This window comes from Diaphorobacter sp. LR2014-1 (genome assembly GCF_002916785.1).
GTDB classification, from domain to species: Bacteria; Pseudomonadota; Gammaproteobacteria; order Burkholderiales; family Burkholderiaceae_C; genus Diaphorobacter; species Diaphorobacter nitroreducens.
The window spans coordinates 1-224,671 of record NZ_MTBE01000001.1; the positions used below are offsets into that span (position 1 = coordinate 1).

Here is a 224,671-nt window from a genome sequence, read left to right on the forward strand (position 1 = left end):
TTAAACCAGACCAGCGCGGTAGAGTCTGAACGCCGTTGAGGCGGCCAGACCGGCCCGTGCAGTTTGGTAGGCGCTGGGGTGATAGAGCCCGTGACTGAGTACAGAACGCATGGCCGCCGCGCTGGTCTTCGTGAAGCCCGAACGGTTACGCGCGCCTTGATTGAGCGCGCATGCACAAGCAAGGGATCTGAAGATCATGTCTGTTACCTCAGTGACGGTGGGCATCGACGTGGCCAAGGCGCACGTGGATGTCTGTGTGCTGGGTGCCAAGAGCAGCGCCCAGCGGTTTGACAACGATGCCGAAGGCCACTCGGCGCTGGCGGCTGCCCTGCAGCCCCTGGACGTGGGTCTGGTGGTGATGGAGGCCACCGGCGGCTACGAGGCCGCGTTAGCGTGTGCCCTGCAGGCCACAGGCCTGCCCGTGGCGGTCATCAACCCGCGCCAGGCGCGCGACTTCGCCAAATCCATGGGACGCCTGGCCAAGACCGACGCGGTGGATGCGCGCACGCTGGCCGAGCTGGCAGCGGTGCTGCTGCGCCGCGACGATCTGCAGCGCTTCTTGCGCCCCCTGGCCGATGAGCGCCAGCAGTGGCTCGCGGCCCTGGTCACGCGCAGGCGCCAGTTGCTGACCATGCTCCATTCGGAGCGCCAACGGCTGCAGATCACGCCCAAGAAGCTGCACGCCAGCATCGAGGCCATCGAGGCGGCGATCAAGGCGCAGCTCGATGAGATCGAAGAGCAGATGGTCACGCATGTGCGCGAGCACTTTGGGGAGCTCGACACGCTGCTGCAGTCGGCTGCGGGAGTCGGCCCGGTGGCCAGTGCCACGATGATTGCCGAGCTGCCAGAGCTGGGCCGGCTGAACCGGCGCGAGATCGCTGCATTGGTGGGCGTGGCGCCCATGGCCAATGACTCCGGCGGCAGCAAGGGCAGGCGGCGCGTACAAGGCGGGCGCTTCGAGATCCGCCGCGTGCTGTACATGGCAACGCTCACGGCCACCCGCTACAACCCGGCCATCAAGGCCTTCTACGAGCGTCTGAAGGCCGCTGGCAAGTTGCCCAAGGTCGCCCTGGTCGCTTGCATGCGCAAGTTGCTCACCACGCTCAACGCCATGGTGCGCACTGGAAAACCTTGGGACAAGTCGCTTCATTGCGCTTGACTTCGAAGACGGTTACTCAGACGCTGCTTTTGCTGCACCCAAATTTCCGATTCTTCGGTGTGGCGGCGCACCCAGAATGCAAACAACGCGGGCAGCAGGCCCACGGCAAAAACCCAGCGCCAGCCGAATAGCGGCAGCACGATGGCCGCGACGAGCGCCGCCAGTGCATAGCCGAGTGCGAAGGCGCTTTGCACCCAGGCCATCACCTTGCCGCGATGCTGGGCGGGCCAGCTCTCGGTGATCAGCGCCGCGCCGGCCGACCATTCACCACCGACACCCAAGCCGAGGATGAAGCGGAAGATCAATAACTGCGTGACGGTCTGCGAAAAGCCGCACAGGGCAGTGCCCAGCGAATAGCAAAGGATGCTCAGCACCATCGAACGAGTGCGTCCGATGCGGTCTGCCAGGAAGCCGAACACCAGGCCACCTACTGCAGTCGCCAGCAAGGTCATGGACGCGATCACACCCGCCATACCTTTGTCAAACGAGAGATCCGCGCTGATGTACTTGATCATCATCGCGAACAGCATCAAGTCCATGATGTCCAGCATCCAGCCTATGTAGGACGAGGCGAACGCTCGCCACTGCTGGGGCGTCCGGCCCACATACCAGCGAGCATCCTGCCCCGCCTCGCTTGACATCGTTATTGCACCCATGACTTCATCCTCTTGTGTATCGACTACAGAAACATTCGCGTCTTACATCGAGACTTTATCGAATTTTCTCCTGATCACTCTTAGTAAAAACCATTAATAGACATCTTTGTATCGTTTATCGATACTACACATCTTTCTTATCCATAGGAGATCTCATGCCACAGTTCAACTTGCGTTTGTTCGAAGACCGCGTGCCGGCGCATCACGCACCGATCTACCTGCCATCATTGGCACGTGCCGTCTATGTCGTAAAAGGCGACGTGACGATCGAGTTCGCGACGGGTGCGCAGCACGTCGTCGAAGGCTCGGCTTGGCTAGGCGATGGCCAGGCGACTGTCCTGGCTGGTGAGTCGGACTTGATCCTGTGGCGCTGGGAGCTCCAGTCGTTGCGCGGCGAGGCGAAGCCAGGCGTGCTGCGCTCGGCACCGGCATCGCGCTCGGAGTGCAAGCTCGAGCAGGTGATCGAACTCGACGAAGCAATGCCCTGGCTCATGCGTTGCGACAAGGTGCAGTTTCCGCCGGGAGGCGTAGCGCTGACTCACGTGCACCAAGGCCCCGGCATCCGGTGCTGCCTGGAAGGCGAGATCACCATTGAGACCGAGGGCCAGACGCATGTGCATGCTCCTGGGGATGCCTGGTTCGAACTGGGCCATGCGCCAGTCCTCGCGCCGACGACACCGGCAAGGGCAACCACCTTCATCCGTTGCTTTATCCTGCCCCAGGCTTGCCGCGGCCGCAGCTCGTTCCGCCTTGTTCGGGCAGAAGATGCGGGCAAGGCCAACACCCAGCGCTACCACGTCTTTGGCGAACGCTTCCTTCAACTCAACTAGAGTCTGGGATCGCCCCGCCCCTCGAGGATTCCAAAGCATGAAAGCTTCACCCCCTTCGCAACCACCACCTTCGGGTGCTCCCTCTGACGACCTGGCTGCGGACAGCACGGCCAGCTCCTCGACCTCTGTGGTCTCGCTGCGCATCCTCGAAATCATGGCGGAGGCGAACGCCGAGCTAGGCGTCACGCAACTGGCCGAGGCACTGGGAATGCCCAAGGCCCGTGTGCATAGGCACCTCGCATCGTTGCGCCAGGAGGGATATGTCACCCAGAACCCACGCTCCAGCCGCTACAAGATCGGCTGGCGACTGTTCCTGCTCGGCCAGCGGCTGGTACGGCAGTTCGACGCGGTCGGTCTGGCGCGCCCGGTGATGGAGGAACTCCGCGACAAGATCGGACAGACCATTGTCATCACCACGTTTACCGACGACCGCGTCGTCGTGCTCGACCTGGTTCGCGGCCGCAGTCCGCTCCAAATCTTGCTGAACCCTGGCACCGAATACAAGTTGCACACCGTGGCGCAAGGCAAGATCGTCCTGGCCTTCGGCAACCCAATGCAGTTCATGCGGGTGTTGGCTGCGCCGCTGGTGGCCTGTACTCCGCACACCATCGTCGACCACGACCGATTGCGCGCCGAGATCGAAATGGTCAGAAAGCGCGGGTGGGCCGAGGCACCCGAAGAAGTTTTCATGGGCGTCAATGCGTTGGCGGCTCCGATATTTCTCAGGAGCGGCGATCTCTTTGGCTCGATGGCCGTGGTCGGCTCGATCCACTTTCTGCCTGCACAGGCCAACCCTGCGACGGTGTCCGCCCTGAAGGCCGCAGCCGCCAAGGTTTCGGAACTGCTCGGCGCACCGGCAACAACCAATGGCGCCTAGCCGCAATGTGTGGCCTGTAGCCGAGATAAATTGACTTGACAACTATTGTCTAGTCAATGATTATCGGCGGCCATGAGTCCACACCCCAGCCCGCCGAACGATCCGCTGTCGCCCTCGCCCTTCGAGCCAGAGCGCAGCATCGGCCTTCAGCTGCGGCGCATCACCGCGCTGCTGGGCAGCGAGGTCGATCGCCGCATGGAGCCGCTGGGGCTGACCAACGCGCAGTGGAAGCCCCTGCTGCGCCTGCTGCTGGGCACGCCCGGCACCACCGCCGCGCTGGCGCGCGACTGCCATGCGGATGCGGGCGGCCTGACGCGGCTGCTCGACCGGCTGGAATCCAAGGGCCTGTGCCGGCGCGAGCGCTCGCAGGCGGATCGGCGCGTGGTGCACATCGCCCTCACACCCGAAGGCCACGCCGCGGCGGCCCAGCTGCCCATCATCCTGGGCGGCGTACAGCAGCAGCTGCTGCAGGGCTTCAGCGCCCAGGAAGAAGCCCAGCTGCGCGACTACCTGGCGCGCCTGCACGCCAATGCGCAGGCCCTGGCCGACCCCACACCCGACACCGACCCACCATGACCCAAGCCCCTCCCCACCGGCGCACCGGCCCGCTGTGCGCGGTGCTGCTAACGCTGGCCGCGCTCGCCGGCTGCGCCGACATGTCCGGCATCGCCCCGCAGGCGCAGCTGCGCGAGCCGGGCACGCTGGGCCTGCCCGCCGGCGCGCATTTCGAGGCACCCGATGACTGGTGGCGCGGCTTTGGCGACCCGCAGCTGGACGCGCTCATAGCCCAGGCGCTGGCCGACAACCCGGGCCTGAAGCAGGCCCAGGCGCGCCTCGCCCGCGCCCAGGCCTTTGCCGACACTGCCCGCTCGGCCCAGGGCCCGCGCCTGGACGCCAGCCTGGACGCCTCGCGCCAGCGCTACAGCAGCAACGGCCTGTACCCGCCCGGCGTGGCCGGCGCCACCATAGGCTCGGAGACGGCGCGCCTGACGGGCAACTGGGAACTCGACTTCTTTGGCAAGAACCAGGCCGCACTGCAGGCCTCGCTGGGCCAGGCCGAGGCCGCCCAGGCCGACGCCCAGGCCGCGCGCCTGCTGCTGGCCAGCCGCGTGGCGCAAACCTACCTTCAGCTGGCGCGCCTGCAGGCCCAGCTGGCCGTGGCCGAGCGCCAGCTGGCGCAGCGCAGCGAGCTGCTGCGCCTGGTGCAGGGCCGCGTGCATGCCGGCCTGGACACGCGCCTGGAGCTGCGCCAGAGCGAGGGCGCGCTGCCCGAAACGCGCCAGCAGATCGAGGCGCTGCGCGAGCAGCAGGCCCTCACGCGCAACGCCCTGGGCGCCCTGATTGCAGAGCCAAATGTGGCTTTAACGCTTGATACACAAGCGCTGGAAGCTATCAACAACATAGTAATACCAACAGCGCTGCCGGCCGACCTGCTGGGCCGCCGGCCCGACGTGGCGGCGGCGCGCTGGCGCGTAGCAGCCGCCACCCAGGACATGGCCGTGGCGCGCGCGCAGTTCTACCCCAACGTGAGCCTGACGGCCTTCGTGGGCCTGTCCAGCATCCAGCTCGATCGCTTCATGGAAGGCAGCAGCCGCGAATGGGGCGTGGGCCCGGCGCTGCGCCTGCCGATCTTCGACTCGGGCCGTCTGCGCGCCAACCTGCGCGGGCGGGCCGCCGACCTGGATGCAGCCGTGGAGAGCTACAACACCGCGCTGCTCGACGCCGTGCATGACGCCGCCGACCAGCTCGCCAGCAGCGGCGCCATTGCGCGCCAGATCGCCGAGCAGCGCCAGGCCGGCGCCGCCGCCGAGGACGCCTACAGCATCGCCCAACGCCGCTACGAGGCCGGCCTGGGCAACTACCTGCAGGTGCTGTCGGCCGAGACCCAGGTGCTGGCCCAGCGCCGCCAGGCCGTGGATCTGGCCGCGCGGCGCCTGGATAACCAGGTGGCGCTGATGCGCGCCCTGGGCGGCGGCTATGCCCCGGCCCGGCCCGTGGCCAGCGCCCCGAACCCCACAAATCACAAGAACACACCATGACCCACCAGCACCCCACCCCCGCCGAGCATGCCGCCGCCCACGCCAGCTCCGCCAAGGCCAAGCGCCGCAAGGCCCTGCTCACTCTGGCGGGCATCGTGGTCATCGGAGCCATTGCCTTCGGCCTGTACGACTGGCTGGTGGCCAGCCACGAGGAATACACCGACAACGCCTACGTGCAGGGCAACGTGATCCAGATCACGCCCCAGACCGGCGGCACGGTGATGTCCATCCTGGCCGACGACAACGATCGCGTGCATGCCGGCGCCGCACTGGTGCGCCTGGATCCGGCCGACACGCGCGTGGCCCTGCAGCAGGCCGAGGCAAACCTGGCCCAGACCGTGCGCCAGGTGCGCCAGCTCTACGCCAACAACGCCACGCTGGCGGCCCAGGTGCGCCTGCGCGAGGCCGACGTGGATCGCGCCCAGGCCGACATCACGCGCGCCCAGGACGACCTGCGCCGGCGCCAGCTGCTGACCGGCGACGGCGCCGTGTCCAAGGAGGAGCTGCAGCACACGCAAAGCCAGCTCACCACAGCGCGCACGCAGCTGGCCGCGGCCCAGGCCGGCGTGGCCGCCGCGCGCGAACAGCTGGCCAGCAACCAGGCGCTGACCCAGGGCGTGGCCGTGGCCCAGCACCCCAGCGTGCTGGCCGCCGCCGCGCGCCTGCGCGAGGCCTATCTGGCCAGCCGCCGCACCACCCTGCCGGCCCCGGTGGATGGCTATGTGGCGCGGCGCAGCGTGCAGCTGGGCCAGCGCGTGGCCGCCGGTGCGCCGCTGATGGCGGTGGTGCCGCTGCACGAGGTCTGGGTGGACGCCAACTTCAAGGAAAACCAGCTGCGCCACCTGCGCCTGGGCCAGCCGGCCAGGCTGACCGCCGACCTGTACGGCGGCAAGGTCGAATACCAGGGCCGCGTGATCGGCCTGGGCGTGGGCACGGGCGCGGCCTTTGCGCTCTTGCCGCCGCAGAACGCCAGCGGCAACTGGATCAAGGTGGTGCAGCGCGTGCCGGTTCGCATCGCGCTGGATGCCGCGCAGCTGGAGCAGCACCCGCTGCGCGTGGGCCTGTCCATGGAGGTGACGGTGGACACCAAGGATCGCAGCGGCGCCGAGCTCTCCAGCGCCGCGCGCGCGCAGCCGGTGGCCCAGACGGCTGTGTACGAGTCGCTGGATCAGGGCGCGGAGGCCGAGGTGGCGCGCATCATCGCCGCGAATATAGGCAAGTGAGCCCGCGCCCATGACCGCTCCCGCCAGCCCCCCGCCCCCACAAGGCGCACAGCAGCCCGCGCCGCTGACCGGCAGCGCACGCGCCTGGGGCACCCTGGCCCTGTCGGCCGCCACCTTCATGAACGTGCTGGACACGTCGATCGCCAACGTGTCGCTGCCGGCCATTGCCGGCGACCTGGGGGTCAGCCCCAACCAGGGCACCTGGGTGATCACCAGCTTTGCCGTGGCCAACGCGATCTCGGTGCCGCTCACCGGCTGGCTCGCGCAGCGCTTCGGGCAGGTGCGCCTGTTCGTGATCAGCGTGCTGCTGTTCGTCGCCGCCTCGTTCCTGTGCGGCATGGCGCCGAGCATGCCGCTCTTGATCGCGGCGCGCGTGCTGCAGGGCTTTGTCGCCGGGCCGATGATTCCGCTGTCGCAGGCGCTGCTGCTGTCGAGCTACCCCAAGGCGCTGGCTGGCCTGGCGATGGCCATGTGGTCCATGACCACGCTGATCGCGCCGGTGCTGGGGCCGCTGCTGGGCGGTTGGATCACCGACAACATGACCTGGCCGTGGATCTTCTACATCAACGTGCCCGTGGGCATTGCAGCCGTGGTGGTCACCTGGGGCATCTTCCACCAGCGCGAGACCGAGCGGCGCGCGCTGCCCATCGACTCCATCGGCCTCGCGCTGCTCGTGATCTGGGTGGGTGCCATGCAGGTCATGCTGGACATCGGCAAGGAGCACGACTGGTTCGAGTCGCCCTGGGTCGTGGCCTGCGCGCTGGTGGCGGCCATCGGCTTCGTGGCCTTCCTGATCTGGGAGCGCGGCGAGGACCACCCCGTGGTGGACCTGGCGCTGTTTCGCATCCGCAATTTCTGGGCCGGTGCGCTGGCCACCTCCGTGGGCTACGGCCTGTTCTTCGGCAACGTGGTGCTGCTGCCGCTGTGGCTGCAGCAGTACATGGGCTACACCGCCACGCAGGCCGGCGAGGTGATGGCGCCCGTGGGGCTGCTGGCCATGGTGCTGTCGCCCCTGGTGGGCAAGAACATCGCCAAGGTGGACCCGCGCCGCTTTGCCACGCTGGCCTTCCTGGTGTTTGCGCTGGTGCTGTGGATGCGCTCCAATTTCAACACCCAGGCAGACCTCGCCACCATCATGGTGCCCACCATCATCCAGGGCGTGGCGATGGCGTTCTTCTTCATCCCGCTGGTCACGATCACGCTGTCGGGCATTGCGCCCGACCGCATCCCGGCGGCCTCGGGGCTGTCGAACTTCATGCGCATCACGGCCGGCGCGGTGGGTACGTCCGTCACCACCACGCTGTGGGAGCGGCGCGCCAGCCTGCACCATGCCCAGCTGACCGAAGGCCTGCACCAGGGCCACCTGCCTTTCACGCAGGCGCTGCAGGGCCTGCAGGCCGGGGGTCTCACGCCCGAGCAGGCACTGGCCCAGGTGGAGCGGCTGGTGAACCAGCAGGCCTTCATGCTCGCGGCCAACGACATCTTCTATGCCTCGGCCCTGCTGTTCCTGCTGCTGATCCCGCTGGTGTGGCTGGCCCACCCCACGCGCGCTGCCAGCGGCAGCGCCGACGCCGCGGCCGGTGCGCATTGAGCGGCGATGTCGATGCGAAAACGCTATCAATAATCTAGCTGCTAGCGCTTACCAGGTGGGCGCTAGCAGTGATTTTCTCTATAAATTTCAGCCGACGTGCCGTGCCAGGAAGGCGAGCGTGCGGTCGCGCGCGGTCATGGCGGCGGCCTCGTCGTAGCTGGCGCGCTGGTCACAGTTGAAGCCGTGGTCCGCCGCGTACACGTGCACCTGCGCCTCGGGGTGCGCGCGGGCAAAGGCCTGCACGCTGTCCAGCGGGATCCACTGGTCGCGCTCTCCAAAGTGCGCCAGCACCGGCACGCGCGGCTGGCGCGCCACCTCGGCGGGCGTGGTCATGCCGCCGCCGTAGTAGGGCACGGCCGCGGACAGCCCCTGCAGCATGCAGGCCGCGCGCCAGGTGAGCAGCCCGCCCCAGCAAAAGCCCACCACGCCGACCTTGCAGTCGCTGTGCCGCGCGGCATAGTCGATGGCGGCCTGGATGTCGGGCATCACGCCCGGCGCGGGCAACCCCTCCACGGCGGCCTTGAGTGCCCGGCCGGCCTTCATGTCGGCATCGCTGTAGCCCAGGTCCACGCCCTTTTGCACCCGCGCGAAGGTGGACGGCGCCACCGCCAGGTAGCCGCGCATGGCCAGCCGGTCGGTCACGGCGCGGATGTGGGCGTTGACGCCGAAGATCTCCTGCAGCACCACCACCGCGCCGCGCGGCGCGCCGTCGGTGCGCGCCACCCAGGCGGGGGCCGTGAATCCGTCGCTGGCGGTAAGGTCCACCCACTGTCCCATGTCGTGTCTCCTGAGGCGTTGAGCGAAGGGAATGCAGGCGCGTGGACGATACGCGTCAGCGCCGCAAACCTGTTCCAATGCGCCATTCTTGCAGGAGTCACCCGTACATGGACAAGATTGTTCTGATCACCGGCGGCAGCCGGGGCATCGGCGCTGCCGCCGCCGTACTGGCCGCGCAGCGCGGCTGGGCCGTGGCCATCAACTACCTGCGCCACGCCGAAGCCGCGAACGGCGTGGTGCGCCAGATCGAGGCCGCGGGCGGGCGCGCCATCGCGGTGCAGGCCGATGTGGCGGTGGAGGCCGACGTAGTGACTCTGTTCGAGACCGTGGACCACCGCCTGGGGCGCCTCACGGCACTGGTGAACAACGCGGGCGTGGTGGACCGCCCTGCCCGCGTGGACGAGATGCACGGCGAGCGCCTGCGGCGCATGTTCAGCATCAACGTGCTGGGCGCCTTCTACTGCGTGCGCGAGGCGGTGCTGCGCATGAGCACGCGCCATGGCGGTGCCGGTGGCAGCATCGTCAACGTGTCCAGCATCGCGGCCCGGCTGGGTGCACCCCATCAGTACGTGGACTATGCGGCGTCCAAGGGCGCGCTGGACACGCTCACCATAGGCCTGGCGCACGAGGTGGGCGGCGAGGGCATCCGCGTGAATGCCGTGCGCCCCGGCCTGATCGACACCGATATCCACGCCAGCGGCGGCCTGCCCCACCGCGTGCGCGACCTGGCAGGCCAGGTGCCCATGGGGCGCGGCGGCACGCCCGAGGAAGTGGCCGAGGCCATCGTGTGGCTGATGTCGGACGCGGCCAGCTACACCTCGGCCACGCTCATGGACATTGCCGGGGGCCGCTGATGGACTTGAAGCCGCTCATCACGCTGCTGGCCATCGTGAATCCATTGGCCATCGTGCCGTTCTTCATCCACTACACCAGCGGTTTCAACGCCGCGCAGCGCCGGCGCACCGTCCAGGTGGCGGCGTTCAGCGCGTTTTGCGTGATCGCGGCCTGCGCGCTTGTCGGTCTGCAGATCCTGGACTTCTTCAACATCTCGCTGCAGAGCTTCCAGGTGGGCGGGGGCATGCTGCTGCTGATCAGCGCCATGAACATGCTCAATGCGCAGCCGGCCGAGGCCAAGCCGCACACCCACGAGCTGGAGCAGGGCGCCGAGAAGGCGGCCGCGGGCAGCAGCATCGCCGTGGTGCCGCTGACCATCCCGCTGCTCACGGGGCCGGCGGCCATGTCCACCGTGGTGATCTACGCCGACCGCGCGCAGAGCATCTGGCAGCACCTGGCGCTGGTGGGCTACGGCGTGGTGGTGGGCGCGGCCACGGCGCTGTGCTTTGCACTGGCCGAGCCCATCGAGCGCGTGCTCGGCAAGACGGGCATCAACGTGATGACGCGGCTCATGGGGCTGATCCTCGCGGCGCTGGCCGTGGAGGTGATGGCCGACGGGCTGAGCAAGCTGTTCCCGGTGCTGGCCGCGCGTTCATAGCGGTCAGGCCGTGGCCTCGATGCGGTTGCGCCCCGCGTGCTTGGCACGGTAAAGGCAGCGGTCCACCGTTTCCAGGAACCGCTTGGAGTCATCCTGCGTGCCGGGCAGAGCCGTGCCCATGCCCACGCTCACCGTGAGCTGCTGGCCCAGGGGCGAAGCCGCATGGACGATACCGGCGTGGGCCACCTCCTGCATGCAGCGCTGCGCCACCGCGCGCGCGGAAGATGCATCCGCGCCGGGCAGCAGCAGCACGAACTCCTCGCCCCCGTAGCGCGCCAGGCAGTCGCGCGGGCGGTGGGCGGCCTGCTGCAGCGCGCGGGCCACGCGCCGCAGGCACTCGTCGCCCTCCACGTGGCCGTACTGGTCGTTGTAGCTCTTGAAGAAATCCACGTCGAACATCAGCAGCGACAGCGGCTCTCCGGTGCGCTGCGCCTCCTGCCATTCGCGCTCGTACACCGCGTCGAACTTGCGGCGGTTGTTCACACCCGTGAGCCCGTCGCGGAATGACAGTTCCTGCAGCTCCTGCTGCAGTTGCAGCAACTGGTGCTCGTTCTGCTTGCGCTCGGTGATGTCGAACATGAAGCCCACGAGCGACACCACATTGCCCTGCAAGTCGCGCACCACATGCACCACGTCGCGGATCCACACGTAATCCCCGCCTGTGGTGAGCGCGCGGTAGTCCGCCTCGTGGTCCACGCCCGACTGGGATTGCGAAATGCAGAAGTTGACCACCCGGTCCCGGTCGTCGGGGTGCATGCGGTCGGCCCAATCCTGCACGGTGCGCCAGCTGGTGGGCGCCCAGCCCAGCAGGTCCTCGATCTGCGGCCCGATGTAGGCAAAGGTCGCCGTGGCCCAGTCGATCTTCCACGGAATGGCGCGCGTGGATTCGAGCAGGGTGCGATAAAGCGCGCTTTCGGGTGGTTCATGCGGCGTCATGGGGGCTCCGGCTGGCCGTGAAAACGCAGCAAGCTTAGCAGGGCGACGCGACAGCGGCCGTGGCGGGCGCGGGACGCCACGCCGCGCCACTCCGGCACAACCTGTCGCCAAGCGCCAAGCGCCACACGCACCCGGCGCGGCGCCGCACCGCCCCAGTTTTGCAGTTCTGTTGAGCCGGCCGATCGTTCAGGCCACGGCGGCGGGCTGAGCGGGGGTGTCGTCACCCGAAGAGCAGGCCCCACCGCAGCCGTGGATCAGATCGTCGGGCAGCGCGCCCGGCGTCTGCACGCTGCCCGTGGCGGGGTCGAAGCCCACGCGGCGCAGGTGCTGGGCGAGGGACGCGTCCATGGCGTCCGTATGCTGGGGAAACCATACGGCCAGCTCTGCAGCCATCTCGCGCAGGACATGCAGCTCGCCCTGGCGCGCGCGGTCGGTGCCCTCGCGCATGATCTTGAGCACCACCTGGTGCTGCGTGCTGTGGCAGTTGCCCGCGGCAAAGCGGGTGGCCTGCATCCAGCGGTCCTCCTGGGCGAAGTGGGCGTCGGTGTGCGCCACCAGGTCTTCCCAGGCACCGATGAGCGCCACGTCATCGGCGCTCTCCACGGCCTGCAGCAGTGCCACGAATTCCTGGTGCGTGTGGTCCATCTGCGGCAGATCCAGTGCAAGTTCCTCGGACCATTGCAATGCGGCCATGGGCGGTCTTTCCTTCCTGTGCGGCGTTGTGAAGCGGCGCGAGCTTAAGAAAAACCGCCACCGGCGGTATTGACACATGTCATGTCGGTGCCGCTCGTGGGGACAAAAAAAGCCCCGCCAGAGGCGGGGCTGCACATATTTGCCGGTTTATTGGCCGTGGGTGCGCTTGGCATCGGCCACGCACTTGTCCTTGGCGTCACCGCTCATGGTGTCGCAGCGCTCCTTGGCGGCCTTGTAGTTGGCTTCGCGCTGGGCCTCTGCGGCGTCCTTCTTGGCCTCTGCGACATCGGCGCGCTTCTCGGCGGTGGAGTCGGCGGGCTTGGCCTGCGCGCGCTGCACCTTGGCATTTTCCTTGGCGGCCACATGGGCGGCCTTGGCGTCCTTCACGCAAATGTCCTTGGCGTCGCCCTTCTGGTCGTCGCATTTTTCCTTGGCCACTTCATAGTCAGCGTCGGCACGGGCCTCGTTCACGTTGTAGGTGGCCTTGTCGCTGGGCTTGTACTGGGCTTCCAACTCGGCCTTGGCCACCTTCTCGCGGCCCTTGGCCTCCTTCATGCAGACGTCCTTGGCGTTGCCCTGCAGGGTGTCGCACTGCGCCTTGGCGGCCTTGTAGTCAGCGCCGATGCGGTCCTTGCCGGCGTTGTATTCCTCCTTGGTCATGGCCATGCCCGAAGTGGCCATCAGGGCAGCGGCCGCCAGGGCCAGCAGATTGCGTGCGTTTTTCATGGAATGTCCTCCAGATGAATGTGATGGAAATTGGATCCCGCAGGGCGCGCGAGTCGTGCCCCTGCGGCGCGTTGCGTCAGTCGTAGCGGAAGTCGGGGTTGCGCTGTTCCCAGCCCTTGAGCTGTTCCTCGGCTGCGTCCCGGGCCAGCCCGTGGCGCTCCTGCAGCTTGCCCAGCAGCTGGTCGCGCTTGCCGGCGATGACGTCCAGGTCGTCGTCGGTCAGCTTGCCCCATTGCTCCTTCACTTTGCCCTTGAACTGCTTCCAGTTGCCTTCAATGCGGTCTTCGTTCATACGTCACTCTCCTGTAGCGGTTGTTGAGGGATCGCCTGCCTGGCCCCTGTACAGCGCCGGGCATTGCGAGGCGATGAATGGACTCTAGGCAGGTGCCCGGCGGCAGCGCGTCGGTGCGCGCACGCAAGCCGCGTCAGCCCAGGGCGACAGCGGCATGTAGGCCTCCGCCCCGTCGCCGGTGCGCGGCAGGCAAAAAAAGAGACATGCGCAGCATGTCTCTGGGGGTGGGAAGGGCGCAGGCGCTCAGCGGCCGGACTGCTCCACCCATGCGGCCAGCTCCTCGGCCACCTGGGCCGCCGCATCGGCCAGGGCCTTGGCGCCGCCGGCGGCATCGGGCGTGGCGGCATCGCGCCGCGCCACGAACACCCGCTGCGCGACCAGCGTCTCACCCGCGGTGCTCGCGTCGGCCAGCACGGCGCGCACACGCACCAGGCCGGCGCTCGCCTGGGGCGCGCCGAACACATGGCTGAACTCCTCCAGCTCCAGGCGCAGCACGCTGGGCATGCGGCCGCGCTCCAGCAACACGGCCATGCCGTCGTCGCCAGAGAGCACCGCGCGGCGCTGGCCCAGGCGCTCGCGCACCGCCTGGTGCAGCAGCACGGCGGGTGGCAGGCTCCAGCGCGCCTGGGTGTAGGGGCGCAGTTGCTGGGCGTTGGTATAGGCCAGCCGGTACAGCAGCGCGGTGCTGCCCTCGGGCAGGCCCGTGGCGGTCACCTCGGCCAGCGCGATCGGGGGCAGCGGCGCGCTGGCCGCGGGGCCCGGCGCCTGCAAGGGACCGGGGCCGAAGTCGTACACATCGGCGCGCACCGGCGGCTCGGGGAGGATGGAGCAGCCCGCCACCAGGGCCAGGGATGCTAAGCAAAATATGGCCTTAGCGCTTATCTGATAAGCGCTAGCAGCTATCTTTTTGATAGTCATCATAGGATCCTTGCGATGTGTCATTGCTGTGCTGCGGGGGCGGTGAAACCGGGCTCGCCCGGTCCCGCGGCCGAGCGACCGGGCCCGTAGATGAGCGACTGCGGGTTGTCGTTGATGCCCGAGGCCGTGCGGCCCAGGCGGCGCGCGGCGCGCGCGGTCTCGTCGGCCGCATGGTTGATGCGCGGCAGCGTGACGCGGCCGAAGCGGTCGGCCGCGCCGGCCAGCGACTTGGCGCCCGCGGCGATCTCGTCGAGCGCGCCGCCCTCGGCCTGCAGCGTGCGGATGGCCTGGCTGACGTCGTTGGCGGCCGTGGCCGCGCTGCTGCCCGCCTGGCGCAGCGCCTGCAGGGTCTGCTGCGTGTCCTGCACCAGCGGCGGCACGCCCGCCAGCGCAGGGTCCAGCCGGGTGGTCACGGTGTTGTCCAGGCGGCGCGCGAGCTGGTCGATGCTGCCCGCCGCGTCGCCCAACTGCTTCAGTGCCGTGGAAAAGCGCTGCTGGTTCTCGTCGCCCAGCAGGGTGTTGATGCGCTGCGTGGCCTCCTGCACCTGGCCCAGGATGGCCGGGCCCTGCTCGGCCAGTTGGCTGAACGAGGAGCTGTGCAGCGGCAGGCGCGGCAGCCCGCTGGCGCCCGGCGGCGGCGCGGGCAGCGGCGCCTCCGCGTCGTCCAGCTGCACATGGGCCAGGCCCGTCACGCCCTGGTAGCCCAGCGTGGCGAAGGTGGTGGGGCTGATGGGTGCGTCCGCATTCACGGCGATACGGATCAGCACGTTGCCCGCGACCTGCGGGTCAAAACCGATGTGCGTGACCTTGCCTACGGCCACGCCCTTGTAGCGCACGGCTGCCTGGGGCTGCAGGCCGCTCACGCTGTCCTTGCTGGACAACTCGTAGAGCTGGTAATCGGTCTGGTCGCGCGTGAGCCACATGCCGAGGCCGGCCAGCAGCGCCGCCACGGCGATCACGAAAATGCCTGCGGCCAGGGCATGGGACTTGTTTTCCATCAGGCTTCCTTGGACGAAGAGGCGGCGGGCGGCTGGGCCATGGCACGGCGGCCGCGTTCTCCGAGAAAAAAGTGGTGAATGAAGGGATGGTCGAAGCGCGCGACCTCCTGCGGCGTGCCGGTGACGATGACGCGCCGGTCGGCCAGCACGGCCACGCGCGTGGACAGGGCGTACAGGGTATCCAGGTCGTGCGTGACCATGATCACCGTGAGGCCCAGCGCCGCATGCAGCTCGCGCAGCAGCGCGCAGAACTCGTCGGAACTGCTCGGGTCCAGCCCCGCCGTGGGCTCGTCCAGCAGCAGCAGCGGCGGGTCCATGATGAGCGCGCGCGCCAGGGCCACGCGCTTGATCATGCCGCCCGAGAGGTCCGCCGGCATGCGCGTGGCGTGCTCGGGCTTGAGCCCCGCCAGGCGCAGCTTGACCATGGCCGCGTCGTTGACCAGCGCGGGCGGCAGCGTGCCCAGCTCGCGCAGCGCGAAAGCAATGTTGTCCAGCACGTTGAAGGCCGAGAACAGCGCCCCGTGCTGGAACAGCATGCCCACGCGGCTGCTGGCGCGCTCGCCGCCGACCAGCTCAGCCGCCGAGCGGCCCAGCACCTCCACGCTGCCGCGTGTGGGCCGCGTGAGCCCCAGGATGTGGCGCAGCAACACCGTCTTGCCGGTGCCCGAGCCTCCCACGAGCGAGAGGATCTCGCCGCGCTGCACGGTGAGCTGCAGGTCGTCGTGCACCGTGAACGCTTCGTCACCCCGGCCGAACACCGTGGCCAGGCCGCGGATGTCCACCACCGGCGGCTCAACCACGGCCCGGGTGTCGGCGTCTGCGGCGGGGCGGGTGGCATCCATGGCTAGAAACCCACGTTCTTGAAGGCGACGGCGAACAGCGCGTCCACGATGATCACCATGGTGATGGCGCTCACCACCGAGGCGGTGGTGCCTTCGCCCAGGCTCTGGGTGTTGGGCTTGACGCGCAGCCCCCAGTGGCAGCCGATGAGCGCGATGAACACGCCGAACACCACCGACTTGGACATCGCCAGCCACAGGTTGGACACATTCACGGCGGCAGGCAGGGCCTGCGCGAAGTAGGCCGACGAGATGCCCATGGTCAGGTCCGCAGCCAGCATGCCGCCCGCCAGCGCCGCCAGCGTGGTCCACAGGGCCACCAGGGGCATGGCCAGCGCCAGCGCCAGCGCACGCGGCATCACCAGGCGAAAACCGTGCGGTATGCCCATGACGCGCATGGCGTCCAGCTCCTCGGTGACGCGCATCACGCCGATCTGCGCGGTGATGGCCGAGCCCGATCGCCCCGCCACGAGGATGGCGCCCAGCATGGGCCCCAGCTCGCGGATCAGCGAGATGCCCAGGATGTTCACGATAAACGCTTCGGCGCCGAACTGCCGCAACTGCAGCGACATGAGATAGGCCAGCACCACGCCGATCAGGAAACCCACCAGCGCCGTAATGGGCAGCGCCGTGGCGCCCATGCGGTACAGGTGGCCCGAGATGTCGCGCCAGGGCCCGCGCCGCGGGTTGCGCAGCAGGCGCAGCACGTCCAGCACCAGCTGGCCCACCAGTATCACCAGATGGCGCACATGGTCCAGCGCGTGCAGCACCATCACACCCAGGCGGTCCACCTGGTCGCCCAGGCGCCAAGGCGCAGGGGGCTCGCAGGGGGTGGTGTACTGCGCCACGCGCTCCAGCATCTCACGCTGGTTCTCGGTCAGTTCCAGCTGCTCGGGCCAGGCGCGGCCCCAGTGGTTCCACAGGATCTGCGCGCCCACGTGGTCCAGACGCTGCACGCCTTGCAGGCTCCAGGCAACGCCGGGACCGCAGTCCTTGAGCTGCGCCGCCACCCGCCGCCAGGCCCGGCGGTCGGCAAAGGCCGCGGCCACCCAGTCGCCTTGCGGCTGGGCAAGGGGCCTGGCAGCGTGGTCCTGCACGACCGATGGAGGGTGGGTGACGGGCATGGTGGTCGGGAAAGAGGCCGGGCGACCGGCTGGCGCCGGCGCCACTGGCGGCGCCCGCAGTTTTGCATATTCCGGCGGCCGCGCCGCGCACGGGGCTGACGCGGCGCATCATTCCACAGAATTGGCGCGTGGCAAAAGCGAGGCCCGCCGGCGCTTGAAAAAACATCAAAAACCGGCCGCGACGCACCCGCAGCGCGCGCTGCCACTATCAAAAAGCGTAGCGCAGCGGGGTTTCCCTCTCGACACCCGAGTGCCGAATCGCACAATCGATTGCTGCACTGCGGCAGCCCCGGCGCTGGCGCGTTGCGCTCCTTCCCTGACGTGCGATCGGCATCCATGAGCGACACCACTTTCGACTACATCATCATCGGCGGCGGCACCGCCGGCGCCCTGCTGGCCAACCGGCTCAGCGCAGACCCCAAGAACCGTGTGCTGCTCGTGGAGGCCGGCCGCAGGGACGACTACCACTGGATCCACATTCCCGTGGGCTACCTGTATTGCATCGGCAACCCGCGCACCGACTGGCTCTATCACACTGAGGCCGACACCGGCCTGAACGGCCGCAGCCTGCGCTACCCGCGCGGCAAGGTGCTGGGCGGCTGCAGCAGCATCAACGGCATGATCTACATGCGCGGCCAGGCGCGCGACTACGACCAGTGGGCCCAGATCACGGGCGACGACGCCTGGCGCTGGGACAACGTGCTGCCGGCCTTTCGCCGCCACGAGGACCACTGGCGCCTGGACCAGCCCGAGGGCGTGAACGAGAACTTCAAGCGCCTGCACGGCAGCAAGTCCACGGGCAGCTCGGGCGAGTGGCGCGTGGAAAAGCAACGCCTGCGCTGGGACATCCTCGACGCCTTCGCCCAGGCCGCGCAGCAGGCCGGCATTCCCGCCACCGACGACTTCAACCGCGGCACCAACGAGGGCGTGGGCTATTTCGAGGTCAACCAGAAGAACGGCTGGCGCTGGAACACGGCCAAGGCCTTCCTGCGCCCCACCTGCTACGGGCGGCCCAATTTCGAGATGTGGACCTCGGCCCAGGTGACGCGCCTGGTACTCGACCGTCAGCCGGACGGCAGCCTGCGCTGCACCGGCGTGCAGGTGTGGACCGGCGAGGAGATGGTCACGGCCCACGCGCAGCAGGAGGTGATCCTGAGCGCCGGCGCGGTGAACTCGCCACAGATTCTGCAGCTCTCGGGCATCGGCCCCGGCGCGTTGCTGCAGCGGCACGGTATCGACATACAGGCCGACCTGCCCGGCGTGGGCGCCAACCTGCAGGACCACCTGCAGATCCGCGCCGTGTACAAGGTGCAGGGCGTGCCCACGTTGAACATGCTGGCGGGCAACCTGCTGGGCAAGGCCAGGATCGGACTGGAATACGCCTTCAAGCGCAGCGGTCCGATGAGCATGGCGCCGTCGCAACTGGGCGCCTTCACACGCAGCCAGCCGGACCTGCCGCACCCCAACCTTGAGTACCACGTGCAGCCCCTGTCGCTGGAGGCCTTCGGCGAGCCGCTGCACCGCTTCCCGGCCTTCACGGCCAGCGTGTGCAACCTGAACCCCACCAGCCGCGGAACCATCCAGATCAAGAGCCCGGACTTCCGCACCGCGCCGGCCATCGCTCCCAACTACCTGTCCACGCCCGAGGACCGCCAGGTGGCCGCCGACAGTCTGCGCGTCACGCGCCGCATCGTGGCCCAGCCCGCGCTGGCTCCCTACCAGCCCGAGGAATACAAGCCCGGCCCGCAGTACCAGAGCGACGAAGACCTCGCCCGGCTGGCGGGCGATATCGCCACCACCATCTTCCACCCCGTGGGCACTACGCGCATGGGCCGGCTGGACGATCCGCAGGCCGTGCTGGATGCGCGCCTGCGCGTGCGCGACGGCCGCGGCGGCGTGGTGGCCGGCCTGCGCGTGGTGGACGCGGGCGCCATGCCCACCATCACCAGCGGCAATACCAATGCACCCACGCTGATGATGGCCGAGATGGCCGCCCAATGGATTCGCAGCGAGGCGCGTGCCCCAGTTTGAACCAGTGGCAGCAGGTGCGGGAAACCACCAATGCACCACCGGGGTGCGTTTTATTACAGTCCATGCACTCGAAGCGCGCCTCGGCACGCCAACCGAGGGGACCGAGGAGACAACAGCCCTAACACAAGAACATCAACCATCCAATCAGGCATCCGCAACGAGATGCCCCTTCACAAGGCACCCGCAACCCGGGTGCCTTTTTATTTGTCAAGACTTTCAGCAAAAGTGGCCCCAGCGCCCGCAGGTTGGGCGCAAGCAGCTACTGATTCCGTAGCGGTAGCGGTGCGACAATCGCGCCCATGGAATGGATCATCGTCTCGCTGGCCTCGCTGCTGGCCGGCTTCGTGGACGCAATCGTCGGCGGGGGCGGCCTGATCCTGCTGCCCGCCCTGTTCGCCACGTTTCCCACCGCGCCGCCAGCCACGCTGATGGGCACCAACAAGAGTGCCGCCATCTGGGGCACGGGCATCGCCACGTGGCAGTACAGCCGCCGCGTGCAGATGCGCTGGCGTGCCATGCTGCCGGCGGCGCTCGCGGGATTCGTCGGCGCGTTCGCCGGCGCCTGGGTGGTGACGCTGATTTCCGCCGATTTCCTGCGCAAGCTGCTGCCGCTGGTGCTGGTGGCGCTGCTGATCTACACCCTGGCGCGCAAGGACCTGGGGCGCCACCACGCGCCGCGCCTGGCTGCAGGGCGTGAAACCCTGGCGGCCTGCGCCATCGGCGTGACCATCGGTTTCTACGACGGCTTCTTCGGCCCCGGCACGGGCAGTTTCTTCGTGTTTCTCTTCGTGCGCGTGCTGGGCTACGATTTCCTGAACGCTTCGGTGTCCGCCAAGCTGCTGAACCTCGCCACCAACGTGGCCGCGCTGATCCTGTTCACGGCCAAGGGCCATGTCTGGTGGCACTTCGCGCTGCCGCTGGCCGTGGCCAACGTGGTGGGCAGCCTGCTCGGCGCCCACCTGGCGCTGAAGCACGGCGCGGGCTTCGTGCGCGGCATCTTCATCCTGGTGGTGGGCATGCTGATCCTGAAGACCGGCTACGACGCGTTCCTGCGCTGACCCGATCCACCCGCATTCACTGGCAAGGAGAGACCCGATGACGACCCTGACCCTGATCGGCGCCCCCACCGACGTGGGCGCCAGCGTGCTGGGCGCCAGCATGGGCCCCGACGCGCTGCGCATCGCGGGCATCGCGCGGGCCATGCAGGCACGCGGCTTCGACGTGCGCGACCAGGGCAACCTGGCCGGCCCCGGCAATCCGCAGGCCGAGCCCGCCAGCGGCTTTCGCCATCTGGCCGAGGTCGCGGCCTGGAACCGGGCGGTGTACGAAGCCACGCACGCTGCGCTTCAGGCGGGCCAGCTGCCGCTGCTCATGGGCGGCGACCACTGCCTGGCCATCGGCTCCATCAGCGCCGTGGCGCAGCACTGCCGCGCGCGCGGGCGGCGGCTGAAGGTGCTGTGGTTCGACGCGCACGCGGACGCCAACACCCCCGAGTCCTCCCCCAGCGGCAACCTGCACGGCATGCCTGTGGCGTGCCTGCTGGGCCACGGCCCGGCGCAGCTCACGCGCCTGGCCGGCCCCGATGCGCCGCCGGCGCTGCAGTCCGGCCAGATCACGCTGATCGGCGTGCGCAGCGTGGATGCCACCGAGAAGCGCTTCGTCAACGAGCACGGCATCGAGGTGTACGACATGCGCACCATCGACGAGCTGGGCATGCGCGCGGTGATGCAGGCCGCGCTGGCCGACGTGGACCAGGACACGCACCTGCACGTGAGCTTCGACATGGATTGCCTGGACCCGTCGGTGGCCCCGGGCGTGGGCACCGGCGTGCGCGGCGGCCCGACCTACCGCGAAACCCAGCTGTGCATGGAGATGCTGGCCGACTGCGGTGCGCTCGGCTCGGCGGACCTGGTGGAGCTGAACCCCGCGCTGGACGTGCGCAACCAGACGGCCGAGCTGGCCGTGGACCTGCTGGAGAGCCTGTTCGGCAAGTCCACGCTGATGCGCCCGCAATGACCCTGGCCCCCGGGTTTGCGTCAATGCGGCGCACCAGGGGCCGCTCTCTATAATGTGACCGCCTCGTGACGCCGCCCTTACCCGGGCTTCTTGCGCAGGCGTTGGTTTCCGGCTTGTGATCCGCAATGCCGGATTTTTTGTACCTGAAGCAAGCAGGAACTCCCTATGAAGATGTTCAAGACCCTGGCCACTGCTGTGGCGCTGTGCGCCGCCGTTGTCGTGCAGGCGCGTCCCCTGGAAGAAATCCAGAAGAGCGGCACCATCATCCTCGGCTCCGAGGGGCAGTACGCGCCGTTCAACTTCTTCAAGGGCAAGCAGCTCACGGGCTACGAGATCGAAGTGGCCGAGGCCGTGGTCAAGAAGATGGGCCTGAAGTACGAGTGGAAGACCGTCGGCTTCGACGCGCTGCTGACCGGCCTGGCCCAGGACCGCTGGGACCTGGTGATCGCCTCGCACGCCATCACCGACGAGCGCTCCAAGGCCGTGACCTTCACGCTGCCGCACTACTGCTCGGGCGGCATCATCGTGTCGATGAAGCCCGAGGTGGCCAAGGCCGCCGACCTGAATGGCAAGGTGGTCGCCGTGCAGACCGGCACCACCTACCTGGACGCCGTGAAGAAGGTGCCCGGCGTGAAGGACGTGAAGAACTTCCCCACCGACGAAGCCGCGCGCAACGCCCTGGCTTCCAAGCGTGTGGACGCCTGGGTGACCGACCGCTTCGTGGCCAAGGAAATGCTGGCCAAGGCGCCCAAGGCGGGCTTCCGCACGGGCGACATGCTGTTCGTGGAGCAGGTGGCCTCTGCCGTCTCCAAGGGCAACCAGGGCCTGGCCGACGCCTGGAACAAGGCGCTGAAGGAAGCGATCGCCGACGGCACTGTGGGCAAGATCTCCCAGAAGTACTTCCAAGAAGACGTCACCTGCAAGTAACCGACTGCGCCGGGCCTGCGGGTCCGGCCCGCTTTGCCCATGCTTCTCGCTCTCTGGCCCGCACACTGGAGCCGCACCCAGCGCAGCAATGCAACGCTGGTGGCGGCTTTGGTGTTGATGGCGCTGGTCCTCGCCCTGCTCGGCCAGTTCCTCTCCTTCTTTCCTGAGCCCATCGGCTCCAACGCGGAGCTCTTCTCCGAAGGCGCGCTCACCACGCTGTACCTGACGCTGGTCAGCGGCACCGTGGGCCTGCTGCTGGGCACCGCCGCGGCGCTGGCGCGCACCTCGCGCCTGGCCTGGCTGCGCTGGGTGGCCAGCTTCTACATCTGGGCGATCCGCGGCACGCCGCTGCTGGTGCAGATCCTGTTCGTGTACTTCGCGCTGCCCGTGCTGGTGCCGGGCCTGAATCTGCCCGACTTCGCCGCCGCCGTGGTGGCGCTGGGCCTGAACGTGGGCGCCTACAACGCCGAGGCCATCCGCGCCGGCCTGCTGGCCGTGCCGCGCGGGCAGACCGAGGCCGCGCGCGCGCTCGGCCTGTCGCGCACGCACGTGTTCTTCGACGTCGTGTTCCCCCAGGCCTTCAAGATCGCGCTGCCGCCGCTGGTGAGCAACTTCGTGGCGCTGCTCAAGGACTCGTCGCTCGCCTACGCCATCGGCGTGGTGGAGCTGACCAACGTGGGCAACCGCATCCAGTCCGCCACCTTCCAGCCCGTGGCCACGCTGACCACGGTGGCCATCACCTACCTGATCCTGACCACGCTGGTGACGCAGGTCACCCATGCCATCGAGTACCGCTTTGACGTCGAAGGGCGTGTGAAATGAGCCACGCCGCTTCCGCCAATCCCTACATCGTGTGCAAGGACGTGCGCAAGGCCTTCGGCAGCCACGAGGTGCTCAAGGGCGTGTCCACCGTGTTCCGCACGGGCGAGGTCACCGTGATCATCGGCGCCTCGGGCTCGGGCAAGTCCACGCTGCTGCGCGCCATCAACCGCCTGGAGCCGCACGACAGCGGCAGCATCACCATCGACGGCGTGGAGGTCACCGACGACCCGCGCACGCTGCAGCTGCAGCGCAGCGAGGTGGGCATGGTGTTCCAGCAGTTCAACCTGTTCGGCCACATGACGGTGCTGGACAACGTGACGCTGGCGCCGCGCCGCATCCGCCACACGTCGCGCCGCGAGGCCAACGACAAGGCCATGGCCCTGCTCAAGCGCGTGGGCATGCAGGACCATGCGCACAAGTACCCCTGGCAGTTGTCGGGCGGCCAGCAGCAGCGCGTGGCGATTGCGCGCGCGCTGGCCATGGCACCGAAGGTGATGCTGTTCGACGAGCCCACCAGTGCCCTCGATCCCGAGATGGTGCAGGAGGTGCTGGACGTGATGCGCGAGCTGGCGCGCGGCGGCATGACGATGATCGTGGTCACGCACGAGATGGGCTTTGCGCGCGAGGTGGCCGACCGCGTGATGTTCTTCGACCAGGGCTGCATTGCCCACGATGCGCCGCCGGCCGAGTTCTTCTCCAACCCGGCCAACGACCGCATCCGCTCCTTCATCGGGCGCATGAGCCACTGACCCGCCGGGCGGCACGGTGCGGCCGCTTATAAAACCATAGCTGCCAGCGCTTGATGTACTTTGGTTTCGATATGAAAACATATCGAAATCCTTTTGACACAAGCGCCAACAGCTCTCATTTTTGAAGAAGCCATGCGTTCCGAACGCCAGGGCCTGCTGGCCCTCCTGCTGGTGGTCGCCGTCTGGGGCACCACCTTTCCCGCGATGAAGATGATGTCCGCGCACCTGGATGCGCTGCAGATCATCTGGGCCCGCTTCGCGATCGCGCTGCTGGTGCTGGCGCCGCTGTGGCGCGGTCTGCGGCGCACGGAACTGCGCTGGGGTCTGCTGCTGGGTGCCCTGCTGTTCCTCGCGTTCTGGCTGCAAATCGAGGGGCTGGCGCGCACCAGCAGCAACCGCAATGCGTTCGTCACCGGGCTGAACGTGCTGGTGGTGCCGCTGTTGGCCATGGCCGTGCTGGGCCGGCGCTATGGCGCCGCGCTGTGGGCGGCCTGCGCCATGGCGTTGGCCGGCATGGTGCTGATGTTCCACGAGAACGAGCCCTGGAACCTGGGCGACACGCTGACGCTCGCCAGCACGCTGTTCTATGCCATCTACATCCTCACGCTGGAGGAATGCGCGCGCCGCACGGCGGCCCGGCCGCTGCGCGCCACACGCATGGCAGCGGTGCAGGCGCTGGTGATGTTCGCCGCGGCCAGCGTGCTGCTGCTCGCGCGCCATGGCGAGGTCGCCACGACGCTGCAGGCCCTGGCGGACCTACCGGCGCACGCGCTGACGGCGCTGGCCTACCTGGGCGTGGTGGCCAGCGTGCTGGTGGTGACGCTGCAGGCCTGGGGCCAGCAGCGCGTGGATGCCATGCGCAGCGCCATCGTCTTCGGGCTGGAGCCGGTGTTTGCCGCCGCCACGGCCTGGGTGCTGATCGGCGAGCGCCTGGGCGCGGCCGGCCTGGCGGGCGCGGCGCTGATCGTGGCCGCCCTGGTGGTGAGCCAGTTGCCGCCGCCGCGCGCACTGGCGCGTCCTTCGGCCCCCTGATCGGGCGCAAGAGCCCTCAGGGCATCGCGAGCGGCACGTCCGCCGCGTTGCGCGGCGTGCCCATGGGAGCACCGGCCTGCCCCTTGGAGACGGCCGCCAGGTCTTGCTCGCTCGGGTACTGGCCCAGCAGCCAGTAGTCGAACACGCGGCGCACGATGGGCGCCGCCGCCGCCGCGCCAAAGCCCGCGTTCTCCACGATCACGGCCACGGCGATGCGGGGCTCCTCCACGGGTGCGAACGCGGCAAACAGGGAATGGTCGCGCTGGTGCTCCTCCAGCAGCTTGGCGTTGTACCGCACGTTCTGCCCCAGGCTCACCGCCTGCGCCGTACCGGTTTTGCCCGCCGAGGTGTAGGGCGCGCCCGCGAACACGCGCCGCCCCGTGCCCGCCTGGTTCACGGCCATCAGTGCGTTGTTCACGATCGCCACATGCTTGGGGTTGTAGCCCAGGCGCTCGCCGGGGGGCTGCTGCACCTCGGTCACCTGCCCGCCCACCTGGTCTTTCACGGCCTTGATCAGGTGCGGACGGTGGCGGGTGCCGCCGTTGGCCAGCGTGGCCTCGGCCACGGCCAGCTGCAGCATGGTGAAGTTGTTGTAGCCCTGGCCGATGCCCAGCGACACTGTCTCGCCCGAGTACCAGCGCTTGGCCTCCGGGCGCTTGTAGGTGTTGCGCTTCCACTCGGTGCTGGGCAGCACGCCGCGCACCTCGCCCCCGAGGTCGATGCCGGTGATCTGCCCGAAGCCCAGCGGCTTCATGAAGTCGTGGATGGCGTCCACACCCATCTCCACGGCCAGCGAATAGAAATAGGTGTTGCTCGAATACTGGATGGCGCGGTGCATGTCCACGCCGCCCAGGCCGCCTTCGTGGCTGCGGAAGGTGCGCCCGCCATAGTTGTAATAGCCCGGGTCGTTGAACACCTGCCCCGCCGTGCGCTTGCCCAGCTCCAGCGCGGCCAGCGCCATGAAGGGCTTGTAGGTGGAGCCGGGAGGGTAGGTGCCGCGCAGCGCGCGGTTGAGCAGCGGCTTGTTGATGGACTCGTTGAGCGCCTGCCAGTTTTCCTGGTCGATACCCTCGACGAACAGGTTGGGGTCGAACGTGGGTTTGGACACCAGCGCCAGCACCTCGCCGTTGCGCGGGTCCAGCGCTACCAGAGCGCCGCGGCGCTCGCCGAACATATCTTCGATCAGCTTTTGCAGCTTGATGTCCAGCGACAGCATCACCGTGTTGCCCGGCGTCGCCGGGTGGCTGTTCAGGCGCCGCACGGCATGCCCGCCGGCCGAGGTCTCCATGCGCTCGAACCCCGTCTGGCCGTGGAGCGTGGATTCGAAGCTCTGCTCCACCCCCAGCTTGCCGATGTAGTCCGTGCCGCGGTAGTTGGCCGCATCGTCCGAGTCCTCGATGCGCTCCTTTTCGCGCTGGTTGATGCGGCCGATGTAGCCGATGGCGTGGCTCGCCACCTCGCCCAGCGGGTAGTTGCGAAACAGCCGCGCCTTGATGTCCACGCCGGGGAAGCGGTAGCGCTGCGCCGCAAAGCGCGCCACCTCTTCGTCCGACAGCCGTGTGCGAATGGGCAGGGAGTCGAAGCTGCGCGACTCCTCGCGCAGACGCTTGAAGCGGCGCCGGTCGCGCGGCTGGATGTCCACGACCTCGGCCAGCGCGTCGATCGTCGCCTCCAGGTCCATGGTCCGCGAGGGCGTGATCTCCAGCGTGTATGCCGAGTAGTTGGTGGCCAGCACCACGCCGTTGCGGTCCAGGATGAGGCCGCGGTTGGGCACGATGGGCACGACCGCCGTGCGGTTGCTCTCGGCCTGGTCCGCGAGGTCCTCGTGGCGCACCACCTGCAGCACCACCAGGCGCGCGACGATCAGCAGGAATGCCAGCAGCACCACCACGCCCACGACGAACACGCGCAGGCGAAAGTGCCAGACATCGGCCTCGGCATTGCGCAGTTCGGTCATCCGCAGCGGCCCTTCACCCCTGCGCGCTCACAGCGGCCGGTTTTCATCGCGGTCGGGCGGGCGGCGCTGGGGCGCCAGCAGCACCCAACTGGCCAGCGGCCAGAGGGCGGCCTCCAGCAGCGGTGCCACCAGGCCTTCGAAACCCGGCAGGATGCCCCCGCCGATGGCTACGCGCAGCAGCAGTTCAAGCGCATGGGCCGCAAAGAACAACGGCAGCAGTTGCAACGCCTGCAGCAGCGGGCCGAACCACAGCAGGCGGCGGTGCGTGTATTGCGCGCCGAACATCAGCAGGCAGTACACCAGCGCATGCTGGCCCAGCAGGGCAGACTGGTACACATCCAGGCACAGCCCCATGAGGAAAGCCACCCCCAGCCCCACGCGCTGCGGCTGGTGCATGCCCCAGAACACGAGCAGCACCATGACCCAGTCGGGCGTCCAGACCACGCGGCCCAGTGGCAGCATGTTCAGCGCCAGCGCGGCCACCAGGCTGGCAGCGATGAAGACCGGGTTCACGGGCAGCAGCAGCTGCTGGCCCTTGGGCATGATCATTTGCGGCCTCCGCGCTTGGGCGCCGCCGGCTCGGGTTCGGGGCGCGGTGGCAGGTCGGCCACCACCGGCTTGAGCACCATCACATGGCGCGCTCCGTACATCTGCGCCACGGGAGCGCAGTAGATGCGCGCAAAGGCGGAGTCGGCACGCCGCTCCACGCGCAGCACGCGCGCAACCGGCAGGCCCGCGGGGTACAGGCCGTCCACGCCGCTGGTGGTGAGCAGGTCGCCTTCCTGCACATCCGCATTGCCCGGCGTGAAGCGCAGCTCCATGCCTCCGCCATGCCCGGCCACCGGGTCGCCGTAGGCCACGCTGCGTGCACCGGTGCGCAGGTTGAGCACAGGAATGGCCTGGTCGCGGTCGATGAGCAGCGTGACTTCGCTGAGCATGGGGAACACGCGTGTGACCTGCCCCAGCACCCCCGAGGCATCCATCACCGGCGAGCCCGGCTCCACGCCTGCCAGCTGCCCACGGTCCACCATCACACGCCGCGTATAGGGGTCTGCCGTGTCATAAATCACTTGCGCGGCCGTGGCCTCGGTGGTCAGGCGCTCGCGCAGTGCCAGCAACTGGCGCAGCTCGGCGTTCTCGCGCAGCAGCTGCTCGGCCTCGCCGGCGCGCACCGCCATTTGCGCCATGGTGCGCTGCGCGTCGTCCATGCCCTGCTGTGCGGCCTGCAGCGACTGGAAGTATCCAGCCCCCTTGTCCGCGAACTCCACCGGCTGCAGCATCAGCCATTGCAGCGGGTACAGCGCCGTGGAGACGGCCTTGCGCAGCGGCTCTGTCAGGTGAAAGCGTGCGTCCGCCACCATCAAAAACAGCGCCAGGGCGCTGTAGAGGGTGAGGCGGGAGAGCGGCGATGGCCCCTGCTTGAACAGCGTCGGCGCCGAACGGTCCAGGGTTCCCTGTGGCATGCGGACAGCTCGTCAGGCGCGGTTCGGGCTCAGTAGCTGGTGAAGATGCTGCCCTGGCGGTCCATGCGCTCCAGCGCAATGCCGCAGCCGCGCACCACGCAGGTCAGGGGCTCCTCGGCCACCAATACGGGCAGGCCGGTTTCCTCGGCCAGCAAGCGGTCCAGGTCGCGCAGCAGCGCGCCGCCGCCGGTGAGCATCATGCCGCGCTCGGCAATGTCGGCGCCCAGCTCCGGCGGGGTCTGCTCCAGCGCGTTCTTGACGGCGGAGACGATCTGGTTGAGCGGCTCGGTCAGGGCCTCCAGCACCTCGTTGGACGAGATGGTGAAGCTGCGCGGCACGCCCTCGGAGAGATTGCGGCCCTTGACTTCCATCTCCTTGACCTCGGAGCCCGGAAACGCCGAGCCGATGTTTTTCTTGATGGCCTCGGCCGTGGGCTCGCCGATCAGCATTCCGTAGTTGCGGCGGATGTAGTTGATGATGCTTTCATCAAACTTGTCGCCGCCCACGCGCACGCTGCCCTTGTAGACCATGCCGCCCAGGCTGATGACGCCCACCTCCGTGGTGCCGCCGCCGATGTCCACCACCATGGAGCCAGAGGCCTCGGATACCGGCAGGCCCGCGCCGATACCGGCGGCCATGGGCTCTTCGATCAGGTACACGGCGGTGGCGCCGGCCGCTTCGGCCGCGTCCTTGATGGCGCGGCGCTCCACCTGGGTGGAGCCGCAGGGCACGCAGATGATGATGCGCGGGCTGGGCGTGAGCACCGAGCGGGGATGCACCATCTTGATGAACTGCTTGATCATCTGCTCGGTGATCACGAAATCGGCAATCACGCCGTCCTTCATCGGGCGGATGGCCTCGATGTTGCCAGGCACTTTGCCCAGCATGGCCTTGGCCTCGTGGCCCACGGCCTGGATCACTTTCTTGCCGTGCGGGCCGCCCTCGTGGCGGATGGCGACGACGGAGGGCTCGTCGAGCACGATGCCCTTGTCGCGGGCGAAGATCAGGGTGTTGGCTGTGCCAAGGTCAATGGCCAGGTCGGTGGAGAAGTACCGACGGAAAGCTCCGAACATGCAGGGGTCCTCTCAGGCACGGCATGCACGTCGGCCTGCCGTCGCCGGATATTACGGGGTGTTTGTTGGCTTTTTTCGCACAATGACCGGCAATATGGAGGTCTAGCGGCAAAGCCGGGATAATAACGCATCCCCTGTGAATAACTCCCCCTGGCGGAGCCCGGAAAACCGCTTTACATCTGGTTTCCGCCCGTCCCTCTTCCCTATGGCACTGACACCCCAGGATATCGGCCGCATCGCCAATCTGGCCCAGCTCGAACTGAGCCCCGGCGAAAGTGAGCGCATGCTCACGCAACTCAACGGTTTTTTCGGCATCGTCGAGAAGATGCAGGCTGTGGATACCCATGGCATCGCCCCCCTGTCGCACCCGGTGGCGGTGGTGCAGGATGTGCAGCTGCGCCTGCGCGAGGACGTGGCCAGCGAGCCCGACCAGCGCGAGGCCAACCAGCGCAGCGCGCCGGCCGTCGAGCGCGGCCTGTTCCTGGTGCCCAAGGTCATCGAGTGAGGACGACAGCATGAGCAACACCCCCTCCTCCGAACTCCACGACCTGGGCATCGCACAGCTGACCAGCGCACTGCGCAGCAAACAGGTCTCGGCCGTCGAGGCCGCGCAGCATTTCCTGGCCCGCGCACGCCAGCACCAGAACCTGGGCGCCTACGTCGCCATGAACGAGGACGCCACCCTGGCGCAGGCCCGCGCGCAGGACGCGGCCCTGGCCGCCGGCACGGCTGCCCCGCTGGCCGGCGTGCCGATCGCGCACAAGGACATCTTCGTCACCCGCGACTTCCCCAGCACCGCCGGATCGAAAATGCTGGCCGGTTACCAGTCGCCGTTCGACGCCACCGTGGTCACTCGCCTGGCCGATGCCGGCTGCGTGACGCTGGGCAAGCTCAACTGCGACGAGTTCGCCATGGGCTCGGCCAACGAAAACTCCGCCGTGGCGCCCGTGGGCTGCGACGCCCCCGCACCGGTGCGCAACCCCTGGGACACCAGCCGCATCCCCGGCGGCTCCTCGGGCGGCAGCGCCGTGGCCGTGTCCGCGCGCCTGGCGCCGGCCGTCACCGGCACGGACACCGGCGGTTCCATCCGCCAGCCGGCATCGTTTTGCGGCGTCACCGGCATCAAGCCCACCTACGGCCGCGCCAGCCGCTACGGCATGATCGCCTTCGCCTCCAGCCTGGACCAGGCCGGCCCGATGGCCCGCTCGGCCGAGGACTGCGCGCTGCTGCTGTCGGCCATGTGCGGCCCCGACCCCGACCGCGACTCCACCAGCCTGGACGTGCCGGCCGAGGATTTCAGCGCCCAGCTGAATGACTCCATCGACGGCCTGCGCATCGGCATCCCGGCCGAGTTCTTCGGCGACGGCCTGGCGGGCGACGTGCGCGCCGCCGTCGATGCGGCGCTCAAGGAGTACGAGAAGCTCGGCGCAAAGCTGGTGCCCATCAGCCTGCCGCGCACGGAGCTGTCGATCCCCGTGTACTACATCATTGCGCCGGCCGAGGCGTCGTCCAACCTCTCGCGCTTTGACGGCGTGAAGTTCGGCCACCGCGCCAAGGACTACGCCGATCTGGTGGACATGTACAAGAAGACCCGCGCCGAAGGCTTCGGCGACGAGGTCAAGCGCCGCATCATGATCGGCACCTACGTGCTCTCGCACGGCTACTACGACGCCTACTACCTGCAGGCGCAGAAGATCCGCCGCATGATCGCGGACGACTTCCAGAACGCCTTCAAGGATTGCGACCTGATCGCCGGCCCCGTGGCGCCCAGCGTGGCCTGGAAGCTCGGCGAGCACGGCAACGACCCGCTGGCCGATTACCTGGCCGACATCTTCACCCTGCCCGCGTCGCTGGCCGGCCTGCCCGGCATGAGCGTGCCCGCCGGCTTTGGCGCGGGCGGCATGCCCGTGGGCCTGCAGCTCATCGGCAACTACTTCCAGGAGGGCCGCCTGTTGAACGCCGCGCACCGCCTGCAGCAGGCGACCGACTTCCACCTCCGTGCGCCGGAGGGCATCTGACCATGACCGCGAAACTCATCCAGGGCTACGAAGTCGTCATCGGCTTCGAGACCCACACCCAGCTCGCCACCCGCAGCAAGATCTTCAGCCGCGCCAGCACCGCCTTTGGCGCCGAGCCCAACACCCAGGCCTGCGCCGTGGACCTGGCACTGCCCGGCACCCTGCCGGTGATGAACCGCGAGGCCGTCGCCTGCGCTATTAAATTGGGACTGGCCCTTGGCTCCCACATTGCGCCAGAGAGCATTTTTGCGCGCAAGAATTACTTCTACCCGGATCTGCCCAAGGGCTACCAGATCAGCCAGTTCGAGATCCCGGTGGTGCAAGGCGGCGAAGTCTCCTTCTATCTGGGCGATGAGAAGAAGACCGTGCGCCTGGTGCGCGCCCACCTGGAGGAAGACGCGGGCAAGTCGCTGCACGAGGACTCCTCATTGGGTGGAGGGGGCCAGTCGGGCATCGACCTGAACCGCGCGGGCACGCCGCTGCTGGAGATCGTGACCGAGCCCGACATCCGCAGCAGCGAAGAAGCCGTGGCCTACGCCAAGGAACTGCACAAGATCGTGACCTGGATCGGCATCTGCGACGGCAACATGCAGGAGGGCAGCTTCCGCTGCGACGCCAACGTCTCGGTGCGCAAGCCCGGCCAGCCCCTGGGCACGCGCCGTGAGATCAAGAACCTCAACAGCTTCAAGAGCATGCAGCAGGCGATCGACTACGAGATCCGCTGGCAGATCGAGGAGATCGAGGATGGCCGCGCGATCCAGCAGGCCACCGTGCTGTTCGACCCCGACACGGGCGAGACGCGCGCCATGCGCACCAAGGAAAACGCGGCCGACTACCGCTACTTTCCCGACCCCGACCTGCCGCCGCTGCGCATTGCCGCGCCCTGGATCGACGACATCAAGGCCCAGATGCCCGAGCTGCCGCGCGCGATGGCCGCACGTTTCGTGCAGCAGTACGGCCTGCCCGAGTACGACGCCACCACGCTCACGCAGAGCCAGGCCATGGCGGCCTATTTCGAGGACGCCGCCAAGGGCTGCGGCCAGCCCAAGCTCGCCTCCAACTGGGTGATGGGCGAGATCTCGCGCCGCCTGAATGCCGAGGAGATCGGTGTGGAGCAGGCCAAGGTGAACAGCGCCCAACTGGCGGCGCTCATCGGCCGCATCAACGACGGCACCATCAGCAACAACGCTGCTCGCCAGGTATTCGAAGCCTTGTGGAGCGGCGAAGGCCATGACGTGGACGCCGTGATCGAGGCCAAGGGCCTCAAGCAGATGAACGATACGGGCGCGCTGGAGAAGATCATCGACGAGGTGATTGCCGCCAACGCCGCCAACGTGGAACAGTACAAGGCCGGCAAGGACAAGGCCTTCAACGCCCTCGTAGGCCAGGTGATGAAGGCCAGCAAGGGCAAGGCGAACCCCCAGCAGGTCAACGACTTGCTGAAGGCCAAATTGGCCTAAAACGCAGGCCAGTCAAGCGCTGGCAGCTATCAAAAAAGAAGGCTCCCGTTGGAGCCTTTTTGTGTGCCGTCTCAGCGCGAGGCGCCGGGCGATACGAGCGTGGATTGCGGCGGCACCAGTTGCGACGCCGCCGCGCGCTGGGCCGCCCATAACTGGCGCAGCTGGGCCAGTTCGGCGTCGAAGCGCTGGTGGATGCGGCGCTTTTCCTGGTCCTGCGCGGTCAAAAAGCGCTGCTGCTCGGCCACGGCCTCATCGTTTTCGGCGATCTGGCGCTGCAGCTTCATCGGCGCCTTGAGCGGGTCGCGGCGGTAGAACTCCATCTCGCCGTCAATGCGCTTGCGCTCGACCTGCAGTTCCTGGATGCGCTTGCGTGCTACGGCCATGACCTCGTCCACCTGCACGAGGGCGGCCTCGCGCTCAACCTGGTGGGCCGCCTCGTCGGGGTAGCGCGCCATCAGCACGCGCTCGCGGCGGCGCTCTTCGGCAATGCGCGCGCGCTCCTGCGCCTCCTTGCGGCGCTGCACTTCCAACGCGGCACGCTCGTGTTCGGTCAGCGTGGGGCCGATGCGGCGCCGCTCGGCACCGGTGTGGTCCAGGATGCGCTGCTCACGGTCCACGCAGTCGGCGATGGGGCGGTCGGCGGTGATGCGCCTGCCGGTTTTGTCGATGCAGGTGTACACCTCTTGCGGCGGCTTCGGCTGCGCCCAGGCGACCGGGGACAACAGGCCCAGCGCTGCGGCGGTTGCTCCTGCCATGAACCAGCCCGCGTGTCGTGTGCCTGCTTTCAAAACCCCTGCCCTCCTGGCTGCTGCCGTTGTTTTCAGTCGTTCACGCCGTAGCGCTGGCGATAGGCCAGCACCCGCTCGTGGTGCTCGCGCATCTGCGTATCGCCGCCACCCGCCGATAGGTATTGCAATAAGTCTGCCAGCTTGGCGATAGCACAAACCTGCATGCCCAGTTCACGGCGCACGTACTGCACGGCGCTGTGGTCCACGTCCTGTCCATTCTCGGTGGCCTTCTCCTGGCGGTCGAGGGCGATCGCAATGGCATGCGGCGTGGCACCCGCGGCGCGGATCAGCGCGATGGACTCGCGCGCGGCGGTGCCGGCGCTCATCACGTCGTCGATGATGAGCACCTTGCCCTGCAGCGGCGCGCCCACCAGCGTGCCGCCCTCGCCATGGTCCTTGGCCTCTTTGCGGTTGTAGGCAAAGGGGACGTTCTTGCCCAGGCGCGCCAGTTCCACCGCCACCGTGGCGGCCAGCGGAATGCCTTTGTAGGCGGGGCCGAAGACCATGTCGAACTCGACGCCGCTGGCCAGCAGGGCTTGTGCATAGAATTGCGCCAGCCGCCCGAGCTTGGCGCCGTCGTCGAACAGACCGGCGTTGAAGAAATACGGGCTCATGCGGCCTGCCTTGGTCTTGAATTCACCAAAGCGCAGCACCCCTGAATCCACAGCAAACCGCACGAAATCCTGCGCCAGGCGGGCTTGGCTCGCCCCTTGTTCCACCGTCTGCGCGCTGTCTGTCACCATGGATGCATCCTTGTTCAAATTAACCAGTCTCAACCTCAACGGCATCCGCTCGGCCACGTCCAAAGGGGTCGAGGCATGGATTGCCCAAAGCCGGCCGGATTGTATTTGCGTACAGGAAATCAAGGCCCAGTCTGCGGACATGCAGGGGCGTTTCGAGGAGCTGGCCGGCCTGAAGGGCTACTTCCATTTTGCGGTGAAGAAGGGCTACTCCGGCGTGGGCATCTATGCCCGCCACGAGCCCAGCGACGTGGTCATCGGCTACGGCTCCAGCGAGTTCGACACCGAGGGGCGCTACGTGGAACTGCGCTTTGACACCCCCGCGCGGCGCCTGTCCATCATCAGCGCCTACTTCCCCAGCGGCTCCTCGGGCGAGGAGCGTCAACTGGCCAAGTTCCGCTTCCTGGAGGAATTCCATCCGCACCTCATGCGGCTGAAGGCCGAGCGGGAGTTCATCCTGTGCGGCGACATCAACATTGCCCACCAGCAGATCGACCTGAAGAACTGGCGCAGCAACCAGAAGAACAGCGGCTTTTTACCCGAGGAGCGCGCCTGGATGACAAAGTTGTTACACATCTCTGAGCCTACGGGCGGCCTGGTGGACGTTTACCGTCAGTTACAACCGGAGACCACGGACGCTTGCTACACGTGGTGGAGCAACCGCGGCCAGGCCTATGCCAACAACGTGGGGTGGCGCCTGGACTACCACCTGGCGACGCCCGCCATCGCGGCACTTGCGCGTACCGAGGAAATCTACAAGGCGCAGAAGTTCAGCGACCACGCGCCCATCACCGTCGGGTACGAGCTGTCGCTCTGAATTCAGGAGCTATTCGCGCCGGGTGTTCGGCGTTTTCCGCGCGCTTTCGCATGGAAAAGCTTACATATCCAGCGCGAACAGCTTCTATTTTCATAGCGACCTGCTTACTGGCGCCCGGCCATGTAACGCTGCGCCGCCTCCCACCCCAGTTCGGCCAGCGGTCCGGCCTTGGCGCCCGTCTCCACCGCGTCGGCGGCCGCGGCATTGCCGTCCTGCGCCCGCTGGGCGATGCCGTGCAGGATGGCCGCCATGCGGAACAGGTTGTAGGCCAGGTAGAAATCCCAGTGCTCCGCCGCCTGGCGTCCGGTGGCCTGCTCGTACCAGCCCACGTACTCGCTTTCCTGAGGGATGCCCAGCGCCGCGAGATCGAGCCCGCCGATGCCGCGCCACAGGGTGGGCGGGATGCGCCAGGCCATGCACTGGTAGGCCAGGTCGGCCAGTGGGTGGCCCAGCGTGGATAGTTCCCAGTCCAGCACGCCGATCACGCGCGGCTCGCTGGGGTGGAACACGAGGTTGTCCAGGCGGTAGTCGCCATGCACCAGCGTGGTCTCGTCGTCCTGCGGCAGGTGCTGGGGCAACCAGTCCATGAGCCGCTCCATCGCCGGCGTGACGGGCACCGTGGCCTCGCGGCACTGGCGCGACCAGCGCGCGACCTGGCGGCCCACGTAGTTGCCAGGTTTGCCGTAGTCGGCCAGGCCCACGGCGGCGTAGTCCACGGCGTGCAGCGCGGCGATCACGCGGTTCATCTCGCGGTAGATGGCGGTGCGCTCGGCCGGGTCCATGCCGGGCAGCGACTGGTCCATGAGCACGCGGCCCTGCAGAAACTCCATCACGTAGAACGGCGTGCCCAGCAGCGCCGCATCGTCGCAATAGGCCAGCATGCGCGGCACGGGCACGGCCGTGTCCTGCAGCGCGCGCATCACGCGGTACTCGCGGTCGATGGCGTGGGCCGATGCGATCAGCGCCCCCGGGGGCTTCTTGCGCAGCACGTAGTTGCGGCCTTCCGCCGTGGTGATGCGAAAGGTAGGGTTGGACTGCCCGCCCGCCAGTACCGTGGCCGCGAGCGGCCCCGTGCCCGCCAGACCCTGCGCGCGCAGGTAGTCGCCCAGCGCGTCCAGCGGCAAAGAAGTGGATGCCCCGCTCATAGCGAACTCACCAGGTGCGCGCCGTCGACCGCCACCGTGGCGCCCGACATGGCGGCGCCGGCGTCGGACGCCAGCAACAGCAGCGGCCCGTCCAGGTCCGTCAGCTCGCCAAAGCGCCGGCTGGGGATGCGGCTGCGCAGCTTGTCGCCCGCCTCGCTGGTGAGGAAGTCGCGGTTCAGGTCGGTCACCACGTAGCCGGGCAGCAGCGCGTTCACGCGGATGCGGTGGCGCGCCAGCTCCAGCGCCATGGCCTTGGTGGCCTGGACCACGCCGGCCTTGGAGATTGCATACGGCGCCACGCCGCCCGCCACGCGCTCGCCCAGGATGGAAGCCACATTGACGATCGCGCCGCCCTTGCCCGCGGCCACCATGCGGCGCGCGGCCTCGGTGGCGACAAGCCAGCAACCCTTGAGGTTGGTGTCCAGCACCTGGTCGAAGTCTTCTTCGGTCTGCTCCAGCAGCGGGCGCGTCACCGTGACGCCCGCGTTGTTGATGACCACATCGGGCACGCCCCAGGCGCCCACGGCGTCCAGGCACGCGCGCACGCTGGCGGCGTCCGTCACGTCCAGCGTGAACGCCCGCGCCTCGCCGCCCGCGGCGGCGATGTCATCCACCACGCCCTGCAGCTTGTCGGCCCGGCGCGCGGCGACGGCTATGCGAGCGCCCACCGAAGCCAGCAGCCGCGCGAAATGCTGGCCCAGGCCGCTCGATGCGCCGGTGACCAGCACCACGCGGCCGTCCAGGCGAAAGGGCGTCAATGCATCGCTCATGCCACCTCCTTGGCTGCGGCGGCCTTCTCGGCCATGTGCACGAGCTTGCGCGCCATGCTCCAGCGGTGCACCTCGCTCGGGCCGTCGTAGATACGAAAGGCCCGCATGTCGGTGAAGATGCGCATCACCGGCGTCTCGCCCGTCACGCCCTGCCCGCCCAGGATCTGCACGCTGCGGTCCACCACGCGCCACTCAGCCTCGGAACACACCACCTTGGCGCGGCTGGACTCGAAGTTGCACTTCTCGCCCTGGTCCAGCATCCATGCGGTGTGCCAGATGTGCAGGCGCGCGGTGTGCAGGTCCATGTCGTTGTCGGCCAGCATGTAGCCCACGCCCTCGTGCTCGGCCAGCGGCTTGCCGAAGGCGTGGCGCTTGCGGGCGTATGCCAGCGCCGTGTCGTGCGCGCGGCGCGCCTGGCCCAGCCAGCGCATGCAGTGCGTCAGTCGCGCGGGCGCCAGGCGCACCTGGGCGTAGCGAAAGCCCTTGCCGATCTCGCCCAGCACATCGCTGGCGGGCACGCGCAGGTTGTCAAAGCGCAGCACGCCGTGGCCGCCTGTAAAGCAGGCGTCCATGGCGTCCATGTTGCGCTCCAGCACGATGCCGGGCTTGTCCATGTCGGTCAGGAACATGGTGGCCGAACCGTCCTCCATGCGCGCCATGACGATGGCGTAGTGCGCGCCTTCTGCGCCGGTGATGAACCACTTGCGGCCGTTGATCACGTAATCGTCGCCATCCCGCACGGCCGTGGTGTCCAGCATGGACGGGTCCGCCCCCGCGCCGGGCGCGGGCTCGGTCATGGCGAAGCACGAGCGCCAGTCGCCGGCCACCTGGCCGCGCAGCCAGCGCTCCTTCTGCGCGGGCGTGGCCACCTCTTCCATCAGGTGGATGTTGCCCTCGTCCGGCGCATGGATGTTGAGCGCCGTGGGGCCCAGCCAGGAGTAGCCGGCCTCCTCGAACACCACGGCCTTTTCCACATGCGTGAGGCCCATGCCGCCCATGGCGCGCGACGCATGGGGCGTGAGCAGCCCTGCCGCCTTGCCGCGCGCCACCAGCTCGTCACGCAACGCCTCGCTCGGGCCGTGGTGCGACTGGCGCTCGTCGTTTTCCAGGGGGATTACCTGCTCGGCGATGAATTGCCGCACCTTGTCGCGCAATGCGCGCAGTTCAGGGGAGAGAGAAAAGTCCATGCGGGCCTCGTAGAAGGTCAACCAGAACACCTGGCATATTGCGGATGATATTGTTGAACAATTTTGAAAACAATACCCCTGCCGTTGTGCTAACGTTTGCGCGCAATCTCCTCGCCCGCTCATGCCCTCCATCGCCCCGCCCTTACCCGATTCGCCCGATACCGGGGCCGACACCCCGCAGAGCGCCGCCGACGCGGTGTTCCACGGCATCGTGCAGGGGCTGGCGCAGCAGCGCTTCGTGCCCGGCCAGCGGCTGGTGGAGGTGGACCTGGCCGCGCAGTTCGGCGTGAGCCGCAACTCGGTGCGCGAGGCGCTCCAGCGCCTGGCGGCCCAGGGACTGGTGGACCTGTTTCGCAACAAGGGGGCGGCCATACGCACTCTCTCGCCCCAGGAAACGCTGGAGGTGCTGGACGTGGCCGAGCGCATGACCGGCCTGCTCGCGCGCAGCGCGGCGCGCGGCATCGCCCACGGTGCACCCACAGCGCCCATCCAGGCAGCCCTGGCGCAGCTGCATGAGGCCGACCGCAGCCAGGACGCAGACGCCTTCGCCAGCGCGCGCCGCGGCATGTACCGCGCGCTGCTGGCCGCCAGCGGCAGCCGCGAGCTACGCCGCCTGCTGCCCTCCATCCACATGCCGATCGTGTACGCACAGCACCGCCCCGCCACGCTGCAGCAGGTGCGCATGCGCGACTACCAGGCGATGTGCGACGCCGTCCTGGCGGGCGACGCCGCCGCGGCCGACGCAGCCGGCATGCAGCACGTGCGCAACGTGCGCGAGGCCATTGCGCGCCGCCTGGGCGCGGTGGGACTGGCCGCCGACTGAAGCGGCCACCTCCCGCTCCCACCATCAAGCGGGCCGGTAGCAGGCAGCGGCAGCCCGCGCCCCAACAGAGATGCGCGCCACGCGCGGGACTTGTTCATCGGTGCTTTAAGCACCGCGCGCCGTCCCACCCACAAGCAAGTGTGCCCCGCTTTGTGCGGGGCACTTTTTGTTAACCCCAGCTGCATGCCGCGACAATGGACGGATGCTTCACTACCGCACCCTCCCCGTCACCGCGTTCCAGCAAAACAGCTCCATCGTCTGGTGCGATGAAACGATGGACGCCGCGGTCATCGACCCCGGGGGCGACCTGGATACCCTGGTGGCAGAAGTGCAGCGCCAGGGACTGCAACTGAAGGCCATCTGGCTCACGCACGCGCACATCGACCACGCCGGTGGTACGGGCGAGCTGGCCGAGCGGCTGTCCCTGCCCATCATCGGACCGCATACGGGCGACCAGTACTGGATCGACGCGTTGCCGCAGCAAAGCGCCATGTTCGGCTTTCCGCCCGCGCGGCAGTTCACGCCCACGCGCTGGCTGCAGGACGGCGACACGGTCACCATCGGCCGCGAAACATTGCACGTGCGCCACTGTCCCGGCCACACGCCCGGCCACGTGGTGTTCCATGCACCGCAGATCGACCGCGCCTTCGTGGGCGACGTGTTGTTCGCGGGCAGCATCGGCCGCACGGACTTTCCTGGCGGCAACCACCAGCAACTGATCGACAGCATCACCCAGCGCCTGTGGCCCATGGGCGACCAGACGGTGTTCATTCCTGGGCACGGGCCGGAGAGCACCTTCGGGCGCGAGCGCCGCAGCAATCCTTATGTGGGCAATACGTGATTTGGCTATCTATTTTGTAGCTGATAGCGCTTTCCCAATAAGCTTTGCAAGCACTTGTGACTCATAGTTAACCTGCTCCTTGGCGTCGAGCGGCCCGCTGGACCTACCGACGCCCGCCGGCGGCGTGGGCACCAGCGGCGCCCTGCCCGAGCAGCGGCGCGACACGGCCCTGATGGCCGCCGCCACGGTGGGCGTGTGCATCGGCTGCGTGGCCGGCCTGTCGCTGACCCTGGCCGCGGCCAAGTGGCTGCCGGGGCGCGTGCAGGACATGGCCGCCTGGCACGTGGGCATTTATTACGCGGTGTTTTTCGCCAGCGTGGTCTGGGCCTTCTTTCGTGGCGCGGCGCGCGCGGCCGCGCCGCTGCTGTGGCTGGCGGTGGCCTGCACGCTGGCCATCCCCGCCTCCAGCCTGCTGGGCTGGTTGGCACCAGGCGCCGGTGCCTGGGCGGATGGCGCGCTGCTGGGCGTGGACCTCACTGCGCTCGCGGGGGCACTGGCGCTGGCGTGGATGGCGCGCGCCACGGCGCGGCGCGTGCGCAGCGGGCCACGGGACAGCGTCTGGTCCGCGCCCGTGCGCAGGAAAGAATCCGAATAAAAACAAGCTCCAGCGCTTATTCCATAAGCGCTAACAGCTATATTTTTAATAGCATTACCCGCGCCGCGATGCCTGGTACAGGCCCTGCACCTTGGGCACGTTCTGCTCCAGCTCGCGGATGCGGTCGGGCCCCGACGGGTGGGTGGACAGGAACGCGATGCCGCCGTTGCCCGTGGCCTCGCCCATCTTGCGCCACAGGCTCACGGCGGCCTGGGGGTTGTAGCCCGCGCGGGCGGCCAGCTCCAGGCCGACCAGGTCCGCGTCGGTCTCGTCGGAGCGGCTGAACTTGAGCGTGAGCAGCTGCGTCCCCAGGTTGGCGGCTGCATTGCCCAGGTCGCCCAGGCCCAGCAGCTGCGCGCCCAGCGACAGGCCGATGCTGGTGGCCTGGCTCTTGGCCAAGCGCGAGCGCGCATGCTCGCGCAGCGCGTGGGCCATCTCATGGCCCATGACCATGGCGATCTCGTCGTCGGTCAGCTTGAGCTGGTCCAGGATGCCCGTGTAGAACGCGATCTTGCCGCCGGGCATGCAGAAGGCGTTGATCTGCTTGCTGCCGATCAGGTTGACCTCCCAGCGCCACTGCGCGGCGCGGCTGTTCCACTGCGCGGCGTACGGAATGATCTGCCGCGCGATCGCGCGCAGCTTGAGCAGCTGGGGGTGGTTGTCCGGCGCCAGTGCGCGCTTGGCCTTGGCCTGCGCCAGCAACTGGCTGTACTGCTGGACAGCGGAGTCTTCCAGCGCCTCGGCCGGCACCAGCCGGCGCATGCCCGAGGCCGCCCCCACCTCCACCTGCGCAGCGACCGGCAGCACGAGCGTGCCAGCCGCCGTCAGCACGAAGGCGCGGCGCGCCTGCCAGGTGCCGCCCCGCGCGGCGCAGCAACGGCAGCCCGCATCCACGGGCAACGGGGGCACAGAGACGGTGGGGCTGTTCATGGGCAGCAGTCTAGCGGCGCGCGTCACCGCCTGCATGTAGGCGGGCAGGCACTGCGCCACGACGGCAGCGGGAACATGCGCGATTCAATCGTCGTTGTCTTCCCATTCGCGGCGCCAGCGCTTGTATGCCTTCTTCTGCTCCTTGTGATGGCGTTTGCGCCACTTCTTCCATTCGTCGTGGTCATCGTCATCGTCGCGCCAGTGGGGCGCGTACACGGGCTGTGGCACGACCATCACTGGGCGCGGCGCATAGACGGGGCGGGGCACGACGTAGGCGGGTGGCGGCGCCACATACACCGGGGCCGGCTCGGCATAGATGGGGCCTGGAAGGCCGATGCCCACGCTCACGTTCACTTCGGCTTGGGCACAGGCGGCCGCCAGGCCCAGGAGGGCCGCGACCGCGCGCTGGCGATGGTTCATGGGTTGTCCTTTGCGCACTGGCCGGCGCGGATGCGCCGGCCCTGGCCTTTCAGCAACGGCAGCCCGCCCGGCCAGGTTGACCGCCGGCTGTAACAAACGCCAGCAAGTGCAAGCTCAGGCAGCGGCGGCGCCCGCAGCAGGCCGGGTTGTGCGCAGTTCCGCCCAGATCACCAGCAACAGGCCCGCCAGCACCGCCGCCAGCCCGCCATAGGCCATGGCGGAGGGTGACTCGCCCACCACCGCCACGGCCAGCGCAAAGGCGGTCACCGGCTCGGCCAGCGCCAGCGTCACGCCGGTGGCACCGCTGATGTGGCGCAGCGCCGTGCTGAACAGCAGGTAGGCCACGCCCGTGGCCACCAGGCCCAGGTACAGCACGATGCCCAGCGCGCCCGGCGCCACCGTGGGCGCGCCGCCCAGCAGCAACGCCACGGGCAGCGACAGCAGGCCCGCCATGCCGAACACGGCCAGGTTCACGACGGCCGCGCCGGCCTGCGCCACCAGGCGCTTGTTGGTCAGCGCATACATGGCGTACGCCAGCCCCGCCAGCAGGCACAGGGCGATGCCAGTCCAGGGGGCGCGCACCGTGCTGCCGCCGTCCAGCGCCATGGCCGCGCCGCCCGCCACGCCCAGCAGCGTGCCCAGCCACCATACGGGGGCCGGCAGCCGCCGCTGCGCCACGGTCTGCAGCAGGCCCGCCCAGATCGGGCCGCTGCCGATGGCCAGGGCCGTGCCCAGGGCCACGCCGGCAGACTTCACGCCCGCAAAGAAGCTCAGGTTGTACGTGGCCACGCAGGCGCCGGCCAGCAGCACAGGCCCCCAGCGCAGGCCGCCGCCGCGGCGCGCGCGCCAGGCGGGCCAGGCCAGCAGGGCGAAGAAGGCGCTGGCGATCACCAGGCGCAAAGCGCCCACCCAGTAGGGCGACAGCCCCGCGGGCGCCAGGCTTTGCGCCGTGCCGGTGGTGCCCCAGAGCATGGCGGCCAGCAGCACCATGGCGATGCTGCGAATCGATGCGGTGTTCATGCCCGCGATGGTGCCCGCACGCCGCAGGGCAACTATCGAGCAACGCGCGTGGTGCCGCGCGCTTTACTTCATTATTGATAGCTGTTTGCGCTGATCCATCAAGCGCTGGAGGCTGTTTTGGCTTGTATTCGCAGCGCTCGCGCCCCCAGGCCCCGCTCGCGCCGCAGCGCATAGGCCAGGGCGCTGGCGCTGGCGTAGCCGCAGCGCAGGGCCGTGGCCTCCAGCGACTGGCCGCGTGCCAGGGCGCGCTCGGCCAGGTCCAGCCGCCGCGCGCGCAGCCACTGCTGGGGCGTGTCGCCCGTCAGCTCCAGCAGCCGCGCGTGAAAGCGCGCCGCGCTCAGGTGGAACAGCCGCGCCATGCGGGCGGTGGGCCAGTCCTCGTGCAGGGCCGCGTCCACGGCGGCACACAGGGCGGCCAGGTCCAGCCCGCGGCGCGCCAGCACGCGCGGGGCCTGCAGCAGCAGCGCCAGGCGCGCGGCCGCGCCGCCGGGCTCGGGCACGGTGCGCGCCGCCGCGGGCACGGCGAAGCGGCGCACGCAGTCCACAGCGGCCTGCGCCGGCACGTCGATCACCAAGATGCGCGTGTCCGGGCGGGCCAGATAGCCATGCTCGGTGCCCGCGGGCACCACCATGCCGCAGGCCGTGTCCACGAAGGCGGCGCGGCCGGCCACCTCCAGCTCCATGCGCCCGTGCAGCGCATACAGCACCTGCGCATGGGCGTGCGCATGGGCCTGGTGCTCGCCACCATAGTGGCGCACCGAAGCGACGGGGTGCAGCAACGCGGATGCGGAACGGGCCATGCTCAAATACTAGGGCAACGCCGCTCTGGCTTTTTCACGACCGCGCCTCTTTTCCGCATCCATGCCGCCTGACGCCTCCACATCCGCCGCCGCCCGCCGCTCCTGGCGCCAGGCCTGGCTCGTCTACCTAGAGCCCGCGAGCCTGCGCATGCTGGCCCTGGGCTTTTCAGCCGGGCTGCCGCTGCTGCTGGTACTGGGCACGCTGAGCTTTCGGCTGCGCGAGGCGGGCATCGACCGCACGACCATCGGCTACCTCTCGTGGGTGGGGCTGGCCTATGCGTTCAAGTGGGTCTGGTCGCCGCTGGTGGATCGCCTGCCGCTGCCATTGCTCACACGCTGGCTGGGCCGGCGGCGCAGCTGGCTGCTGCTGGCGCAGGCGCTGGTGATGACCGGCCTGGTCGGCATGGCGCTGGCCGACCCGCGCGACGCCCTGGGGCCCATAGTGTGGTGCGCGCTGCTGGTGGCCTTTGGCTCTGCCACGCAGGACATTGCGCTGGACGCCTTCCGCATCGAATCCGCCGACGCCGACCATCAGGCCGCCCTGGCCGCCACCTACCAGACGGGCTACCGCCTGGCCATGATCTGGGCCGGCGCGGGCGTGCTGTGGGTGGCCGCGCGCGCTGAAGTGGCCGGCCTGGCGGGCTACCAGGCCGGCGCCTGGACCACGGCCTACTTGGTGATGGCGGCATCCATGCTGCTGGGCGTGGTGACGGTACTGCTGTCGCCCGAGCCCCAATCCGATGCTGCGCGCCCGCTGGCACCCGCACGCAACCTGCGCGAATGGCTGCGCGGCGCGGTGGTGGCGCCGTTTGCCGACTTCATCCGCCGCTACCGCTGGCAGGCGGCGCTGATCCTGGCGCTGATCGCCGTCTATCGCATCAGCGACGTGGTGATGGGCATCATGGCCAACCCGTTCTACGTGGACATGGGCTACACCAAGGACGAGGTGGCCGCCGTGAGCAAGGTCTTCGGCGTCATCATGACGCTGGCGGGCGCTTTTGTGGGCGGCGTGCTGTCCATGCGCCTGGGCGTCATGCGCGTGCTGATGCTGGGGGCGGTGCTCAGCGCGCTGACCAACCTGCTGTTCGCCTGGCTTTCGACGCATGGGCACGACGTGACCGCGCTGGTGGCCGTGGTCAGCGCCGACAACCTGGCCGGCGGCATTGCATCGGCGGCGTTCATCGCCTATCTGTCCAGCCTGACCAACGTGCAGTACTCGGCCACGCAATACGCACTGTTCAGCTCGATGATGCTGCTGGCCCCCAAATGGCTGGCGGGCTTTTCGGGCCAGTTTGTCGATGCCTATGGCTACAGCGCGTTCTTTACCAGCACGGCCCTGCTGGGCCTGCCGGTGCTACTGCTGGTGGCGCTGGCGCACAGGGCCAAAAAGGCTTCCAGCGCTTGATAGACAAGCGCTGGAAGCTATCAAAACAATATCACCTTTAGGCCATCGCCACCACGGTGTCATACAGCCCAATGTGCGTCAGCCCTGGATGGCTGGCGATGCCGGTGTAGCGCAGTGACGCATCTTCATAGCGCCTGAACGCAAACACCGCCGCGTTCATCTGCTCGGTGTTGAATACCTTGAGCTGCACCAGCAGATGAAAGTCTTGCACCGTCAGGCCCGTCACCGTCAAAAACAGCTCTGGCTCCAGCTTGGTGATCACGTCCTGCAAGGTGTTCTCACGGAAATCCGTCAGGTACATGAACGCCGGGATGCGCGTCGCAAACTTGATCAGTTTTTCCTGCACCAGCTTGCGTTTGGATCTGTATTCCTTCTCTTCCGCCGAAAGCTCTTTTTTCTCCCGCGCTGACAGCTCCTCGTCCTTGGCTTTTTGCTTCAGGGCTTTGACCTTCTCGCTCTTGTTGATGATGGTTTCAATGACGTTGTCGCCCAGCGCGCGCCAGCCCTCGATGCGCTCCACGGCGGCCATCGCCTCGGGGTTGTCCAGGATGCGGCGCAGGGTGCGCTTGGGCAAATGCAGCTTTGGCACGCTGCTCGTCGGTATAAGTCCAGTTGAAGATTTGCTCCTCAATGAACTCGCCCGTAGCCAGCACTTTGAACGGTGTGCCCGACAGGTACAAGTAGGCCCGCGTGGTGATGGGCAAAAAGTCGGTTTCCAGCGTGGCGCGCATACCCAACTCTTCGTTCACCTGCTCTAGCACGCCCTCCAGCTCTTTTTCTTTTTTGACGCTGGCATCGTCTTCGCCCTCGAACAGCTCTTTGGCCGTGTCGCGCCACGCGCCAAAGTGATATTCGTCAAACACCACCACATCCCAGTTCAGCGTGTGCAGCCACTCGTTACGGGCTTTGATATTGCCTGCCGCATCGCGCCCCAACAGGTCTTGAAACGAGCCGAAATACACCAGCGGCCTGTCGGGGTCGGCCTGCCTGGGATCGCCTCGGCTTCGGACTCGAAATGCCCGGCAACGATGTAACTCTCCGTGCAGGCCGTCCCAGGCTCGGCAATGATGGGCTTGCTCAGAAATTTGGTTTCGATGGCCGCACTGGTTCCCTGAACCCGAGTCATCAAAACTTTCCACTTGTCTATCCAGGCCGTGTTCGTTGGAACGTCTGAACGCTCGACCCAGGTTACCTTTTGAGAGCCGAACAGCTTGATCGGGTTTTTGAGGCCATCAGGTTTGGGTTTTCCATGGAAAAAGGTTCGCAGTCCGAAGGGCTTTTGGCTGGAAACTCGATTGCTCAGGGTTGCCTTGTCTTTTGTGAGCACCTTCTCCAAGATTGGCACCGCCTCATTGCGCCGCACCAAGATGTCATACGCATCCAAATGGCGCGCAACCGCTGGGCCTGTGGGCTGTCCGTCCCACATCGTCTGCACAGAGCACGGCCCGCTGTGCTGGCGATCCCACAAGAAGTAGGAAACACCGCCGCGAATCTTTACGCCCGGAAAGCCTTCGTACAGTTTGGGAAAGTCCACGATGTTGCGCAGGTGCTTATCAGAAAGCATCTTTGCCCTGAAACCATCCAGACCTTTGCCGCCCGCCATCCAGCGCGATGGCGTCACAAACACCGCGTAGTGCGGATCTAGTTCCAAGGCCTTTTCTACAAACAACTGGTAAATGGGCGCGGCGCTAGAGCCATAACCGCCATCGCTCAACTGGTACGGCGGGTTGCCACAATGATCATGTCGAATTGCATGTCTGCTCCAAATAACTCGGCTATTCGAGTTTTGATGTTGTCGGTATGAATAAAAGCGTAGGCGTGCGTTTCCTTTTCCTCACCACGGTCTAACGCTTTTTGGCTAGCGCCACAAAACCTGCATTTGCCCTGCACCCAGGTGTGTTCAGTGCGCTCAAACCAAATGTTGCCCATCTTGTTGGCAAAACCATGGGCGATGGAATGCGCGCTGTTGGCGTATTTGGAGCAATACACGCTGCGCCGCGCCAGCAAACTGGTCAGGCGCGTGATGGCAATGCCAAACACCTGCTGCGTCAGGATGTGGTTTACGCGTGTTGGCAAGTCGGGGATTTCTTGCGCCAGCCCCGCGGTCAGGCGGCTGGTGATTTCGCGCAGAAACACGCCCGATTTGGTGAAGGGGTCCAAAAAACGCACGGTTTTATCCGCCCATAGGCTTGCGCCACCGTGGTCGGCAGCCCAGGCATTGGCCAGCAAGTCCAGCATTCGACCGGCCAGTTCGGGGGGTGTGAAAACCTCGTCGTTCGACAGATTGGCAATGCAGGTCAGCACATCGGGGTTGCGGCCATGCAGGGCGAAGGGGGCTTGCAGGGTGATGCTCATGCGGTTACTCATACGTTCTGGCCCTCAGGCCCTGGCAGCTTGCCCGATTGCTTTTCGATTTTCTTGTCCTCGGCTTTCACCCGGCGTTCCAACTTCTTGATGTCTTCTTCTGCCGGCAACTGCTCGGGCGCAATCCCACGCTGACCCAGCATGGCGCGCACGCTGTGGTTGTTCTGCACATGCTCATGTGTGATGGAGCGCTCGCCCAGCAAGTTGGCTTGCTGCACGTTGTGGTTGGTCATTTCGGTGGCCAGATTCTTGGCTGCAATGGTCAGCGTGGGCAAAAAGTCAGCCAGCGGGCGCGTCTGCACGATGCCGTATTTCTCTTTCATCATCTGCGTGGTGTGGCCGCCAAACAGCGCCGCATCCCCCTGGGCACGGATACGGCCAAAACCGGCATCGTCCACGCCGCGTTCGTAGATGTTTTGCGACAGCGCTTTTTCCGATTCGCGCAGGCGGTCGCGCGCCTCCAGCCGGGCTTGCAGGCGCATGCGGTCTTCAATCAGCTCTTGCTTGCGTGTTTGCACCGCAAAGTAACTTTGGGCAAAGGCAATCGCCTGCTTGCGCGGGTCGCCGTTTTGGGCGATCAGGTAGCAGGCATAGCGGGTGAGCATGAAGTCTTCCACAGGGCGCTGGGCGCCACTGCCCAGGGTGACCATTTTCGTGACGCCACGAAAATGGTCAGATTCTTTGTAACCCGTTGATTTGCAAGACTCTATGGCCCGATGGATGGCCGTGGTGAAGTTCTCCCAGCGGGCGTAGCCCAGGGGCTCCATCAGGTCGCGGGCAAACCAGAACTCGATGCCGTCATCGGGCAGGCGCTGGCTGAGTTCGTCAAAGCGTGCGGTGAGCTGGGGAACGATGGTGTCAGTCATATGCTGTCTTTTGGCAGGGCTGCCAGTTCGCCCACGGTCATGGGCGGGTGGATGGTGACCGGGGTAAAGATTTCGTGCTTGCCCAGGTCGGCAAAGAGCGAGCCCTCTTCACTGAACTTTGACGCGCCGGTGAGTGCGTCAAACCTAAAGTCGCGCCGCTGGTACTTGCCTTTGCCCAGGTAGCCCCATTCGGCAAAGGTGATGGCCTGGCCGTGGTGGTCGCGCATGGTCAGCGCGTCGCCATGCACCAGGTTTTGTAACAGTACATACAAGGCCGCCCGGTACAGGTCATCAGCCTCGTCCAGCTGGAGGTAGTCGGCAAAGACCTCCAGCACGTTGGCGCGGCACTCGGCGATGTTGTCGGCCAGCAACTCGATGCCATAGATGCACATCAGCCCCAGCAGGGCGTAATGCCGCCGCTCGAAGTCAGATTTGCCGTATTTGCGCTCCACCGCAGCGAGCTTGCGCCGCAGGATTTGCACGATGAAGTTGCCGCTGCCGCAGGCGGGTTCCAGAAAGCGCGCGTCGATGCGCTCGGTCTCATCCTTCACCAGATCGAGCATGGCCTCGACCATCCACGGCGGGGTGAAGACTTCGCCGTGGTCGGCGACGCGTTGTTTGGATTTGACGAGGCTCATGGCGCCAAGGTTATCGCAGAATATGCGGCCACCCCTGCTGCTGACAGCACTGGCAAGCAGAGCCAGAAAGCCTCCAGCGCTTGATATATAAGCGCTGGACGCTATCAAAACAATATCAAAACCGGTTTACCCAACTTTACCCGTGCTTCAACCGCCGTAGATGGCGCGCGGTGAACATGGCAGCACTGAAAGGCACCGCATGAGCTCGCAACTGCTGATGATCGAAGACGACCACCGCCTGGCGCAGATGGTGGGCGAGTACCTCGGCCAGTCCGGGCTGCAGGTCACGCACATGGCCGACGGCGCCAGCGGCCTGGCGCGGCTGCAGGCGCCCGAGGGCGGCCAGCTGCCCGACCTGGTGATCCTGGACCTGATGCTGCCCGACACCGACGGCCTGGAGGTGTGCCGGCGCATCCGCGCGCTGCCGGGCGCCGCTGCCCAGGTGCCGGTGCTGATGCTCACGGCCAAGGGCGACCCCATGGACCGCGTGATCGGACTGGAGATCGGCGCCGACGACTACCTGCCCAAACCCTTCGAGCCGCGCGAGCTGCTGGCGCGCATCCGCGCCATCCTGCGCCGGCGCGAGAGCGGCGCGCAGCCGGCCACGCAGGTGCTGCGCTTCGGCTCGCTGGAGATCGACCGCGACGCACGCACCGTCAGCGTGCACGGCCAACCTGCGGAGCTGACCTCCTACCAGTTCGACCTGCTGGTGACCATGGCCGAGCGCGCGGGTCGCGTGCTCACGCGCGACCAGATCATGGAGGCCGTGCGCGGGCGCGAGCTGGAAGCGTTCGACCGCTCCATCGACGTGCACATCGGCCGCATCCGCGCCGCCATCGAGGCGGACGCCAAGAACCCGCGCCGCATCCTCACGGTGCGCGGCGTGGGCTATGTCTTCGCCAAGCAGCAGGACTGACCTGCCTCTTTTGAAAAGCCCCGCACGCATGTCCCTCATCAGCCCCTTCTCCCGCCGCCTGTACCTGCGCATCTGGCTGGCCGTGGTCGGGGGCGTGCTGGTGTTCGCGTTTGCCGTGGGCATGGCCTGGCGCTGGGCGGCCGAGCAGAACCAGCAGCAGCCGCCCTCGCGCGAGATCCGCATCACGGATGCCGCGGGCCGCACGCTGGTGGATGGCGTGGGCCTGCGCCAGCGGCGCGACCCCAGCGAAGGCGTGCTCTACCGCATCGAGAGCGCCACGGGCGAGGTGTTCGAGATGCACCTGTCCCCGCGCCCGCCCCGCCCGCGCCCCGACGAGCGCGGTCCCGCCGCGTGGTTCCGCCCGCCCTTCGGCTTTCTGTGGATGCTCGCGCTGGTGGGCATTGCCGTGACCGTGGGGGTGTTCCCCATCATCCGGCGGCTGCTGCAGCGGCTGGAGCAGCTGCAGCGCAGCGTGCAGCGCTTCGGCGAAGGCGATCTGTCGGTGCGCGTGGCCGAGCAGGGCCACGACGAGGTGGCGGCGCTGGCGCGCCAGTTCAACGCCGCCGCCGCGCGCATCGAGACACTGGTGCAGTCGCACAAATCGCTGCTGGCGAATGCCTCGCACGAGTTGCGCTCGCCGCTCACGCGCATCCGCATGGGGCTGGAGCTGATGCAGGGCGGCACGCCCTCCCCTGCATTCCGCGCCGAGATTGAACGCAACATCGCCGAACTGGACCAGTTGGTGGACGAGATCCTGCTGGCCAGCCGCCTGGATTCCGGCGCCGCCGATGTGGGCACGGTCGAGCCCGTGGACTTGGTGGGCCTGGCCGTGGAGGAATGCGTGCGCGTGGACGCCGAACTGCACGTAGGCTCCGGCGATGGTGCAGACGCCATGACGGCGCCCGTCGAAGTGCCGGGCGTGTCCAAGCTGCTGCGCCGCGCCGTGCGCAACCTGCTGGAGAACGCGCGGCGCTACAGCCAGGGCGAGATCACCCTCACCCTCACGCGCGAAGGGCACGACGCCGTGCTGCGCGTGTGCGACCACGGTCCGGGCGTGCCGCCCGCGCAGCGCGAACGCATCTTCGAGCCCTTCTACCGCCTGCCGGGCGCCAGCGAACGCTCGGGCGGCGTGGGCCTGGGCCTGGCGCTGGTGCGCTCCATCGCGGCGCGCCATGGGGGCAGCGTGGTGTGCGAGGACCGGCCCGATGGCGCGGCAGGCGCCTGCTTCACGCTGCGCCTGCCGGTCAAACGCTGAAGGTCTGCGCACACGCCCTTGCCCCAGCAGGCACATTCGCCCATGTTGTAGGGTGGCGCTTTTCCGTTCCGCAAGGCCTGCCCATGACCGCCGCCGCGCCCTTCTTTGCACCTGCGCCGCCGCTGCAGGTGGCGCACTGGTTCAACACCCCCGAGCCGCTCACGCTGGACAGCCTGCGCGGGCGTGTGGTGGTGCTGCACGCTTTTCAGATGCTGTGCCCTGGCTGCGTGGAGCACGGCATCCCGCAGGCGCGGCGCGTGCATGAGGCGTTTGCGCCGGATCAACTCGTCGTGATCGGCCTGCACACGGTGTTCGAGCACCACGCCGTGCAGGGCACGCCAGAGGCGCTGCAGGCCTTCATCCACGAATACCGGCTGCGCTTTCCCATCGGCCTGGACCAGCCCGATGCGCCGCGCAGCATTCCACGGACCATGCAGAGCCTGTCGCTCAGCGGAACGCCCAGCCTGGTGGTGCTGGACCCGCAGGGCCGCGTGCGCCTGCACCACTTCGGCCATCTGGACGATCTGCGGCTGGGCGCGCTGCTGGGCCGGCTGCTGGCGGAACCCACGCCAGCCGCCCCGGCGACCGTGCCCGCCACGGGCTGCGACGATGGCGGCTGCCCACTGCCCGATCAGCCCCGCCCATGAACATGACCCCCTTGCCTTCCCAACCCACGGCCCTGGGCACGCTGCGCGCCGTGCTCACCGGTCGCGCGCAACCCTACACCCGCCCCGGCAGCCGCAGCGCCATTGCCAAGCAGGCACGCAGCGGCCCCGTCGCCGTAGGCGCGGAGGGACTGGACGGTGACGAGCAGGGCGACCTGCGCGTGCACGGCGGCCCCGACAAGGCCGTGCACTGCTATGCATGGCCGCAGTACACGCCCTGGCGCGAGGAGCTGGCGGGCCACGCCACGGCGCAGGCGCTGCTCGCGCAGCCCGGTGCCTTTGGCGAGAATTTCAGCCTGGACGGCGTGCAGGAGGCCCAGGTGTGCATTGCGGACCAGTGGCGCATCGGCAGCGCCGTTTTCGAGGTCAGCCAGGGCCGCCAGCCCTGCTGGAAGCTGAACGACCGCTTCCAGGTGCCCGACATGGCGCTGCGCGTGCAACGCAGCCTGCGCGCGGGTTGGTATCTGCGCGTTCTGCAACCCGGGACGGTGCAGGCGGGCGACACCGTCTGGCTCCTCGCGCGGCCGCGGCCCGCGTGGCCCATCGCACGGTTGCTGGAGGTGATCGACCGGCGCGACTGCACACCCGCCACGCTGCGCGAAATCCTCGCTCTGCCGCTGCCGCCGTCATGGCAGCGGCTGTTCCAGCGGCGCCTGGACAGCGGACAGAGCGAGGCCTGGGACGCGCGCCTGCAGGGGCAGCACTGACGGCCTGTCAGGCGCGCTGCGGCCAGCGCCAGGCCGACCAGCCGTACATCGCCGCGCCGGCCACCAGTGCCCCCGCCGCCAGCGCCAGCCCGCGGGCAAAGCCCTGGCCGGCATCGGCGTGCGCGAGCAGCCACGCCACCAGCGGCGGACCCGCGATCTGGCCCAGGCCGTAGACGGCCGTGACCAGGCTCGCAAAGCTGTCGGCAGACTGCGGCCACAGGCGCCGCGCCTCCTGCAGGCCGTAGAAGGTGATGGCCGTGAACGGCAGGCCCACCAACGCGCTGCTGAGTGCAAAGCCCGCCGGCGTGGGCCAGACCAGCCCCAGCACGATGCCCAGCGCCTGCAGCGCATACGCCGCCAGCAGCAGCCAGCGCCGGTCCCAGGCGCTGGGCGCGCGCGTGCTGAGCGCCGCGCCCACGGCCACGCCCGCGCCGAACATCGGCCAGAACAGGTCGGGCCAGGGTGAACCGGAGGGCAGCGCGGCACGCGCAATCACGGGCAGGAAGGTGGCGGTCACGATGTAGCCCAGCCCCGCCAGGCCGTACGCCACGGCGTGCACGCCGCGCGCCGCCAGGGTGCCGGCGTTTCCCCCCTGCGCGGCCGCGCGGGGCTGGGCACCGGCGTCGGCCTTGACTGCGCGGCCGCGCACCACGGGCCACACGCCCACGCACAGCAGCACCGAGAGCACCCCGAAGACCACCCAGCCCGAGACCGCACGCCACTGCGCCGCCACCATCGCGCTGGCGGCCAGCCCCGTGAGCACGATGCCCACGCCCGGCCCGCAGAAGATCAGCCCGCCCATGGCCGGGCGGCCCAGCACCGCCAGGCGCACCATGCACCAGGCCGCCACGTTCAGCAGCACGAAGGCGCTGGCGGCCCCGGCCGCAAAGCGCAGCGCCGGCCACGCGGCGGCCACGGGCAGCGCCATCGCCAGCGTGAGCAGCACCGTGGCCACCAGCCCGGCACGCGCCAGCCGCGCCGGATGCCAGCGCGCATAGAAGCCCGGTGCCACCCAGGGCAGTGCCATGCAGGCCAGCGCCCCCAGCAGGTAACCCACGTAATTGGCCGTGGCCAGCCAGCTGCCCTCGGTGAGGGTCAGCACCCCGTCGTGCAGCATCATGGGCAGCAGCGGGGTGAACGCGAACCGCCCCACGCCCATGGCCACCGCCAGCGCCAGCATGCCGGCCAGGGCCACGGCATGGGGCCGCTCGCTCCAGTGCAGGGCGGGCCCGCGGGGCGCGGGCGCAGCAATCGACGGGGTGGCTTGTGGTTCCATGGCGCGGTCTCCGGCGGTATGATCGCCATCAATCTTTTTTTAAGATGATTTTTTGACAAATCATCTCACAAACGTATCCATGGACCTGGTCGCACTGGAGATTTTTCGCACGGTGGCCCATGAGGGCAGCGTGACGCGGGCGGCCGAGCGGCTGGGCCGCGCCCAGTCCAACGTGACCACGCGCGTGCAGCAGCTGGAGGAGCAACTGGGCGCCGCCCTGTTCCTGCGCGAGGGGCGGCGCATGGTGCTCACGCCCGCGGGCGCCACGCTGCAAGGTTATGCCGAGCGCCTGCTGGCGCTGGCCGAGGAGGCGCGACAGGCCCTGCACCCGGGCACTCCCGCCGGCCACCTGCGCATCGGCGCCATGGAAAGCACGGCCGCCGCGCGCCTGCCCGCGCCCCTGGCGCAACTGCATGCGCGCTGGCCCGCGCTGGTGCTGGAGCTGCGCACCGCGCCCTCACGCCAACTCGTAGAGCAGGTGCTGGCCCACGAACTCGACTGCGCCCTGGTGGCCTGGCCGCCGCCGGGCCTGGACGATGAGGCCCCGGTGCAGCGCACGCCCGTCTGGACGGAATCGCTGCTGCTGGCCCTGCCGGCCAGCCACCCGCCCGCCGAAACACCTGCCGACCTGCGCGTGCACACCCTGGCCGCGTTTGCGCACGGCTGCACCTACCGCCGCATCGGCGAAGACTGGATGCGCCAGGCCACGGGCCAGGCGCCGCAGGTGCTGGAGCTCGCGTCCTACCCGGCCATCCTGGCCTGCGTGGCCGGGGGCCGTTGCGCCGGCGTGGTGCCTGAGGCGGTGGTCGATCTGCTGCACACACCGCCAGCGCTGCGCTGGGTGCCGCTGGGCCCCTGCGACACGGTGCTGGTGCACCGCACGGGCTACGCCACGCCCGCGCTGGCCGCGCTGCAAGCAGCGCTGCACGGCGCCCAGGACACCCCCTCTGTCCTCGCCCCCAATTCTTCTTTGCGGAGCTGACCCCATGAATGCCTTGCTGCAACGGCTGCAGATCGACCTGCCCCTCTTCCAGGGGCCCATGACAGGCTCGGACACACCCCAGTTGGCCGCCGCCGTCTCCCAGGCCGGCGGCCTGGGCTTTCTGGGCTGCGGCATGCGGTCGCCCCAGGCCATGCGCGAGGCCGCGGCGGCCGTGCGCGCCGCCACCGCCAAGCCCTTCGGCATGAACCTATTCGAGCTGGAGCAGCCCACGCCCGATGCGGCCACAGTGCAGGCGGCCATAGCCCGCCTGACGCCGCTGTACGCCGACCTGGGCCTGCCCCCGCCCGAAGCGCCAGCGCGTTGGTGCGAAGACTTTGACGCCCAGTTCGAGGCGCTGCTGCAGGCCCGCCCCGCGGTGGCCAGCTTCACCTTCGGCATCCTGAGCCGCGCGCAGGTGCGGCGCCTACAGGACGAAGCGGGCTGCTGCGTGATCGGCACCGCCACCACGCTGGCCGAGGCGCAGGCCTGGGCCGCCGTGGGCGCGGACGCCGTCGTCGCCAGCGGCATGGAGGCCGGGGGCCACCGCGGCACCTTCCTGGGCGACTTCGAGGCCAGCATGGTCGGCACCCTGGCGCTGGTGCCGCAGTGCGTGGATGCGCTCTCCATCCCGGTGATCGCCGCCGGCGGCATCATGGACGGGCGCGGCATTGCGGCTGCCCAGGCGCTGGGGGCGCAAGCGGTGCAGCTGGGCACGGCCTTCCTGGCCTGCCCCGAGTCGGCCATCGTGCCCGCGCAGCGCGCCGCCATGGCCCGCGCTCAGGCCACGGACACGCGCGTCACGCGCATCTACTCGGGCCGACCCGCGCGCGGCATCGTCAACACACTGATGCAGCGGCTGACACCGCACGAGGCCGCCGTGCCCGCCTACCCGGTGCAAAACGCGCTGACCGGCGCCCTGCGCAAAGCCGCCGCCAGCCAGGGACGGGCGGACTACCTGTCGCTGTGGGCGGGCCAGGGCGTGGCCGCCGCGCGCGCGCTGCCGGCACAGCAGCTGGTGGCGCTGCTGGCGCAGGAATGGCGTGCCGCGCTGCAGCGCCTGAAGGTTTAAGCCATTTTGGCCTCTGGCGCTTACACAACAAGCGCTGGCAGCTATCAAAAGTATAGCTACCGAGCATTAACGCGGTCTGCATCCAGCCACCGCCCCGCAACACTGTCTGGCAGGTACAGGCCACGCGCCAGGTAGTCGTCCAGGCGGCGGCGGTCGGGGCCGCGCAGCTTGATCAGCGGCGGCAGCGGCCCGCCGATGCGTGCGAACAGCAGGCGCAGCTTGAGCGCGGCGCGGTTCCAGCGGCCCAGCACGTGGTACAGGAACGGCCCCGACTCGGCCCGCTCCAGGCACAGGCGGTAGTGGCCGCCGCGTAGCAAAACCACCTGCAGCGCCATGTGCATGCTGAGATAGGCCGGGCCGTCGATGCGCTGCAGCGCCTGCGCATACAGGCCCAGCTCGCGCAGGTGATCGATGTATTGCTCGCCCGTGCGGGGGACGACTTCCTGCGTGAATTCGCGCTGCAGGTCGGCGATGAAGGGGCTGGCCGGCGGCGCCGCCATGAACCAGTTTTCGATCACCGGGCGCTCAGGCACGCTGGTGAACTGCTGCAGGTAGTAGCCCACGAAGTCGGCCCCGGTGCGCGCCTGCTGCTCCAGCACCCAATCGAGCGGCTGGGTGAGTATGGTGCTGGCGTCCAGCCAGATGCCGCCGTGGCGGCTGAGCAGTTCCAGGCGTATCCAGTCGGCGCGCTTGGCGGGCGAGGCGCCGTCGAGCGCGGGCGGGATGGCTGGCAAATACTGCAGCACGGAGCGCTCGTCCAGCGTGCGGATCTCGAAATGCGGGTGCAGGCGCCGCCAGTTGTCGAAGCAGCGCCGCACCAGCAACGGCGGCGTGGCGCCGTTCCAGTAGGCCCAGATGATGCGGGGAATGGCGGTTGCGGCGGTCGGTTGCGCATCGGCCGCGCCCGTCGCGTACAGCGTGAATTCAGGCGCCGCAGCGCCCTCCAGCCACAGCGGGCAGGTCTTGTACCAGCGCCGCAATCCGCGCGCCAGCCAGAGCTCGCCACGGTGCTTCCAGCCCGTGGCTGCAACAGGGGCAGTCATCAATCAGTCACTCCATAAAGGCGCAAAAATTTGGCGGCGCGCAGCCACCAGCCCCGGCGCGCATAGGCACGCAGCAGTTGTCGCGCATCCAAGGGGGAGGCCGCATCGAAATCATGGTGCAACTGCCTGGTGATGGCACGCTTGTCAGGCTCCGCAAGCTTCGCCTGCTGCACGAAGCGTATGGCACCGATCAGGCTGCGTGCGCATTGATGAGCCATGGCGAACCGCACCCCCGCATGGTTTTCGCAGGGCGTGCCGCGCATGGCCAAGCGCAAGGGCGATAGGGCGACGACCTGGTCTTGCACCTTGGTCAGGCTCATCGTCGCCAAAACGCTGTCTGCGTGTTGGCGGTAAGCCACCCAAGGCTGCGGCTCATAGAAAAAACTGCGGGCTCGCAAGGCCATCAAGGGCAAGGCCGCCATATCCTCAAAGCACCGCCCCACGGGGAAGCGCAAATCCTCGCCCCACAAGGCGCGGCGCGAAATCTTGGACCAGGCATGGAGCTGCCCCGCAAGCAGCAGGCCGGCGAGCAAGGTGCAAGGCTCGTGCGTCAGGCGTTGCCGGGGGCCGTCAAATGTGCGCCGGTGCCGCTCGCCGCGCAGCCGGTGCTTGAGGCGCGAGTTTTGGCGCCAGACCGAGAAGTCGCACAGCACCACATCGGGCGCGTGTTGTCGCACGATGGATTGCAACCCGGCCAGGGCACCGGGCAGGAGCCTGTCATCGGCATCGAGAAACCACAGGTACTCGCCGCGCGCCTCTGCGATCATGCTGTTGCGCGCCGCACTTTGTCCCTGATTGACCCCATGCCTCATCAGGCGCAGGCGGCCTGGCCAGCGTTGACTCAGTGATTGAAGCACCGCGGAAGAGGCATCGGACGAGCAATCGTCGAGTACCAGCACCTCCACGCCCTCATCCGCCTGCAGCACTACAGAGGTCAAACATTTTTCTACATACGCCTCGGCGTTATAGACCGGCACCAAAACGCTGAGCCAGGGGGCGGCGACCACGGTGGTGGCGCTCATCGCGCTGCCTCCAGCCCCTGCAGCAGCAGGTCTTCATAGCGCGCCGTCATGGTCTGCAGGCTGTAGAGCCGCTCGGCATCCTGGCGCGCGGCCTGGGCCAGGCGCTGGGCCTCGTCGTCGCGCGTCAACAGGCGCTGCAGCGCATCGGCCAGGGAGGCAGGGTCGGCATGCGCGGCCAGCAGGCCGTTGCGGCCGTCGGCGATGACTTCCTGCACGCCCACCACGCGGCTGCCCACCACGGCGCAGCCCGCGGCCATGCCCTCGATCAGCGACAGGGGCATGCCCTCGTAGTGCGTGGCCAGCACGCAGATGCGGTGGCCCATGAGCAGGCCGGGCACATCGCCGCAATGGCCGAGGAATTCCACCTGGCCATCCAGGCCCAGCTCGGTGCACAGCCTGCGCGCGGCGCGCTGGGCACTGGCCTTGCCGCCGCCCGCCAGCCGCACCGGCGGCGTGAGGCCGCGCTCGCGCAGCAGGGCCACGGCGCGCAGCAGCGTGGCATGGTCCTTCTGGCGCGCAAAGCGCGCGGCCATGACGATGCCGGGCACGCGCTGCGCCCAGGGCGGGTGGCGCGCCAGGTCATACGGTGCCAGCGCGATGCCGTTGGAGATGGCGACGGTCTTGCCGGCCGGAAAGCCGCGCGCCAGCAGGCTCTGGCGCACGCCCTCGGAAACACCCACGATGAGGTCAGTGCGCTGCGCCAGCCACAGGGCCTGGCGCAGTCGCCAGGCGGTGTAGCGCTCGCGGGAGTTGTGTTCCACATGCACCAGGCGCGGCACGTGCGCAATCAAACCGGCATAGCGACCCCACAGGTGCTCGCTGAAGCCGTGGGCCACCAGTACGTCCGGCTTGAAACGTCGGCAGATGGCAACCAGTTGCCAGATGGTGGCCACATGCGCCCAGCCCGCCACGGTTTCCACGGCCAGTCCCTGGTCCCGCAGCGCCTGCACGCGCTCGTTGCGCGTGTGGCGTTTACGGCGCAGCACCAGCAGAGCATCGCAACGGCCAGAGGCCGCGTGGGCCCGCACCAAGTCAACAGCTACTTGCGTGGCGCCGGAAAAACCGCCGGTCACGAAGTGCAGCACGCGGGGCCGGCGTGTGGCAGGGGCAGAGCCGGTCGCGGCTGCGGGATTGTCAGACACGGCGGTGGTGCGGGCTGGCAAGGGCACGGGTCAAGTCGCCGCAGAAGACGGCGCACGCACGTCGCCCGCATATTGCGCGTCCATGCCATGCACGGCCGCCCAGGTGAGCATGGTCATGAACAGGTAGAACATGATGCCGCTGTTGGGGCCGAGAAAAACCACGGTGATGCCAAAACCGGCATAGAGCAGTGGAATGCACACACCACCCAACCGCAGCGCCAACATCTGAGCGCGCACGTCGGCCCTGCAATCCGCGTAGGCAGCCAGACGAGCACGCGTTGGCCAGAACATGCACAGCGGCACAGCGTAAAACAGTAACAGCCAGGCCACACCAACAATGCCTGCCTTGACGAACATGTCCAGCACCTCGTTGTGAGCGTTGTATTCCAGGATGGAAGACGCATACTCACCAGCCGCCACACGCTTTTCCTTTTCCGCCAGATAGCCCTGCGTTCCCCAGCCGAGTAGGGGCTTTTCTTGCCCCACTTCCCAGGCAAAGCGCCAATGCTCCAGGCGCTGCCCCACAGAGTTGTCGGCCTCGCGTTGAGCTCCATAGACCTGCAGCTCTTTTTCCATGATGCGCCAACGCTCCACCAGTACCTGATGGTTGGCGGCGCCCAACAAGACCAGGATGGCAGCAACACTGCCCAACATACGCCACAGCTCAGGCCGATAAAAACGCCACAGCAGGTACAGGCCCACAGGACTAGCCAACCCGATCGCCAGCCAGCCGCCTCGCGACTGAGACAACACCGAAGCATTGAACGCCAACAGCACTCCAAAGCAGGCCAGTACCAATGTTGCGCGCGTGATGTGCTCGCGCAGCGCGATGGTCTGCGCGGCCAACATGGTGCCCATCAGCAAAGCAAGATTGCCCCACTGTATGGCGCTACTGGTGTGCGATGAGGGGAATCCCGTCGCACGCGGCACCCCCGCCACACGCACCTGCCACAGCGCCACGGCGCCGGCACCCAGGCAGCCAAGCAGCAGCCCCCAGTACTGCGCACGCGGTTTGGGCGCTGCAAGGCTCACAAACAGCAGGCAGACAAGGCCAAAAAAGTATTTTGAAGGCCGATCCCAGCCACCTAACCCATCCATCGGGTTGGCCAGAATGAACCAAAGCACACCCATGCCCGCCGTGGCGACCGCCAGCGCCCAGGTCCAGGGGTGTTGCGCGGTGCGCGGCCAGCGGTGCAGGGAGCACAGAGCGCCGACCAGCAGCAGCGCCGCACCGTAGGAATAGCCAGACTGCACCGACAACGCCAACGCGGGCACCAAAAACAGCGCCGCGGTGGCAACCCGGCGGGGCCAGGGCGCCGGGCCCAGAAGGGAGTCAAGGGTCATGTGCACAGTGTGTCAACCCGGGGCCGACCGATAAATCAGGCGCAGCCGCTGCCAGCGCAGCAGCGGCGTACGCGAGTTGCCCAGGGCCGAATCAATGCCCCGCGCGAACGGTCTCACCCGCCTTCAGGCGATAGACGGTGCCGCAGTAAGGGCACTTGGCCTCGCCGGTACGCGCCACGTCCAGATAGACCTTGGGGTGGCTGTTCCAGAGCTTCATGCCGGCCTTGGGGCTGGGGCAATACACGCCGCCCTGGAGGTTGAGATCCTTGGCCAGCAGTTCAACGATGGCTTGTGACATGGGTTCAGACCTTGGTGAGCCAGTGGGCGTACTTGGGATTGCGGCCGTTCACGATGTCGAAGAAGGCCGATTGGATCTTCTCGGTCAGCGGGCCGCGGCTGCCGCTGCCGATCTGCACGCGGTCCAGTTCGCGGATCGGGGTGATCTCGGCGGCCGTGCCGCTGAAGAAGGCCTCGTCGGCAATGTACACCTCGTCGCGCGTGATGCGCTTTTGCACCAGCTCCAGGCCCAGGTCCTTGCAGATGTGAAACACGGTGTTGCGCGTGATGCCGTTGAGCGCGCCGGCCGACAGGTCGGGGGTGTACACCACGCCGTCCTTGATGATGAACACGTTCTCGCCCGAGCCTTCGGACACGAAGCCGGCGCTGTCCAGCAGCAGGGCTTCGTCGTAGCCATCGTCGGTGGCTTCCATGTTGGCCAGGATGGAGTTGGTGTAGTTGCTCGACGCCTTGGCCTGCGTCATGGTGATGTTGACGTGGTGGCGCGTGAAGCTGCTGGTCTTGACGCGGATGCCGCGTTGCATCCCTTCCTCGCCCAGGTACGCGCCCCAGGCCCAGGCGGCGACGATCAGGTGAATCTTGTTGCCCTTGGGCGAGACGCCCAGTTTTTCCGAGCCGATCCACGTCAGCGGACGCAGGTAGCAGGATTCGAGCTGGTTTTCGCGCACCACGGCCTTCTGTGCCTCATTCACCTCGTCCTTGGTGAAGGGGATCGTCATGCGCAGGATCTTGGCGCTGTTGAACAGGCGGGTGGTGTGCTCTTCCAGGCGGAAGATGGCCGTGCCCTGCTCCGTCTTGTAGGCGCGCACGCCTTCGAAGGCGCCGCAGCCGTAGTGCAGCGAATGGGTCAGCACGTGGATCTTGGCGTCGCGCCAATCCACCATCTGGCCATCCATCCAGATCTTGCCGTCACGGTCGGCCATGGAGGGAACAACGGGGCTCATGGAGATCCTTTTCGAGAGAACTGCGTGGGTCGCAAAGCAGGCAATTCTACGATTGGCCCGCCGGGTTGGCGGCGGCAGGCGGGCCGGCGTCCTCCTGCGGGGCGGGTCGCACCAACTCCCAGCGCACCAGGCGACCGTTGACGAACTCGCAGGTCACGTGCGACTGCGTGCCGTCGGTCCAGCGGTAGAGCTCGGGCTGCTGGCCGTCCGCCGACAGCTGCTGGCCCAGCGCACGCGTCATGGCGACCACGTGCAGCAGGTTCACACCGGCTTTCAGCTTGGCATTGAGCATTACCGCGCTGCCCACGTAGCCGATGGGGTGGTTACGGGCCTTCTGCATCACGTTCATGAGCCGCGTGTAATGCAGCAGCCCCCACATGACCAGCCCTCCGCTCACGGTGAGGATGCCCTGCGGACCATAGGCGCGGTAGGCGGCGATGACCAGGACGACGATGCCCGCTGGGATCAATATCTTGCGCAGATTCATGGCCGCATTGTCCTACGCAGCACCGCCAGCGCCGCTGTGGAAGCTGCGTAGCCCCTGCGACACGACGCGTCAGTCCAGCCCGCGCACGGCAGTCATGGCCTCGTCCACGCGCTCCACTGCGTGGATCTCCAGCCCGGCGATCGGCTTCTTGGGCGCATTGGCTTTGGGCACCACGGCCACCGTGAAGCCCAGTTTGGCGGCTTCCTTCAGGCGCTCCTGGCCACGCGGCGCGGGGCGCACCTCGCCAGCCAGGCCCACCTCGCCAAACGCGATGAAGCCCTTGGGCAACGCCTTGCCGCGCAGGCTGCTGGTGATGGCCAGCATCACGGCCAGGTCGGCCGCGGGTTCGCTGATGCGCACGCCCCCTACGGCATTGACGAATACGTCCTGGTCGGCGCAGGCCACGCCTGCGTGGCGGTGCAGCACGGCCAGCAGCATGGCCAGGCGGTCGCGCTCCAGCCCCACCGACAGGCGCCGCGGGCTGGGCCCACCGCCGTCCACCAGCGCCTGGATCTCCACCAGCATGGGCCGTGTGCCCTCCAGCGTGACCAGCACGCAGCTGCCGGGCACCGGCTCGCTGTGCTGGCTCAAGAAAATGGCACTGGGGTTCGCCACGCCCTTGAGGCCCTTCTCGGTCATGGCGAACACGCCGATCTCGTTCACGGCGCCAAAGCGGTTCTTGATGGCGCGCACCAGACGGAAGCTGCTGTGCGTGTCGCCCTCGAAGTACAGCACCGTGTCCACCATGTGCTCCAGCACGCGCGGGCCGGCCAGCGCACCCTCCTTGGTCACGTGGCCCACCAGGATGACGGCGATGCCCGTGGCCTTGGCCATGCGCGTGAGGTGGGCCGCGCACTCGCGCACCTGGGCCACCGAGCCCGGGGCGCTGGTGAGCTGGTCGGAATAGACGGTCTGGATGGAGTCGATCACGCACACCGCGGGCTGCGTGGCCTCCACGGTGGCGAGGATTTTTTCGAGTTGGATCTCGGCCAACACGTTCACCTGGCTCGCATCCAGCCCCAGCCGGCGCGAACGCAACGCCACCTGGGCGCCGCTCTCCTCGCCCGTCACGTACAGCGTGGGCAGGCCCGCGCGCTGCAGCGCGTCCATCGCCTGCAAGAGCAGCGTGGACTTGCCGATGCCCGGATCGCCGCCGATGAGCACCACTCCGCCCTCGACCACGCCACCGCCCAGCACGCGGTCCAGTTCCTCGATGCCGCTCGCCGTGCGCGCCACCTCGGTCGCCTCGATGGCGGCCAGCGGCATCACCGCCTGCGCCTGGGCCAGGCCCGCGTACTGGCCGGCCCCGCTCAGGCGGTTCTTGCCCGGTCCGGCGTCGGGCACGGATTCGATCAGGGTGTTCCACGCACCGCAGGAGGGGCATTTGCCCAGCCAGCGCGGACTGGTGCCACCGCATTCGGTGCAGGAGAAGATGGTTTTTTCTTTGGCCATGGTGGCAGGACGCAGCGTAGGCCGGCGGTGGGCCGGCGCGGGGGATCTGTCCTATCCTAACGGGCAGTGCCGCCCCGCCGGGCGAACACCGACTCAGGAAGGACCCGCCATGCCCCTGCCGACACTTCGCCCCCTGGCCGCGCCACTGCTGACCGCCTGCGCACTGGCGCTGGCCGCTTGCGACAAGAAGCCCGCCGATCCGCCGCACCTGCCCTCGGTCCCCGCCGTGCCCAAGCCCTCGGCGCCCGCCGCGCCCCTGCCCGGCGCGCAGCCGGCCAGCGTGGGCTCCTGAGTTCCTGGCGCATCAAAAAAAGGAGCTGCCAGCGCTTGCCACAAGCCACATTCAGGTACTTATTGCATCGAAATGACCTGGGATTGAGTGCAAGCCGCTCCTCTTTTTATAGATACGATCATCCATCCTCGATCACGCCCGCCGTCCATGACCTCTCTCACCCTCTACTTCACCCCCGGTACCTGCGCACAGGCCGTGCGTATTGCGCTGGAGGAAGCGCAAGCACCCTATACCCTGGTCCGCGTGGACTTCGCCAGCCAGCAGCAGCGCTCGCCCGAGTACCTCGCGGTCAATCCCAAGGGCCGCGTGCCCGCGCTGGTGACCGAGCACGGAACGCTCACCGAGACCCCCGCCCTGCTGGCCTACGTGGCGCAGCGCTTCGCGGATGCGCGCCTGGCGCCCGCCGACCCCTTCGGCTTCGCGCGCATGCAGGAATTCCACAGCTACCTGGCCTCCACCGTGCACATCGCTCACGCCCACCGCCCGCGCGCCAGCCGCTGGGCCGACGAGCCCGAGGCCCAGGCCGCCATGCAGCGCAAGGTGCCCGCCAACATGACCGAGTGCTTCACGCTGATCGAGCGCCACAACCTGGGCGACGGCCCGTGGGTGCTGGGCGAGCAGTACTCGGTGGCCGACGGCTACCTCTTCACCGTTGCGGGCTGGCTCAAGAGCGACGGCGTGGACATCGCGCAGTTTCCCAAGGTGCACGCGCACTCCCACCGCATGGCGCAGCGCCCCGCGGTGCAGCGCGCCCTGGCCTGACGCCCAGGCCCCCCCAAAAAAGGCCGGCGCCCCTTGCGAGGCCCCGGCCTGTAAAGGCCCGCAAGCGGGCCGGCTTTCATCCGTGACGGCGCATCAGTCGAAGGGCTGTGGGCGCTTGGTCGCATCGCTGGAGGGCGGCAGGATCGGCAGGGCGATCTGCGGCTGATCGCCCGTGAGCGTCTTGAGGAAGGCCACGATGTCGGCGTTCTCCTGCGCGGTGAACTTCTTGCCCAACTGGATGCGGCCCATGGTGTCCACGGCCTCGGCCAGCGTGTCGGCAGCGCCGTCGTGGAAGTAAGGGTAGGTCAGTTCCACGTTGCGCAGTGTGGGCACCTTGAAGTTGAAGCGCTCGGCATCGTTGCCCGTGACGGCGGAGCGGCCCTCGGCCGGGTTGTCCGTCTTGTATGCCTCGACCAGGCCCATCTTCTGGAAGGAGTTGCCGCCCAGGTTGGGGCCGTTGTGGCAGGCCACGCAGCCGCTGGTCTTGAAGAGCTGGTAGCCGCGCAGTTCCTGCGCCGTGATGGCCTTCTTGTCGCCCTTGAGCCATTGGTCGAAGCGCGCGTTGGGAGTCACCAGCGTTTCCTCGAACGCGGCAATGGCGGCCGTCACCTCGTCGATGGTGAGCTTGTCATGCCCGAAGACCCGTTTGAACTCCGCCACGTACTGGGGAATGGAGCGCAGCATGTCTACCGCGAGGTCATGCGAGAAGGCCATCTCGCCCGGGTTGGCGATGGGACCGCCCGCCTGCTCTTTCAGGTCCTTCGCGCGGCCGTCCCAGAACTGGGCCAGGTTGAGGCTGGAGTTCAACACCGTGGGCGAGTTGATCGGGCCTTTCTGCCATTTGTCGCCGATGGAGGTCTTGAGGTTGTCCGAGCCGCCCATGCTCAGGTTGTGGCACGAGTTGCACGAGATGAAGCCCGAGCGCGACAGGCGCGGATCGAACCACAGCTTCTTGCCCAGCGTGACCTGGGCGGGGTTGGTCACCTTGTGGGGCGCGATGGGCTGCACGGGCTCCTGTGCGCCGGCGCTGCCCATGGACAGCAGGGCCGCGGCCGAGACGATGCCCAGGAAGAACCGCGCGGCGGGACGGGAGGAGGGGGACTGGCTTTGCATAGGGGACTCCACTTCTTGTTCAGCGAACGTTCAAAGCGCTGCACGCCCGAGCACCCGGGGCGCCCCTGCGGGCCGCACAGCAGGTGTTCGCTGTAAGAGTCATTCTTCGGGAAGACCCTGAGTAATGGCTTGATGCAAAACAAAGCCAAAAACATTTTCAGCAAAATGGTCTTTCAGCAGCCCAGCGCCATCACCAAGGCATGCCGCATGGGCCGCAGGGCCCGCCAGAGGCAAGGTCAACGGCCCCGCAGCAGTTGCACCGCGTGTGGCAGCGAGCGCGCCTGCGGCAGCCAATGGTCCAGCGCCGCGCCCAGGGCCACCGCGCACAGCAGGGCGCCAAGCAAGGGCTTGCCCGTCAGGCGCCAGGCCGCGCCCAACCAGCCCGCACGCTCCGCGCCCATCAGCGCCCGTGCCGAGGCCACGGAGAACGCCAGTTCGACGGCCACGGCCAGCAGCACCTCGCTGCCAAAGTACAGCCACGCCAGCGCACCCGCCCCCCCCAGCAGCGCCACGCCCACCACGAAGATCGCCACCACCGGCACGACCACCACGGCGGCTTCGTCGGCGCTTCCCGCGGCCTCCAGCGCGCCCGAGGCCGCGTCGCCCAGATCACCGCCCCATCCGGTGCCGCCGACGCCATCTGCGGCCGGCGCGTCCCACTGCCCGGTCGCGCCCGCCCCGCCAAAGTCGCCGCCACCGCCGTGCAAAGGTGGTGCGGGGCCCTGCGGCCCGGGGCCGGCGGGCCAGCCGGCATCGGGCAGCAGGTCCAGCCCGTCGGGCGCATCACCCGCATCGCTGCGCCGGCGCAGCAGCCATGCGGCCCACAGGCGCAGCACCAGCAGATAGACCCCATATCCCACGCCCAGCGTGACCAGGTAGCGCAGCGCCAGCGACGGCATGCCCAGCGCCATCTGCGCATGGGACACCGCCCACATCACACCCAGGATCAGACTGCCGATGCACCAGCCGTGCAGCCGCAGGGCATGGCGCTGGCGCAGGCCCTCCTGCAGCCGCTGCGGCAGGCGCATGCCGCGCCACGAGGCGCCCGCGCAGCCGCGCACCCGGGCCATGGATGGAATCAGTCCTGCACCACCACGGGCACGCGCGGTGCCAGCGCGCACATCAGCTCGTAGCCGATGGTGCCGCCCGCTTGCGCTACCTCGTCGATGGGCAGCACGGCGCCGTTGGCGGCGCGGCCCCAGAGCGTGACCTCGGCCCCCAGCCCCGCGCCGGGCACGGGCGTGAGGTCCACGGCCAGCATGTCCATGCTCACGCGCCCGATGGTGCGCGTGCGCACCCCGTTCACCAGCACGGGCGTGCCGGTATCGCAGTGGCGTGGATAACCGTCGGCATAGCCGCAGGCCACGACACCGATGCCCAGCGGCCCCTGCGCCGTGAAGCGCGAGCCGTAGCCCACGGTGTCGCCCGCCTGCAGCTGCTGCACGCCGATGATGCGCGAAGCCAGCGTCATGGTGGGCTGCAGGTCCCAGTCGGCCGCGCGGCGCTCGGGATGGTCGGGCGCGCTGCCGTACAGCACGATGCCCGCGCGCACCCAGTCCAGCCGCACCTGCGCATCACCGCCGTGGCGCAGCAGCGCGGCGCTGTTGGCGATGCAGCGCTCGCCCGGCAGGTCCTGCGTGGCGGCCTGGAACGCCTGCACCTGGTGCGCGATGCCGCGCGAGCCGTCGGCGTCGCTGAAGTGGGTCATGCACGAGATCTCGTCCACCTGGGGCAGCGCGTTCAGGCGCGCCCAGGCGCTGCGGTAGCGCTCGGGCGTGAAGCCCAGGCGGTTCATGCCGGAGTTCATCTTGAGGAACACGCGGTGCGGCACCTGCGTCTTGTGCGCAGCCAGCCAGTCGATCTGCGCATCGCAGTGCACGGCATGCCACAGACCCAGGCGCGAACACAGCTCCAGGTCGCGCGGCTCGAACACGCCCTCCAGCAGCAGGATCGGGCCGCGCCAGCCGAGAGCGCGCACGCGCTCGGCCTCGGCCAGGTCCAGCAAAGCGAAACCGTCGGCGGCGCGCAGGCCTTCGAACACGCGCTCGATGCCGTGGCCGTAGGCGTTGGCCTTGACCACCGCCCACACGCGCGCATCGGGCGCGGCACGGCGCGCGCGCTCCAGGTTGTGGTGCACGGCTGCGGGGTGGATGGTCGCAAGAATGGGGCGCGGCATGGGGGTGTTTCTACGGACTGGACGGGGGCCATTCTGGCACTGGGCGCGCGGGGTCGCGTGATATAACCGCCCGTCGCTCCTCGGAGTGTTTCGAATTTTCACAGGCCATCATTCCCGCTGATGGAGCCACCAGCCACCCGATGAAGCGCGGTTTCTACACCATCATGTCGGCGCAGTTTTTCAGCTCGCTGGCCGACAACGCATTGTTCGTGACCGCGGTGGAACTGCTGCGTACGAGCGGCGCGCCGGAGTGGCAGCGCGCAGCGCTGGTGCCCATGTTCGCGCTGTTCTACGTGGTGCTGGCGCCGTGGGTGGGCGCATTCGCCGACTCCATGCCCAAGGGGCGGGTGATGTTCATCAGCAATGCCATCAAGGTGGTGGGCTGCCTGATGATGCTGTTCGGCCACCACCCGCTGCTGGCCTACGCCGTGGTGGGCCTGGGCGCGGCGGCGTATTCGCCGGCCAAGTACGGCATCCTCACCGAGCTGCTGCCCGCATCCCAACTCGTGAAAGCCAACGGCTGGATCGAGGGGCTGACCATCGCCTCCATCATCCTGGGCGTGCTTGTGGGCGGCCAATTGGTCGCACCCCACATCGCCAGCCATCTGCTGGCGCTGGACATGCCGGGCATCGATCTGGGCATCGACCTCGCGGCCGAAGCCGCCATCCTGGCGCTGGTGCCGGTGTACATGCTGGCGGCGTGGTTCAACCTGCGCATCCCGCACACGGGCGTGGAGATGCGCCCCCTGCCACCCAACCCGCTGGCGCTGCTGCCCGACTTCTGGACCTGCAACGCCCGCCTGTGGCGCGACAAGCTCGGGCAGATCTCGCTGTCCACCACCACGCTGTTTTGGGGGGTGTCGGGCAACCTGCGCTACATCGTGCTGGCCTGGAGCGCCGCGGCCCTGGGCTACAGCACCACGCAGGCCTCGGCCCTCGTGGGCGTGGTGGCCATCGGCACGGCCGCGGGCGCGGTGGCGGCGTCCCTGCACATGCGCCTGGACATGGCCACGCGCGTGATCCCGATGGGTATCGCCATGGGCCTGCTGGTGATCCTGATGAATGTCATCAGCAACATCTGGCTGGCCATTCCGTTCCTGATCCTGCTGGGCGGGCTGGGGGGCTTCCTGGTCGTGCCCATGAACGCGCTGCTGCAGCACCGCGGCCATAACCTGATGGGCGCGGGCCGCTCCATTGCCGTGCAGAACTTCAACGAGCAGGCCGCCATCCTGGGCATGGGGGCGTTCTACAGCCTGTCCACCAAGTTCGGGCTGTCGGCCTTCGGTGCCATCACGGCCTTCGGCATGCTGGTGGCGGGCGTGATGTGGCTGATCGGCCGCTGGCACGCGCACAACGTGCGCAGCCATCCCGAGGAAGTGGAGCACCTGCTCTCCATCGCCCGGCACGACCACCACTGAACCGGCGCGTGGGGCTACCCCGCGCAGCCCCGCGCGCCCGCCGTCGCGCCGGCACAATGCGCCGCAAAGGCTGGGCGTCTTCGCGCCTTCACCACTCTGTTTTTGATAGCTGTTTGCGCTTGCCAGATAAGCGCTACGGCCACTTTTTGCATGCAATCTCCGCTTCCCGCCCTGGCCTTGCTGTTCAACGCCTTCATCTGGGGACTGTCCTGGTGGCCGTTCCGGCAGATGCACGGCGCGGGACTGCACCCGCTGTGGGCCACGGCGCTCATGTATGGGGCCATCCTCCTTGTGCTGCTGGCGCTGCGGCCGGGCATTTCCGCGCAGCTGCGGCAGCACAAGGCCCTGTGGTTGCTGGCGCTGTGCTCGGGCCTGAACAACGTGGCCTTCAACTGGGCCATCACCATTGGCGACGTGGTCCGCGTGATCCTGCTGTTCTATCTGATGCCAGCCTGGAGCGTGCTGCTGGCCTGGCGCTTCCTGGGCGAGCGGCCCACGCCGCAGGCGCTGGCGCGGCTGCTGCTGGCCTTCAGCGGCGTGCTGCTGGTGCTGTGGCCCGCCGAGGGCGGCCTGCCGCGCCTGCTCGCCGCCCTGACGCTGGCCGATCTGCTCGCGATCCTCGGCGGCTTCACGTTTGCCGTGACCAACGTCACCCTGCGCCGCCTGCACGCCGTCCCGGGCCAGGCGCGCATGGTCGCCATGTTCGGCGGCTGCATGCTCATGGCGCTGCTGGCGGCCCAGCTGGGCCGATCCCTGGGCCTGGTGCCGCCCTTTCCACCGCTGAACGCCACCTGGGCCTGGGTGGCGGCGCTTCTGGCGGTCGTGCTGCTGATCGGCAACTGGGCGCTGCAATTTGGCGCCGCGCGCCTGGCGGCAGGGACGACGGCGATCATCATGCTGTCGGAGGTGGTGTTCGCCAGCGGCTCCTCGACGCTGCTGGGCGCGGCACAGCTGACGGGCGGGACCCTCGCCGGCGGCGCGCTGATCCTGCTGGCGGCCGGCTGGTCGGTCTGGCGGCCGCGGGTGCATGCAGCAGGCACACCCCGCGCCCCCAGTGATAAGGTGACGGACACACGACCGGAGGCCCCATGACCACTGCGTATGACTTCGACGCGACACGCATCGACGGTGCACCCCAGCCACTGAGCGACTTCCGCGGTCAGGTGCTGCTCATCGTCAACACCGCCAGCGCCTGCGGCTTCACGCCGCAGTTCACCGGGCTGCAGGCGCTGCATGAACGCTACGGGCCGCGCGGGCTGGTAGTGCTCGGCTTTCCGTGCAACCAGTTCGGCCACCAGGACCCGGGCAGCAACGACGCCATCGCGGGCTTTTGCCAGCGCAACTATGGCGTGCAGTTTCCCATGATGTCCAAGATCGACGTCAACGGCAGCGACGCGCACCCGCTGTACCGCTGGCTCACCGCCGAAGCGCCCGGCGTGCTGGGCACCAAGGCGATCAAGTGGAACTTCACCAAGTTCCTGGTCGGCCGGGACGGCCAGGTGATCCGCCGCTACGCGCCGCAGGAGGCTCCCGAGAAGCTCACGGTCGACATCGAGGCAGCGCTGGCGGCCTGAGGCCAAGCGGTTTTCACAAGCGGTCCGGCGCGACATACACGCTCCACAAAGGCCGCGGCAAGTACAGCCGCGATACCGGCCTCCGGGCCTGCCAAGACCAGCCAAGGCAGCAAGCGGGCTACGGCCCGCGGCTCTCACCGTGCCATGCTGCGTGGGTACGCCGTGGGGGGACAGGTTTGCAGCGCGCGCAGGCCCGGCGCTGGACTGCGGCCGGCGGTCAGGACGGCCCATGGCAATCCATCCCCGCAGCGGAGGAGCAAAAAAGGTCAGGAGGAGAACGCGGCGCCGTCCAGCCCCTCGGCCGGGCAGTCACGCATCCGGGCCTCGACCTGGCGCAGCAGGTCGGCCAGGGTCTTGCCGGGCTCCTGGCGGAAGCGCTCGTCCAGCACCTCGAAGGCCGCGATGCGGTCGATGCGAAAGCCCCGGAAGTCATCGCGCAGCTCGCACCAGGCCGACAGCGTCCACACCTTGCCCCAGTAGAAGCAGCCCAGCGGCCGCACGCGCCGCAGGCTGGGCCGGCCCTGCACGTCGGCGTAGTCAAGCCGCACCACGTGGCAGGACTGCACGGCCTCGCGCAGCGCCTGCAGCGCGGCCTGGGCGAGCGTATCCAGCCCCGAGCCCGGCGCGTAGAGCGCTTGCGCCTCGGCCGCCGCGCGCGCGGCGGGCGGCAGCACCGAGAGGATCTTGCCAAGCGCACCCTCGATCTCGCGCGCCATGCCGCCATCGACCCAGGTCTGCGCAAGCCGCGCGGCGGCCACGAGGGCGTTGGCCTCGCCCTGGCTGAACATCAGCGGCGGCAGCTCGAATCCCGCGCCCAGGCGGTAGCCCACGCCGGCCTCGCCTTCAATGGGTATGCCCTGGTGCTGCAGGTCGGCCACGTCGCGGTAAATGGTGCGCAGCGACACTTCCAGCCGCCCGGCGAGAAAGGCGGCCGTGGACAGGCGCCGGCCCCGGATGAGCTGGACGATCTGGAACAGGCGGTCGGCACGGCGCATGGAATCTCAGGCCACGGAAGGAATGGTCCGCATGGTACGGTGCCGGGTGCCAGGCAGGACAGCGCCCGGGCCTGCACTCAGAGCAGCACGCCGATGTGCAGGGCGACGCACTCCGGCCCCTCGTAGCATTCGAAGTCGGTGTCGAAGCGGCGCCGCACCTCGGGATGTTCCTCGAAGTAGCGCCACGCGGCGGCCCAGGCGTCGAGCACCATCTGCGGCATGGGCCCCTCGCAATGGAACACCAGATAGCTGCCCGGCTGCACCTTGATGCGGGCCGCGCCCACCGGCGGATCGGCCTGCACGGCGGCCGACACGCCGGCCGTCACGTCGAAGGCGCCATGCTGATCGGACTCATAGGCACTGTAGACGCCGTAGAGGCGCCCGTCGGCCCCGGGGCCGGGCAACTGGCGCGCCCAGCTTTCGGTGAAGAATTGGTCCCACAGTGCGCCTATGCGCGCCCGTTCGGGCTGGGCCTCGTCTCGGTTGCAGGTGCGCACGGCAACGCCCGCCACGCTGAACGCCGGCACCTGGACGGTGATTGGGATCATGGAAATCTCTCCTGAACGGAATCCAAGAACGCGCCGATGCTGCCGCCACCCTGCTGACAACGGGGTGTCAGCAGGGTGTGCGAGCCGGCGCCTCAGCGCGCCATGGCGTGCAGGCCGATGGTGTTGCCCTCGGTATCGCGCACGTGGGCGATGTACCCCATGCCCTGGGGCAGCTGCGTGCAGGCATCCACGACCTGGCCACCGGCAGGCACTACACGGGCCAAAGCCGCCTCCACGCTGGGCTCGCAGTCCAGGTAGATGCGCACGCCCGCGTCAGGCGCCGCGCGGCGCTGCGGGCCCGCCACCAGGCAGCCGCCCGTCGCGGGATCGTCCTTGGAGAACAGGGCCATGGGTTCGCCGCCGAAGTCTTCGCGGCGCATGGGGCGGTCCAGCATGCGCTCGTAAAAGGACTGCGCACGGCCGAGATCGGCGCACGGAATCTCGAACCAGTTGATGGCCTGGCTGGATGAGGGGACGGTCATGGAGGGGCTCCTTGAAAGCATGTTGCGAAGGCCTCCATGCTGCGGGGAAGCTGCTGACAGCGTCGTGTCAGCAGCCTGTCACCACCCCTCGCGCCGCGCTCAGGCGCCCGGTGCGCGGCGCTGGCGTGCCCGCTCGAGCATCTGCGCAGCCTGCCGAGCGGGCAGGCCGTACATATCGGCAAAGGCCTCGGGGGTCTGGCCGCTGGCCTCGAAGGCACGCAGCAGCGCCTCGGCCTTGGCATCGCGCTCGGCCACCTCGGCAAAGGCCTCATCGAGCAGGGCGTTGGCCTTCTCGTCGCGGCCGCGCACCAGCGCGTCATAGGCCTCGCGCGTGAGGCCGCTGGCCTCGAACGCCTGGGCAATGCGCCGGCGCAGCTTGGCCGTCAGGTCCTCGCCGTCCTGCGGCTTGCGCCGGCGGAACACCTCCAGCAGCGCGTGGTGCACATGCTCGGGCGCCATGTCCTCCACGGGCTGGCCCTGCAGGTCGTGGCGCTTCATGCCCTGGGCCACCGCATTCAGATAGCGCGTGGACCGCGTGTGGATGGAGAGGGCGAGCTTGAGCGCGTCCTTGTCGATGGCTTGCCCATGCGCGGCCAACAGGTCCTGGAAGATGCCGCGCTTGAGCGGCAGGAACTGCGCGCCGAACAAGTGCGGATACCAGCCCGCCAACTGCTCCAGCAGCGGATGCGTACGGCGGGGTGCACCCGCCGCGGGGCCGCCCTTGGCGCCGGCCTGGGGCGCATCGCCTGCGGCCTGCGCTCCCGGCTCACGCCGCCCCCCCGCGCGGCCACGGCCGCCGCGGCGATTGGCCCTGGGCGCGCGTGCGGCGCCGCTGTCAGCGGCGGGTGCCGGGCTGGCCGACGCGGGGCTCTCCGGTGTCGCATGGCCTTCGGCCGCGGGGACCGCAGCAGCGGTGGGTGGCACGCCTTCGTCGTGGATCGGAGCGGGTGCGTTCACGGTGTCGTTCATGGCTCGAAAGCGCGCGGCCGGGCCCCGAAAGCCCGCCCCGCGCGGCGGTCAAAACCCGCCATCATGCCAGCAATGCAGCGTCCAGCACCTCCACCCAGTGCTTCACGGGAATGCCCGTGCCGCTTTGCAGGTGGGTGATGCAGCCCATGTTGGCCGAGAGGATGGCCGCAGGCGGCTGCTCGGTGAAGGCCTCGCCCAGCGCGCCCAGCTTGCGGTCGCGCAGCTGGTACGACAGTTCCGGGTTGAGCACCGAGTAGGTGCCGGCCGAGCCGCAGCACAGGTGCGACTCGGTGCGCGCCACGCGCAGCTCGAAGCCCAGCGCCGCCAGGTGCCGCTCCACGCCGCCGCGCAGCTTCTGCCCGTGCTGCAGGGTGCAGGGCGGGTGGTAGGCCAGCGGCGCCGCGGGAGGCTGGATGCGCCCGCGCAGACGCTCCACCAGATCGGGCAGCAGTTCCGACAGATCGCGCGTGAGGGCGCTCACCCGCGCCGCCTTCTCGGCGTACTGCGCGTCGTTGCGCAGCAGGTGGCCGTATTCCTTCACTGTGACGCCGCAGCCCGAGGCATTCATGACGATGGCCTCCACCTCGCCGCGTTCCACGTAGGGCCACCAGGCGTCGATGTTGGCGCGCATCTGGGCGAGGCCCCCTTCCTGATCGTTCAGGTGGAACTTGACCGCGCCGCAGCAGCCCGCCTCGCGCGCCACCACGGTCTGTATGCCTGCAGCATCCAGCACGCGCGCCGTGGCATTGTTGATGTTGGGCGCCATGGACGGCTGCACGCAGCCCTCCAGCAGCAGCACCTTGCGCGCATGGCTGCGCGTGGGCCAGGCGCCGGCATCCTGGCGCGGCGGCACCTTGGCGCGCAGGCGCTCGGGCAGCAGGCCGCGCACGGCCTGGCCCACCTTCATTGCCGGGGCAAAGAGCGGCGATGGCAAGCCTTCCTTGAGCATCCAGCGGGCCGCCGCCTCGCCGCGCGGGCGCGGCACCTTTTCCTCGACGATGCGCCGGCCGATGTCCACCAGATGCCCGTACTGCACGCCGCTCGGGCAGGTGCTCTCGCAGTTGCGGCAGGTCAGGCACCGGTCCAGGTGCAACTGCGTCTTGCGCGTGGGCTCGGCCCCTTCCAGCACCTGCTTGATGAGGTAGATGCGCCCGCGCGGCCCGTCCAGCTCATCGCCCAGCAACTGGTAGGTGGGGCAGGTGGCAGTGCAAAAGCCGCAGTGCACGCATTTGCGCAGGATGGCCTCGGCCTCCTGCCCTTCGGGCGTGCCCTGGTACTGGGGTGCGAGCTGGGTCTGCATGGTGTGTCGTGGAGATCGTGGAGGGTTAGCGGCGCGCGGGGGCGTCTTCGGCGGGTGCAGGGGCGCGGCGCGCGCGCCACAGCTGGGCCAGGCGCTGGCGATCGGCGGCGAGGGGGGGCAGCGACAGCGCCAGCAGGATGGACGCCAGCGGCACCACCCAGATGAAGCCCACGTACTTGAAGCCCGCCGCGCCGACCACGCCGCCGGCCGTGAACATGCCCAGCAGGCTGGCGAACATGCGCAGGCGCGTCTTGTTGGCATGCACCTGCGACTCGCGCGGCGTGCCGCTGCGGTTCCAGTACAGGGCCTTGCCCATCTCGATGCCGAGGTCGGTGACGATGCCCGTCATGTGCGTGGTGCGGATCTGGGCCGAGGACATCTTGGTCACCACCGCGTTCTGCAGCCCCATGATGTAGGCCAGCAGCAGCACCGTGAGGGGCACGGCGAACGGCGTGCGCCAGCCCAGCGTGATGGCCCCCATCAGGCCGAACAGCAGCATCAGCACCGCCTCCAGCAAGAGCGGCAGCGCAAAGCCGCTGCGCAGGTGCTGGTGGCGCGCCCAATTGACGAGGATCGCCGTGGAGCCCGCGCCCGACATGAACGCCCACAGCGTGCCGATGGCGCTGAGCACCAGCGTCATGTTGCCCAGCACCAGGTTGTCGGCCACCAGCGAAAGGAAGCCCGTCATGTGCGAGGTGTACATGTGCACGACCAGAAAGCCCCCCGCGTTGATCGCCCCCGCGTTGAACGCCAGCAGCAGGCCCAGCGTGCGGTTGGTGACCGTGGTGCGGTGCTGCCCGGTCAGGTGGCGCAGCAGGCGCATGGCTAGGGCCTGTTCACACTATTTTTGCCAGTGCGAATGGCGTGAAAACCGCGCCAATCTAGGCGCGTGACGACGCCAAGGCCGGGGCCTTGGCTAGGAGGGCAACGACGCGTGGCGCGGTTTTCACTCCGTTCCCTCCGGGTTGCGATCAAAAAGGGCCATTCGCGGCGTTGCCAAGCCTCGCTGGGGTAGCACCCCAGCTTCGTTTGGCGCCTTGCGCCTGGCCCTTTTTGATCGCAACGCATCTGGCAAAAATAGTGTGAACAGGCCCTAGACGAGGCGCCCGGGGTTGAAGATGCCGGCCGGGTCGAACGCCTGCTTGAGCCGCTGGTGGATCGCAGCGAGCGCCGCGGAATTTGCATCAAAAATGGCTCTAGCGCTTATCCCATCTGCGCTAGCAGCTATGAATAGAGAAGCACTACCCCCCACCTCGGCGGCCAGTGCGTGCAGCGCATCGCCGTGCTGCGGCAGCGCCTGCACCCAGCGCAGGCCGCCGTGCCACTCCACCAGCGGGGGCGCCACGCCCGCGGGCAATGCCAGCACGGGCGCGGTCTGGGGAACCGACAGGCGCCACAGCGCATGGTTCGCCGCGCGCGCGGCGAACCAGGGCAGGCGCTGGTCGCGGCAAGCCTGCCAGTCGTTAGGCACGGTGGGAGCGTCTTGCAACTCACCTCCCATGCTGCGGCAGGCGGCCTGCACCGCCGCCTGCGCGCCACGCAGGCGCACGTAGAGCTGGCCGCGGCCCGCATCCTCGACCCAGCAGCTGGCGTTGAGCGGCAGCGGCTGGCCGCCCCAGGCGTTGAGGCGGCGCAGCGCCTCGGCCTGGTCGCAGTCAAAGCGCAGCGTGGCCTCGGCCGGCGGCACCGGCAGCACCTTCAGGCTGACCTCGGTGATCACGCCGAGCTGCCCCCAGGCCCCGGCCATGAGGCGCGAGACGTCATAGCCCGCCACGTTCTTCATCACCTGCCCGCCAAAGCGCAGCAGCTCGCCGCGCCCGTTGATGATCTCCACGCCCAGCACGTAGTCGCGCACCGCGCCCACGCTGGCGCGCGCCGGGCCCGACAGGCCGGCCGCCACCATGCCCCCCACGGTGCCGCCTTCGGCAAAGCGTGGCGGCTCGAACGGCAGGCTCTGGCCATGGCGCGCGAGCAGCGCCTCCAGCTCTGCCAGCGGCGTGCCGGCCAGCGCGGTCACCACCAGTTCGCTGGGCTCGTAGCTCACGATGCCGGCCAGGGGCCGCATGTCCAGCGGCTCGCCGGCATGCTGCGGCGCGCCCGGGCCATGGAAGTCTTTGGTGCCTCCGCCGCAGATGCGCACGGCGCTGCGGCGGTCTGCGCTGTCGCGCACGCGGTCGATGATCTGGCGAAGGGCTGCGTCCATCCGGCGATGGTACTGCCCTGCCCTTTCGGGCGGCCGTGGCGCAGGTTTGATTTTTTTGAACGCGCGGCGTGAATGGCGCTGGCAGCCATGCGCGCCGCAGGGGTCAGCGCTGGCCGATCTCGCACCAGGCCACGGGCAACCCCGCCACGGCCACGCGGGTGGACAGCACTTGCCCCGACTGGGGCCAGCGCGCCAGCTCATCGGCACTGCGGCCCTTGCGTGCAGAGGTGACGAACAGCGTGTGCCCGTCCGGCCCACCGACGCAGGGCATGGTGGGGCAGGACAGCGGCGTGGGCAGCTCGGCCAGCACCTCGCCGCGCGGCGACAAGCGCAGCACGCGCGCGCCCTCGTACAGCGCGCACCAGTAGGCGCCTTCGACATCCACAGCGGCACCGTCCGGGCGGCCGCCATAGGGGACTGCCTCATCGCGCGTCGCAAAGCGGTGCAACACACGCGGCGCCCCGATGGGCTCCAACTGGGCGTTGCAGTCCCACGCGCGGATGGTGTGCGAGGGCGTGTCGCTCCAATACAGCGTGCGCCCGTCCGGCGACCAGGCCAGGCCGTTGGCGGTGGCCACGCCGTCCAGCATGCGGCGCACCGTGGGAGCATCGGGGCCGCCCTGGTCCCGGCCACGCAGGTCGATGCAGTACAGCGCAGCGACGGGCTGGCGCGGGCCCTGGGCGGGCTCATGCACCGTGCCCACCCACAGGCGTCCGAGTGCGTCGCACTTGCCGTCGTTGGCACGCTCGGTCGCCGGGTCGATGGGCAAGTGCGCCAGCGTGAGGAGCGGCCCGCCCCAGCGCGGCGCGTGGCAGATCCGGTCGCGCAGCGCCACCACCAGGCCTGCGGGTGTGCCCCCCTGGCGCGCCGGCGCGATGCAGCCGGGCTCGGCCGGCAGGGGCCAGCATTGCGCATCGCTTCCGTGCGCGCCGCTGCGCCACAGCGCGCGGCCAGCGATGTCCACCCAGTACAGACGGGACTCCAGGGGGTGCCAGAAGGGAGATTCGCCGAGTTGCGCGGGCGCGGCGGCCAGGGGTGTCCAGGCAGTGTTCATGCAGGCATTATTGGCCCCGGGCCTGCGCGCCGCCCAAAGAAAAGGCCCGCCAAGGGCGGGCCCAAACACGGGACAGGGAGTTACTCGCTTGTAGTCGGAGGGCCGCCGCGCCACCACGCGGCGCCCGCCGTTCAACGCCGCTCAGCGGTGGTAGGCCGTCTCGCCATGGGAGGTGATGTCCAGGCCCTCGCGCTCGGCTTCCTCGCTCACGCGCAGGCCCACCAGCAGGTCGGCGACCTTGTAGGCGATGAAGGACACCACGCCCGACCACACGATGGTGAACAGCACGCTCTTGACCTGCACCCACACCTGCGCGCCCATGCTGAAGGTGTCGGGCGTCAGGCCGCCGGTGCCGCCCAGGCCCTGGGCCGCGAACACGCCGGTGAGGATGGCGCCCACGATGCCGCCCACGCCATGCACGCCGAACACGTCGAAGGCGTCGTCCACGTTCAGCATCTTCTTCAGGCCGCCCACGCCCCACAGGCAGACCCGGCCGGCGATCAGGCCGATCGCGATGGAGCCCATGGGGCCCACGAAGCCCGCGGCGGGCGTGACCGCCACCAGGCCGGCCACGGCGCCCGAGGCCGCGCCCAGCATGGAGGCCTTGCCCTTGTGCAGCGCTTCGCCGGCGATCCACGACAGCGTGGCGGCCGAGGTGGCCAGCACCGTGTTCACGAAGGCCAGGCCCGCAACGGCGTTGGCGGCCCCTGCAGAGCCGGCGTTGAAGCCGAACCAGCCCACCCACAGCAGCGAGGCGCCCACCATCGTCAGCGTGAGCGAGTGCGGAGTGAACGCTTCGCGGCCAAAGCCGATACGCTTGCCCACCATGTAGGCACCCACCAGGCCCGCGATACCGGCATTGATGTGCACCACGGTGCCGCCCGCAAAATCGAGCGCGCCGTCGGCCGCCAGCAGGCCGCCACCCCAGACGATGTGGGCCATGGGCACGTAGCTGAAGGTGAACCACAGCAGCGCGAAGATGAGCACGGCCGCAAAACGCATGCGTTCCGCAAAGGAGCCCACGATCAGCGCCACGGTGATGGCCGCGAACGTGCCCTGGAAGGCGATGAACACGTATTCGGGAATGGTCGCCAGCGCACCAAAGGTTTCCTGGCTCACGCCCTTCAGGAAGAGCTTGGACAGGTCGCCCACGAATTGGCCCTCGCCGGAGAACGCGAGGCTATAGCCATAGATGGACCACAGCAGCGACACCAGGGCAAAGATCACGAACACCTGCATCAGCACGGACAGCATGTTCTTGGTGCGGCCCAGCCCCCCGTAGAACAGGGCCAGGCCCGGGATGATCATCAGGATCACGAGCAGCGTGGAGGTCAGCATCCAAGCGGTGTCGCCCGAGTCCACCTTGGGCGCGGCGGGCGCCTCTGCCGCGGGGGCGGGTGCGGGTGCCGCAGCAGGTGCTGCGACGGGCTCGGCAGCGGGCGCAGGCGCGGGGGCGACGGCCACGGGCTCCGAAGCCGCCGCGGCCGCGTCGGGTGCCTGGGCCAGCGCGCCGGCGCCACCGGCCAGCAGGCTTGCACCGATCAGTAGGGAAGCAAATAGTTTTTTCATGGCAGATCTCTGGGTCGGGAGGGACGAATGCCTGTGCGGCGCGCGCTCACAGGGCTTCCTGGCCGGTCTCGCCGGTGCGGATGCGCACCACCTGCTCCAGGTGCGCCACGAAGATCTTGCCGTCGCCGATCTTGCCGGTGCGGGCCGCGCCTTCGATGGCCTCGATGACGCGTTCCACCAGCTCGTCGGCCACGGCGGCCTCGATCTTCACCTTGGGCAGGAAGTCCACGACGTACTCGGCGCCGCGGTACAGCTCGGTATGGCCCTTCTGGCGGCCGAAGCCCTTCACCTCGGTCACGGTGATGCCCTGTACGCCGATGTCCGACAGGGACTCGCGCACCTCGTCGAGCTTGAAGGGTTTGATGATGGCGGTGACCATTTTCATGATCGGTTCCTTGTCGAGAGTTAGAGGGTCTTGGTGAGGGAGACGATCAGGCGGGCCTTGTTGGCATCGCCGAAGAAGCCCTTCTTGTTGGCTCCAGCAACCGCCGCGGACAACGAAAGGCCGGCGCCGAAGTCGTAGGCGCCGCCCACGCTGTAGTCCACGTAGTTGGGCACGCCCAGGTCCTTGATGTCGCTGGCAAAGCGCGTGTAGCCCACGGACGCCTTCAGCGTGACGCTGGGCGCAACCTCCTGCGCAAACGCCAGGTTCAGGTAGCCCGTGTTGCGCCCACGGTTGCTGGAGGTCTTGGCGCCCGCCCAGCCGAAGTAATCCTTGGACACGGTGTGCGAGTACTTGGCCGTGAACGGGCCGTATGTGGCCGCACCGTACAGCTCGGTGGTGTTGCCGCTGGTGTTGCCCGGGTACACATACGTGAGCGCGCCCACATCCAGGTCCACCTCGCCGGCCTTGAATTTGTAGCCACCGTAGAAGTCGGCCTCGATGGAGTTGCCGGACAGCCAGTCCACGCTGGAGTTCCAGTTACCCACATAGAAGCCGCTGTCGCCAAAGCTGTAGTCGAACCCGCCCTGGATGGCCGGGTTCACGGCCTTGATGCGGTTCACGTCCTGGTCCTGGCCGCGGAACTTGTAGTTGCTGGTCAGCGCCACATTGGCAGTGAGCTGGGCGCTGGCAAGGCCCGGTACGGCGACGGCCGCAAAAGCGAGGGCCAGGGTCTTGAGGGAAAAGCGGTGCATGGTTCCTCCAGTGTTGGGCGACGGTTGACACCCCCTCAATGCATGGACCGTGCCACCCCGAAATCCGCCCCGCGACGGCCTGCCGGGTACCATCCTGAGACATACGTGCAGTCACAGGGGTTGCAGCCCGGCGCATTTCGCACCAGCCTGGTGCAGGGCCGCCCCCTGGCGCATCCCGTCGCCATGGTTGCACGCACATGCCTGGGGAGATCCGTTGCGATGAGTCTTGCTTTGGTGCAAAGCCGCGCCCTGCTGGGCCTGCACGCGCCCGCCGTTACGGTGGAAGTACACCTGGCCAACGGGTTGCCCAGCTTCGCGCTGGTGGGCCTGGCCGATGTCGAGGTCAAGGAGGCGCGCGAGCGCGTGCGCTCCGCGCTGCAGAACGCCGGGCTGGAATTCCCGGCCAACAAGAAGATCACCGTGAACCTGGCGCCGGCCGATCTGCCCAAAGACTCCGGCCGCTTCGACCTGCCGATCGCGCTGGGCATCCTGGCCGCGAGCGGGCAGATCGACGCGGCCCGGTTGGACGGCTGGGAGTTCGCCGGCGAGCTATCGCTGTCGGGCCTGCTGCGCCCGGTGCGCGGCGCCCTGGCGACCAGCTTGGCGCTGCGCGCGCTGGCGCAGCCCGTACGCACGGTGCTTCCCCCCGGCAGCGCCGAAGAAGCTGCGCTGGTGCCGGGCACCGAGATCTACCGCGCGCACCACCTGTTGGACGTGGTACGCCAGTTCGTGCCCGTGCCCCCGCCGAACGATGATGGCGCGGACGACGGCGGTTGGCAGCGGCTGCAACCCGCGCCGCCGGCCCCGGCCACCGATGGCCCGGACCTGGCCGACGTGAAGGGGCAGGCCGCGGCCAAGCGCGCACTGGAGATCGCTGCCGCAGGCGGGCACGGGCTGCTGCTCGTGGGGCCCCCGGGCTCGGGCAAGTCCATGCTGGCCCAGCGTTTTGCCGGGCTGCTGCCCCCGATGGGGGTGGAGCAAGCGCTGGAGAGCGCGGCCATTGCCAGCCTGGCCGGGCGCTTCAGCCCCGCGCAGTGGATGCAGCGCACCACAGCCAGCCCGCACCACAGCTGCAGCGCGATCGCACTGGTGGGCGGGGGCTCGCCGCCGCGCCCGGGCGAGATCTCGCTCGCGCACGAAGGCGTGCTCTTCCTCGATGAATTCCCCGAATTCGCCCGCAGCGCCCTGGAAGCGCTGCGCGAGCCGCTGGAGAGCGGGCGCATCACCATTGCCCGGGCGGCGCAGCGCGCCGAGTTCCCGGCGCGCTTTCAGCTCGTGGCGGCCATGAACCCCTGCCCCTGTGGTTTTGCGGGCTCGCACCAGCGCGCCTGCCGCTGCACACCCGACCAGATCGCGCGCTACCAGGGCAAGCTCAGCGGCCCGCTGCTGGACCGCATCGACCTGCATGTGGAGGTGCCCGCGCTGCCGCCCGAGGAACTGCTGGGCGCCCCGCCCGGCGAACCCAGCGGCGCCGTGCGCGAACGCGTGGCCCGCGCGCACGAACGAGCGCTCCAGCGCCAGGGCAAGGCCAACCAGGCATTGCAGGGTCAGGAGCTGGAACAGATGGCGGCGCTGGACGCGCCGGCCGCGCGGTTCCTGCAGGCCGCGGCGGCGCGCCTGGCGTGGTCGGCGCGCAGCACGCACCGGGCCCTCAAGGTTGCACGTACTATTGCCGATCTATCGGGTTGCGAGACCGTGGGCGCCGCCCATGTGGCCGAAGCCGTGCAATACCGGCGCGCCCTGCGCGCACCGGCGTGACGCGCCACCGCTGCCCTTCCTTGTTTGAATCCTCCTGAAGATCCTATGAAAAACCTCAGCATCGGCACCCGCCTGGGAGGCGGCTTCGCCCTGTCCTGCTGCTGATGGCCCTGATGACGGCCTTTGGCGTATGGCGCCTGCAGACCGTGGCGCAAGCCACCAACGAGATGACGCAGCAACCCTTGGCGGTAGAGCGCATGATCAGCGACTGGTACCGCTACGTGTACAGCGCGGCGCGCCGTACCTCGGCCATCGTCAAGAGCACGGACCCCTCGCTCGGCCAGTTCTTCGCGGCGGACACCGCCACCTCCACGCGCGAATCGGCCGAGCTGCAAAAGCGTATCGAAACACTGCTCACCAGCGACGAGGAAAAGGCCCTGTGGGCCGACATCCAGAAGGCGCGCGTGACCTACCTGTCCTCGCGCGACCAGGCCGTGAAGGCCAAGGCCGAGGGCCAGCTGGAGGAGGCCGAACGCCTGCTCACCCAGGTGTACCTGCCCGCCACCGACCAGTACGTGGCGCTGATCCAGCGCCTGCTGGACATGCAACGCGCCCGCATCGACGCCACGGCGCAGGGGATCAATGTCACCTATGGGCAAAGCCGGCTGTGGCTGATCGTGCTGGGCGTGCTCGGCCTGGGCGCAGGCGCCCTGTGCGCATGGTGGCTCACACGCGGCATCACGCGGCCGCTGGCGCAGGCCGTGCAGGTGGCGCGCGCCGTGGCGGCCAACGACCTCACCAGCCGCGTGCAGGTCGACTCGCGCGACGAGACCGGCCAGCTGCTGCAGGCGCTGCAGGAGATGAACGCCAGCCTGTCGCAGGTGGTGGCGCGCGTGCGCTCGGGCACCGACGGCATCGCCACGGCGTCCAGCCAGCTCGACGCAGGCAACCAGGACCTGTCCTCGCGCACCGAGGAGCAGGCCAGCTCGCTGCAGGAAACCGCCGCCTCGATGGAGCAGCTGACCAGCACCGTGCGCCAGAACGCCGACAACGCGCGCCAGGCCAACCAGTTGGCCTCCTCCGCCGCGCAGACGGCCACGCAGGGCGGCCAGGTGGTGGCCGGCGTGGTGCAGACCATGGGCGCCATCAACGCCAGCAGCCGCAAGATCAGCGACATCATCGGCGTGATCGACTCGATCGCCTTTCAGACCAACATCCTGGCGCTGAACGCCGCGGTGGAGGCCGCGCGCGCCGGCGAGCAGGGCCGCGGCTTTGCCGTGGTGGCCGGCGAGGTGCGCGCACTGGCACAGCGCAGCGCGGCTGCCGCCAAGGACATCAAGGGCCTGATCGGCGACTCGGTCGCCAAGGTGGAGGAAGGCTCCCACCAGGTCGAGGAAGCCGGCCGCACCATGGACGCCATCGTGCAGAGCGTGCAGCGCGTGAGCGACCTGGTGGCCGAGATCACCGCCGCCAGCCAAGAGCAGAGCGCGGGCATCGAGCAGGTGCACCAGGCCATCACGCAGATGGACCAGGTCACGCAGCAGAACGCCGCACTGGTGGAGGAAGCCACCGCCGCCACGGGCTCGCTCAAGGCCCAGGCTGGCCAGTTGGCCCAGGCAGTGAGCGTGTTCCGCGTGGAAGGCCTGCAGGCCGCCCAGACGGCAACGGCAGCGGCAGCGCCCGCCCCCCTCCGCCGGCCCGCACCGGCCACAACGACCACAACGACCAAGCCCGCCGCAGCAGCGCGCACGCTGGCGGCGCCCGCCCGCCCGCCGGCAGCGGCCAAGGCGGCCCCGGCCGCCGCGCGCCACAGCGACGACGATTGGGAAGCCTTCTGAGCGCCCCGGGCGGGAATGCCCCATCCGCCGCGTTTTGCTACGTTATTTATAGCTGTTAGCGCTGATTTAACAAGCGCTACAGCCCAATAATGCAGTAAAGCAACCAGGCGCAGCCCCGGGCGTCAGACGAACATGCCGCCCGATGCCTCGATGCGCTGCGCGTTCACCCAGCCCGTGCCCGGCTGCAGCAGCGCAGCGATCACTCCACCGATGTCGTCCGGCAGGCCCACGCGGCCCAGCGCGGTCTGGCCGGCGATGAAGGCGTTGAGCTGCGCGTTGTCGCGCACGGCGCCGCCGCCAAAATCCGTCTCGATCGCGCCAGGCGCCACCACGTTCACGGCAATGCCGCGCGCGCCCAGTTCCTTGGCCAGGTAGCGCGTCAGCACCTCCACCCCGCCCTTCATCGCCGCATAGGCCGCGTAGCCCGATAGCGCGAACCGCGCCAGGCCCGACGACACGTTCAGGATGCGCCCGCCGTCGTTCATCAGCGGCAGCAGCTTCTGTGTGAGGAAAAACACGCCCTTGAGGTGGATGTTGACCATGTCGTCGAACTGCGCCTCGGTGGTTTCCATGAAGCTGGCATACACGCCCACGCCGGCGTTGTTCACGAGGAAGTCGAAACGCTCGCGCTGCCAGTGCCGCGCCAGCACGTCGCGCATCTGGCCTGCGAAAGCGGTGAAGGTGGCGCTGGCCGCCACGTCCAGGGGCAGCGCCACGGCGCGGCGGCCGAGGGCCTCGATCTCTGCGACGACGGCCTGCGCCTCGGCGGCCTGGCTGCGGTAGGTCAGGATCACATCGGTGCCGGACCGCGCCACGTGCAACGCGGCATTGCGGCCCAGTCCCCGGCTGCCGCCGGTGATGAGGGCGATGGCCGGGCGGGCGGCCATGCCGGCGGTGGCCGTAGAGGAGGAAGAAGATGCGGCGTGGGTCATGGCGGGAACCTTTCAGTAAGGAGTGAGAAGCAGTGAGCGGACTCTATTGATCCGCGCTGCATCCATAAATACTGAAAATTGATCGCATCGTTCTTTGGATACGAACAATGAGCCCGTTTGACCGCATGCACATCTTCGTCCGCGTGGCCGAGCTGGCCAGCTTCACGCAGGCCGCCGAAGCGCTGGGCATCCCCAAAGCCAGCGCCTCCACCGCCGTGCAGCAGCTCGAAACCCAGCTTGGCACGCGCCTGCTGCACCGCACCACCCGGCGCGTCCAGCTCACGCAGGACGGGCAGGCCTATTACGAGCGGTGCAAGGATCTGCTGGCGGACGTGGACGAGCTGCAGTCCATGTTCCAGCACCCCGGCGGCGCCGGCCTGAAAGGACGCGTGCGCATCGACATGTCCACCGGCATGGCGCGCAACGTGGTGGTGCCCCGCCTGCCCGAACTGCTGGCGCGCCACCCCGGTCTGGAGGTGGAGCTGAGCAGCACCGAGCGCCGCGTGGACGTGGTGCGCGAGGGCTTCGACTGCGTGCTGCGCACGGGCGCCGTGGTGGACAGCAGCCTGGTCGCGCGCCCGCTGGGGCTGGTGCGGCTGGTCAACTGCGCCAGCCCGGCCTATCTGCGCGCGCATGGCACGCCACGCTCGCTCGCCGACCTGCCGGGCCACCGGCTGGTGCATTTCGTGAACACGCTGGGCGCCCGCTCTGCAGGCTTCGAGGCCGTGGTGGATGGCGCACTCGTGCTCACCCCCATGCAGGGCGCCCTCACGGTGAACAATGCCGAGGCCTACATGGCCGGCTGCCTGGCGGGGCTGGGCCTGATCCAGGTGCCGCATCTGGGCGTGGTGGACCTGCTGGCGCGCGGCGATCTGGTCGAAGTGCTGCCGCAACTGGCCGCCCCGCCGATGCCGCTCACGCTGATGTACGCCAACCGCCGCAACCTGCCGCGGCGCGTGCGCACGGTGATGGACTGGCTGGCGCAGGTGGTGGCGGAGCATCTGGCGCAGGTGGCCGCCGCCTGAACGGCCTGGCCCCCACGTGTCCCTGGGCCGCTACACGCCCAGGTACTGCCGCCGCGCCGCGGCGTCGCCCGCCAGCTGCGCCATCCCGGCGCTGTACACGATGCGGCCCTGCTCCAGCACGCAGGCGCGGTCGGCCACGGCCTCGGCGAAGGGCAGGTTCTGTTCGCTCAGCAGGATGCCGATGCCCTGCGCCTTCAGCGCGCGGATGGTGCGCGCCATCTGCTGCACGATGACCGGCGCCACGCCCTCCGAGGGCTCGTCCAGCAGCACCAGCAGCGGCTGGCCCATGAGGGTGCGCGCCACGGTCAGCATCTGCTGCTCTCCGCCGCTCATGCGCCCGCCGGGGCGGTCGGGCATTTCGCCCAGGTTGGGGAACAGCGTGAACAGCCGCTCGGGCGTCCACAGCGGCGCGGGCGTGCCGTCCGGCCAGTGGCGGGGCTTCTGGCGGCCCACCTCCAGGTTCTCCAGCACCGTGAGGTCGGTGAAGATGCGCCGGTCCTCGGGCACGTAGCCCAGGCCGCGCCGCGCGATGGCGTGCGGCGGCTGCCGGTCGATGCGCTGGCCCAGGAACTCGATGCGCCCGCTGCGCCGCTCCAGCAGGCCGGCAATGCCCTTGAGCGTGGTGGACTTGCCCGCGCCGTTGCGCCCCATCAGGGCCACCACCTCGCCGTGCCCCACGTTCAGCGATACGCCGTGCAGGATGTGGGCGGCGCCGTACCAGGCGTGCAGGCCCGCCACCTCCAGCAAGGGTGTTTTTGCCACCAAAGCCTTGTCTGGCAAGCGCGAGGCGCTATCGTTTTGATTGTTCATGCCGACTCCAGCGCCAGCCCCGTGCCCAGGTAGGCGGCCTGCACCCGCGCGTCGTCCTGGATCTGCTGCGGCGTGCCCTCGGCCAGCAGCTGGCCGCGCACCAGCACGGCCACGCGGTCGGCCAGGCCGAAGACCACGTCCATGCTGTGCTCGGTGAACAGCACGCCCATGCGCCGCTCGCGCGCGATGCGCTGCACCAGCTGCATGAGCGCCAGGCGCTCGGCCGGCGCCATGCCGGCGGTGGGCTCGTCCATCAGCAGCAGCGCCGGGGCGTGCGCCAGCGCCATGGCCAGCTCCACGCGCTTGACGTCGCCGTAGGCCAGCGCGCTGCACGGGCGCTGCGCCTGGGCAGCCATGCCCACCTGCTCCAGCAGCGCCAGGGCATCCTGCGGGCGGTGCGCATCGGCACGGCGCCACCAGCGCCAGGCGTGCCGGTCGTGCGACAGCAGCGCCATCTGCACGTTCTGCAGCACGGTGAAGCTGGCGAAGGTCTGCGCGATCTGGAAGGTGCGCCCCACACCGTGCCGCCAGACGGCGCGTGGCGCCAGGCCGGTGATGTCCTGGCCCTGCAGCAGCACGCGCCCCGCATCGGGCAGGAGCTGCCCGCCCACCATGTTGAAGGTGGTGCTCTTGCCCGCGCCGTTGGGGCCGATCAGCGCCAGCAGCTCGCCGGCCTGCAGTGCGAACGACACGCCCTGCACGGCCTGCACGCCGCCGAAGGACTTGCGCAGCCCCTGGACCTGCAGCAGGCTCATGGCGCGCCCTCCTGCGCTTTGTTTTTGATAGCTGCTCGCGCTTGCCACATCTGCGCAAACCCCGAAATTCCTTGAGGAAACAGCAGCACCAGCAACAGCATGATGCCGCCCAGCAGCGCGCGCCAGTAGTCGGTACTGCGCGCCACGGTGTCGTGCAGCCAGGTGAACACACCCGCGCCCACCACCGGCCCGGCCAGCTGCTGCATGCCGCCCAGCAGCACCATCACCAGCCCGTCCACCGAGCGCGACACGCCCAGCGCATCGGGCGCCACGCTGCCTTTGGAGAACACGTACAGCGCCCCCGCCAGACCGGCCAGCAGCCCCGCCACCACGAAGGCGGCCCACTGCACGCCGCGCACGTCGATGCCAATGGCGTCGGCCCGCAGCGCCGAGTCGCGCGCCGCGCGCAGCGCCCAGCCCAACGGCGCAAACAGCATGCGCCGCAGCAGGTAGATGCCCGCCACAGCCAGCGCCAGCACCAACCAATAGAAGCCCGCGCCCTGCGCGGCCCACTGCGGCGGCCAGACGCCGGTGATGCCATTGCTGCCGCCGGTGAACCCGTCCCACTGGTAGGCGATGGCCCAGGTGATCTGTGCGAACGCCAGCGTCAGCATGGTGAGCGACACGCCCGACAGGCGCACGCAGAACCAGCCGTACACCAGCGCGCCCGCCGCCGCCACCAGCGGCCCCAGCAGCAGCGCCGTGCCCATGGGCCAGTCCAGCCAGCGCACCAGCAGCGCCGCGCCGTAGGCGCCCAGGCCGAAGTACGCCGCATGGCCAAACGAATGCAGCCCGCCCGGCCCCAGGATGCAATGCAGGCTGGCGGCGAACAGCGCGGCAATCGCGATGTCGGTCAGCAACACGGTGGCGTAGCTGCCCGGCTCCACCGCCAGCGGCAGCAGCGCCAGGGCCAGCACCAACGCGCACCAGGCGGCCGTGGCGCCCTGCCCCGCCCGGCGCAGCGGCGCCTCGGGCGTTCCCACGCCACGCGCCACGGCCTGCGGGCGGCCCATGAGGCCCCAGGGCCGCCAGATGAGCACGGCCGCCATCACCAGGAATTCCACCACGAGCGTGAGCTGGGGAAAGGCCACCTCCACCCCCGCGACCTCGACCACGCCCAGCCAGATGCACACGGCCTTGAGCTCGGCAATCACCAGCGCCGCCACGAAGGCGCCGGGCAGCGAGCCCATGCCGCCCACCACCACCACCACGAAGGCTGCGCCGATGGTGAGCATGTCCAGTTCCAGGCTGGCAGGCTCGCGCGGCAGCTGCAGCGCGCCGCCCAGGCCTGCCAGCAGGGCCCCCAGCGCGAACACGCTGGTGAACAGCCAGGCCTGGTTCACGCCCAGCGCACCGACCATCTCACGGTCCTGCGTGGCGGCGCGCACCAGCGTGCCCCAGCGCGTGCGCGTGAGCAGCAGCGTGAGCAGCACCAGCACCAGCGGCCCCACGGCGATGAGGAACAGGTCGTAGGCCGGGAAGCGCCGGCCCAGCAGGTCCACCGCGCCCTCCAGGCCCGGCGCGCGCGGGCCGAACAGCTCCTGCGGCCCCCAGAGCCACAGCGCCGCGTCCTTGATCACCAGCACCAAGGCGAAGGTGGCCAGGAGCTGCAACAGTTCGGGTGCGCGGTAGATGCGGCGCAGCAGCAGCACCTCCACCGCCGCGCCCAGCAGGCCCACGGCCAGCGGAGCCAGCAGCAGCGCAGGCCAGAAGCCGAGGGCCTCGCCCAGACGCTCCACCAGGGCATAGGCCAGGTACAGGCCCAGCATGTAAAACGAGCCGTGCGCGAAGTTGACGATGCGCATCACCCCAAAGATCAGCGACAGCCCCGCCGCCACGAGGAACAACGTGGAAGCGCCCGCCAGGCCATTGAGCAGTTGGGCCAGCAGCCCCGAAACATCCATGTCAGTCGTCCAATGCCGCACAGGGCCACCGCAGCCCGCGCGGTTGAAGCCCGCAGCCGTCGCGCCCGGGTCGCCCCGCGGTAGCGGCCGCGCGTTCCCCCACGGGAAGGGCGCCGGCGCAGAGTCCGGCGGTCACTCGTCCTTGCGCAGCCGCTTCACCTCGGCGTCGCTGGGCTGGTACTTGGCGCCGTCGCGGTAGGTGAAGTCCACCATCACACCCTTGCCCATGCGCAGCGCGGTCTTGCCCACGTAGGCACCCATGGTGGATTGGTGGTCCTGCGTGCGGTAGGTGATGGGACCGAACGGCGTGGCCACCTGCAGGCCGCGGAAGGCGGTGATGAGTTTCTCGGTGTCGGCCGATCCAGCCTTGGCCAGCCCCGCCGCAACCGACTGGACGGCGTTGTAGCCCACCACCGAGCCCGCGCGCGGGTAGTCCTTGAAACGCTTCATGTAGGCGTCCAGAAAGGCCTTGTGCTCGGGGGTCTGGATGGCATACCAGGGGTAGCCGGTGACGATCCAGCCCTCGGGCGTCTCGCTCTTGAGCGTGTCCAGGTATTCCGGCTCGCCCGACAGCAGGCTCACCACGCTGCGGCCCGCGAACAGCCCGCGGGTGTTGCCCTCGCGCACGAATTTGGCGAGGTCGGCGGCGAACAGCACGTTGAAGATCGCATCGGGCTTGGCGTCTTCCAGCGCCTGGGCCACGCTGCCGGCATCCACCTTGCCCAGCGGCGTGGCCTGCTCGGCAACGAACTCCACGTCCGGCTGCGCGGCCTTGAGCAGCTGCTTGAAGGTGGCCACGGCCGACTGGCCGTACTCGTAGTTGGGATAGACGATGGCCCAGCGCTTTTTCTTCAGCGCCACGGCTTCGGGCACCAGCATGGCCACCTGCATGTAGGTGGAGGGGCGCAGGCGGAAGGTGTAGCGGTTGCCGTGCTCCCACACGATCTTGTCGGTGAGCGGTTCGGCCGCCAGGAAGAAACGCTTCTTTTGCTGCGCGAAGTCGGTCAGCGCCAGGCCCACGTGCGACAGAAAGCTGCCCATGAGCACATCCACCTTCTCGCGCGCGATCAGTTCCTCGGCCGCGCGCACCGCGTCGCCGGGGGTGGCGTTGTCGTCGCGCGTGACCAGCCGCAGCTGCTTGCCCAGGATGCCGCCGGCCGCATTGATCTGCTCGACCGCCAGTTCCATGCCCTTCTTGTAGGGCTCCAGAAAGGCGGGCTGGGCCTTGTAGCTGTTGATCTCCCCGATCGTGTAGGCCTCCTGCGCATAGGCGCCACCCGCAAACAGCAGGGCGAGCAGGGGGGTGAAGGGCTTGTGCATGGTCGAATCCTTTGCCACAGGTCAGCTTCCGGGCAACGCAACTGTACCGCTGCCACGAGTTTGTCCGACAATGTGCGGGTTTGCCCGCATGGCAGGGGGCAGCCAACGCCCGCACGCGATGCTTGACGGGTGCCGTGGACACAGCGCAAATGTCGGCTTATGCCGAGAGCGCATATCAAAGCCGCGACACTAACGCCACCGGCCCTGCCCCCACGGCTCCCGTTCGCCCTGTTTTCGTTCATTTTTCTGGCACCCATCCATGAGCGCATTTCACGAAGAGCGTGTACTGACCGTACACCACTGGACCGACCGCCTGTTCTCCTTCACCACCACGCGTGACCCGGCGCTGCGGTTCTCCAACGGCCACTTCACCATGATCGGCCTGAAGGTGGACGGCAAGCCGCTGCTGCGCGCCTACAGCATCGTCAGCGCCAACTACGAGGAGCACCTGGAGTTCCTCTCCATCAAGGTGCCCGACGGCCCGCTGACCTCGCGCCTGCAGCACATCCAGGTGGGCGACTCCATCATCGTGGGCAAGAAGCCCACGGGCACGCTGCTCATCGACTACCTGTTGCCCGCCAAGCGGCTGTACCTGATGTCCACAGGCACGGGCCTGGCGCCGTTCCTGAGCGTGATCCGCGACCCCGAGACGTACGAGAAGTTCGAGCAGGTGATCCTGATCCACGGCGTGCGCCAGGTGGCCGAGCTGGCCTACCACGACTACATCACCAAGGAACTGCCCCAGCATGAGTTCCTGGGCGAGCTGATCACCAAGCAGCTCAAGTACTACCCCACGGTCACGCGCGAGCCCTTCCGCAACCAGGGCCGCATGCCCAACCTGATCGACAGCGGCAAGCTGGCCGCCGACCTGGGCCTGCCCGAGCTCAACCCGCTGGAAGACCGCGTGATGCTCTGCGGCAGCCCGGAGATGCTGGCCTCGCTCAAGGAACTGCTGGAAAAGCGCGACTTCGAGGAAGGCAACACCACGCGCCCCGGCGACTTCGTGATCGAGCGCGCCTTCGTGGAGAAGTGACGCACGCGGCCCTCGCCGCGTCGATTTGCTAGCAAAATAGGAGCTATTGGCGCTTGCCCACCGGCGATCCAACGCCAATCCCCCCTCAAAACGGCCTGCCCGCAAGCGCAGGCCGCTTTTATTTTCGTAGCACCTGGGTAGCCACTCTCGTCAAGCGCAGGCCCCTGCGCTCAATAGCCCCGGTCCACTACGCGCACCGGCTCCACGCCCGCGCGGTCGGCATCGGCCCCAGTGTCCACGCGCAGGCTCTTGCCCTGCACGCGCACGGCCGTGCCCTCGGCCAGCGGCTGGGCGCGCGTGAAACTGCGCACCGAACCGTCATCCATGCGCACGCGCATCTGGTAGACCGTGGTGGTACGGGCGCGCTGCTCCACCTTGTGGCCCACGTAGCCGCCGCCCACGGCGCCCAGCACCGTGGCCGCGGTGCGGCCCGACCCCTTGCCGATCTGGTTGCCCAGCACGCCCCCCAGCACACCGCCGGCCACCGCGCCCACGCCCGTGGCCGGCGCGGCCTGCTCGACAGCGCGCACCGACTCCACCCGCCCGCAGGTGGCACACACCGGCGCCGCACTGCGCTGCGCCACGGCCCGCTGCAGCGGTTCGCCGCGCTGGGTTGGCACTGGCGAGGGCGATGCCCCCGGCTGTGGATAGCCCTGTGCATACGTCTGTGGGTCGTCCTGTGGATACGCCTGTGGAGAAGGCGGCGCTGCTGCGCGCCGGGCTGTGGGATTTGCTCCTGAATCGAGAGCTGCCATCGCTTGCCGCGACTGGGCTGGAGGCGCTTTTTCATTCAACACTTCCGCCTCGGGCGTGCGCGGCGCGGTGGCTGCCAGCGTGGCGGCCGGTCCGCCGGCCGCGGAGTCGCCAGCAGGCGGACCGCCGCGCAAGTTCTGCGCCAGCAGCGTGCCGCCCAGGGCCAGCACACTCACGCCCAGCACGCCCACGGCGGCCCACAGCCATTTGAGCGAAGCCGCGGACGGGGTCGCGGCAGGGGAAGCAGAGGTGGAATGCATGTGCTCGTCCGGTTGCCAGAGGAAAAGCCGCGGGCTGCGCATGCAGCCGCCACGGCACCGGCGCCAAGGCTAACGCCGGCCCTGCTTCACAAAACCGCGCGCGGCGTAACGGACGTAATCAGCGGTCAACGCCCCGCCGGCGCGGGGGCGGCGGTACGCGTTTCGTGCAGCGCCCGCGCGCTGGCGGCCGAGAACAGCAGCACCGCGGACGAAAAGTAGATCCACATCAGCAGCACCACCAGCGAGCCCGCAGCGCCATAGGCCGACACCACCGCCGCGGTGGACAGGTACAGCGCCAGCAACTGCTTGCCCACCGTGAACAGCGTGGCGCCCACCACCGCGCCGAATACCAGGCAATGCGTGGGCGGCTTGGGGCCGCTGCCGATGCGCATCAGCCCCAAGAACAGCGCCACCGCCACGGCGAAGGCAACGGCCTCATTGACGATCTGCAGCAGCGTGCCCGAGCCGAACGGCAGCCGCGCGCTGGCCCAGGTGGCCAGCACGTTGATGGCCGTGGACAACACCAGCGACACCAGCAGCAGAAAACCGATGGCCAGCACATAGGCCAGGCCTCGCAGGCGCAGGGAGGCCATGCGCCACCACGCCTTGCGCTCGGGCGCGGGCTGGCCGTGTGCCCACAGCCGCTCCAGCGCGCTCTGCAGCTCCACGAACACCCCCGTCGCGCCGGACAGCAGCAGCACGAAGCCGGCCACCGACGCGAGGCGCCCCTCGGCCGGCTCCTGCGCGCTGGCCAGCGCCAGGCGCACCACCTCGGCGCCGCGCTCGCCCATCACCCCGCGCACCTGGGCGATGAGGTTGCTCTCCAGGTAGGCCTGGTCGATCCACCACCCGAGCACCCCCACCAGCAGCAGCAACAGCGGCGCCAGGCTCAGCATGCCGTAGAACGACATCGCCGCGCTCATGCGCAGGCCGTCGGCGTCCAGCCACATCTGCACGGCGCGCACCAGCGGCGCAATGGGCTGCAACACCCGCTGCAGCAGTGGCTGGGCAAAAGATTTGAGGCTCTGCAGGGACAGTGGCATGGCCCGATTGTGAACAGTGCGGGCCCGGCCCCCTGTCGGCGCAAGCCGATAGCCGGCCGCGCACCGGCTGCCGCACGGACCAGGTGGACGCTCTTACACTTCCCAGTCTTCACTCACCACGACAGACAAGCATGCAAACGCGTTGCGCCCTGGTCGGCATGCCGGGCTCGGGCAAATCCACGGTGGGCCGCCAGCTCGCCCGCCGTCTGGGGCTTCCCTTCGTGGACCTGGACCAGCGGCTGGAGCAGTGGCTGGGCACCAGCATCCGCGACTATTTCGACCAGCATGGCGAAGTGGCCTTTCGCGACCACGAGGCTGCGCTGCTGGCCGAGCTGGCCGCCCAGCCCGGCGGCATGGTGCTGTCCACCGGCGGCGGCGCCGTGCTGCGCGAGGACAACCGCGCCACGCTGCGCCGCAGCTTTCCCCATGTGATGTACCTGCGCGCTTCGCCCGACGAGATCTTCAAGCGCATCAAGCACGACCGCACGCGTCCCCTGCTGCAGGTGGACGACCCGCTGGCCCGCCTGCGCGACCTCTACCGTGCGCGGGACCCGCTGTACCGCGAGGCCGCGCACTACGTCATCGAGACCGGCCGGCCCACGGTGCACACGCTGGTCAACATGATCATGATGCAGCTGGAGATGGCGGCGCCGGGCGACCCGGTGTAGCAAGCGCCCTTCCTCAGACATGAAAAAGGCCCCGCATGCGGGGCCTTGGTTCTCTTGCGGCGCAGAGGCTTACCAGCTGCGCACACGTCCGGTGTCGATGTGCACGAACTGCTCCCGGGCGTAGTAGCCCACGCCGCCCGCCCGCAGGGAGATGGCGGCGTCGCGCAGGTCGCTCAGGGACACGCCGGGCAGGCGCACGTCGATGGCCTTGCCGTCCATGTGCAGGCTGCGCCGCGCCACACCGCCGCCGCGCGTGGTGCGCAGCGTCTCGTTGGTGTGGGGGCTGCGGTAGCCGGAGATCACCTCGAACGGCTGCTGCGTCTGCAGCGTCTGCCGCACGCGGTGCAGCAGGTGGAACAGGTCCGGGTCCATCACGCCGACGTCGCCGCTGTAGTGGTCGCGCAGGAAGTGGTTGAGCGTGGGCAGCGCCGCGGGAATGAACTGTTCGCCCTGGGCGTAGACCAGCGCCAGCCGCTCATGGGTGTGCAGGTGGTTGAAGGCCAGGCGCCGCGCAAGGTCCTGCTCTTCGCTGAGCGACGCCAACGCCGCCTTGGGCAGCAGCACCGCGGCCGCAGCGGCGTGTGCGACGGCGGCGCCGCGCCCCAGGAATAGACGGCGGTGGGGGTTGTGCGGTGGAGCCATGCGCGAAAAACCTCGAAAAAGCGAAAAAACGCGCTATTTTGGACCGATCACCCCGGCAGCACTACCCGCGCGGACCGCATCGTAGGGTTTTGCCGAATGCTGGCGCAGCAGGCTGGCGAGCTTGCGGTCATGGCCGTACAGGTCGCCATAGAAGTGCGGACGGCCGTCCTGCACCACCACGGTGATGTGCGTGATGATGACCGGCACCGGATGCGGCAGCCGTACGAACACAGGCTTGGGCTGCGCCATGGCCGCACGGATGCGCTCCACGGTCCAGGTGGGATCGTCCTGCAACACGAACTGGGCGAGCGCCACCGGCTCCTCGACACGCACGCAGCCGTGGCTCAGGTCGCGCCGGCTGCGGCCGAACAGCGTGGGCGCCGAGGTGTGGTGCAGGTAGATGTTGTCGTTGTTGGGCAGCACGAACTTGATATCGCCCAGCGCGTTCAGCGGCCCCGGGCGCTGGCGTATGCGCGCCTGGCCTGCCAGCACGGCGCCCAGCATCTCGGGTGTGGCGTCGGTGCTCACGCCCGCCGCGCTGACGAACTCCATGCCCTGCCGTGCCAGGTAGCCCGGGTCGCGGCGCAGGCGCGGCACGATTTCGCCGCGGGCGATGGACGGCGGGATGTTCCAGTACGGACTGAATTCGATGGACTGCATGTCCTCATCGAACAGCGGCGTGCGCGTATCCAGCGCCTTGCCGACGATGACCGCCATGGACAGGCGCAGCGTGATCCTGCCACCCGCGTACTCATAGGCACGCAGGCGGTATTCGGGCACGTTCACGGCGATCATGCGCGGGCCCTGCAGCACGGGCGTCCAGCGCAGGCGCTCCATCTGCAGCGCGATCTGCTCGGCGCGTGCGGCCGGGGGCACATTCAGCGCCGCCAGCGTGGTCGCGCCCAGCACCCCGTCCGCCTCCAGCCCGTGGCGGCGCTGGAAGGCCGTGACGGCCTCGACCAACACGGGGGTGTATTGCGCCGGCGCGGACGCTGCGGGCGGCTCGCCCGTGGGCTGCGGCGGCAGGTCGCCCAGCGCCACCAGCCGCTCGGCCAGCACGCCCAGGCCCTCCCAGGGCTGGCCCGGCGTGAGCTTGCGGCCCGGCAGCGCGGGCAGCGGCTGCGCCCAGGCAGGGTGAGCGCCCATCGCGCGGTACTGCGCCAGCAGTGCGCGCAGCGCCGGGTACATGGGCACGCGGGGGATGGCCGCGTCCCGCGCCTGCTGGATCTGGCCGTCGGCCAGCGCGGTCTGCAGCGCGGCGCGCAGGTCGGGCTGGGGGCGGCGGGAGTGGTCGTAGCGCTCGTTGAGCCGTGCCGGATCGATGCGCCCGCCGTGCAGCTCATACAGGTAGCGCTCCACGGCCTGCGTCAGCTCCTGGTCGAGCGCCACGGCGCAGGCGGCATCCAGGCCGCGGGCGGCTGCGGCCGCCAGCGCATCACTCAGGTGCTGCGCGCCATAGTCGGCCGGCTCCAGCCCATCGGCTGCGGCTTCGTTGAGCCAGCGCACCGCTTCATGCGCAGCCGGCAGGGGGCGCCCGTCAGCCGTCAGCCAGGACGGGTTCGCCCAGGCAGCCAGCGGCATCCAGGCCGCCAGCAGCAGGGGGGCAGTGTGGTGTGTCAGCAGGCGCAGGTTCATGGGTCGATCTTGGCATGGCCTGCGCCGACCAGGCGCTATAGACCCAGATTCGGCGCAAGCGCGCGCTCCACCTCGGCCAGGGGCACTCCGCTGCGCTGGGCCATGTCCTGCACCTGCGCATCGTCGATCTTGCCGACGCTGAAGTAGGTGCTCTCGGGGTGGCTGAAGTAAAAGCCGCTCACACTGGCCGCGGGCGTCATGGCGTAGCTGTCGGTAATGTCCATGTCCACGTCGGCCGTGCCCAGCAATGCAAACAGCGGCTTCTTCACCCGGTGATCGGGGCATGCGGGGTAGCCCGGCGCGGGGCGGATGCCCACGTACTTCTCGGCGATCAGTTCGTCGTTGGACAGCTGCTCGCCCGCCTGGTAGCCCCACCAGTCGGTGCGCACGCGGTGGTGCAGCCATTCGGCACCGGCCTCGGCCAGGCGATCGGCCAGGGCCTTGAGGGTGATGGCGCTGTAGTCGTCGTGGTCGGCCATGAACTCGGCCACCTTGGCATCCACGCCGATGCCGGCAGTGACGGCAAACGCGCCAATGTAGTCGGCCTGCGTGGGTGCGCCACCCTCCGGGCGAGGCGCGATGAAGTCGGCCAGGCAGCGGCTGGGGCGCATGCGGCCCTCGGCGTCGGGCTGCTTCTCGGCCTGCTGGCGCAGGCCGTACCAGGTGAGCACGACCTTGTCGCGCGCGGCATCGGCATACAGCTCGATGTCGTCATCGCGCACGGTGTTGGCGGGCCAGAAGCCCACCACGGCGTGGGCCGTGAGCCAGCGGCCCTCCACGATCTTCTTGAGCATGGCCTGTGCGTCGCGGAAGACGCGCGTGGCTTCCTCGCCCACCACCTCGTCCTGCAGGATGTCGGGGTACTTGCCAGCCAGGTCCCAGGTCTGGAAGTACGGTGCCCAGTCGATGAAGGGCACCAGCTCGGCCAGGTCGATGTTCTTGATCACGCGCCGGCCGATGAACTTGGGCGCCGGCGGCTGGTAATGCGCCCAGTCGATGCGCGTCTTGTTGGCGCGGCACTGCGCCAGCGGCCACACCGGCGTCTTCTTCTTGTTGGCATGCAGGTGGCGCACATGGTCGTAGTCGGCCTGCACCTCCGCCAGGTAGCTGTCCTTTTGCTCGCCCAGCAGGCTCTGCGCCACGCTCACGCTGCGCGAGGCATCGGGCACGTAGACCACGGGGCCCTGGTACTGCGGCGCGATCTTGACGGCCGTGTGCACGCGCGAGCAGGTGGCGCCGCCGATCAGCAATGGAATCTTCTTGATGCGGAAGTACTCGTCCTTGTCCATCTCGCCGGCCACGTACTGCATCTCTTCCAGGCTGGGCGTGATCAGGCCCGACAGGCCGATGATGTCCGCGCCTTCGGCCTTGGCGCGCGCCAGGATTTCATGGCAGGGCACCATCACGCCCATGTTGATGACCTCGAAGTTGTTGCACTGCAGGACGACGGTCACGATGTTCTTGCCGATGTCATGCACGTCGCCCTTGACGGTGGCGATGACGATCTTGCCCTTGCTGGACACGTCCAGGCCGGCGGCTTCCTGCTGGCGCTTTTCTTCCTCGATGTAAGGGATCAGGTGGGCCACGGCCTGCTTCATCACGCGGGCGCTCTTGACCACCTGCGGCAGGAACATCTTGCCCGCGCCGAACAGGTCGCCCACGATGTTCATGCCGTCCATCAGCGGGCCTTCGATCACGTGCAGCGGGCGGCCGCCGCCTTGCACCACGATCTGCTGGTAGGCCTCTTCGGTGTCTTCGACGATGAAGTCGGTGATGCCGTGCACCAGCGCGTGCGACAGGCGCTCGCCCACGGTTTTCGGGTGCTCGGGTGTGCCGCGCCACTCCAGCTTCTTGCTGTCGTCCTTGGCGGCGCCCTTGGCGGCCTCGGCAATCTCCAGCAGGCGTTCGGCCGCGTCGGGGCGGCGGTTCAACACCACGTCTTCCACACGCTCGCGCAGCTCGGGGTCAAGATCGTCGTAAACGCCGACCATGCCCGCGTTGACGATGCCCATGTCCATGCCGGCCTTGATGGCGTGGTACAGGAACACGGTGTGGATCGCCTCGCGCACCGGCTCGTTGCCGCGGAAGCTGAACGACACGTTGGACACGCCGCCCGACACCTTGGCACCCGGCAGATGCTGCTTGATCCAGCGCACGGCCTCGATGAAGTCCACGGCGTAGTTGGCGTGCTCTTCGATGCCCGTGGCGATGGCGAAGATGTTGGGGTCGAAGATGATGTCCTCGGGCGCCATGCCCACCTCGTCCACCAGGATGCGGTAGGCGCGCTCGCAGATCTCGGTCTTGCGTGCGAAGGTGTCGGCCTGGCCCTTCTCGTCGAAGGCCATGACCACGGCGGCCGCGCCGTAGCGGCGGATCAGCTTGGCCTGGCGCTTGAACTCCTCCACGCCCTCCTTCATGCTGATGGAGTTGACGATGCCCTTGCCCTGCAGGCAGCGCAGGCCGGCCTCGATGACCTCCCACTTGGAGCTGTCCACCATCACCGGCACCCGGGCGATGTCGGGCTCGGAGGCGATGAGGTTCAGAAAGCGCACCATCGCGGCCTTGCTGTCCAGCATGGCCTCGTCCATGTTCACGTCGATGATCTGCGCGCCGTTTTCCACCTGCTGGCGCGCCACCGACAGTGCCTGCTCGTACTGGTCGTTCAGGATCATGCGCGCGAACGCCTTGGAGCCGGTGACGTTGGTGCGCTCGCCCACGTTGACGAACAAGCTCCCCTCGCCGATGAACACGGGCTCCAGCCCCGACAGGCGCATGGGCGGCACGGCGTGCGAAGGGACGGAAGATGCGGGGGCGGACGACGGCATGGGGCTCACCTGGATAACAAGAACAGACACATCAGGTGAGCGCCGTTGGTACACGCACGGCTGCATGCCGCGGTGGGCCCGAGCCTGACGCCGCCACGCGCGAGCCGCCTGTGCGGCCCCGGCCGGCGGGCGCTGCAGCGCTCCTCGGGAAAGCGTCGAATTCTACGCGGCCCACCTTTGGGGGGCAGGCATATGGATATACCCCCGCGTGCACTGTGCGCCCAGAACGTGGCCCCTACACGGGGCGGTGGCTGTTTCAAGCAAAAACAGACCGCAAGCCAGCCACAGCAAGCGCTAAAAGCTATCAAACAAGGAGCATCAGCCCTGCTCCCGTAACAGTCGCAGCTTGCGGTACAGCGTGCGCGTGCTGACCCCCAGGGCGCGCGCCAATTCGCGACGCGACGCGGCCCCCCCCGCCAGCGCTGCGCGCAGGGCCTCGGATTCGATGTCACGCAGGGTGGCATGGTCGGGCTGCTGCGCAGCGCGGGCCGGCGCCGCCGCGGGCGCATCGAACGAGAGCGCGCGCTCGATCGTATGGGCGGTCACCACCGCGCCGTCGGTCAGCAGCGCGGCACGTTCCAGCACGTTGCGCAGCTCGCGTACGTTGCCGGGGAAGGGGTGCTGCGCCAGCCGGCGCAGCGCCGCGGGCGCAAGCACCAGGCCCCGCCCCCCGGCCACGCGCTGCAGGAGCGATTCCGCCAGCAGCGGAATGTCCTGCGGGCGTTCGCGCAGCGCGGGCAGCTGGATGGGAAAGGTGCTCAGGCGGTAGTACAGGTCCTGGCGAAACCGCCCCTCGCGCACCATGGCACGCAGGTCGCGGTGGGTGGCCGCCACCAGGCGGATGTCCGCGCGGCGCAGCTCGGTGTGGCCCACGCGGCGGTAGGTGCCGCTTTCCAGCAAACGCAGCAGCTTGACCTGCATGGTGAGCGGGATGTCGCCCACCTCGTCCAGGAACAGCGTGCCGCCGTGCGCCGCCTCCACCAGGCCGGCGCGTGCGGCATGGGCGCCGGTGAAGGCGCCACGCTCGTGGCCGAACAGTTCGCTCTCGAACAGCGTCTCGGGCAGGCTGGCGCAGTCCACCACCACCAGCGGCCGCCCCGCGCGCGGGCTGGCCTCGTGCACGGCGCGCGCGGCCAGCTCCTTGCCCGTGCCCGACTCGCCCAGCAGCAGCACGCTGGCCTGCGACGGGCCCACGCGCGCGATCAGCTCCAGCACGGCCTGGAACGCGGGCGCGCGCCCGATCATGCCCAGCGCGCCCGGCTGCCCCTGGGCAATGCGCAGCGGCTCCATCTTCTCCAGAAAGTACTGAAGCTGGCCCGCCTCGTCGCGCAGCGGCACCAGTTCGATCTGCACGTATTCCTCGCCCGCCGGGGTGTGGTGCAGGTGCAGCACGCGCTCGCGCTGGCCACTGAAGAGCGAGCGCGCCAGCGGGCAGGTCTCGCCCGCCTGGTCGCACGGCACGGGCGAATGGTGCGAGACCGCATGGCAGGTGCGCCCCACCACCGGCGCGCCCTGGCCGAACTGGCGACGGTAGGCGCCGTTGGCGGCCACGATGCGGTAGCCGCGGTCGAACAGGATGTGCGGCTCGGGCAGCCCCTCCAGCCAGGAGGCAAGCAGCGCGGTCTGCGCCACCTGCGCCGGGGTGGGAGAAAGATCAGGAGTGTCGGCCATGGTGACATATGGTGTCACAAATGGCATGCATTGGCAGTGTTTCTACCCTCCACCATGGCAGCGCTGACTCCTTGGGGGAGGTAAGCCTTTGTTCCACATAGGGATTTCGCACGCAGTGCCGCGCGGCCAGGCTGGCACGGCTCTTGAGTCAGGACAAGCAAGCGCGCGCCCCCTTGGCCGCGCCCATCGTGAAGGAATCGCCATGACTGCCCTGCCCGCCTCGTGCACCTGCGCTGCGCCCGACGCAGATCGCCGCACCCTGATCCACGCCACGGCCGCCGCCGGGGGGCTGGCCGCCGTCGGCGCGGCCGTGCCCCTGGTCAGCAGCCTGGCGCCCAGCGAACGCGCACGCTCCCTGGGCGCAGCCGTGGAGGTGGACATCGCCGGCTTGCCGCCGGGCGGCATGCTCACGGTGGAGTGGCGCGGCAAACCCGTCTGGATCGTGCGGCGCACGCCGGAGATGCTGCAGTCGCTGCAGGGGCTGGAGGCACAGTTGGCCGACCCCGCATCGGCCAAGGACCAGCAGCCCGACTACGCGCGCAATACCCACCGCTCCATCCAGCCGGAGGTCTTCGTGGCCATCGGCATCTGCACGCACCTGGGCTGCTCGCCCACGGCCGTGGCCCCGGGCGCGCCGCAGTCCGGCCTGGGCGCGGGCTGGCCCGGGGGCTTCTTCTGCCCCTGCCATGGCTCCACGTTCGACAACGCCGGGCGCGTGTACCGCAACAAGCCCGCGCCGACGAGCCTGGAGGTGCCGCCGCACCGCTTCCTGAGCGCCACGCGGCTGCTGATCGGCGAGGACAGCGCCAGCGCCTGATCGACCGCCCTTCGCCCAAGACCATCACAACCACGCCCCTTCCATGCCCGCCCCGCAGACCCAGCCCCCCGCTGCCGAACGCGACGTCTACGTCGACCTGTACGAAGCCAAGAAGAAGATCTACCCGCGCGCCATCGGCGGCGTGTTCACGCGCTGGCGCTGGGCGCTGGTGCTGCTCACCCAGGGGGTGTTCTACGGCCTGCCCTGGTGGCAGTGGGGCGAGCGGCAGATGGTGCTGTTCGACCTGGGCGCGCGGCGCTTTTACCTGTTCGGCCTGGTGCTGTACCCGCAGGACTTCATCTACCTCACCGGCCTGCTCATCATGTCGGCGCTGACGCTGTTCCTGTTCACGGCGGTGGCGGGGCGGCTGTGGTGCGGCTTTGCCTGCCCGCAGACGGTGTACACCGAGCTGTTCCTGTGGCTGGAGCGCCTGACCGAAGGCGACCGCAGCGCGCGCATGCGCCTGGACAAGGGCCCGTGGACCTTCGAGAAGCTGTGGCGCAAGACGCTCAAGCAGCTCGCCTGGGTGACGGTGGCGCTATGGACCGGATTCACGTTCGTGGGCTACTTCGTGCCGATCCGCCAGCTGGGCGGCGAGCTGCTGGCGCTGCACGGCACCTGGCAGATCTTCTGGGTGGGGTTCTACAGCTTCGCCACCTATGGCTTTGCGGGCTACATGCGCGAGCAGGTGTGCAAGTACATGTGCCCGTATGCACGCTTTCAGAGCGCGATGTTCGACAAGGACACGCTGATCGTCACCTACGACACCCAGCGCGGCGAGCCGCGCGCCGCGCGCAGCAAGAAGGTGGACGCCAAGGCCGCCGGCCTGGGCGACTGCATCGACTGCTCGCTGTGCGTGCAGGTGTGCCCCACGGGCATCGACATCCGCAAGGGCCTGCAGTACGAGTGCATTGGCTGCGGCATGTGCGTGGACGCCTGCAACACCGTGATGGACAAGGTGCAGTACCCGCGCGGGTTGATCCGCTACGCCACGCAAAACGGCATGCAAAACCGCTGGAGCAGCGCACAGATGCTGCGCCGCGTGCTGCGCCCGCGCGTGCTGTTCTACAGCGCCGTGCTGCTGGCGCTGTGCACGGCCATGCTGGCCAGCCTGGTCACGCGCACGCCGCTGAAGGTGGATGTGGTGCGCGACCGCGCCGCGCTCTCGCGCGTGGTGGCGGGTGGGCAACTGGAGAACATCTACCGCGTGCAGGTCATGAATGCCACCGAGCAGCCCCAGCGCTACCGCATCACGGCCAGCGGCCTGCAGGGGCTGCAGGTGGCCTCGGAGCCCGAAGTGGAGATCGGCCCCGCCGAGTCGCGCTGGGTGGCGGTGCGGCTGCAGGTGCCCTATGGCGCCGCGCCTGCGGGCTCGCACACCGTGCACCTGGACGTACAGGCGCTGGGCGACCGGGCGCAGGTGTCGGAAAAGACCGTGTTCCTGGTGCCGCGCTAGGCGCGGCCGCACATTACAAGCCAAAAGAGCTTCCAGCGCCCTTCTATCAAGCGCTGAAAGCTCCTTATTTCATAGCAACCCGCTATCAATCCATGCGGATGTTGCGCTCCTTGATCAGCGCGCCCCAGCGGGCCAGCTCCTTGTCCAGGTGCGTGGCCAGCTGCTGCGGCGTGGTACCGATGGGCTCGGCGCCGATGGTCTCGAACTTGGCCACGGTATCGGGCTGCTTCATGGCGTCGATCAGCGCGGCGTTGATCTTGTTCACGATGGCCGCCGGCGTGCCCGCGGGCGCGAACACGGCAAACCAGGGCGAGACCTCGTAGCCCGGCACGCCGGCCTCGGCGATGGTGGGGACGCCCGGCAGCGTGGCCGATCGCTTGGCGCTGGTCACGCCCAGCGCGCGCAGCTTGCCCGACAGGATGTGCGGGCGCGCCGAGGTGATGCTGTCGAACATCAGGTCCACCTGGCCGCCCAGCATGTCGGTCACGGCCGGGCCGCTGCCCTTGTAGGGCACGTGCAGCAGGTTCAACCCGGCCATGGAGGCGAACACCTCGCCCGCCAGGTGAATGGAGGTGCCGTTGCCGGCCGAGGCATAGGTGAGCTTGCCGGGGTCGCGCTTGGCATGGGCGATCACGTCGGCCACGGACTTGTCGGTCGTCTTGGCGGTGTTCACCACCAGCACGTTGGGCACGATGGCCAGCAGGCTGATGGGCGCGAAGTCCTTCACCGGGTCGTAGCTCAGGCGCGGGTACAGCGCCTTGTTGGTGGCCATGCCGATGGACGTGATCATGATGGTGTAGCCATCGGCCGGTGACTTGGCCACGGCGTCGGCGCCGATGTTGCCGCCCGCGCCGGGGCGGTTCTCGATCACGAAGGGCTGGCCCAGCGTGCGGGCAATCACGTCCATGGCGCCGCCCGGAGGGAAGGGCACGACCCACTTGATGGGCTTGGAAGGCCAGTTGGCGTCGGGCTGCGCCATGGCGGCAGCGGGCAGCAGGCCGGCGGCGGCCAGGGTGCAGGCGCCCAGCAGGGCAATGCGGCGGGAGAAAGTCATGGTGTGTCTACCTCAGGTCCAGGATGTCAGGCGGCGGCCACGCGGTCCATGCGTGCCTCGGGGCGCTGCTCGTCGGCCGACAGGGCCTTTTGCAGCACGAAGTCAAAGCGCACGCGGGTGAACGGCGCGCTGATGCCCAGCGATTCATAGCCGGCGGCGGGCGTGCCCGGCTCCAGCGTGACCACCAGGCCGTCGCGCGTGGCGAAGGCGAAGTCGTCGTCCAGGAAGCTGTCGCCCGGAATGTTGACCTGCGTGGTCAGCGTGCGCAGGCCGTCTGCCACCACCAGGAAGTGGATGTGCGCGGGGCGGTTGCCATGGCGGCCCAGGGCGTCGAACAGTTCGGCCGTGGGGCTGCCCGGCGGGATGGCGTAGCCCGGCGGGATGAAGCTGCGAAAGCGATAGCTGCCGTCCGCCCCCGTGCGGATCTTGCGGCGCAGGTGGTAGGGCGCCTGGTCGGGGTCGAAGTGCGAGTAGCGGCCCAGCTCGTTGGCGTGCCACACGTCCACCAGCGCGCCGGCCACGGGCTGGCCGTCGGTGTCGAGCACGCGGCCTTCCATCACCACCACCTCGCCGCGCGGCGGCTCCTCGCCCTCGTCCAGGCGCACCTCGCGCTCGGACAGCGGCGCGCCGGCCACGAACAACGGGCCCTCGATGGCGCGCGGCGTGCCCGCGGCGCGCTGGGCGCGCTCGTCGGCCTCGTCCATGCGGATGTCGATCAAGCGGTCAAAGCCCAGGCCGGCGGTGATCAGGCCCGTCTGGCCGCTGGCGCCCAGGCGCGTGAGCCAGCTCACGCCGGCCCAGAACTCGTCGGGCGTCACGTCCAGGTCTTCGATGGTGCGGAACAGGTCCGTGACGATGCGCTGCGTGATCTGGCGCACGCGGGCATTGCCCTCGGCCACGTGCACGGTGTTGACGATGTCCAGCAACTGCTGGGCGGTGTATTCGGCCATGTCTCTCTCCTGTGGGATGGAATGTGGGGTAAAGGGGGCCGCGCGTCAGTCGGCGGCGCCTTCCTGCACGATGGCCGACGGATGGTTGGCCAGCGGCGTCACGTGGATGTCCATGTAGGGGAACAGCGGCAGCTGCGACAGCAGCTGGTGCAGCTCGTCGTTGGACTGCACGTCGAACACGCTGTAGTTGGCGTACTCGCCCACCACGCGCCAGATGTGGCGCCAGCGGCCGTCACGCTGCAGGTCTTGCGAGTACTTCTTCTCGCGGGCCTTGATTTCGTCGGCCTGCGCGGCGGGCAGGTCGTGGGGAATCTCCACATCCATGCGAACGAGGAACAGCATCTGGGTTTCTCCTGGCAAAAAAAGGGTTCAGGCGGGCTGCGCGCTGGCGCGGCCCAGGTCCACGTGCACGGGCGTGAGGCCCTGGCGTGCACGGTCGAAGCGGTCGAGCCGATCGGGCACCACGGTGAGGCCGAAGCCCGGCCCGTCGGGCAACTGCAGCGCGAAGTCGGAAAGGACCATCTGCTGCTCCACGATGTCGTCCACCAGCAGCTGCGGGCCGAACAGCTCGCAGTTGTGGTGCGTGCCGCCCAGCGTGGCAAACACATGGGCCGAGGCGGCGCTGCCGACGGAGGTCTCCAGCATCGTGCCGCCGTACCAGCCGATGTCGGCGGCGCGCGCCACGTCGGCCACGGCGCGCGTGCGCAGCAGGCCGCCGTGCTTGGCGATCTTGAGCGAGAACACGTGGCAGGCGTTATGGCGCGCCAGGCGCATCGCGTCCTGCGGCGTGCAGACGGTCTCGTCGGCCATCACCAGCGCGGTGTGGGGCAGCGTGGCGGTGAGCTGGCGCAGCGCCTCCTCGTTCCACTGGGCCACGGGCTGCTCGATCAGGCCCACACCGGCGTCGATCATCTCGGGCAGGTAGCGGCGCGCGGCGGCGCCGTCCCAGGCCTGGTTCACGTCCACCGTCATGCTGGCGCGGCCGTCCAGCGCGCGGGCGATGCGTGCCACGTGCGCCACGTCGTCCTGCGGCGCGCGCGCGCCGATCTTCAGCTTGAAGATGCGGTGGCGGCGCGCGGCCAGCATCTTCTCGGCCTCCTCGATGTCCTTGGCGGAGTCGCCGCTGGCCAGCGTCCACGCCAGGGGCAGGCTCTCGCGCTGCTTGCCGCCCAGCAGTTGCCACACGGGCAGGCCCAGGCTGCGCGCCACGGCGTCGATGGCGGCCTGCTCCACGGCGCTCTTGGCAAAGCGGTTGCCCTTGCAGGCCAGGTCCATGCGCTGCAGCAACTGCTCGAAGCGGCCCGCGTCCTGGCCGATCACGGCAGGCGCGAGGTAGCTGTCGATGGCATGCCGGATGCTCTCGGGCGATTCCTCGTTCCACGAGGGGCCGCCGATGGTCGCGGCCTCGCCGAAGCCGCTGGCGCCATCGCTCAGCCACAGCTGCACGATCACGGGGCTCTGGCGCTGGATGGCGCCGAATGAGAGCTTGTGCGGGCGGATCGTGGGGATGTCCAGGATGCGTGCCTGGATGCGTTCGATGCGCAGCACGGAAGCGGAGGGAGAAGTCGTCATGGAAAGCGGGCCGTGGCGGAAAAAAGCGTTACGGGCCATGACCTTAGCGCTGCCCTCGGGGCGAATCCAATGAGATATATTGCAGTTTTCGTTCGACGCCATCGAACAGTCACAGGTTTTAGGGTTAACCCTTAGAACGGATTGCACCCATGGAACTGCGCCAGTTGCGGTACTTCTTGAGCGTGGCCGAGACCGAGCACCTCACCCGCTCGGCGGATGCGCTGTTCGTCACGCAGTCCACGCTCTCGCACGGCCTGCGCCAGCTGGAGGCCGAGCTGGGCGTGCCGCTCTTTGACCGCCTGGGGCGCGGGCTGCGCCTGTCCCAGGCGGGCCACGCCTTTCGCGACCACGCAGCGCGCGCGCTGCAGGAGCTGGAAGCCGGGCGGCAGGCCGTGGCCGACATGAGCGCGCTGCAGACCGGCACGCTCCAAGTGGGCGTGATCCCCACCTTCCTCACGCGCTTCGTGCCCGACGCGGTGGCCGCCTTCAGCGCACGCTACCCGGGCGTACAGCTCACCGTGCGCGACCTGCGCAGCGGCCAGATCGAGGAACTGCTGATCGCCGGTCGGCTGGACCTGGGGATCGCCTTCCATCCGGCCAGCCGCGAGGAGATCGAAGCCGAGCCGCTGTTCGAAGAACGCATGCACCTGGTGGTGCACCAGGGCCACCCGCTGGCGCGCAGGCAGCGCCTGCGGCTGGCCGAGCTGGCGGGCGTGCCGCTGGCGCTGCTGCCGGCCAGTTTTGCCACGCGCCGGCTGATCGACGCGGCCTTCGCCCAGGCGGGCGTAACGCCGCTGGTGCGCGTGGAGATGGAGTCGGTGGATGCGCTGCTGCAGGCCTGCCGCAGCGGGCCGCTGGCCACCATCGCCGCCGAGCATGCGGCCCTGCACGCGGGCCCCGACATGCGCGCCGCCGTGCTCACCGAGCCGCGCACCGTGCGGCGCGCCGGGCTGCTGTGGCGCCGCGGCGCCTCGCGCAGCGCCGCGGCGCGCGAGTTCGTGGCGCTATTGCGGCCCGCCATCGCACGCACCGCTGCTCCGCCTTCCCTGCAGGGCGGTGTTGCACAGCAAGAGTAAAAAATGGCTCTAGCGCTTACCAGTCAATCGTGAGCAGCTATGAACTAAGGAGCGCCTACCACGACCCCGGCTGGCGCGGCAGCAGGCACGGCCTGGGCCGATGCCGGCAGGCCGAAGACGCGGTCGAACGCCCAATTGAAGGCGTAGGTGTAGACAAGGAAGAACAGCAGCAGGCCGGCCTCCATCACCGTGGCCTGCCACAGGCTCACGCCGAACCACCAGGCCATCAGCGGGATGAGGACCAACGCCAGACCGCCCTCGAAGCCCACGGCGTGCACCACGCGCCGCAGTACGGAGCGGCCCTTGACGCGCTGGCGCGCCTCCCAGCGCTCGAACAAGGCGTTGAAGGTCACGTTCCAGGCGATGGCCAGAGCGGACGCGACGACGGCCATCACCCCCGAAGCGCCCGCGCCCTGGCCAATGGCCATGAAGAGCAGGCTGGAGACGATGATCGCGATGATTTCGTAAAGGGTGACAAAAACCACCCGGCGCTTCGGCCCCTGCAGGCCGACAGCATGTGATGTTGCACTCATGCGGCGCAGTATAGGGAGTGAAATCTGAAGAAAAAAGTCATCTTCTTTCAGAAATATTGATAGATTGGCGCATGGCCTTCACCTCCGACAACGTCCTCGTGTTCCTGGCCGTGCTGGACCGCGGCTCGTTCTCCGCCGCGGCGCGGGCGCTGTCGCGCGTGCCCTCGGCCGTGAGCATGGCCATCGCCCAGCTGGAAGCCGAGCTGGACATGCCCCTCTTCGACCGCAGCGGCCGCGAGCCGCGCGCCACGGCGGCCGCGCGTGCGCTGGAGCCGCAGGCACGCGCGCTGGCGGCGCAGCTGCAGCAGCTCAACACCCAGGCGCTGGCGCTGACCCAGGGGCTGGAGGAACGCCTGACCCTGGCCATTGCACCCGAGCTGCTGGCCGCGCGTTGGCACGGCCCGCTGGCCACGCTGGCGCAGGACTACCCGCTGCTGCAAGTGGAGGTGCTGGCCGCGCCCCAGGCCGATGCGCTGGCCCTGCTGCATGCCGGGCGCGCCCAGCTCGCGCTGGTGTTCGAGCGCCCCAGCCTGGACGGGCGGGAAGACTTCCAGGAGGTGGGCAGCGAAACCCTGGTGGCCGTCATCGCGCCGCAACATCCGCTGCTGGCGCCGCGCGCGGCGGGTGCGGGCCCTGCAGGCCTGCGCGAGGAACACCTGGCCGGCACGCGCCAGATCGTCGTGGCCGGGCGCGACCTGGGGCAGACCGATGCGCGCTTCGTCTATGCGCGCCACCATTGGCGCACCGACAGCCACTTGGCCGCGCTGGGCTTGATCGAGGCCGGCCTGGGCTGGGGCTGGCAGCCGCGCGCGTTGGTGGCGCCGCGCATCGCCGCCGGCACGCTGGTGGAACTGCCCCTGGAGAACCTGAGCAACGGCGCCCAGTTGTGGGTGGACGTGGTCTGGTCGCGCGAGCGCCCGCTGGGCCTGGGCGCACGCCGCTTCGTAGAGTTGATGGCGCGCCAGCGCCCCGGCAGCAGCCCGGCGCCACAATAGCCAGGCACTGACCATCTTGAGGAGCGTTCATGCCCACCTACCTGCCACCCTTTGACATCGCCGACGACGCGCTGGCCAAGCAATGGCGCCAGTGGCAGCCCAAGGACTTCGCCCCGAACGGCGGCAACGGCAAGAACGACAAGAACGACAAGCACGCCGACAAGGACAACGGCGCGCTGCACCTGAAGGACTACGACCCTGGCGCCAAGCCTTTTTCCTGCGGCGACAAGGCACTGGACAAGGCCCGCGTGGAGGAGCTGGCGCTGGAGCTGGACGCGCTGCAGGACCTGCTGTACGCCGACCGCCGCTACAAGCTGCTGGTGGTGCTGCAGGGCATGGACACCGCCGGCAAGGACGGCACCGTGCGCGGCGTGTTCGGCCGCATGAGCGCCCTGGGCGTGCATGCCGTGGGCTGGAAGGCGCCCACCGAGCTGGAGCGCGCGCACGACTACCTGTGGCGCATCCACCGCCAGGTGCCGGGCGCGGGCGAACTCACCGTGTTCAACCGCAGCCATTACGAGGACGTGCTGGTGCCCGTGGTGAACGGATGGATCACGCCCGAGCAGCAGCGCCAGCGCTATGCGCACATCAACGACTTCGAGCGGCTGCTGGCCGAAACGGGCACGGTGGTCATGAAGTTCATGCTGCACATCAGCAAGGACGAGCAGCGCCAGCGCCTGCAGGAGCGCCTGGACGACCCCACCAAACACTGGAAGTTCGACATGGGCGACATCCAGGTGCGCGAGCAGTGGGACGCCTACCAGCGCGCCTATGAGGCCTTCCTGCCCGCCACGCACACCCCGTGGGCGCCGTGGACCATCGTGCCCGCCGACTCCAAGACGCACCGCAATCTGATGATCGCCAGCGTGCTGCGCGGCGTGCTGCAGCGGTTGGAACTGCGCTACCCACCGGGCGACCCCGCGCTGAAAAATTTTACAGTCAAATAGGGCTCTAGCGCCTGCATGACAAGCGCCAACAGCTCCTTTTAAAGGAGCAAATTTCACCAAGACGCGGGCATGGCAAGGTTATGCATCGAATGCATTAGATGGAAACATGGCGGCGTTGGACAGCCCTGGGCGACAGGCATAAAGTGCTTCGCTTGGTAGACATTCCCCAAGGAATTCCGCATGTCCAACACCCCCAACCCACCCCTTCCCACCCACGCGCTGCCGTCCTATCTGGACCCCAACCACCTCGGCCCCTGGGGGGTGTATCTGCAGCAAATCGACCGCGTCACCCCTTACCTGGGCAGCCTGGCGCGCTGGGTGGAGACGCTGAAGCGCCCCAAGCGTGCGCTGATCGTGGATGTGCCCATTGAGCTGGACAACGGCACCATCGCCCACTTCGAGGGCTACCGCGTGCAGCACAACGTCAGCCGAGGCCCGGGCAAGGGCGGCGTGCGCTTTCATCAGGACGTGACCCTGTCCGAAGTCATGGCCCTGTCGGCCTGGATGAGCATCAAGAACGCGGCCGTGAACGTGCCCTACGGTGGCGCCAAGGGCGGCATCCGCGTCGACCCCAAGACCCTGTCGAAGGCCGAGCTGGAGCGCCTGACGCGCCGCTACACCAGCGAGATCGGCATCATCATCGGCCCCTCCAAGGACATTCCCGCCCCCGACGTGAACACCAACGCCCAGGTCATGGCCTGGATGATGGACACCTATTCCATGAACGTGGGCACCACCGCCACCGGCGTGGTCACGGGCAAGCCCGTGGACCTGGGTGGCTCGCTGGGCCGCGTGGAGGCCACGGGCCGCGGCGTGTTCACCGTGGGCGTGGAGGCCGCGCGCCTGACCGGCATGGGCATCGAGGGTGCGCGCGTGGCCGTGCAGGGCTTTGGCAACGTGGGTGGCACGGCCGGCAAGCTGTTTGCCGAGGCCGGCGCCAAGGTGGTGGCGGTGCAGGACCACACCGGCAGCATCCACAACGACAAGGGTCTGGACGTGCCGGCGCTGCTGGCGCACGTGCAGCAAACCGGCGGCGTGTGCGGATTCGCCGGCGCCGAGCCCATGGCCAACGACGCCTTCTGGGGCGTGGCCTGCGACATCCTGATCCCCGCAGCGCTGGAGAGCCAGATCACCAAGGACAACGCGGGACGGATCCAGGCCAAGATGGTGATTGAGGGCGCCAACGGCCCCACCACCCCCGAGGCCGACGACATCCTCAACGACAAGGGCGTACTGGTGCTGCCCGACGTGATCTCCAACGCCGGCGGCGTGACGGTCAGCTACTTCGAGTGGGTGCAGGACTTCTCCAGCTTCTTCTGGACCGAGGACGAGATCAACGCCCGCCTGGTGCGCATCATGAAAGAGGCCTTCGCGGGCGTGTGGCAGGTGGCGCAGGAGAACAAGGTCACGCTGCGCACGGCGACCTTCATCGTGGCCTGCAAGCGCATCCTGCATGCGCGCGAGATGCGCGGCCTGTACCCCTGAAACGGCCCGCTCCGTGCGCAAGGCGGCCTGCGGGCCGCCTTTTTCTTTGCCTGCCCTTCCCGGCCCCGGCGCACGCGCATACGGGACATCGCGGATGGCGCGCGCGCACCCCATTTTTATAATCGGCCGTGCAGACTGCCCTTGGCGGCCTGTATGCGCCCTTTTGTTCGGGCGGGCCGCAGTCCCTGTGGCCACCTGCAATCCCGAACCGTCTGCCGGGCGCGTCATCGCGCTGGCCATTCCTACGATGGCCAGTTTCATCGCTCTCCCTGCTGCCTGCGGCAGCGCCACGCCCATGCCTTCCCCGCGAGGGAGCGGCAGGGCGTTTCATCACACAAGGAGTCTCCCCTGGATGCGCATGTCCCAATGCCTGCCTCTCAGTTTTTCCGCCCTCGCCGCCCTCGCCGCCCTCGCCGCCCTCGCCCTGCCGGCCGCCGCGCAGTCGCAAGTGACCATCAGCGGCTATCTGGACACCGGCGTCTTTCGTGACTACGACAAGACCCGCAAGCTGGGGACGATCCAGCGCAGCCATCTGGCGGTGGCCGGCACGGAAGACCTGGGCGGTGGCCTCAAGGCCAACTTCCGCCTGAGCACACGCTTCGAGCTGGACACGGGGCAATCCGAAGGGGCGGGCAGCAAGCCCTTCTGGCATGACGAATCCACCGTGGGCCTGCAGGGCGGCTGGGGCCGGCTGCGCCTGGGCCGCGCCCTCAGCGCGATGTGGAGCCAGGAATGGAAGTTCGACGCCTTCTCCAACTTCAACCGCATTGCCTCCACCGCCTGGCACATGGCCCACTACTACACGCCCACCGACCGCGCCAGCAACAACGGGGCCGCGGAGTACGGGCGCATGACCAACGGCATCTACTACGACTCGCCCACCTGGGACGGCTTCTCGTTCAATGCCAGCGCCTCGACCGAGCGCACCCAGGCACCCGGCCGCGACGGGCGCGGCGGCTCGGTGGCACTGAACTACGACCAGGGCCCGGTGGCCGCCATGGTGGGCTACGAGCGCAACGGCAGCGGTGACAAGGACCTGTTCCTGGGCGGCCTCTACCGCCTGGGCGCCGCCACGCTGATGATGGCCTACGACCACAACCGCGCGGGGAGCAGCCCCGATACGTCGCGCATGGTGTCGGTGGGCGGCAGCTACGCCCTGGGTGTCACCACGCTGCGCGCCAGCTATGGCCGCCAGCGGCTGAACGACGGGGTGACCCACCACATGGCGTCACTGGGGGCGGAGTACCACCTGTCCATGCGCACCATGCTCTACGCGAGCCTGGGGCACCAGCGCTACGAACACAACCCCTCGCGCACGGCGTTCGGCGTGGGCGTGGCCCACGCCTTCTGACGCTGCCTCAGAGCACGCGCTGCGCGCGCAGCGCCTGCAGCTGCGCGGCATCCAGCCCCAGCCGCTCGCGCAGCACCTCGTCGGTGTGCTGACCCAGTGCGGGCGGGGCATAGCGCAGGGTGACGGGCGTGTCGGACAAGCGCAGCGGGCTGGCGGTGGTCACCACGCGGTTGACCACCTCGCCGGCCGGTGGCTGGCCGCCAGGGTAGCGCTCCTGCTCCACGCGCAGTCCGCGTGCGCGCACCTGCGCATCGTCGAACGCCTGGCCGACGTGGTTGATCGGGCCGCAGGGCACGGCCTTGTCCTCCAACAGCGCGATCCAGGCGGCCGTGGGCCGCGTGCGCGTGAGGGCGGCCATCAGGGGGATCAGCGTCTCACGGTGGGTCACCCGGCCGGCGTTGGTGGCAAAGCGTTCGTCGCCGGCCCAGTCGGTACCCGCCGCTTCGCAAAAGCGCGCGAACTGCCCGTCGTTGCCGATGGCCAGCAGCATGTTGCCGTCCTGCGTGGGAAAGTCCTGGTAGGGCACGACGCTGGGGTGGGTGTTGCCCTGGCGCTTCGGAATGTTGCCGGCGTTGAGGAAGCCCGCACCCTGGTTGGCCAGCACCGCCATGGCCACGTCCAGCAACGCCATGTCGATGTGCTGGCCGCGTCCCGTGCGGTGGCGCGCCTCCAGCGCGCCCAGGATGGCGGTGGTGGCATACATGCCGGTGAACAGGTCGATCACGGCCACGCCCACGCGCATCGGGCCGCCGCCAGGCTCGCCATCGGCATGGCCGGTGATGCTCATCAGGCCGCTCATGGCCTGGATCAGCAGGTCGTAGCCGGCCCGCGGCGCATACGGCCCGGTGTGGCCGAAGCCGGTGACCGAGCAGTAGATCAGGCGCGGGTTCAGGGCCGACAGGCTTTCGTAGTCCAGCCCGTAGCGCTTGAGGCCGCCGGTCTTGAAGTTCTCCACCACCACATCGCTTTGCTGGGCCAGCTCGCGGATCAGCCGCTGCCCCTCGGGCGTGGCCATGTCCACGGTGACGGAGCGCTTGTTGCGGTTGCAGGCGGCGAAGTAGCAGGCGTGTTCGCTCGGCTGGCCGTCGGCATCGGGAAAGAACGGCGGGCCCCAGTGGCGCGTGTCGTCGCCATCGCCGGGCTTCTCGATCTTGATCACGTCGGCGCCCATGTCGGCCAGGTTCTGGGTGCACCACGGGCCGGCCAGCACGCGTGAAAGGTCGAGCACGCGCAGATGGCCGAGCGCGCCGGCGCGGCCTGCGCCTGGGGAAGAGGAAGAATCAGGGGTGGTCATGGACAGGCGGTGGTTGCCGAGCGGAAGGCGCATGGTACGGCCCGCCCCGGCGCCGCGGCTTTGCATTTGTGAAAGCTGGCGTTCACGCAGGGCCGCCAGGGTATCCAGCGCTTTCTACAATGCCGGCCATGGCCATGCATTTCGATCTTGTGGATCTGCGCCTGATGGTGCACATCGCCGACGCCAACAGCATGACGCGCGGCGCGGAACTCTCCTTCATCTCCCTGCCGGCGGCCAGCACGCGCATCAAGAACCTGGAAGAAAGCATCGGCACCAAGCTGCTGTACCGCACCAGCCAGGGCGTGACGCTCACACCGCCGGGCCAGGCCTTCGTGTCCCACGCGCGCATGGTGCTCGGGCAGATCGAACACCTGCGCGGCGACATGCAGGAATACGTGCGCGGCATCAAGGGCCATGTGCGCGTGTTCGCCAACACCACCTCTCTGGGCGAATTCCTGCCGCCGGTGCTGCGGCACTTCCTGCGCCGCAACCCCGACGTGAACATCGACCTGCGCGAGCGCCTGTCGCACGACATCGTGCGCGCCGTGACCGAGGGGCAGACCGACATCGGCATCGTTGCCGGCCTGGTGCGTACCGAGAACCTGGAGACCCTGCCCTACCGCCGCGACCGGCTGGTGTTGGTGGTCCCCAAGGGCCATGCCCTCGACGGCGAGATGCAGATCGACTTTGCCGACACGCTGGAGCTGGACTACGTGGGGCTGCACGAATCCAGCGCCATCCATGCCTTCCTGCGCCACGCCAGCGACCAGCTGCACCGCCCGATCAAGCTGCGCATCCAGGTCGGCAACTTCGAGACGGCCTGCCGCATGATCGAGGCCGGCGTGGGCGTGGGCGTGCTGCCCGAGTCCGCCGCCAGCCGCCATGCGCAGGCCATGGACATCGCCATCGTGCCGCTGTCGGACGCCTGGTCGGTGCGCGAGATGCAGATCTGCGTGCGCAGCATGGAGGCCCTGCCCAGCTTTGCGCAGGAACTGGTGGACCTGCTGGTGGCCGATGCGCAGGGGCGGCTGCAGCTGGAGTGACCGCCGCAGCCGCTGCGGCAGCGGCAGCGGCAGCGGCCCGCGCGATCTTTGAGTGAAATTGGCCTCTAGCCCTTGCTAGACAAGCGCTAGCAGCTCACTTTTTTGAATCAAGCGTGGTCGGCGCCAGCCAATACTTGAAGGTGCCGTGTGCGGTGGCCACGAGCCGGCCGTCCTCGTCCAGCAGCTGGCCCGCGCAACTGCACAGGCTGCGCGTGGCATGCACCACCCAGCCTTCGGCCAGCAGCGCGCCGCGCCCCGGGCGGTGAAAGCGGCTGCTCATCTCCACCGTCACCGCGGTCTGCGAGGGCGCCTCGGGCAGCTCGCCCGCGGCGCGCGACATCACGGAATCCAGCAGCGCCATGACCACGCCGCCATGCGCAGCGGGTAACTGGTTGAGCAGTTCCTCGCGCAGGTGCGGCAGGCGCACCTGCACCTTGCCCGGCGGCGCCGGCACCTGCGCGGCGCCGATCAGGCGCATGAAGGCGCTGCGGTCCACCAGCGGCGGCACCCCGCTCATGCGGCGCGCGCCTCGCGCACCATGTTGCGCGCGATGATGATCTGCTGGATCTGCGTCGTGCCCTCGTACAGGCGGAACAGGCGCACGTCGCGGTAAAAGCGCTCGATGCCGTACTCGGCCATGTAGCCTGCGCCGCCCAGGATCTGCACCGCGCGGTCGGCCACGCGGCCGCACATCTCGGTGGCAAACATCTTGGCGCACGAGGCCTCGGTGGAGACGTTGTGCCCGTCGTCGCGGCGGCGCGCGGCGTCAATGGTCATGCATTCGGCGGCGTACAGCTCGGCCTGGCTGTCGGCCAGCATGGCCTGCACCAGCTGGAAGTCGCAGATGGGCTGGCCGAACTGCTTGCGCTCCAGGGCATATGCGAGGGCGTCGCGCAGGATGCGCTGGGCCACGCCCACCGCCACCGCGGCGATGTGGATGCGGCCCTTTTCCAGCACCTTCATGGCGGTCTTGAAGCCGCGGCCCTCCTGCAGGCCGATGAGGTTGGCCGCCGGCACCTTGACGTTGTCGAAGATCACGTCGCAGGTGTGGGCGCCGCGCTGGCCCATCTTTTTGTCGTACTTGCCAAAGCTGATGCCGGGCGTCTTGGCGTCCACGATGAACGAGGACACGCCGCCCGCGCCCTTGTCGGCCGGGTTGGTGCGTGCCATGAGCGTGAACATGCCGGCGTGCGGCGCATTGGTGATGTAGCGCTTGGTGCCGTTGACGATGTAGTGGTCGCCGTCCTTGATGGCCGTGGTGCGCAGCGATGCGGCGTCCGATCCCGCGTCGGGTTCGGTCAGCGCGAACGAGGCGATGACCTCGCCGGTGGCCAGCTTGGGCAGCCACTGGGCCTGCTGCTCGGGCGTGCCATCCATCAGGATGCCCTGCGAGCCGATGCCCACGGTGGTGCCGATGACCGAGCGGAAGGCCGGCGCCGTCTGGCACAGCTCGAACAATACGCGGCACTCCTCCTCCATCGTCAGCTCCAGGCCGCCGAACTTCTCGGGAATGGTCATGCCGAACAGGCCCAGCTCGCGCATCTCCTGCACGATGGACTCGGGGATTTCATCGGTCTCGGCCACTTCGTTCTCGGCCGGCACCAGGCGTTCTCGCACAAAGCGGCGCACGCTGTCGAGCAGGGCTTCCAGGATGTCTGGGTCGCGGATCATGAGGGTTCTTTCTTCGGTATGCGGGTTCAGAGGGTGTCGGCGGTGCCGAGCACGGCGGTGGACTGGCTGGACAGCGTGCCGCCGTTGCCATGCACCACGGCGGTGTCATGACGCGATAGCTGGCGCGCGCCGGCCTCGCCACGCAGCTGGCGCACGGCCTCGATCAGCGCAAAGATGCCGTACATGCCCGGGTGCACGCACGACAGGCCGCCGCCGTTGGTGTTCACGGCCAGGCGCCCGCCGGGCGCGATGCCGCCGTTCTGCACGAAGGCGCCGCCCTCGCCCTTGGCACAGAAGCCCAGGTCTTCCAGGAACAGGAGGGTGTTGATGGTGAAAGCGTCGTACACCTGGGCCATGTCCATGTCTTTGGCCTGCAAACCCGCCATCGCGAAGGCCTGGGCGCCCGACTGCGCTGCCGCGGTGGTCGTCAGGTCGGGCATGCAGGAGATCTGGCGGTTCCAGATGGCCGTGGCATTGCCCAGCACATAGACGGGCGGGTTGGGCAGGTCGCGCGCACGCTCGGCGCGGGTGAGTACCAGGGCGCCGCCACCGTCCGTCACCAGGCAGCAGTCGCGCACGGTGAGCGGGCTGGCGATCGGCCGGGCCGCCAGCACATCCTCGATGGTGAGCGGGTCGCGCATGAACGCCTCGGGGTTCTGCTGCGCCCAGGCGCGTGCGGCCACGGCCACCTCGGCCAGTTGTTCGCGCGTGGTGCCGAATTCGTGCATGTGGCGCGCGGCGGCCAGCGCATAGGCGGACACGGGCAGCACCGGCTCATACGGGAATTCGTACGGCTGCGGGTCCAGGAAGCGGCGTGCGGCCACGCTTTCCTTGCGCCCGAAGGTGGCCGAGCGCTGCGCGCTGCCGTAGCACACCAGCACGGCCTTGCACTGCCCGGCCTCCAGCGCGCGGATGGCGGGCAGCAGGTGGGCGATGAAGCTGGAGCCACCGATCATCGTGCCGTCCACATAGGTCGGGTTGATGCCGAGGTGTTCGATCACCGGCATGGTCCACATGCTGGCGTTCACACTGCAGGTGGCCAGGCCGTCGATGTCCTGCATGGTCAGGCCCGCGTCGGCCACGGCCGCGTGCGCCGCGCGCACCAGCAGCGTCATGTCGTCCATGCCGGGCGCCTCGCCGCAGCCGTAGGTGGCGGCGCCGACGATGGCTGCGCGGCCGCGCAGCGGCCGGTTCACGGCGGCGGCGTCCAGGGGGGATTGCGGAACGCGGCTCATGCGGCACCCCCTTGCGCTGCGGGCTGGAACAGCACCAGGCCGCGCCCGTCCTTCTGCGCCACGCGGGCCTGCACCCGCTGGCCGATGCGCACGTCTTCGGGCGCCACGCCCTCCACGCGGCTCATCATGCGCACGCCTTCATCCAGATCGATCAGCGCGACGTTGTAGTTGCCCCCCGCGTCCGCCTTGCGTGCGATGGTGGTGGCGGAATACACGGTGCCCAGGCCGCTGGCGCGCACCCAGCGCAGCGGGCTGGCGCCGCAATGCGGGCACAGCTCGCGCGGCGTGAATACGTGGTTCTTGCACTGCGGACAGTGCTGCAGGCAAAAGCGGCCGGCATCCAGCTCGGCCTGGTAGTGGGTCTGTGCGCTCAGGTGCATGGGATTCTTCGAGTCTTCGGAGGACGAGGCACAGCATGCCCCGGCCACCGCATCACTTCAATTCGACAATCTGAAAGGGCGTCTTCGCCGCGGCATCAACCCGGCGTGATCCCCGCCGTCTTGATCACCTTGGCCCACTTGTCCAGCTCGCCGCGCAGGCGCTGGCGCATCTGCTCCTGCGTGCCGGGATCGGCCTCGGCGCCGGCGTCCAGCAGGCGCTGGCGCACGGCGGGGTCTTTCATCGCGGTGTTGAAGTCGGCGTTGATCTTGTCCAGCACGGCCTGGGGCGTCTTGGCGGGCGCGAACAGCGCGGCCCACGAATACGCCTCATAGCCGGGCAGGCCCGATTCCACGCCCGTGGGCACGTCGGGCAGCATGGCCGAGCGCTGGCGGCTGGCCACGCCCAGCACCTTCACGCGGCCGCTCTTGATGTGCTGCAGCGCCGTGGGTGCGTCGCTGAACATGAGCTGCACCTGGCCGCCCAGCAGGTCGTTCATCGCGGGTGCGCTGCCCTTGTAGGGAATGTGCTGCAGCTTGGTCCCCGCCTCCATGTTGAACAGCTCGCCCGCCAGGTGCGTGCCGCCCCCGTTGCCCGACGAGCCATAGGCCAGCGGCGTGCCCTTCTTGGCCAGCGCGATCAGCTCCTGGATGGTGTTGGCCGGCACCGAGGGGTGCGCCACGATGAACACGGGGAACATGGCCGCGAAGCTGATGGGCGCGAAGTCCTTCTCGATGTCGTAGGGCAGCTTGCCCATCAACGAGGGGTTGACCGAGTGGTGGATGGCACCCACGAAGAGGCCGTAACCGTCGGGTGCCTCCTTGGCGGCGGCCGTGGCGCCCACCACGCCGCCCGCGCCGGCGCGGTTGTCGATGACGGTGGGCGTCTTCCAGATCTCGGACAGCCTGTGGCTGAAGACGCGGGCGGTGGTGTCCACCGGGCCGCCGGGCGGGAACGGCACGATGAAGCGCACGGGCTTGCTGGGCCAGGGGTCGGCCGCGAGCGCCGCCAGCGGATGCGCGGCGGCAAGCAGGCTGCCGGCGATGAAGCTGCGGCGGGAGGTGGTGGAATGCATTGGTGTGTCTCCTATCGTTCAGGTGGTCAGGCCCAAGGCCTGGTCTTTCAGGGTGCGCTTGAGCACCTTGCCATTGGTATTGGTGGGCAGTTCGCTCAGGGCGACGATGTGGGACGGGCGCTTGTAGGGCGCGAGCAGTTCGCGCAAATGGGACTGCATGGCATCGGCATCCAGCGCGGCGCCGGGGCGCAACTCCACAAAGGCCACGATCTCCTCGTTGCCGTCCTCCACCGTGCGGCCCACCACGGCCGAGCGCTGCACGCTGGGGTGGGTGTTGAGCGCGGTTTCCACCTCGGCGGGGTAGACGTTGAAGCCCGAGCGGATGATCATTTCCTTCAGACGCCCCACGACGAACAGCGCGCCGTCGGCATGCATCTCGCCCAGGTCGCCGCTGGCGTACCAGCCACCTTCGCGCATCACCGCGGCCGTGGCCTTGGGGTCGCGAAAGTACCCGGGCATCAGCCCCCGGCCGCGGATCCACAGCTCACCGCGCTCGCCCAGCGGCAGCGGCTCGCCGGTGGCCGGGTCGGTCACGCGCACCTCGGCCTCGGCCACGGCGTAGCCGGCACTGGTGTCGGGCCGCTGCTCGCCCAGGCGCGTGAGGTGCACCGAGCCTGCGTATTCCGACAGGCCGTAGCCGTGGTGCAGCGCCTGGCCGAAGGCGGCCTCCACGCGCTGCTTCAGCGCCAGGTCCAGCGGGCCCGCCCCGGTGTAGAGGTAGCGTAGCGCTGGCGCCTCGGGCCGCTGGATGCCGCGCTCCTGCAAGTGCGCCAGCAGGCGCGAGAACAGCGCGGGCGGCCCCTGCAGCTGCGACACGCCATGGTGGGCCAGCGCATCCAGCAGGTCGTCGGGATCGAACTGCGGACGCATCACGAGCTGCGCACCGGCCAGCAGCGAGCTGATCAGCACCGTGCCCAGACCGAAGATGTGGGTCATGGGCACAAAGGCGTAGCTGCGGTCCTGCGGACCCAGCGCACGGGATGCCCCCGACACGCGCGCGAAGTGGATCAGCGCATCGTGCGTGAGCATCACGCCCTTGGGCTGGCCCGTGGTGCCCGAGGTGAAGATCAGCGAGGCGACCGTATCGCGCAGCGCACCTGCCTCGGGCTGCGCGTCCTGGAGACCTGCGCCGTGCTGCATGCCCGGCAGCGCGGAATCGACCGCCGCGAAGCGCTGGGCATGCGCGGCGGCGCTGCGCGATGCCGCAGCCGTGAAGAACACCACGCGCGCATCGGCCTTGTCGACGAAGGCGTCGATCTCGGCCGGTGCCATGCGTGCGTTCACGCCGCAGGACCAGGCGCCCACGCGGCTGCAGGCCAGGATCAGCGCAGCATGCTCGGGGCAGTTCTCGGCCACCACCAGCACGCGGTCGCCAGGGCGCACATCCAGGGCCCGCAGTTCGGCCTCGGCCGTGTCGGTGAGCGCGCCCAGGTCGGCAAAACTCAGGCTGCGGCCGTCCGGCAGATGAATGAAGGGCCGCGCGGGCGCCTCGGCCAGCCAGCGGTCCAGCAGGTGATGGATGCGCTCTGCCATCTCAATCCACGGTGATGCCCTGGGTCACCGTGGCCCACATGGCGCGCTCCTGGGCGCCGCGCTCGGCCAGCTTCTGCGGCGCGCCGGTCCACTCGTCGTAGCCCAGTTCCTTGTACCGCTTCTTCAGATCGGGTTGCTGCAACGCGGCATTGACGGCCTTGTTGAGCTTGGCCACCAGCTCGGGCGACATGCCCTTGGGACCATAGACGCCGTACCAACCACCCACGTCGAAGCCCTTGAGGCCGTCGATGCCCGACTCGGCGAACGTGGGCACGTCCGGCAGCGAGGCATTGCGCTGCGGCGAGGTGACGGCAACGGCGCGCACCTTGCCGCTGTGGATGTAGGCGCTGGCGGTGCTGATGATGTCCAGCATCATGTTGAGCTGGCCGCCGATCACGTCCGTCATCGCCGGGGCGTTGCCCTTGTAGGGGATGTGGTTCATCTCGATGCCGCTGCGCTTGGCGAACAGCAGCGCGCCCAGATGGTTGGATCCGCCCACACCGGCCGAGCCGTAGGCCAGCTTGCCCGGATTGGACTTGGCGGTGGCCACCAACTCGCGCACGCTCTTGTAGGGCTCGTTGTTGTTCACCACCAGCACGTTGTAGTAGCTCAGGATGGGCGCCACGGGCGTCAGGTCCTTGGCCGGGTCGAACGGCATCTTGGTCATCACATTGGGGCTGATGGTGATGGTGGGGCTGGCGGCAAACCACAGCGTCATGCCATCGGGCTTGGAGCGCACGACCTCGCTGCCGGCAATGGTGGCGTTGGCGCCGGTCTTGTTCTCCACCATGACCGGCATGCCCAGTTCCTTGGACAGCGCCGGTGCGAACAGGCGCGCCCCCTGGTCCACGGGGCCGCCCGCGGCATAGCCCACGATGAGGCGCACGGGCTGGCCGTCCTGCGCGGCGGCAGGCAGAGCGAAGGCGAAAGGCGCCAGGGCCAGGGCGGCCGTGGCGAGACGACGGGAAGCGGGCATGGTGTGTCTCCTGATGTTGTAGGTAACGCGGGCACCGCTGGGGCGGAGGGCCAGCGCGTTGGCAGCAATGGTGCGGCCCGGTGCGCACGCTGGGAATCTGCTTTTGCCAAAGCCGGGGTTGAGGTGTCCTTAGGGCCAGGCCAACAACGCGCACGCTGGCGCGCGCCTTGCGCCGCAGCCGTGCAAGGCGCCAGGCCACGCAGTCACACGCGGCGGTCTGCGGCGGCGCAGATCCGCCGCTCAGTGCAAGCGCCGCGCGTCAGACGCGCTCGAACACCGCGGCGATGCCCTGGCCGCCGCCGATGCACATGGTCTCCAGGCCGTAGCGGCCCTTGCGGCGCTGCAGCTCGTGCAGCAGCGTGGCCAGGATGCGCACGCCCGTGGCGCCGATGGGGTGGCCCAGCGAGATGCCCGAGCCGTTGACGTTGAGCTTGTGCGCGATGGCATCCTGGTCCTGCCATTCCCAGCCCTTGAGCACGGCCAGCACCTGGCAGGCGAAGGCCTCATTGAGCTCCACCAGATCCATGTCGTCGATGCGCAGGTTCAGCCGCGCGAGCAGCTTCTTCACGGCCGGCACCGGGCCGATGCCCATGTGCGAGGGCTCGCAGCCCGCGGCCGCCCAGCCCACCAGCGTGGCCATGGGCGTGAGGCCCAGCTCTGCCAGCTTGTCCTCAGCCACGATCAGGCAGGCGGCGCTGGCATCGTTTTGCTGGCTGGCATTGCCGGCGGTCACGGTGCCGTTCGGCATCAGCACGCGCAGCTTGGCCAGGCTCTCGGGCGTGACGTCGGCGCGAAAGCCCTCATCGCGGGCAAACGTGACCGGCTCGCCCTTGCGCTGCGGCACCTGCACGGGAACGATTTCGTCGGCAAAGCGGCCCGCCTCCCAGGCGGCCGCCGCGCGCTGGTGGCTGCGCAGCGCGAAGGCATCGGCCTCCTCACGGGTGATGCCATAGTCGCGCGCCAGGTTCTCCGCCGTCTCGATCATTCCGCTGATCTTGCCGAAGCGCTCCACCGGCTGCGAGCGCTCGCGGCCGCGGTCCAGGCGGTCGTAGAAGCGCACGTTGCCCGAGCGCGCGCCCCAGCGCATGTCGGTGCTGTAGTACTCGATGTTGCTCATGCTCTCCACGCCGCCGGCGATGACCACGTCGGCGGCGCCGCTCTGCACCATCATCGACGCGGTGACGATGGCCTGCAGGCCGCCGCCGCAGCGCCGGTCCAGCTGCATGCCCGGCACCGATACCGGCAGCCCTGCCTGCAGCGCGGCCCAGCGGCCCACGCAGGGCACCTCGCTGTTGGCGTACGACTGGGCCATCACCACGTCGTCGATGCGTGCGGGGTCGATGCCGCTTCTCTCAACCACGGCACGCACGGTGGTGGCGGCCAGCTCCTCGACGGGCACGGGCCGCAGGCTGCCGCCAAAGGTGCCGACGGGGGTGCGGACGGGGGTGACGATGGCGGCTCTGCGCATGGTGTTGCTCCTTGAAATATGAATGAAAATGGCCGCTAGCGCTTATCTGACATGCGCTAATAGCTATCAAATTTGAAATACCGCGCCACAGCGGCGCAGCGTGTCGTGGGCCTGGCGCTCCAGGTCGGCGCGGTGTTCGGGGGCGGCAATGTCGATCAGCCGGCGCACGCGGCGCGACAGCGTCTGGCCGCGCAGGTCGGCCACGCCATGCTCGGTGACGATCAGGCCCGCGTCGCTGCGCGGCGTGCTCACCGGGCCCGAGAGCTGCGCCACGATGCGCGTCTTGCCCTTGGCGGTGGCGGGCAGCGCCACGATGGGCAGGCCGCCTTTGCTGCGGGCCGCGCCGCGCAGGAAGTCCACCGCGCCGCCCACGGCGCCCACGTAGCAGCCGGCAGCCACCTCGGCGTTGATCTGGCCCGTGAGGTCTACCTCGATGGCCGCGTTGATGGCGGTGAGCTTGTGGCTGGCGGCAAGCACCCCGGGGTCGTGCGTGTAGTCGGTGCCGCGCAGCTCGATCTGTGGGTTGCGGTGCGCCCAGCGGCGCAGCTTCTCGCCGCCCATGAGGATGCCGCCGATACCCACGCCGGTGTCCAGGCTCTTCCTGGCGTTGGTGAGCACGCCGGCTTCGGCCAGAGCGGCAATGCCGTCGCCTACCGCGCCGCTGTGCAGGCCCAGGTCGCGGTGGCCGTGCAACGCGGCCAGCACGGCCTCGGGCAGGTTGCCGATGCCCAGCTGCAGCGTGGCGCCGTCTTCCACCCACCCCGCCACATGCCGTGCGATGGCCTGCTCCACCGGGCCGGGCGCGCTGCGGCTCTGGTCCAGCGGCGGGTGCTCGGCGTCGATGAGCAGCGCGAAGTCGCTGGCCTGCAGGTGCAGGCCGCCGTGGGTCCAGGGCACGTCGGGGTGCACCTCGGCGATCACCACGCGCGCGCGCTCGATGGCGGCGGGCAGGTATTCCTGCACCAGCCCCAGGCTGTAGCGGCCCTGCGTATCGGGCGGCGACACCTGCAGCAGCACCACGTCGACCGGCAGCACCCCCGCCCGGATCAGACCCGGCAGATGGGAATAGTGGCTGGGCAGGATGTCCAGCACGCCGGCCTGGGCCAGGGCGCGATGCGGCCCGCCTGCGGCATAGCCGAAGAAGTCGATGGCGTCGGCCTGCCCGGGCTGCAGCGTGTCCGACGCGCCGATGCCCACGAACACGCGCAGCCGCCCGCCCTGCGCCAGCGCGTGGCGCTGCTGCACCACGGCGCGCGTGAGCGTCAGCGGCTCGGCCGTGGCCTGGCCCCACCACAGCGTGTCGCCGGGGCGGATCAGTGCTTGCAAGCGTTCGGCCAATGCGCTCATATCAGGCATCCATGGCGCAGCGCGCCACCCGCAACCCATGAAACTGGCGCGCCGGCACCGGTCCGATGGCCGCGGAGCAGGCCATGCCAGCGGACGCCGTGGAGCGGGCTTTGCCCGGCCACTGGCGTCGTCCCCCTGGGGGGATGGCGCCGCAGGCGACACAGGGGGGAGTCATTTCCTGTCCCAGTCGAAGCGCAACGGCTGCTTGTCCTTGAAGCGTCGCACCGCGTCCTGGTGGTAGTCGGAGCCACGGCACACAGATTGCGCATAGGACTCCAGCTCGGCGATGGTGCGCGCGTCGCTCTCGAAGGACTGGTTCATGATGGTCTTGGCCATGCCGATGGCGGCGGTGGAGGCCTCGCCAAAACGCCGCGCCAGCGCCCGCGCGGCCTCGGTCAGCGCCGCGGCGTCGTCCACAATGTCGAACACCATGCCCAGTTGCTGGGCTTCTTCGGCATCGACGGTGCGCGCGGTGAAGACCAGCTCCTTGGCCTTTTGCTGGCCCACGATGCGCGGCAGCAGGTGCATCGCGCCCAGGTCGGGGATCAGGCCAATGCGGCCGAACACCGCGCAGAACTTGGCGCGGCGCGTGGCCAGCACGAAGTCGGCTGCCAGCGCCAGGCTCAGGCCCGCGCCGAAGGCCGGGCCGTCCACCGCGGCGATCACGGGCTTCTCCAGGTTCACGAGTTCAGGGAACCACTGGTGCAGCTCGCGCATGCCCTTGCGAAAGGCCAGGCCGGTGCGGCTGGTGTCCAGCATGGCAGAGATGTCGCCGCCCGAGCAGAACGCGCCGCCCGCGCCGGTGAGGATGACCGCGTGCACCTGCGCGTCGTCGCGCATCTGCGCGATGGCGGCGGCCAGGGCCGGGCGCATGGCCTGGTTGAGCGCGTTGCGTGCCTCGGGGCGGTTCAGGGTGATGGTGCCGATGCCGTCCTGCACGGAGGTCAACACGGGGGATGCACTCATGGCGTGCTCCAGGGTTTTTGATTCAGAACGAGCTCCAGCGCTTACCTATGAAGCGCCGGCAGCTCACTTTTTGATAGCTCACGCCAGTTCGGCGAAGCCGTGGCTCAGCACCACCTTGTCGCGTTCGAGCACACGGGCGCGCAGCTGCACCTGCGCCGGCTGGCCGGGCACGCGCCAGATCTCGGTCACCAACGTCTCGCCTGGGTACACCGGGGCGGCAAAGCGGATGTCCAGCGCCTTGAGGCGCGCGGGATCGCCGCCGCAGCACTGGCGCAGCAGCGCGTGCGCCACCAGGCCGTAACTGGCCAGCCCGTGCAGGATGGGGCGCTCGAAGCCGGCCTGGGCGGCCACGGCCGGGTCGGCGTGCAGCGGGTTGTAGTCGCCCATCAGGCGGTAGAGCAGCGCCGCCTCGGGGCGGGTGGGCTGGGTGTCGGTGAAGTCGGGCGCGCGGTCCTGCGGCGTGGGCTGCAGCGCGGGCAGCGGTGCGTCGCTGGGCTGGCCGCCGCCCTGCTGGCTGTAGCCGCCATCCCCGCGAAGAAAGGTCACCTGCTGCACGGTGGCCAGCAGCTCGCCGGCGGCGGTTTCCAGGCGCCGCTCGGTCACCATGATGGCGCCCTTGCCCTCGCCCTTGTCGGTCAGGTGCGTGATGCGGTTGTGGCCCACGACCTCGCAGCTCGCGGGCAGCGGGCGGTGCAGGCGCATGCGCTGCTCGCCATGCAGGAGCTTGACCCAGTCGATGCCCGTGTCCGGCTCGCGCGCCCAGAAGCCCGGGTAGCCCAGCACCACGGCCTGCGACGGCAGGGCGCGCAGGCCGCCTTCCAGCCCCTCGTAGACGAAGGGCAGCGCGCTGGCGTTCAGCGGATCGTTGCCCAGCCCGAGGCTGAGCGCGTAAAGCATGGTGTCGCGCTCGGTGTAGTGCTGGTGCACCGGCGGGAAAACCCGGCTTTTCAAGTGTTGGTAGTCAATAGCCATTTCGTTCCTCCATGACGCTGCGCGTCACCTGCATCGCTTGAAACTGGCGCGCCCCAGCCCAGGGCAGCCGAGCAAGGGCCTGGGCCGGCCGCACCGCCCCGCAGCGAGGGCTGCGTCCCCCTTCCCGGAGCGCGCAGCGCTGCGAGAGAAGGGGGAAGGCGCGCAGCGCCTCAGGGGGTTGTCTCTGTCACACAGGATCCCAGGAGAACACGTCGCCCGAGCGCTCCATGGGCACGAACGAGGCCTTGAGCGCGGGCATGCCGTGCTCAGCGATGAACTCGGGCGTCCAGCCTTCGCTGCGGTGCACCGAGCGCAGGGGGCGCGGCTGGCTCATCAGGAAGATCTCGTTGTTGCGCACGGCGAAGACCTGGGCGTTCACGTCCTGGGCCTGGTCCGACAGCAGGTACACGGCCAGCGGGGCGATCTTGTTGGGCGTCATCTGCTGGATCTTGGCCACGCGCGCCTGCTGCTCGGGCGTGTCGGTGGGGATCGAGCCGATCATGCGGCTCCACGCAAAGGGCGCGATGCAGTTGGAGCGCACGTGGAACTTCTGCATGTCCAGCGCGATGGACTTGGACAGCGCCACCAGCCCCAGCTTGGCCGCGCTGTAGTTGGCCTGGCCGAAGTTGCCGATCAGGCCCGAGGTGGAGGTCATGTGCACGAAGGCGCCGCTCTCCTGCTCCTTGAAATGGTTGGCGGCCGCGCGGCTCATGTAGTAACTGCCGTACAGGTGCACCTTGAGCACGGCGTCCCACTCGTCCAGGCTCATCTTGTGGAAGAACCGGTCGCGCAGGATGCCCGCGTTGTTGACCACGCCGTCGATACGGCCGAAGTGGTCCAGCGCGCACTGGATGATGCGGCCCGCCGCGGCGGCCTCGGCCACGCTGTCCATGTTGGCCACGGCCTGGCCGCCAGCGGCCTTGATCTCCTCGACCACCTTCTGCGCGGGGCCGGCGTCGGTGCCTTCGCCCGTGGTGGAGGTGCCGATGTCGTTCACCACCACCTTGGCCCCGGCGGCGGCCAGCGCCAGCGCCATGTCGCGCCCGATGCCGCCGCCAGCCCCCGTCACCACCACCACCTTGTCCTGCACCATCTTCTGCGCCATGTCTGTCGTCCTTTGTTTGCGATAGGAAATCAATGGCTGCGAGCATGACGGCAAAGGGCCGCCCGCGCTATTCGGCAATCGCAAGGGCGGGCTTCGGCCCCATGAAAGCGGCGCGAGGACCCCGGGGGCTTCATGGGCGCCGAAGAGGCGCTTTCACAAACGCGGATTGCGCGGGTGTCGGCCAGACCGCACGATAGCGACCATGACCGAACCCACCATCGACACCGCCCAGCTCGCGCACCTGCAGACCTGGCAGGGCAAGAGCGAAACCCTGAGCGACACCCTCACGGCCACGCCCATCGCGGCGCTGTCGGCCACGCTGGACCGCGACGACCCCGCGCCGGCTCCCGGCACCACCGTGCCGCCGCTGTGGCACTGGCTGTACTTCCTGCCGCATGCGCGCCAGAGCGAGATCGGCCCGGACGGGCACCCCAAGCGCGGGGGCTTTCTGCCGCCCGTGCCGCTGCCGCGCCGCATGTGGGCGGGCGGGCGCCTGCGCTGGGAAATGCGGGGGGATGGTGCCAACCCGCTGCAGGTGGGCCAGCAGGTGCAGCGCACCTCCACCATCCAGTCCGTCAAGCACAAGGCCGGGCGCTCGGGTGAGCTGCTCTTCGTGCTGGTGGAGCACCAGTACCGCAACGCGCAGGGCCTGGCGCTCACCGAGGAGCACGACATCGTCTACCGCAGCGCCGCCCAGCCCGGCGACCCGGCACCCACGCCGCAAAAGCCGCCGCTGGAGGGCCAGGCCGCCTGGTCGCGCACCATCGTGCCCGACGCCGTGCTGCTGTTTCGCTACTCCGCGCTCACCTTCAACGGCCACCGCATCCATTACGACCGCAAGTACGTGACCGAGGTCGAGGGCTACCCCGGCCTGATCGTGCACGGCCCGCTGATCGCCACGCTGCTGCTGGACCTGCTGCGCCGCAGCCTGCCCGGTGCGCAGGTGCTCACGTTCGACTTCCGCGCCGTGCGACCGACGTTCGACCTGCACCCGTTCAGCGTGCACGGCAGGCCCTCCAGCGACGGCAAGTCCGTGGAGCTGTGGGCCCAGGACCACGAGGGCTGGCTGACCATGCAGGGCACCGCCACGCTGGCCTGAACACTACTAAATTCATAGCTACTAGCGCTTTCTGCATCAGCGCTAAAGAGCAAAAACACTTGAAATCCACCATGATCCACCAGCCCGACCAGTACCAGGAAATCCGCGACGCCGTGCGCGCTCTGTGTGCCCAGTACCCTGACGAATACTTCCGCAAGGTCGACGAGGCCCGCGCCTACCCCGAGGCCTTTGTCGATGCCCTGACCCAGGCCGGCTGGATGGCCGCGCTGATTCCGCAGGAGTACGGCGGCTCGGGCCTGACCATGGCCGAGGCCTCGGTCATCATGGAAGAGATCAACCGCAGCGGCGGCAACTCCGGCGCTTGCCACGGCCAGATGTACGTGATGAACGCCATCGTGCGCAGCGGCAGCGAAGCGCAAAAGCAGAAATACCTGCCCATGATTGCCTCGGGCGAGCTGCGCATCCAGTCCATGGGCGTGACCGAGCCCACCACGGGCAGCGACACCACCAAGCTCAAGACCAGCGCCGTCAAGAAAGACGGCCGCTGGGTCATCAACGGCCAGAAGGTCTGGATCTCGCGCATCCAGCACAGCGATTTGATGATTTTGCTGGCGCGCACCACGCCCGCCGACCAGGTGAAAAAGCGCTCCGACGGCCTGTCGTGCTTCCTGATCGACCTGCACCAGGCGATTGGCAACGGCCTCACCGTGCGCCCCATCCTGAACATGGTCAACCACGAGACCAACGAACTGTTCTTCGACAACCTCGAGATCCCCGAGGACGCGCTGCTGGGCGAAGAAGGCAAGGGCTTCAAGACCCTGCTGGACGGCCTGAACGCCGAGCGCACGCTGATCGCCGCCGAGTGCATTGGCGATGGCTACTGGTTCATCGACCGGGCCAGCAAATACGCCAAGGAGCGCGTGGTGTTCAACCGCCCCATCGGCCAGAACCAGGGCGTGCAGTTCCCGATTGCCGATGCCTTCATCGAGCTGGAAGCCGCCAACCTGATGCGCTGGAAGGCCTGCGAGAAGATTGACGCCCACCAGAACGCGGGCGCCGAGGCCAACATGGCCAAGTACCTGGCGGCCAAGGCCAGCTGGGAAGCGGCCAACGTCTGCCTGCAGACCCACGGCGGCTTTGGCTTCGCGTGCGAGTACGACATCGAGCGCAAATTCCGCGAGACGCGCCTGTACCAGGTGGCGCCGATTTCGACCAACATGATCTACAGCTACGTGGCCGAGCACATCCTGGGCTTGCCCCGTTCGTTTTAAATGCAACACCCCCTGAGTCGCTGCGCGCCTTCCCCCTCTCTCGCTTTGCGGGAGGGGGACGACACCCTCGGTGCGGGGCGGCCCTTCCTCGGTGTCCCTGAGGTTGGGTTGCGCCGGTCGCAAGCGCCGCTCACCGCGCTCGTACAGGGAACGACTGACCCATGACAAAAACCATCCGCCCCCTTGACGGCATCACCGTCGTCTCGCTGGAACACGCGGTGGCCGCGCCGTTCTGCACGCGCCAGCTGGCCGACCTGGGCGCGCGCGTCATCAAGGTGGAGCGCCCGGGCAGCGGCGACTTCGCGCGCGGCTACGACCAGCGCGTGAAGGGCCAGTCGTCGCACTTCACCTGGATCAACCGCAGCAAGGAAAGCCTGGCGCTCGATGTGAAGCAGCCCCAGGCCAAGGCCGCGCTGCTGCAGCTGCTCAAGACCGCCGACGTGCTGGTGCAGAACCTCGCGCCCGGCGCCGCCGCGCGCATGGGCCTGTCGTATGAAGCGCTCAAGGCGCACAACCCCAAGCTCATCGTGTGCGACATCAGCGGCTACGGCGCGGACGGGCCGTACCGCGACAAGAAGGCCTATGACCTGCTGATCCAGAGCGAGGCGGGGTTCCTGTCCGTCACCGGCACGCCCGAGACGCCATCCAAGTCCGGCATCTCGGTGGCCGACATTGCCGCGGGCATGTATGCCTACACCAACATCCTGTCGGCCCTGCTGCTGCGCGGCAAGACGGGCGAGGGCAGCCATATCGACGTGTCCATGCTCGAAGCCATGGGCGAGTGGATGGGCTACCCGATGTACTACGCCTTTGACGGCGCGCCGCCACCGCCGCGCACCGGCGCATCGCACGCCAGCATCTACCCCTATGGCCCGTTCGTGGCGGGCGATGGCAAGACGGTGATGCTGGGCCTGCAGAACGAGCGCGAATGGAAGGCCTTTTGCGACGCCGTGCTGCAGCGCCCCGAAGTGGCCACGGACGCGCGTTTTGACAGCAACGGCCAGCGCAACGCCCACCGCGACGCGCTGCAGGCGCTGATCCTGCAAGAGTTCTCCACGCTCAGCGCCGCCCAGGTCGTCGAGCGGCTGGACCAGGCGGGCATCGCCAACGCCCGCGTGAACGACATGGCCGACCTGTGGGCGCACCCGCAGCTGGCCGCACGCCAGCGCTGGAGCGACGTGGACTCCCCCGTGGGCCGCATCCCGGCGCTGCTGCCGCCCGGCGTGAACAGCGCGTTCGATTACCGCATGGATGCCGTGCCCGCCGTGGGCCAGCACAACGCCGCCATCCTGGCCGAGCTGGGCTGGAGCGCCGAGCAGATCGACGCCCTGCAAGCCCCGCAACCTCTTTGACGCAAAAACCATAGCTGCTAGCGCTTGATACGCCTGCCCGGGAGCCCGAAATGAAGCAAGAAACCCAAGTCACCATCCATCCCCTGTCCCAGTTTGCCGCCACGCTGCAGTGGAGCGACGTGCCCGCACCCGTGCAGCGCCGCACCGAAGACCTGTGGGTGGACTGGTTCGGCTCCGTGCTGGCCGGCTGCCGCGCGCGGCCCGTGGCCAGCATCACGCGCTTTGCCCTGTCGCAAGGCCCTGCCAGCGGCCCGGCCGAGGTGATCGGCCACGGCGCCACCAGCAGCCCCATGATGGCCGCGCTGGCCAATGCCGCGGCCAGCCATGTGGCCGAGCAGGACGATGTGCACAACGGCTCGGTGTTCCACCCGGCGGCCGTGGTCTTTCCGCCCGCGCTGGCCGTGGCGCAAAGCATCGGCGCCAGCGGCGCGCAGCTCATGGCGGCCTGCGTGGCGGGCTATGAGGTCGGCATCCGCGTGGGCGAATTCTTGGGCCGCAGCCATTACAAGGTGTTCCACACCACGGCCACGGCCGGCACGCTGGCGGCAGCCGCTGCCGTGGGGCGCCTGCTGAATCTCACGCCCGCGCAGATGCAGCATGCGTTTGGCTCGGCCGGCACGCAGTCGGCGGGGCTGTGGGAATTTTTGCGCACCGCGGCCGACAGCAAGCAGCTGCACACGGCCCACGCCGCCGCGGCCGGCCTGATGGCCGCCTACCTGGCCCAGGACGGCTTCACCGGCGCGCAGGACATCTTCACCGGGCCGCAGGGCCTGGCCGCGGGCATGTCCAGCGATGCCAACCCGGCCAAGCTCACCGAGGGCCTGGGCACCCGCTGGGCCACGGCCGAGACATCGTTCAAGTGGCATGCCTCGTGCCGCCATACGCACCCCGCGGCCGACGCGCTGCAGCAGGTGATGCGCGAGCACGGCCTGGCGCCCGCCGACATCGCACAGGTGACCTGCCATGTGCACCAGGGTGCCATCGACGTGCTGGGGCCGGTGGTCTCGCCCACCACGGTGCACCAGAGCAAGTTCTCCATGGGCACGGTGCTGGCATTGGCCGCACGCTTTGGCCATGCGGGTTTGACCGAATTCGACGAGCAGTTCCTGGCCCCGGACACTGTGACCTTGCGCGAGAAGGTGCGCATGGTGCTGGACCCCGAGGTGGACGCCGCTTACCCGCAGCGCTGGATCGGCAAGGTCACCGTGCAGACGACCGACGGCCGCACGCTGGCCGGGCGCGTGGAAGAGCCCAAGGGCGACCCCGGCAACACCCTCTCGCGCGAGGAACTCACGGCCAAGGCCCTGCGCCTGGCCGCCTACGGCGGCGCGGTGTCCGACGCGCAGGCCCGGGCGGCCGTGCAGCGCCTGTGGCAAGTGCAGGAGTGGCCGCGCACGCAGCATCTGCTGGGCTGACCGGCGGTCCCGCCTGCGCCGCGGCCCATGATCCCCCCAGGGGCGCAGAAGACGCCCCCTTCACCACCACCGACAAGGAGACATACGCATGACCGCACGCTTCACCCCGATTTCCCGACGCACCACCTTCGGCGCCATCGCCGCGGCCTGCGCGGCGATGGCCTTGGGCGGCCCTGCCGCCGCCAACACCTGGCCTGAAAAGAGCGTCACCCTGGTCGTACCCTACAGCGCCGGCGGCCCCACCGACGTGGTGGCGCGCCTGCTGGCCGTGCCCATGGGCCAGTCGCTGGGCCAGACGGTGGTGGTGGAGAACACCGTGGGCGCGGGCGGCACGCTGGCGCCCGCGCGCATCGTGCGCTCCAAGCCCGACGGCTACACCATCCTGATCCATCACATGGGCATGGCCACGGCCCCGGCGCTGTACAAGAAGCTGCCCTATGACCCGCTCAAGGACTTCGAGTACATCGGGCAGGTGCTGGATGTGCCCATGACGCTGCTGTCGCGCAAGGACTTCCCCGCCAACACCTTCCCCGAGCTGCTGGACTACGTGAAGAAGAACCAGGACAAGGTGTCGCTGGCCAACGCGGGCGTGGGTGCCGTGTCGCAGCTGTGCGGCATGCTGTTCATGCACCAGGTGGGCGTGAAGCTGACCACCGTGCCCTACAAGGGCGCCGGCCCGGCCATGAACGACCTGATGGGCGGCCAGGTGGACCTGCTGTGCGACCAAACCACGCAGACCGCCCCGGTGATCCAGGATGGCAAGCGCGCCAAGGTGTTCGGCGTGACCACGCCGCAGCGCCTGGCATCGATGCCCAACATTCCCACGCTGGACGAGCAGGGCCTCAAGGGCTTCGACGTGAAGGTGTGGCACGGCATGTACGCCCCCAAGGGCACGCCCAAGGACGTGATCGAGAAGCTCAACAAGGCGTTGAACGTGGCGATCAAGGACGAGAACGTGAAAAAGCGCATCGCCGAGCTGAGCTCCGACCTGGTCTCACCCGAGAAGGCCACGCCCGAAGGCCTGCGCAAGCACCTGGAAGCCGAGGTGGCGCGCTGGGACAAGGTCATCAAGGCCGCCGGCGTGAGCGCGGAGTAATCTCGCCCGTTTTGCCCCGGCTGGCTCGCTGCCGGCCGGGGCGCTTGCACCACAAGGCACCCCATGATCGACCGGCTGGACCACCTCGTGCTCACCACCGCCCATGAGGCGCGGTGCGTGCACTTCTACAGCACCGTGCTGGGCATGGCGCTGCAGACCTTTGGCGAAGGCCGCAAGGCCTTTGTGTTCAACGGGCAGAAGATCAACCTGCACATACAGGGCCGCGAGTTCGAGCCCAAGGCCCAGCACCCCCTGCCGGGCGCGCTGGACCTGTGCTTCATTGCGTCCATCCCGCTGGCGCAGGTGCAGCAGCGCCTGGCCGAGCACGGCATTCCCATCGAGTGCGGCCCGGTGCAGCGCACCGGCGCGCGCGGCCCCATCCTCTCGGTCTACGTGCGCGACCCGGACCACAACCTGATCGAAATCTCCGAATACGCCTGACCCGCGCTGTTCCCGCCTCCCTGCTTCCCTGCTTCCCATGACCGACTCCGTGCGCCACGCCTGCTCCTTCCTCTTCGTTCCCGCCACCCAGCCCGAGCGGCTGCCCAAGGCCCTGGCCAGCGGCGCCGACCTGGTGATTGCCGACTGGGAGGACGCCGTGGCCCCCGCCGACAAGGAACGCGCCCGCACCGCCCTGGCCGACGCACTGGCCGCCCTGCCGGCCCCGCAGCGCGCGCGGCTGCTGGTGCGCATCAACAGCGAGGCAACCCCCTGGTTTGCGGCCGATCTGCAGGCGTTGGCACAACTCACCGCCCAGGGCTTGGCCGGCGCCGTGGTGCCCAAGGCCGAGCGCGCGCAGACCCTGCAGGCCGTGGCCCGGGCCGCCGGGCCGCAGGCTGCGCTGGTGCCGCTGGTGGAAAGCGTGGCGGGCCTGGCGGCCGCCGACGCGCTGGCTGCCGCGCCCCAGGTAGCGCGGCTGGCCTTCGGGCATCTCGACTTCCAGGTGGACGCAGGCATGGCCTGCGCCGAAGACGAGCAGGAGTTGCTGCCCGTGCGCATGGCCCTGGTGCTGGCCTCGCGCCGCGCGGGGCTGGCCGCGCCCATCGACGGCGTGACGGTGGACACGCGCAATCCCGAGCGCATGGGCCGCGATGCCGAGCGCGCGCGGCGCATGGGCTTTGGCGGCAAGCTGTGCATCCACCCGGCGCAGGTGCCAGTGCTGCATGCCGCGTTCGACCCCGATGAGGCCGCCGTGACCCATGCGCAGCGCGTGCGGCAGGCGCTGGAGCAGGCGGGCGGCGGCGTGTGCGTGCTGGACGGCCGCATGGTCGATGCGCCGGTGCTGGCGCAGGCCGAGCAGACCTTGCTGCGCCACGCGCGGGCGCTGCAGCGCCTGGCGAGGGTCTGAAGGCCCGCTCCGGTTTCGTGCCTGCAGCTCTGCCGCGCGCCGGCACAATCACCGGCGTGCCCCTACCGTCATTCTTCCCTCGATGAGACTCTCCCGTACACAACCGCTGTGGGTCATGCTGCTCACGCTGCTGTCGGGCTTTGCGCTGAGCCAGGCTTACCGCACCACCACCGCCATCGTGGCCCAGGGCCTGCAGGCAGATTTCGGCCTGCAGGCTTCCTCGTTGGGGGCGTTTGCCGGACTGTTTGGTTTGTCGTTCGGCATTGCGCAACTGCTGATGGGCATCGCACTGGACCGCTACGGCCTGCGCCGCACGGTGCTGGTGGCTGCGCCCCTGGGCATCGCTGGTGCGGCCCTGTCTGCGCTGGCGCCCAGCTATGGCTGGCTGATGGTCGGTCAGGTGCTGATCGGGGTGGGCTATTCACCCGCCTTCGTGGCCTGCACGCTGTTCATTGCGCGCTATTTCGCGGCCGACCGGTTTGCCTTTTTCTCGGGCCTGAGCATGGGCCTGGGCGGGCTGGGGTTGCTGTTCACCGGCACACCGCTGGCCTGGGTGGTGCAGCACTGGGGCTGGCGTGCCGGCTTTGGCCTGCTGGCAGGCCTGAGCCTGCTGTCGTGGCTGTTGATTTATGCGCTGGTGCATGAACCGGCACGTGCCGATACCGCACACCGTCCAGCCAGCAGCTGGGGGGAAGCGCTGACGGGCATGGGACGGCTCTTTACCGTGCCACACACCTGGGGCATCGTGATCCTCGGCATGTCGTGCTATGCGGCCTTTTTGTCGCTGCGCGGCCTGTGGCTGGGGCCTCTGCTGATCGACCGCTACGGTTTTTCGCTGGTGGACAGTGGCAACGTGGCGCTGGTGTTGTCGCTGATTGCGCTGTTCACCCCCGCCGCTTTCGGCCGCATGGACCCGGGCCCCGCCCGGCGCCGCACCTGGGTGGGCCGCGCTTCGCTGTCGATGGCCGGCCTGTTCGCCATCATGGCCTGGGTCAACAACGCCCACGCCATGGTGGCGCTGATGATCGCGATGGGACTGCTGTCAGGCTACAGCATCTTGCAATATGCCGACGTGCGCTCGTCCTACCCCAACGAACAGACGGGACGCGCCCTGTCTCTCTACACCATGGCCATGTTTCTGGGGGTGGCGCTGATGCAATCGCTGACCGGCGCCGTGGCCGCCTGGGCCACCAGCGCCGGGCTGGAGCCCTACCGCGCGGTGTTGCTGTGCATCGCCGCCTGGCTGGCGCTGGCTTCGCTGGCCTTCAGGCTGCTGCCAGCGTCCGCGCTGCTCCAGCAACGGTAACCAGGGCCGCGCGGGAGACTGCCCCGCGCAACGTGCTCAGCGCTGGCGCCACACGGCCCGCGCGCCGGACTGGCCCAGTCCTTCCATGACCGACTGCGTATGCGCGCCGGGCGCGCAGGCCTCGCCCGGCTCGTAGGCTGCACCATCAAAGCGGGGCGCGGGTGCCGCCTGTAGCACCCCCTGGCGTTCGGAATACACACCCCGCGCACGCATGTGCGGGTGCTGCGCCGCCTCGACGGGGCTGAGCACGACGCCAAAACAGGCGTCGGTGGGCTCCAGCAGCGCCTGCCAGTGCGCACGCGGCCGCGCCAGGAACAGCGCGGCCAGCCGCGCGCGGCGCACCGGCCAGGCGGCCTTGTCCCATTGCGACCCGGTGAAATCGGGGTCCTCGGCCAGCCCCAGCACCTGCAGCAGCAGGGTGTAGAACTGCGGCTCGATGGCGCCCACGGTGACGTAATGGCCGTCGGCGCAGACATAGGTGTCGTAGAAGGGCGCGCTGTCGTGGATGCTCTGGCCGCGCACATCGGCCACCAGGCCGCTCTGGCGCGCACTCAGCATCAGGTTCAGCATATGGGCCGAGCCGTCCACGATGGCGGCGTCCACCACCGTGCCGCGGCCCGTGGCGCGCGCCTGCACGATGCCCGACAGCAGCCCCGTCATCAGGTACATGGCACCGCCGCCGATGTCGCCAAGCACGGCGAAAGGCGAGACGGGCCGCGCGCCCGCCGGACTGCAGCCCCACAGCGCGCCGCTGACGGCGGCATAGTTCGTGTCGTGCCCCGCACGCGGTGCCAACGGTCCGCTCTGGCCCCAGCCCGTCATGCGCCCGTACACCAGGCGCGGGTTGACCGCCAGGCACTCCTCGGGGCCCAGACCCAGGCGCTCCATCACGCCAGGGCGCATGCCCTCGATGAGCGCATCGGCTTCGGCCACCAGGGCCAGCACCAGCTGGCGACCCTCCTCGGTCTTGAGGTCGGCAAACACCGAGCGCTTGCCGCGATTGAGCAAGGCGCCGGTGGTCTCGCGGCCCTTCGTTTCACGGACTATCGAGATCACGTCTGCACCCAAATCGGCCAGGTGCATCGCACAAAACGGCCCCGGCCCCAGGCCGCCAATCTCCAGTACGCGCACGCTGTCCAGAACCTTCACGATGTCTCCTTGGTAGATGTTGTATGGGTGGCGGACGCGGGTATCAGGTGAGGCCGGAGGCCCCGAGCACGCTCTCCACCGAGCGCACCAGCGTGCGCAGGCGCGGGCCCAGGTCTGTCTCCAGCCGGGCGTACATGGGGCTGAACACCGGCACCGAGACGGCGAACACCCAGAGTTCCCCGTCCTGCGGCTGCGACATGGGCACGGCGATGGATTCGATCTCGCGGTGCAGGTCGCCGTGGCTGCGGCAGAAGCCGTGGCGCGCGAAGTCGTCGCGCGCGTCCGTCAGGCGCTGCTCCAGCCACGCGGCGCGCTGCGGGTCGTTGCGCTGCAGCTCCTGCAGGTAGGCCTTGCGCTCATCCTCGGCCATGCCCAGCAGGTAGGCGCGGCCCGTGGCCGTGCGCGACAGCGAGATGGGCACGCCGATTTCCTGGCGGAACACGGTGTTGCCCATGCCGTTGGCCAGCTCCACCATGCACAACCGGCGCTTGTGGCCCACGGCCAGCTGCACCTGCCCCTCGGTCAGGTCGGCCAGCGCCTGCATGTGCGGCCGGGCGAACTGGCGCAGGGCCATGCGCGTGAGCACGGGCGAGGACAACTGCAGCAGGCCCAGGCCCGGCACGTACTTGGACAGCCGCTCCGAATAGCGCAGCAGGCCCAGCTCGCACAGCGTGTCCGTCAGGCGAAACAGCGTGGGCTTGGGCAGGCCGGTCAGGTCCATCAGCTCCTTGGCGCTGAGTTCCTGGCACTTGCTGGAGAAGCACCGCAATATGGAAACGCCACGCACCAGGGCGCTGACCAGTTTGCCGTCCGGATCTGCGTTCACGTTCACATTGACCTCAAAAAGCTTGAGATTTTCACCTGTTTCAAAGTCAGGTCTGCGGCCACTGGAAGGGCATCGGCCTTTTCTCCAGGAAGCAGCGCACGGCCTCGCGGTGCTCGGGCGTGCCCATGGCCAGGGCCTGGGCGTTGGCCTCCTGCTCCAGCAACGACGGCAGGTCGCTCGCGGCCAGCGCGAGCGAGCGTTTGATCAGGCTCAGCGCCACGGGCGACGCGCCCACGAAGCTGCGCGCAATCGCCTGGGCGCGGGCCTGCAGCACCTCGGGCTCAGCCAGTTCGGTGGCAATGCCCAGGCGCAGCGCCTCCTCGGCCTGCACCTCACGGCCCGATAGCATGAGCTCTCGCGCACGCTGCACGCCTACCACGCGCGGCAGGGTGTAGAACGCCGCGCAGTCCGGCACCACGCCCACGCGGATGAACGACATGGCAAAGCGCGCGCGGGTGCTGGCGATGATGAAGTCCGCCGCCAGCGCCAGGCTGAAGCCCGCGCCATAGGCCGCGCCATCCACCGCCGCAATCACCGGCTTATCCAGCAGCATCAGGTCCTTGAGCCAGTCGTGCAGGCTGGTCAGGCGCTGGCGCCAGCCGCCGTTGTCCAGCCCGCTGGCGGCGATGTTGGAGAGGTCGCCGCCCGAGCAGAAATGCGCGCCCGCGCCCGTCAGCACCAGCGCGCGGATGGCCGGGTCGGCCTGCACCTGGCGCACCACCGCGGCCATCTCCACGCGCATGGCGGGGTCGAAGGCGTTGCGCTTGGTGGGGTTGCTCAGGGTCAGCGTGGCCACGCCGTCCTGCACCTCGAAAACGATGCGCTCGTATACCTGGCTCATGCCGCGCTCCGCGGCACGTACGACGCGCGCATGTCGCGCCCGCCGCGCAGCGACGATCCGCCGTCCACCGGGATGACGGCGCCCGTCACGTAGCCCGCCTGCGGCGACGAGAGGAACAGCGCCATGTTCGCAATGTCATCCAGCGTGCCCATGCGCTGCAGCGGCACGGTGGCGACCGCGTTGGCCAATGCCTCGGGCGTGGGCGCCAGGCGCCGCATGCCCTCGGTGTCACCGATCGGGCCGGGCGCGATGGCGTTCACGCGCACGCCCACCTCGCCCCATTCCATGGCCAGCACGCGCGTCATCATGTCGATGCCGGCCTTGGCGGCGCAGGCATGCACCTGGTACATGGTGGGGTTCACGCCCTGCGGCGCCGAGATGTTGATGACGCTGGCGCCCGGTTTCTTGAGCATCGGGTACGCCAGGCGCAGCACGTGGAAGCTGCCGTTCAGGTCGATGTCGATCACGGTCTTGAAGCCGTTAGGCGACAAGTCGGCCGCGGGCGCGATGAAGTTGCCCGCTGCGCCGGAGATCAGCACGTCGATGTCACCGAACTGCGCATGCGCCTGGCGCAGCGCGGCGTCCACCGCAGCGGGGTCGCGCACGTCGGCACTGATGCCCAGCGCCTGCGCCCCCAGCGCGCGCAGGCCTTCGGCCGCCTGCTGCACCTTGTCGGGCGAGCGGCTCATGACCACCACGTGGGCGCCCGCGCGTGCAAACGCCTGGGCGATGCCGAGGTTGATGCCGCTGGTGCCGCCGGCCACGAAGACGTGGCGGCCAGCGAAGGAGGAGGACTCAGCCATGGCGCCCTCCTTTCAGTCCAGCTGCAGCTTCTGGCTGCGGATCAAGTCGCCCCAGTCCTGCCGGTCGCGCTCCACGATCTTCGAGAACTGCTCGCTCGCCATGCCCCCGGGGCGGCCGCCCAGCTCGCGGTAGCGTTGGACCACGGCCGGGTCCTGCAGCACGGCGACGAGGTTGTCGGTGAGCTTCTTCACGACGGCCGGCGGCGTCTTGGCGGGCACGAAGAAGCCCATCCAGCCCACCTTGTCGAAGTCCTTCATGCCCAGCTCGGTCATGGTGGGCACGTCGGGCAGCTCGGGCTCGCGCGTGGAGCCGGTCACGGCCAGCGCGCGCAGCTTGCCATCCTTCACATGGCCCAGCGACCCCGTGAGGTTGTCGAACATGAACTGGGTCTCGCCGGCCACGATGGCCATGGTGGCAGGCGCCGAGCCCTTGTAGGGCACGTGCACCACGTCCCCCCCCGCACTCTGGCGCAGCAGCTCGCCCATGAGGTGCGTGGTCTGGCCCACGCCCGCGGACGAGAAAGCCAGCTTGCCCGGCTCGCGCTTGGCCGTGGAGACAAGCTCCTTCAGGCTCTTGATGGGCGACTTCACCGGCACGACCAGCACGTTGGCGAACGAGATCATGTCGGTCAGCGCCACGAAGTCCTCGGCCTTGTAGGGGAGCTTCTGATAGGCGGTGTAGTTGATGGCGTTGGAGCCGGTGTTGCCCACCAGCACGGTGTAACCGTCGGCCGGCGCGCGCGCCACGAGGCTGCTGCCCAGCGAGCCGCCCGCGCCGGGCTTGTTGTCCACCACGATGGGCTGGCCCAACCGCTCGCTGAGCTTTTGCGCCATGAAGCGCACAGGCGTGTCGGTGGTGCCGCCGGCCGCGCCGGGCACGACGAAGGTGATGGGGCGTGTGGGCCAGGCGGCGTCGGCCCGTGCGGGGTGCGACGCCGTCAGGGCGGCCAGGCCCAGCAGGGCGGTGGCGCCCGCCAGGCGCAGCGCTTGGCGGTGATGGTGGAAAGGCATGTTTTGTCTCCTTCGGTCCTGGTAGTGTTGGGCTGTCAATTGCTATTTAATAGATAGCGCATTGCGCTTTATGGACGGGCGTTTGAGCCTCTTATTTCATCAAACACCTTGCCAGACAGGTGGGCGCTTTTCGGCAAAGGCCGTGGCCCCTTCGCGTGCGTCTTGCGAGGCGAATACCGGCGCGGTGATCACGGCCTGGCGGTCAAACATCTCGGCCTGCGGCCAGTCGGCCGACTCTTGCGCCACGCGCTTGCTGGCGATTAGCGCCAGCGGGCCATTGGCCGCCACGGTCTGGGCCAGTTCCAGGGCGGCGTCCAGCGCCTGGCCGGGCTCGACCAGGCGGTTGACCAGGCCATGGGCCTGGGCGCGCTCGGCGCCGAACATGTCGCCGGTGAGGATGCATTCCATGGCGACGTGGTAGGGCAGGCGCTTGGGCAGGCGCAACAGGCCACCAGCGGTGGCCGCCAAACCCCGCTTGACCTCGGGCAGGCCGAACTTGGCTGTGCGGGCGGCCACGATCAGGTCGCAGGCCAGCACCAGCTCGAAGCCACCGGCCAGCGCGTAGCCCTCGACGGCGGCGATCAGCGGTTTGCGCGGCGGCTTTTGCGTGAGGCCACAAAACCCCCGCCCGGCGATGCTCGGGCGCTTGCCCTGCAGAAAGCCCTTCAAGTCCATGCCCGCACAGAAGGTGCCACCCGCGCCGGTGACGATGCCCACCTGCAGCGCCGGGTTGCTGTCCAGCGCATCGAGCGCGGCCACCATGGCTTCGGCCATCTCCAGCGTGGCGGCATTGCGTGCCTCGGGGTTGCTCAGCGTCATGATCTGCACGTTGCCGCGCACTTCGACCAGTACCGTGGATGTCATTAAAAAATTCCTTTCAGTTCTTGATCGCGCTGCATGGCCCACACTGCATGCAACCGGCGCGACCTGAGGCCCGGGCAGCCGAGCAAGGGCCGCCCCGCAGCGAGGGCTGCGTCCCCCTGCCCGCGTAGCGCAGCGAAGCGAGAGCGGGGGGAAGCGGCGCAGCCGCTCAGGGGGGTGTCCTGATCACCTAGGCTGCATGCGAATGGCCCCATCGAGGCGGATGGTCTCGCCGTTGAGCATGGGGTTCTCCAGGATGTGCAGGGCGGTCAGCGCGTATTCCGAGGGGTGGCCCAAGCGCGCGGGGTTGGGCACCGATGCGCCCAGCGACTGGCGCACGGCCTCGGGCAGCTTGGCCAGGATGGGCGTGTCGAACAGGCCTGGTGCGATGGTGCACACGCGGATGAACTTGGAGGCCAGGTCGCGCGCCGCCACGATGGTCATACCGATCACGCCCGCCTTGGACGAGGCATAGGGAATCTGGCCGATCTGCCCCTCGTAGCCCGCCACCGACGCGGTGAGCACGCAAGCGCCGCGCTCGCCGTCGATGGGTTCGTTCTTGGCCAGGGCCACGGCCGCCAGGCGCAGCGTGTTGAAGGTGCCGATCTGGTTCACGCGGATGATGTTGATGTACTTCTCCAGCGAGCCGGGGCTGCCGTCCTTTTCGATCAGGCGCACCGGGCCGCCGATGCCCGCGCAATGCACCAGCGCGCGGAAGTTGCCGAACGCCTCGGCCGCGGCGATGGCCTGCTGCATCTGGCCTTCGTCGGACACGTCGGCCTTCACATAGCGCAGGCGGCCGGCGTATTGCTGTTCCATGGCCTGGCCGCGCTCGTCGTTCAGGTCCACGGCCACCACGTTCAGGCCACGCTCCAGCAGCGCGACGGCCGAGGCCTCGCCCAGGCCCGAGACCCCGCCCGTGACGAGGGCGGTCATTCCTTGTTGCAGCTTCATGCTTTTTTCCTCATTTTGGCTTCCAGCGCCCGTCCATCAAGCGCCAGCAGCTATCAAATCAATAGTTACAGACGTTCGATGATGGTGGCGTTGGCCATGCCGCCGGCCTCGCACATGGACTGCAGGCCGTAGCGCTGGCCGCTGTCTTCCAGCGCGTGCAGCATGGTGGTCATCAGGCGCAGGCCCGAGGCGCCCAGCGGGTGGCCCAGCGCAATGGCGCCGCCGCGCGGGTTCAGGCGCTCGCCGTCAGCCTTCAGCTCCTTCTGCCATGCCATGGGCACCGAGGCAAAGGCCTCGTTGATTTCGTAGTGGTGGATATCGTCCAGCTTCATGCGCGCCTTGGCCAGCACGCGCTGCGTGGCCGGGATGGGCGCGGTGAGCATGTACAGCGGGTCGTCGCCCACCACGTCGAAGGCCACGAAACGCGCACGCGGGCGCAGGCCCAGCTGCTGGGCACGCTGCTCGCTCATGATGAGCATGGCGCTGGCGCCGTCGGTCATCTGGGAGGCGTTGCCGGCCGTAGTGGCCCACTGGATCTGCGGGAACCGCGCGGACAGCTCCTCGTTCTCGAACACGGCCTTCAGGCCGGCGAGCTTGTCCACCGTGGTGCCGGCGCGGATGGTCTCGTCTGCCGTCACGCGGCCGGCGGGGGTGTCGATGCCCACGATCTCGCGCGCAAAGCCTCCGCTGGACTGCGCCGCGTGGGCACGCTGGTGCGAGCGCGCGGCATAGGTGTCCAGCGCGGTGCGGTCCAGGCCCCATTGGGCGGCCACCAGGTCGGCCGAGACACCCTGCCCCACCAAGCCGGGGGCGTAGCGGGCGTCAAAGCGCGGTCCGGTAGTGTTCTTGCCCATGCGCGAGCTGCCCATGGGCACGCGGCTCATCGACTCCACGCCGCAGGCGATCACGATGTCCTGCGTGCCCGCCATGATGGCCTGCGCCGCGAAGTGCACGGCCTGCTGGCTGGAGCCGCATTTGCGGTCGATGGTGGTGGAGGGCACGTGCGCAGGCAGGCCCGCCGCCAGCCAGGCCAGGCGCCCGGGCGTGCCCGCCTGCTCGCCGGCTTGGCTCACGCAGCCGCAGATCACGTCGTCCACCGTGCCGGGATCCAACTGGTTACGGGCGACCAGTTGCTCCAGCACCTGCGAGAGCAGGTCCACAGGATGCACCTCGGCCAGTGCGCCATCGGGCTTGGCCCGGGCCATGGGGCTGCGGATGGCATCGACGATGACGGGAATATTCATGCTGACTCCATGTGTTTGTGAGACAAATGATCCATTAAAAATGATTTTCAGCCGGTTTGAATGTGCTGAAGACCGTGTTTACCCGATGTGTTTTGGCCTGTGCGCCTGAAAAAATCGTCTCACACAACATTTTTGTGAGACATGCATTTCGCATTTTTGGGTGACTCCAGTCCCCATGGCGGCGCACCGAGGAGCAACGGGTGACAGGTATGCAGGACTTCTTTGGCCGCGCGGCGGCAGCTCCCGACCGGGTGGTACTGGTCATGGCCGAGACAGGCGCGCGCTTCACCGCCGGCGAAGTGGCGCAACGTGCCCTGGCGATGGCGCAGTGGCTCCACACCCAGGGCCTGCAGGCGGGCGAGCGCTTCGCGGTGGTGCTGGAAAACCGCGTCGAGATCCTGGCGCTGGCGCTGGCAGCCCGGCAGGCCGGCCTATATGCCGCCGTGCTGAGCACGCACCTGACACCGGCCGAGGTGGCCTACATCGTGCAGGACTGTGGCGCGCGGCTGGTGGTGGCGTCCGCCAAGACCCTGCCCCAGCTGGCCGAGTTGCAGGCCCACCATCCCCTGCCCTGCTGGACGGTGGACGAGGCCCCTGCGCAAGCCGCGTCGGTGCAGGCCCCATCGCTACAGGCCGCGCTCGACGCCCTGCAGGGGCCGCCTGCGGACTTCGCCGACCGACCGCTGGGGCGCGATCTGCTGTATTCCTCGGGCACCACGGGCCGGCCCAAGGGCGTGCTCAAGCCCCTGTGGCCCGCCCACCTGCGCGGCCAGACCGACCCCGAGGCACTGGGCACGGCGCGCATCATGGGCATGGGCGAAGACACCGTGTACCTCTCGCCCGCGCCGCTGTACCACGCTGCACCGCTGCGCTACACGCTGCGCGTGCTGGAGCTGGGCGGGCAGGCCGTGATCATGGAGCGCTTTGACGCCGAGACCGCCCTGGCCCTCATCGAGCGCTACCGCGTCACCCACAGCCAGTGGGTGCCCACCATGTTCGGCCGCATGCTCAAGCTGCCCGAGGCCGTGCGCCAGCGCTACGACCTGTCCAGCCACCGCGTGGCCATCCACGCCGCCGCGCCCTGCCCCGTGGATGTGAAGCACGCCATGCTCGACTGGTGGGGCGACATCCTGATGGAGTACTACGCGGGCTCCGAGGGCTGCGGCACGACGATGATCAATTCGGCCGAGTGGCGCCGGCGCCCCGGCTCGGTCGGACGGCCCACCACGGGGCGGCTGCACATCGTGGGCGACGACGGGCAGGAGCTGCCCGCGGGCGAGATCGGGCAGGTGTATTTCTCGGGCGGCGGGCAGTTCAGCTACCTCAACGACGAAGAGAAGACGCGCCAGGCCATCAACGAGCGCGGCTGGATCACCTATGGCGACATCGGCCATGTGGATGCCGAGGGCTACCTTTACTTAAGCGACCGGCGCGCAGACCTGATCCTCTCGGGGGGCGTCAACCTGTACCCGCAGGAGATCGAGAACGCCCTGATGCGCCACCCCGACGTGTACGAGGTGGCCGTGGTGGGCGTACCCCACCCCGATTTTGGCGAGCAGCCCCTGGCAGCCGTGGTGCTGCGCCACGGCGCGCAGGCCTCGCTGGACACGGCACGCGCCATTGCCGCCCAGGCGGCCGAGGTGTTGGCGCGCATGAAGCTGCCCCAGCGCGTGGTGTTCGTCGATGCGCTGCCGCGCCTGGAGACCGGCAAGCTGCTGCGCCGCAAGCTGAAGGAGCGCTTTCGTGACGAGCCGCAGGCGGGGTTTGCCCTGCGAGACTCCTGAAATCATAGCTACTAGCGCTTACCAGATAAGCGCTAAAGCCCATTTAGACATTTAGACCCTGAGACACCGACCATGCAAGACCTGATCCAGCGCACCGTTTTCCGTGAAGACCATGAACAGTTCCGTGACGCCGTGCGCCACTTCTTCGACAAGGAAATCGTGCCGCACCTGGCCGACTGGGAGCGCAACGGCATCGTGCCCAAGGAAGTGTGGCGCAAGGCCGGCCGCGAAGGGCTGCTCAACACCATGCTGCCCGAGCCCTACGGCAGCGGCGGTGACTTCGGCCACGCGGCCGTGCTGATCGAGGAAGTGGGCCGCACCAACGCCACGGCGCTGGGCTTTCCGCTGCACTCGGACATCGTGGCGCCCTACATCTACGCCTACGGCAACCAGGAGCAGCACGACCGCTGGCTGCCCAAGATGGCCGCCGGCGAAATGATCGGTGCCATTGCCATGACCGAGCCCGGCGCGGGCAGCGACCTGAAGTCGGTGCGCACCACCGCCAAACTGGTCAAGAGCAGCGAAGGCGACCACTACGTCATCAACGGTGCCAAGACCTTCATCACCAACGGCATCAATTCCGAGATCGTGATCGTGGTCTGCAAGACCGCGCCCGACCTGGGCGCCAAGGGCGTGTCGCTGATCGTGGTGGAAGACGGCACGCCGGGTTTCAGCAAGGGCCGCAAGCTGGAAAAGATCGGCCTGATGGGGCAGGACACCTCCGAGCTGTTCTTTGACAACGTGAAGGTGCCCGTGGGCAACCTGCTGGGCGAGGAGAACATGGGCTTCAAGTACCTGATGCAGGAGCTGGCCCAGGAGCGCCTGGTGGTGGCGGTGCGCGCGGCCCGCTGCATCGAGTCCTTCCTGCAAAAGACCGTCGACTACACGCGCGAGCGCAAGGCCTTCGGCCAGACCGTGTTCGAGTTTCAGAACACGCGCTTCAAGCTGGCCGAGGCCAAGGCGCAGGCCACCATGCTGCGCACCTTCGTCGACGAATGCATGAAGCTGCACATGCAGCGCAAGCTGACGCCCGAGCGCGCCGCCATGGTCAAGCTCAACGCGACGGCGCTGCAGAACAAGCTGCTCGATGAATTCCTGCAACTGCACGGCGGCTACGGCTACATGACCGAATACCAGGTGGGCCGCGCCTGGACCGATGCCCGCATCGGCCGCATCTACGGCGGCAGCGACGAGATCATGAAGGAAATCATCGCCCGCACGCTGTAGCACGAGCCATTCCCTTTCTACATAAAACCCAAGGAGACAACACCCATGGCATTCACCCGGCGCAAGACCCTGGGCCAATGGCTACCCCTGATCGCCCTGGCCGCCACGTGCGGCGTGGGCGCCGCACAGGCGCAGGACCATTACCCGAGCAAACCCATCCGCGTCATCGTGCCCTATCCGGCCGGCGGCGGCACGGACATCATTGCCCGCCTGATCGGCACGCAGCTGTCCCAGCGCCTGGGCCAGGCCGTGGTGGTGGAAAACAAGCCCGGGGCCAGTGGCATCCTGGGCAACGACACCGTGGCCAAGGCGCCCGGCGACGGCTACACGGTGCTCATGGGCATCACCACCGTGGTGCAGATCCCGGCGCTGTACAAGAAGGTGCCCTACAAGCTCAGCGACCTGGCCCCGGTGTCGCAGGTGGCCAAGTCGGCCGACCTGCTGATGGTGCCGCGCAGCTCGGGCGTGACCACGCTGCAGCAGTTCGTGGACAAGGCCAAGGCAGCCCCCGGCACGCTCAACTTCGGCAGCTACGGCAACGCCACCTCGTCGCACATGAACGGCGAGCGCTTCAAGCAAAAGGCCGGCATCGACATCACGCACATTCCCTACCAGGGCTCGGGCCCCGAGATGGCGGCCATGCTGGGCGGGCAACTGTCGCTGGCCTTCGTGGACGCCACGGCCGCCTACCCGCACATCAAGTCGGACAAGATCAACATCCTGGCCATCACCGGCGCACAGCGCCACCCGGCCCTGCCCCAGGTGCCCACCATGACCGAAGCCGGTTACCCCGGCCTGGAAGCCAACGGCTGGTTCGGCATGTTCGTGCCCGCCACCACGCCCAAGGCCATCGTGGACAAGCTGGGCAGCGAAGTGAGTTCCATCGTCAAGTCGCCCGAGCTGAACAAGCGCCTGACCGAGATGGGCCTGATCCCCGTGGGGTCCCTGCCCGACGACTTCAAGGCCCAGATCGACAAGGACGCTGCCCACTGGAAGGCCGTGGCCGAGGCCGCCAAGATCTCGATGGACTGAGATGAAACGACGCCCCCCGAGTCGCTTCGCGCCTGCCCCCGCTCTCGCATTGCTGCCATGCGGGCAGGGGACGCAGCCCTCGCTGCGGGGCGGAGCGGCGCGGCGCGGGCCTAGGCCGGCATAGGCCCTTGCTTGGTGGCGGCCCTGGCTTGGGGTGCGCCGGTTGCATGGGCTGCGGCCGGTGCGTAGCGCTATGGATAACTGAGATGCCATACAGGCAAAGGAGACGCGCGATGAAACACGAAGCCCACCCCCTTGGATGGAACCGGCGCCACCTGCTGGCCCTGGCCGCCGCAACCGCGGCGGCAGGCCCGCTGGGCGCACGGGCGCAGGCCGCGCCCGCCGGCTTCGCCACCCGCCCCGTGCGGGTGGTGGTGCCCTTTGCCGCTGGCGGCGCCACCGACGTGATCGCCCGGATACTGGGCGAGCGCATGGCGCAGCGCTTTGGCCAGTCGGTGGTGGTGGACAACAAGCCCGGCGCGGCCGGCCTGATCGCCGGCGAGATGGTCGCCAAGGCGCCGCCCGACGGCATGACCGCGCTGCTGGGCACCACCTCGTCGATGCTGACCAACAAGTACCTGTACAAGAAAACGCCCTACGACCCGCTGACCGAGCTGACGCCGCTGGTGCGCGTGTGCCTCGCGCCGATCGCCCTGGTGGTCACCGCCGACACGCCGGCGCAGAACCTGCAGGACTTCATGGCCTGGATCCGCTCCCAGAAGGGCAAGCTGACCTATGGCTCCTACGGCATCGGATCGCACGGCCAACTGGCCTGCACCACGCTCAGCGAGGTGGCCGGCGCCGACATGACGCATGTGGCCTACAAAGGTGAGGCGCCGATGGTGCAGGACCTGCTGGGCGGACAGATCAAGATCGGCATGGGCAGCCTGCTGTCGCTCAAGGCGCACGTCGACGCGGGCAAGCTGCGCGCGCTGGCCGTGACCGGCCCGCGTCGCGTGCCGCTGCTGCCCGAGGTGCCCACCTTCACCGAGGCCGGCTACCCACAGGATGCGCTGTCGATTGTGGGTTGGTTGGCGATTGCCGGCCCCAAAGCCATGCCGGCCGACGTGGCGCGGCAATGGGCCCAGGCCGCCAACCACGCCGTGGCCAGCCGCGAGGGCCTGGCGCGCATCATCGCCGCCGGCTTCGTACCGGTGAACGACGACACGCCCGAGAAGTTCGCCCGCCTGTGGGCCCAGGAAGCCCCTGTCTGGGGCCGCCTGCTGCAAGCTGCAGGCGTCCAACCCAGCTGAGCAGCCCCGCTGGCGCCTAGGCGCTGGCGGATGCAGTGGAGCGGGCGATCAGCTTGAAGCTGCCCGTCGCCATGGCCACCAGCGTGCCGTCCTCGGCGCGCACTTCGCCGCGCACGAAGCTGATGGAGCGGCCGCGCCGCTCGCAGCGCGCGGTGGCAATCAGATCGCCCGCGCCCGCGGCGACGTAATGCAGCGTCAGGTCGATGGTGGCCACGCCATAGGCAGCCGGGTCGTGCGCGCGCGCCGCCGCAGCCAGCGTGCAGTCCAGCAGCGTAGCGATCGATCCGCCATGGACCTCGCCGCGGCTGTTGGCCTGGTCCGCCTGGAAACGCATGCGCACCTGGGCCATGTCGTGGCCGATGCGCTCACCGCGCAGCGCCATGGCGCGGGCCATGGCCATGGGCAGGCCAAAGAACATGTCGGGGGCTTCGCCGGCGAAGGGGCTCAGGGGAATGTCGGCGGTGATGGAAGACGGTTGTTGCATGAAGGGGATTGTCAGTGGTTCATGGTGCACCCGCACGGCAGGGCCCAGGCACGGGCGGCCGCGCAAGCGGCCTATGCCGGCCGCGCCGCGCCGGCGCAACCGCGAGCGGGGGAAGCGGCGCAGCGGCTCAGGGGGTGTCAATCCACTCTTGCCCCCGTGGACTTGACCACGGCGGCCCAGCGCGTGATCTCGCGCTCGATGTGCGCCTGCAGCGCCTCGGGGGTGGAGCCCACGGGCTCGTAGCCGCCGGCGGCCAGTTGGGATTGCAGCTGGGGCTGGCGCAGCGCGGCGGCGATCTCGCGGCTCAGGCGCTGGGTGATCTCGGGCGGCGTGCCGGCTGGCGCGATCAGCGCATACCAGCCGGTCACGTCAAAGCCGGCAATGCCCTGCTCCTGCACCGTCGGGACCTCGGGCGCCAGGGCCGAGCGCTGTGGGCTGGTGACGGCCAGCGCATGCATGCGCCCGCTGCGGATGTGCGGCATGGAGGTGGAGATGCTGTCGAACGTGAGGTCGATGTCACCCGCCAGCATGGCGTTGACCACGCCGGCGCTGCCTTTGTAGGGCACGTGCGTCATCTTGACCCCGGCAATGCTGCTGAAGTATTCCGCCGCGAGGTGCCCGGTGTTGCCGTTGCCGGCCGAGCCAAAGGTGAGCTTGCCCGGCGCCGCCTTGGCGGCCTGGATCAGCTCATGGATGTTCTTTGCAGGCAGCTTGCCGCTGGCCGCCACCACCATGGGCAGGTTGGCCACCAGCGACACGGGGGCGAAGTCCTTGCGCGTGTCGTAGGGCAGCTTGGGGTAGAGGCTGTCGTTGATGGCATGCGCGGCCAGCACCATGAACACGGTGTAGCCATCGGGCTTGGCCCGCGCCACATACTGCGAGGCCAGTGTGCCGCCCGCCCCGGGTTTGTACTCCAGCACCACGGGCTGGCCCAGCTGCTGCTGCAACTGCATCGCCAAGGGGCGCCCCAGCAGGTCGGCGCTGCCACCAGGCGGGTAGGGAATCACGAGCTGGATCGGCTTGGAAGGCCAGGCGTCCGCGGCGTAGGCAACGGGCGCCAGCAGGGCGCTGGCGGTCAGGGCCATGCTGGCGAGCAAGGCGCGGCGCAGCCGCGAGGGACGAGGCAGTGACATGGCAGTCTCCGGGTGGTGAGAGGAAAGTCAGCCGGCGATGGGCGCCGCTTGCAGGTACTGCTCGCGCAGCGTGCGCTTGAGCACCTTGCCGATCTCGCTGCGCGGCAGGCGCTCGACCAGCCGCAGGTCGGCCACGCGCTGGGTCTTGCCCACGCGGGTGTTGAGCCATTCGCGCAATTCTTCTGCGGTGTGCTGTGAGCCCGAGCGCCCCACCACATAGGCCACGGGTGTCTCGCCCCACTGCTCGGAGGGCACGCCGACCACGGCGCACTCGGCCACCTGCGGGTGCTGGCACAGCACAGCCTCGATGTCGCTCGGGTAGACGTTGAAGCCGCCCGTGATGATCATGTCCTTCTTGCGGTCGCCCAGCACGATGAAGCCGTCCGCGTCCAGCCGGCCCACGTCGCCGCTGCGGATGTAGCGCCGGCCTTCCGCATCGAACCACTCGGCCTCGCGCGTCTTGTCCGGCAGGCGGTAGTAGCCGCTCATCATCCCAGCCGAGCGGCCGACGATCTCGCCCTGCTCGCCCGCAGGCAGTTCGCGCCCCTGCTCGTCGATGAACCGGATGTCGGCGCCCTCGCCCGGGCGGCCCACGGTGTGCAGCTTATGCGGAAAGTCATGGCAGTGCAGTTCGCAGCGCACGCCGCCTTCGGTCATGCCGTAGTACTCGATGAGCCGGCCCGGCCAGCGCCGCAGCACCTCGGCCTTGAGCGCGGCACTGAAGGGCGCGCTGGTACAGAACTTGTGTTGCAGCCGGCTCAAGTCCGTGCGGTCGAAATCCGGGCAGGCCATCAGGCGCTGGTACTGCACGGGCACCAGCATGGTGTGGGTAGCGCCGTGCTGCTGGGCCAGCGCCAGATAGCGCGTGGCATCGAACTTGCGCATCAGCACCAGCGTGCCGCCCAGCGCCAGCGTGGGCAGCGCCGCCACCAGCGTGGTGTTGGAATACAGCGGCGTGGCGCACAGCGAGACGGCATCGGGCCCGTAGCCGTTGGTGACTGCGCGCCGCACATGCGCCCAGCGCATGGCCCAGGACTGCACGATGCCCTTGGGCACACCCGTGGTGCCCGAGGAATAGATCACGTTGAACGGCCAGTCGGGCGCGGGCGTGATCGGTGCCGGTGCGCCGTCGCCCTGGACCAGCCATTGCGACCAGGGCTCGCCCGCTTCGGGCGCATCGTCCAGGGCCACGCAACGCAGCGCAGCGCCCGCATGCAGCGGCCATTGCGCGGCCACCTCGCGGTCGCGCAGCACCAGGCGCGCGCCGCAGTTGTCCAGCATGGCGCTCAGGTGCTCGGCCGTGGCCGAAGGCGCCAGCGGCGCCACGGCCACGCCGGCGCGCAGAGCGCCCAGGTAGGCCAGCACATATTCGACCGAGGTGCCTGCGCAGATGGCCACCACATCGCCGGGTTGCATGCCGTCACGCTGCAGGCTGCGCGCCACGCGGTCCATGCCGGCGTGCAGCGCGGCGTAGTCCAGCCGCTGGCCCTCCAGGACCAGGGCGGCGTGGCCAGGGCGGTGCGCGGCCTGGCGTTCAATCAGTTCGGGCAGCGAGCCGAAGGGCTGGGCCAGCAGGTGTTCGATGTCTGGATGCATGGAATGGGAGAGCAGTGAAAAGACGGGGCGCGTGCCCCGCCCTGGTTATTCGAGGGACAGGCCCGCCGCCTTGACGATCTGTGCCCAGCTCTTGCGTTCCTGGGCGATGAAGGCGTCGTACTCGGCAGGCGTCTCGCCACCGGGCACGCCGCCCAGTTCGGCAAAACGCTGGCGCACCTCGGGCGTTTGCATGGCCTTGCGCGCCGATTGCTGCAGGCGCTCGACCACCGCATCGGGCGTGCCGGTCGGCGCCAGCAGGCCGAACCAGGCCGTGACTTGCATGGGCACGCCGGCCTCGGCCATGGTCGGCACATCAGGCAGTTGTGCCGAGCGCTCGGCGCTGGTGATGGCCAGCGCGCGGAACTTGCCGGCCTTGATGTGCGGCATGGAGCTGGGCAGGTTGTCGATCATGAAATCCACCTGCTGCCCCAGCAGCGCCGTGACGGCAGGCGCCGCGCCGGGATAAGGCACCAGGGTCACTTCGATGCCGGACTTCTGACGGAACATCTCCGAGGACATGTGGGGGGACTGCCCCACGCCCGAGGTGGACACATTGAGGCGGCGCGTCTTCGCCAGGCTGACCAGCTCCTGCGCACTGCGCACGGGGGAGTCGGCATGCACCACGAGGATGTTGGGTACGGAGATCACGTTGGTGATGCCGCGCAGGTCGCTTTCCTTGTAGCTGAGCTGCTTGTAGAGGCTGAAGTTGATCGCCACCGGGCCGATATTGCCCATGAGCAGCGTGTAGCCGTCGGGCTTCGCGCGCGCCACCTGCGCGGTGCCGATGCTGCCGCCGCCGCCACCCTTGTTCTCCACGACGATGGAAGTGCCCAGGTCCTTGGCCATCTTCTCGGCCAGCACGCGCGCCGCGATGTCGGTGGTGCCGCCCGCAGCGGCTGGCACGACGATGGTGATGGGACGCTCGGGCCAGGCAGCCCAGGTGGCCAGCGGAAGGGCGGTCAGGCAGAGGGCAAGCAGATGGCTGCGCAGGGGCATGTCGTGTCCTTGTCGTGTGCAATGGGGTTCACCACACGATAAGGGCAGGCTGACGGCGACGGCTCAGGGTTTCATGGGAGACACGCTTCGTGATTCAGCAACCCATGCTTAGGCAGGTTGAAAGGACGGCGGGGACGCGTGTACACGTGGTGACTGCGGCCACCGGCCGCACACGCCTGTCAAGCCGTGGCACGCTGCACGAATCGCGCAAGACGCTCCACGCCCTCACGCAGTCTGGCCCCGTCGGACACCGCGTGGCACCAGCGCAGCCAGCCTTCACCCTCGGGGCCGAAGGCCGCGCCCGGCGCCAGGCCCAAGCCGGCCTCGCTCACCAGATGTTTGGCAAGCGCCAGGGAGTCGTCAAAGCCCGCCAGGCGGAAGAACACGTACATCGCCCCGCCGGCATCGGGCACTTCCACACCCGGCACGGCACGCAGCGCTTGCACCAGCAGCCGGCGGCTTTCCACGAGGCCCGCGCGCAGCTGCGCCACATGCGCCTCGCCCTGCTGCAAAGCCACCGTTGCGGCGCGCTGCACGGGCTCGAAGATGCACGAGAAGTTGTATTCAATGACCTTGCCCAGGTCGGCCTCCAGCGCCTCGGGCACCACCATCCAACCCGCGCGCCAACCCGTCATGCACCACGCCTTGGAACAACTGTTGACCGAGATGATGCGGTCGCCCGGTGCGTAGTGGCGCAGGAAAGAAGGTGCGCTGGCCAGCTGCGGGTCGTATACCAGACGCTCGTACACGTCGTCGCTCAGAATCCAGATGCCATGGCGGCGGCAGTGCGCGAGGATCGCCACCAGGCTTTCCTCATCGATGGTCCAGCCTGTGGGGTTGTTGGGTGAATTGAGGATGAGCATGCGCGTGCCCGGCGTGAGCGCATCCAGCAGCCGATCCAGCGCAAGCGTCCAGCGCCCGCCCCGCACCGCCAGTGGCACGCGTTCAACCTGCGCGCCCAGGATGCGCGGCATCTCCAGCAGGTTGGGCCACAGCGGCGTGACGGCCACCACGCGGTCGCCCGGCGACAGCAGCATCTGGCAGGTAAGCATCAGCCCGGTATCGCCCGAAGCCACAGCGCCGATGCGCTGGGCGGACACCTCGCGTCCGTGCAGGTCCGACAGATATTGCGCGATGGCCTCGCGCAGGTAGGGCCGGCCCAGATTCTGCGAATAGAAGGTCTCGCCCGAACCGAGCGACTGCGCCGCCGCATCCCGGATGAACTGCGGCGTGGGCTGATCGGACTCGCCAAACCAGAAGGGCAGCACGTCCGCGCGCCCCATGCCGGTGTTGGCGACTTCGCGGATCAGCGATCCGCCCAGGCTCTGGATGGCGGGCCGCGCCAGGGCGGGCAGGAGGGTATCGGTGGGCGAAGCGGGGTTGTGCATGCGGGTCAGATGGAAAGCGAAAAGGTATGGGAAACAGGGCGCTACGGGTCGTAGCGCGTCAGCACTCCACGATGTTCACCGCGAGGCCGCCGCGCGAAGTCTCCTTGTACTTGGTCATCATGTCCGCGCCGGTCTCGCGCATGGTCTTGATGACCTGGTCCAGGCTCACATGGTGCGTCCCGTCGCCATGCAGCGCCATGCGCGCGGCGTTGATGGCCTTCACCGAAGCCAGGGCGTTGCGCTCGATGCACGGGATCTGCACCAGCCCGCCCACCGGGTCGCAGGTCAGGCCCAGGTGGTGCTCCATGCCGATCTCGGCGGCGTTCTCCACCTGCGCGGGCGTGCCGCCCAGCACGGCGCACAGGCCCGCCGCAGCCATGGAGCAGGCCACCCCCACCTCGCCCTGGCAGCCCACCTCAGCGCCCGAGATGGAGGCGTTCTCCTTGTACAGGATGCCGATGGCGCCAGCCGTGAGCAGGAAGTCGACCACGCCAGCCTCGGTAGCGCCGGGAATGAAGCGCCAGTAGTAATGCAGCACTGCTGGCACGATGCCCGCCGCGCCATTGGTGGGGGCCGTGACCACGCGCCCGCCGGCGGCGTTCTCCTCGTTCACGGCCAGGGCGAACAGGTTCACCCAGTCGATCACCTGCAGCGGGTCCTGCTGGGTGTCGGGCGCGTTCTGCAGCGCCTGGTGCAGCGCGGGCGCACGCCGGCGCACCTGGAAGCCGCCGGGCAGCACGCCGCCCACGCTGCAGCCGCGCGCCACGCAGTCCTGCATGGCGCGCCAGATGGTGAGCAGGCCGGCGTCGATCTCGGCGTCGGTGCGCCAGTGGCGTTCGTTCACGCGCATCACCTGCGCGATCGATCCGCCCTGCGCCGCGGCCTGCGCCAGCAGCTGTTCGCCACTGTGAAAGGGCAGCGGCAGCACCTCGGTGTCGGGCGCTATGGCGGCCTGGCGCTGTGCGTCAGCGGCCGCCTCCTCGCTCACGATGAAGCCGCCGCCCACCGAGTAATACACCTGCGCGGCCAGCGTGCCGCCCGCCGCATCGAAAGCCTCGAAACGCATGCCGTTGGCGTGCAGTGGCAGCGTGACGTCGGGTACCAGCAGCAGGTCGGCCGCCTCGTCGAATGCCACTTCGGGGCCGTCGGCCAGCGGCAGGCGGCGCCGGCTGCGGATGCGGGCGATGAGCGGCTCGATGGCGTCCACCTCCACGGTGTCCGGCGCATGGCCGGCCAGGCCCAGCAGCACGGCGCGGTCGCTCGCGTGCCCGCGCCCCGTGGCGCCCAGCGAGCCGTAGAGCGTGCTGCGCACGCGCGCCACCTGCGCCAGCACCCCCTCGCGCGCCAGCCGCTGCGCGAACAGCCGCGCAGCGCGCATGGGCCCCACGGTGTGCGAACTGGACGGCCCGATGCCGATCTTGAACAAGTCGAAAACGCTGACGGCCATGGGCAAGACTCCAGAGGGCAAGGGTTACGGTCGTGCGCCATGCTGGCGCGGTCGCGATGGCAAGGGAATCGGGTGTTTCGCCCTAGCCAGGCCCCGTCGGTGCCGCAAGCGGCGCCGGCTGCACGCGCAGCGCCAGGCAGAAGGGCTGCACGCAGGGTGCGCGGCCTTCGTAGGGGCAGCCGGGCGCGCTGCAGGGGGGCTCGGCCGCACGGTCGTGTTCTTGCACACGCGACTGGCCGCTGGCCTGCAGCGCGGCCAGGGCCAGCCAGGGGTCGGTGCGCGCCTGCAGCGGGTCGCGCCCGTACACCACGGCGGCCGCACCGGGCGCCGGCGCCAGGTCCAGCGACAGCCACCCGCTGGTGCGCTGGCCCGCGGCGCCCGGGCCTTGCAGCACCAGCGCGAACAGTCCGGGCGCCAGCGCCTGCGGCGGTCCGGCAAAGCCCACCGGCAGGGCCGCTGGCGCGGTGGGCGCAGACGGCAGCGCAGGCATTGCGGCAGCAGGCAGGCGCAGCGTGAGCGTGAAGCCGCGCGCACCGTCGGGCGTGTACACCATGCCTTGCGCCACGCGCGCAATCTGCAAAGCCGGCAGTCCGGTGCCGCCGGCCGCCGGGTCGGTGCCGGCGGGCCACGGCTGGGCCGCCAGCACACGCGGCGCCGCGCCGCCTGCCGGGCCGAGTTGCTGCACCAGCGTATTCAACAGCCGCAGCAGCGGCGCCCCCACACCCTGGGCAGGCCACGGCGCAGGGATGGCCGCGGCGCGCGCAAAAGCGCCCTCGTCGGCCACGGCATCGGCGGAAAGAGCCGCCGGCCCGTGGGATGCGGCCGCTGCCCTGGACGGTGCAACCGCGCCGCCAGCCATCGCCTGCAGGCCCTGGCGTGCCTGATCGGAAAGGCTTACCCGCTCACGGCCTGCCGGCACGGCAGGCATGGGGGCCAGCGCCGGCGGCAGCAGGTTTGGCGAGAACGGCACAGGGGGAGCGTCGGTCGGCGCGGAGCCTGCTGGCGCGGCCCCCGCCGGGGTGGGCGCTGCCGGCGCGGCCAGCAGCCAGTTCTGCCGCTGCAGCGCAGCCTCGGCCAGCACGCGCACGGCGGGTGCCAGCGGCGGACGGGGCGGGTCGATGGAGGAGGCCATGGCGCCCCAGTGTCGCAGAGCGCGAGCCCCGCGCCAACGGTGGCGGCCTCCCGAGGGGAGGCTTTTTGCTACTCAATTAATAGCTTCTACCGCTTACTGGATAAGCGCTAGAGGCAATTTTGTTTCAAAACCCTGCGCGGAGCCTCATCCCTTGAGGCCCAGCCGCCGCGCGAGCTTGTGCAGGTTGCTGGGGTCCACGTCCAGCATGCGCGCAGCCTGCGCCCAGTTGCCGCCATGCGCCACCAGAGCCGCATTCAGGACCTGGCGCTGGCAGGCATCCACCGCGTCGCGCAGCGTGCCCGTGGGCGCGGCCAACGACAAGGCGCCGCCTGCCGCGGGTGCCATGGGGGCATCGCTGCGGGGCGTGGCCACGGGTTCGTCCAGCGCGTCCAGGTCCAGCAGGCCGGCCTCCAGCGTGACGATCTCGTTGCGGTCCACGCCGCGGCTCAGGGCCTTGAGCGCGGCGCGGCTGATCACGTGTTCCAACTCGCGCACGTTGCCCGGCCAGCGGTAGCGGCGCAGCGCGGCCTGCGCGTCAGGCGACAGGCGCAGGCTGCGCAGCCCCAGGCGGGCGCGGTTGAGCTCCAAAAAGCGGCCGGCCAGCACCAGCACGTCGTTGCCCCGCTCGCGCAGCGGGGGAATGGGCACGGGGTAGACCGAGAGGCGGTGGTACAGGTCGGCGCGGAAGGCCCCGCTGGCCACCTGCTCGCGCAGGTTGCGGTTGGTCGCCGCAATCACGCGCACGTGCACGCTGCGCGGGCGGTCGGCGCCCAGGCGCTGGATCTCGCCGTTTTGCAGCGTGCGCAGCAGCTTGGCCTGCACGGACAGGGGCAGCTCCCCCACCTCGTCCAGAAACAGCGTGCCGCCCTCGGCGGCCTCGAAGCGGCCCGCCCGGTCACTCACCGCGCCCGAGAACGCGCCGCGCACGTGGCCGAACAGCTCGCTCTCGGCCAGCGACTCGGGCAACGCCGCGCAGTTCACGTGCACCAGCGGGCGGGCGCGCCGCGGCGACTGGTGGTGCAGCAGCCGCGCGAACAGCTCCTTGCCCACGCCGGTCTCGCCCAGCAGCAGCACGGGCAGCTCGGACGCGGCCACCACGCTCAGCTCATGCAGCAGCCGCTTGAGCGCCGGGCTCTCGCCCACGATCTCCAGCTCGCCGGCGCCGCCGCGCTCGGGCGTCGCCAGGGCCAGGTCGCCTTCGGCCGGGCCGGTCGCGGCCATGCGCAGGGTGCGCAGTTCCTGCTCCAGCCGCGCCACGCGCACCACGGCCTCCACCAGCGGCACCCACTGGCCCAGCCGCTGGCGCGCGGCGGGTCCGAAAGTGCCGGTGGCCAGGGCATCCAGCGTGAGCACGCCCCAGGGCCGCCCCTCCACGTGCAGGGCCACGCCCATGCAGTCGTGCACGGGCAGCGGCTCGCCCACCAGGGTGTCGAGCAGGCCGTCGTAGGGGTCGGGCAACTGGCTGTCGTGCTCGAAGCAGGTCACCTCGCGCCGCGTGAGGATGGCCGCCAGCCGTGGGTGCTGGCCTACGGCAAAACGCCGGCCCAGGGCGTCGCTCACCAGCCCGGTGACGGCCACGGGGCGCAGACGCTCCTCCTCCAGTCGCAGCAGGGCCACGGCCCCGCAGCCGAACTGCGTGCGCAGCAGATCCACCAAGCGCTGCAGGCGCACGGCCTGGGGCAGCTCGGCCCCCAGGTCGGCGCACAGCAGCAGGGCAGAGGTGGCGGCCGCATGCGATGCCTCAACAATGGTCATAAAAACCCTTTAAAGGTGTTTTTTACCCAAATTGATATGGGTCTATTTTACCCACGATGGTGTAAACCCTTGATTTTCCATGGCAGCGCCGCTGGCCCAGGGATTGCAAGAGGAGAGGCATCTCTTACCGCGACTGTTCGACCATGCATCGTTACTCCCCCTCCCCCACGGTGTGCCGGGCCCGGCCCGCGCACCCTTGCGAGGGCGCAAGGAAAGTCCCCCCACCCTTCGCCCCGCTGCACCGCTTGATAAACACAATGACGGAGGCCCAACATGGGTAAGTACGCCAAGTATTGGTACACGCTGATAGGCGTGTTGATTGTCACCTTCAGCCTGCTGGGCTTCTACGGCGCAGAGGTCTACCGCACCGCGCCGCCGATCCCGGGGCAGGTGCTGGTGCAGGGCAGCGACAAGCCGCTCTACACCAAGGACGGCATCCTCGACGGCCAGACCGCCTGGCAGTCGGTGGGCGGCATGCAGCTCGGCTCCATCCTGGGCCACGGTGCCTACCAGGCGCCCGACTGGACGGCCGACTGGCTGCACCGCGAGCTGACAGCCTGGCTCGAACTGGCCGCGCAGAAGGACCATGGCAAGGCGTTTGCCGATCTGGACGTGGGCCAACAGGCAGTGCTGCGTGACCGGCTCAAGACCGAGTACCGCACCAACACCTACGACAAGGCCAAGGACACGATGGTGATCTCGCCGCTGCGCGCCGAGGCCATCGCCATGACCGCCCAGTACTACGACAAGCTGTTCAGCAACGACCCCTCGTTGCAGAAGACGCGCGAGAGCTACGCCATGAAGGAGAACACCCTGCCCAGCGCCGAGCGCCGCGCGCAGATGGCCGGCTTCTTCTTCTGGACCTCCTGGGCCGCCTCCACCGAGCGCTCCGCCGACCTGGGCGGCGGCAACGGCGCCACCTACACCAACAACTGGCCGCACGAGCCCCTGATCGGCAACCAGCCCACGGGCGAGAACATGGTCTGGTCGGTCATGAGCGTGGTCATCATGATGGCCGGCGTGGGTTTCCTGGTGTGGGGCTGGGCGTTCCTGCGCAAGCATGACGAGCAGGACCCCGTTCCTCCGGCCCATGACCCGCTCACGCGCGTGGCCCTGACGCCCTCGCAGCGCGCCCTGGGCAAGTACCTGTTCCTGGTCGTGGCGCTGTTCGTGTTCCAGGTGTTCATCGGCGGCTTCACCGCGCACTACACGCTCGAAGGCCAGACCTTCTACGGCATCGACCTCTCGCAGTGGTTCCCCTACGCGCTCACGCGCACCTGGCACATCCAGGCCGCGCTGTTCTGGATCGCCACGGGCTTCCTGGCCGCCGGCCTGTTCCTGGCCCCGGTGATCAACGGCGGCAAGGACCCCAAGTACCAGAAGCTCGGCGTGGACGTGCTGTTCTGGGCGCTGGTCGTGGTCTGCGTGGGCTCCTTCGTCGGCAACTACCTGGCCATCGCCCATGTCATGCCCCAGGAGTGGAGCTTCTGGCTCGGCCACCAGGGCTATGAATACGTGGACCTGGGGCGCCTGTGGCAGATCGGCAAGTTCGCCGGCATCGCCTTCTGGCTGGTGCTGATGGCGCGCGCCATCTTCCCCGTGCTGCTGGCCCCCAACGGCCAGGACAAGAACCTGCTGGCGCTCCTGACCTGCTCGGTGGTCTGCATCGGCCTGTTCTATGGCACCGGCCTGTTCTACGGCGAGCGCACCCACATCTCGGTGATGGAGTACTGGCGCTGGTGGGTGGTGCACCTGTGGGTGGAGGGCTTCTTCGAGGTCTTCGCCACCACGGCGCTGGCCTTCATCTTCTCGACCCTGGGCCTGGTGTCCTACCGCATGGCCACGGCCGCCAGCCTGGCCTCAGCGTCCCTCTTCATGCTGGGCGGCGTGCCCGGCACCTTCCACCACCTGTACTTCGCCGGCACCACCACCCCGGTGATGGCCGTGGGCGCATCGTTCAGCGCGCTGGAAGTGGTGCCGCTGGTGGTGCTGGGCCATGAGGCCTGGGAACACTGGAGCCTGCAGCACAAGGCCCCATGGATGGCCAAGCTGCGCTGGCCGCTGATGTGCTTCGTCGCCGTGGCCTTCTGGAACATGCTGGGCGCCGGCGTCTTCGGCTTCATGATCAACCCGCCGATCTCGCTGTACTACATCCAGGGCCTGAACACTACGCCGGTGCATGCCCACGCCGCACTGTTCGGGGTCTATGGCTTCCTGGCCCTGGGCTTCACGCTGCTGATCCTGCGCTACGTGCGTCCGCAGATGCAGTTCAACGAACGCCTGATGAAGACAGGCTTCTGGTGGCTCAACGCCGGCCTGGTGCTGATGATTTCCACCAGCCTGCTGCCGATCGGCCTGTTCCAGTTCCACGCCAGCGTGACCCACGGCCTGTGGTACGCGCGCAGCGAGGAGTTCCTGCAGCAGCCGTTCCTGGAGACCCTGCGCTGGGTGCGCACCTTCGGTGACCTGGTGTTCATCACCGGCGCCCTGTGCGTGACCTGGCAGGTGGTGAGCGGCGTGCTGTTCGCCCCCCGCGCCCCGGCCGCCCCGAGCACCGGAGCCCTGGCAGGCGCCAACCGCTGACGCACCGCGGATACCGGGTGCGCCGCCCCGCGCGGCGCGCCCGGTCCCGCCCTCGGACCTTTTGAAGAACCGCCATGAACATCGACCGCTTCAAGCACGAGCACCGGGACATCCTGGGCCAGATCGCCACCCTGCGCCAGCTGGCACACAGCGGCGTGGAGCACAACGCGACGGCGATTGCGCAGGGCATCGTGGCCATGAGTTCCACCATCAAGCTGCACCTGGCCGTCGAGGACCGCCTGCTGTACCCCGCGCTGCGCCAGGGCGCCGACGCGGAACTGGCACGCCTGGGCGAACAGTTCCAGCGCGAGATGGGGGCGATTGCCGCGGCGTACATGGACTTCGCACGGCGCTGGAACACGCCGGAGCGCGTGCGCACCGACGCCGAGGGTTTCCGTGCAGATGCCAACACCGTGCTGCGCCATGTGTACGAACGCATGCAGCGGGAAAACCGCGACTTCTACCCGCGCATCGAGGCCGAGGAGGCCCTGGCGCATTAAGGCCCACTCTATTTTTCATAGCTGTAAGCGCTTACCTGTAGAGCGCTGCAGCTCGAAAACGTTTCCATCGGCAAGGCCTTAGGGGCACCTTGCTTTTCAGCCGGCCTTGTGCCGGCTTTTTTTGCGTCGCGCGGGCCCCTCCGCGGCTGCCGGCGGGCTTGTCGTTTTTGTGGGGCGATCGCCCGCACAATCACTGCCGTGATGTAACGTCTGCCTACATTTGCAGGGGTCCGCGTCCACGCGCCCCTGGCATCGACCACCACCACGCCGCACATGATGCACCCCGCCCACCGCCAGGAGTTCCGCCAGTCCCTCATCTGGTTCGCCGTGCTGCTGGTCAGCCTGTGGCTGTTGGAGACCCTGCCCGGGCCAGACGCCGCGCACGGCATGGCGGGCTACTTGCCGCTGCACACCGCGATGGAGGTCGTGTCCATCGGCGTGGCGGCAATGGTGTTCAGCATCAGTTGGGCCACGCAAAAGTACCGGCCCAATGGGCGGGTGCTGGTCCTCGGCCTGGGGCTGCTGGGCGTGGCGGTGCTGGACCTGACCCACAGCCTGTCCTACGCCGGCATGCCGGACTTCGTGACCCCCAGCGACCCGGAAAAGGCCATCAACTTCTGGCTGGCCGCGCGCGCGCTGGCGGCGCTGGCCCTGCTGTGGGCCGCGTTATGGCCCCACCGCTGGAATGAATGGCTGGGCCGCCGCTCGCGCTACGCGGGGCTGTTGTGGGTGGCGCTGCTGGTGGGCGCGGTGCACTACGTGCTGCTGGGGCATCCGCAGTGGCTGCCCCGCACCTTCACGCCCGAGGCAGGGCTCACGCCCTTCAAGGTCCGTTTCGAATACGCGCTGGCAACCGCGTACGTGCTGGCGGGGGTGGGCTTCCTCACGCAACTGCGCCATGCGCGCGAGTTCGGTCTGTCGCACCTGGCGCTGGCATCGTTCACCATGGCCATGAGCGAGATCTTCTTCACGCTCTACGCCAACGTGACCGATGTGTACAACGTCGCCGGCCACTTCTACAAGATCCTGGCCTATGGCTTCCTGTACCGCGGCCTGTTCGTGGAAACGGTGCAGATCCCGTACCTGGACCTGCGCGCCGCCGAGGCCCGGCAGCGGGCCACGCTGAACACGCTGCCCGACCTGCTGTTCGAGGTGGACCGCAAGGGGGTGTACCTCGCGGTGCACGCCAACGAGACCAGCAAGCTCCTGACCCCGCTGCCCCAGTTGCTGGGAAAAACGCTGGACGAGGCGCTGCCGCCGGCGGCGGCCGCGCAGTGTTTCGAGGCACTGGCGGAGGCTGAACGCACGGGCATGAGCCGCGGCCAGCGCATCACGTTGCCGCTGCCCCTGGGCGAGCGGCATTTCGAGCTGTCCGTCTCCCGCAAACCCGCGGTCGCGGGCCAGCCCGACACCTTCCTGATGCTGTCGCGCGACATCACGCCCACCGTGGAGAACGAGGAGCGCATTCGCTCCGAGGCCGGCCTGAACGCCGCCCTGCTGGACCTGCAGCAGCACGACATCCACCAACCCGAGGCAGACCTGCTGCGCCGCGGCCTGGCGCATGCCCAGACCCTGACCGGCAGCGCGCTGGCCGTGCTGTACTTCGTGCACGACGACGCTCGCGGCACCTCGCTGGCCGCCTGCTCGCACGAGAACGCCCCGCCCGACATGCCACCATGGGAAACCGCCCTGCGCGAACGCCGCGCCGTGGTGACGAACGCGCCGCATGATGCGGCGGCTGGGCGCGCACCGGGCAGCGCGACGGCCCGCTGGGCTTGCGTGCCCGTGGTGGAAGGCGGCAGGCCGCGCCTGCTGCTGGGCGTGGCCGGCAAGGCGCGGGACTATCACCCACGCGACGCACAGGCGCTGCAGACCGTGGCCGACGCCCTCTGGAAGCACGTGGCCCAGCGCCGCCAGGAGGCCGTCATCCACCGCCTGTCGGAGGCGCTGGACCAGAGCCCCAGTCCGGTGGTCATCACCGACATCGACGCCAGCATCGTCTACGTCAACAAGGCCTTCAGCGAAGTCAGCGGCTACGGCGCACAAGAGGTGCTGGGCCGCAACCCGCGCGTGCTGCAGTCGGGACTGACGCCCCGGACCACCTATGCCGATATGTGGACCAAGCTACCGCGCGGCCTGCCCTGGCAGGGCGAACTCATCAACCGCCGCAAGAACGGACAGGTCTACACGGAAAACGCCTCGCTTTACCCCGTTCGCGACGTGTTCGGCGAAGTGACGCATTACGTCGCGCACATGGAGGACATCACGCAGCGGCGCGAGGCGGAGGAGCGCATCCGCGCGCTCTCCAACTACGACACGCTGACCGGCTTGCTCAACAAGAAAGCCTTCGACGAACAGTTGACGCAAGCCATCGACCGCGCGGACGCAAGCCACGAACGGGTGTCGGTGCTGTGGTTCGACCTGGACAACTTCAAGCTGGTGAACGAAACCCTGGGCCACGCGGCCGGTGACGAACTGCTGTTGGAGATGGGCAACCGGCTGCGCGCCTGCCTGGCGCCGCACATTCCCGTGGCGCGCTATTCGGGCGACGCTTTCACGGCCATCGTGCCCCTGGCGGACCAGGCGGCGGTGGCGCTGCTGGCGCAGGATGCGCTGGCGCAGCTGCAGACCACACTGCAGATCCACGGCCATGCCGTGTCGGTCAGCGCGTCGGCCGGCATCGCCGTCTACCCCGACGACGCGCGCACCGCCAGCACCTTGGCGTCCGCCGCGGAAGTGGCGATGTACCGCGTCAAGCAGGACGGGCGCAACGGGCTGCGCTTCTTCGCACCCGAGATGCAGGCGCACACGCAGCGTTCGCTGGAGCCGGCCGCCGGCCTCAAGGACGCGGCGCACCGCGGCGAGCTGTTCCTGGTGTTCCAACCCCAGCGCACGCTGGGCAGCGGCGCGCTGGCGGGCGCCGAGGCGCTGCTGCGCTGGCGCCATCCGCGCTGGGGGCTGGTGTCTCCGGCCGAGTTCATCCCAATCGCCGAGCAAAGCGGCTCCATCGTGGCCATCGATTTCTGGGTGGTGGAGCAGGTGGCGCAGCAGTTGCGCGCCTGGGATGCCGCGGGCCTGCCGCCGCTGGTGGTGGCGGTGAACGTATCGGCTGCGCAGTTCGCGCGGCCGCACTTCGTCGAGGAGCTGGTGCGCATCCTGCAGCGCATGGACGTTTCACCCCAGCGCATCGAGGTGGAGCTGACCGAGGCCGTCGCGCTGAAAAACCCGGAACAGGCCGAGACCACCATCCGCCGCCTGCATGAGGTGGGCTTTCGCGTGGCGCTGGACGACTTCGGCACGGGCTATTCCTCCATGAGCTACCTCAAGCGCTACGCCATCGACAAGCTCAAGATCGACCAGTCCTTCGTGCGCGAACTCGCCCACCAGGCCAGCGACCAGGCCATCGTGACGGCCATCGTCAAGATGGCCCACAGCCTGCGCATGGCCACCATTGCCGAAGGCGTGGAGACGGCCGAGCAGGCCGCGTTGCTGCAGGCCTGCGGCTGCGACGAAATGCAAGGCTACTGGTACAGCCGGCCGCTGGAGCCCGCCGCGTTCGAGGCCTTTGTGCGCAATGCGCAGGCTGGCGTCGAGTTGGCCTGACACGCGTCGCGCCGCACGCAACCCGGTTGCTACTGTTTTAATAGCTTACAGCGCTTACCCCTCCAGCGCCAGAAGGCCAAAAGGCGTCAAACCCTCCACGGCGCCCCGATCCCCCGCCCAGCCTCTTGGGTGCGGGCCTGCTGCGGCCCCACCCCGTGGCACGCGGGCCACAAGCCCCGCACCGCACCTCCCCTCTGCACAGGCCCTTTTCTGCCCTGCGGTTTGTGCCTGATCAAACTACCTATAGTGTTTGATAGGTATGGTGAACACTATATGTAGTGTTTAAGGGTTGCCATGACACCACCATCTCCGATCGTCGCCAGCCTGCCGCGCGACGTCATCCAACGCAACGGCGAGCGCACGCCTTTCGATGCTGCGCGCATCCAGTCGGCCATCGCCCGGGCCGGCCAGGCCACGGGCGAGTTCGGCGAGGACGAGGCCCGTCTGCTCACGGCGCAGGCCACCAAGGTGCTGATCCACCGCTTCCATGGCGAGGCACCGACCATCGAGCAGATCCAGGACGTGGTGGAGCAGACGCTGATCGCCGCCAACCATCTGCAGACCGCGCGCGCCTACATGGCCTACCGCCAGCGCCACGCCACCCTGCGCGCCGACCGGCAGACGCTGGTGCATGTGGAAAGCTCCATCAACGAATACCTCACGCGCGCCGATTGGCGCGTGAACGCCAACGCCAACCAGGGCTACTCGCTGGGCGGGCTGATCCTGAACGTGGCAGGCAAGGTGACGGCCAACTACTGGCTCTCGCACGTCTACGCACCCGAGATCGGCGAGGCGCACCGCAATGGCGACATCCACATCCACGACCTCGACATGCTCAGCGGCTACTGCGCGGGCTGGTCGCTGCGCACGCTGCTGCACGAGGGGCTCAACGGCGTGCCGGGCAAGGTGGAGGCGGGGCCGCCGAAGCACATGAGCTCCGCCGTGGGGCAGATCGTGAACTTCCTCGGCACGCTGCAGAACGAGTGGGCGGGTGCGCAGGCGTTCTCGTCGTTCGACACCTACATGGCGCCCTTCGTGCGCAAGGATGGCATGGACTACGCCGCCGTGCGCCAGTGCATCCAGGAGCTGGTCTACAACCTCAACGTGCCCTCGCGCTGGGGCACGCAGACGCCGTTCACCAACCTCACCTTCGACTGGACCTGCCCCGAGGATTTGCGCGAGCAGGTGCCGGTAATCGGCGGCGTGGAGATGCCGTTTTGCTACGGCGAGCTGCAGGCCGAGATGGACGTCATCAACCGCGCCTACATCGACGTGATGACCACGGGCGATGCCAAGGGCCGCGTGTTCACCTTCCCCATCCCCACCTACAACATCACGCCCGACTTCCCGTGGGAGAGTGAGAACGCCGTCGCCCTGTTCGACATGACGGCCAAGTACGGCCTGCCGTACTTCCAGAACTTCATCAACTCGGAGCTGTCGCCCAACATGGTGCGCTCCATGTGCTGCCGCCTGCAGCTGGACCTGCGCGAGCTGCTCAAGCGCGGCAACGGCCTGTTCGGCAGCGCCGAGCAGACCGGCAGCCTGGGCGTGGTCACCGTCAACTGCGCGCGCCTGGGCTATCTGCACGCGGGCGACGAGGCGGCCCTGCTGGCGGCGCTGGACCGCCTGCTGGAACTGGGCAAGCAGAGCCTGGAGGTCAAGCGCAAGCTCATCCAGCGCCTGATGGACCAGGGCCTGTTCCCGTACACCAAGCGCTACCTGGGCACGCTGCGCAACCACTTCAGCACGCTGGGCGTGAACGGCATCAACGAAATGGTGCGCAACTTCACCGGCGGCGCGCACGACATCACCAGCGACTGGGGTCACCAGTTCGCCCTGCGCCTGCTGGACCATGTGCGCGCGCGCATCGTGCAGTTCCAGGAAGAAACCGGCCACCTCTACAACCTGGAAGCCACGCCCGCCGAAGGCACCACCTACCGCTTTGCCAAAGAAGACAAGAAGCGCTGGCCCGCCATCCTGCAGGCCGGCACCGAGGCCCAGCCGTACTACACCAACTCGTCGCAGCTGCCCGTGGGCTTCACCGACGACCCGTTCGAGGCGCTGCAGCGGCAAGAGGCGCTGCAGGGCAAGTACACCGGCGGCACGGTGCTGCACCTGTACATGGGCGAGCGCATCTCCAGCGGCGCGGCCTGCCGCGAGCTGGTGAAACGGGCGCTCACCCACTTCCGCCTGCCCTACATCACCGTCACGCCCACCTTCTCCATCTGCCCCACGCACGGCTACTTGGCGGGCGAACACCCGTTCTGCCCGCGCTGCGACGAGGAGCGCCTGGCCGCCAAGCGCGCGCGGCTGGCGGCGCGATTTGAATGAAATTTGCCTCTAGCGCTTATGTAGCAAGCGTCAACAGCTATTGTTTTTGAAGTTCTTCCACCACCAACCCAGGAGTTTGTCATGACCCACTTTTCCGCCACCGAGAACACCGCCCTGGCCACCGCCGTGCAGCTGACCGACGCCGAGCGCCAGCCCTGCGAGGTCTGGACGCGCGTCATGGGCTACCACCGCCCCGTGGCCAGCTTCAACACCGGCAAGCAGGGCGAACACAACGAACGCCAGTTCTTCGCCGAGCCGGGCCGTGCCTGCTAGGACCAGCCACACCGCCGCCGAGGCGCTGCGCATCGGCGGAATCACGCCGCTGACCACCATCGACTTTCCCGGCAGGCTGGCCGCCGTGGTGTTCTGCCAGGGCTGCCCCTGGCGCTGCGGCTATTGCCACAACGCCGGGCTGCTGGACGCGGCCGCACCCGCGCCGCACCGCTGGAGCGAAGTGGAGCAACTGTTGCACACGCGCCGCGGCCTGCTGGACGGCGTGGTGTTCTCGGGCGGCGAGCCCACGCTGCAGGCCGCCCTGCCCGACGCCCTCGCGCGCGTACGCGCCCTGGGCTTTGCCACCGGCCTGCACACGGCCGGCATGTACCCCGAGCGGCTGCAGGCCCTGTTGCCGCTGCTGGACTGGGTGGGCCTGGACATCAAGGGGCCGCTGGCACATTACGACGCCATCACCCGCACGCCGGGCAGTGGCGACCGTGCCTGGGAGTCGCTGCGCTGCGTGCAGGCCAGCGGTGTGGATTACGAGTGCCGCACCACCTGGCACGCGGGACTGTTCGACACGGCGGCCCTGCAGGCGCTGGCCGAAGACCTGGCCGCACAAGGCGTGCGCCAATGGGTGCTGCAGGAATGCAGCACGCCCGCCAGCGTGCCCTGGGCCCGGACGGCGCCGCCCACGCAGTGGCCGCTGCCCACCAGCCTGCGGTGCGCCTGATCAGCCGGCCGCGGCCCCGGCGCCGCACACCCGCAGCACTTCGGCGCCGTACGCCTCCAGCTTTTTCGCACCCATGCCGCTGATGCCCTGCAGATCCTCCAGCGTGGCCGGGTTGCGCTCGGCAATGGCGGCCAGCGTGGCGTCGTGGAAGATCACGTAGGCCGGCAGGTTGTGCTCGCGCGCTACCTCGGCGCGCCAGGCCTTGAGGTTGATGAAGCGCACCTGGGCGTCCTGTGCCAGGTTGGCCGCTGCCACCGGCGGGGCGCTGGCGCGGCGCGGCTTCTTGGGGCCGGCCGCGGCCGTGGCCTCGCGCAGCAGCACGCTCTGTTCGCCGCGCAGCACGGGGCGCGATCCCTCGGTCAGCGCCAGCGTGTCAAAGCTGTGGCCGCCCTCGGTCGTGACCTTGTGCAGCCCCACGGCGCCGGCGGCCAGCAACTGGCGCAGCACGCCGCGCAGCTGCGCCTCGGAATACTGTGCGCCCAGGCCGAAGGTGGAGAGTTTTTCATGGCCGAACTGCTGGACCTTGTCCGTGGCCTTGCCGCGCAGGATGTCCATGATGTGGCCCGTGCCGAAGGTCAGGCCGCTGGCCTCGTGCACGCGGTAGATGGTGGACAGGAGCTTGCGCGCGGCATCCGTGCCGTCCCACACGGCCGGCGGATTCAGGCAGTTGTCGCAATTGCCGCAGGGTTCGGACGCCTCTCCGAAGTAGCCCAGCAGCCGCACGCGCCGGCAGTCCGTGGCCTCGGCCAGGGCCAGCAGCGCATCGAGCTTGCCGCGCATCACGGCCTTGAACTCCTCGCCCGCGGGGCTCTCGTCGATCATGCGGCGCTGGTTCACCACGTCCTGCAGGCCGTAGGCCATCCAGGCGTCGGCGGGCAGACCGTCGCGGCCTGCGCGGCCGGTCTCCTGGTAGTAGCCCTCGATGTTCTTGGGCATGTCCACATGGGCCACAAAGCGCACGTCGGGCTTGTCGATGCCCATGCCGAAGGCGATGGTGGCCACCATCACGATGCCGTCCTCGCGCAGGAAGCGGTCCTGGTTCTGCTGGCGCACCTCGGCGGGCAGGCCCGCGTGGTAGGGCAGCGCCGTCAGGCCCGCATCGCACAGCGCCTGGGCCAGTTCCTCCACGCGCTTGCGGGACTGGCAATAGACCACGCCGGCCTCGCCCAGGTGCTCGCGGTCGATGAAGCGCATGAGCTGCGTGAGCGGCTCCTTCTTTTCCTCGATGCGGTAACGGATGTTGGGCCGGTCGAAGCTGCTGACGAACTGCCGCGCCTGCTGCAGCCGCAGGCCCTGCACGATGTCCTCGCGCGTGAGCGCGTCCGCCGTGGCCGTGAGGGCAATGCGCGGCACGCCCGCATAGCGCTCGTGCAGCACCGCGAGCTGGCGGTATTCAGGCCGGAAGTCGTGGCCCCACTGGCTCACGCAATGCGCCTCGTCGATGGCGAACAGCCCGAGTTGCCCGCGCGCATGCAGACCGTCCAGCAGCGTGAGAAAGCGGTCGGTGGTCACGCGCTCGGGCGCGGCGTACAGCAGCGTGATCTCGCCGCGCGCCAGGCGCCGCTCCACGTCCTGCGTCTGCTGCCAGTCCAGCGTGGAGTTGAGGAAGGCCGCCTCCACCCCCGCCTCGTGCAGCGCGCCCACCTGGTCGTGCATCAACGCAATGAGCGGCGAGACCACCACCGTCACGCCCAGCCCCGCATCGCGCCGCACGATGGCCGGCACCTGGTAGCACAGGCTCTTGCCGCCGCCCGTGGGCATCAGCACCAGCGCGTCGCCGCCGGCGATCACATGGTCAATGATGGCCTGCTGCGGGCCACGGAACTGCTCGTAGCCAAAGACGTCGTGCAGGACGAAATGCGCGGGGGACAAACCGGTGGACTCTCTTTTTGATAGCTGTCAGCGCTTATTGGATAAGCGCCAAAGACACTTTTGGCCTATAAAACGCGGCCATGCGGAGGGCCCCACCATGGCGCAAAGCCCGTTATTGTGCGCCCGCCACCGCGGGCGGCGCCGGCTTCCTACAATCGGCCCCATGACCCTGCCCCACTACACCCGCGCGCAAGCGCTGCCCGCCATCCTGGAACAACGCATCGCCATCCTCGACGGCGCCATGGGCACGATGATCCAGCGCTTCAAGCTGACCGAGGCGCAGTACCGGGGCGAGCGCTTCAAGGACTTTGCGCGCGACGTGAAGGGCAATAACGAGCTGCTGAGCCTCACGCGCCCCGACGTGATCCGCGACATCCATGAAGGGTATCTCGCGGCCGGCGCCGACCTGATCGAGACCAACACCTTCGGCGCGACCTCGATCGCGCAGGACGACTATGGGCTAGCCGAGCTGGCCTACGAGATGAACCTGGAGAGCGCCAAGCTCGCGCGCGCGGCCTGCGACAAATTCAGCACGCCCGACAAGCCGCGCTTCGTCGCCGGCGCCCTCGGCCCCACGCCCAAGACGGCCAGCATCAGCCCCGACGTGAACGACCCCGGCGCGCGCAACATCACCTTCGAGCAGTTGCGCGCAGCCTATCTGGAGCAGACCCTGGCGCTCATCGAGGGCGGTGCCGACGTGATCCTGGTCGAGACCATTTTCGACACCCTCAACGCCAAGGCCGCGCTGTTCGCCGTGGACGAGGCCTTCGAGCAGACCGGCCAGGTGCTGCCGATCATGATCAGCGGCACCGTCACCGACGCCTCGGGCCGCATCCTGAGCGGGCAGACCGTGACCGCCTTCTGGCACAGCGTGCGCCATGCGCACCCGCTGTCGGTGGGCCTGAACTGCGCACTGGGCGCCACGTTGATGCGCCCCTACATCCAGGAACTGGCCAAGGCCGCGCCGGACACCTTCATCAGCTGCTACCCCAACGCAGGCCTGCCCAACCCGATGAGTGACACGGGTTTCGACGAAACGCCCGATGTCACCAGCCGCCTGGTGCACGAATTCGCCGCCGAGGGCCTGGTCAACATCGTGGGCGGCTGCTGCGGCACCACGCCGGACCACATCGGCGCCATTGCGCGCGCCGTGGCGCCGGTGGGCACGCGCCGGCTGTTCCAGACCGAAGCAGCCTAGAGCGCACGTCGCATGCGCCCAGCCACCGACTGAGAGGACCCGGCGACATGCAACGCACCCCCCGCACTTCTTTCCCGGCAACTCCCCGCCGGGCCACCGCCACGCTGGCCCTGTGCGTGGCCGCGTGCCTTGCCGTCACCGGCTGCGCCACGCCACCCTCGCCCCCGGTGGCGCCCGACCCCGCCGCCGATGCGCGCGCCCGTTACGACGCCGACCTGCAGGACTGCCGCGACCGCGCGCAGCAGGTGGGCGTGCTCAGCGAGACGCTGGATGCCGTGGTCCAGGGCGCGCTGGTGGCGGCGTTTCTCGCCTGGGGACTCGGGCGCAGCGACACCGGCGTGCGCGACTGGGCTCTCACGGGCGGCGCACTCGCGGGCGGCTCGCAGGGACTGCAGGCGCTGGAGCGGCGGCGCCAGCTGGTCGCGCACTGCATGGCCGTGCGGGGCCACCGCATCAGCCCGCTGGCAGTGGCCGGGCCGCAGCCGGGCGCCGCGCCGTCCGTGCCCGTGGCACCGGCGGCGCCGCCGCGCCCCTCGGGCGCCGATGCCTACAGCGCCGAGCGCCTGGCACGCGAGCAAGCCTGTCATGCCCAGCCCGTGGCCGCGCTCGCCGCCAAGGGGCCGGGCTTTGAGACCTACAGCGTGCCGTGCAGCAACGGCGACGCGCTGGCGATCCGCTGCGAGTTCGGCAACTGCCGCGTGCTGCGCTGAGAGAACTCCTGTTTTCATAGCTGTTCGCGCTTGCCAGTTGCGCGCTATGGGCCTATTTGGCTTTGAACTTCGCCCTCTTCCGCGCTCACCCTCTTACCCGGGCGGCGCAAGCCTCCTAGACTGGTCCCACGACAACACGGAGGCCACGCACCATGGACTGGACCACCCACCAGGTCTTCAACCAATACCCCGAGCTGAACGACTACCACCCGCTGGCCACCGACGCAGCGCTGTGCGAGGCGCTGGAGCGTGCGGGCGCCGACTGGGCGCGCCCGGCGCTCGACGCCTACGCCGCACGGCTGGGCATGGCCGAGACCTACGCCCTGGCCGAGCAGGCCAACCGCCACACGCCGCAGTTGCAGCGCTTTGACACGCGCGGGCGGCGCATCGACGCGCTGGAGTTCCACCCCGCGTGGCACCAGCTCATGGCGCTGTACCGCGGCGAGGGGCTGATCTCCCGGCCCTTCCAGGACGAGCGGCCGGGCCGCTGGGCCGCATGGGCGGCGGGCTTTTACCTGCACGGCCAGGTGGAACAGGGCACGCTGTGCCCCGCCACGATGACGCAGGCCGCCATCCCGCTGCTGCGCAAGGAGCCCGCGCTGTGGCAGTCGCTGCAGTCCCGGCTCTACAGCACCGCCTACGACCCGCGCGACCTGCCCGTGGCGGACAAGGCCAGCATCTGGCTGGGCATGGGCATGACCGAGAAGCAGGGCGGATCGGACGTGCGCGCCAACACCACCGTGGCGACACCCATCGGCACGGGCGGGCGCGGCGGCGAATACCGGCTGCGCGGACACAAGTGGTTCTTCTCGGCGCCGCAGTGCGATGCGCACCTGGTGGTGGCGCGCACCGGCGAGGGCGGCCCGTTCGCCTGCTTCTACGTGCCGCGCTGGCGCCCGGACGGCAGCCGCAACGCCGTGCGTGTGCAGCGCCTGAAGGACAAGGTGGGCAACCGCAGCAACGCCAGCAGCGAGGTGGAGTTCGAGGACGCCTGGGGCCTGCTCATGGGCGAGGAAGGCCGGGGCATCCCCACCATCATCGAGATGGCCAGCTACACGCGCCTGAACTGCGTGGTGGGCAGCGCCGCCATCCTGCGCCAGGCCACCGTGCAGGCCATCCATTACGCGCGCCGGCGCCACGCCTTCGGCAAGGCCCTGGCCGAGCAGCCGTTGATGCGCGCGGTGCTGGCCGACCTGGCGCTGGAGAGCGAGGCCGCGCTGCACCTGGCCATGCGCCTGGCCCAGGCGTACGAGGACGACGGCACGCCCGCCCAGCGTGCCTGGAAGCGCGTGATGACGCCGGCCGCCAAGTTCTGGGTCTGCAAGCGCGCGGTGGAGCTGACCGGCGAGGCCATGGAGGTGCTGGGCGGTAATGGCTATGTGGAGGACGGCGTGATGGCGCGCCTGTTCCGCGAGGCGCCCGTCAACTCCATCTGGGAAGGCTCGGGCAACGTGATGTGCCTGGACGTGCTGCGCGCCCTGCAGCGCGAGCCCGAAGCAGCACACGCTTTGCTGACCGAGCTGCACGCCGCGGCGCAGGGCGAGCCGCGCATTGCCGCTGCCGCGCGCGAGCTGCAGGCCCTGTTGGCCACACCGGCTGAGCAGTTGGAAGGCCTGGGCCGCGTGCTGACCCAGCGCCTGGTGCTGCTGGCCCAGGCCTGCCTGCTGCGCCAGCAGGCCCCCGCGGCCGTGGCCGATGCGTTCATCGCCACGCGGCTGGCGGACAGCGGGGCCGGCCGCGTGGCGGGCGCCATTGACACACGCGGTCTGGATGTGGCGGCGGTTCTGGCGCGCGCATTTCCGGGATAGTGGACGGGTCTTCAGAGCAAAAATGGCTTCTAGCGCTCGTCCACCAAGCGCGACCAGCTATTTTTACAATAGCAAAACTGCTTCACCTGGCGCGCTGCGCCACAATGCACCATGCTGACCTTCCAAGACATCCAGCACGCCGCTGAGCGCCTGCGCGGCCAGGTGCTGGAAACCCCCTGCGTCGAATCGCGCACGCTCTCGCAGATCGTGGGCGCGCAGGTGTTCCTCAAGTTCGAGAACCTGCAGTTCACCGCCTCGTTCAAGGAACGCGGCGCCTGCAACAAGCTGAGCCAGCTCACTCCCCAAGAACGCGAGCGCGGCGTGGTGGCGATGAGCGCGGGCAACCATGCCCAGGGCGTGGCCTACCACGCGCAGCGCCTGGGCCTGCGCGCCGTGATCGTCATGCCGCGCTTCACCCCCGGTGTGAAAGTGGAGCGCACGCGCGGCTTTGGTGCCGAGGTGGTGCTGCACGGCGACACGCTGGAGGAAGCCCGCCAGCACGCCTACCAGCTGGCGGAGCAGCAGGGTCTGACCTTCGTGCACCCCTACGACGACGAGACCGTGGCCGCCGGCCAGGGCACGCTGGTGCTGGAGATGCTGGCCGCCCAACCCGACCTGGATGCGCTGGTGGTTTCGGTGGGCGGCGGCGGGCTGCTGGCCGGCATGGCAACGGCAGCGCGGGCCATCAAGCCGAACCTGGAGATCATCGGCGTGCAGACGGCGCGCTTCCCGGCCATGGTGAATGCCATCAAGGGCACGCACCACGCGCAGGGCGCGTCAACCATCGCCGAGGGTATCGCCGTGGGCCAGCCGGGAAAGATGACGCAGGAGGTCATTGGCCGGCTGGTGGATGACCTGCTGCTGGTGGACGAAGGCGACATCGAGCAGGCGGTGCTGATGCTGCTGGAGATCGAGAAGACGCTGGTGGAAGGCGCGGGGGCCGCCGGGCTGGCCGCGCTGGTGCGCCACCCCGAGCGCTTTCGCGGCAAGAAGGTGGGGCTGGTGCTCAGCGGCGGCAACATCGACCCGCTGCTGCTGGCGGCCATCATCGAGCGCGGCATGGTGCGCTCCGGCCGGTTGGCGCGCATCATGGTCAGCGCACGCGACGTGCCCGGCGTGCTCGCCCGCATCACCGCCCTCGTGGCCGAAGCGGGCGCTAACATCGAAGAGGTGCACCATCAGCGCGCCTTCACCGTGCTGGCCGCGCAAAACGTGGAGATCGAACTGGTGCTGCAAACGCGCGGCAAGGCCCACATCCAGCAGGTGCTGGACCTGCTGCGCGCCGCGCAGATGGAGGCCGAGCTGCGCTGAGAGCGCCGTGCCGCACGCGCGTGCGGGTAAGGCCCGTGCACGCGCGGGGGCGTTGTGGCTACACTTGTCCCCCATCAAGGCACCAGACCCCACAGGAGACCGAACCCATGGCCCATGACCATCCCATCGCCCCCAACGCCGCCGACGTCGAGGCCGCCACGGCCACCGATGCCGCCGAGTCCGTGGTGCATCTGATTCCCGTCGTGATCCCTGCGGTGGGTGCGGCCATGATCTTCCTGCTGGCCTTCATTGCGGTGTACATGGCCTGAACGCACTGCCCGCTCGCCACCCAGCCCCGCCTCTGCGGGGCTTTGTTTTTGGTGATCGCGTTTGCACTGACACCATGGCGCGCATAACGTCATGTGTTTTTTGCATGATTTAACCCCCTGTCCGACAGACAAATCGGGGGCGTCTTCATAAAATCGTCACCCCAGCCGACCTGTGCAGGGGTGCCACCGCGGTACCCCCGTTTCGCCAGCCGACTGAGTCCCAGCGGTTTTTTCAAAGGCAGCGCGCAGATCGGTTCAGCGCGGGCCTGTGCGTCGTGACCCGGTTCGCTTCCTTTGAAAAGACTGTTTTTCAACTTCAAAGAAGCCTTCCCGATGAACGCACCCACCATGCCCGTCCTGGACATTCAGGCGCCCGCATACGTCAAGAACGCCAAGCTGATCGCCTGGGTGGCCGAAATGGCCGCGCTGTGCAAGCCCGCCCGCATCCACTGGTGCGACGGTTCGCAGCAGGAGTACGAGCAGTTGTGTCAGCAACTGGTGGATGCCGGCACGTTCAAGAAGCTGAACCCCGCCAAGCGCCCGGGCAGCTACTTGGCGTGGTCCGACCCGTCGGACGTCGCGCGCGTGGAAGACCGCACCTACATCTGCTCGGAGAAAAAGGAAGACGCCGGCCCGACCAACAACTGGATGGCCCCGGCCGAGATGCGCGCCACGCTGCAGCCGCTGTTTGACGGCTGCATGGCTGGCCGCACCATGTACGTGGTGCCCTTCTCCATGGGCCCTCTGGGCTCGCACATCGCCCACATTGGCATCGAACTGACCGACAGCGCCTACGTGGCCGTGAACCAGAAGCTGATGACCCGCATGGGCAAGGCCGTCTATGACGTGCTCGGCACCGACGGCGAGTTCGTGCCCTGCATGCACACCGTGGGCGCCCCGCTGGCCGCAGGCCAGAAGGACACCACGTCCTGGCCCTGCAACCCCCAGGTCAAGTACATCGTCCACTACCCCGAGACCCGCGAGATCTGGTCGTACGGCTCAGGCTACGGCGGCAACGCACTGCTGGGCAAGAAGTGCCTGGCGCTGCGCATTGCCTCGACCATGGGCCGCGACCAGGGCTGGCTGGCCGAGCACATGCTGATCCTGGGCGTGACCAACCCCGAGGGCAAGAAGTACCACGTGGCCGCCGCCTTCCCCAGCGCCTGCGGCAAGACCAACTTCTCCATGCTGGTGCCGCCGGAAGCCGGCTTCGCCGGCTGGAAGGTCACGACCATCGGTGACGACATTGCCTGGATCAAGCCCCATGCCGACGGCAAGATGTACGCCATCAACCCCGAAGCCGGTTACTTCGGCGTGGCCCCCGGCACCAACATGCACACCAACCCGAACTGCATGCGTTCGTTGGACAAGGACGTGATCTTCACCAACGTCGCCCTCACCGACGATGGCGATGTGTGGTGGGAAGGCATGGAGAAGGACACCGGCAAGCTCCCGGACCACCTCATCGACTGGCAGGGCAAGGACTGGACACCGCAGATCGCCAAGGAAACCGGCGCCAAGGCCGCGCACCCCAATTCGCGCTTCACGGTGGCCGCCACCAACAACCCGGCCCTGGACCCCGAGTGGGACAACCCCGCCGGCGTGGCCATCGACGCCTTCATCTTCGGCGGCCGCCGCTCCACCACCGTGCCGCTGGTGACCGAGGCCCGCAGCTGGATGGAAGGCGTTTACATGGCCGCGACCATGGGCTCCGAGACCACCGCCGCCGCCTTTGGTGCGCAGGGCGTCGTGCGCCGCGACCCGTTCGCCATGCTGCCGTTCTGCGGCTACAACATGAGCGACTACTTCCAGCACTGGCTCGACATGGGACACAAGCTGGAGGAGTCCGGCCACCAGCTGCCCAAGATCTTCTGCGTCAACTGGTTCCGCAAAGGCGAGGACGGCAAATTCGTCTGGCCCGGCTATGGCGACAACATGCGCGTGCTCAAGTGGATGCTGGACCGCATCGAGGGCACGGCGCAAGGCGAGCCGACCATGTTCGGCATTGCTCCGCAGTACGCCGAGATCAACTGGACCGGCCTGGACTTCAGCACCGAGCAGTTCAAGATGGTGACCAGCATCGACAAGGCTGCCTGGGCCGAAGAACTGAAGCTGCACACCGAGCATTTCGACAAGCTGGCCTACCACCTGCCTCAGGAACTGCTGGCCACCAAGGCCGCGCTGGAGAAGCGTCTGGCGGCCTGACCGCCCTGCCTCGGCTCGGCGCGTGTAATTCAGCCGGGCCTACACACACAACCCCGCGACCACGTCTGTGGCGCGGGGGTTTTTCATGAATGCGCCCATAGGAAGCTGCCGCGCACATAGCAAAAAGGGCACCCGAAGGTGCCCTGTTGTCGGTTGGCGCGGTGTCGCCGCGCGGCCGTTCAGCGGTAACGGCGCAGGTCGTCCACCGCGATGCCGTTCATCGCACGGCTCAGGTCGGCCATGATGCGGGCGTCGCGCAGTGCGGCATTCCAGGTGCGCTCGTCCTCTGCCGCACGCCGGTACGCATCCGACCAAGCCTTGGCAGCGGCACGCAGGCCTAGCACCGCGCTGCGCGCAGGTGCCGCCAGCAACGCCATTCCTGCGAAAGCTATCACCCACATCACCATCCAGCCGGCCAGCATGTGGCCATCGTTCCAGGTGTCCATGACCTGGTTGGCCACGACAAGCAGCGCGGCGACCAGCGCCGCCAGCAGCAGCGACGTTGCGCCGCGGGTGCCGTCAAAGCGGGCAGCGGTTTGCTTCAGATGGCTTGCGGCCTCTTCAATGCGTGCAATGCCGTGGTGCTGGACAGGAACATCGATGTGTACAAACTTCGTCATGATGCGACTCGTACGCCAGTGTTGGCAAAATTGCCGGGCGGTGCAGCAATACTAGGGTTTACCCTGGTTTGTGTCTAATTTATATGTTGAATCACCCATATTCATCTGCGTGATGATTGAAGCATGCAGCCATTGAACTTTCGCACGCTGGATCTCAATCTGCTGCGCGTCTTTGACGAGGTCATGGCCGAGCGCAACCTGACCCGCGCCGCCGAGAAACTGGCCATCACACAGCCCGCCGTGAGCAACGCACTGCGCCGGTTGCGCGAGGTGCTCGGCGACGAGCTGGTCACGCGGCGCGGCCACGGCGTGGAGCCCACGCCGCGGGCACTGGCCCTGTGGCCCGCCGTACGGCACGCATTGGCACAGTTGCAGGAGACACTTTCCCCCGGGCGCTTTGACCCGGCGTCCGCTCAGACGACCTTCGTTCTGGCGATGGCCGACGCCACGGGTGCCACGCTGATCCCGCCACTCATCGAGATCGTGGAACGCGAGGCCCCCGGCGTCTCGCTGCGCGTGGTGCCGCTGACCACGCGCGACCCGCGCCGCCTGCTGGACGACGAGAGCGCCGACATGGCCGTGGGCTACTTCCCCGCCGTGCTGGCCGACCTCACGGCGCGGGCGCAGTCGGACAACGTGGTGGCGCACGAAAGCACCCGCCTCTACGATGGCCAGTACGTGTGCGTGATGCGCGCGGACCACCCGCTGGCCGCCGTGCCGATGACGCTGGACCTGTACTGCGCCGCGCGCCACCTGCTGGTGAGCTTCTCGGGCAAGCCCTTCGGCTTCATCGACGGGGCATTGGCCGCGTTGGGACGTGAACGCCGCATCGTGCTTACCGTGAACCAGTTCTTCACCGCGGGACGGGTGGTGGCCACCACGGACCTGCTCACCGTGCTGCCGCGCCACTTCGTCGGCGTGGCCAGCGTGCGCGACGAACTGGTGTGGCGCCCGCTGCCCATGACGCTGCCGCCCGTGCACGTGGACGCACTGTGGCACCGCCGGCGCAACCACGACCCCGCCCACCGCTGGCTGCGCGAGGCGATTGCGCGCGCCGCGCGCAACACGCCCGCCCCCATTCACCGCCAGGATTGACCCGTCCCACTCACCCATGAAGCTGCAACTGCTGTCCGACCTGCACCTGGAAGCCCACCCGCATTTCACCCCCAGCCCCGCCGTTGGCGCCGATGTCCTGGTGTTGGCCGGCGACATCGGCTCTTACCAGGCCGGCTCGCTGCTGTCGGACGACGACTTCGGCCTGGCGCGCTTCTCCCCTCTGCCGCAGTACGCCGGATGGCCCACGCCAGTGGTCTTCGTCCCTGGCAACCATGAATACGACACGCAGGACTTCGACGCCGCGCATGCGCGCCTGCGCCGCATCTGCGACCGGCTGGGGCTGATCTGGCTGGAGCGTGAGAGCATGGTGCTGCAGGGGGTCCGCTTCGTTGGAACGACGCTGTGGAGCGACTTCGACGCGCTGGCCGATCACGCGGCGATCACCGACCCGGGCCAGCGACTGCAGCGGCGCGAGAAGGCGTTCCGCGCGGCCAATTTCTATCTCTCCAAGACTGGCAGCACCCGCCAGGGTGTGCCCTTCCTTGCAGCCGAGGTGCGCGAACAGGCCCTGGTTTGCCAGGCCTGGCTACGCAACGCGCTCGCGCAGCCCTTTGCGGGCACGACGGTGGCCGTCACGCACTTCGCGCCCAGTCTGCTCAGCGCCGATCCGCGCTACGGCCTGGTGCCGGGCACAGCGGGGTTTTGCAATGCGCTGGACGACTGCCTGCCCCACGCCCAGCTGTGGCTGCACGGCCATCTGCATGCCCCCAGCGACTACCTGGTGCGCGGGGCCCGCGCGGACGGCGCGCCCTGGAGCTGCCGCATAGTGGCCAACCCGCTGGGCTATGCCCGCAAGGGGGAGCAGGCAACCTTTCAGCCGCACTGCGTGCTCACCGTATGATGCGTGCGGGCCCTGCGCCCGCCACCGCGTACCGCATCAAAAATATGACTGAAGTCAAGACAACAGGCGCCAGCGCGGATTAGTCTGATTTCTCGTTTCCGGAGCACTTCGAATGAACATCCTGCTTGCTGTCGACGGCAGCACCTACACCAAGAAAATGCTGGCCTACCTGGCCGCTCACGACGAGATGCTGGGCAGCTCGCACACCTACACGGCCATCACCGTGCAGCCCCAGTTGCCTCCCCGCGCGCGCGCCGCGCTCGGCAAGGAAGTCGTGGACAAGTACCACGCTGAGGAAGGCGAAAAGGTGCTGTCGCCCGTCGTGAAGTTCATGGCGCGTCATGGCGTGCAGCTCAAGACCATGACCAAGGTGGGCCCGGCGGGCGAGACCATCGCCAAGGTGGCCGAGTCCGGCAAGTACGACCTGATCGTCATGGGCACGCACGGCCACGGCTCGCTGGGCAAGCTGGTGATGGGCTCGGTCAGCACGCAGGTGCTGGCCAACTGCCAGGTGCCGGTACTGCTGGTGCGCTGATCAGGCCACCCGCATGGCGGGGCCGCTCGCCAGGCCGCTCAGGCAGGTGTCCGCGGCCCAGTCGATGATGCACTCGTCCGCATAGCCGCGGTCGCGCAGCATGCCGAGCATGGGATCGGCATTGCGCGCCAGCAGCGCACACAAGATCACATCGGGCGGCAACTCGCGCCGCAGCTGTCCCTGGGCCTGCGCCTCGACGATCCAGCCGAGGATGCAGGCATGCACCTCCTGCATCGATGCCCGGTAGGCGTCGCAGGCGCGCAGCGCCTGGGCCAGCGCGGAGTTGCGGCTGGGCAGCAGCGGCACCTCGTCGGCCAGTTGCAACTGCAGCGTCCAGCACAGCAGCGCGTGCAGGCGCTGCATGGCGCCCAGTTCGGCCGGCAGCGCCGCCAGAAAGCGCTGCAGGCGCTCCACCACATGCACCATGGCGGCCGAGCACAGGTCGTCCTTGCCGGCAAAGTGTTTGTACAGGCTGGCCTTGGCAATGCCCACGGCCGCGGCGACCTCGTCCACGGTCATGGTCTCGAAGCCTTTTTCGCCCAGCAGGCGGCTCGCGGCCTCCACGATGGCATCCTCGCGCGCCCGGAGCATCTGCTCCTTGAAGGACGGACGGGGCGGCTGCAACGTGTTCATGCGGGCGATGTTAGCGAGCCTTCACCCCGCGCAGGCCGATAACCCTAAAGACCCCCATCCGCGTGTGCCGTCAGGCCGACAGGTACTGCGCCGCCGCGCTGGTGAGCGCATCGGCCAGCGCATCCAGCACTTCCGACTCCAGGTTCCATGAGTGCCAGTACAGCTGGATGGGCAGCGTATGGCCCGGCGCCAGGTCCACCAGCCGGCCTTGCTGCAGCCAGGGGCGCGCGAGCAGCTCGGGCACCACGCTCACGCCCCAGCCCGCGGCCACGGCGCGCACCTGGCCCTCCGAGCTGGGCACGAACACGCGGCTGAGAGACACGCGTTTCAGGCCAAAGGTGCGCGTGACGAACTCGGCCTGCATATCGTCCTTGCGGTTGAACGAGACGAAAGGCACGTCGCGGAAGTTGTGCGCCGTGAGCCCTTGCGGCAGTTGTCGGCGCGCCAGCTCTGGCGCGGCCACGGCGACGTACTGCATCGCGCCCAGGGGCACCATGCGGCAGCCGCGCAGCGCGCTCTTCAACGTCGTCACGCAGCCCATCACCTGGCCCGAGCGCAGCCACTCCTGCGTGAAGTCCTGGTCGTCGGCAATGATCTCCAGCGGCAGGCGCTGGCGCACCAGATCGCCGAGCGCGTCCACAGCCCAGGTCGCGATGCTGTCGGCGTTGATGGCGATGGCGATGCGCTCTTCCTCGCGGCCGCCGCCGCGCCCGCTGGGCATGAGGTCCTGCAGATCGCGCTCCAGGTCGGCGCGCAGCAGGCGCAACTGCTTGGTGTGCTTGAGCAGCAACTGCCCGGCCGAGGTGGGCTTGAGCGGCCGGCTGCGCACGATGAGCACCGAGCCCACCTGCGCCTCCAGCGCACGCAGGCGCTGCGACACGGCGGACTGGGTGATGTTCAGGCGGCGCGCGGCGCGCTCGAAACCGCCCTCTTCGACGATGGCGGCCAGGCATTCCAATGCGGCGGGGTCAAATGTGCTCACGGCAGGTATCCATTAGTCATTCTGATGAATTCCGCAAAAGTTTAATCACGCTTTTGTTTTTCATTGGGCCGCAGCACACTGCGCGCCATGAAAACCATCGTCCTGGGCGCCGGCATCATCGGCATTAGCACCGCCTGGCATCTGCGCGAGCGCGGGCATGAAGTCACTGTGGTCGACCGCCAGCCCGACGCGGCGCTGGAGACCAGTTTTGCCAACGCGGCGCAGATCTCGGTGAGCTACTGCGAGCCCTGGGCCAACCGCGAGGCGCCATGGAAGGCCCTCAAGTGGATGTTCGACAAGGAAGCGCCGCTGCTGTTTCGCCCCCAGCTCGACTGGGAGCAATGGCGCTGGTGCCTGAAGTTCCTGGCGCAGTGCAACGACACGGCCTTCGCACGCAACGTGCAGCAGATCGTGGCGCTGGGCGCGTACAGCCATGCCGCACTCAAGGACATAGTGCGCGCCACGGGCATCGAGTACCACCGGCTGGAACGCGGCATCGCGCACTTCTACACCGACCAGAAGTCCTTTGACGACGCGGCCCACGCCGTGGAACTGATGCGCCGCTTCGGCGTGCAGCGGCGCGTGGTCAGTCGCGACGAGCTGCTCGCCATCGAGCCGGCCTTCCGCGCCTACGGCGACCGCATCACCGGCGGCACCTACACCAGCACCGACGAGAGCGGCGACGCGCGCGTATTCACCCAGGCGCTGGCCCGCCGCTGCGCCGAGCGCGGCGTGCAGTTCCTCTACGGTCACGACGTGCTGCGCCTGAACCGCTCCGGCGACGCTATTGAATCAATAGCTATTCGCGCTCGCCAGGAAAGCGCTACAGGCCAAAAAGACCAAATACTGAAAGCCGATGCCGTGGTCGTTGCATGCGGCAGCTACAGCGCACCGCTGCTGCGGGGCGTGGGCGTGCACCTGCCCATCTACCCCGGCAAGGGCTACAGCGCCACGTTCCCGCTACTCAAACCGGAGGGCGCGCCCATGGTTTCCACCATCGACGACGGCAAGAAGATCGCCATGAGCCGCCTGGGCAACGTGCTGCGCGTGGCCGGCACCATCGAGCTGGGCGGCTACGACCTGTCGCTGGACAGCCCTGTGGCGCGCGCGCGCTGCCACATGCTGTCGCGCCGCATTGAGACCATCCTGCCCGGCGTGTGCGACACGCGCACGCCCGAGGAAGGCGGAGATCCGCAGTACTGGACCGGCCTGCGACCCGCCACGCCCACCAACATCCCGTTCATCGGCCGTACGCCGCTGCACGGCCTGTGGGTGAACGCCGGCCACGGCACGCTGGGCTGGACGCATGGCGCCGGCTCGGGCAAGGCCATGGCCGAGCTGCTGAGCGGCGAGCGGCCAGCCATGGACTTCGCCTTTCTGGGCGACGACACGCCCGCTGCCGCCTACGGGGCGCCGCGCTTGGCCTGAGCGGCTCGCACCTCAGCGTTTGCGCTGCACCAGCAGGTTGCGCTTGGCATCCTCGGGGTAGGCGAAGGTCACCGCGCCGGCCTGCACCTTGCCCATCACCAGCATGTTGGGGGTGATGGCCTCTTTCTCCTCGGCCGAGAAGGGCCGCTCGTAGGTCGCCACCACGCCGTAATACACGCGCTGCAGGTTCTCCAGCGAATGCTTGAGGGCCGTGCCGTTGACCTGCCCGTCGCGGATGCCCAGCAGGGCATACATCAGCAGGTAGGCCGCGTCGTACCCTTGCGCCGCCGCCATCGGCACGGCCGGGCGGCCCTTGAAGGCGCGCGCGTAGGTGCTCAGGAACGAGGCGCGGCGTTCGTTGCTGGGCTCGGCGATGAAGGTCTGCGCCGTCAGCGCTCCCTCGGCGGCGTCCTTGCCGCCCTGGGGATGAAGAACGGGAACGACAGCGTCCAGCCGCCGACCTGCGGCACCTTCCAGCCCAGCTCCTTGCGGCCTTGGGCAATGACGGCGTTCTCCGGCCCTACGGTGTAGCTGAAGATGACCTGTGCGCCCGCATCGCGCGCGGCCTGCAACTGGGGCGCCAGGCTCTTCACGCCCAGAGGGAAGTTGGTCGCGTACACGGGCGTGAGCTGGTGCGCGGCGAGCGCCGCTTCCACGTCCTTGCGACCGGCCTGGCCGTAGCCCGTGTCGTCGGCAAAGAGGGCCACGCGCGTCCAGCCGCGGCGCAGGATGTCCTCCACCACGAAGGGCGCCTGGATGTTGTCGGGGGCCGAGGTGCGGAAGATGAAGCTCTGCGCCGCCGGATAGGTGCGTGTCACGGGGGTGCCCGTGGCGCACGGCACGATCAAGGGCAGCTTCGCCTGCTGGAACACGTCCAGCGATTTCATCGCCACGCCGGTGTTGCAAAAGCCCAGGGCAGCCACCACGCCTTCTCTGGCCAGTTCCTGCGAGCGTTGACGGCCGGTGTCGGGCGAGCCCTGGTCGTCCTTGACCACCAGCTCCACAGGCCGGCCCAGGTAGCCGCCCACGGCGTTGAACTGCTCCACCGCGAGCTGGATGCCCTGCAGCATGGGCGTGCCGAAGTCCGACGACGGCCCCGAAAAGGGGCCGATGACCCCCACCTTCACGGGCTGGGCGCCCGCCATGCCCGCCAACGCCCACAGCGCCAGCGCCCCTGCCCAGTGTCTGGGTCTCATGGCCATCATCGCGTCTCCGCAATGTTGTGAAAAACACTCCAGCCTAACCAAAAGCGCGGGCGCGCGATGTGGTTTATTGCGCAGCGGCGCGCGGTCGCGGTCAGGGGCAGGTAAGCGATTTGCGGTGAGGGACCGCGCACGCGCTCAGTGCAGCACTGGCGCCGGGCCGGCCAGGAAGTCCAGCAGCGCCGCCTCGAAACCCTCGGGGTCTTCAAGCTGCGGCCAGTGGCCCACGCCGGGCAGCAGCACGGCACGCGCATCGGGCAGCACATGGGCCAAGGCGAGCAGTGCCTCGGGCGGAGTGCAGCGGTCGTACTCACCCCCGATGAGCAGCGCGGGCACCTGCAGGCGCACAAGTTCCGGCGCACGCCGCGCGAAAGCCGTCAGGGCCTCCAACGCACGGCGGTAGGTGGCGGGCGGCACGCGGCCCATGGCGTGCCGTGCAAGCTGCAGCCCCTCGGGCAGCGCGCCGGGGCCGGCGTCGCGCGCCACGGTAGGGTCGGCCAGCCGGGCCATGTCCCGTCCATCGTCCAACCCCGCAAGGCGCGGCGCCACCCACACGGCGGTGGCGGCCTCGTCCAGCGCCGGGCCGCCGGCACACAGCACCAGCCGCCGCACGCGCAGCGGTGCCCGCACGGCGATCTCCAGCGCCAGCATCGCCCCCAGGCCGTGGCCGACCAGCACCACCTGCTCGCACCGCAGGGCATCGAGCAACAGCAGCGCACGCTGGGCCAGGCCCTTGAAGTTGTAGGGCTCCACCGGCGCACTGCCGCCATAGCCCGGCATGTCCCATGCCACGGCGCGGTAGCCCGCGGCGGCCAGGGTTTCCAGCGTCGGGGCAAAGCCCAGGTGATCGCCATCGGCATCGTGCAGCAGCAACACGGTAGGGCCGGAGCCGAGCAGGGAAAAGCGTGGAAGAAGAGACATCGCAGGGTCCAGGGCCGCAGGGCATGCGCGCTGCAGGCGCGCAGGTGCAGACTGATAATAGCCCTCTCCCATTGCCCTACGCGGCGCGCCCAGGGCGCCGCCCCCCTTCGTGAACAGCCGCCTGCCCCACCCGCCCGCCAGCCAACCTCCCGTCTTCACGCCACGCGAGTTCCGCGACGCGCTGGGCATGTTCGCCACGGGCGTGACCATCGTCACGGCGCGCGGGGAAGGCGGCGCGCTGATCGGCATGACGGCAAACTCGTTCAACTCGGTGTCGCTGGAGCCGCCGCTGGTGCTGTGGAGCCTGGGGCACAAGACGTCGTCGCTGCCCGCTTTTTCCCGTGCCACGCACTACGCCATCAATGTGCTGACGGTGGAACAGCGCGCCCTGGCCGAGCAGTTCGCCACGCGCGGCATCGACCGCTTCGCCGGCGTGGCCTACCGCCTGGGACTGAGCGGCGTGCCGGTGCTGGACGGCGCGGCGGCCGTGTTCGAGTGCTTCAACCGCAGCCAGTACGTGGAGGGCGACCACACGATCTTCGTCGGCCAGGTGGAGCGCTGCAGCCACCGGGAAGGCGCCTCGCCCCTGCTGTACCACGGGGGGGTGTTCTACACGGAGCATCCGCTGGGAAGCCTTTCGGCCACCGTAGCCCGCCCGATGGAGAAATAGCCGCCCCGGCTTGCGCCGGAGCGCGGGCACGCCCGGCCGCTTCGGGGCTGGGCGGAACGGGCCGGATATCTGCCCGTTACTTGGCTGTCGCCTCGGGCAGTTCGATCTTCACCTCCAGCACTTCCAGGTCGTCCTGGCGCTCGAAGTGGACCTTCAGGTCGTCGGCGTTGATCTTCACGTACTTGGAGATCACCGCCACCAGCTCGCGCTGCAGCGCGGGCAGATAGTCGGGCTGGCCGGCGCTGCGGCCGCTGCGCTCGTGCGCCAGGATGATCTGCAGGCGCTCCTTGGCCACCGAGGCCGTCTTTTTCTTCTCGCCGAGCAGGAAGGACAGCAGGGACATCTCGCTTACCTCCCGCCGAAGATGCGCTTGAAGAAGCCGGGCTTGGCCGCCTCGATGAAACGCAGGGGCTTGTCCTCGCCCAGGAAGCGCGCAACCACGTCCTTGTAGGCCTCGGACACATCGGTGCCCGACAGGTGGATGGCGGGCAGGCCCTGGTTGGAGGCCTGCAGCACGCTCTCGGACTCGGGGATCACGCCGATGAGCTTGATGCGCAGGATGTCCTGGATGTCCTCCAGGCTCAGCATCTGTCCGTCTTCCACACGATGGGGGTTGTAGCGCGTGATCAGCAGGTGTTCCTTGACGGGCTCGCCGCCTTCGATGGCGCGCTTGGTCTTGCTGCTGAGCATGCCCAGGATGCGGTCGGAGTCGCGCACGCTGGAGACTTCGGGGTTGGTGACCAGCAGCGCCTCGTCGGCGAAGTGCATGGCCATCAGCGCACCGCTTTCGATGCCGGCGGGCGAGTCGCAGACGATGTAGTCAAAGCCCATGTCGGCGAGGTCCTTGAGCACCTTGCCCACGCCGTCCTGCGTGAGCGCGTCCTTGTCGCGCGTCTGGCTGGCGGCCAGCACGAACAGGTTCTCGCACTGCTTGTCCTTGATGAGGGCCTGGTTCAGGTTGGCCTCGCCCTGGATCACGTTGATCAGGTCATACACCACGCGGCGCTCGCAGCCCATGATGAGGTCCAGGTTGCGCAGGCCGACGTCAAAATCGATGACGGCGGTCTTGTGGCCGGCGAGCGCCAGGCCCGATGCGAAGGCGGCACTGGTGGTGGTCTTGCCCACGCCCCCCTTGCCGGAGGTCACGACGACGATTTTGGCCATGTTCTGAGAGGTCCTTGCGTTGCGGTCTGTGGAGTAAGAAAAGGGGGGGACGGTCACAGCGGCTCGATGAGCAGCTTCTCACCGTCCAGCCGCACCTGGGCCGGCTTGCCGCGCACGTTGTCGGGCAGCTCGGTCTCGGTGGTGCGGTAGATGCCTGCCACGGAGACCAGTTGCGGCTCCATGCAGGTGCTGAAAATCCGGGCGCTGGTGTCGCCGCGCGCGCCGGCGATGGCGCGCCCGCGCAGCGGTGCGTACACGTGGATGTTGCCGTCGGCGATCACCTCGGCGCCAAAGCTGACCACGGCCATCACCACCAGGTCCGAGCCGCGGGCATACACCTGCTGGCCCGAGCGCAGCGGCTTGTCCACCACCACGGTCCCCGGCGCCGGCGCGGGCACGGGGACCTCGCGCACGACCTCCACCTCGCGGATGACCTCGTGGACCACCTCGCGGGTAGTGCTCTCACGCGGCGCCTGCATGCGGGGGGGCGGCGCGTCGGGGGCGGCAATCAGGCCCGCGTCGTGCGCGTCCTGCCTCTGCGCGCTGCTGCCGCCGCGCACGGCCACGGGCTGCGTACGATGGCTGCGCAGCGTCTTGACCAGCGCGGCGAAGTCGATGGGCTGCGGCTCGTCCTGCACGGCCGAGAGGTCGATCAGCACCGGGTCGTTGTCAAAAAATTCGGGGTCGTCGGCCCTGCGGGCAGCCAGCTCGGCGGCGATGCTGGCCACGTCGGTGGTCTTGAGCACCATGGCCACCACGGGCAGCTGGGCACTCTTGAGGTCTAGGTGGGTGCGGGCCTGGCCCGCCGTATCAACGGCCATGAAGCGGTTCGGATGGGAAAAAAGACGCCGCGCACGGGCGCCGCCTCGAAGCCGCAAAGTGTACCTGCGCTGCGCCGCTGCCACCGTATCAGGACGTGCGGCGAACCCGGGCGCACCCCAGGCCTGGGCAGCCGCGGATCTGGCTTCACGAGTCCACCGGCTGCGCCCCCTTCGCGCCGCGCAGCGCGGCGAGAGAAGGGGAAAGGTGCGCCAGCGCCGCGGGGGGGATGCTCAGAACTTCGGAATGCGGATGCGGCTGATCATCAGCGAGCCCGACAGCGCGAACAGCAGCACCAGCGGGTGCAGCGTGAAACCGCCGATCGTCACCGACCCCAGCCACAGCTGGCCGCGCACCGCGCCCACGCTGGCGGCCACGGCCATCAGGCCCACGAGCACGATGGAGGTGGGGATCGGCGTGCCCTCGAAGTACTTGACCTTGCCCGACGGGCCCTCGGACAGCGTTTCGGCCGTGATGTTGAAGCGCGCCAGGCGCGACACGCCGCAGGCCACAAAGAAGGCCAGCACCACGCGGTCGTACAGCCCCTGCATGCCGCAGGCGTAGGCGATGATGGCGGGCGCCACGCCGAAGGAGATCACGTCGGCCAGCGAATCCAGCTCGCGCCCCATGGCCGAGCTTTTCTGCCGCCAGCGCGCGATGCGCCCGTCCAGCACGTCGAACACCAGCGCCGCCAGCACCAGCGCACAGGCGAAGTACACATGGCGCACGTCCGACGTTTCCAGATAGGTCATCGACGAGAACAGTGCCCCGACGCCGCACACCGCGTTGCCCAGCGTGAACCAGTCCGCGAGGTGGAACTCGCGGATCATCGAAAAGCGTTTGTGGGGAGAAGCCATGGCGGCATTATCGAACGGCCGCCGGGCCTTTCCTTGTCCGCCGATGGCTGATTCGGTCTACTGGAAACGCGGGGCGCGCTTCTCGATGAAGGCGGTGACCGCCTCGCGGTGGTCGGCCGTCTTGTGGGCGATGGCCTGGTAGCCGGCGGAGATCTCCAGCAGCGAGGCCAGCGAGGCGTGCTCGCCCTCGCGCAGCAGCCGCTTGGTCATCCGCATCACGGCACCGGGGTTGGCGGCGATTTTCTCGGCCAGCGCACGCGCGGTGGGCAGGAGCTGGTCGGCCGGCACCACGCGGCTCACCAGGCCGCAGGCCAGGGCCTCCTGGGCGCTGATGGCCTCGCCGGTGAAAGCCATCTCGGACGCCTTGGCCATGCCCACAGCCCGCGGCAGCAGCCAGGCGCCGCCGTCGCCGGGCACGATGCCCACGCGCACGAAGCTCTCGGCGAAGGTGGCGTTCTCGGCCGCGATGCGGATGTCGCACATGCACGTCAGGTCCAGCCCCGCGCCGATGGCCGGGCCGTTGACGGCGCAGATCACCGGCACGTCGAGCTGGTACAGCGCGTTGGGAATCTGCTGGATGCCCTGGCGGTATTCCTCGCGGATCAGGTCGGGCGTGAGCGCATCGTCGAAGAAGCGCTGCATGTCCTTGACGTTGCCGCCCGAGCTGAAGATGGGGCCTGCGCCGGTGAGGATCAGCACCTTCACGCTGGCGTCCTTGCGCACGGTGTCGCACAGCTGCACGAACTCCTGGACGGCCGTGTTGCCGGTGAGCGCATTGCGCGTCTCGGGCTGGTTCATGGTGACGGTCAGGATGCCGCCGTCGCGTTCGATGGTCAGAAAGGCCATGAGGATCTCCGGTATCAATTCAGGAGCGGCTTGCGCTTGTCTGGCTTGGATTTCAATACGTTTTCAACGTCAAACTAAGCACTAGCAAGCGCAAGGAGCTATTGTTTTTGCATCAAGCGGCCTGCGGCAGCGTCACGTCGGTGATGCGGCGCACGAGGTCCAGCGTCAGCCCGCCGTGCGCCAGCAGCGCCTCGCCGGCCACGCCGTGCCAGTAAGACTCGCTGCCGGCCGTCTGGCGCCAGGCGTGCAGGCGGCGGGTGAACAGCTGCAGGTCGTATTCCGCGGTGAAGCCGATGGCGCCGTGGATGGCGTGGGCGAACTCGGCCACGGCCAGCGCCGCCTCGCTGCAGCGCGCCTTGGCGGTGGCCACGCGCAGCCGGTCGGGCAGCACACCGGCGCCGTTGCAGCCCAGCTGCGCAGCCATGCGCGCGGCAAACACATGCTCGCTCATCACCGCCAGCTGGTGTTGAATGGCCTGGAACTTGCCGATGGGGCGGCCGAACTGCTGGCGCTCGTTGGCGTACTGCAGGGTGCGGCGGAACACGTCGCCCAGCGCGCCAGCCATCTGCGGGGCCACCACGGCGGCCTGCAGGGTGCGTGCGTCTTGCGCGGCGTCCACCGGCACCCCGGGCGCGGCCGCCACCTGGGCAGCAGTCCAGGCCAGGGCGGCATCCAGCGCCAGCGCCTGGGGCGCAGCCTGCGCATCGGCCGTGGCCAGCAGGTGCCAGGCGCTGCCAGCCTGCACCAGCACATGATCGGCCACCTGGCCGCCGCGCACGAGGGCAGAGCGCACGCCGTCATCCGGCAGCCGCTCGCCACGCGCCAGCGTGATGCTGCCGGCGGGGCGCGCTACGCCGCCCTGGGCCAGCAGCGCGCGCGCCACCATGGTCTCGCCCAGCGGCAGCGGCAGCGCATGCGCGCCGCATTGCTCCAGCACGCCGAACACCTGTGTCAGCCCCAGTCCGGCACCGCCGTCGTCCTCGGGCAGCAGCGCGTCGGCCAGCCCCGTGGCCTCCAGTTGCGCCCACAGCAGCTGCGTCGCGGGCGCGGCGCGCCCGCCGGATTCGATGGCGCGCACCACCGGGGGGGTGCACTGGTCGGCCAGCACCTGGCGGGCGGCGTCGGCAAACAGGTCGTTGTCTTGGCTCATGTCGTGGCTCCGTTTCAGCGCAGGCCCAGGCCCCGGGCGATCATCCCACGCAGGATGTCGCGCGTGCCGCCGCGCAGCGAGAACGAGGGCGAGGCCTCGGTCACGTACTTGAGCGTCATCAGCAGCTCCACAGGCACGTCTTCCGCCTCGCGCGCAAACAGGTCGTCGGCGATGGCGGCGGGAATCATCTGCTCCAGCGTGGTGCCCAGCTCCTTGACCAGGGCGGCCTCCACGACGGGGCTGGCGCCCTGCACCAGCTTTTCCTGCACGGCCACCGACATGGCGCGCAGCGGTGCCAGCTGCGTGAGGACCTTGCCCGCCAGGCGCACCGCCGATTCGCTGCGGCCCTGGGGCGTGCGCACGTAGTCGAGCCACTGGTCGAACAGCACGATGGAGGAGAACAGGCGCTCGGGGCCGCTGCGCTCGAAGGCGAGTTCGGCCGTGACCTGCTCCCAGCCCTGGCCCTCGGCGCCGATGAGGGCATCCGGGCCCAACTGCACGTTGTCGAAGAACACCTCGCAGAAGTGGCTGTCGCCCGAGAGGTCTTCGATGGGGCGCACGGTCACGCCGGGCAGCGACAGGTCGACGATCACCTGCGACAGGCCCTTGTGGCGGTCTTCCGCCGTGCCCGAGGTGCGTACCAGCGCAATCATGTACTGGCAGTGATGGGCGTTGGTGGTCCAGATCTTCTGGCCGTTGAGCACAAAGCCCTGGTCGTTGGGCACGGCGCGCGTCTTCACGCTGGCCAGGTCGGAGCCGGAATTGGGCTCGCTCATGCCGATGCAGAAGAACGCCTCGCCCTTGCACACGCGCGGAAGGTAAAACTGCTTCTGCGCCTCGGTGCCGTATTTCAGGATCAGCGGCGCGCTCTGGCGGTCGGCGATCCAGTGCGAGCCCACGGGGGCGCCGCAGTTCAGGTATTCCTCGACCAGCACGTAGCGCGCGAACGCGCTGCGCCCGCCGCCGCCGTATTCGCGCGGCAGCGTGATGCCGATCCAACCGCGCTCGCCCAGCCGGCGGCTCAGCTGTGTGCTGTAGCCGCCCCACGAACGTGCCCGCACATGCGCGGGCAGGTCGCGCACCGCCTCTGCGAGGAAGGCGCGCACTTCGGCGCGCAGCGCCTCATCTTCCGGCGGAATGCGCGTGAGCGCGAGTGAATCCAGAACCGACATGGCCTATGCCCTTTTTCCTTGCTTAATCCAGCGATACGCCGGTGCTCTTGACCACTGACGCCCAGCGCGCCAGCTCCTTTTCGATATATGCGCCGTACTCGGCCGGCGTGGATCCCAGCGGCTCGGTGCCCTGGATGCGCAGCTTTTCCAGCACCGTGGGGTTCTTGAGCGCCTGCAGAAAGGCCTGGTTCAAGCGCTCGATGATGGGCGCGGGCGTGCCGGCCGGCACCATCACGCCCTGCCACGCGCCGGCCTCGAAGCCGTTCATGCCGCTTTCGGCCAGCGTGGGTGCTTCAGGGAAGTTGGGCAGGCGCTTGGCCGTGGAGACCGCCAGCAGGCGCAGCTTGCCGTCCTTGATGAAGGGGGCGATGGAGTTGATCGTGTCCGTCATGAAATGGATCTGCCCGGCCACCAGGTCGACGTCGGCCGGAGCGCTGCCCTTGTAGGGCACATGCGTGGCCTCGATGCCGTAGTGCTGCGTGACCTGGAAGGCCGTGAGGTGCGTGACGTTGCCGTTGCCCGCCGAGCCGTACGACAGCTTGCCGGGGTTCTTCTTGGCATAGTCCACGAGCTCGGCCACAGTCTTCACAGGCAGCTGCGGGTTGACCACCAGGCCCAGGGGCACCACTGCGGTGAGCGCGACAGGCGCGAGGTCCTTGCGCGGGTCGTAGCTCATCTTCTTGTAGAGCGCGGGGCTGAGCGCGAGGGACGAGGTGTTGTAGAGCACCGTGTAGCCGTCGGGCGCGGCCTTGGCGACGAAGGCGTTGCCGATGTTGCCATTGGCGCCGGGCTTGTTGTCCACCACAACCGACTGACCGAGCTGCTCGCCCACGGCCTGCGCCAGCACGCGCGCCACCATGTCGGTGGGCCCGCCGGGCGGGAACGGCACGACGAGCGTGATGGGCTTGTCCGGCCAGGCTGCGTGCGCGGCGCCGGCCAGAAGGGCTGCGCCGGCCAGTACGGCCAGGCGGCGGGTGATGCGAGCAGTCATGGGTGTCTCCTTCTTTGTGGTGAAAATCGGCTCTAACCCTTGCGCAGCAAGCGCAAGCAGCTATGTTTCATGTAGCTTCACGGCCGGCGAGCAGGCGCGTGGCCGTGTACTCCATCACCGGCTCGCCGCGCTGGTTGGTCACCGTGATGAGCGAGGTGACCACGGCGCGGTTGTTCTTGGAGGTGGGGCGGATGTCGGTCACTTCGACCACGGCGCCAATGCTGTCGCCCACGACGACGGGCGCGAGGATCTTCTGGCGCAGCTCCAGCATGGCCAGGCCCGTGCCCTGGATCATGCTTTGCAGGATGAAGCCTTCGATGAAGGTGTAGGTCAGCGCGCCCGGCACCGGGCGGCCCTGGATGGCGCCGCCCTCGTAGCCTTCCTCGATGAAGATGGCCTCCAGCATGCCGGTGGTGCTGATGAAGTTCACCAGGTCGGCCTCGGTGATGGTGCGGCGGAAGGTGCGCCAGCGCAGACCCACCTTGAGGTCTTGCCAGTACAGGCCCTGGCCCATGCGGGGAATGTCTTGGTTCATGCGGTGCTCGGTTCGGAAGGTTGCAGTGCAGCAAGCTGGGCGTCGTCCAGGCCGGCGGCGCGCAGCAGCTCCTCGGTATGCTGACCCAGGCGCGGCGGCATGCCGATGGGCACCTGCGCGCCGTCGAAGCGCACGGACGAGCGCGGAAAGCGCACCTCGCCCATGGCCGGGTCGCGCACGGTGGCAAAGAACCCCGTGGCCACCAGGTGCGGGTCCTGCGGCAGCTCGTCCATGCGCGCCACGGGCGCGGCGGGAATCTCCAGCTGCGCGCAGGTGCGCAGCCAGTGCTGCGTGTCGTGCCGGGCCACATGCTCGCTCAGGATCTCCAGCAGCTCGGCGATGTGGCGCGTGCGGCTGGCCTGGTTGGCAAAGCGCGGATCGTCGGCCAGCTGCGGCTGCCCCACGGCGCTGAAAAAGCGGCGCCAGTGCGCGTCGGTGTAAGGCATCATGCAGACATGCCCGTCCAGCGTCCTGTAGGGCTTGCGCCAGGGCGCCATCACGCGCGGGTAGCCTGCGCCGCTGAGCTTCGGCGTGAAGTGCATGCCGTAGAAATGCTCGACCAGGTTGAAGCCCACCATGGTCTCGAACATGGGAATTTCCACGAAGCTGCCCTGTCCCGTGCGCTCGCGCGCGAACAGTGCCGCCAGGATGGCGTGTGCCGCCACCAGCGCGCAGGTCTTGTCCGCGGCGATGGTGGGCAGGTAGCGCGATTCGCCCGTCTGGCGCTGCATGAGATCGGCCAGGCCGCTCATGCCCTGGATCACGTCGTCGTAGGCCGGCAGGCCGGCGTAGGGGCCGTCCTCGGCAAAGCCGTGCAGCCCGGCGAACACCAGGCGCGGGTAGCGCGCGCGCAGCTGCTCGGGCGCCAGCCCCAGCTTGCCGAGCTTTTGCGGGCGCATGCTGTGCATGAACACGTCGGCCGTGGCCAGCAGCGCGTGCAGGGCCTGCTGCGCGGCAGGCTGTTTCAGGTCCAGCACCACGCTTTTCTTGCTGCGGTTGCAGCCCATGAACACGGCCGCCATGCCGGGCTCCACGGCGGGACCGGTGTAGCGCGTGGAGTCGCCCGCGGGCGGCTCGATCTTGATGACCTCGGCGCCGTAGTCGGCCAACACCTGGCTCGCCAGCGGGCCGAACACCACGCTGGAGAGGTCGAGCACGCGCACGCCGGCCAGCGGTCCTTGGAAGCCGCTCATGCCACCACCCCCTGCGCGCGCAGCGCATCGATGGCCTCGGGCGCCAGGCCCAAGTGTTCGCGCAGCACGGTGTCGGTGTGCTGGCCGAGCTGCGGCGGGGTGTGGCGATAGGTGACCGGCGTGTCCGACAGGCGCATGGGACTGGCCACCAGCGGCACGGCGCCGGCGCGCGGATGCTCCATGCGGATCTGCAAGCCACGCGCGCGCACCTGCGGATCTTCGAAGACCTCGCGCACGGTGTTGATGGGCCCGCACGGCACGGCGTGCTGCTCCAGCAGCGCGATCCAGTCGCGCGTCGTGCGCGTCGCCGTCACCTCGCGGATCAGCGGAATCAGCGCATCGCGGTGCGCGATGCGCGCGGCGTTGGTGGCAAAGCGCGAGTCGCTCGCCCACTCGGGGCGCCCGGCCACATGGCAGAAGCGCTCGAACTGGCCGTCGTTGCCCACGGCCAGGATCATGTGGCCGTCCTGCGTGGGGAAGTCCTGATACGGCACGGTGTTGGGGTGGGCGTTGCCCATGCGCGGCGGCACCTGGTTGCCGTAAAGGTAGTTCATGCCCTGGTTGGCCAGGCAGGCCACGCCCACGTCCAGCAGGGCCAGGTCGATGTGCTGGCCTCGGCCCGTGTGCTCGCGCGCCTGCAGCGCCGCGAGGATGGCCGTGCTGGCATACAGGCCCGTGAGGATGTCGGTGAGCGCCACGCCCACCTTCATCGGGCCGCCGCCGTCCTCGCCGTCGGGGCGGCCGGTGACGCTCATCAGCCCGCCCATGCCCTGGATCAGGAAGTCGTAGCCGGCGCGGTGCGCATACGGCCCGCTCTGCCCGAAGCCGGTGATGGAGCAGTACACCAGGCGCGGGTTGAGCGCGCTCAGCGAGGCATAGTCCAGCCCGTACTGCGCCAGACCGCCTGTCTTGAAGTTCTCCACCAGCACGTCGCACTGCTGCGCCAGGCGCCGCACCAGCTCCTGCCCCTCGGGGCGGATGAAGTCGATGGTCACCGACTGCTTGTTGCGGTTGGTGCACATGTAGTAGGCCGACTCGCCCGTGGGCTGGCCGGCGGGGTCGGTCACGTAGGGCGGGCCCCAGGCGCGCGTGTCGTCGCCGCTGCCGGGGCGCTCCACCTTGATGACCTCGGCGCCCAGGTCACCCAGCGTCTGGGCGGCCCAGGGGCCGGCCAGCACGCGCGACAGGTCCAGCACTTTCACGTGCTGCAGCGCGCCGGGTTGCAGGGCGGCCGGCGAGGTCATTGCAGCGGCACCTTGGCCTGGGTGACGATGCGCTTCCACAGCGCGATCTCGTTCTTCTGGAACTCGTGCATCTGGGCGGGGCCGCCGGTCATGGGCGTGGCGCCCAGCCGCTCGTAAAAGGCGCGGGTCTCATCCATCTTGGAGATGGTGGTGAACAGCTCGGCCAGCCTGGCGGTCTCGGCCGCAGGGGTCTTGGCGCTGACCATGGCCCCCACCCAGGTGTAGGCCTCGAAGCCGGGCAGGCCGGCCTCGCTGGCGGTGGGCACGTCAGGCGAGGTGGCCACGCGCTTGTCCGCCGCCACGGCCAGCACCTTGACGCGCCCGCCCTTGGCCAGCTCCTGCACGGCCGTGACTTCGGCAAAGGCGTAGTCCACGGTGCCCGCCGCGAGGGCGGTCATGGTCTCGCCCGCGCCCTTGAACGGCACATGCACGGTCTGCACGCCGGCGCTGTCGTTGAGCAGCTCGCCCATGAGCTGGTAGCCGGCCGAACCCGCGCCGAAGTTCACCTTGCCCGGGTGGGCCTTGGCATAGCTGACCAGCCCCTTGAGGTCGGCAAACGGCGCCTGCGGGGCCGTGGCCAGCATGGCGGGCGAACGCATCATCATGGTCAGCGGCGCAAAGTCCTTCACCGGGTCGTAGGGCAGCTCCTTGAACAGCGCCGCGTTCACCGCCAGCGTGGAGTTGCTGCCGATGAAGACGGTGTAGCCGTCGGCCGGGGCCGAGAGCACCTGCTTGACCGCGATGAAGCCGTTGGCGCCGGGCTTGTTCTCCACCACCACGGACTGGCCCGTGAGGTCCTGCAGCTTGCGCGCAAAGTAGCGCGCCGAGGTGTCGGTGCCGCTGCCGGGCCCGAAGGGCACGACGAACTTGAGGGTCTTGGACGGGAAGGCCTGCGCCTGCACGGCGGGCGCAAGGGCAGCGCCCAGGGCCACGAGGCTGGCGCCCGCCAGGACGCGCAGGGTGGTTCTGCCGTGGAATGCCATGTGCAATGTCTCCTTGGAGTCTCTGCTCCGCTACGGTGCCCCGCAAAGGGGTCGGAGTTGGCACTCTAGGCAGCACCTTGCATGCTGTCTAATATTAAAAGTTTAGATTTCAATACTTTTTTCATATCGCATGAACCTCCGGCAACTCAGCCAGTTCGTCGCATTGGCGGAAACCGGCAACTTCCACCGCGCGGCCGAGCGCCTGCACATGGCGCAACCGCCCCTGTCGGTGTCCATCCGCAAGCTGGAGGAAGAACTCGGCAGCCCCCTGTTCGAGCGCACCACCACGGGCGTGGTGCTCACCCCGGCCGGCGAAGCCATGCTGGGCGACGCCCGCCGCGCGCTGTTCCACGCCCAGCAGTGCCGCCAGGCGGTGCAGGACGCGCGCGAGGGCGAAGGCGGGCTGCTGCGCCTGGGCATCATCGGCTCGGCCACCTATGCGCTGCTGCCGCAACTCATCCCCTCGCTGCGCCAGCGCTATCCGCAGATCGAGTTGGAGCTGAGCGAAGCCACGTCGTCCGAGATCCTGGAGGGGCTGGTGTCGCGGCGCTTCGATGCCGGCCTGCTGCGCTACCCGGTGCTGGACCCGAGCGGCTTCGAGCTGCTGCCGCTGGACCGCGACGACTTCGTGCTGGCCGTGGCCGAGAGCAGCCCGCTGGCGCAGCGCGACGCCATCGCGCTGGCCGAGGCCGCGCACGAGCCCTTCATCATGTACCCGCAGCACAAGGTGCCCAGCCTCTCGGCCCTGGCCATGATGCGCTGCCAGTTCTCTGGCTTTTCGCCGCGCGTGGCGCAGGAGGCGATGCAGGTGCAGACCATCATGAGCCTGGTGGCTTCGGGCCTGGGCGTGGGCCTGGTGGCCAGCGTGGCGCGGCAGGTGGTGCCGCGCGGCGTGAAATGCCTGGCGCTCACCGACAACCCGCCGGGCTTTCACGTGGGCATTGCGCTGGCGCGCCTGGCCAGCGGCACCAGCCGCGTGGTGGAGCGCTTCACCGAGCACGCGCTGCGCTTTGCCAGCGTGCCGCGCGTGGAAGGCGAGAACTGGGACAAACCGGGTTGAACCGCCCGTCCATCAAGCGCGAGCAGCTATCTTTTATGAAGCAACCGCCGTCGCACGGTGCCGCGCAAAGTCCACGTACCACGCCAGGCAGCCGGGGTTGGCCATGGCGTCCGGGTTGACCACCTTGTCCATCGACTGGCCCAGCAGCAGCTTCTTGACGGGCAGCTCCTGCTTCTTGCCGCTCAGCGTGCGCGGCACCTCGGCCACCTGCACGATTTCGTCGGGCAGGAAGCGTGGGCTCAAGCTGGCGCGGATGGCGTCGTTGATCCGCGCGCGCAGGCCGTCGTCCAGCACCAGGCCGCTGCGCAGCACCACGAACAGCGGCATGTAGCTGGCGCGGCCCAGGTATTCCAGGTCCACGACCAGGCTGTCGAGCACCTCGGGCAGGGCCTCCACGGCGCTGTAGATCTCGCTCGTGCCCATGCGCAGGCCGTGGCGATTGATGGTGGCGTCGCTGCGGCCGTAGATCACGCAGCCGGGGTGGGCGCTGGAGCCGATCTCGATCCAGTCGCCGTGACGCCAGACGGCCCCGGCCTCGGCCCCCAGATCGCCGCCGCCGGGCCTGCGGCCATGGCCGGGCGGGTACATCTCGAAGTAGCTGGCGCGGTAGCGCGCGCCATCGGCGTCGCCCCACAGGAACAAGGGCATGGACGGGATGGGCTGGGTGCACACCAGTTCGCCCACGGCGTCCAGTACCGGGCGGCCCTGCTCGTCCCAGGCCTCGACGGCCGCGCCCAGCATGCGGCACTGCATGCGCCCGGGCGTTTGCGGCAGCTCGCGATTGCCGCCGATGAAGGCGCCCGCGAAGTCGGTGCCGCCGGAGATGTTGCACCACCAGACCTGAGGCACGCCCGCGCTGGCCAGGAGTTGCGATCCCCACCGCTGCACTTCGGCAGGCAGCGGCGACCCCGTGGAGCCCAGCACGCGGATCACCGACAGGTCGCCGCAGGCCGCAGGGGTGATCCCGGCCTTCATGCAGTGGCCGTAGAACGCGGCGCCAGCGCCGAAGAAGGTCACGCGCTCCTCGGCCGCCATGCGCCACAGCACTGTCCAGTCGGGCCGCTCCTTGCTGCCGCCGGGGTTGCCGTCGTACAGCACGCAGGTGGTGCCGCCCAGCAGGCCGCCGACCTGGGCGTTCCACATGATCCAGCCGGTGGAGCTGTACCAGTGGTAGCGCTCGCCCAGGGAGTTGGGCGCGTAGCTGCAGCCGATGTCGTTGTGCAGCACCGCCAGCTGCAGCATTACCAGCAGCATGCCGCCATGGCCGTGCACGATGGGCTTGGGCAGGCCGGTGGTGCCGCTGGAATAGACGATCCACAGCGGGTGGTCGAACGGCAGCCACGCCGGTTCAAAGGCCGCAGTCTCTGCATCATTTCGGGCGATGACGCTTGCGTAGCAAGCGGTATCAGCTACTGTTTTTGAAGCATCCAGGTTGTTCACCAGCACCACGTGGCGCAGCGTGGGCAGTTGCGCGCGCAGCTCGGCCAGCACGTCGCAACGGTCATGGTCGCGCCCCCCATAGGTGACGCCGTCCACGGCCAACAGCACCGTCGGAGCGATCTGGCGGAAGCGGTCCAGCACCGCGTGCGTACCCATGTCGGGCGCGCACAGGCTCCACACCGCACCGATGCTGGCGCAGGCCAGGAAGGCGACGATGGTCTCGGGGATGTTGGGCAGGTAGGCTGCCACGCGATCGCCGGGCTGTACGCCTTGGGCCCTCATGTGCAGCGCCAGCGCCGCCACCTGCCGGCGCAGCGCGGGCCAGGACAGCTCGCGGCGCTCGCCGCGTTCGTTGCGGCCGATGAGGGCCGGCTGGCCCGCGGCCTGTGCGGCGCCCACATGGCGCAGCACCTGGCGCGCGTAGTTCACCTGCGCGCCGGGGAACCACTGCGCGCCGGGCATCACGTTCTTTGCGAGTACCGCGCGGTGCGGCGTGGGTGACTGCAGGTCGAAATAGTCCCAGACGCTCTGCCAGAAGGCGTCCAGATCGGTGGTGGACCAGCGCCATAGCGCGTCGTAATCGTCAAAGCGCAGGCCGTGCTGCGCCTGCAGCCCATCCTGGTAGCGACGTATCTGGGGCGTGTAAGGCGGGTGTGTTGGGGGGATGTTGTGGTGTGTCTCCATGCGCACAGCCTAGCGCGGTCGCGGTCGCCGTGCGCGCCACGCACGTGACAACTGGCCGGCCGCACCTCGCCGGTCGCACCTGGCCGGCGGCACCTCGCCGGCCGCACCTGGCCTCAGCGCCGCGGCTGCTCCGTCACGCTGGTGATGGCATAGCCCTTATCGCGCAGCTGCCGTCCGGGCTCGGGAATACCAAGGTCGTTCCAGTGCGCCTGGGTTTCGTCCCGTTCCACGGCGCGGTGCTCGCAGTTCCAATCGGTATTGATGGCCTCCTGCGGTATGGGCTTGCCCTCGGGCACGGCCAGATGGGAATAACGCCCCTCGGCTTCGGATCGGCGGTAGATGTCCACGCGCATGTCGGGTCCTTTGCTTGCTGGTTGCAGGGTTCTCCACTGTAGTGAGACCATCGCCCGCCCGGCGTAGGAAGCGGCCGCATGGCCGCCGTGCTTGACGCAAGGCAAGATCGCCGCTTTCCGCCCTGCCGACAATTGCCCGCTGTTGCCACTGCCGGCGGCCTGTTTCTCAATCATGACAACACAAGACGTTTCCTCTCAGCGCAGCGACGTGCTCATCGTGGGTGCGGGGCCTGCCGGGCTGTCGCTGGCGGCCTCGCTGGCCCAGGCTGGCATGCAGGTGACGGTGCTGGAGCAGCAACCCGCTTCCACGCTGGCCGCGCCCCCGGCCGACGGGCGCGAGATTGCACTCACCCACCCCAGCGTGGCGACGCTGCAGCGCATCGGCAGCTGGCAGCGCCTGGCCGCGCACGAGGTCGGCCTGCTGCGCGAGGCGCAGGTGCACGACGGCCCCGTGGGCCAGCGCGGGGCCATGCAGCTGCATGCAGGCGGCAGCGGCGTCCAGCATTTGGGCTGGATCGTGCCCAACCACGCGCTGCGCCGCACGGCCTACGAAGTGGCCGCGCACACGCCCGGCGTACGACTGGTCACCGAGGCGCGCGTCACGCGCGTGGCCGTCACGCCCGCGCATGCTGAGCTGGAATACACCGACACCCGCAACCTCGACGCAGCGCCCCTGCGTCTGCAGGCCCCGCTGCTGGTGGCTGCCGACAGCCGCTTTTCCGCCACGCGGCGCCAGTTGGGCATTGGCGCGGCCATGCACGACTTCGGCCGCACGGTCATCGTCTGCCGCCTGCGCCATGAGCTGCCCCACCACGAGGTCGCGCACGAGTGCTTCGGCTACGAGCAGACGCTGGCGATCCTGCCGCTGCCGGGCGACCTGGTCGATGGCGCGCCGATGTGCTCGGCCGTGGTCACCACCGGCGCGGCGCATGCGCAGGAGCTGCTGGCACTGCCCCCTGAGGCATTCGCCGCACGCGTACAAGCCCAGTTCAAGGACCGCCTGGGCGCCATGCGGCTGGTGGGCGAGCGCCACGCCTACCCGCTGGTCGCCGTGTATGCGCACCGCTTCGCCGCCGCGCGCTGCGCGCTGCTGGGTGACGCGGCCGTCGGCATGCACCCGGTGACGGCGCACGGGTTCAACATGGGGCTGGCGGGTGTGGACAGCCTCACGCGCACTCTCACCCAGGCACGCGAGCGCGGCGCGGACATCGGCGCCGCCAGCGTGCTGGAGGGTTACGCGCGCGGCCATCACCGCCACGCCTGGCCGCTGTACCAGGGCACGAATGCCATCGTGCGCCTGTACACCGACGACCGGCCGCTGCCCCGCCTGCTGCGCCAGGTGGTGCTGGCGGGCGCCAACCGGCTGCCGCCCCTCAAGGGCGCCATCGTGAGCCAGCTCACAGGCCGGCGCCCCGCCTGGCCCAGCGCCGCACCTTAGCGCGCACACCGTGATCCAACTGGAGGGGCAGGCGTTCGCTGCCTGTCCCGGCCAGCGTCCTGCGGCACACCCACCCATAATGGCCGCATGGACAACCTGTTGGACCATCTCAGCGAGACCGTCACCCGCGCACGCACCGTCGAAGAGCTCACCCGGCCGCTGCTGGAGCTGCTGGAAGACATCACCGGGTTCGAATCCACCTACCTCACGGTGGTGGACCTGGAGCGGGGTGTGCAGCGTGTGCTGTACGCGCGCAACACGCGCCAGATGCAGATCCCGGAGGGACTGAGCGTGCCCTGGCACGACACGTTGTGCAAACGCGCGCTGGACGAGGGCCGCCCCTTCACCGCCGACGTGGGGCAATGCTGGGGCGATTCGCAGGCCGCCGCGGCGCTGGGCATCCAGACCTACGCCAGCACACCGGTGCGCATGGCCGACGGCCAGCTCTACGGCACGCTTTGCGCCGCCAGCGACGAGCGCCAGGAGCTCACTTCACAGGCGCGCAACGCGCTGACGCTGTTCGCGCGGCTCATTGGCCAGCAGGTCGAGCGCGAGCAGCTGCTGCAGCAATTGCTGCAGGCCAATGCCCGGCTGGCGGCCTATGCGGCGACCGATGCCCTTACCGGCCTACCCAACCGCCGCGCGCTGCGCGAAATGCTGCACCAGCAACTGGCGCAAGGCGCGCGCCAGGGCACGGCGGTGCTGATCGCCTTCATGGACCTGGACGGTTTCAAGGCGATCAACGACACCTATGGCCACGAGGTGGGCGACCTCTTCCTGGCCGACATGGCCGATCAGCTGCGCGGCGCCGCGCGCGCAGGACTTCGTCGCACGCTACGGGGGCGATGAGTTCGTGGCCGTAGGCCCCGGCCCCGCGCCCGGCCCGGCGCTGGAGGCGGCCCGCCAGGGGTTCGGCCAGCGTCTGGCACAGGCCACGCGCGGGCGCTTTGGCGGGGCGGACGCCCCCATCGACTACGCCGGCGCCAGCGTGGGTGTGATCGCCGTGCTCCCCAACGACATGACGGCCGACGAGGCGCTGCGCGAGGCCGACCGCGCCATGTACGCCGCCAAGAAGGCGCGCCGCGCCGTGCGCTGAACAAGTCCCCGCACGGGCATGCGCGGCAGGGGGACCGGGATAATCCGCCGCTCTGCCAGCCCCCGCCACCCCTTTGCCCATGCCCGCAGCCCTGCCCCGCGTGCTGTCCGTCATCCCGCCGATGACGCAGCTCAACACGCCCTACCCCTCCACCGCCTACCTCACGGGCTTTCTGCGCTCGCGCGGCGTGCCGGCGTGGCAGGAGGACCTGGCGATCGCGCTGGTGTTGCGGCTGCTCTCGCGCGACGGTCTCGGGCAGGTCGCCGAAAGGGCGCGGGCCCTGCCCGCAAACGCGCAGAGCCCGGCGGTGCAGTTCTTTCTTGCACAGCAGGAGCGGTACCTGGCCACCATCGGCCCAGCCATGGCCTTTTTGCAGGGGCGCGACAGCACCCCTCGCGCACCGCATCGTGGGCCGCCACTACCTGCCGGAGGGGCCGCGCTTCGCGGCGCTGGACGTGTACGAGGACGACGGCAGCGGCGACCCGCTGGGCTGGGCCTTCGGCGCCCTGGGCCTGACCGACAAGGCCAAGCATCTGGCCACGCTGTACCTCAACGACCTGGCGGACGTGCTGCAGGGCGCCGTGGACGCGCGTTTCGAGTTTGTGCGATACGCCGAACAGCTCGCCGGCAGCCAGCCCACGTTCGACCCGCTGGCCGACGCGCTGGCGCAGGCGCCGACCTTCGTGGACGAGGTGCTGCAGCAGCTCACCCATGAGGCCGTCGCGCGCCACCAGCCCGGCGTGGTGCTGCTCTCGGTGCCCTTCCCGGGCTCGGTGTACGGCGCGTTTCGCATTGCCCAGGCCCTCAAGGCACAGCACCCGCAAATCGTCACCGTACTGGGCGGCGGCTTCGTCAACACCGAGCTGCGCGAGCTGGCCGACCCACGGGTGTTCGATTTTTTCGACTACGTGACGCTGGACGCCGGCGAGCGCCCGCTGCTCGCGCTGCTGGAGCACCTGCAAGGCCAGCGCGGGCGCCAGCGGCTGGTGCGCACCTTTGTGCGCAATGACGATGGTGCCGTGCAGTACATCCACCTGGCGGAACCCGACGTCGCCTTTGCCGAGATCGGCACGCCCACCTGGGACGGCCTGCCGCTTCAGCGCTATCTGTCGCTGCTGGACATGCTCAACCCCATGCACCGGCTGTGGAGCGACGGGCGCTGGAACAAGCTCACCGTGGCGCACGGCTGCCACTGGAAGAAGTGCAGCTTCTGCGACGTGAATCTGGACTACATCGGCCGCTACGAGGGCGCCAGCGCCCAGGTGCTGGCCGACCGCATCGCGGCCATCGTGGCCGAGACCGGGCAGACGGGCTTTCACTTCGTCGATGAAGCCGCGCCGCCCAAGGCCCTCAAGGCGCTCGCGCAGGAGCTGATCGCACGCGGCACCGGCATCTCCTGGTGGGGCAACGTGCGCTTTGAAAAGACCTTCACGCCCGAGCTGGCCGAGCTGCTGGCCGACGCGGGCTGCATCGCCATCTCGGGCGGGCTGGAGGTCGCCTCCGATCGGCTGCTGGGCCTGATGAAGAAGGGCGTCAGCGTGGACCAGGTGGCGCGCGTGACCCGCGCATTCAGCGACGCGGGCATCCTGGTGCATGCCTACCTCATGTACGGCTTTCCGTCGCAGACCGTGCAGGACACGGTGGACGCGCTGGAATACGTGCGCCAGCTGTTCGAGAACGGCTGCATCCAGAGCGGCTTCTTCCACCGCTTTGCCTGCACCGTGCATTCGCCCGTGGGGCAGAGCCCCGAGGAATACGGCGTGACCCTGGCCCCGCTGCCGCCGGGCGGTTTTGCCAAGAACGACGTGGCCTTCATCGACCCCACGGGGGTGGACCACGACGCGCTGGGCGCCGGGCTGAAGAAGGCCATCTACAACTACATGCACGGCATCGGGCTGGAGCAGGACGTGCGCATGTGGTTCCCCTTCCACGTGCCCAAGACCACGGTGCGGCCAGGCCGCATCGCGCGCGCCCTGGCGGCGCGATAGCTATTGTTTTAATAGCTTCTCGCGCTTTCCCCGCAAAGCGTTGCGCTCACCGCGCGTACACTACGTGCCCGGTATTTCTGAGCAACGAGGTGTCCTATGTGGTGGCAGCAGCAACGTTTTTCGGCACAAGGGCGCTGGCAGGCCATTGCAGAGCAGACGGCCGTGGTCGAAGTGGATGTCCAAGGCGTGGTGCGCGAAGTGAACGCGCGGTTTTGTGACCTGCTGGGCTACCAGCGTGCCGAATTGATCGGCCAGCCCCCAACGATTTTCTATCCACCGGAATACGTTGCCAGCCCTGCCTTTCAGGCCAATTGGCGGCGCCTGTGCGGCGGCGAATTCGTGCAAGGCACGGCGCAGCGCCGCTGCAAAAACGGCACCGTGGTCTGGGTGCAGGGCATGTTCTACCCCGTGCGCGATGCCCGCGGCCGGGTGGAGCGCATCGTGGGGCTGGTTTACGACGTGACCGCCACGCAGGAGCAGACGCAGCGCGCCCATGCCATCCTGGAGGCCATCGAACGCTCCATGGGAGTGATCGAGTTCGACCTGCAAGGCCATGTGCTGCGCGCCAACGACAACTTTCTGCACACCATGGGCTACACCCGCCAGAACCTGGTGGGCCAGCACCACCGCATCTTGTGCCCGCCCGCATTCGCGCAAAGCAGCGACTACCCACGCTTTTGGGACGATTTGCGCGCGGGCGTGTATTCCAAGGGCAAGATCGAGCGCGTCGATGCGCGGGGGCGCACGGTGTGGCTGGAGGCGACGTACAACCCGGTGCTCGACCCTGACGGCGTGGTGAGCCACATCGTCAAGTTCGCCACCGACATCACCGCGCGTGTGCAGCAGGCGCAGGCGCGCGAGCAGGGCGTGAACACGGCGTTTGCCGTGGCGCGGGAGACGCAGCAGCTCTCCGAAGAAGGCACGCAAACCATCGTCGACGCCACGGCGCGCATCCAGTCGATCGCCCAGCTGTTCGAGGACACCGCGGCCCGCGTGCAGGAACTCGGGCGCAAGACCGAGAGCATCGCCGCCAGCGTGCAGGGCATACGCCGCGTGGCCGACCAGACCAACCTGCTGGCCCTCAACGCGGCGGTGGAGGCCGCGCGCGCCGGCGTGGCCGGGCGCGGCTTTGCCGTGGTGGCCGAGGAGGTGCGCAAACTCGCCGGCGACAGCCGCACCGCCACCAACGACATCCACCAGACCATCCAGGCCGTGCTGCAGGAGATGCGGGCGATGATCGACCACATCCAGGGCGGCGTGGCGGCGGTGGAGCAGGGTGCCCAGCTGTCACGCCAGGCGCGCGACGCCATCGAGCGCATCCGCGAGGACGCACACAAGGTGGTTGACGTGGTGCAGGAGCTGCACGCGCTCGAGACCGGCAAGCCGGGGCGCTGAGGGCCTGGCAAACCTGGGCCCCGTGACGGCAGAAAACGGCCCCGCCACGCTCGGCAGGCCGGCGGCGATGGGCCCGTCTGGCACCCCTGGGTGATAGCGCACTCCGGCACACTCCTGATTTGATAGCTGTTTGCGCTTGCCACACAAGCGCCAGAGGCCCATCCAACCTCTAAAATCAGCGCTTTCACACAAGGAGAGCCCCATGGCCCTTTTGCAATGGAATGAGTAACCGGCGCAGGTGCTGCAGGGTGGCGGCGTGATCGGACCGGATGAGCGGCTGCCCTGGGCGCAGACCGGGCTGATGGGCATCCAGCACGTCATCGCCATGTTCGGCGCCACGGTGCTGGCGCCCATCCTGATGGGGTTCGACCCCAACGTGGCGGTGCTGATGAGCGGCATCGGCACGCTGATCTTCTTCCTCATCACCGGTGGCAAGGTCCCGAGCTACCTGGGCTCGTCGTTCGCCTTCATCGGCGTGGTGATCGCGGCCACGGCCTATGCAGGCAAGGGCCCCAACGCCAACATCGGCGTGGCGCTGGGCGGCATCATCGCCTGCGGCCTGGTGTACACGCTGGTGGGCGTGGTGGTGCACCTGGTGGGCACGGGCTGGATCGAGCGCTTCATGCCCCCGGTGGTCACCGGCGCGGTGGTGGCCGTGATCGGGCTGAACCTGGCCGGCATCCCCATCAAGAACATGGCGGCCAACAACTTCGAGGCCTGGATGCAGGCCCTGACCTTCGTGTGTGTGGCGCTGGTGGCGGTATTCACCAGCGGCATGCTGCAGCGCCTGCTGATCCTGGTGGGACTGATCATCGCCAGCCTGCTGTACGCGCTGCTGACCAACGGCATGGGCCTGGGCAAGCCGATCGACGTATCGGGCATCGCCAACGCCGCCTGGTTTGGCCTGCCGCAGTTCCACGCGCCCGTGTTCAGCGCGCCCGCCATGCTGCTGATCGTGCCGGTGGTCATCATCCTGGTGGCCGAGAACCTGGGCCACATCAAGGCCGTGACGGCCATGACCGGCAAGAACCTGGACCAGTACATGGGCCGCGCCTTCATCGGCGACGGCGTGGCGACGATGGTGAGCGGCGCGGTCGGCGGCACGGGCGTGACGACGTACGCCGAGAACATCGGCGTGATGGCCGCCACGCGCATCTACTCCACGGCGGTGTTCCTGGTCGCGGCGCTGCTGGCGGTGCTGCTGGGCTTCTCGCCCAAGTTCGGCGCGCTGATCCAGGCGATCCCGCTGCCGGTCATGGGCGGCGTGTCCATCGTGGTGTTCGGCCTGATTGCGATTGCCGGCGCCAAGATCTGGGTGGACAACCGGGTGGATTTCTCGCAGAACAAGAACCTCATCGTGGCGGCGATCACGCTGATCCTGGGCACGGGCGAATTCACGCTGAAGTTCGGCGACTTCGCGCTGGGCGGCATCGGCACCGCGACCTTCGGCGCCATCGTGCTGTACGCGGCCCTGAACCGCGGCAAGTAAGGCTGGGCGGGAGCGCCCAGGCGCTCCCGTATTCATAGCTGCTGGCGCTTATCCTGAAAAGATTCAAGGCACTTTCCGCCTTGAAAATCAATCTTAACAAGCGCCAGCAGCTCTTTTTTTAGTAGCAAACCGATCACCGCCGCAACAGCGACCACACCATCTCGATGCCCGCGGTGAGCAGGTCGAACTCGTCGCTGCGCGTGCCCTCCAGCCGTTCGCGCTGGCGTGCACGCTCCTCCCGCGCGCGGTTGCGCTCCAGCGCCACCAGCGCATCGGCCAGGGCGTCGGGCGAGGCGGCGTCCGCCGGCGCGGTCTGACGGGCGGCGCTGCCGTGGCGCGCCAGGGCCTTGTCCACCGCCTGCGGGTCCAGCAGCGACAGGGCCGAGCGGCAGTAGGGGCAGGCGTGGTCGTGGCGGATGTCCACCGTGCCGCCGCAGCTTGTGCAGTTGATGGTGCCCACACGCTCGGCCAGCGCCTCGATCTCCATCGTGGACAGGTGCCGCACGAAGCCCTTCTCGACCATGAACGAACCAAAGGTCGAAAAGCGCCCGTGGCGCGCCGCGCAGCGGTAGGTGACGTAGCGCCCGCCCTGCGCCACGTCGTAGCCCTTGGCCAGCGCCTGGCTGCAGCGCGGGCAGCGCAGCCGGTCGGCCAGCGGGTGGTGCGCGTCGCCACGGTGCTGGTGCAGCAGCTCGAACAACTCCAGCACGGCCGCCGGCGCCAGGCGCGTGTTCTCCTGCGGGTCGAACCACATGCCCTGGCAGGCAAAGCACAGGTCCAGCTCCAGCGTGCCTCCGGTGCTGGCGGCAAAGCGCCGGATCTCGGTGGGCTGGCGGCACGAGGGGCAACGCGGTGTGAACGGCATGGTGGACGCGATCGTACTGCCTGCCCGGCCGGTGCCGCGACGCGGCCGCGCCTGCGCGGGCGGCCTGCGTCGGCGCGGTGTAAGGCCAGGGTTATCCCTAGCCGCGCACGGAGCGGCTGCTAAGATTTACGCTCTTTTTTGCGCCCCGCGCCAGCTGCCCGCCAGGCCTGCACGGGGCGCTTGTCCGTCTGGAGTTAGCGTGTCCACCTCGTCGTCCCCCCGTATCCAGCACCCCGGTCTGGCCCAGAAAATCATGAGCGCGGCCGAAGCCGCGGCCCTGATCCCGGCCGGCGCCAATATCGGCATGAGCGGCTTCACCGGCGCGGGCTATCCCAAGCAGGTGCCCCAGGCGCTGGCCGCGCGCATCGAGGCCGAGCATGCAGCAGGCCGGCCGTTCCAGGTCAACGTGTGGACGGGCGCCTCCACCGCGCCCGAGCTGGACGGCGCGCTGGCCAAGGTGAACGGCATCCACCAGCGCCTGCCGTTCCAGTCGGACCCGATCTGCCGCGACAAGATCAACGCGGGCGAGGTGCACTACCTGGACATCCACCTCTCGCACGTGGCGCAGCATGCGTGGTTCGGCTTCCTGGGCCCCATGCAGGTGGCTGTGGTGGAGGTGCTGGGCATCCTGCCCGACGGCCGGCTGATCCCCTCGTCCGCCGTGGGCAACAACAAGACTTGGCTGGAGATCGCCGACAAGGTGATCCTCGAGGTGAACTCGCTGCCCCCGATCGAGATGGAGGGCATGCACGACATCTACTACGGCACGGCCATTCCCCCGCGCCGCCAGCCCATCCACCTGACGCAGGCCACCGAGCGCATCGGCGAGCCCTACCTGCGCGTGGACCCGTCCAAGGTGATCGCGGTGGTCCAGACGCACCAGCGCGACCGCGACACGGCCTTCGCCAAGCCCGACGCAGTCTCCAACCAGATCGCGGCGCACATCATCGACTTCCTGGCCCACGAGGTGAAGGTGGGCCGACTGCCCAAGAACATGCTGCCGCTGCAGTCGGGCGTGGGCAACGTGGCCAACGCGGTGCTGACCGGGCTGCTGGACGGCCCGTTCGACGAACTGCTGGGCTTCACCGAGGTGCTGCAGGACGGCATGCTGGAGCTGATCAAGCGCGGCAAGATGACCGCGGCGTCGGCCACCGCGATCTCGCTGAGCAGCGAGGCGCTGAAGGACTTCAACGAACACATCGCCTTCTACCGCGACCGCATCGTGCTGCGCCCGCAGGAGATCAGCAACCACCCCGAGCTGGTGCGGCGCCTGGGCGTGATCGCCATGAACGCCATGATCGAGGCCGACATCTACGGCAACATCAATTCCACGCACGTGATGGGCTCGGCCATGATGAACGGCATCGGCGGCTCGGGCGACTATGCGCGCAACGGCTACCTGTCGTTCTTCGTCACACCCTCGGTGGCCAAGGGCGGCAAGGTGAGCTGCATCGTGCCCATGGTCTCGCACGTGGACCACACCGAGCACGACACGCAGATCATCGTTACCGAGCAGGGCCTGGCCGACCTGCGCGGCCTGTCGCCCCGCCAGCGCGCGCAGGTCATCATCGACAAGTGCGCGCACCCGGACTTCCGCCCGCTGCTGCAGGACTATTTCGACCGCGCGCGCAGCAAGGGCGCGCAGCACACGCCCCACATCCTGGGCGAGGCCTTGTCCTGGCACGAGCGCTGCCTGGCCACGGGCAGCATGCTGCCCTGAGGGCCCAGCCGTCCCTGGCGCCCCGGGGCCTACACAAAGAACGGAGAACTGGCGCGCCCCAGGCAAGGGCCTGGACCGGCCGCGCCGCCCCATCGCCGTGGGGCGCGCCCCCTGCCCGCATCGCGCAGCAAATACGAGAGCGGGACTGCGGGGCGCGCTAGCTGCCTGCGCAGGCTTGGACGGTCCCGAAGGGCTGCCGCCTTGGGCGGCTGCACCGAGGCGCGAAGCGCCTCAGCGGTGCCGTGTTCAGGCGATGAAGCGGCCCGTGCTGCCCAGCACGCCCAGGTCGATGAAGCGCGAGCCCACGTAGGGCGCCTGGCCGCTGTAGTCCACCACGAAGCCGCCCAGGTCCAGGTTGCGGATGCCCGCCAGCGCCGCGCGCAGCTTGGGCTGGGTCACGTCCTTGCCGGCACGGTCCAGGCCTTCGATGAGCACGCGCGCGTTCACGTAGGCCTCCAGGCTGCCTTGCGAGAACTCGCTCTTGCCCTGCGCGCGCATGGCGGACTGGTAGTCGCGCACCAGCTGCAGCTTGGCGCGGTTGGGGTCGGGCACGATCATGGACAGCGCGAGGCCGCTGCCGTCCTCGCCCAGCTGGCCCACGCTGGCGCTGGGCAGCGTCACGCTCAGGCCGGCCATGAGCACGCCGGGCGATTCCTTCTTGATGCCGCGCACCAGGCCCACGGACACCGTGCCTGCGGTCGCCAGCAGCACGGCCGAAGGGCGCGCCGCGGCCACGGCCTGCAGCACCTGCGGCAGGTTCTTGCCGTCGGTGGCCACGGCCACCTGCACGGCGGGCTTCATGTTCAGCGCCGCCAGGGCGCGCGTGGCGTCCTCCAGCATTTCGCGGCCGTAGCCGTTGTCCAGGTACACCACGCCGATGCCCTTCAGGCCCATGCCCGCCAGGCGCTGGATGAGGCGCTGCACCTCGTCGGTGTAGCTGGCGCGCACATGGAACACGTTGCGCGTGCTCTTGCGCAGCGACGACGCGCCCGTGATCGGCGCCACGTAGGGAATACCGGCCTCTTCCACCAGCGGCACGATGGCCGCGTTGTTGGGCGTGCCCACGCACGACAGCAGCGCCAGTGCGCTGCCCTGGCCGATGATCTGCTTGACGTTGGCCAGCGTGCGCTCGGGGTCATAGGCGTCGTCCACCATCTGCAGCTGCAGCGTGCGCCCATGCACACCGCCGCGCGCGTTGGCCTGCGCGAAAGCAGCGCCCGCGCCCAGCTGGATGTCGGTGCCAAAGCCCAGCAATGGGCCGCTCATGGCGGCCGAGCAGCCGATCGAGAGGGCCTTGGCGGACACGCCTGGCGCGTCCTGCGCACGGGCCGGGAGCACGAAGGCCGGCGCGGCCGCGAGGGCGGCGGCTCGGCCGGCTTGGAGGACAAACTGGCGGCGTTGCATGGTCAAAGGAATGTGTGGGTTGGATGGGAAGGCAGCCCCGCGGCGCCCCGGCCCGCTGGTGGGCCGCACAAAGCACTGCGCACGGGAAACGGATATGCTCCAAACGAGCAAACCGGTCGATTCTGGGCGTGTGGAGGTTGCAACTTCCGCCACCGAGCCCACCAATCGTGCCAAAGCCCGGAGCCGCTGCCGGGCGCAGCCCTGATGTGAGACCCCTCAGACCATGTCCCTCTGGAAAAAACCCACCACCCTCGCGCTGATCACCGCCTCCAGCGCCAACACCGCCGTGAGCCACCTGGGCATCGAGTTCACCGAAGTCGGCGACGACTTCCTGCGCGCGCGCGTGCCCGTGGACGAGCGCACGCGCCAGCCCTTCGGCCTGCTGCACGGCGGCGTGAGCGTGGTGCTGGCCGAGACGCTGGGCTCGGTGGGCGCCTACCACGCCAGCCCCGAGGGCTGGCTGGCCGTGGGCCTGGACATCAACGCCAACCACCTGCGCGCCGCCAGGAGCGGATGGGTCACGGGCACGGCCCGGCCGGTGCACATCGGCAAGACCACACAGGTCTGGCAGATCGACATGGTGAACGACGCGGGCGAGCTGACCTGCGTGTCGCGCATCACCATGGCGATGCTGGCGCCGAAATAAAGGCATCCCCCTGAGGCGCTGCGCGGCGTCTGCTGGCGTGGCCTGCTCCGCGGACTTCGGAAGAGGCAGCGTGGCGAGGAATCGCGCGCCGGCACCGTTCCGGGCCGCAGTGGGACAATGGGTCCAATCGGGGTGTAGCGCCTGATGGATAAGCGCGAGCAGCTACTTTTTTAATAGCAACACCACCCCACTCGCGCCCAAAGACAGCGCCTGCGGCCTGCGCTGCGGCTTTCGGAAGGTTGGAGCGGGGTGATGGATTGCGCGCCGGCGCACCTGCCGCGTTGCGGTGACTTATGCGCCCCATCGTGTTATGCGTCCAATCGTGCCGCAGCGCTTGACCAGTCTGCGCTGGCAGCTACTTATTCAGTAGCATCGTTCTGGCGTGCCAGGCGCTCGCTCTTCCAGTAGACCTCGCTGCCGCCGTCCATGCGGTTGAGCGCGCGCGAGAGCACGAACAGCAGGTCGGACAGACGGTTCAGGTACTGGCGCGGCGCGGCGCGCATGGTCTCATGCTGCTGCAGCGCCACCACGGAGCGCTCGGCACGGCGGGCCACCGTGCGGCACACATGGGCCTGGCAGGCGGCGCGCGTACCCGCGGGCAGGATGAATTCCAGCAGCCGCGGCAGCTCGGCGTTGTAGCGCGCGAGCGCGTTGTCCAGCTGCAGCAGCGCATCGTCCTTGAGCAGCTCGTAGCCGGGCATGGACAGCTCGCCGCCCAGGTTGAACAGCTGGTGCTGCACGTCGATCAGCAGCTCGCGCATGTCCGCGGGCAGCGGCTCGCACAGGAGCAGGCCGATGTGGGAGTTGAGCTCGTCCACGTCGCCCATGGCCTGCGGGCGGCCGCTGGCCTTGGACACGCGGGTGTTGTCGCCCAGGCCCGTGGACCCGTCGTCGCCGGTGCGCGTGGCGATTTGTGTCAGTCTGTTTCCCATGGCGCGTTTCCTCCTCATTCGGGGCCGGGGCGACGATTGTGCGTTACATCCGCCGGGCCATTGTGGAGACGGGCAACAGCGGGCAAAAGTGCTGGCTGCGGCATCCATGCTGCGGTGCAATGAAGGCCTGTTCAACTTCCACCGGAGCCGAATCGATGCCTCACACACCGCAACGACGCACCCTCCCCTCCTTCGATGCCCGCAGCGTGATGCTGTTTGCGGCGCTGACCGTGGGCGGTGCGGCGGCGCAGGCCCAGACGCCCAGCGCCCCCTCCGCACAACCGCAGTACCAGACGGGGCCGGGCCCAGCCACAACGCAGCCCAAAGCGACCTTTGGCGGCAGCAGCACGGCCACGCCCAGCGGCAGCAGCGCCAGCGCCTTTGAACGCGCCGATGCCAACCGCGACGGCCAGCTGAGCAGCGCCGAGGCGGGCCAGCTACCCGCCATCGCCAACCGCTTCCAGGCGCTGGACAAGGACAAGAACGGCAGCCTGTCCCGCACCGAGTTCGAGGCCGGCAGCCGGTCTTGACGCTTAAAGGGACGGGCATGGTCAAGCATTGATTACGCACCCTTCGAGCGCAACGCCATACCCGTCCTGGGCGGCCCGTCTGGGCGACCCCGTCCTCTCGGGCCGCCACCACCCCCCGCCTGCACTGTCCTCCAGGGTGCGGGCGGGGTTTTTCCATGGATACACGCTAGATCGGCCTTTCGCCACAGGCCGACCATGGTGGACTCTCAACACGCGGCCCGCAGGCCGCAGCCCGGACTTCTAGAATGGCCGCCACCCACGCGCCTTGAAGGAAGCCCGCCATGAACGCCCCCGCGACCACCGCCCATCTGCAACCCCTGACCACGCCGCGCCCCGTGCCGCAGGCGATGCTGGATGCGCTGGCCGCACGCTTTGGCGCGCAGTACTCGGCGGCGCAGGCGGTGTGCGAGCAGCATGGGCGCGACGAGGGCTCGCTGCAGGCGCCCCCGCCGGCGGCCGTGGTCTTTGCCGAGAGCACGCAGGACGTGCAGGACGCCGTGCGCCTGGCCGCGCAGTACGGCGTGCCAGTGATCCCCTACGGCGCGGGCTCGTCGCTCGAAGGGCACCTGCTGGCCGTCCAGGGCGGCATCAGCATCGACATGGGCCGCATGAACCGGGTGCTGTCCGTTGACGCCGACGACCTCACCGTGACCGTGCAGCCCGGCATCACGCGCAAGCAGCTCAATGAGGCGATCAAGGACACGGGCCTGTTCTTCCCCATCGACCCCGGCGCCGACGCCAGCATCGGCGGCATGGCCGCCACGCGCGCCAGCGGCACCAACGCCGTGCGCTACGGCACCATGCGCGAGAACGTGCTGGCGCTGGAGGTGGTCACCGCCAGTGGCGAGGTGATCCGCACCGGCACGCGCGCCAAGAAGAGCAGCGCGGGATACGACCTCACGCGCCTGATGGTGGGCAGCGAGGGCACGCTGGGCCTGTTCACCGAGGTCACCGTGCGCCTGTACCCGTTGCCCGAGGCGGTGAGCGCGGCGATCTGCTCGTTTCCCACCATCGAGGCCGCCGTGCGCACGGTGATCCAGACCATCCAGCTCGGTGTGCCGATCGCGCGCGTGGAGCTCATCGACGCCAACAGCGTGCGCATGGTCAACGCCCACAGCAAGCTCCGTCTGCGCGAGGAGCCGCTGCTGCTGATGGAATTCCATGGCTCGCCCGCCGGCGTGCAGGAACAGGCCGAGGTGGTACAGGACATTGCACGCGAATGGGACGGCAACGCGTTTGAATGGGCCACCACGCCCGAGGAGCGCACGCGCCTGTGGACCGCGCGGCACAACGCCTACTTTGCCGCCGTACAGAGCCGCCCGGGCTGCAAGGCCATCAGCACCGACACCTGCGTGCCCATCAGCCGCCTGGCCGACTGCCTGCTCGACTCCGTGGCCGAGGCCGACGCGAGCGGCATCCCCTACTTCCTGGTGGGCCACGTGGGCGACGGCAACTTCCACTTCGGCTACCTGCTGGACCCGGCCGTCCCCGCCGAGCGCGAGACAGCCGAGCGGCTCAACCACCAGCTCGTGGCGCGCGCGCTGCGCCTGGGCGGCACCTGCACCGGCGAGCACGGCGTGGGCGTGCACAAGATGGGCTTTCTGGTGGACGAGGCCGGCGAAGGCGCGGTGGAGATGATGCGCGCCATCAAGCGCGCGCTGGACCCGCAGAACATCCTCAATCCGGGCAAGATCTTCGCGCTGTAGCCTGCGCCGCGGCGGGCGCGCCGCCACTCCTGATTCAATAGCTGCAAGCGATTGCTGCATAAGCGCTAGGGCCTTTTTTACCCTTGTTTTCCGCACAACGGGCCCGAGCGCGCGGGCAATAAAAAGCCCAGCCGGTCCGCGGCTGGGCTGGGGGCAGGCGCTCCACCACCCGGCACCACGCGGACCACGCCGCGCGGCACCGGCGTGGCTTCAGGCGCCGAACAGCTTGTTGGCCGTCTCGGCCACCAGACGGCCCTGGAAGCGTGCGCCGTCCAGCTCGGTCGCGCTGGGCTGGCGCTGGCCCTGGCCGCCGGCGATGGTGGTCGCACCGTAGGGGGCGCCGCCCACCACTTCGTCCAGCGTCATCTGGCCCTGGAAGCTGTAGGGCAGCCCCACGATCACCATGCCGAAGTGCAGCAGGTTGGTGATGATGGAAAACAGCGTCGTCTCCTGCCCGCCGTGCTGCGTGGCGGTGGAGGTGAACGCCGCGCCCACCTTGCCGTTGAGGGCGCCGCGCGCCCACAGGCCGCCCGCCTGGTCGAGGAAGCTGCCCATCTGCGAGGGCATGCGGCCAAAGCGCGTGGGCGCGCCGACGATGATCGCGTCGTAGTTTTCCAGCTCGGCCACGGTGGCGACGGGTGCGGACTGGTCCAGCTTGAAGTGCGCGGACCGGGCGATCTCCTGCGGCACCGTTTCGGGCACGCGCTTCACGTCCACCGTGGCACCGGCAGAGCGCGCGCCTTCGGCGACGGCCTGCGCCATGGTTTCGAGATGGCCGTAAGTCGAGTAGTAGAGAACGAGTACCTTGGACATGACTTTCCCTTTTCAAGAACGCTTGTGCAGCCACAAGCAGCATGGCAGGCAGCGCGCGCAGCACCCCGCCGCCTTCATGGGCCAGCACACGGTGGCACCCCGCTCCAGCGGGCTCCACCGGCGCTGGTTCGATCTCACTTAACCACCCAGGTCCTGCGCCGCGCGGTGCGCGCGCACCCGGGCAGCCAGGCAGCGCACGTAGTCATCGCGGATGCCCAAGAGGTCGAGTTGGCACGCCAGCTGGTCCAGGTAGTCGCGGTTGCTGCCCACGCTGCCCTGCGCGCTGGCGATGATGGCCGCGGTGTCGTCCAGCGACAGCCCGCCGCGGTGCAGCGGGTGCGCGGTGTTGGCGGACAGCACCAGCGCGCGCACACCGCCCTGCGGCGTGTGCAGCGGTTGAAAGCCCGGGCAGTAGCTGCCGTGGATCATTTCGCGCCGCCACAGCATGCGCGACTCCCGCTCCAGCAGCGCCTGCGGAATGCGGAATGCCAACCCCTCGCAGTCACCCACGCCGCGCTGCAACGTGAGCACCAGGCCCGGGCTGTCGGGTGTACCGCGGCCGATCGTGGTGGCCAGCGCGAAGCGGCGCGCATGGTCCGCGAGCCGGGCGCGGCGCACCTCGTCAAAGTGGATGGCGGGGTTCCACATCAGCGAGCCGTAGGCAAACACCCAGAGGTCGCACCCCTCGCTCTGCGCCAGCACGGCCTGGCGTGAGCGCTCGACCACGTCATCGGGCAGCCGCCAGTCGGCGGACAGGCCCTGCTGGCGCGCCTGTGCATCCCAGGCGGCGAGCACCTCGTCGGTCAGGCGCAGCCCGCTGGCCTGGGGCGGCGTGAGCCGTCCTTGCAGTTGGGGGAGGTGCCTGAAGGCGTGGGGTTCCATGGGTGGGGTCGATGCAGAACCGGGGGGAAGGAGCGGGTCCGTACGCTGGAGAACGGCGCGGCGGCGCGCCGCTCTTCACTGCGGTTCACTGTATTTCGCATCTACCGCTTGATCAATGGGCCAGAGCGCATCACACCGTCCTGCATAACGGCCGAATGCAGGCTGCGACGAACGCTTGCCGCCCCGCGCCCAGCGGCAGGGGAACCGCCAAGCCGGTATGCGCGGCGCAGGGCTTGCCCTGGAGGGCGCGCCAGCGCTCCTGTTTCAATAGCTGTTAGCGCTTGCTACGTAAGCGCTGGAAGCCCCCGAAACGTATCACGCGGCCTGCGCCTGGCGTCGCGCCACGCCACCGCCCACCAGGGCCGCCGAGACCACACTCAGCACCAGCGCCAGGGCCGAGCCGTAGAAGATGTCGGCGGTCTGCCCGCGATCCAGCAGCACGCCAAACAATGGCGCCGCGACGGAGAAGCCCAGGTCCAGCCCCGAATACACCGTGCCGTACACGCGGCCCGTGGCGCCGGGGGGCGCGGCGCGCTTGATGAGCATGTCGCGCGACGGGCCGGCAATGCCCACGCCCATGCCCGCCAGCGCGGCCACGGCCAGCGCCACCGTGCCGGGCAGTGCGCCCAGCCCCACCAGCACCAGCAGCGCGGCGGAGGCCATCAGGCAGATGCTGATGGTCTTTTCCAGCCGCACCACGCGGCCCACGAGGAAGCCCCCGATCACCATGCCCACGGCGCTGCACAGCATGTAGCCCGTGACCACCATGGAGGTCAGCGACAGCGGCATGTCGTACATCCGCTGCAGCGCAGGGGCGGCAAAGCTCTGGATGGCGCTGAGCGAGCAGGTGCTCCAGAAGAAGAACGAAAAGCACAGCCACACGGCCGGGAGCTTGAGGAAGGCCATGGGGTGTTCCTGCGCGTGCGCGCTGCCCGTGGCGCCCTTGGCCGGCGCATGCGCCCAGGCGCCCTGGCGATCGTCCAGCGCGTCGCGGTTCCACACCATGACGGCCAGCACCACCAGGGCCAGCGCACCGCCGCTCAGGCAGGCCATGCGCCACGATCCCGTGGCCGTGGCGATGCCCGCCATGAACAGCGGCGCGGTGGCCCAGCCCAGGTTGCCCGAGATGCCGTGCACCGAGAAGCCGTGGCCCAGCCGCGCGGGCGACACGCGCTTGTTGAGGATGGTGAAGTCCACCGGGTGGAACGGCGCATTGCCCAGGCCCGCCAGCACCGACGCCACCACCAGGCCCAGGTAGCCGCTGGCGCTGCCCGCGGTGAGGCCCGCCAGCGCAAAGCTGGCCAGCGCGGCGAACAGCACCGGGCGTGCGCCCACGCGGTCCACCAGGAAGCCCGACAGCGCCTGGCCCACGCCGGAGACCACGAAGAACACCGAGACCAGCAGCCCCAATTCGGAATAGCTGTAGCCGAACTCCGCGATCAGGAACGGGAACAGCGGCGGCAGCAGCAGGTGAAAGAAGTGCGAGGAGCCGTGCGCAAGGCCGATCAGGCCAATGGTGCGCGCGTCCTGGCGCAGGGTGGGGGCAGCAGTCGTCATGGGCATGATCTTAGGCAAGGCAGCCGCGGCCGATATACGATAGTCGGCCAATTGCTGTCGCGATCATGCCAAGCCCGTCCCTTCCCCGCCCTGCCCCGCCGCCTGCCGAGCCCGCCGCGGCCAGCACCGCCGGCCGCGCCGCGCGGCCGGCGCGCGTGCTGTCGTACGTGGAGTCGCTCACGCCGCACCTGTTCGTGCCCAGCCGGGAGCGCCCCGTGCGCGCCAAGCACCGCGAGCTGCGCGCCGACACACAGGTGCGCCCGCACAGCCATCCCTGGGCGCAGGTGGCCATCTCCACCACGGGCGTGCTGCGCCTGACGGTGCCGCGCGGCACCTACATCGTGCCGCCCTCGCGCGCGCTGTGGATCCCCCCGGGCGTGGAGCACGCCGTGACCATGGTGGAAGACGCCGACCTGCGCACGCTGTACTTCTACCAGCCGCCCGGGCGCTGCGGCCCCGCCGTCGCGCGCGCGCAGGAAGAGCCCTGGCGCCAGTGCCGCGTGCTGGAGGTGTCCGAGCTGCTGCGCGCCGTGGTGCGCGAGATGCCCACCGACCCCGACGACGGCGCCCCGCCGCCGCCCGAGCTGCTGCACCGCGAGCGCCACCTGAGCGCGCTGATCCTGGACGAGTTGCGCCGTGCCAGCAGCGTGCGCCTGGGCGTGGACCTGCCGCGCGACAAGCGCCTGCGCCACCTGTGCGAGGCGGTGCTGGCCGATCCCACGCGCCACGACACGCTGGCCGACTGGGCGCGCGACACCGGCGCCAGCCCGCGCACGGTGGCGCGCCTCTTTCGCCAGGAGCTGGGCAGCACCTTCACGCAGTGGCGCCAGCAGGTGATCCTGGCGCGCGCCGTGGCGCTGGCCGCGGGGCGCAAGCCCATCAACCAGATCGCCGCCGAGCTGGGCTACAGCAGTCCCAGCGCCTTTTCAGCCATGGTGCGGCGCGCGGTGGGCATGTCGCCGGGGCGCTTCCTGGGCTCGCCGCAGTCGTGAGGCGGACGTGCTTTTGTATGAAAAACGGCTCTAGCGCCCGTCAATTCTGCGCAAGCAGCTATCAATTGAGAAGCATCAAAGTCCTACACCCATTCCGCCATCCAAGGGTTTTCCCTGACGCTTGGCATGGAATGGATCAAGGCGCCGGCCGCTCCTAGTCCCCATGATTTCCACGGCCGAGTCGCGCTACAACCAGTGGGTGCGCGATCACTACCGCTTCCTGCTGCGCAGCGCCTGGGCGCTGACGGGCTCGCGCGCGCTGGCCGAGGACGTGGTGCAGGACTGCTTTACCAGCGCCTGGCGCCACCGCGACCAGCTGCGCGACGCCAGCCTGGCGCGCGCCTGGCTGTTCCAGATCATGCGGCGCCACGCGCTGCGCCACCTGCTGCCGCAGCAGCCGCTCCAATACAGCGCCGACGACCCGGCGCACGACGTCCCCGCACCGCCCTCGCCCATCGACGACCGGCTGGACGTGGTCAAGGCGCTGGCCCGCATCGCCCCCATCCACCGCGAGGTGCTGGTGCTGTACTACTTCGACGACATGTCCACCGCGCAGATGGCCGAGGCGCTGGACATCGCGCCCGGCACGGTGCTGTCGCGCCTGGCCCGGGCGCGCGATGCACTCAAGGCCGCGCTCGGCCCGGCGCCGGCTGCCAGCGCCGGCGTGATCCCCCTGCGAAAGGCCAGCCGATGACCCGCCCCACCCCTCCGCAGGACCTACTCGCGCAGGCGCTGCAGGAGACCGATTTCGACCTGCGCGCACGCGCCGAGATGGCCTTGGCCTTTCCCCCCTCCGAGCCGCCCGCGCATCTGTTCAGACACACGCCCTGGCATGCACGCCGCGGCGTGCGGCGGCTGCTGGCCGCGCTGCTGGCCGGCAGCACTGCGGCGTCGGCCGTGTTCGCCATGCGCCCGCCCTCGCTGGTGCGCTCGGCCATCGAGCACGAGTACTACGAACGTACGCTGCGCGGCAGCTTCATGCCCGAGGCCGAAGTCGCCCGCCACCTGGACCTGCCGCCCGGCCAGCCCCTGCCCGGCTTCACCCAGCTGCTGCGCCCCTGCGAGATCGAAGGCAGCCGCGCCTACCACCTGACCACCTTCTTCGAGAAGGGCGGCATCGTCACCGTCATGGCCTTCGACCAGCCCACGGCCCTGCCCGACGGCCAGGGCTGGTGGGCCAACAGCTACTGGCAGGTGGCGCGCTCGCGCGAAGGCCGCCCGCTGGTGCTCATCGCGCAAAAAAAACAGGCGCTGGCCGTGGCCAGCCGGGCGCTGGCAGCGCCGGCAGCGGCTCACTGAGCGGCCGGCTGGCCGCGCCTCTTTCTTCACTTTACTTTTCCCACCAACCCCAGCAACGATTCCCAGGAGACAACGCCCCATGCACACCCAAGCTCCCGCCTCCCTGCCCCGCCGCCGCCTGCTGGCGGGCAGCGCCAGCGCGCTGGCCGCCGCCGGCCTGGCCAGCTTCCACCAGGGCGCCGCGGCGCAGTCGGCCGCGCCGGCCG

210 protein-coding genes, 4 pseudogenes and 1 riboswitch (1 of these 215 cut by a window edge) are annotated in these 224,671 nt (G+C 68.9%); of the genes and pseudogenes, 91 read left to right on the forward strand and 123 right to left on the reverse strand.

Going from position 1 to position 224,671, the window contains the following annotated elements; genetic code table 11:
* Positions 1-193: 193 nt before the first annotated feature.
* The gene (locus BV908_RS00010; RefSeq protein ID WP_078465000.1) at positions 194-1,159 is read left to right on the forward strand and encodes an IS110 family transposase; all 966 of its coding nucleotides are present in this window, start codon (positions 194-196) and stop codon (positions 1,157-1,159) included.
* On the opposite strand, the gene BV908_RS00015 is transcribed toward BV908_RS00010, so the two are convergent.
* The gene (locus BV908_RS00015; protein WP_246867414.1) at positions 1,147-1,710 is read right to left on the reverse strand and encodes an MFS transporter; all 564 of its coding nucleotides are present in this window, start codon (positions 1,708-1,710) and stop codon (positions 1,147-1,149) included. The genes BV908_RS00010 and BV908_RS00015 overlap by 13 nt on opposite strands.
* Before the next feature lie 260 nt (positions 1,711-1,970).
* Here BV908_RS00015 and BV908_RS22390 point away from each other — a divergent pair, with 260 nt between their 5' ends.
* From BV908_RS22390 to BV908_RS00045, 6 genes are all read left to right on the forward strand, one after another.
* Positions 1,971-2,645, forward strand: coding sequence for a cupin domain-containing protein (locus BV908_RS22390; RefSeq protein WP_172751335.1), 675 nt, complete (start codon positions 1,971-1,973; stop codon positions 2,643-2,645).
* A gap of 37 nt (positions 2,646-2,682) precedes the next feature.
* Positions 2,683-3,522 carry an IclR family transcriptional regulator gene (locus BV908_RS00025; protein WP_172751336.1) on the forward strand — a complete coding sequence of 280 codons (840 nt, stop codon included), beginning with the start codon at positions 2,683-2,685 and terminating at the stop codon, positions 3,520-3,522.
* Between the two features lie 72 nt (positions 3,523-3,594).
* Positions 3,595-4,098 (forward strand): MarR family transcriptional regulator, encoded by a 504-nt coding sequence (locus BV908_RS00030; protein WP_103736815.1) that lies wholly within the window; start codon positions 3,595-3,597, stop codon positions 4,096-4,098.
* On the forward strand, positions 4,095-5,561 hold the full coding sequence (locus BV908_RS00035) for an efflux transporter outer membrane subunit (protein ID WP_103736816.1): 1,467 nt from the start codon (positions 4,095-4,097) through the stop codon (positions 5,559-5,561). The genes BV908_RS00030 and BV908_RS00035 overlap by 4 nt, the downstream gene beginning before the upstream one ends.
* Positions 5,558-6,784: an efflux RND transporter periplasmic adaptor subunit gene (locus tag BV908_RS00040; protein WP_103736817.1), complete on the forward strand. Its 1,227-nt coding sequence runs from the start codon at positions 5,558-5,560 to the stop codon at positions 6,782-6,784. The genes BV908_RS00035 and BV908_RS00040 overlap by 4 nt, the downstream gene beginning before the upstream one ends.
* Positions 6,785-6,794: 10 nt before the next feature.
* Complete coding sequence (locus BV908_RS00045) at positions 6,795-8,375, forward strand: DHA2 family efflux MFS transporter permease subunit (RefSeq protein ID WP_103736818.1); 1,581 nt, start codon at positions 6,795-6,797, stop codon at positions 8,373-8,375.
* 87 nt (positions 8,376-8,462) lie between these two features.
* Here the strand turns inward: BV908_RS00045 and BV908_RS00050 are convergent, their stop codons facing one another.
* The gene (locus BV908_RS00050) at positions 8,463-9,152 is read right to left on the reverse strand and encodes a dienelactone hydrolase family protein (RefSeq protein WP_011803726.1); all 690 of its coding nucleotides are present in this window, start codon (positions 9,150-9,152) and stop codon (positions 8,463-8,465) included.
* Between the two features lie 107 nt (positions 9,153-9,259).
* Between BV908_RS00050 and BV908_RS00055 the strand changes: the two genes are divergently transcribed.
* Both BV908_RS00055 and BV908_RS00060 read left to right on the forward strand, forming a co-directional pair.
* Positions 9,260-10,006, forward strand: coding sequence for an SDR family oxidoreductase (locus tag BV908_RS00055; RefSeq protein ID WP_088887843.1), 747 nt, complete (start codon positions 9,260-9,262; stop codon positions 10,004-10,006).
* Positions 10,006-10,644: a MarC family protein gene (locus BV908_RS00060; RefSeq protein ID WP_011803724.1), complete on the forward strand. Its 639-nt coding sequence runs from the start codon at positions 10,006-10,008 to the stop codon at positions 10,642-10,644. Before BV908_RS00055 ends, BV908_RS00060 begins: the two co-directional genes overlap by 1 nt.
* Before the next feature lie 3 nt (positions 10,645-10,647).
* On the opposite strand, the gene BV908_RS00065 is transcribed toward BV908_RS00060, so the two are convergent.
* The 8 genes from BV908_RS00065 to BV908_RS00100 form a co-directional block, all read right to left on the reverse strand.
* On the reverse strand, positions 10,648-11,580 hold the full coding sequence (locus tag BV908_RS00065) for a sensor domain-containing diguanylate cyclase (RefSeq protein ID WP_012655348.1): 933 nt from the start codon (positions 11,578-11,580) through the stop codon (positions 10,648-10,650).
* Between the two features lie 186 nt (positions 11,581-11,766).
* Positions 11,767-12,273, reverse strand: coding sequence for a hemerythrin domain-containing protein (locus BV908_RS00070; protein ID WP_103736819.1), 507 nt, complete (start codon positions 12,271-12,273; stop codon positions 11,767-11,769).
* 147 nt (positions 12,274-12,420) lie between these two features.
* On the reverse strand, positions 12,421-12,999 hold the full coding sequence (locus tag BV908_RS00075; protein ID WP_012655346.1) for a hypothetical protein: 579 nt from the start codon (positions 12,997-12,999) through the stop codon (positions 12,421-12,423).
* 76 nt (positions 13,000-13,075) lie between these two features.
* The gene (locus tag BV908_RS00080; protein WP_088887846.1) at positions 13,076-13,291 is read right to left on the reverse strand and encodes a CsbD family protein; all 216 of its coding nucleotides are present in this window, start codon (positions 13,289-13,291) and stop codon (positions 13,076-13,078) included.
* Positions 13,292-13,534: 243 nt separating this feature from the next.
* Positions 13,535-14,212, reverse strand: a complete 678-nt coding sequence (locus BV908_RS00085; RefSeq protein ID WP_011803719.1) for an ABC-type transport auxiliary lipoprotein family protein — start codon at positions 14,210-14,212, stop codon at positions 13,535-13,537.
* A 17-nt stretch (positions 14,213-14,229) separates the two neighbouring features.
* A complete protein-coding gene (locus BV908_RS00090; protein ID WP_103736820.1) occupies positions 14,230-15,207 on the reverse strand; it encodes an MlaD family protein in 978 nt (325 codons plus the stop codon).
* On the reverse strand, positions 15,207-16,049 hold the full coding sequence (locus BV908_RS00095; protein WP_012655342.1) for an ATP-binding cassette domain-containing protein: 843 nt from the start codon (positions 16,047-16,049) through the stop codon (positions 15,207-15,209). Before BV908_RS00095 ends, BV908_RS00090 begins: the two co-directional genes overlap by 1 nt.
* A gap of 2 nt (positions 16,050-16,051) precedes the next feature.
* Positions 16,052-17,170 carry an ABC transporter permease gene (locus BV908_RS00100; RefSeq protein ID WP_103736821.1) on the reverse strand — a complete coding sequence of 373 codons (1,119 nt, stop codon included), beginning with the start codon at positions 17,168-17,170 and terminating at the stop codon, positions 16,052-16,054.
* Between the two features lie 336 nt (positions 17,171-17,506).
* Here BV908_RS00100 and BV908_RS00105 point away from each other — a divergent pair, with 336 nt between their 5' ends.
* The 7 genes from BV908_RS00105 to BV908_RS00135 all read left to right on the forward strand — a co-directional run bounded on the left by BV908_RS00105 (position 17,507) and on the right by BV908_RS00135 (position 24,747).
* Complete coding sequence (locus tag BV908_RS00105) at positions 17,507-19,201, forward strand: GMC family oxidoreductase N-terminal domain-containing protein (RefSeq protein ID WP_041835849.1); 1,695 nt, start codon at positions 17,507-17,509, stop codon at positions 19,199-19,201.
* Between the two features lie 299 nt (positions 19,202-19,500).
* On the forward strand, positions 19,501-20,259 hold the full coding sequence (locus tag BV908_RS00110) for a TSUP family transporter (RefSeq protein ID WP_012655339.1): 759 nt from the start codon (positions 19,501-19,503) through the stop codon (positions 20,257-20,259).
* Between the two features lie 37 nt (positions 20,260-20,296).
* Positions 20,297-21,217, forward strand: coding sequence for an arginase (gene rocF, locus BV908_RS00115; RefSeq protein WP_012655338.1), 921 nt, complete (start codon positions 20,297-20,299; stop codon positions 21,215-21,217).
* A 165-nt stretch (positions 21,218-21,382) separates the two neighbouring features.
* A complete protein-coding gene (locus BV908_RS00120) occupies positions 21,383-22,144 on the forward strand; it encodes an ABC transporter substrate-binding protein (protein WP_012655337.1) in 762 nt (253 codons plus the stop codon).
* Between the two features lie 39 nt (positions 22,145-22,183).
* The gene (locus tag BV908_RS00125) at positions 22,184-22,966 is read left to right on the forward strand and encodes an amino acid ABC transporter permease (protein ID WP_011803711.1); all 783 of its coding nucleotides are present in this window, start codon (positions 22,184-22,186) and stop codon (positions 22,964-22,966) included.
* Positions 22,963-23,715, forward strand: a complete 753-nt coding sequence (locus BV908_RS00130) for an amino acid ABC transporter ATP-binding protein (protein WP_011803710.1) — start codon at positions 22,963-22,965, stop codon at positions 23,713-23,715. The genes BV908_RS00125 and BV908_RS00130 overlap by 4 nt, the downstream gene beginning before the upstream one ends.
* A 132-nt stretch (positions 23,716-23,847) precedes the next feature.
* Complete coding sequence (locus BV908_RS00135; protein WP_103736822.1) at positions 23,848-24,747, forward strand: DMT family transporter; 900 nt, start codon at positions 23,848-23,850, stop codon at positions 24,745-24,747.
* Positions 24,748-24,763: 16 nt separating this feature from the next.
* Here the strand turns inward: BV908_RS00135 and mrdA are convergent, their stop codons facing one another.
* From mrdA to BV908_RS00155, 4 genes are read right to left on the reverse strand one after another with little or no spacing between them, the layout of a single operon-like run.
* Complete coding sequence (mrdA, locus tag BV908_RS00140) at positions 24,764-26,704, reverse strand: penicillin-binding protein 2 (RefSeq protein ID WP_103736823.1); 1,941 nt, start codon at positions 26,702-26,704, stop codon at positions 24,764-24,766.
* Between the two features lie 27 nt (positions 26,705-26,731).
* Complete coding sequence (gene mreD / locus BV908_RS00145; protein ID WP_011803707.1) at positions 26,732-27,253, reverse strand: rod shape-determining protein MreD; 522 nt, start codon at positions 27,251-27,253, stop codon at positions 26,732-26,734.
* On the reverse strand, positions 27,250-28,167 hold the full coding sequence (gene mreC, locus BV908_RS00150; RefSeq protein WP_047350392.1) for a rod shape-determining protein MreC: 918 nt from the start codon (positions 28,165-28,167) through the stop codon (positions 27,250-27,252). The genes mreD and mreC overlap by 4 nt, the downstream gene beginning before the upstream one ends.
* Before the next feature lie 29 nt (positions 28,168-28,196).
* Positions 28,197-29,240, reverse strand: coding sequence for a rod shape-determining protein (locus BV908_RS00155; RefSeq protein ID WP_103736824.1), 1,044 nt, complete (start codon positions 29,238-29,240; stop codon positions 28,197-28,199).
* Between the two features lie 205 nt (positions 29,241-29,445).
* On the opposite strand from BV908_RS00155, the gene gatC reads away from it, so the two are divergent.
* The 3 genes from gatC to gatB are packed head-to-tail and all read left to right on the forward strand — an operon-like array spanning position 29,446 to position 32,718.
* Positions 29,446-29,745, forward strand: coding sequence for an Asp-tRNA(Asn)/Glu-tRNA(Gln) amidotransferase subunit GatC (gene gatC, locus BV908_RS00160; protein WP_103736825.1), 300 nt, complete (start codon positions 29,446-29,448; stop codon positions 29,743-29,745).
* A 10-nt stretch (positions 29,746-29,755) separates the two neighbouring features.
* Positions 29,756-31,258 carry an Asp-tRNA(Asn)/Glu-tRNA(Gln) amidotransferase subunit GatA gene (gene gatA / locus BV908_RS00165; protein ID WP_103736826.1) on the forward strand — a complete coding sequence of 501 codons (1,503 nt, stop codon included), beginning with the start codon at positions 29,756-29,758 and terminating at the stop codon, positions 31,256-31,258.
* 2 nt (positions 31,259-31,260) lie between these two features.
* Positions 31,261-32,718, forward strand: a complete 1,458-nt coding sequence (gene gatB, locus BV908_RS00170) for an Asp-tRNA(Asn)/Glu-tRNA(Gln) amidotransferase subunit GatB (protein ID WP_103736827.1) — start codon at positions 31,261-31,263, stop codon at positions 32,716-32,718.
* Between the two features lie 71 nt (positions 32,719-32,789).
* Here the strand turns inward: gatB and BV908_RS00175 are convergent, their stop codons facing one another.
* Complete coding sequence (locus BV908_RS00175; protein WP_049756442.1) at positions 32,790-33,473, reverse strand: hypothetical protein; 684 nt, start codon at positions 33,471-33,473, stop codon at positions 32,790-32,792.
* Between the two features lie 65 nt (positions 33,474-33,538).
* Positions 33,539-34,249, reverse strand: coding sequence for an orotate phosphoribosyltransferase (gene pyrE / locus BV908_RS00180; RefSeq protein ID WP_012655328.1), 711 nt, complete (start codon positions 34,247-34,249; stop codon positions 33,539-33,541).
* Between the two features lie 10 nt (positions 34,250-34,259).
* Here pyrE and BV908_RS00185 point away from each other — a divergent pair, with 10 nt between their 5' ends.
* Positions 34,260-35,063 (forward strand): exodeoxyribonuclease III, encoded by an 804-nt coding sequence (locus BV908_RS00185; RefSeq protein ID WP_047350415.1) that lies wholly within the window; start codon positions 34,260-34,262, stop codon positions 35,061-35,063.
* A gap of 104 nt (positions 35,064-35,167) precedes the next feature.
* On the opposite strand, the gene BV908_RS00190 is transcribed toward BV908_RS00185, so the two are convergent.
* From BV908_RS00190 to BV908_RS00200, 3 genes are read right to left on the reverse strand one after another with little or no spacing between them, the layout of a single operon-like run.
* Positions 35,168-36,208, reverse strand: coding sequence for a phosphotransferase (locus BV908_RS00190; RefSeq protein WP_103736828.1), 1,041 nt, complete (start codon positions 36,206-36,208; stop codon positions 35,168-35,170).
* Positions 36,205-36,978: an SDR family oxidoreductase gene (locus tag BV908_RS00195; protein WP_103736829.1), complete on the reverse strand. Its 774-nt coding sequence runs from the start codon at positions 36,976-36,978 to the stop codon at positions 36,205-36,207. Before BV908_RS00195 ends, BV908_RS00190 begins: the two co-directional genes overlap by 4 nt.
* Positions 36,975-38,165 (reverse strand): acyl-CoA dehydrogenase family protein, encoded by a 1,191-nt coding sequence (locus tag BV908_RS00200; RefSeq protein WP_103737042.1) that lies wholly within the window; start codon positions 38,163-38,165, stop codon positions 36,975-36,977. The genes BV908_RS00195 and BV908_RS00200 overlap by 4 nt, the downstream gene beginning before the upstream one ends.
* Before the next feature lie 121 nt (positions 38,166-38,286).
* Here BV908_RS00200 and BV908_RS00205 point away from each other — a divergent pair, with 121 nt between their 5' ends.
* The 3 genes from BV908_RS00205 to BV908_RS00215 all read left to right on the forward strand — a co-directional run bounded on the left by BV908_RS00205 (position 38,287) and on the right by BV908_RS00215 (position 40,424).
* On the forward strand, positions 38,287-38,988 hold the full coding sequence (locus tag BV908_RS00205) for a GntR family transcriptional regulator (RefSeq protein WP_103736830.1): 702 nt from the start codon (positions 38,287-38,289) through the stop codon (positions 38,986-38,988).
* A gap of 202 nt (positions 38,989-39,190) precedes the next feature.
* Complete coding sequence (locus BV908_RS00210) at positions 39,191-39,829, forward strand: MBL fold metallo-hydrolase (RefSeq protein ID WP_103736831.1); 639 nt, start codon at positions 39,191-39,193, stop codon at positions 39,827-39,829.
* Between the two features lie 79 nt (positions 39,830-39,908).
* Positions 39,909-40,424 (forward strand): hypothetical protein, encoded by a 516-nt coding sequence (locus BV908_RS00215; protein ID WP_210433974.1) that lies wholly within the window; start codon positions 39,909-39,911, stop codon positions 40,422-40,424.
* A gap of 54 nt (positions 40,425-40,478) precedes the next feature.
* Here the strand turns inward: BV908_RS00215 and BV908_RS00220 are convergent, their stop codons facing one another.
* The 4 genes from BV908_RS00220 to BV908_RS00235 form a co-directional block, all read right to left on the reverse strand.
* A complete protein-coding gene (locus tag BV908_RS00220) occupies positions 40,479-41,354 on the reverse strand; it encodes a M48 family metallopeptidase (RefSeq protein WP_103737043.1) in 876 nt (291 codons plus the stop codon).
* A gap of 84 nt (positions 41,355-41,438) precedes the next feature.
* A complete protein-coding gene (locus tag BV908_RS00225) occupies positions 41,439-41,774 on the reverse strand; it encodes a hypothetical protein (protein ID WP_012655318.1) in 336 nt (111 codons plus the stop codon).
* Positions 41,775-41,888: 114 nt separating this feature from the next.
* Positions 41,889-42,794 carry an EamA family transporter gene (locus BV908_RS00230; protein ID WP_103736833.1) on the reverse strand — a complete coding sequence of 302 codons (906 nt, stop codon included), beginning with the start codon at positions 42,792-42,794 and terminating at the stop codon, positions 41,889-41,891.
* 98 nt (positions 42,795-42,892) lie between these two features.
* Entirely contained in the window at positions 42,893-43,594 is a 702-nt protein-coding gene (locus BV908_RS00235) for a helix-turn-helix domain-containing protein (protein WP_011803669.1), read from the reverse strand.
* A gap of 61 nt (positions 43,595-43,655) precedes the next feature.
* Here BV908_RS00235 and BV908_RS00240 point away from each other — a divergent pair, with 61 nt between their 5' ends.
* Positions 43,656-44,999 carry an MFS transporter gene (locus tag BV908_RS00240; RefSeq protein WP_103736834.1) on the forward strand — a complete coding sequence of 448 codons (1,344 nt, stop codon included), beginning with the start codon at positions 43,656-43,658 and terminating at the stop codon, positions 44,997-44,999.
* A gap of 37 nt (positions 45,000-45,036) precedes the next feature.
* Here the strand turns inward: BV908_RS00240 and BV908_RS22665 are convergent, their stop codons facing one another.
* Genes BV908_RS22665 through BV908_RS00260 form a run of 6 tightly spaced genes read right to left on the reverse strand, consistent with a single transcriptional unit; the run spans position 45,037 to position 48,867 of the window.
* Positions 45,037-45,519 carry a hypothetical protein gene (locus BV908_RS22665; protein WP_246867415.1) on the reverse strand — a complete coding sequence of 161 codons (483 nt, stop codon included), beginning with the start codon at positions 45,517-45,519 and terminating at the stop codon, positions 45,037-45,039.
* Positions 45,473-45,934, reverse strand: coding sequence for a hypothetical protein (locus tag BV908_RS22670; protein WP_246867416.1), 462 nt, complete (start codon positions 45,932-45,934; stop codon positions 45,473-45,475). Before BV908_RS22670 ends, BV908_RS22665 begins: the two co-directional genes overlap by 47 nt.
* A complete protein-coding gene (locus BV908_RS22675; protein WP_246867417.1) occupies positions 45,877-46,713 on the reverse strand; it encodes an Eco57I restriction-modification methylase domain-containing protein in 837 nt (278 codons plus the stop codon). The genes BV908_RS22670 and BV908_RS22675 overlap by 58 nt, the downstream gene beginning before the upstream one ends.
* Positions 46,710-47,354, reverse strand: a complete 645-nt coding sequence (locus BV908_RS22680) for a hypothetical protein (protein ID WP_246867418.1) — start codon at positions 47,352-47,354, stop codon at positions 46,710-46,712. The genes BV908_RS22675 and BV908_RS22680 overlap by 4 nt, the downstream gene beginning before the upstream one ends.
* Before the next feature lie 8 nt (positions 47,355-47,362).
* On the reverse strand, positions 47,363-48,229 hold the full coding sequence (gene dinD / locus BV908_RS00255) for a DNA damage-inducible protein D (protein WP_103736835.1): 867 nt from the start codon (positions 48,227-48,229) through the stop codon (positions 47,363-47,365).
* Positions 48,226-48,867, reverse strand: coding sequence for an N-6 DNA methylase (locus BV908_RS00260; RefSeq protein WP_103736836.1), 642 nt, complete (start codon positions 48,865-48,867; stop codon positions 48,226-48,228). The genes dinD and BV908_RS00260 overlap by 4 nt, the downstream gene beginning before the upstream one ends.
* Before the next feature lie 199 nt (positions 48,868-49,066).
* Here BV908_RS00260 and BV908_RS00265 point away from each other — a divergent pair, with 199 nt between their 5' ends.
* The 4 genes from BV908_RS00265 to BV908_RS00280 all read left to right on the forward strand — a co-directional run bounded on the left by BV908_RS00265 (position 49,067) and on the right by BV908_RS00280 (position 52,410).
* A complete protein-coding gene (locus BV908_RS00265) occupies positions 49,067-49,783 on the forward strand; it encodes a response regulator transcription factor (protein ID WP_103736837.1) in 717 nt (238 codons plus the stop codon).
* Positions 49,784-49,811: 28 nt separating this feature from the next.
* Positions 49,812-51,038 (forward strand): ATP-binding protein, encoded by a 1,227-nt coding sequence (locus BV908_RS00270; protein WP_103736838.1) that lies wholly within the window; start codon positions 49,812-49,814, stop codon positions 51,036-51,038.
* Between the two features lie 83 nt (positions 51,039-51,121).
* A complete protein-coding gene (locus BV908_RS00275) occupies positions 51,122-51,685 on the forward strand; it encodes a redoxin domain-containing protein (protein ID WP_103736839.1) in 564 nt (187 codons plus the stop codon).
* Positions 51,682-52,410 carry an MOSC domain-containing protein gene (locus BV908_RS00280; RefSeq protein WP_103736840.1) on the forward strand — a complete coding sequence of 243 codons (729 nt, stop codon included), beginning with the start codon at positions 51,682-51,684 and terminating at the stop codon, positions 52,408-52,410. The genes BV908_RS00275 and BV908_RS00280 overlap by 4 nt, the downstream gene beginning before the upstream one ends.
* Before the next feature lie 7 nt (positions 52,411-52,417).
* Here the strand turns inward: BV908_RS00280 and BV908_RS00285 are convergent, their stop codons facing one another.
* Complete coding sequence (locus BV908_RS00285; RefSeq protein ID WP_103736841.1) at positions 52,418-53,686, reverse strand: YbfB/YjiJ family MFS transporter; 1,269 nt, start codon at positions 53,684-53,686, stop codon at positions 52,418-52,420.
* Between the two features lie 79 nt (positions 53,687-53,765).
* Between BV908_RS00285 and BV908_RS00290 the strand changes: the two genes are divergently transcribed.
* Positions 53,766-54,668, forward strand: coding sequence for a LysR family transcriptional regulator (locus BV908_RS00290; RefSeq protein WP_103736842.1), 903 nt, complete (start codon positions 53,766-53,768; stop codon positions 54,666-54,668).
* Between the two features lie 4 nt (positions 54,669-54,672).
* Positions 54,673-55,737, forward strand: coding sequence for a nitronate monooxygenase (locus BV908_RS00295; RefSeq protein ID WP_103736843.1), 1,065 nt, complete (start codon positions 54,673-54,675; stop codon positions 55,735-55,737).
* A 56-nt stretch (positions 55,738-55,793) separates the two neighbouring features.
* On the opposite strand, the gene BV908_RS00300 is transcribed toward BV908_RS00295, so the two are convergent.
* The 8 genes from BV908_RS00300 to radA all read right to left on the reverse strand — a co-directional run bounded on the left by BV908_RS00300 (position 55,794) and on the right by radA (position 63,468).
* A complete protein-coding gene (locus BV908_RS00300) occupies positions 55,794-56,780 on the reverse strand; it encodes a capsular polysaccharide synthesis protein (protein WP_103736844.1) in 987 nt (328 codons plus the stop codon).
* A complete protein-coding gene (locus BV908_RS00305; protein ID WP_103736845.1) occupies positions 56,780-57,802 on the reverse strand; it encodes a glycosyltransferase family 2 protein in 1,023 nt (340 codons plus the stop codon). The genes BV908_RS00300 and BV908_RS00305 overlap by 1 nt, the downstream gene beginning before the upstream one ends.
* On the reverse strand, positions 57,799-58,944 hold the full coding sequence (locus BV908_RS00310; RefSeq protein WP_103737044.1) for a glycosyltransferase family 4 protein: 1,146 nt from the start codon (positions 58,942-58,944) through the stop codon (positions 57,799-57,801). Before BV908_RS00310 ends, BV908_RS00305 begins: the two co-directional genes overlap by 4 nt.
* 30 nt (positions 58,945-58,974) lie before the next feature.
* The gene (locus tag BV908_RS00315) at positions 58,975-60,288 is read right to left on the reverse strand and encodes an O-antigen ligase family protein (protein WP_103736846.1); all 1,314 of its coding nucleotides are present in this window, start codon (positions 60,286-60,288) and stop codon (positions 58,975-58,977) included.
* Positions 60,289-60,379: 91 nt separating this feature from the next.
* Complete coding sequence (locus BV908_RS00320) at positions 60,380-60,586, reverse strand: zinc-finger domain-containing protein (RefSeq protein ID WP_103736847.1); 207 nt, start codon at positions 60,584-60,586, stop codon at positions 60,380-60,382.
* Positions 60,587-60,590: 4 nt separating this feature from the next.
* Positions 60,591-61,529 carry a branched-chain amino acid transaminase gene (locus BV908_RS00325; RefSeq protein ID WP_103736848.1) on the reverse strand — a complete coding sequence of 313 codons (939 nt, stop codon included), beginning with the start codon at positions 61,527-61,529 and terminating at the stop codon, positions 60,591-60,593.
* Between the two features lie 46 nt (positions 61,530-61,575).
* The gene (locus BV908_RS00330) at positions 61,576-62,016 is read right to left on the reverse strand and encodes a hypothetical protein (RefSeq protein ID WP_011803650.1); all 441 of its coding nucleotides are present in this window, start codon (positions 62,014-62,016) and stop codon (positions 61,576-61,578) included.
* Positions 62,017-62,085: 69 nt separating this feature from the next.
* Positions 62,086-63,468 (reverse strand): DNA repair protein RadA, encoded by a 1,383-nt coding sequence (gene radA / locus BV908_RS00335; RefSeq protein ID WP_011803649.1) that lies wholly within the window; start codon positions 63,466-63,468, stop codon positions 62,086-62,088.
* A 109-nt stretch (positions 63,469-63,577) separates the two neighbouring features.
* Between radA and BV908_RS00340 the strand changes: the two genes are divergently transcribed.
* Both BV908_RS00340 and BV908_RS00345 read left to right on the forward strand, forming a co-directional pair.
* A complete protein-coding gene (locus tag BV908_RS00340; protein ID WP_012655300.1) occupies positions 63,578-63,760 on the forward strand; it encodes a hypothetical protein in 183 nt (60 codons plus the stop codon).
* A 147-nt stretch (positions 63,761-63,907) separates the two neighbouring features.
* Positions 63,908-64,522, forward strand: a complete 615-nt coding sequence (locus BV908_RS00345) for a glutathione S-transferase family protein (RefSeq protein ID WP_103736849.1) — start codon at positions 63,908-63,910, stop codon at positions 64,520-64,522.
* Between the two features lie 93 nt (positions 64,523-64,615).
* Here the strand turns inward: BV908_RS00345 and BV908_RS00350 are convergent, their stop codons facing one another.
* From BV908_RS00350 to alr, 3 genes are all read right to left on the reverse strand, one after another.
* The gene (locus BV908_RS00350; protein WP_103736850.1) at positions 64,616-65,635 is read right to left on the reverse strand and encodes a cytochrome-c peroxidase; all 1,020 of its coding nucleotides are present in this window, start codon (positions 65,633-65,635) and stop codon (positions 64,616-64,618) included.
* Positions 65,636-65,871: 236 nt separating this feature from the next.
* Positions 65,872-66,705 (reverse strand): hypothetical protein, encoded by an 834-nt coding sequence (locus BV908_RS00355; RefSeq protein WP_103736851.1) that lies wholly within the window; start codon positions 66,703-66,705, stop codon positions 65,872-65,874.
* A gap of 8 nt (positions 66,706-66,713) precedes the next feature.
* The gene (gene alr, locus BV908_RS00360; protein ID WP_103736852.1) at positions 66,714-67,811 is read right to left on the reverse strand and encodes an alanine racemase; all 1,098 of its coding nucleotides are present in this window, start codon (positions 67,809-67,811) and stop codon (positions 66,714-66,716) included.
* A 140-nt stretch (positions 67,812-67,951) separates the two neighbouring features.
* Here alr and lplT point away from each other — a divergent pair, with 140 nt between their 5' ends.
* From lplT to BV908_RS00375, 3 genes are all read left to right on the forward strand, one after another.
* The gene (lplT, locus tag BV908_RS00365) at positions 67,952-69,229 is read left to right on the forward strand and encodes a lysophospholipid transporter LplT (protein WP_047350200.1); all 1,278 of its coding nucleotides are present in this window, start codon (positions 67,952-67,954) and stop codon (positions 69,227-69,229) included.
* Positions 69,230-69,379: 150 nt separating this feature from the next.
* Positions 69,380-70,321: a DMT family transporter gene (locus BV908_RS00370; RefSeq protein ID WP_103736853.1), complete on the forward strand. Its 942-nt coding sequence runs from the start codon at positions 69,380-69,382 to the stop codon at positions 70,319-70,321.
* Complete coding sequence (locus BV908_RS00375; RefSeq protein WP_103736854.1) at positions 70,318-70,803, forward strand: glutathione peroxidase; 486 nt, start codon at positions 70,318-70,320, stop codon at positions 70,801-70,803. The genes BV908_RS00370 and BV908_RS00375 overlap by 4 nt, the downstream gene beginning before the upstream one ends.
* Before the next feature lie 266 nt (positions 70,804-71,069).
* Here BV908_RS00375 and BV908_RS00380 read toward each other — a convergent pair whose 3' ends face one another.
* The 11 genes from BV908_RS00380 to BV908_RS00430 all read right to left on the reverse strand — a co-directional run bounded on the left by BV908_RS00380 (position 71,070) and on the right by BV908_RS00430 (position 81,060).
* Positions 71,070-71,798, reverse strand: coding sequence for a YafY family protein (locus tag BV908_RS00380; RefSeq protein WP_103736855.1), 729 nt, complete (start codon positions 71,796-71,798; stop codon positions 71,070-71,072).
* Positions 71,799-71,875: 77 nt separating this feature from the next.
* Entirely contained in the window at positions 71,876-72,346 is a 471-nt protein-coding gene (locus tag BV908_RS00385; RefSeq protein ID WP_103736856.1) for a GyrI-like domain-containing protein, read from the reverse strand.
* 92 nt (positions 72,347-72,438) lie between these two features.
* Positions 72,439-72,828, reverse strand: a complete 390-nt coding sequence (locus BV908_RS00390; protein WP_172751337.1) for a VOC family protein — start codon at positions 72,826-72,828, stop codon at positions 72,439-72,441.
* A gap of 99 nt (positions 72,829-72,927) precedes the next feature.
* Positions 72,928-73,797, reverse strand: coding sequence for a ProQ/FINO family protein (locus BV908_RS00395; RefSeq protein ID WP_103736858.1), 870 nt, complete (start codon positions 73,795-73,797; stop codon positions 72,928-72,930).
* Positions 73,798-73,858: 61 nt separating this feature from the next.
* A complete protein-coding gene (gene glcF / locus BV908_RS00400) occupies positions 73,859-75,097 on the reverse strand; it encodes a glycolate oxidase subunit GlcF (protein WP_088887896.1) in 1,239 nt (412 codons plus the stop codon).
* A 25-nt stretch (positions 75,098-75,122) separates the two neighbouring features.
* Entirely contained in the window at positions 75,123-75,920 is a 798-nt protein-coding gene (locus BV908_RS00405; protein ID WP_103736859.1) for a YoaK family protein, read from the reverse strand.
* A gap of 270 nt (positions 75,921-76,190) precedes the next feature.
* Positions 76,191-77,300 carry a glycolate oxidase subunit GlcE gene (glcE, locus tag BV908_RS00410; protein WP_103736860.1) on the reverse strand — a complete coding sequence of 370 codons (1,110 nt, stop codon included), beginning with the start codon at positions 77,298-77,300 and terminating at the stop codon, positions 76,191-76,193.
* 103 nt (positions 77,301-77,403) lie between these two features.
* Positions 77,404-78,354, reverse strand: coding sequence for an SMP-30/gluconolactonase/LRE family protein (locus BV908_RS00415; RefSeq protein ID WP_103736861.1), 951 nt, complete (start codon positions 78,352-78,354; stop codon positions 77,404-77,406).
* Between the two features lie 141 nt (positions 78,355-78,495).
* A complete protein-coding gene (amt, locus tag BV908_RS00420) occupies positions 78,496-79,923 on the reverse strand; it encodes an ammonium transporter (protein ID WP_103736862.1) in 1,428 nt (475 codons plus the stop codon).
* A 46-nt stretch (positions 79,924-79,969) separates the two neighbouring features.
* Positions 79,970-80,308: a P-II family nitrogen regulator gene (gene glnK, locus BV908_RS00425; protein ID WP_011803632.1), complete on the reverse strand. Its 339-nt coding sequence runs from the start codon at positions 80,306-80,308 to the stop codon at positions 79,970-79,972.
* 20 nt (positions 80,309-80,328) lie between these two features.
* Positions 80,329-81,060: a TorF family putative porin gene (locus BV908_RS00430; protein ID WP_103736863.1), complete on the reverse strand. Its 732-nt coding sequence runs from the start codon at positions 81,058-81,060 to the stop codon at positions 80,329-80,331.
* Positions 81,061-81,279: 219 nt separating this feature from the next.
* Between BV908_RS00430 and BV908_RS00435 the strand changes: the two genes are divergently transcribed.
* Positions 81,280-82,818 (forward strand): YifB family Mg chelatase-like AAA ATPase, encoded by a 1,539-nt coding sequence (locus BV908_RS00435; RefSeq protein WP_012655283.1) that lies wholly within the window; start codon positions 81,280-81,282, stop codon positions 82,816-82,818.
* Between the two features lie 45 nt (positions 82,819-82,863).
* Positions 82,864-84,596 (forward strand): annotated as a pseudogene (locus BV908_RS00440) (methyl-accepting chemotaxis protein).
* Between the two features lie 122 nt (positions 84,597-84,718).
* Here the strand turns inward: BV908_RS00440 and BV908_RS00445 are convergent.
* Entirely contained in the window at positions 84,719-85,528 is an 810-nt protein-coding gene (locus BV908_RS00445; RefSeq protein WP_103736864.1) for an SDR family oxidoreductase, read from the reverse strand.
* 107 nt (positions 85,529-85,635) lie between these two features.
* Between BV908_RS00445 and BV908_RS00450 the strand changes: the two genes are divergently transcribed.
* A complete protein-coding gene (locus BV908_RS00450; RefSeq protein WP_210433975.1) occupies positions 85,636-86,553 on the forward strand; it encodes a LysR family transcriptional regulator in 918 nt (305 codons plus the stop codon).
* Positions 86,554-86,583: 30 nt separating this feature from the next.
* Here the strand turns inward: BV908_RS00450 and BV908_RS00455 are convergent, their stop codons facing one another.
* The 4 genes from BV908_RS00455 to BV908_RS00470 all read right to left on the reverse strand — a co-directional run bounded on the left by BV908_RS00455 (position 86,584) and on the right by BV908_RS00470 (position 91,342).
* Entirely contained in the window at positions 86,584-87,363 is a 780-nt protein-coding gene (locus BV908_RS00455; protein ID WP_103736866.1) for an ABC transporter ATP-binding protein, read from the reverse strand.
* Positions 87,360-88,118 (reverse strand): ABC transporter ATP-binding protein, encoded by a 759-nt coding sequence (locus BV908_RS00460; RefSeq protein WP_103736867.1) that lies wholly within the window; start codon positions 88,116-88,118, stop codon positions 87,360-87,362. Before BV908_RS00460 ends, BV908_RS00455 begins: the two co-directional genes overlap by 4 nt.
* Positions 88,115-90,022, reverse strand: coding sequence for an ABC transporter permease (locus BV908_RS00465; RefSeq protein WP_103736868.1), 1,908 nt, complete (start codon positions 90,020-90,022; stop codon positions 88,115-88,117). Before BV908_RS00465 ends, BV908_RS00460 begins: the two co-directional genes overlap by 4 nt.
* A 132-nt stretch (positions 90,023-90,154) precedes the next feature.
* Positions 90,155-91,342: an ABC transporter substrate-binding protein gene (locus tag BV908_RS00470; protein ID WP_103736869.1), complete on the reverse strand. Its 1,188-nt coding sequence runs from the start codon at positions 91,340-91,342 to the stop codon at positions 90,155-90,157.
* A gap of 259 nt (positions 91,343-91,601) precedes the next feature.
* On the opposite strand from BV908_RS00470, the gene BV908_RS00475 reads away from it, so the two are divergent.
* Positions 91,602-92,375: a ferredoxin--NADP reductase gene (locus tag BV908_RS00475; protein WP_011803622.1), complete on the forward strand. Its 774-nt coding sequence runs from the start codon at positions 91,602-91,604 to the stop codon at positions 92,373-92,375.
* Between the two features lie 170 nt (positions 92,376-92,545).
* Here the strand turns inward: BV908_RS00475 and BV908_RS00480 are convergent, their stop codons facing one another.
* Complete coding sequence (locus BV908_RS00480) at positions 92,546-93,388, reverse strand: glycine zipper 2TM domain-containing protein (RefSeq protein ID WP_103737045.1); 843 nt, start codon at positions 93,386-93,388, stop codon at positions 92,546-92,548.
* A gap of 125 nt (positions 93,389-93,513) precedes the next feature.
* The gene (locus BV908_RS00485) at positions 93,514-94,431 is read right to left on the reverse strand and encodes a YihY/virulence factor BrkB family protein (RefSeq protein WP_103736870.1); all 918 of its coding nucleotides are present in this window, start codon (positions 94,429-94,431) and stop codon (positions 93,514-93,516) included.
* A 131-nt stretch (positions 94,432-94,562) separates the two neighbouring features.
* Here BV908_RS00485 and BV908_RS00490 point away from each other — a divergent pair, with 131 nt between their 5' ends.
* A complete protein-coding gene (locus BV908_RS00490) occupies positions 94,563-95,099 on the forward strand; it encodes a shikimate kinase (protein WP_103736871.1) in 537 nt (178 codons plus the stop codon).
* A 69-nt stretch (positions 95,100-95,168) separates the two neighbouring features.
* Here the strand turns inward: BV908_RS00490 and BV908_RS00495 are convergent, their stop codons facing one another.
* From BV908_RS00495 to BV908_RS00510, 4 genes are all read right to left on the reverse strand, one after another.
* A complete protein-coding gene (locus BV908_RS00495; RefSeq protein WP_012655271.1) occupies positions 95,169-95,741 on the reverse strand; it encodes a DUF882 domain-containing protein in 573 nt (190 codons plus the stop codon).
* Positions 95,742-95,774: 33 nt separating this feature from the next.
* Positions 95,775-97,376: a L,D-transpeptidase family protein gene (locus tag BV908_RS00500; RefSeq protein WP_103736872.1), complete on the reverse strand. Its 1,602-nt coding sequence runs from the start codon at positions 97,374-97,376 to the stop codon at positions 95,775-95,777.
* A gap of 35 nt (positions 97,377-97,411) precedes the next feature.
* Positions 97,412-100,201, reverse strand: coding sequence for a methionine synthase (metH, locus tag BV908_RS00505; RefSeq protein WP_172751338.1), 2,790 nt, complete (start codon positions 100,199-100,201; stop codon positions 97,412-97,414).
* Between the two features lie 30 nt (positions 100,202-100,231).
* A riboswitch (S-adenosyl-L-homocysteine riboswitch) is annotated at positions 100,232-100,353 on the reverse strand.
* 166 nt (positions 100,354-100,519) lie between these two features.
* The gene (locus BV908_RS00510; protein ID WP_103736874.1) at positions 100,520-101,872 is read right to left on the reverse strand and encodes a sigma-54-dependent Fis family transcriptional regulator; all 1,353 of its coding nucleotides are present in this window, start codon (positions 101,870-101,872) and stop codon (positions 100,520-100,522) included.
* A 202-nt stretch (positions 101,873-102,074) separates the two neighbouring features.
* Between BV908_RS00510 and petA the strand changes: the two genes are divergently transcribed.
* Positions 102,075-102,689: a ubiquinol-cytochrome c reductase iron-sulfur subunit gene (petA, locus tag BV908_RS00515; RefSeq protein WP_103736875.1), complete on the forward strand. Its 615-nt coding sequence runs from the start codon at positions 102,075-102,077 to the stop codon at positions 102,687-102,689.
* Positions 102,690-102,732: 43 nt separating this feature from the next.
* Positions 102,733-104,145 carry a cytochrome c oxidase accessory protein CcoG gene (gene ccoG / locus BV908_RS00520; protein WP_103736876.1) on the forward strand — a complete coding sequence of 471 codons (1,413 nt, stop codon included), beginning with the start codon at positions 102,733-102,735 and terminating at the stop codon, positions 104,143-104,145.
* A gap of 85 nt (positions 104,146-104,230) precedes the next feature.
* Here the strand turns inward: ccoG and BV908_RS00525 are convergent, their stop codons facing one another.
* Genes BV908_RS00525 through BV908_RS00540 form a run of 4 tightly spaced genes read right to left on the reverse strand, consistent with a single transcriptional unit; the run spans position 104,231 to position 107,721 of the window.
* Positions 104,231-105,199 carry a tripartite tricarboxylate transporter substrate binding protein gene (locus BV908_RS00525; protein WP_103736877.1) on the reverse strand — a complete coding sequence of 323 codons (969 nt, stop codon included), beginning with the start codon at positions 105,197-105,199 and terminating at the stop codon, positions 104,231-104,233.
* Positions 105,200-105,225: 26 nt separating this feature from the next.
* The gene (locus BV908_RS00530; protein ID WP_103736878.1) at positions 105,226-106,149 is read right to left on the reverse strand and encodes a dioxygenase; all 924 of its coding nucleotides are present in this window, start codon (positions 106,147-106,149) and stop codon (positions 105,226-105,228) included.
* Between the two features lie 45 nt (positions 106,150-106,194).
* On the reverse strand, positions 106,195-106,491 hold the full coding sequence (gene catC, locus BV908_RS00535) for a muconolactone Delta-isomerase (protein ID WP_103736879.1): 297 nt from the start codon (positions 106,489-106,491) through the stop codon (positions 106,195-106,197).
* 27 nt (positions 106,492-106,518) lie between these two features.
* Complete coding sequence (locus BV908_RS00540; RefSeq protein WP_103736880.1) at positions 106,519-107,721, reverse strand: muconate cycloisomerase family protein; 1,203 nt, start codon at positions 107,719-107,721, stop codon at positions 106,519-106,521.
* 149 nt (positions 107,722-107,870) lie between these two features.
* Here BV908_RS00540 and cynR point away from each other — a divergent pair, with 149 nt between their 5' ends.
* Positions 107,871-108,797, forward strand: coding sequence for a transcriptional regulator CynR (gene cynR, locus BV908_RS00545; protein ID WP_012655261.1), 927 nt, complete (start codon positions 107,871-107,873; stop codon positions 108,795-108,797).
* A 44-nt stretch (positions 108,798-108,841) separates the two neighbouring features.
* On the opposite strand, the gene BV908_RS00550 is transcribed toward cynR, so the two are convergent.
* Positions 108,842-109,330 (reverse strand): PACE efflux transporter, encoded by a 489-nt coding sequence (locus BV908_RS00550; protein ID WP_103736881.1) that lies wholly within the window; start codon positions 109,328-109,330, stop codon positions 108,842-108,844.
* Between the two features lie 71 nt (positions 109,331-109,401).
* Between BV908_RS00550 and BV908_RS00555 the strand changes: the two genes are divergently transcribed.
* From BV908_RS00555 to BV908_RS00570, 4 genes are all read left to right on the forward strand, one after another.
* Entirely contained in the window at positions 109,402-110,325 is a 924-nt protein-coding gene (locus BV908_RS00555; RefSeq protein WP_103736882.1) for a LysR family transcriptional regulator, read from the forward strand.
* 29 nt (positions 110,326-110,354) lie between these two features.
* Positions 110,355-111,272, forward strand: a complete 918-nt coding sequence (locus BV908_RS00560) for a PPK2 family polyphosphate kinase (RefSeq protein WP_103736883.1) — start codon at positions 110,355-110,357, stop codon at positions 111,270-111,272.
* 180 nt (positions 111,273-111,452) lie between these two features.
* On the forward strand, positions 111,453-112,757 hold the full coding sequence (locus tag BV908_RS00565; protein ID WP_103736884.1) for a Glu/Leu/Phe/Val dehydrogenase: 1,305 nt from the start codon (positions 111,453-111,455) through the stop codon (positions 112,755-112,757).
* Between the two features lie 352 nt (positions 112,758-113,109).
* The gene (locus BV908_RS00570; RefSeq protein ID WP_103736885.1) at positions 113,110-114,108 is read left to right on the forward strand and encodes a porin; all 999 of its coding nucleotides are present in this window, start codon (positions 113,110-113,112) and stop codon (positions 114,106-114,108) included.
* A gap of 7 nt (positions 114,109-114,115) precedes the next feature.
* Here the strand turns inward: BV908_RS00570 and BV908_RS00575 are convergent, their stop codons facing one another.
* Positions 114,116-115,402, reverse strand: coding sequence for a CaiB/BaiF CoA-transferase family protein (locus BV908_RS00575; RefSeq protein WP_103737046.1), 1,287 nt, complete (start codon positions 115,400-115,402; stop codon positions 114,116-114,118).
* A gap of 128 nt (positions 115,403-115,530) precedes the next feature.
* Here BV908_RS00575 and BV908_RS00580 point away from each other — a divergent pair, with 128 nt between their 5' ends.
* Positions 115,531-116,445, forward strand: a complete 915-nt coding sequence (locus BV908_RS00580; RefSeq protein ID WP_041838923.1) for a LysR substrate-binding domain-containing protein — start codon at positions 115,531-115,533, stop codon at positions 116,443-116,445.
* Between the two features lie 94 nt (positions 116,446-116,539).
* Here BV908_RS00580 and BV908_RS00585 read toward each other — a convergent pair whose 3' ends face one another.
* The 12 genes from BV908_RS00585 to BV908_RS00640 all read right to left on the reverse strand — a co-directional run bounded on the left by BV908_RS00585 (position 116,540) and on the right by BV908_RS00640 (position 129,171).
* The gene (locus BV908_RS00585) at positions 116,540-116,962 is read right to left on the reverse strand and encodes a PaaI family thioesterase (RefSeq protein WP_103736886.1); all 423 of its coding nucleotides are present in this window, start codon (positions 116,960-116,962) and stop codon (positions 116,540-116,542) included.
* A complete protein-coding gene (locus BV908_RS00590; protein WP_103736887.1) occupies positions 116,959-118,116 on the reverse strand; it encodes an acyl-CoA dehydrogenase family protein in 1,158 nt (385 codons plus the stop codon). The genes BV908_RS00585 and BV908_RS00590 overlap by 4 nt, the downstream gene beginning before the upstream one ends.
* 26 nt (positions 118,117-118,142) lie before the next feature.
* Positions 118,143-119,351, reverse strand: a complete 1,209-nt coding sequence (locus BV908_RS00595) for a thiolase (protein WP_047350168.1) — start codon at positions 119,349-119,351, stop codon at positions 118,143-118,145.
* Positions 119,348-119,731 (reverse strand): Zn-ribbon domain-containing OB-fold protein, encoded by a 384-nt coding sequence (locus BV908_RS00600; RefSeq protein WP_012655250.1) that lies wholly within the window; start codon positions 119,729-119,731, stop codon positions 119,348-119,350. Before BV908_RS00600 ends, BV908_RS00595 begins: the two co-directional genes overlap by 4 nt.
* Positions 119,732-119,826: 95 nt before the next feature.
* Entirely contained in the window at positions 119,827-120,804 is a 978-nt protein-coding gene (locus BV908_RS00605) for a tripartite tricarboxylate transporter substrate binding protein (protein WP_012655249.1), read from the reverse strand.
* A gap of 18 nt (positions 120,805-120,822) precedes the next feature.
* Positions 120,823-122,337: a class I adenylate-forming enzyme family protein gene (locus BV908_RS00610; protein ID WP_103736888.1), complete on the reverse strand. Its 1,515-nt coding sequence runs from the start codon at positions 122,335-122,337 to the stop codon at positions 120,823-120,825.
* A 1-nt stretch (position 122,338) separates the two neighbouring features.
* Positions 122,339-123,313 (reverse strand): tripartite tricarboxylate transporter substrate binding protein, encoded by a 975-nt coding sequence (locus BV908_RS00615; protein WP_103736889.1) that lies wholly within the window; start codon positions 123,311-123,313, stop codon positions 122,339-122,341.
* A gap of 259 nt (positions 123,314-123,572) precedes the next feature.
* Positions 123,573-124,781, reverse strand: a complete 1,209-nt coding sequence (locus BV908_RS00620; protein WP_103736890.1) for an acetyl-CoA C-acetyltransferase — start codon at positions 124,779-124,781, stop codon at positions 123,573-123,575.
* A gap of 66 nt (positions 124,782-124,847) precedes the next feature.
* Complete coding sequence (locus BV908_RS00625) at positions 124,848-126,128, reverse strand: acetyl-CoA hydrolase/transferase C-terminal domain-containing protein (RefSeq protein WP_103736891.1); 1,281 nt, start codon at positions 126,126-126,128, stop codon at positions 124,848-124,850.
* 171 nt (positions 126,129-126,299) lie between these two features.
* Positions 126,300-127,094, reverse strand: coding sequence for an enoyl-CoA hydratase/isomerase family protein (locus tag BV908_RS00630; RefSeq protein ID WP_103736892.1), 795 nt, complete (start codon positions 127,092-127,094; stop codon positions 126,300-126,302).
* A 78-nt stretch (positions 127,095-127,172) separates the two neighbouring features.
* Entirely contained in the window at positions 127,173-128,066 is an 894-nt protein-coding gene (locus tag BV908_RS00635) for a MaoC family dehydratase (protein ID WP_103736893.1), read from the reverse strand.
* A gap of 187 nt (positions 128,067-128,253) precedes the next feature.
* On the reverse strand, positions 128,254-129,171 hold the full coding sequence (locus BV908_RS00640) for an SDR family NAD(P)-dependent oxidoreductase (protein ID WP_011803589.1): 918 nt from the start codon (positions 129,169-129,171) through the stop codon (positions 128,254-128,256).
* A gap of 202 nt (positions 129,172-129,373) precedes the next feature.
* Here BV908_RS00640 and BV908_RS00645 point away from each other — a divergent pair, with 202 nt between their 5' ends.
* From BV908_RS00645 to BV908_RS00680, 8 genes are all read left to right on the forward strand, one after another.
* A complete protein-coding gene (locus BV908_RS00645) occupies positions 129,374-130,270 on the forward strand; it encodes a MaoC family dehydratase N-terminal domain-containing protein (RefSeq protein ID WP_172751339.1) in 897 nt (298 codons plus the stop codon).
* A gap of 71 nt (positions 130,271-130,341) precedes the next feature.
* Positions 130,342-131,502 carry an acyl-CoA dehydrogenase family protein gene (locus BV908_RS00650; RefSeq protein WP_103736894.1) on the forward strand — a complete coding sequence of 387 codons (1,161 nt, stop codon included), beginning with the start codon at positions 130,342-130,344 and terminating at the stop codon, positions 131,500-131,502.
* 161 nt (positions 131,503-131,663) lie between these two features.
* Positions 131,664-132,854 carry a CaiB/BaiF CoA-transferase family protein gene (locus BV908_RS00655; protein ID WP_103736895.1) on the forward strand — a complete coding sequence of 397 codons (1,191 nt, stop codon included), beginning with the start codon at positions 131,664-131,666 and terminating at the stop codon, positions 132,852-132,854.
* Between the two features lie 50 nt (positions 132,855-132,904).
* Positions 132,905-134,269, forward strand: coding sequence for an MmgE/PrpD family protein (locus BV908_RS00660; protein ID WP_103736896.1), 1,365 nt, complete (start codon positions 132,905-132,907; stop codon positions 134,267-134,269).
* A gap of 88 nt (positions 134,270-134,357) precedes the next feature.
* The gene (locus tag BV908_RS00665; RefSeq protein WP_103736897.1) at positions 134,358-135,365 is read left to right on the forward strand and encodes a tripartite tricarboxylate transporter substrate binding protein BugD; all 1,008 of its coding nucleotides are present in this window, start codon (positions 134,358-134,360) and stop codon (positions 135,363-135,365) included.
* A 63-nt stretch (positions 135,366-135,428) separates the two neighbouring features.
* Positions 135,429-135,806: a VOC family protein gene (locus BV908_RS00670; RefSeq protein WP_103736898.1), complete on the forward strand. Its 378-nt coding sequence runs from the start codon at positions 135,429-135,431 to the stop codon at positions 135,804-135,806.
* 37 nt (positions 135,807-135,843) lie between these two features.
* On the forward strand, positions 135,844-136,713 hold the full coding sequence (locus tag BV908_RS00675; RefSeq protein WP_103736899.1) for a CoA ester lyase: 870 nt from the start codon (positions 135,844-135,846) through the stop codon (positions 136,711-136,713).
* Between the two features lie 82 nt (positions 136,714-136,795).
* The gene (locus BV908_RS00680; protein WP_011803582.1) at positions 136,796-138,019 is read left to right on the forward strand and encodes an MFS transporter; all 1,224 of its coding nucleotides are present in this window, start codon (positions 136,796-136,798) and stop codon (positions 138,017-138,019) included.
* Positions 138,020-138,055: 36 nt separating this feature from the next.
* Here BV908_RS00680 and BV908_RS00685 read toward each other — a convergent pair whose 3' ends face one another.
* The 8 genes from BV908_RS00685 to BV908_RS00720 form a co-directional block, all read right to left on the reverse strand.
* Positions 138,056-139,168: a CaiB/BaiF CoA-transferase family protein gene (locus tag BV908_RS00685; protein WP_103736900.1), complete on the reverse strand. Its 1,113-nt coding sequence runs from the start codon at positions 139,166-139,168 to the stop codon at positions 138,056-138,058.
* Positions 139,169-139,211: 43 nt separating this feature from the next.
* The gene (locus BV908_RS00690; protein ID WP_172751340.1) at positions 139,212-139,994 is read right to left on the reverse strand and encodes a helix-turn-helix domain-containing protein; all 783 of its coding nucleotides are present in this window, start codon (positions 139,992-139,994) and stop codon (positions 139,212-139,214) included.
* A 46-nt stretch (positions 139,995-140,040) separates the two neighbouring features.
* Positions 140,041-140,835, reverse strand: a complete 795-nt coding sequence (locus BV908_RS00695) for an enoyl-CoA hydratase/isomerase family protein (protein WP_103736902.1) — start codon at positions 140,833-140,835, stop codon at positions 140,041-140,043.
* On the reverse strand, positions 140,832-141,638 hold the full coding sequence (locus BV908_RS00700) for an SDR family oxidoreductase (protein WP_011803578.1): 807 nt from the start codon (positions 141,636-141,638) through the stop codon (positions 140,832-140,834). Before BV908_RS00700 ends, BV908_RS00695 begins: the two co-directional genes overlap by 4 nt.
* A 12-nt stretch (positions 141,639-141,650) precedes the next feature.
* Positions 141,651-142,649, reverse strand: a complete 999-nt coding sequence (locus tag BV908_RS00705) for a tripartite tricarboxylate transporter substrate binding protein (protein ID WP_103736903.1) — start codon at positions 142,647-142,649, stop codon at positions 141,651-141,653.
* 99 nt (positions 142,650-142,748) lie between these two features.
* On the reverse strand, positions 142,749-143,513 hold the full coding sequence (locus tag BV908_RS00710) for a crotonase/enoyl-CoA hydratase family protein (protein WP_011803576.1): 765 nt from the start codon (positions 143,511-143,513) through the stop codon (positions 142,749-142,751).
* Positions 143,514-143,696: 183 nt separating this feature from the next.
* Entirely contained in the window at positions 143,697-144,464 is a 768-nt protein-coding gene (locus tag BV908_RS00715) for an SDR family NAD(P)-dependent oxidoreductase (protein ID WP_103736904.1), read from the reverse strand.
* Between the two features lie 65 nt (positions 144,465-144,529).
* Entirely contained in the window at positions 144,530-145,708 is a 1,179-nt protein-coding gene (locus tag BV908_RS00720) for a thiolase family protein (RefSeq protein WP_103736905.1), read from the reverse strand.
* Positions 145,709-145,917: 209 nt separating this feature from the next.
* Here BV908_RS00720 and BV908_RS00725 point away from each other — a divergent pair, with 209 nt between their 5' ends.
* From BV908_RS00725 to BV908_RS00740, 4 genes are all read left to right on the forward strand, one after another.
* Positions 145,918-147,492 carry an AMP-binding protein gene (locus tag BV908_RS00725; RefSeq protein WP_103736906.1) on the forward strand — a complete coding sequence of 525 codons (1,575 nt, stop codon included), beginning with the start codon at positions 145,918-145,920 and terminating at the stop codon, positions 147,490-147,492.
* A gap of 72 nt (positions 147,493-147,564) precedes the next feature.
* Positions 147,565-148,719, forward strand: coding sequence for an acyl-CoA dehydrogenase family protein (locus BV908_RS00730; RefSeq protein ID WP_103736907.1), 1,155 nt, complete (start codon positions 147,565-147,567; stop codon positions 148,717-148,719).
* A 45-nt stretch (positions 148,720-148,764) separates the two neighbouring features.
* Positions 148,765-149,751 carry a tripartite tricarboxylate transporter substrate binding protein gene (locus tag BV908_RS00735; protein ID WP_012655225.1) on the forward strand — a complete coding sequence of 329 codons (987 nt, stop codon included), beginning with the start codon at positions 148,765-148,767 and terminating at the stop codon, positions 149,749-149,751.
* Between the two features lie 233 nt (positions 149,752-149,984).
* Complete coding sequence (locus BV908_RS00740; RefSeq protein WP_103736908.1) at positions 149,985-151,004, forward strand: tripartite tricarboxylate transporter substrate binding protein; 1,020 nt, start codon at positions 149,985-149,987, stop codon at positions 151,002-151,004.
* A gap of 16 nt (positions 151,005-151,020) precedes the next feature.
* Here the strand turns inward: BV908_RS00740 and BV908_RS00745 are convergent, their stop codons facing one another.
* From BV908_RS00745 to norR, 8 genes are all read right to left on the reverse strand, one after another.
* A complete protein-coding gene (locus BV908_RS00745) occupies positions 151,021-151,488 on the reverse strand; it encodes a PaaI family thioesterase (RefSeq protein ID WP_103736909.1) in 468 nt (155 codons plus the stop codon).
* A 137-nt stretch (positions 151,489-151,625) separates the two neighbouring features.
* Positions 151,626-152,621: a tripartite tricarboxylate transporter substrate binding protein gene (locus BV908_RS00750; RefSeq protein ID WP_103736910.1), complete on the reverse strand. Its 996-nt coding sequence runs from the start codon at positions 152,619-152,621 to the stop codon at positions 151,626-151,628.
* 27 nt (positions 152,622-152,648) lie between these two features.
* Positions 152,649-154,217: a class I adenylate-forming enzyme family protein gene (locus BV908_RS00755; protein WP_103736911.1), complete on the reverse strand. Its 1,569-nt coding sequence runs from the start codon at positions 154,215-154,217 to the stop codon at positions 152,649-152,651.
* 45 nt (positions 154,218-154,262) lie between these two features.
* Positions 154,263-155,213, reverse strand: coding sequence for a tripartite tricarboxylate transporter substrate binding protein (locus BV908_RS00760; RefSeq protein WP_047350142.1), 951 nt, complete (start codon positions 155,211-155,213; stop codon positions 154,263-154,265).
* Positions 155,214-155,392: 179 nt separating this feature from the next.
* A complete protein-coding gene (locus tag BV908_RS00765) occupies positions 155,393-156,601 on the reverse strand; it encodes a pyridoxal phosphate-dependent aminotransferase (RefSeq protein ID WP_103736912.1) in 1,209 nt (402 codons plus the stop codon).
* 58 nt (positions 156,602-156,659) lie between these two features.
* Positions 156,660-158,048, reverse strand: coding sequence for an L-serine ammonia-lyase (locus BV908_RS00770; protein WP_103736913.1), 1,389 nt, complete (start codon positions 158,046-158,048; stop codon positions 156,660-156,662).
* An 82-nt stretch (positions 158,049-158,130) separates the two neighbouring features.
* Positions 158,131-159,180: a hypothetical protein gene (locus BV908_RS00775; RefSeq protein WP_103736914.1), complete on the reverse strand. Its 1,050-nt coding sequence runs from the start codon at positions 159,178-159,180 to the stop codon at positions 158,131-158,133.
* A 144-nt stretch (positions 159,181-159,324) separates the two neighbouring features.
* A complete protein-coding gene (gene norR / locus BV908_RS00780; RefSeq protein WP_103736915.1) occupies positions 159,325-160,935 on the reverse strand; it encodes a nitric oxide reductase transcriptional regulator NorR in 1,611 nt (536 codons plus the stop codon).
* A 273-nt stretch (positions 160,936-161,208) separates the two neighbouring features.
* Here norR and BV908_RS00785 point away from each other — a divergent pair, with 273 nt between their 5' ends.
* From BV908_RS00785 to BV908_RS00810, 6 genes are all read left to right on the forward strand, one after another.
* A complete protein-coding gene (locus BV908_RS00785) occupies positions 161,209-163,518 on the forward strand; it encodes a nitric-oxide reductase large subunit (protein ID WP_103736916.1) in 2,310 nt (769 codons plus the stop codon).
* 74 nt (positions 163,519-163,592) lie between these two features.
* Positions 163,593-164,018: a hemerythrin domain-containing protein gene (locus BV908_RS00790; RefSeq protein WP_047350136.1), complete on the forward strand. Its 426-nt coding sequence runs from the start codon at positions 163,593-163,595 to the stop codon at positions 164,016-164,018.
* Positions 164,019-164,291: 273 nt separating this feature from the next.
* Positions 164,292-167,621 (forward strand): EAL domain-containing protein, encoded by a 3,330-nt coding sequence (locus BV908_RS00795; protein ID WP_103736917.1) that lies wholly within the window; start codon positions 164,292-164,294, stop codon positions 167,619-167,621.
* Between the two features lie 294 nt (positions 167,622-167,915).
* Entirely contained in the window at positions 167,916-169,952 is a 2,037-nt protein-coding gene (locus BV908_RS00800; RefSeq protein WP_103736918.1) for a ribonucleoside triphosphate reductase, read from the forward strand.
* An 81-nt stretch (positions 169,953-170,033) separates the two neighbouring features.
* Entirely contained in the window at positions 170,034-170,225 is a 192-nt protein-coding gene (nrdD, locus tag BV908_RS00805; RefSeq protein ID WP_011803556.1) for an anaerobic ribonucleoside-triphosphate reductase, read from the forward strand.
* A complete protein-coding gene (locus BV908_RS00810; protein ID WP_103736919.1) occupies positions 170,215-170,901 on the forward strand; it encodes an anaerobic ribonucleoside-triphosphate reductase activating protein in 687 nt (228 codons plus the stop codon). The genes nrdD and BV908_RS00810 overlap by 11 nt, the downstream gene beginning before the upstream one ends.
* Here the strand turns inward: BV908_RS00810 and recQ are convergent, their stop codons facing one another.
* A complete protein-coding gene (gene recQ, locus BV908_RS00815) occupies positions 170,902-172,773 on the reverse strand; it encodes a DNA helicase RecQ (RefSeq protein ID WP_103736920.1) in 1,872 nt (623 codons plus the stop codon).
* A 163-nt stretch (positions 172,774-172,936) separates the two neighbouring features.
* On the opposite strand from recQ, the gene BV908_RS00820 reads away from it, so the two are divergent.
* From BV908_RS00820 to BV908_RS00840, 6 genes are all read left to right on the forward strand, one after another.
* On the forward strand, positions 172,937-173,971 hold the full coding sequence (locus BV908_RS00820; RefSeq protein ID WP_103736921.1) for a homocysteine S-methyltransferase family protein: 1,035 nt from the start codon (positions 172,937-172,939) through the stop codon (positions 173,969-173,971).
* A 47-nt stretch (positions 173,972-174,018) separates the two neighbouring features.
* Positions 174,019-174,681: a glycine zipper family protein gene (locus BV908_RS00825; RefSeq protein ID WP_103736922.1), complete on the forward strand. Its 663-nt coding sequence runs from the start codon at positions 174,019-174,021 to the stop codon at positions 174,679-174,681.
* Positions 174,682-174,833: 152 nt separating this feature from the next.
* Complete coding sequence (locus BV908_RS00830; protein WP_103736923.1) at positions 174,834-176,489, forward strand: isovaleryl-CoA dehydrogenase; 1,656 nt, start codon at positions 174,834-174,836, stop codon at positions 176,487-176,489.
* Positions 176,490-176,600: 111 nt separating this feature from the next.
* The gene (locus BV908_RS00835) at positions 176,601-177,800 is read left to right on the forward strand and encodes a threonine ammonia-lyase (RefSeq protein WP_103736924.1); all 1,200 of its coding nucleotides are present in this window, start codon (positions 176,601-176,603) and stop codon (positions 177,798-177,800) included.
* A 107-nt stretch (positions 177,801-177,907) separates the two neighbouring features.
* On the forward strand, positions 177,908-178,069 hold the full coding sequence (locus BV908_RS22395; RefSeq protein ID WP_012655207.1) for a hypothetical protein: 162 nt from the start codon (positions 177,908-177,910) through the stop codon (positions 178,067-178,069).
* 333 nt (positions 178,070-178,402) lie between these two features.
* Positions 178,403-180,274 (forward strand): phosphoenolpyruvate carboxykinase (GTP), encoded by a 1,872-nt coding sequence (locus BV908_RS00840; protein WP_103736925.1) that lies wholly within the window; start codon positions 178,403-178,405, stop codon positions 180,272-180,274.
* A 179-nt stretch (positions 180,275-180,453) separates the two neighbouring features.
* Here the strand turns inward: BV908_RS00840 and BV908_RS00845 are convergent, their stop codons facing one another.
* Positions 180,454-180,894, reverse strand: coding sequence for a hypothetical protein (locus tag BV908_RS00845; protein ID WP_103736926.1), 441 nt, complete (start codon positions 180,892-180,894; stop codon positions 180,454-180,456).
* 123 nt (positions 180,895-181,017) lie between these two features.
* On the opposite strand from BV908_RS00845, the gene BV908_RS00850 reads away from it, so the two are divergent.
* The 3 genes from BV908_RS00850 to BV908_RS00860 all read left to right on the forward strand — a co-directional run bounded on the left by BV908_RS00850 (position 181,018) and on the right by BV908_RS00860 (position 183,386).
* Complete coding sequence (locus BV908_RS00850; protein WP_047350125.1) at positions 181,018-181,989, forward strand: LysR family transcriptional regulator; 972 nt, start codon at positions 181,018-181,020, stop codon at positions 181,987-181,989.
* A 16-nt stretch (positions 181,990-182,005) separates the two neighbouring features.
* Positions 182,006-182,851 carry a metallophosphoesterase gene (locus tag BV908_RS00855; RefSeq protein ID WP_103736927.1) on the forward strand — a complete coding sequence of 282 codons (846 nt, stop codon included), beginning with the start codon at positions 182,006-182,008 and terminating at the stop codon, positions 182,849-182,851.
* A gap of 112 nt (positions 182,852-182,963) precedes the next feature.
* Positions 182,964-183,386, forward strand: coding sequence for a universal stress protein (locus BV908_RS00860; RefSeq protein ID WP_103736928.1), 423 nt, complete (start codon positions 182,964-182,966; stop codon positions 183,384-183,386).
* On the opposite strand, the gene BV908_RS00865 is transcribed toward BV908_RS00860, so the two are convergent.
* The gene (locus BV908_RS00865; protein ID WP_011803543.1) at positions 183,387-184,019 is read right to left on the reverse strand and encodes a TetR/AcrR family transcriptional regulator; all 633 of its coding nucleotides are present in this window, start codon (positions 184,017-184,019) and stop codon (positions 183,387-183,389) included.
* A gap of 70 nt (positions 184,020-184,089) precedes the next feature.
* Positions 184,090-185,001, reverse strand: a complete 912-nt coding sequence (locus BV908_RS00870) for a LysR family transcriptional regulator ArgP (RefSeq protein WP_011803542.1) — start codon at positions 184,999-185,001, stop codon at positions 184,090-184,092.
* Positions 185,002-185,088: 87 nt separating this feature from the next.
* Between BV908_RS00870 and BV908_RS00875 the strand changes: the two genes are divergently transcribed.
* Positions 185,089-186,429, forward strand: coding sequence for a D-amino acid dehydrogenase (locus tag BV908_RS00875; protein WP_041836144.1), 1,341 nt, complete (start codon positions 185,089-185,091; stop codon positions 186,427-186,429).
* A 12-nt stretch (positions 186,430-186,441) separates the two neighbouring features.
* Here BV908_RS00875 and BV908_RS00880 read toward each other — a convergent pair.
* Together BV908_RS00880 and BV908_RS00885 are read right to left on the reverse strand one after the other, a co-directional pair.
* Positions 186,442-187,634: pseudogene (locus BV908_RS00880) on the reverse strand (ABC transporter substrate-binding protein).
* 135 nt (positions 187,635-187,769) lie between these two features.
* Positions 187,770-188,552, reverse strand: coding sequence for an alpha/beta hydrolase (locus tag BV908_RS00885; RefSeq protein ID WP_103736929.1), 783 nt, complete (start codon positions 188,550-188,552; stop codon positions 187,770-187,772).
* A 109-nt stretch (positions 188,553-188,661) separates the two neighbouring features.
* On the opposite strand from BV908_RS00885, the gene BV908_RS00890 reads away from it, so the two are divergent.
* The gene (locus BV908_RS00890) at positions 188,662-189,222 is read left to right on the forward strand and encodes a flavin reductase family protein (protein WP_103736930.1); all 561 of its coding nucleotides are present in this window, start codon (positions 188,662-188,664) and stop codon (positions 189,220-189,222) included.
* 76 nt (positions 189,223-189,298) lie between these two features.
* Here the strand turns inward: BV908_RS00890 and minE are convergent, their stop codons facing one another.
* From minE to BV908_RS00950, 12 genes are all read right to left on the reverse strand, one after another.
* Positions 189,299-189,565, reverse strand: coding sequence for a cell division topological specificity factor MinE (gene minE, locus BV908_RS00895; protein WP_011803537.1), 267 nt, complete (start codon positions 189,563-189,565; stop codon positions 189,299-189,301).
* A 5-nt stretch (positions 189,566-189,570) separates the two neighbouring features.
* Positions 189,571-190,386 carry a septum site-determining protein MinD gene (minD, locus tag BV908_RS00900; protein WP_011803536.1) on the reverse strand — a complete coding sequence of 272 codons (816 nt, stop codon included), beginning with the start codon at positions 190,384-190,386 and terminating at the stop codon, positions 189,571-189,573.
* Positions 190,387-190,439: 53 nt separating this feature from the next.
* On the reverse strand, positions 190,440-191,207 hold the full coding sequence (gene minC / locus BV908_RS00905) for a septum site-determining protein MinC (RefSeq protein WP_103736931.1): 768 nt from the start codon (positions 191,205-191,207) through the stop codon (positions 190,440-190,442).
* Positions 191,208-191,438: 231 nt separating this feature from the next.
* The gene (pssA, locus tag BV908_RS00910) at positions 191,439-192,062 is read right to left on the reverse strand and encodes a CDP-diacylglycerol--serine O-phosphatidyltransferase (protein ID WP_103736932.1); all 624 of its coding nucleotides are present in this window, start codon (positions 192,060-192,062) and stop codon (positions 191,439-191,441) included.
* 57 nt (positions 192,063-192,119) lie between these two features.
* The gene (locus tag BV908_RS00915) at positions 192,120-192,908 is read right to left on the reverse strand and encodes a crotonase/enoyl-CoA hydratase family protein (RefSeq protein WP_103736933.1); all 789 of its coding nucleotides are present in this window, start codon (positions 192,906-192,908) and stop codon (positions 192,120-192,122) included.
* A gap of 112 nt (positions 192,909-193,020) precedes the next feature.
* Positions 193,021-194,058, reverse strand: a complete 1,038-nt coding sequence (locus BV908_RS00920; protein ID WP_103736934.1) for an acyl-CoA dehydrogenase family protein — start codon at positions 194,056-194,058, stop codon at positions 193,021-193,023.
* A gap of 14 nt (positions 194,059-194,072) precedes the next feature.
* Positions 194,073-195,230 (reverse strand): acyl-CoA dehydrogenase family protein, encoded by a 1,158-nt coding sequence (locus tag BV908_RS00925; protein ID WP_011803531.1) that lies wholly within the window; start codon positions 195,228-195,230, stop codon positions 194,073-194,075.
* A gap of 22 nt (positions 195,231-195,252) precedes the next feature.
* Positions 195,253-196,221, reverse strand: a complete 969-nt coding sequence (locus BV908_RS00930) for a tripartite tricarboxylate transporter substrate binding protein (protein ID WP_103736935.1) — start codon at positions 196,219-196,221, stop codon at positions 195,253-195,255.
* Positions 196,222-196,288: 67 nt separating this feature from the next.
* Entirely contained in the window at positions 196,289-196,756 is a 468-nt protein-coding gene (locus BV908_RS00935) for a MaoC family dehydratase (RefSeq protein ID WP_011803529.1), read from the reverse strand.
* The gene (locus BV908_RS00940) at positions 196,753-197,949 is read right to left on the reverse strand and encodes a CoA transferase (protein ID WP_103736936.1); all 1,197 of its coding nucleotides are present in this window, start codon (positions 197,947-197,949) and stop codon (positions 196,753-196,755) included. The genes BV908_RS00935 and BV908_RS00940 overlap by 4 nt, the downstream gene beginning before the upstream one ends.
* Positions 197,946-199,193: a CaiB/BaiF CoA-transferase family protein gene (locus tag BV908_RS00945; RefSeq protein WP_103736937.1), complete on the reverse strand. Its 1,248-nt coding sequence runs from the start codon at positions 199,191-199,193 to the stop codon at positions 197,946-197,948. Before BV908_RS00945 ends, BV908_RS00940 begins: the two co-directional genes overlap by 4 nt.
* Entirely contained in the window at positions 199,190-200,176 is a 987-nt protein-coding gene (locus tag BV908_RS00950; RefSeq protein WP_103736938.1) for a tripartite tricarboxylate transporter substrate binding protein, read from the reverse strand. Before BV908_RS00950 ends, BV908_RS00945 begins: the two co-directional genes overlap by 4 nt.
* 130 nt (positions 200,177-200,306) lie before the next feature.
* On the opposite strand from BV908_RS00950, the gene BV908_RS00955 reads away from it, so the two are divergent.
* Positions 200,307-201,236, forward strand: a complete 930-nt coding sequence (locus BV908_RS00955; RefSeq protein WP_011803525.1) for a LysR family transcriptional regulator — start codon at positions 200,307-200,309, stop codon at positions 201,234-201,236.
* A 33-nt stretch (positions 201,237-201,269) separates the two neighbouring features.
* On the opposite strand, the gene BV908_RS00960 is transcribed toward BV908_RS00955, so the two are convergent.
* Complete coding sequence (locus tag BV908_RS00960; RefSeq protein WP_103736939.1) at positions 201,270-203,360, reverse strand: acetoacetate--CoA ligase; 2,091 nt, start codon at positions 203,358-203,360, stop codon at positions 201,270-201,272.
* A 113-nt stretch (positions 203,361-203,473) separates the two neighbouring features.
* On the reverse strand, positions 203,474-203,713 hold the full coding sequence (locus tag BV908_RS00965) for a DUF6139 family protein (protein ID WP_012655189.1): 240 nt from the start codon (positions 203,711-203,713) through the stop codon (positions 203,474-203,476).
* A gap of 172 nt (positions 203,714-203,885) precedes the next feature.
* Here BV908_RS00965 and ubiM point away from each other — a divergent pair, with 172 nt between their 5' ends.
* From ubiM to BV908_RS00990, 5 genes and pseudogenes are all read left to right on the forward strand, one after another.
* Positions 203,886-205,151: a 5-demethoxyubiquinol-8 5-hydroxylase UbiM gene (gene ubiM, locus BV908_RS00970; RefSeq protein WP_011803522.1), complete on the forward strand. Its 1,266-nt coding sequence runs from the start codon at positions 203,886-203,888 to the stop codon at positions 205,149-205,151.
* Positions 205,152-205,238: 87 nt separating this feature from the next.
* Positions 205,239-206,247, forward strand: a pseudogene (locus BV908_RS00975) (sensor domain-containing diguanylate cyclase).
* Positions 206,248-206,326: 79 nt separating this feature from the next.
* Positions 206,327-208,235, forward strand: a pseudogene (locus BV908_RS00980) (B12-binding domain-containing radical SAM protein).
* A gap of 96 nt (positions 208,236-208,331) precedes the next feature.
* Positions 208,332-209,630, forward strand: coding sequence for a PAS domain S-box protein (locus BV908_RS00985; protein ID WP_103736940.1), 1,299 nt, complete (start codon positions 208,332-208,334; stop codon positions 209,628-209,630).
* Positions 209,631-209,868: 238 nt separating this feature from the next.
* Positions 209,869-211,119: a solute carrier family 23 protein gene (locus BV908_RS00990; RefSeq protein WP_103736941.1), complete on the forward strand. Its 1,251-nt coding sequence runs from the start codon at positions 209,869-209,871 to the stop codon at positions 211,117-211,119.
* Positions 211,120-211,252: 133 nt separating this feature from the next.
* On the opposite strand, the gene BV908_RS00995 is transcribed toward BV908_RS00990, so the two are convergent.
* Positions 211,253-211,984, reverse strand: a complete 732-nt coding sequence (locus BV908_RS00995) for a zf-TFIIB domain-containing protein (RefSeq protein ID WP_103736942.1) — start codon at positions 211,982-211,984, stop codon at positions 211,253-211,255.
* A gap of 199 nt (positions 211,985-212,183) precedes the next feature.
* Here BV908_RS00995 and BV908_RS01000 point away from each other — a divergent pair, with 199 nt between their 5' ends.
* A complete protein-coding gene (locus tag BV908_RS01000) occupies positions 212,184-213,704 on the forward strand; it encodes an acetyl-CoA hydrolase/transferase family protein (protein WP_281631021.1) in 1,521 nt (506 codons plus the stop codon).
* 246 nt (positions 213,705-213,950) lie between these two features.
* Here the strand turns inward: BV908_RS01000 and BV908_RS01005 are convergent, their stop codons facing one another.
* Positions 213,951-215,108, reverse strand: a complete 1,158-nt coding sequence (locus tag BV908_RS01005; RefSeq protein ID WP_103736944.1) for an ABC transporter substrate-binding protein — start codon at positions 215,106-215,108, stop codon at positions 213,951-213,953.
* A gap of 223 nt (positions 215,109-215,331) precedes the next feature.
* Here BV908_RS01005 and BV908_RS01010 point away from each other — a divergent pair, with 223 nt between their 5' ends.
* On the forward strand, positions 215,332-215,754 hold the full coding sequence (locus BV908_RS01010; protein WP_011803515.1) for a hotdog fold thioesterase: 423 nt from the start codon (positions 215,332-215,334) through the stop codon (positions 215,752-215,754).
* A gap of 359 nt (positions 215,755-216,113) precedes the next feature.
* Here the strand turns inward: BV908_RS01010 and BV908_RS01015 are convergent, their stop codons facing one another.
* Positions 216,114-216,686, reverse strand: coding sequence for a cob(I)yrinic acid a,c-diamide adenosyltransferase (locus tag BV908_RS01015; RefSeq protein WP_047350915.1), 573 nt, complete (start codon positions 216,684-216,686; stop codon positions 216,114-216,116).
* Between the two features lie 155 nt (positions 216,687-216,841).
* Here BV908_RS01015 and BV908_RS01020 point away from each other — a divergent pair, with 155 nt between their 5' ends.
* Positions 216,842-217,216: a calcium-binding protein gene (locus tag BV908_RS01020; protein WP_047350916.1), complete on the forward strand. Its 375-nt coding sequence runs from the start codon at positions 216,842-216,844 to the stop codon at positions 217,214-217,216.
* A 281-nt stretch (positions 217,217-217,497) separates the two neighbouring features.
* The gene (locus BV908_RS01025) at positions 217,498-218,922 is read left to right on the forward strand and encodes an FAD-linked oxidase C-terminal domain-containing protein (RefSeq protein WP_103736945.1); all 1,425 of its coding nucleotides are present in this window, start codon (positions 217,498-217,500) and stop codon (positions 218,920-218,922) included.
* A 210-nt stretch (positions 218,923-219,132) separates the two neighbouring features.
* Here BV908_RS01025 and wrbA read toward each other — a convergent pair whose 3' ends face one another.
* The 3 genes from wrbA to BV908_RS01040 all read right to left on the reverse strand — a co-directional run bounded on the left by wrbA (position 219,133) and on the right by BV908_RS01040 (position 222,180).
* Positions 219,133-219,735, reverse strand: a complete 603-nt coding sequence (wrbA, locus tag BV908_RS01030; protein ID WP_019373987.1) for an NAD(P)H:quinone oxidoreductase — start codon at positions 219,733-219,735, stop codon at positions 219,133-219,135.
* 138 nt (positions 219,736-219,873) lie between these two features.
* Positions 219,874-220,617, reverse strand: coding sequence for a gamma-glutamylcyclotransferase (locus tag BV908_RS01035; RefSeq protein ID WP_103736946.1), 744 nt, complete (start codon positions 220,615-220,617; stop codon positions 219,874-219,876).
* Between the two features lie 315 nt (positions 220,618-220,932).
* Positions 220,933-222,180: an MFS transporter gene (locus BV908_RS01040; RefSeq protein ID WP_103736947.1), complete on the reverse strand. Its 1,248-nt coding sequence runs from the start codon at positions 222,178-222,180 to the stop codon at positions 220,933-220,935.
* A gap of 59 nt (positions 222,181-222,239) precedes the next feature.
* Between BV908_RS01040 and BV908_RS01045 the strand changes: the two genes are divergently transcribed.
* The 4 genes from BV908_RS01045 to BV908_RS01060 all read left to right on the forward strand — a co-directional run.
* On the forward strand, positions 222,240-223,166 hold the full coding sequence (locus BV908_RS01045) for a helix-turn-helix transcriptional regulator (RefSeq protein WP_246867419.1): 927 nt from the start codon (positions 222,240-222,242) through the stop codon (positions 223,164-223,166).
* Positions 223,167-223,329: 163 nt separating this feature from the next.
* Positions 223,330-223,860, forward strand: a complete 531-nt coding sequence (locus tag BV908_RS01050; RefSeq protein WP_041835835.1) for a sigma-70 family RNA polymerase sigma factor — start codon at positions 223,330-223,332, stop codon at positions 223,858-223,860.
* Entirely contained in the window at positions 223,857-224,465 is a 609-nt protein-coding gene (locus tag BV908_RS01055; protein ID WP_019373992.1) for a hypothetical protein, read from the forward strand. The genes BV908_RS01050 and BV908_RS01055 overlap by 4 nt, the downstream gene beginning before the upstream one ends.
* 79 nt (positions 224,466-224,544) lie before the next feature.
* On the forward strand, positions 224,545-224,671 hold the beginning of the coding sequence (locus tag BV908_RS01060; RefSeq protein ID WP_011803507.1) for a sulfite oxidase. 1,094 nt of this gene lie beyond the right edge of the window; 127 of the gene's 1,221 nt are visible here — the first part of the coding sequence; its start codon is at positions 224,545-224,547; its stop codon lies off the right edge, out of view.

Bases quoted from the DNA above. Each gene is read 5' to 3' on its own strand.
- radA (WP_011803649.1), bottom strand. From the start codon at position 63,468: ATGGCCAAAGAAAAAACCATCTTCTCCTGCACCGAATGCGGTGGCACC.
- BV908_RS22395 (WP_012655207.1), top strand. From the start codon at position 177,908: ATGGCCCATGACCATCCCATCGCCCCCAACGCCGCCGACGTCGAGGCC.
- BV908_RS00800 (WP_103736918.1), top strand. From the start codon at position 167,916: ATGACACCACCATCTCCGATCGTCGCCAGCCTGCCGCGCGACGTCATC.
- mreD (WP_011803707.1), bottom strand. From the start codon at position 27,253: ATGATCATGCCCAAGGGCCAGCAGCTGCTGCTGCCCGTGAACCCGGTC.
- BV908_RS00200 (WP_103737042.1), bottom strand. From the start codon at position 38,165: ATGGACTTTTCTCTCTCCCCTGAACTGCGCGCATTGCGCGACAAGGTG.
- BV908_RS00240 (WP_103736834.1), top strand. From the start codon at position 43,656: ATGCCGCCTGACGCCTCCACATCCGCCGCCGCCCGCCGCTCCTGGCGC.
- BV908_RS00525 (WP_103736877.1), bottom strand. From the start codon at position 105,199: ATGACTTTCTCCCGCCGCATTGCCCTGCTGGGCGCCTGCACCCTGGCC.
- BV908_RS00025 (WP_172751336.1), top strand. From the start codon at position 2,683: ATGAAAGCTTCACCCCCTTCGCAACCACCACCTTCGGGTGCTCCCTCT.
- BV908_RS00730 (WP_103736907.1), top strand. From the start codon at position 147,565: ATGCAAGACCTGATCCAGCGCACCGTTTTCCGTGAAGACCATGAACAG.
- BV908_RS00175 (WP_049756442.1), bottom strand. From the start codon at position 33,473: ATGGCAGGAGCAACCGCCGCAGCGCTGGGCCTGTTGTCCCCGGTCGCC.
- BV908_RS00530 (WP_103736878.1), bottom strand. From the start codon at position 106,149: ATGGCCGAATACACCGCCCAGCAGTTGCTGGACATCGTCAACACCGTG.
- cynR (WP_012655261.1), top strand. From the start codon at position 107,871: ATGGAACTGCGCCAGTTGCGGTACTTCTTGAGCGTGGCCGAGACCGAG.
- BV908_RS00120 (WP_012655337.1), top strand. From the start codon at position 21,383: ATGAAGATGTTCAAGACCCTGGCCACTGCTGTGGCGCTGTGCGCCGCC.
- BV908_RS00195 (WP_103736829.1), bottom strand. From the start codon at position 36,978: ATGAGCGATGCATTGACGCCCTTTCGCCTGGACGGCCGCGTGGTGCTG.
- pssA (WP_103736932.1), bottom strand. From the start codon at position 192,062: ATGGCTTCTCCCCACAAACGCTTTTCGATGATCCGCGAGTTCCACCTC.
- BV908_RS00430 (WP_103736863.1), bottom strand. From the start codon at position 81,060: ATGCACCGCTTTTCCCTCAAGACCCTGGCCCTCGCTTTTGCGGCCGTC.
- BV908_RS00710 (WP_011803576.1), bottom strand. From the start codon at position 143,513: ATGACATCCACGGTACTGGTCGAAGTGCGCGGCAACGTGCAGATCATG.
- amt (WP_103736862.1), bottom strand. From the start codon at position 79,923: ATGAAAAAACTATTTGCTTCCCTACTGATCGGTGCAAGCCTGCTGGCC.
- minD (WP_011803536.1), bottom strand. From the start codon at position 190,386: ATGGCCAAAATCGTCGTCGTGACCTCCGGCAAGGGGGGCGTGGGCAAG.
- BV908_RS00275 (WP_103736839.1), top strand. From the start codon at position 51,122: ATGACCGCCGCCGCGCCCTTCTTTGCACCTGCGCCGCCGCTGCAGGTG.
- BV908_RS00225 (WP_012655318.1), bottom strand. From the start codon at position 41,774: ATGAACCATCGCCAGCGCGCGGTCGCGGCCCTCCTGGGCCTGGCGGCC.
- BV908_RS00860 (WP_103736928.1), top strand. From the start codon at position 182,964: ATGAACATCCTGCTTGCTGTCGACGGCAGCACCTACACCAAGAAAATG.
- BV908_RS00935 (WP_011803529.1), bottom strand. From the start codon at position 196,756: ATGAACCAAGACATTCCCCGCATGGGCCAGGGCCTGTACTGGCAAGAC.
- BV908_RS00340 (WP_012655300.1), top strand. From the start codon at position 63,578: ATGCCCCTGCCGACACTTCGCCCCCTGGCCGCGCCACTGCTGACCGCC.
- minE (WP_011803537.1), bottom strand. From the start codon at position 189,565: ATGTCCCTGCTGTCCTTCCTGCTCGGCGAGAAGAAAAAGACGGCCTCG.
- BV908_RS00715 (WP_103736904.1), bottom strand. From the start codon at position 144,464: ATGAAGCTGCAACAAGGAATGACCGCCCTCGTCACGGGCGGGGTCTCG.
- BV908_RS00470 (WP_103736869.1), bottom strand. From the start codon at position 91,342: ATGCACAAGCCCTTCACCCCCCTGCTCGCCCTGCTGTTTGCGGGTGGC.
- rocF (WP_012655338.1), top strand. From the start codon at position 20,297: ATGACGACCCTGACCCTGATCGGCGCCCCCACCGACGTGGGCGCCAGC.
- BV908_RS00790 (WP_047350136.1), top strand. From the start codon at position 163,593: ATGAACATCGACCGCTTCAAGCACGAGCACCGGGACATCCTGGGCCAG.
- ccoG (WP_103736876.1), top strand. From the start codon at position 102,733: ATGCCCGCCCCGCAGACCCAGCCCCCCGCTGCCGAACGCGACGTCTAC.
- BV908_RS00045 (WP_103736818.1), top strand. From the start codon at position 6,795: ATGACCGCTCCCGCCAGCCCCCCGCCCCCACAAGGCGCACAGCAGCCC.
- BV908_RS00680 (WP_011803582.1), top strand. From the start codon at position 136,796: ATGAGACTCTCCCGTACACAACCGCTGTGGGTCATGCTGCTCACGCTG.
- BV908_RS00130 (WP_011803710.1), top strand. From the start codon at position 22,963: ATGAGCCACGCCGCTTCCGCCAATCCCTACATCGTGTGCAAGGACGTG.
- BV908_RS00480 (WP_103737045.1), bottom strand. From the start codon at position 93,388: ATGCATTCCACCTCTGCTTCCCCTGCCGCGACCCCGTCCGCGGCTTCG.
- catC (WP_103736879.1), bottom strand. From the start codon at position 106,491: ATGCTGTTCCTCGTTCGCATGGATGTGGAGATTCCCCACGACCTGCCC.
- BV908_RS01050 (WP_041835835.1), top strand. From the start codon at position 223,330: ATGATTTCCACGGCCGAGTCGCGCTACAACCAGTGGGTGCGCGATCAC.
- BV908_RS00330 (WP_011803650.1), bottom strand. From the start codon at position 62,016: ATGAATCTGCGCAAGATATTGATCCCAGCGGGCATCGTCGTCCTGGTC.
- glcF (WP_088887896.1), bottom strand. From the start codon at position 75,097: ATGCAGACCCAGCTCGCACCCCAGTACCAGGGCACGCCCGAAGGGCAG.
- alr (WP_103736852.1), bottom strand. From the start codon at position 67,811: ATGCCGCGCCCCATTCTTGCGACCATCCACCCCGCAGCCGTGCACCAC.
- BV908_RS00600 (WP_012655250.1), bottom strand. From the start codon at position 119,731: ATGCACCTGAGCGCACAGACCCACTACCAGGCCGAGCTGGATGCCGGC.
- BV908_RS00135 (WP_103736822.1), top strand. From the start codon at position 23,848: ATGCGTTCCGAACGCCAGGGCCTGCTGGCCCTCCTGCTGGTGGTCGCC.
- BV908_RS00740 (WP_103736908.1), top strand. From the start codon at position 149,985: ATGAAACACGAAGCCCACCCCCTTGGATGGAACCGGCGCCACCTGCTG.
- BV908_RS00720 (WP_103736905.1), bottom strand. From the start codon at position 145,708: ATGAATATTCCCGTCATCGTCGATGCCATCCGCAGCCCCATGGCCCGG.
- BV908_RS00235 (WP_011803669.1), bottom strand. From the start codon at position 43,594: ATGGCCCGTTCCGCATCCGCGTTGCTGCACCCCGTCGCTTCGGTGCGC.
- BV908_RS00695 (WP_103736902.1), bottom strand. From the start codon at position 140,835: ATGAGCCAGGTATACGAGCGCATCGTTTTCGAGGTGCAGGACGGCGTG.
- BV908_RS00625 (WP_103736891.1), bottom strand. From the start codon at position 126,128: ATGAGCGCATTGGCCGAACGCTTGCAAGCACTGATCCGCCCCGGCGAC.
- BV908_RS00795 (WP_103736917.1), top strand. From the start codon at position 164,292: ATGATGCACCCCGCCCACCGCCAGGAGTTCCGCCAGTCCCTCATCTGG.
- BV908_RS00995 (WP_103736942.1), bottom strand. From the start codon at position 211,984: ATGCCGTTCACACCGCGTTGCCCCTCGTGCCGCCAGCCCACCGAGATC.
- BV908_RS00925 (WP_011803531.1), bottom strand. From the start codon at position 195,230: ATGTCGGTTCTGGATTCACTCGCGCTCACGCGCATTCCGCCGGAAGAT.
- BV908_RS00015 (WP_246867414.1), bottom strand. From the start codon at position 1,710: ATGCTGGACATCATGGACTTGATGCTGTTCGCGATGATGATCAAGTAC.
- BV908_RS00885 (WP_103736929.1), bottom strand. From the start codon at position 188,552: ATGTCTCTTCTTCCACGCTTTTCCCTGCTCGGCTCCGGCCCTACCGTG.
- BV908_RS00610 (WP_103736888.1), bottom strand. From the start codon at position 122,337: ATGGCAGAGCGCATCCATCACCTGCTGGACCGCTGGCTGGCCGAGGCG.
- BV908_RS00540 (WP_103736880.1), bottom strand. From the start codon at position 107,721: ATGACGACTTCTCCCTCCGCTTCCGTGCTGCGCATCGAACGCATCCAG.
- BV908_RS00210 (WP_103736831.1), top strand. From the start codon at position 39,191: ATGCTTCACTACCGCACCCTCCCCGTCACCGCGTTCCAGCAAAACAGC.
- BV908_RS00770 (WP_103736913.1), bottom strand. From the start codon at position 158,048: ATGGCCGTCAGCGTTTTCGACTTGTTCAAGATCGGCATCGGGCCGTCC.
- BV908_RS00920 (WP_103736934.1), bottom strand. From the start codon at position 194,058: ATGAGCCAAGACAACGACCTGTTTGCCGACGCCGCCCGCCAGGTGCTG.
- BV908_RS00260 (WP_103736836.1), bottom strand. From the start codon at position 48,867: ATGAGCCTCGTCAAATCCAAACAACGCGTCGCCGACCACGGCGAAGTC.
- glcE (WP_103736860.1), bottom strand. From the start codon at position 77,300: ATGGACGCAGCCCTTCGCCAGATCATCGACCGCGTGCGCGACAGCGCA.
- BV908_RS00040 (WP_103736817.1), top strand. From the start codon at position 5,558: ATGACCCACCAGCACCCCACCCCCGCCGAGCATGCCGCCGCCCACGCC.
- nrdD (WP_011803556.1), top strand. From the start codon at position 170,034: ATGACCCACTTTTCCGCCACCGAGAACACCGCCCTGGCCACCGCCGTG.
- BV908_RS00385 (WP_103736856.1), bottom strand. From the start codon at position 72,346: ATGATCCCAATCACCGTCCAGGTGCCGGCGTTCAGCGTGGCGGGCGTT.
- BV908_RS00050 (WP_011803726.1), bottom strand. From the start codon at position 9,152: ATGGGACAGTGGGTGGACCTTACCGCCAGCGACGGATTCACGGCCCCC.
- BV908_RS00390 (WP_172751337.1), bottom strand. From the start codon at position 72,828: ATGACCGTCCCCTCATCCAGCCAGGCCATCAACTGGTTCGAGATTCCG.
- BV908_RS00495 (WP_012655271.1), bottom strand. From the start codon at position 95,741: ATGGCTCCACCGCACAACCCCCACCGCCGTCTATTCCTGGGGCGCGGC.
- BV908_RS00660 (WP_103736896.1), top strand. From the start codon at position 132,905: ATGAAGCAAGAAACCCAAGTCACCATCCATCCCCTGTCCCAGTTTGCC.
- BV908_RS01055 (WP_019373992.1), top strand. From the start codon at position 223,857: ATGACCCGCCCCACCCCTCCGCAGGACCTACTCGCGCAGGCGCTGCAG.
- BV908_RS00375 (WP_103736854.1), top strand. From the start codon at position 70,318: ATGACCACTGCGTATGACTTCGACGCGACACGCATCGACGGTGCACCC.
- BV908_RS00280 (WP_103736840.1), top strand. From the start codon at position 51,682: ATGAACATGACCCCCTTGCCTTCCCAACCCACGGCCCTGGGCACGCTG.
- glnK (WP_011803632.1), bottom strand. From the start codon at position 80,308: ATGAAAATGGTCACCGCCATCATCAAACCCTTCAAGCTCGACGAGGTG.
- BV908_RS00475 (WP_011803622.1), top strand. From the start codon at position 91,602: ATGAGCGCATTTCACGAAGAGCGTGTACTGACCGTACACCACTGGACC.
- BV908_RS00090 (WP_103736820.1), bottom strand. From the start codon at position 15,207: ATGGAAAACAAGTCCCATGCCCTGGCCGCAGGCATTTTCGTGATCGCC.
- BV908_RS00230 (WP_103736833.1), bottom strand. From the start codon at position 42,794: ATGAACACCGCATCGATTCGCAGCATCGCCATGGTGCTGCTGGCCGCC.
- BV908_RS00725 (WP_103736906.1), top strand. From the start codon at position 145,918: ATGCAGGACTTCTTTGGCCGCGCGGCGGCAGCTCCCGACCGGGTGGTA.
- BV908_RS01015 (WP_047350915.1), bottom strand. From the start codon at position 216,686: ATGGGAAACAGACTGACACAAATCGCCACGCGCACCGGCGACGACGGG.
- BV908_RS00490 (WP_103736871.1), top strand. From the start codon at position 94,563: ATGCAAACGCGTTGCGCCCTGGTCGGCATGCCGGGCTCGGGCAAATCC.
- BV908_RS00095 (WP_012655342.1), bottom strand. From the start codon at position 16,049: ATGGATGCCACCCGCCCCGCCGCAGACGCCGACACCCGGGCCGTGGTT.
- BV908_RS00955 (WP_011803525.1), top strand. From the start codon at position 200,307: ATGAACCTCCGGCAACTCAGCCAGTTCGTCGCATTGGCGGAAACCGGC.
- BV908_RS00035 (WP_103736816.1), top strand. From the start codon at position 4,095: ATGACCCAAGCCCCTCCCCACCGGCGCACCGGCCCGCTGTGCGCGGTG.
- BV908_RS00485 (WP_103736870.1), bottom strand. From the start codon at position 94,431: ATGCCACTGTCCCTGCAGAGCCTCAAATCTTTTGCCCAGCCACTGCTG.
- BV908_RS00785 (WP_103736916.1), top strand. From the start codon at position 161,209: ATGGGTAAGTACGCCAAGTATTGGTACACGCTGATAGGCGTGTTGATT.
- BV908_RS00655 (WP_103736895.1), top strand. From the start codon at position 131,664: ATGACAAAAACCATCCGCCCCCTTGACGGCATCACCGTCGTCTCGCTG.
- BV908_RS01005 (WP_103736944.1), bottom strand. From the start codon at position 215,108: ATGCAACGCCGCCAGTTTGTCCTCCAAGCCGGCCGAGCCGCCGCCCTC.
- BV908_RS00295 (WP_103736843.1), top strand. From the start codon at position 54,673: ATGAATGCCTTGCTGCAACGGCTGCAGATCGACCTGCCCCTCTTCCAG.
- BV908_RS00285 (WP_103736841.1), bottom strand. From the start codon at position 53,686: ATGGAACCACAAGCCACCCCGTCGATTGCTGCGCCCGCGCCCCGCGGG.
- BV908_RS00825 (WP_103736922.1), top strand. From the start codon at position 174,019: ATGCAACGCACCCCCCGCACTTCTTTCCCGGCAACTCCCCGCCGGGCC.
- BV908_RS00465 (WP_103736868.1), bottom strand. From the start codon at position 90,022: ATGGATGTTTCGGGGCTGCTGGCCCAACTGCTCAATGGCCTGGCGGGC.
- BV908_RS00915 (WP_103736933.1), bottom strand. From the start codon at position 192,908: ATGGCCTTTCTGACCATCGAACGCGACGGCGGCATCCTGACCGTCACC.
- BV908_RS00605 (WP_012655249.1), bottom strand. From the start codon at position 120,804: ATGCATTCCACCACCTCCCGCCGCAGCTTCATCGCCGGCAGCCTGCTT.
- BV908_RS00205 (WP_103736830.1), top strand. From the start codon at position 38,287: ATGCCCTCCATCGCCCCGCCCTTACCCGATTCGCCCGATACCGGGGCC.
- BV908_RS00565 (WP_103736884.1), top strand. From the start codon at position 111,453: ATGTCCAACACCCCCAACCCACCCCTTCCCACCCACGCGCTGCCGTCC.
- BV908_RS00415 (WP_103736861.1), bottom strand. From the start codon at position 78,354: ATGAACACTGCCTGGACACCCCTGGCCGCCGCGCCCGCGCAACTCGGC.
- BV908_RS01035 (WP_103736946.1), bottom strand. From the start codon at position 220,617: ATGGAACCCCACGCCTTCAGGCACCTCCCCCAACTGCAAGGACGGCTC.
- BV908_RS00500 (WP_103736872.1), bottom strand. From the start codon at position 97,376: ATGAACCTGCGCCTGCTGACACACCACACTGCCCCCCTGCTGCTGGCG.
- BV908_RS00395 (WP_103736858.1), bottom strand. From the start codon at position 73,797: ATGAACGACACCGTGAACGCACCCGCTCCGATCCACGACGAAGGCGTG.
- BV908_RS00950 (WP_103736938.1), bottom strand. From the start codon at position 200,176: ATGGCATTCCACGGCAGAACCACCCTGCGCGTCCTGGCGGGCGCCAGC.
- BV908_RS00735 (WP_012655225.1), top strand. From the start codon at position 148,765: ATGGCATTCACCCGGCGCAAGACCCTGGGCCAATGGCTACCCCTGATC.
- BV908_RS00075 (WP_012655346.1), bottom strand. From the start codon at position 12,999: ATGAAAAACGCACGCAATCTGCTGGCCCTGGCGGCCGCTGCCCTGATG.
- BV908_RS00775 (WP_103736914.1), bottom strand. From the start codon at position 159,180: ATGGCCTCCTCCATCGACCCGCCCCGTCCGCCGCTGGCACCCGCCGTG.
- BV908_RS01040 (WP_103736947.1), bottom strand. From the start codon at position 222,180: ATGCCCATGACGACTGCTGCCCCCACCCTGCGCCAGGACGCGCGCACC.
- BV908_RS00820 (WP_103736921.1), top strand. From the start codon at position 172,937: ATGACCCTGCCCCACTACACCCGCGCGCAAGCGCTGCCCGCCATCCTG.
- ubiM (WP_011803522.1), top strand. From the start codon at position 203,886: ATGACAACACAAGACGTTTCCTCTCAGCGCAGCGACGTGCTCATCGTG.
- BV908_RS22680 (WP_246867418.1), bottom strand. From the start codon at position 47,354: ATGAGCATCACCCTGCAAGCCCCCTTCGCCCTGCATGGCCGCAACCCC.
- BV908_RS00300 (WP_103736844.1), bottom strand. From the start codon at position 56,780: ATGACTGCCCCTGTTGCAGCCACGGGCTGGAAGCACCGTGGCGAGCTC.
- BV908_RS00110 (WP_012655339.1), top strand. From the start codon at position 19,501: ATGGAATGGATCATCGTCTCGCTGGCCTCGCTGCTGGCCGGCTTCGTG.
- mrdA (WP_103736823.1), bottom strand. From the start codon at position 26,704: ATGACCGAACTGCGCAATGCCGAGGCCGATGTCTGGCACTTTCGCCTG.
- BV908_RS00865 (WP_011803543.1), bottom strand. From the start codon at position 184,019: ATGAACACGTTGCAGCCGCCCCGTCCGTCCTTCAAGGAGCAGATGCTC.
- BV908_RS00085 (WP_011803719.1), bottom strand. From the start codon at position 14,212: ATGATGACTATCAAAAAGATAGCTGCTAGCGCTTATCAGATAAGCGCT.
- petA (WP_103736875.1), top strand. From the start codon at position 102,075: ATGACTGCCCTGCCCGCCTCGTGCACCTGCGCTGCGCCCGACGCAGAT.
- BV908_RS00370 (WP_103736853.1), top strand. From the start codon at position 69,380: ATGCAATCTCCGCTTCCCGCCCTGGCCTTGCTGTTCAACGCCTTCATC.
- BV908_RS00510 (WP_103736874.1), bottom strand. From the start codon at position 101,872: ATGGCCGACACTCCTGATCTTTCTCCCACCCCGGCGCAGGTGGCGCAG.
- BV908_RS00940 (WP_103736936.1), bottom strand. From the start codon at position 197,949: ATGAGCGGCTTCCAAGGACCGCTGGCCGGCGTGCGCGTGCTCGACCTC.
- lplT (WP_047350200.1), top strand. From the start codon at position 67,952: ATGAAGCGCGGTTTCTACACCATCATGTCGGCGCAGTTTTTCAGCTCG.
- BV908_RS00555 (WP_103736882.1), top strand. From the start codon at position 109,402: ATGGCCTTCACCTCCGACAACGTCCTCGTGTTCCTGGCCGTGCTGGAC.
- BV908_RS00320 (WP_103736847.1), bottom strand. From the start codon at position 60,586: ATGTCACAAGCCATCGTTGAACTGCTGGCCAAGGATCTCAACCTCCAG.
- BV908_RS01025 (WP_103736945.1), top strand. From the start codon at position 217,498: ATGAACGCCCCCGCGACCACCGCCCATCTGCAACCCCTGACCACGCCG.
- BV908_RS00615 (WP_103736889.1), bottom strand. From the start codon at position 123,313: ATGCCCGCTTCCCGTCGTCTCGCCACGGCCGCCCTGGCCCTGGCGCCT.
- BV908_RS00350 (WP_103736850.1), bottom strand. From the start codon at position 65,635: ATGCAAAGCCAGTCCCCCTCCTCCCGTCCCGCCGCGCGGTTCTTCCTG.
- pyrE (WP_012655328.1), bottom strand. From the start codon at position 34,249: ATGGTGACAGACAGCGCGCAGACGGTGGAACAAGGGGCGAGCCAAGCC.
- BV908_RS00190 (WP_103736828.1), bottom strand. From the start codon at position 36,208: ATGAGCGGGGCATCCACTTCTTTGCCGCTGGACGCGCTGGGCGACTAC.
- BV908_RS00450 (WP_210433975.1), top strand. From the start codon at position 85,636: ATGAGCCCGTTTGACCGCATGCACATCTTCGTCCGCGTGGCCGAGCTG.
- BV908_RS00835 (WP_103736924.1), top strand. From the start codon at position 176,601: ATGCTGACCTTCCAAGACATCCAGCACGCCGCTGAGCGCCTGCGCGGC.
- gatB (WP_103736827.1), top strand. From the start codon at position 31,261: ATGACCGCGAAACTCATCCAGGGCTACGAAGTCGTCATCGGCTTCGAG.
- BV908_RS00745 (WP_103736909.1), bottom strand. From the start codon at position 151,488: ATGCAACAACCGTCTTCCATCACCGCCGACATTCCCCTGAGCCCCTTC.
- BV908_RS00570 (WP_103736885.1), top strand. From the start codon at position 113,110: ATGCGCATGTCCCAATGCCTGCCTCTCAGTTTTTCCGCCCTCGCCGCC.
- gatC (WP_103736825.1), top strand. From the start codon at position 29,446: ATGGCACTGACACCCCAGGATATCGGCCGCATCGCCAATCTGGCCCAG.
- BV908_RS00960 (WP_103736939.1), bottom strand. From the start codon at position 203,360: ATGGAGACACACCACAACATCCCCCCAACACACCCGCCTTACACGCCC.
- BV908_RS00105 (WP_041835849.1), top strand. From the start codon at position 17,507: ATGAGCGACACCACTTTCGACTACATCATCATCGGCGGCGGCACCGCC.
- BV908_RS00100 (WP_103736821.1), bottom strand. From the start codon at position 17,170: ATGCCCGTCACCCACCCTCCATCGGTCGTGCAGGACCACGCTGCCAGG.
- BV908_RS00585 (WP_103736886.1), bottom strand. From the start codon at position 116,962: ATGAGCGGGGTGCCGCCGCTGGTGGACCGCAGCGCCTTCATGCGCCTG.
- BV908_RS00755 (WP_103736911.1), bottom strand. From the start codon at position 154,217: ATGCATCCAGACATCGAACACCTGCTGGCCCAGCCCTTCGGCTCGCTG.
- BV908_RS00445 (WP_103736864.1), bottom strand. From the start codon at position 85,528: ATGACCCACGCCGCATCTTCTTCCTCCTCTACGGCCACCGCCGGCATG.
- BV908_RS00650 (WP_103736894.1), top strand. From the start codon at position 130,342: ATGATCCACCAGCCCGACCAGTACCAGGAAATCCGCGACGCCGTGCGC.
- BV908_RS00265 (WP_103736837.1), top strand. From the start codon at position 49,067: ATGAGCTCGCAACTGCTGATGATCGAAGACGACCACCGCCTGGCGCAG.
- metH (WP_172751338.1), bottom strand. From the start codon at position 100,201: ATGCCGTCGTCCGCCCCCGCATCTTCCGTCCCTTCGCACGCCGTGCCG.
- minC (WP_103736931.1), bottom strand. From the start codon at position 191,207: ATGGCCGTTGATACGGCGGGCCAGGCCCGCACCCACCTAGACCTCAAG.
- BV908_RS00590 (WP_103736887.1), bottom strand. From the start codon at position 118,116: ATGATCCGCGACCCAGACATCCTGGAAGCCCTGCTCGACAGCGTGCGC.
- BV908_RS00560 (WP_103736883.1), top strand. From the start codon at position 110,355: ATGCCCACCTACCTGCCACCCTTTGACATCGCCGACGACGCGCTGGCC.
- BV908_RS00985 (WP_103736940.1), top strand. From the start codon at position 208,332: ATGTGGTGGCAGCAGCAACGTTTTTCGGCACAAGGGCGCTGGCAGGCC.
- BV908_RS00065 (WP_012655348.1), bottom strand. From the start codon at position 11,580: ATGACGCCGCATGAACCACCCGAAAGCGCGCTTTATCGCACCCTGCTC.
- BV908_RS01020 (WP_047350916.1), top strand. From the start codon at position 216,842: ATGCCTCACACACCGCAACGACGCACCCTCCCCTCCTTCGATGCCCGC.
- wrbA (WP_019373987.1), bottom strand. From the start codon at position 219,735: ATGTCCAAGGTACTCGTTCTCTACTACTCGACTTACGGCCATCTCGAA.
- BV908_RS01010 (WP_011803515.1), top strand. From the start codon at position 215,332: ATGTCCCTCTGGAAAAAACCCACCACCCTCGCGCTGATCACCGCCTCC.
- BV908_RS00840 (WP_103736925.1), top strand. From the start codon at position 178,403: ATGAACGCACCCACCATGCCCGTCCTGGACATTCAGGCGCCCGCATAC.
- BV908_RS00855 (WP_103736927.1), top strand. From the start codon at position 182,006: ATGAAGCTGCAACTGCTGTCCGACCTGCACCTGGAAGCCCACCCGCAT.
- BV908_RS00575 (WP_103737046.1), bottom strand. From the start codon at position 115,402: ATGACCACCCCTGATTCTTCCTCTTCCCCAGGCGCAGGCCGCGCCGGC.
- norR (WP_103736915.1), bottom strand. From the start codon at position 160,935: ATGACCATTGTTGAGGCATCGCATGCGGCCGCCACCTCTGCCCTGCTG.
- BV908_RS00845 (WP_103736926.1), bottom strand. From the start codon at position 180,894: ATGACGAAGTTTGTACACATCGATGTTCCTGTCCAGCACCACGGCATT.
- BV908_RS00965 (WP_012655189.1), bottom strand. From the start codon at position 203,713: ATGCGCGTGGACATCTACCGCCGATCCGAAGCCGAGGGGCGTTATTCC.
- BV908_RS01045 (WP_246867419.1), top strand. From the start codon at position 222,240: ATGCCAAGCCCGTCCCTTCCCCGCCCTGCCCCGCCGCCTGCCGAGCCC.
- dinD (WP_103736835.1), bottom strand. From the start codon at position 48,229: ATGACTGACACCATCGTTCCCCAGCTCACCGCACGCTTTGACGAACTC.
- BV908_RS00750 (WP_103736910.1), bottom strand. From the start codon at position 152,621: ATGTCACTGCCTCGTCCCTCGCGGCTGCGCCGCGCCTTGCTCGCCAGC.
- BV908_RS00760 (WP_047350142.1), bottom strand. From the start codon at position 155,213: ATGCCCCTGCGCAGCCATCTGCTTGCCCTCTGCCTGACCGCCCTTCCG.
- BV908_RS00930 (WP_103736935.1), bottom strand. From the start codon at position 196,221: ATGACTGCTCGCATCACCCGCCGCCTGGCCGTACTGGCCGGCGCAGCC.
- BV908_RS00830 (WP_103736923.1), top strand. From the start codon at position 174,834: ATGGACTGGACCACCCACCAGGTCTTCAACCAATACCCCGAGCTGAAC.
- BV908_RS00675 (WP_103736899.1), top strand. From the start codon at position 135,844: ATGACCGACTCCGTGCGCCACGCCTGCTCCTTCCTCTTCGTTCCCGCC.
- BV908_RS00640 (WP_011803589.1), bottom strand. From the start codon at position 129,171: ATGGCGCAGAAGATGGTGCAGGACAAGGTGGTGGTGGTGACGGGGGCT.
- BV908_RS00125 (WP_011803711.1), top strand. From the start codon at position 22,184: ATGCTTCTCGCTCTCTGGCCCGCACACTGGAGCCGCACCCAGCGCAGC.
- BV908_RS00875 (WP_041836144.1), top strand. From the start codon at position 185,089: ATGAAAACCATCGTCCTGGGCGCCGGCATCATCGGCATTAGCACCGCC.
- BV908_RS00405 (WP_103736859.1), bottom strand. From the start codon at position 75,920: ATGCGCCTGCTGCGCCACCTGACCGGGCAGCACCGCACCACGGTCACC.
- BV908_RS00850 (WP_047350125.1), top strand. From the start codon at position 181,018: ATGCAGCCATTGAACTTTCGCACGCTGGATCTCAATCTGCTGCGCGTC.
- BV908_RS00455 (WP_103736866.1), bottom strand. From the start codon at position 87,363: ATGAACAATCAAAACGATAGCGCCTCGCGCTTGCCAGACAAGGCTTTG.
- BV908_RS00060 (WP_011803724.1), top strand. From the start codon at position 10,006: ATGGACTTGAAGCCGCTCATCACGCTGCTGGCCATCGTGAATCCATTG.
- BV908_RS00290 (WP_103736842.1), top strand. From the start codon at position 53,766: ATGGACCTGGTCGCACTGGAGATTTTTCGCACGGTGGCCCATGAGGGC.
- BV908_RS00765 (WP_103736912.1), bottom strand. From the start codon at position 156,601: ATGCACAACCCCGCTTCGCCCACCGATACCCTCCTGCCCGCCCTGGCG.
- BV908_RS00055 (WP_088887843.1), top strand. From the start codon at position 9,260: ATGGACAAGATTGTTCTGATCACCGGCGGCAGCCGGGGCATCGGCGCT.
- BV908_RS00635 (WP_103736893.1), bottom strand. From the start codon at position 128,066: ATGGCTATTGACTACCAACACTTGAAAAGCCGGGTTTTCCCGCCGGTG.
- BV908_RS00945 (WP_103736937.1), bottom strand. From the start codon at position 199,193: ATGACCTCGCCGGCCGCCCTGCAACCCGGCGCGCTGCAGCACGTGAAA.
- BV908_RS00325 (WP_103736848.1), bottom strand. From the start codon at position 61,529: ATGAGCCCCGTTGTTCCCTCCATGGCCGACCGTGACGGCAAGATCTGG.
- BV908_RS00220 (WP_103737043.1), bottom strand. From the start codon at position 41,354: ATGAACAGCCCCACCGTCTCTGTGCCCCCGTTGCCCGTGGATGCGGGC.
- BV908_RS00315 (WP_103736846.1), bottom strand. From the start codon at position 60,288: ATGACCCTTGACTCCCTTCTGGGCCCGGCGCCCTGGCCCCGCCGGGTT.
- BV908_RS00435 (WP_012655283.1), top strand. From the start codon at position 81,280: ATGAGTCTTGCTTTGGTGCAAAGCCGCGCCCTGCTGGGCCTGCACGCG.
- BV908_RS00345 (WP_103736849.1), top strand. From the start codon at position 63,908: ATGACCTCTCTCACCCTCTACTTCACCCCCGGTACCTGCGCACAGGCC.
- BV908_RS00705 (WP_103736903.1), bottom strand. From the start codon at position 142,649: ATGCCTTTCCACCATCACCGCCAAGCGCTGCGCCTGGCGGGCGCCACC.
- BV908_RS00645 (WP_172751339.1), top strand. From the start codon at position 129,374: ATGACCGAACCCACCATCGACACCGCCCAGCTCGCGCACCTGCAGACC.
- BV908_RS22390 (WP_172751335.1), top strand. From the start codon at position 1,971: ATGCCACAGTTCAACTTGCGTTTGTTCGAAGACCGCGTGCCGGCGCAT.
- BV908_RS00670 (WP_103736898.1), top strand. From the start codon at position 135,429: ATGATCGACCGGCTGGACCACCTCGTGCTCACCACCGCCCATGAGGCG.
- BV908_RS00700 (WP_011803578.1), bottom strand. From the start codon at position 141,638: ATGGCTGAGTCCTCCTCCTTCGCTGGCCGCCACGTCTTCGTGGCCGGC.
- gatA (WP_103736826.1), top strand. From the start codon at position 29,756: ATGAGCAACACCCCCTCCTCCGAACTCCACGACCTGGGCATCGCACAG.
- BV908_RS00620 (WP_103736890.1), bottom strand. From the start codon at position 124,781: ATGCGCAGAGCCGCCATCGTCACCCCCGTCCGCACCCCCGTCGGCACC.
- BV908_RS00070 (WP_103736819.1), bottom strand. From the start codon at position 12,273: ATGGCCGCATTGCAATGGTCCGAGGAACTTGCACTGGATCTGCCGCAG.
- BV908_RS00270 (WP_103736838.1), top strand. From the start codon at position 49,812: ATGTCCCTCATCAGCCCCTTCTCCCGCCGCCTGTACCTGCGCATCTGG.
- BV908_RS00460 (WP_103736867.1), bottom strand. From the start codon at position 88,118: ATGAGCCTGCTGCAGGTCCAGGGGCTGCGCAAGTCCTTCGGCGGCGTG.
- BV908_RS00030 (WP_103736815.1), top strand. From the start codon at position 3,595: ATGAGTCCACACCCCAGCCCGCCGAACGATCCGCTGTCGCCCTCGCCC.
- BV908_RS00380 (WP_103736855.1), bottom strand. From the start codon at position 71,798: ATGCGCCGTGCCGACCGCCTGTTCCAGATCGTCCAGCTCATCCGGGGC.
- BV908_RS00665 (WP_103736897.1), top strand. From the start codon at position 134,358: ATGACCGCACGCTTCACCCCGATTTCCCGACGCACCACCTTCGGCGCC.
- BV908_RS00355 (WP_103736851.1), bottom strand. From the start codon at position 66,705: ATGGCCCGGGTGCGCGGCTGCGCGGGCGCCTCGTGGCGCGGCATGCGC.
- BV908_RS00080 (WP_088887846.1), bottom strand. From the start codon at position 13,291: ATGAACGAAGACCGCATTGAAGGCAACTGGAAGCAGTTCAAGGGCAAA.
- BV908_RS00305 (WP_103736845.1), bottom strand. From the start codon at position 57,802: ATGAGCGCCACCACCGTGGTCGCCGCCCCCTGGCTCAGCGTTTTGGTG.
- mreC (WP_047350392.1), bottom strand. From the start codon at position 28,167: ATGCCACAGGGAACCCTGGACCGTTCGGCGCCGACGCTGTTCAAGCAG.
- BV908_RS00595 (WP_047350168.1), bottom strand. From the start codon at position 119,351: ATGAGCCGCGTTCCGCAATCCCCCCTGGACGCCGCCGCCGTGAACCGG.
- BV908_RS00550 (WP_103736881.1), bottom strand. From the start codon at position 109,330: ATGAGTGCAACATCACATGCTGTCGGCCTGCAGGGGCCGAAGCGCCGG.
- BV908_RS00630 (WP_103736892.1), bottom strand. From the start codon at position 127,094: ATGAGTGCATCCCCCGTGTTGACCTCCGTGCAGGACGGCATCGGCACC.
- BV908_RS00580 (WP_041838923.1), top strand. From the start codon at position 115,531: ATGGCCATGCATTTCGATCTTGTGGATCTGCGCCTGATGGTGCACATC.
- BV908_RS00155 (WP_103736824.1), bottom strand. From the start codon at position 29,240: ATGTTCGGAGCTTTCCGTCGGTACTTCTCCACCGACCTGGCCATTGAC.